The organism is Lactobacillus sp. WILCCON 0059, assembly GCF_057197985.1.
Genome location: NZ_JBUBHN010000001.1, coordinates 1023999 through 1254684, shown reverse-complemented (window position 1 = coordinate 1254684; position 230686 = coordinate 1023999). Strand labels below are relative to the sequence as shown.

The 230686-nt window shown below is 47.0% G+C and carries 207 protein-coding genes, 1 other RNA gene, 5 pseudogenes, 1 CRISPR repeat array, 1 riboswitch and 1 other annotated feature (1 of these 216 running past the window's edge); of the genes and pseudogenes, 92 read left to right on the top strand and 121 right to left on the bottom strand.

Translation table 11 applies throughout. The features are described from left to right. The first annotated feature begins 132 nt into the window (after nt 1–132). The 3 genes from ACYVUT_RS05995 to ACYVUT_RS05985 all read left to right on the top strand — a co-directional run bounded on the left by ACYVUT_RS05995 (nt 133) and on the right by ACYVUT_RS05985 (nt 2090). Complete coding sequence (locus ACYVUT_RS05995) at nt 133–609, top strand: Panacea domain-containing protein (protein ID WP_439774650.1); 477 nt, start codon at nt 133–135, stop codon at nt 607–609. Beyond that, nucleotides 602–1027 carry a hypothetical protein gene (locus ACYVUT_RS05990; RefSeq protein ID WP_439774651.1) on the top strand — a complete coding sequence of 142 codons (426 nt, stop codon included), beginning with the start codon at nt 602–604 and terminating at the stop codon, nt 1025–1027. The genes ACYVUT_RS05995 and ACYVUT_RS05990 overlap by 8 nt, the downstream gene beginning before the upstream one ends. Nucleotides 1028–1178: 151 nt before the next feature. Beyond that, complete coding sequence (locus tag ACYVUT_RS05985) at nt 1179–2090, top strand: M48 family metallopeptidase (protein WP_484501672.1); 912 nt, start codon at nt 1179–1181, stop codon at nt 2088–2090. A 41-nt stretch (nt 2091–2131) separates the two neighbouring features. Here ACYVUT_RS05985 and ACYVUT_RS05980 read toward each other — a convergent pair whose 3' ends face one another. Both ACYVUT_RS05980 and ACYVUT_RS05975 read right to left on the bottom strand, forming a co-directional pair. Then, on the bottom strand, nt 2132–2992 hold the full coding sequence (locus ACYVUT_RS05980) for an SDR family oxidoreductase (RefSeq protein ID WP_484501671.1): 861 nt from the start codon (nt 2990–2992) through the stop codon (nt 2132–2134). Nucleotides 2993–3014: 22 nt separating this feature from the next. Beyond that, the gene (locus tag ACYVUT_RS05975; RefSeq protein WP_484500293.1) at nt 3015–3476 is read right to left on the bottom strand and encodes an Rrf2 family transcriptional regulator; all 462 of its coding nucleotides are present in this window, start codon (nt 3474–3476) and stop codon (nt 3015–3017) included. A gap of 337 nt (nt 3477–3813) precedes the next feature. On the opposite strand from ACYVUT_RS05975, the gene ACYVUT_RS05970 reads away from it, so the two are divergent. The 4 genes from ACYVUT_RS05970 (at nt 3814) to ACYVUT_RS05955 (ending at nt 8865) form a co-directional block, all read left to right on the top strand. Next, nucleotides 3814–4737 (top strand): ATP-binding cassette domain-containing protein, encoded by a 924-nt coding sequence (locus ACYVUT_RS05970; RefSeq protein WP_484501670.1) that lies wholly within the window; start codon nt 3814–3816, stop codon nt 4735–4737. Nucleotides 4738–4740: 3 nt separating this feature from the next. Beyond that, nucleotides 4741–6261 carry an ABC transporter permease/substrate-binding protein gene (locus tag ACYVUT_RS05965; protein ID WP_484501669.1) on the top strand — a complete coding sequence of 507 codons (1521 nt, stop codon included), beginning with the start codon at nt 4741–4743 and terminating at the stop codon, nt 6259–6261. A gap of 100 nt (nt 6262–6361) precedes the next feature. Beyond that, nucleotides 6362–7792: an NADP-dependent glyceraldehyde-3-phosphate dehydrogenase gene (locus tag ACYVUT_RS05960; RefSeq protein WP_484501668.1), complete on the top strand. Its 1431-nt coding sequence runs from the start codon at nt 6362–6364 to the stop codon at nt 7790–7792. A 161-nt stretch (nt 7793–7953) separates the two neighbouring features. Then, nucleotides 7954–8865, top strand: coding sequence for a homoserine O-succinyltransferase (locus ACYVUT_RS05955; protein WP_439774658.1), 912 nt, complete (start codon nt 7954–7956; stop codon nt 8863–8865). A gap of 75 nt (nt 8866–8940) precedes the next feature. Here ACYVUT_RS05955 and ACYVUT_RS05950 read toward each other — a convergent pair whose 3' ends face one another. After that, nucleotides 8941–9693 carry a PrsW family intramembrane metalloprotease gene (locus tag ACYVUT_RS05950; protein ID WP_484501667.1) on the bottom strand — a complete coding sequence of 251 codons (753 nt, stop codon included), beginning with the start codon at nt 9691–9693 and terminating at the stop codon, nt 8941–8943. A gap of 240 nt (nt 9694–9933) precedes the next feature. Between ACYVUT_RS05950 and ACYVUT_RS05945 the strand changes: the two genes are divergently transcribed. From ACYVUT_RS05945 to ACYVUT_RS05905, 9 genes are all read left to right on the top strand, one after another. Further along, a complete protein-coding gene (locus tag ACYVUT_RS05945; RefSeq protein WP_439774660.1) occupies nt 9934–10131 on the top strand; it encodes a hypothetical protein in 198 nt (65 codons plus the stop codon). Nucleotides 10132–10237: 106 nt separating this feature from the next. Continuing rightward, nucleotides 10238–10978, top strand: coding sequence for an SAM-dependent methyltransferase (locus ACYVUT_RS05940; protein WP_484501666.1), 741 nt, complete (start codon nt 10238–10240; stop codon nt 10976–10978). Continuing rightward, nucleotides 10978–11952 (top strand): hypothetical protein, encoded by a 975-nt coding sequence (locus tag ACYVUT_RS05935; RefSeq protein WP_484501665.1) that lies wholly within the window; start codon nt 10978–10980, stop codon nt 11950–11952. Before ACYVUT_RS05940 ends, ACYVUT_RS05935 begins: the two co-directional genes overlap by 1 nt. Beyond that, entirely contained in the window at nt 11945–13369 is a 1425-nt protein-coding gene (locus ACYVUT_RS05930; protein ID WP_484501664.1) for an RsmB/NOP family class I SAM-dependent RNA methyltransferase, read from the top strand. The genes ACYVUT_RS05935 and ACYVUT_RS05930 overlap by 8 nt, the downstream gene beginning before the upstream one ends. Before the next feature lie 46 nt (nt 13370–13415). Next, a complete protein-coding gene (locus ACYVUT_RS05925; RefSeq protein WP_439774664.1) occupies nt 13416–14264 on the top strand; it encodes an LD-carboxypeptidase in 849 nt (282 codons plus the stop codon). 309 nt (nt 14265–14573) lie between these two features. Next, nucleotides 14574–15296 carry a Fic family protein gene (locus ACYVUT_RS05920; RefSeq protein ID WP_484501663.1) on the top strand — a complete coding sequence of 241 codons (723 nt, stop codon included), beginning with the start codon at nt 14574–14576 and terminating at the stop codon, nt 15294–15296. Nucleotides 15297–15417: 121 nt separating this feature from the next. Beyond that, nucleotides 15418–19881: an Eco57I restriction-modification methylase domain-containing protein gene (locus ACYVUT_RS05915; RefSeq protein WP_484501662.1), complete on the top strand. Its 4464-nt coding sequence runs from the start codon at nt 15418–15420 to the stop codon at nt 19879–19881. Next, nucleotides 19881–20615, top strand: a complete 735-nt coding sequence (locus ACYVUT_RS05910) for a DNA methyltransferase family protein (RefSeq protein ID WP_484501661.1) — start codon at nt 19881–19883, stop codon at nt 20613–20615. The genes ACYVUT_RS05915 and ACYVUT_RS05910 overlap by 1 nt, the downstream gene beginning before the upstream one ends. Nucleotides 20616–20744: 129 nt before the next feature. Beyond that, nucleotides 20745–21314, top strand: coding sequence for a GNAT family N-acetyltransferase (locus tag ACYVUT_RS05905; protein ID WP_484501660.1), 570 nt, complete (start codon nt 20745–20747; stop codon nt 21312–21314). Nucleotide 21315: 1 nt separating this feature from the next. Here ACYVUT_RS05905 and ACYVUT_RS05900 read toward each other — a convergent pair whose 3' ends face one another. After that, a complete protein-coding gene (locus tag ACYVUT_RS05900) occupies nt 21316–21891 on the bottom strand; it encodes a hypothetical protein (protein WP_484499131.1) in 576 nt (191 codons plus the stop codon). Nucleotides 21892–21984: 93 nt separating this feature from the next. Between ACYVUT_RS05900 and ACYVUT_RS05895 the strand changes: the two genes are divergently transcribed. From ACYVUT_RS05895 to ACYVUT_RS05855, 9 genes are all read left to right on the top strand, one after another. Continuing rightward, nucleotides 21985–22713, top strand: coding sequence for a hypothetical protein (locus tag ACYVUT_RS05895; RefSeq protein WP_484501659.1), 729 nt, complete (start codon nt 21985–21987; stop codon nt 22711–22713). A 191-nt stretch (nt 22714–22904) separates the two neighbouring features. Further along, nucleotides 22905–23348, top strand: coding sequence for a DUF4256 domain-containing protein (locus ACYVUT_RS05890; RefSeq protein WP_484501658.1), 444 nt, complete (start codon nt 22905–22907; stop codon nt 23346–23348). 27 nt (nt 23349–23375) lie between these two features. After that, complete coding sequence (locus tag ACYVUT_RS05885; protein WP_484501657.1) at nt 23376–24161, top strand: exonuclease domain-containing protein; 786 nt, start codon at nt 23376–23378, stop codon at nt 24159–24161. A 144-nt stretch (nt 24162–24305) separates the two neighbouring features. Then, nucleotides 24306–24746, top strand: a complete 441-nt coding sequence (locus ACYVUT_RS05880; RefSeq protein WP_484500280.1) for a LytTR family DNA-binding domain-containing protein — start codon at nt 24306–24308, stop codon at nt 24744–24746. 12 nt (nt 24747–24758) lie between these two features. Further along, nucleotides 24759–25193 (top strand): DUF3021 domain-containing protein, encoded by a 435-nt coding sequence (locus ACYVUT_RS05875; RefSeq protein WP_484501656.1) that lies wholly within the window; start codon nt 24759–24761, stop codon nt 25191–25193. 129 nt (nt 25194–25322) lie between these two features. Next, on the top strand, nt 25323–26654 hold the full coding sequence (locus ACYVUT_RS05870) for a dihydrolipoyl dehydrogenase family protein (protein WP_484501655.1): 1332 nt from the start codon (nt 25323–25325) through the stop codon (nt 26652–26654). Between the two features lie 271 nt (nt 26655–26925). Then, nucleotides 26926–27864 carry an AAA family ATPase gene (locus ACYVUT_RS05865; RefSeq protein WP_484501654.1) on the top strand — a complete coding sequence of 313 codons (939 nt, stop codon included), beginning with the start codon at nt 26926–26928 and terminating at the stop codon, nt 27862–27864. Beyond that, nucleotides 27827–29464 carry a VWA domain-containing protein gene (locus ACYVUT_RS05860; protein ID WP_484501653.1) on the top strand — a complete coding sequence of 546 codons (1638 nt, stop codon included), beginning with the start codon at nt 27827–27829 and terminating at the stop codon, nt 29462–29464. Before ACYVUT_RS05865 ends, ACYVUT_RS05860 begins: the two co-directional genes overlap by 38 nt. 8 nt (nt 29465–29472) lie before the next feature. Next, nucleotides 29473–30741: a hypothetical protein gene (locus ACYVUT_RS05855; RefSeq protein WP_484501652.1), complete on the top strand. Its 1269-nt coding sequence runs from the start codon at nt 29473–29475 to the stop codon at nt 30739–30741. A gap of 64 nt (nt 30742–30805) precedes the next feature. Here the strand turns inward: ACYVUT_RS05855 and dapF are convergent, their stop codons facing one another. After that, nucleotides 30806–31792 (bottom strand): diaminopimelate epimerase, encoded by a 987-nt coding sequence (gene dapF, locus ACYVUT_RS05850; RefSeq protein ID WP_484499136.1) that lies wholly within the window; start codon nt 31790–31792, stop codon nt 30806–30808. 1 nt (nt 31793) lies between these two features. Next, entirely contained in the window at nt 31794–33167 is a 1374-nt protein-coding gene (locus ACYVUT_RS05845; RefSeq protein WP_484501651.1) for an aspartate kinase, read from the bottom strand. Nucleotides 33168–33392: 225 nt separating this feature from the next. Beyond that, nucleotides 33393–33569, top strand: a riboswitch (Lysine riboswitch). Between the two features lie 120 nt (nt 33570–33689). Here ACYVUT_RS05845 and dapD point away from each other — a divergent pair. From dapD to ACYVUT_RS05805, 8 genes are all read left to right on the top strand, one after another. Then, a complete protein-coding gene (gene dapD, locus ACYVUT_RS05840; RefSeq protein ID WP_439775001.1) occupies nt 33690–34403 on the top strand; it encodes a 2,3,4,5-tetrahydropyridine-2,6-dicarboxylate N-acetyltransferase in 714 nt (237 codons plus the stop codon). Nucleotides 34404–34463: 60 nt separating this feature from the next. After that, entirely contained in the window at nt 34464–35618 is a 1155-nt protein-coding gene (locus ACYVUT_RS05835) for an N-acetyldiaminopimelate deacetylase (protein WP_484501650.1), read from the top strand. Between the two features lie 22 nt (nt 35619–35640). Then, nucleotides 35641–36570 carry a 4-hydroxy-tetrahydrodipicolinate synthase gene (gene dapA / locus ACYVUT_RS05830; protein ID WP_484500270.1) on the top strand — a complete coding sequence of 310 codons (930 nt, stop codon included), beginning with the start codon at nt 35641–35643 and terminating at the stop codon, nt 36568–36570. Nucleotide 36571: 1 nt separating this feature from the next. Then, nucleotides 36572–37351: a 4-hydroxy-tetrahydrodipicolinate reductase gene (gene dapB / locus ACYVUT_RS05825; protein WP_484501649.1), complete on the top strand. Its 780-nt coding sequence runs from the start codon at nt 36572–36574 to the stop codon at nt 37349–37351. A gap of 37 nt (nt 37352–37388) precedes the next feature. Beyond that, entirely contained in the window at nt 37389–38570 is a 1182-nt protein-coding gene (locus ACYVUT_RS05820) for an aminotransferase class I/II-fold pyridoxal phosphate-dependent enzyme (RefSeq protein ID WP_484500268.1), read from the top strand. Nucleotides 38571–38668: 98 nt separating this feature from the next. After that, a complete protein-coding gene (locus ACYVUT_RS05815) occupies nt 38669–39256 on the top strand; it encodes a peptidylprolyl isomerase (RefSeq protein WP_439775078.1) in 588 nt (195 codons plus the stop codon). Between the two features lie 31 nt (nt 39257–39287). After that, entirely contained in the window at nt 39288–39824 is a 537-nt protein-coding gene (locus tag ACYVUT_RS05810) for an SLAP domain-containing protein (protein WP_439775079.1), read from the top strand. Between the two features lie 224 nt (nt 39825–40048). Continuing rightward, nucleotides 40049–40606 (top strand): GNAT family N-acetyltransferase, encoded by a 558-nt coding sequence (locus tag ACYVUT_RS05805; RefSeq protein WP_439775080.1) that lies wholly within the window; start codon nt 40049–40051, stop codon nt 40604–40606. Between the two features lie 244 nt (nt 40607–40850). Here the strand turns inward: ACYVUT_RS05805 and ACYVUT_RS05800 are convergent, their stop codons facing one another. Next, nucleotides 40851–41702, bottom strand: coding sequence for a diacylglycerol/lipid kinase family protein (locus ACYVUT_RS05800; protein WP_484500266.1), 852 nt, complete (start codon nt 41700–41702; stop codon nt 40851–40853). A gap of 214 nt (nt 41703–41916) precedes the next feature. Between ACYVUT_RS05800 and ACYVUT_RS05795 the strand changes: the two genes are divergently transcribed. Next, nucleotides 41917–42459 (top strand): hypothetical protein, encoded by a 543-nt coding sequence (locus tag ACYVUT_RS05795; protein WP_484500265.1) that lies wholly within the window; start codon nt 41917–41919, stop codon nt 42457–42459. A gap of 49 nt (nt 42460–42508) precedes the next feature. Here the strand turns inward: ACYVUT_RS05795 and ACYVUT_RS05790 are convergent, their stop codons facing one another. Continuing rightward, nucleotides 42509–42781, bottom strand: coding sequence for a hypothetical protein (locus ACYVUT_RS05790; RefSeq protein ID WP_484500264.1), 273 nt, complete (start codon nt 42779–42781; stop codon nt 42509–42511). Between the two features lie 102 nt (nt 42782–42883). Here ACYVUT_RS05790 and ACYVUT_RS05785 point away from each other — a divergent pair. After that, nucleotides 42884–43138: pseudogene (locus tag ACYVUT_RS05785) on the top strand (IS110 family transposase); the annotation flags it as partial. Nucleotides 43139–43208: 70 nt separating this feature from the next. Here ACYVUT_RS05785 and ACYVUT_RS05780 read toward each other — a convergent pair. Next, nucleotides 43209–43427, bottom strand: coding sequence for a hypothetical protein (locus ACYVUT_RS05780; protein ID WP_484499460.1), 219 nt, complete (start codon nt 43425–43427; stop codon nt 43209–43211). Then, nucleotides 43405–45156, bottom strand: a complete 1752-nt coding sequence (locus tag ACYVUT_RS05775) for an IS1634 family transposase (RefSeq protein WP_484501648.1) — start codon at nt 45154–45156, stop codon at nt 43405–43407. Before ACYVUT_RS05775 ends, ACYVUT_RS05780 begins: the two co-directional genes overlap by 23 nt. Before the next feature lie 154 nt (nt 45157–45310). Between ACYVUT_RS05775 and ACYVUT_RS05770 the strand changes: the two are divergent. Continuing rightward, nucleotides 45311–45772: pseudogene (locus tag ACYVUT_RS05770) on the top strand (transposase); the annotation flags it as partial. An 88-nt stretch (nt 45773–45860) separates the two neighbouring features. On the opposite strand, the gene ACYVUT_RS05765 reads toward ACYVUT_RS05770, so the two are convergent. From ACYVUT_RS05765 to ACYVUT_RS05745, 5 genes are all read right to left on the bottom strand, one after another. Then, complete coding sequence (locus ACYVUT_RS05765; RefSeq protein WP_484499835.1) at nt 45861–47252, bottom strand: IS4 family transposase; 1392 nt, start codon at nt 47250–47252, stop codon at nt 45861–45863. 352 nt (nt 47253–47604) lie between these two features. Then, entirely contained in the window at nt 47605–47901 is a 297-nt protein-coding gene (locus ACYVUT_RS05760) for a YjcQ family protein (protein WP_484500263.1), read from the bottom strand. Between the two features lie 49 nt (nt 47902–47950). Further along, the gene (locus ACYVUT_RS05755; RefSeq protein ID WP_484501647.1) at nt 47951–48190 is read right to left on the bottom strand and encodes a crAss001_48 related protein; all 240 of its coding nucleotides are present in this window, start codon (nt 48188–48190) and stop codon (nt 47951–47953) included. A 69-nt stretch (nt 48191–48259) separates the two neighbouring features. Beyond that, nucleotides 48260–48568 carry a hypothetical protein gene (locus tag ACYVUT_RS05750; RefSeq protein ID WP_484500261.1) on the bottom strand — a complete coding sequence of 103 codons (309 nt, stop codon included), beginning with the start codon at nt 48566–48568 and terminating at the stop codon, nt 48260–48262. After that, nucleotides 48565–49665: a hypothetical protein gene (locus ACYVUT_RS05745; RefSeq protein ID WP_484500260.1), complete on the bottom strand. Its 1101-nt coding sequence runs from the start codon at nt 49663–49665 to the stop codon at nt 48565–48567. Before ACYVUT_RS05745 ends, ACYVUT_RS05750 begins: the two co-directional genes overlap by 4 nt. Before the next feature lie 170 nt (nt 49666–49835). Between ACYVUT_RS05745 and ACYVUT_RS05740 the strand changes: the two genes are divergently transcribed. After that, the gene (locus ACYVUT_RS05740; RefSeq protein WP_484501646.1) at nt 49836–50300 is read left to right on the top strand and encodes a pyridoxamine 5'-phosphate oxidase family protein; all 465 of its coding nucleotides are present in this window, start codon (nt 49836–49838) and stop codon (nt 50298–50300) included. A gap of 61 nt (nt 50301–50361) precedes the next feature. Here ACYVUT_RS05740 and ACYVUT_RS05735 read toward each other — a convergent pair whose 3' ends face one another. The 14 genes from ACYVUT_RS05735 to ACYVUT_RS05670 all read right to left on the bottom strand — a co-directional run bounded on the left by ACYVUT_RS05735 (nt 50362) and on the right by ACYVUT_RS05670 (nt 65718). Continuing rightward, the gene (locus tag ACYVUT_RS05735; protein ID WP_484501645.1) at nt 50362–52236 is read right to left on the bottom strand and encodes an FtsX-like permease family protein; all 1875 of its coding nucleotides are present in this window, start codon (nt 52234–52236) and stop codon (nt 50362–50364) included. 22 nt (nt 52237–52258) lie between these two features. Continuing rightward, entirely contained in the window at nt 52259–53011 is a 753-nt protein-coding gene (locus ACYVUT_RS05730) for an ABC transporter ATP-binding protein (protein ID WP_484500257.1), read from the bottom strand. Between the two features lie 154 nt (nt 53012–53165). Further along, nucleotides 53166–54236 (bottom strand): hypothetical protein, encoded by a 1071-nt coding sequence (locus tag ACYVUT_RS05725; RefSeq protein ID WP_439775364.1) that lies wholly within the window; start codon nt 54234–54236, stop codon nt 53166–53168. A gap of 37 nt (nt 54237–54273) precedes the next feature. Then, a complete protein-coding gene (locus tag ACYVUT_RS05720; protein WP_439775365.1) occupies nt 54274–54672 on the bottom strand; it encodes an arsenate reductase ArsC in 399 nt (132 codons plus the stop codon). Between the two features lie 12 nt (nt 54673–54684). Next, nucleotides 54685–55113 (bottom strand): hypothetical protein, encoded by a 429-nt coding sequence (locus ACYVUT_RS05715; RefSeq protein WP_484501644.1) that lies wholly within the window; start codon nt 55111–55113, stop codon nt 54685–54687. Between the two features lie 118 nt (nt 55114–55231). Continuing rightward, nucleotides 55232–56632, bottom strand: coding sequence for a Rib/alpha-like domain-containing protein (locus tag ACYVUT_RS05710; RefSeq protein ID WP_484499150.1), 1401 nt, complete (start codon nt 56630–56632; stop codon nt 55232–55234). 132 nt (nt 56633–56764) lie between these two features. Beyond that, nucleotides 56765–57625: an ABC transporter permease gene (locus ACYVUT_RS05705; RefSeq protein WP_484501643.1), complete on the bottom strand. Its 861-nt coding sequence runs from the start codon at nt 57623–57625 to the stop codon at nt 56765–56767. Then, a complete protein-coding gene (locus ACYVUT_RS05700) occupies nt 57622–58539 on the bottom strand; it encodes an ABC transporter ATP-binding protein (protein ID WP_484501642.1) in 918 nt (305 codons plus the stop codon). Before ACYVUT_RS05700 ends, ACYVUT_RS05705 begins: the two co-directional genes overlap by 4 nt. 316 nt (nt 58540–58855) lie before the next feature. Continuing rightward, nucleotides 58856–60262: an aldehyde dehydrogenase family protein gene (locus tag ACYVUT_RS05695; protein WP_484499151.1), complete on the bottom strand. Its 1407-nt coding sequence runs from the start codon at nt 60260–60262 to the stop codon at nt 58856–58858. Between the two features lie 138 nt (nt 60263–60400). Further along, nucleotides 60401–60646 (bottom strand): hypothetical protein, encoded by a 246-nt coding sequence (locus ACYVUT_RS05690; protein ID WP_484500255.1) that lies wholly within the window; start codon nt 60644–60646, stop codon nt 60401–60403. Nucleotides 60647–60682: 36 nt separating this feature from the next. Next, entirely contained in the window at nt 60683–61465 is a 783-nt protein-coding gene (locus tag ACYVUT_RS05685) for an SDR family NAD(P)-dependent oxidoreductase (RefSeq protein ID WP_484500254.1), read from the bottom strand. A gap of 177 nt (nt 61466–61642) precedes the next feature. Then, complete coding sequence (locus tag ACYVUT_RS05680) at nt 61643–62908, bottom strand: Cna B-type domain-containing protein (RefSeq protein WP_484501641.1); 1266 nt, start codon at nt 62906–62908, stop codon at nt 61643–61645. Nucleotides 62909–62960: 52 nt separating this feature from the next. Beyond that, the gene (locus tag ACYVUT_RS05675; protein ID WP_484501640.1) at nt 62961–63506 is read right to left on the bottom strand and encodes a Cna B-type domain-containing protein; all 546 of its coding nucleotides are present in this window, start codon (nt 63504–63506) and stop codon (nt 62961–62963) included. A gap of 46 nt (nt 63507–63552) precedes the next feature. Continuing rightward, nucleotides 63553–65718, bottom strand: a complete 2166-nt coding sequence (locus tag ACYVUT_RS05670; protein WP_484501639.1) for a Cna B-type domain-containing protein — start codon at nt 65716–65718, stop codon at nt 63553–63555. Nucleotides 65719–66131: 413 nt separating this feature from the next. Here ACYVUT_RS05670 and ACYVUT_RS05665 point away from each other — a divergent pair, with 413 nt between their 5' ends. The 5 genes from ACYVUT_RS05665 to kefF all read left to right on the top strand — a co-directional run bounded on the left by ACYVUT_RS05665 (nt 66132) and on the right by kefF (nt 69252). Continuing rightward, nucleotides 66132–66560 carry a GNAT family N-acetyltransferase gene (locus ACYVUT_RS05665; protein ID WP_484500252.1) on the top strand — a complete coding sequence of 143 codons (429 nt, stop codon included), beginning with the start codon at nt 66132–66134 and terminating at the stop codon, nt 66558–66560. A 180-nt stretch (nt 66561–66740) separates the two neighbouring features. Then, nucleotides 66741–67253, top strand: a complete 513-nt coding sequence (locus tag ACYVUT_RS05660) for an SRPBCC family protein (protein WP_484501638.1) — start codon at nt 66741–66743, stop codon at nt 67251–67253. Nucleotides 67254–67281: 28 nt separating this feature from the next. Further along, nucleotides 67282–68109 carry an SDR family NAD(P)-dependent oxidoreductase gene (locus ACYVUT_RS05655; protein WP_484501637.1) on the top strand — a complete coding sequence of 276 codons (828 nt, stop codon included), beginning with the start codon at nt 67282–67284 and terminating at the stop codon, nt 68107–68109. 34 nt (nt 68110–68143) lie between these two features. Continuing rightward, nucleotides 68144–68653, top strand: a complete 510-nt coding sequence (locus ACYVUT_RS05650) for a MerR family transcriptional regulator (RefSeq protein WP_484500251.1) — start codon at nt 68144–68146, stop codon at nt 68651–68653. Between the two features lie 35 nt (nt 68654–68688). Further along, nucleotides 68689–69252, top strand: a complete 564-nt coding sequence (gene kefF / locus ACYVUT_RS05645; RefSeq protein ID WP_484501636.1) for a glutathione-regulated potassium-efflux system oxidoreductase KefF — start codon at nt 68689–68691, stop codon at nt 69250–69252. A 102-nt stretch (nt 69253–69354) separates the two neighbouring features. Here kefF and ACYVUT_RS05640 read toward each other — a convergent pair. Continuing rightward, nucleotides 69355–70185, bottom strand: a pseudogene (locus ACYVUT_RS05640) (SDR family oxidoreductase). Nucleotides 70186–70442: 257 nt separating this feature from the next. On the opposite strand from ACYVUT_RS05640, the gene ACYVUT_RS05635 reads away from it, so the two are divergent. Next, complete coding sequence (locus ACYVUT_RS05635; protein ID WP_484501635.1) at nt 70443–71324, top strand: LysR family transcriptional regulator; 882 nt, start codon at nt 70443–70445, stop codon at nt 71322–71324. A gap of 200 nt (nt 71325–71524) precedes the next feature. Here the strand turns inward: ACYVUT_RS05635 and ACYVUT_RS05630 are convergent, their stop codons facing one another. From ACYVUT_RS05630 to ACYVUT_RS05620, 3 genes are all read right to left on the bottom strand, one after another. Then, the gene (locus ACYVUT_RS05630; RefSeq protein WP_484499154.1) at nt 71525–72166 is read right to left on the bottom strand and encodes a tyrosine-type recombinase/integrase; all 642 of its coding nucleotides are present in this window, start codon (nt 72164–72166) and stop codon (nt 71525–71527) included. A 317-nt stretch (nt 72167–72483) separates the two neighbouring features. Beyond that, nucleotides 72484–72804, bottom strand: coding sequence for a hypothetical protein (locus ACYVUT_RS05625; protein WP_484500248.1), 321 nt, complete (start codon nt 72802–72804; stop codon nt 72484–72486). Nucleotides 72805–72815: 11 nt separating this feature from the next. Then, nucleotides 72816–73220, bottom strand: a complete 405-nt coding sequence (locus ACYVUT_RS05620) for a helix-turn-helix transcriptional regulator (RefSeq protein ID WP_484500246.1) — start codon at nt 73218–73220, stop codon at nt 72816–72818. A gap of 103 nt (nt 73221–73323) precedes the next feature. Between ACYVUT_RS05620 and ACYVUT_RS05615 the strand changes: the two genes are divergently transcribed. Then, on the top strand, nt 73324–74703 hold the full coding sequence (locus tag ACYVUT_RS05615; RefSeq protein ID WP_484499678.1) for an IS3 family transposase: 1380 nt from the start codon (nt 73324–73326) through the stop codon (nt 74701–74703). Nucleotides 74704–74911: 208 nt separating this feature from the next. Here ACYVUT_RS05615 and ACYVUT_RS05610 read toward each other — a convergent pair whose 3' ends face one another. Together ACYVUT_RS05610 and ACYVUT_RS05605 are read right to left on the bottom strand one after the other, a co-directional pair. Next, on the bottom strand, nt 74912–75850 hold the full coding sequence (locus tag ACYVUT_RS05610) for an ATP-binding protein (RefSeq protein WP_484500245.1): 939 nt from the start codon (nt 75848–75850) through the stop codon (nt 74912–74914). 166 nt (nt 75851–76016) lie between these two features. After that, nucleotides 76017–76754 carry a MerR family transcriptional regulator gene (locus tag ACYVUT_RS05605; protein WP_484500243.1) on the bottom strand — a complete coding sequence of 246 codons (738 nt, stop codon included), beginning with the start codon at nt 76752–76754 and terminating at the stop codon, nt 76017–76019. 94 nt (nt 76755–76848) lie between these two features. On the opposite strand from ACYVUT_RS05605, the gene ACYVUT_RS05600 reads away from it, so the two are divergent. Beyond that, on the top strand, nt 76849–78186 hold the full coding sequence (locus ACYVUT_RS05600; RefSeq protein ID WP_484500242.1) for an MATE family efflux transporter: 1338 nt from the start codon (nt 76849–76851) through the stop codon (nt 78184–78186). Nucleotides 78187–78232: 46 nt separating this feature from the next. Here ACYVUT_RS05600 and ACYVUT_RS05595 read toward each other — a convergent pair whose 3' ends face one another. Further along, on the bottom strand, nt 78233–78958 hold the full coding sequence (locus ACYVUT_RS05595; protein WP_484500241.1) for a DUF554 domain-containing protein: 726 nt from the start codon (nt 78956–78958) through the stop codon (nt 78233–78235). 389 nt (nt 78959–79347) lie between these two features. Here ACYVUT_RS05595 and ACYVUT_RS05590 point away from each other — a divergent pair, with 389 nt between their 5' ends. From ACYVUT_RS05590 to ACYVUT_RS05570, 5 genes are all read left to right on the top strand, one after another. Further along, complete coding sequence (locus tag ACYVUT_RS05590) at nt 79348–80424, top strand: carbamoyl phosphate synthase small subunit (protein ID WP_484501634.1); 1077 nt, start codon at nt 79348–79350, stop codon at nt 80422–80424. After that, nucleotides 80417–83617, top strand: coding sequence for a carbamoyl-phosphate synthase large subunit (gene carB, locus ACYVUT_RS05585; protein ID WP_484501633.1), 3201 nt, complete (start codon nt 80417–80419; stop codon nt 83615–83617). Before ACYVUT_RS05590 ends, carB (ACYVUT_RS05585) begins: the two co-directional genes overlap by 8 nt. A 245-nt stretch (nt 83618–83862) precedes the next feature. Next, nucleotides 83863–84273 carry a MarR family winged helix-turn-helix transcriptional regulator gene (locus ACYVUT_RS05580; protein ID WP_484501632.1) on the top strand — a complete coding sequence of 137 codons (411 nt, stop codon included), beginning with the start codon at nt 83863–83865 and terminating at the stop codon, nt 84271–84273. Further along, nucleotides 84260–86614 carry an ABC transporter transmembrane domain-containing protein gene (locus ACYVUT_RS05575; protein WP_484501631.1) on the top strand — a complete coding sequence of 785 codons (2355 nt, stop codon included), beginning with the start codon at nt 84260–84262 and terminating at the stop codon, nt 86612–86614. Before ACYVUT_RS05580 ends, ACYVUT_RS05575 begins: the two co-directional genes overlap by 14 nt. Beyond that, nucleotides 86607–88421 (top strand): ABC transporter ATP-binding protein, encoded by a 1815-nt coding sequence (locus ACYVUT_RS05570; RefSeq protein ID WP_484501630.1) that lies wholly within the window; start codon nt 86607–86609, stop codon nt 88419–88421. Before ACYVUT_RS05575 ends, ACYVUT_RS05570 begins: the two co-directional genes overlap by 8 nt. A gap of 62 nt (nt 88422–88483) precedes the next feature. On the opposite strand, the pseudogene ACYVUT_RS05565 reads toward ACYVUT_RS05570, so the two are convergent. Next, nucleotides 88484–89233: pseudogene (locus ACYVUT_RS05565) on the bottom strand (class I SAM-dependent methyltransferase). Nucleotides 89234–89381: 148 nt separating this feature from the next. After that, nucleotides 89382–89597, top strand: a binding site (T-box leader). 60 nt (nt 89598–89657) lie between these two features. Here ACYVUT_RS05565 and ACYVUT_RS05560 point away from each other — a divergent pair. Then, nucleotides 89658–91277, top strand: a complete 1620-nt coding sequence (locus ACYVUT_RS05560; protein WP_484501629.1) for a peptide ABC transporter substrate-binding protein — start codon at nt 89658–89660, stop codon at nt 91275–91277. Between the two features lie 30 nt (nt 91278–91307). Next, entirely contained in the window at nt 91308–92213 is a 906-nt protein-coding gene (locus ACYVUT_RS05555; RefSeq protein ID WP_484501628.1) for a proline-specific peptidase family protein, read from the top strand. A 57-nt stretch (nt 92214–92270) separates the two neighbouring features. Here ACYVUT_RS05555 and ACYVUT_RS05550 read toward each other — a convergent pair whose 3' ends face one another. The 3 genes from ACYVUT_RS05550 to ACYVUT_RS05540 all read right to left on the bottom strand — a co-directional run bounded on the left by ACYVUT_RS05550 (nt 92271) and on the right by ACYVUT_RS05540 (nt 94248). Beyond that, nucleotides 92271–92651 carry a VOC family protein gene (locus ACYVUT_RS05550; protein ID WP_484501627.1) on the bottom strand — a complete coding sequence of 127 codons (381 nt, stop codon included), beginning with the start codon at nt 92649–92651 and terminating at the stop codon, nt 92271–92273. A gap of 143 nt (nt 92652–92794) precedes the next feature. Next, complete coding sequence (locus ACYVUT_RS05545) at nt 92795–93496, bottom strand: TIGR00266 family protein (protein ID WP_484501626.1); 702 nt, start codon at nt 93494–93496, stop codon at nt 92795–92797. A gap of 173 nt (nt 93497–93669) precedes the next feature. Then, entirely contained in the window at nt 93670–94248 is a 579-nt protein-coding gene (locus ACYVUT_RS05540; protein WP_484501625.1) for a histidine phosphatase family protein, read from the bottom strand. 358 nt (nt 94249–94606) lie between these two features. Here ACYVUT_RS05540 and ACYVUT_RS05535 point away from each other — a divergent pair, with 358 nt between their 5' ends. Genes ACYVUT_RS05535 through ACYVUT_RS05520 form a run of 4 tightly spaced genes read left to right on the top strand, consistent with a single transcriptional unit; the run spans nt 94607 to nt 101903 of the window. Next, nucleotides 94607–95671, top strand: a complete 1065-nt coding sequence (locus tag ACYVUT_RS05535; protein ID WP_484501624.1) for a DUF2399 domain-containing protein — start codon at nt 94607–94609, stop codon at nt 95669–95671. Further along, nucleotides 95658–97178 (top strand): hypothetical protein, encoded by a 1521-nt coding sequence (locus ACYVUT_RS05530; RefSeq protein ID WP_484501623.1) that lies wholly within the window; start codon nt 95658–95660, stop codon nt 97176–97178. The genes ACYVUT_RS05535 and ACYVUT_RS05530 overlap by 14 nt, the downstream gene beginning before the upstream one ends. Then, nucleotides 97166–98164, top strand: coding sequence for a hypothetical protein (locus ACYVUT_RS05525; RefSeq protein WP_484501622.1), 999 nt, complete (start codon nt 97166–97168; stop codon nt 98162–98164). The genes ACYVUT_RS05530 and ACYVUT_RS05525 overlap by 13 nt, the downstream gene beginning before the upstream one ends. After that, nucleotides 98151–101903 (top strand): SbcC/MukB-like Walker B domain-containing protein, encoded by a 3753-nt coding sequence (locus ACYVUT_RS05520; RefSeq protein ID WP_484501621.1) that lies wholly within the window; start codon nt 98151–98153, stop codon nt 101901–101903. Before ACYVUT_RS05525 ends, ACYVUT_RS05520 begins: the two co-directional genes overlap by 14 nt. A 55-nt stretch (nt 101904–101958) precedes the next feature. Here ACYVUT_RS05520 and ACYVUT_RS05515 read toward each other — a convergent pair whose 3' ends face one another. The 6 genes from ACYVUT_RS05515 to ACYVUT_RS05490 form a co-directional block, all read right to left on the bottom strand. Next, on the bottom strand, nt 101959–102306 hold the full coding sequence (locus ACYVUT_RS05515) for a hypothetical protein (protein ID WP_484500221.1): 348 nt from the start codon (nt 102304–102306) through the stop codon (nt 101959–101961). Between the two features lie 47 nt (nt 102307–102353). Next, on the bottom strand, nt 102354–102725 hold the full coding sequence (locus ACYVUT_RS05510; protein WP_484501620.1) for a hypothetical protein: 372 nt from the start codon (nt 102723–102725) through the stop codon (nt 102354–102356). A 145-nt stretch (nt 102726–102870) separates the two neighbouring features. Further along, complete coding sequence (locus ACYVUT_RS05505) at nt 102871–103440, bottom strand: sugar O-acetyltransferase (protein ID WP_484500218.1); 570 nt, start codon at nt 103438–103440, stop codon at nt 102871–102873. A 28-nt stretch (nt 103441–103468) separates the two neighbouring features. Then, the gene (locus ACYVUT_RS05500; protein WP_439775638.1) at nt 103469–103963 is read right to left on the bottom strand and encodes a cyclophilin-like fold protein; all 495 of its coding nucleotides are present in this window, start codon (nt 103961–103963) and stop codon (nt 103469–103471) included. Nucleotides 103964–103970: 7 nt separating this feature from the next. Next, a complete protein-coding gene (locus ACYVUT_RS05495) occupies nt 103971–104963 on the bottom strand; it encodes an alpha/beta hydrolase (RefSeq protein WP_484500890.1) in 993 nt (330 codons plus the stop codon). A gap of 21 nt (nt 104964–104984) precedes the next feature. Continuing rightward, the gene (locus tag ACYVUT_RS05490) at nt 104985–105212 is read right to left on the bottom strand and encodes a hypothetical protein (protein ID WP_439775639.1); all 228 of its coding nucleotides are present in this window, start codon (nt 105210–105212) and stop codon (nt 104985–104987) included. A gap of 118 nt (nt 105213–105330) precedes the next feature. Here ACYVUT_RS05490 and ACYVUT_RS05485 point away from each other — a divergent pair, with 118 nt between their 5' ends. The 3 genes from ACYVUT_RS05485 to ACYVUT_RS05475 all read left to right on the top strand — a co-directional run bounded on the left by ACYVUT_RS05485 (nt 105331) and on the right by ACYVUT_RS05475 (nt 107362). After that, nucleotides 105331–106224 (top strand): LysR family transcriptional regulator, encoded by an 894-nt coding sequence (locus ACYVUT_RS05485; RefSeq protein ID WP_484500216.1) that lies wholly within the window; start codon nt 105331–105333, stop codon nt 106222–106224. After that, on the top strand, nt 106221–106643 hold the full coding sequence (locus tag ACYVUT_RS05480; RefSeq protein WP_439775641.1) for a hypothetical protein: 423 nt from the start codon (nt 106221–106223) through the stop codon (nt 106641–106643). The genes ACYVUT_RS05485 and ACYVUT_RS05480 overlap by 4 nt, the downstream gene beginning before the upstream one ends. A gap of 80 nt (nt 106644–106723) precedes the next feature. Further along, nucleotides 106724–107362, top strand: a complete 639-nt coding sequence (locus tag ACYVUT_RS05475; protein ID WP_439775642.1) for an NAD(P)H-binding protein — start codon at nt 106724–106726, stop codon at nt 107360–107362. Nucleotides 107363–107418: 56 nt separating this feature from the next. On the opposite strand, the gene ACYVUT_RS05470 is transcribed toward ACYVUT_RS05475, so the two are convergent. From ACYVUT_RS05470 to cas6, 11 genes are all read right to left on the bottom strand, one after another. After that, nucleotides 107419–109014: an ABC transporter ATP-binding protein gene (locus tag ACYVUT_RS05470; protein ID WP_484501619.1), complete on the bottom strand. Its 1596-nt coding sequence runs from the start codon at nt 109012–109014 to the stop codon at nt 107419–107421. Continuing rightward, the gene (locus ACYVUT_RS05465; RefSeq protein ID WP_484501618.1) at nt 109007–110725 is read right to left on the bottom strand and encodes an ABC transporter ATP-binding protein; all 1719 of its coding nucleotides are present in this window, start codon (nt 110723–110725) and stop codon (nt 109007–109009) included. Before ACYVUT_RS05465 ends, ACYVUT_RS05470 begins: the two co-directional genes overlap by 8 nt. 442 nt (nt 110726–111167) lie before the next feature. Next, nucleotides 111168–111821: a hypothetical protein gene (locus ACYVUT_RS05460; RefSeq protein ID WP_484501617.1), complete on the bottom strand. Its 654-nt coding sequence runs from the start codon at nt 111819–111821 to the stop codon at nt 111168–111170. A 71-nt stretch (nt 111822–111892) separates the two neighbouring features. Then, nucleotides 111893–113357: direct repeats of the CRISPR family, unit length 36 nt; unit sequence GTTCTCGTCTCCTTCTAGCGGAGATAAGTTGTTAGC. A 159-nt stretch (nt 113358–113516) separates the two neighbouring features. After that, nucleotides 113517–113822 carry a CRISPR-associated endonuclease Cas2 gene (gene cas2 / locus ACYVUT_RS05455; protein WP_484500889.1) on the bottom strand — a complete coding sequence of 102 codons (306 nt, stop codon included), beginning with the start codon at nt 113820–113822 and terminating at the stop codon, nt 113517–113519. Next, nucleotides 113822–114736 carry a type II CRISPR-associated endonuclease Cas1 gene (gene cas1 / locus ACYVUT_RS05450; protein WP_484500211.1) on the bottom strand — a complete coding sequence of 305 codons (915 nt, stop codon included), beginning with the start codon at nt 114734–114736 and terminating at the stop codon, nt 113822–113824. The genes cas2 and cas1 overlap by 1 nt, the downstream gene beginning before the upstream one ends. 3 nt (nt 114737–114739) lie before the next feature. Beyond that, complete coding sequence (csm5, locus tag ACYVUT_RS05445) at nt 114740–115783, bottom strand: type III-A CRISPR-associated RAMP protein Csm5 (protein WP_484500209.1); 1044 nt, start codon at nt 115781–115783, stop codon at nt 114740–114742. 2 nt (nt 115784–115785) lie between these two features. Beyond that, nucleotides 115786–116685, bottom strand: coding sequence for a type III-A CRISPR-associated RAMP protein Csm4 (csm4, locus tag ACYVUT_RS05440; RefSeq protein WP_484500208.1), 900 nt, complete (start codon nt 116683–116685; stop codon nt 115786–115788). Between the two features lies 1 nt (nt 116686). Further along, nucleotides 116687–117355 (bottom strand): type III-A CRISPR-associated RAMP protein Csm3, encoded by a 669-nt coding sequence (gene csm3, locus ACYVUT_RS05435; RefSeq protein ID WP_484500207.1) that lies wholly within the window; start codon nt 117353–117355, stop codon nt 116687–116689. Nucleotides 117356–117358: 3 nt separating this feature from the next. Beyond that, nucleotides 117359–117850 (bottom strand): type III-A CRISPR-associated protein Csm2, encoded by a 492-nt coding sequence (gene csm2 / locus ACYVUT_RS05430; protein ID WP_484500205.1) that lies wholly within the window; start codon nt 117848–117850, stop codon nt 117359–117361. A gap of 2 nt (nt 117851–117852) precedes the next feature. Next, complete coding sequence (gene cas10, locus ACYVUT_RS05425) at nt 117853–120183, bottom strand: type III-A CRISPR-associated protein Cas10/Csm1 (RefSeq protein WP_484500203.1); 2331 nt, start codon at nt 120181–120183, stop codon at nt 117853–117855. Further along, nucleotides 120176–120928, bottom strand: coding sequence for a CRISPR-associated endoribonuclease Cas6 (cas6, locus tag ACYVUT_RS05420; protein WP_484500202.1), 753 nt, complete (start codon nt 120926–120928; stop codon nt 120176–120178). Before cas6 ends, cas10 begins: the two co-directional genes overlap by 8 nt. 181 nt (nt 120929–121109) lie before the next feature. Here cas6 and ACYVUT_RS05415 point away from each other — a divergent pair, with 181 nt between their 5' ends. Genes ACYVUT_RS05415 through ACYVUT_RS05405 form a run of 3 tightly spaced genes read left to right on the top strand, consistent with a single transcriptional unit; the run spans nt 121110 to nt 125055 of the window. Continuing rightward, nucleotides 121110–121574 carry a MarR family winged helix-turn-helix transcriptional regulator gene (locus tag ACYVUT_RS05415; RefSeq protein WP_484500201.1) on the top strand — a complete coding sequence of 155 codons (465 nt, stop codon included), beginning with the start codon at nt 121110–121112 and terminating at the stop codon, nt 121572–121574. Continuing rightward, nucleotides 121571–123298 carry an ABC transporter ATP-binding protein gene (locus ACYVUT_RS05410; protein ID WP_484500199.1) on the top strand — a complete coding sequence of 576 codons (1728 nt, stop codon included), beginning with the start codon at nt 121571–121573 and terminating at the stop codon, nt 123296–123298. Before ACYVUT_RS05415 ends, ACYVUT_RS05410 begins: the two co-directional genes overlap by 4 nt. Beyond that, nucleotides 123298–125055, top strand: coding sequence for an ABC transporter ATP-binding protein (locus tag ACYVUT_RS05405; protein ID WP_484501616.1), 1758 nt, complete (start codon nt 123298–123300; stop codon nt 125053–125055). Before ACYVUT_RS05410 ends, ACYVUT_RS05405 begins: the two co-directional genes overlap by 1 nt. Nucleotides 125056–125122: 67 nt before the next feature. On the opposite strand, the gene ACYVUT_RS05400 is transcribed toward ACYVUT_RS05405, so the two are convergent. From ACYVUT_RS05400 to ACYVUT_RS05385, 4 genes are all read right to left on the bottom strand, one after another. Further along, the gene (locus tag ACYVUT_RS05400; RefSeq protein WP_484501615.1) at nt 125123–125431 is read right to left on the bottom strand and encodes a rhodanese-like domain-containing protein; all 309 of its coding nucleotides are present in this window, start codon (nt 125429–125431) and stop codon (nt 125123–125125) included. 35 nt (nt 125432–125466) lie between these two features. After that, nucleotides 125467–125988, bottom strand: a complete 522-nt coding sequence (locus ACYVUT_RS05395) for a GNAT family N-acetyltransferase (RefSeq protein ID WP_439775822.1) — start codon at nt 125986–125988, stop codon at nt 125467–125469. Between the two features lie 258 nt (nt 125989–126246). Further along, the gene (locus ACYVUT_RS05390; RefSeq protein ID WP_484500195.1) at nt 126247–127287 is read right to left on the bottom strand and encodes a YdcF family protein; all 1041 of its coding nucleotides are present in this window, start codon (nt 127285–127287) and stop codon (nt 126247–126249) included. A gap of 70 nt (nt 127288–127357) precedes the next feature. Further along, nucleotides 127358–127888: a GNAT family N-acetyltransferase gene (locus ACYVUT_RS05385; protein WP_484500194.1), complete on the bottom strand. Its 531-nt coding sequence runs from the start codon at nt 127886–127888 to the stop codon at nt 127358–127360. Nucleotides 127889–128055: 167 nt separating this feature from the next. On the opposite strand from ACYVUT_RS05385, the gene ACYVUT_RS05380 reads away from it, so the two are divergent. The 3 genes from ACYVUT_RS05380 (at nt 128056) to ACYVUT_RS05370 (ending at nt 129498) form a co-directional block, all read left to right on the top strand. Continuing rightward, entirely contained in the window at nt 128056–128532 is a 477-nt protein-coding gene (locus ACYVUT_RS05380; RefSeq protein ID WP_484500193.1) for a hypothetical protein, read from the top strand. Nucleotides 128533–128697: 165 nt separating this feature from the next. Continuing rightward, the gene (locus tag ACYVUT_RS05375; protein WP_484500192.1) at nt 128698–129033 is read left to right on the top strand and encodes an ABC transporter ATP-binding protein; all 336 of its coding nucleotides are present in this window, start codon (nt 128698–128700) and stop codon (nt 129031–129033) included. A 21-nt stretch (nt 129034–129054) separates the two neighbouring features. Next, nucleotides 129055–129498, top strand: coding sequence for a DUF1751 domain-containing protein (locus tag ACYVUT_RS05370; protein WP_484500191.1), 444 nt, complete (start codon nt 129055–129057; stop codon nt 129496–129498). Nucleotides 129499–129548: 50 nt separating this feature from the next. Here ACYVUT_RS05370 and ACYVUT_RS05365 read toward each other — a convergent pair whose 3' ends face one another. Beyond that, nucleotides 129549–130388 (bottom strand): MurR/RpiR family transcriptional regulator, encoded by an 840-nt coding sequence (locus tag ACYVUT_RS05365; protein WP_484500190.1) that lies wholly within the window; start codon nt 130386–130388, stop codon nt 129549–129551. A gap of 203 nt (nt 130389–130591) precedes the next feature. Here ACYVUT_RS05365 and ACYVUT_RS05360 point away from each other — a divergent pair, with 203 nt between their 5' ends. Together ACYVUT_RS05360 and ACYVUT_RS05355 are read left to right on the top strand one after the other, a co-directional pair. Next, the gene (locus tag ACYVUT_RS05360; RefSeq protein WP_484500189.1) at nt 130592–131242 is read left to right on the top strand and encodes a ribose-5-phosphate isomerase A; all 651 of its coding nucleotides are present in this window, start codon (nt 130592–130594) and stop codon (nt 131240–131242) included. Beyond that, nucleotides 131235–132221 (top strand): Gfo/Idh/MocA family protein, encoded by a 987-nt coding sequence (locus ACYVUT_RS05355; protein WP_484501614.1) that lies wholly within the window; start codon nt 131235–131237, stop codon nt 132219–132221. The genes ACYVUT_RS05360 and ACYVUT_RS05355 overlap by 8 nt, the downstream gene beginning before the upstream one ends. An 82-nt stretch (nt 132222–132303) precedes the next feature. On the opposite strand, the gene ACYVUT_RS05350 is transcribed toward ACYVUT_RS05355, so the two are convergent. From ACYVUT_RS05350 to ACYVUT_RS05330, 5 genes are all read right to left on the bottom strand, one after another. After that, a complete protein-coding gene (locus ACYVUT_RS05350) occupies nt 132304–132873 on the bottom strand; it encodes an NADPH-dependent F420 reductase (protein ID WP_484500187.1) in 570 nt (189 codons plus the stop codon). Nucleotides 132874–133007: 134 nt separating this feature from the next. Then, nucleotides 133008–134780, bottom strand: a complete 1773-nt coding sequence (locus ACYVUT_RS05345) for a hypothetical protein (protein WP_484501613.1) — start codon at nt 134778–134780, stop codon at nt 133008–133010. A gap of 132 nt (nt 134781–134912) precedes the next feature. Further along, on the bottom strand, nt 134913–136676 hold the full coding sequence (locus ACYVUT_RS05340; RefSeq protein WP_484501612.1) for a hypothetical protein: 1764 nt from the start codon (nt 136674–136676) through the stop codon (nt 134913–134915). 573 nt (nt 136677–137249) lie between these two features. Beyond that, complete coding sequence (locus ACYVUT_RS05335) at nt 137250–138683, bottom strand: Rib/alpha-like domain-containing protein (protein ID WP_484501611.1); 1434 nt, start codon at nt 138681–138683, stop codon at nt 137250–137252. Between the two features lie 92 nt (nt 138684–138775). Beyond that, the gene (locus tag ACYVUT_RS05330; RefSeq protein WP_484501610.1) at nt 138776–139666 is read right to left on the bottom strand and encodes a LysR family transcriptional regulator; all 891 of its coding nucleotides are present in this window, start codon (nt 139664–139666) and stop codon (nt 138776–138778) included. A gap of 135 nt (nt 139667–139801) precedes the next feature. Between ACYVUT_RS05330 and vprA the strand changes: the two genes are divergently transcribed. Further along, nucleotides 139802–141256 carry a vinyl phenol reductase gene (vprA, locus tag ACYVUT_RS05325; RefSeq protein ID WP_484501609.1) on the top strand — a complete coding sequence of 485 codons (1455 nt, stop codon included), beginning with the start codon at nt 139802–139804 and terminating at the stop codon, nt 141254–141256. A gap of 95 nt (nt 141257–141351) precedes the next feature. Here vprA and ACYVUT_RS05320 read toward each other — a convergent pair whose 3' ends face one another. The 3 genes from ACYVUT_RS05320 to ACYVUT_RS05310 form a co-directional block, all read right to left on the bottom strand. Then, nucleotides 141352–141618 (bottom strand): GNAT family N-acetyltransferase, encoded by a 267-nt coding sequence (locus ACYVUT_RS05320; RefSeq protein ID WP_439776249.1) that lies wholly within the window; start codon nt 141616–141618, stop codon nt 141352–141354. 1 nt (nt 141619) lies between these two features. Then, the gene (locus ACYVUT_RS05315; RefSeq protein WP_484501608.1) at nt 141620–142339 is read right to left on the bottom strand and encodes an HAD family hydrolase; all 720 of its coding nucleotides are present in this window, start codon (nt 142337–142339) and stop codon (nt 141620–141622) included. A 136-nt stretch (nt 142340–142475) separates the two neighbouring features. After that, complete coding sequence (locus tag ACYVUT_RS05310) at nt 142476–144083, bottom strand: FAD-dependent oxidoreductase (protein ID WP_484501607.1); 1608 nt, start codon at nt 144081–144083, stop codon at nt 142476–142478. A gap of 118 nt (nt 144084–144201) precedes the next feature. Between ACYVUT_RS05310 and ACYVUT_RS05305 the strand changes: the two genes are divergently transcribed. The 3 genes and pseudogenes from ACYVUT_RS05305 (at nt 144202) to ACYVUT_RS05295 (ending at nt 146188) form a co-directional block, all read left to right on the top strand. Next, nucleotides 144202–145092: a LysR family transcriptional regulator gene (locus tag ACYVUT_RS05305; protein ID WP_484501606.1), complete on the top strand. Its 891-nt coding sequence runs from the start codon at nt 144202–144204 to the stop codon at nt 145090–145092. Between the two features lie 19 nt (nt 145093–145111). Then, nucleotides 145112–145540: pseudogene (locus tag ACYVUT_RS05300) on the top strand (restriction endonuclease subunit S); the annotation flags it as partial. A 36-nt stretch (nt 145541–145576) separates the two neighbouring features. Next, nucleotides 145577–146188, top strand: a complete 612-nt coding sequence (locus tag ACYVUT_RS05295; RefSeq protein ID WP_484502046.1) for a restriction endonuclease subunit S — start codon at nt 145577–145579, stop codon at nt 146186–146188. Nucleotides 146189–146329: 141 nt separating this feature from the next. Here ACYVUT_RS05295 and ACYVUT_RS05290 read toward each other — a convergent pair whose 3' ends face one another. After that, nucleotides 146330–146419 carry a putative holin-like toxin gene (locus ACYVUT_RS05290; protein ID WP_154549506.1) on the bottom strand — a complete coding sequence of 30 codons (90 nt, stop codon included), beginning with the start codon at nt 146417–146419 and terminating at the stop codon, nt 146330–146332. 173 nt (nt 146420–146592) lie between these two features. Here ACYVUT_RS05290 and ACYVUT_RS05285 point away from each other — a divergent pair, with 173 nt between their 5' ends. Next, nucleotides 146593–147672, top strand: coding sequence for a restriction endonuclease subunit S (locus tag ACYVUT_RS05285; RefSeq protein WP_484500885.1), 1080 nt, complete (start codon nt 146593–146595; stop codon nt 147670–147672). A gap of 38 nt (nt 147673–147710) precedes the next feature. Here ACYVUT_RS05285 and ACYVUT_RS05280 read toward each other — a convergent pair whose 3' ends face one another. The 5 genes from ACYVUT_RS05280 to ACYVUT_RS05260 form a co-directional block, all read right to left on the bottom strand. Further along, a complete protein-coding gene (locus ACYVUT_RS05280) occupies nt 147711–148628 on the bottom strand; it encodes a tyrosine-type recombinase/integrase (RefSeq protein WP_484501605.1) in 918 nt (305 codons plus the stop codon). Nucleotides 148629–148669: 41 nt separating this feature from the next. Continuing rightward, nucleotides 148670–149917 carry a restriction endonuclease subunit S gene (locus ACYVUT_RS05275; RefSeq protein ID WP_484501604.1) on the bottom strand — a complete coding sequence of 416 codons (1248 nt, stop codon included), beginning with the start codon at nt 149915–149917 and terminating at the stop codon, nt 148670–148672. Continuing rightward, on the bottom strand, nt 149917–151515 hold the full coding sequence (locus ACYVUT_RS05270; RefSeq protein WP_484500172.1) for a type I restriction-modification system subunit M: 1599 nt from the start codon (nt 151513–151515) through the stop codon (nt 149917–149919). Before ACYVUT_RS05270 ends, ACYVUT_RS05275 begins: the two co-directional genes overlap by 1 nt. A 13-nt stretch (nt 151516–151528) precedes the next feature. Further along, the gene (locus ACYVUT_RS05265; protein ID WP_484501603.1) at nt 151529–154549 is read right to left on the bottom strand and encodes a type I restriction endonuclease subunit R, EcoR124 family; all 3021 of its coding nucleotides are present in this window, start codon (nt 154547–154549) and stop codon (nt 151529–151531) included. 229 nt (nt 154550–154778) lie between these two features. Then, the gene (locus ACYVUT_RS05260; protein WP_484501602.1) at nt 154779–155516 is read right to left on the bottom strand and encodes an SDR family oxidoreductase; all 738 of its coding nucleotides are present in this window, start codon (nt 155514–155516) and stop codon (nt 154779–154781) included. Nucleotides 155517–155623: 107 nt separating this feature from the next. On the opposite strand from ACYVUT_RS05260, the gene ACYVUT_RS05255 reads away from it, so the two are divergent. Next, nucleotides 155624–156070: a MerR family transcriptional regulator gene (locus ACYVUT_RS05255; protein WP_484501601.1), complete on the top strand. Its 447-nt coding sequence runs from the start codon at nt 155624–155626 to the stop codon at nt 156068–156070. Nucleotides 156071–156318: 248 nt separating this feature from the next. On the opposite strand, the gene ACYVUT_RS05250 is transcribed toward ACYVUT_RS05255, so the two are convergent. Together ACYVUT_RS05250 and ACYVUT_RS05245 are read right to left on the bottom strand one after the other, a co-directional pair. Then, a complete protein-coding gene (locus ACYVUT_RS05250) occupies nt 156319–156642 on the bottom strand; it encodes a Rossmann-fold NAD(P)-binding domain-containing protein (protein ID WP_484500168.1) in 324 nt (107 codons plus the stop codon). 139 nt (nt 156643–156781) lie between these two features. Next, nucleotides 156782–156949: an SDR family NAD(P)-dependent oxidoreductase gene (locus ACYVUT_RS05245; protein WP_484501600.1), complete on the bottom strand. Its 168-nt coding sequence runs from the start codon at nt 156947–156949 to the stop codon at nt 156782–156784. Between the two features lie 208 nt (nt 156950–157157). Between ACYVUT_RS05245 and ACYVUT_RS05240 the strand changes: the two genes are divergently transcribed. After that, nucleotides 157158–157829: an NAD(P)H-binding protein gene (locus ACYVUT_RS05240; RefSeq protein ID WP_484501599.1), complete on the top strand. Its 672-nt coding sequence runs from the start codon at nt 157158–157160 to the stop codon at nt 157827–157829. A 79-nt stretch (nt 157830–157908) separates the two neighbouring features. After that, nucleotides 157909–158304, top strand: a complete 396-nt coding sequence (locus ACYVUT_RS05235) for a GNAT family N-acetyltransferase (RefSeq protein WP_484500166.1) — start codon at nt 157909–157911, stop codon at nt 158302–158304. Nucleotides 158305–158352: 48 nt separating this feature from the next. On the opposite strand, the gene ACYVUT_RS05230 is transcribed toward ACYVUT_RS05235, so the two are convergent. The 3 genes from ACYVUT_RS05230 to trpB all read right to left on the bottom strand — a co-directional run bounded on the left by ACYVUT_RS05230 (nt 158353) and on the right by trpB (nt 170894). After that, nucleotides 158353–159120 (bottom strand): hypothetical protein, encoded by a 768-nt coding sequence (locus ACYVUT_RS05230; protein ID WP_484500165.1) that lies wholly within the window; start codon nt 159118–159120, stop codon nt 158353–158355. Nucleotides 159121–159240: 120 nt separating this feature from the next. Next, the gene (locus ACYVUT_RS05225) at nt 159241–169338 is read right to left on the bottom strand and encodes a mucin-binding protein (RefSeq protein WP_484501598.1); all 10098 of its coding nucleotides are present in this window, start codon (nt 169336–169338) and stop codon (nt 159241–159243) included. Nucleotides 169339–169694: 356 nt separating this feature from the next. Continuing rightward, nucleotides 169695–170894, bottom strand: a complete 1200-nt coding sequence (trpB, locus tag ACYVUT_RS05220; protein ID WP_484501597.1) for a tryptophan synthase subunit beta — start codon at nt 170892–170894, stop codon at nt 169695–169697. Between the two features lie 430 nt (nt 170895–171324). On the opposite strand from trpB, the gene ACYVUT_RS05215 reads away from it, so the two are divergent. From ACYVUT_RS05215 to ACYVUT_RS05200, 4 genes are all read left to right on the top strand, one after another. Next, nucleotides 171325–172746 carry an ATP-binding protein gene (locus ACYVUT_RS05215; RefSeq protein ID WP_484501596.1) on the top strand — a complete coding sequence of 474 codons (1422 nt, stop codon included), beginning with the start codon at nt 171325–171327 and terminating at the stop codon, nt 172744–172746. 128 nt (nt 172747–172874) lie between these two features. Next, nucleotides 172875–173279 carry a hypothetical protein gene (locus ACYVUT_RS05210; protein ID WP_484501595.1) on the top strand — a complete coding sequence of 135 codons (405 nt, stop codon included), beginning with the start codon at nt 172875–172877 and terminating at the stop codon, nt 173277–173279. A gap of 5 nt (nt 173280–173284) precedes the next feature. Next, nucleotides 173285–173530: a hypothetical protein gene (locus tag ACYVUT_RS05205; protein ID WP_484501594.1), complete on the top strand. Its 246-nt coding sequence runs from the start codon at nt 173285–173287 to the stop codon at nt 173528–173530. Nucleotides 173531–173550: 20 nt separating this feature from the next. Then, nucleotides 173551–174216: a hypothetical protein gene (locus ACYVUT_RS05200; protein ID WP_484501593.1), complete on the top strand. Its 666-nt coding sequence runs from the start codon at nt 173551–173553 to the stop codon at nt 174214–174216. Nucleotides 174217–174279: 63 nt separating this feature from the next. Here ACYVUT_RS05200 and ACYVUT_RS05195 read toward each other — a convergent pair whose 3' ends face one another. From ACYVUT_RS05195 to ACYVUT_RS05160, 8 genes are all read right to left on the bottom strand, one after another. Next, on the bottom strand, nt 174280–174600 hold the full coding sequence (locus ACYVUT_RS05195) for a carboxymuconolactone decarboxylase family protein (RefSeq protein ID WP_484502045.1): 321 nt from the start codon (nt 174598–174600) through the stop codon (nt 174280–174282). Nucleotides 174601–174630: 30 nt separating this feature from the next. Next, a complete protein-coding gene (locus ACYVUT_RS05190; RefSeq protein ID WP_484501592.1) occupies nt 174631–175665 on the bottom strand; it encodes a zinc-binding dehydrogenase in 1035 nt (344 codons plus the stop codon). 122 nt (nt 175666–175787) lie between these two features. Further along, on the bottom strand, nt 175788–177131 hold the full coding sequence (locus ACYVUT_RS05185; RefSeq protein ID WP_484499780.1) for an IS66-like element short variant transposase: 1344 nt from the start codon (nt 177129–177131) through the stop codon (nt 175788–175790). Further along, nucleotides 177088–177342, bottom strand: a complete 255-nt coding sequence (locus ACYVUT_RS05180; protein ID WP_484499045.1) for a transposase domain-containing protein — start codon at nt 177340–177342, stop codon at nt 177088–177090. Before ACYVUT_RS05180 ends, ACYVUT_RS05185 begins: the two co-directional genes overlap by 44 nt. Nucleotides 177343–177397: 55 nt before the next feature. Continuing rightward, nucleotides 177398–177745 carry an IS66 family insertion sequence element accessory protein TnpB gene (gene tnpB, locus ACYVUT_RS05175; RefSeq protein ID WP_484499044.1) on the bottom strand — a complete coding sequence of 116 codons (348 nt, stop codon included), beginning with the start codon at nt 177743–177745 and terminating at the stop codon, nt 177398–177400. Beyond that, nucleotides 177738–177920, bottom strand: a complete 183-nt coding sequence (locus tag ACYVUT_RS05170) for a hypothetical protein (RefSeq protein ID WP_484499779.1) — start codon at nt 177918–177920, stop codon at nt 177738–177740. The genes tnpB and ACYVUT_RS05170 overlap by 8 nt, the downstream gene beginning before the upstream one ends. Before the next feature lie 701 nt (nt 177921–178621). After that, nucleotides 178622–180220: an RNA-guided endonuclease TnpB family protein gene (locus tag ACYVUT_RS05165; protein WP_484501591.1), complete on the bottom strand. Its 1599-nt coding sequence runs from the start codon at nt 180218–180220 to the stop codon at nt 178622–178624. Continuing rightward, entirely contained in the window at nt 180144–180803 is a 660-nt protein-coding gene (locus tag ACYVUT_RS05160) for an IS607 family transposase (protein WP_484501590.1), read from the bottom strand. Before ACYVUT_RS05160 ends, ACYVUT_RS05165 begins: the two co-directional genes overlap by 77 nt. 132 nt (nt 180804–180935) lie before the next feature. On the opposite strand from ACYVUT_RS05160, the gene ACYVUT_RS05155 reads away from it, so the two are divergent. Then, nucleotides 180936–181343: a P-loop NTPase family protein gene (locus ACYVUT_RS05155; RefSeq protein WP_484501589.1), complete on the top strand. Its 408-nt coding sequence runs from the start codon at nt 180936–180938 to the stop codon at nt 181341–181343. Nucleotides 181344–181355: 12 nt separating this feature from the next. On the opposite strand, the gene ACYVUT_RS05150 is transcribed toward ACYVUT_RS05155, so the two are convergent. The 13 genes from ACYVUT_RS05150 to ACYVUT_RS05090 all read right to left on the bottom strand — a co-directional run bounded on the left by ACYVUT_RS05150 (nt 181356) and on the right by ACYVUT_RS05090 (nt 194658). Beyond that, the gene (locus tag ACYVUT_RS05150; protein ID WP_484501588.1) at nt 181356–181898 is read right to left on the bottom strand and encodes a hypothetical protein; all 543 of its coding nucleotides are present in this window, start codon (nt 181896–181898) and stop codon (nt 181356–181358) included. 15 nt (nt 181899–181913) lie between these two features. Beyond that, on the bottom strand, nt 181914–182522 hold the full coding sequence (locus ACYVUT_RS05145; protein WP_484501587.1) for a hypothetical protein: 609 nt from the start codon (nt 182520–182522) through the stop codon (nt 181914–181916). Nucleotides 182523–182613: 91 nt separating this feature from the next. After that, on the bottom strand, nt 182614–183393 hold the full coding sequence (locus tag ACYVUT_RS05140) for a hypothetical protein (RefSeq protein ID WP_484501586.1): 780 nt from the start codon (nt 183391–183393) through the stop codon (nt 182614–182616). Between the two features lie 312 nt (nt 183394–183705). Then, nucleotides 183706–184914: a metal-dependent hydrolase family protein gene (locus tag ACYVUT_RS05135; protein ID WP_484501585.1), complete on the bottom strand. Its 1209-nt coding sequence runs from the start codon at nt 184912–184914 to the stop codon at nt 183706–183708. A gap of 72 nt (nt 184915–184986) precedes the next feature. Next, nucleotides 184987–186612 (bottom strand): peptide ABC transporter substrate-binding protein, encoded by a 1626-nt coding sequence (locus ACYVUT_RS05130; RefSeq protein WP_484501584.1) that lies wholly within the window; start codon nt 186610–186612, stop codon nt 184987–184989. Nucleotides 186613–186926: 314 nt separating this feature from the next. Continuing rightward, a complete protein-coding gene (locus ACYVUT_RS05125; RefSeq protein ID WP_484501583.1) occupies nt 186927–188561 on the bottom strand; it encodes a peptide ABC transporter substrate-binding protein in 1635 nt (544 codons plus the stop codon). A 305-nt stretch (nt 188562–188866) separates the two neighbouring features. Next, nucleotides 188867–189499 carry a hypothetical protein gene (locus ACYVUT_RS05120; RefSeq protein ID WP_439776183.1) on the bottom strand — a complete coding sequence of 211 codons (633 nt, stop codon included), beginning with the start codon at nt 189497–189499 and terminating at the stop codon, nt 188867–188869. A 138-nt stretch (nt 189500–189637) separates the two neighbouring features. Then, nucleotides 189638–190243: a hypothetical protein gene (locus ACYVUT_RS05115; RefSeq protein ID WP_484501582.1), complete on the bottom strand. Its 606-nt coding sequence runs from the start codon at nt 190241–190243 to the stop codon at nt 189638–189640. A 176-nt stretch (nt 190244–190419) separates the two neighbouring features. Beyond that, on the bottom strand, nt 190420–191202 hold the full coding sequence (locus tag ACYVUT_RS05110; RefSeq protein ID WP_484501581.1) for an ATP-grasp domain-containing protein: 783 nt from the start codon (nt 191200–191202) through the stop codon (nt 190420–190422). 55 nt (nt 191203–191257) lie between these two features. Beyond that, nucleotides 191258–191428, bottom strand: coding sequence for a hypothetical protein (locus tag ACYVUT_RS05105; RefSeq protein ID WP_439776180.1), 171 nt, complete (start codon nt 191426–191428; stop codon nt 191258–191260). A gap of 133 nt (nt 191429–191561) precedes the next feature. Next, nucleotides 191562–192140, bottom strand: coding sequence for a tetratricopeptide repeat protein (locus ACYVUT_RS05100; RefSeq protein ID WP_484501580.1), 579 nt, complete (start codon nt 192138–192140; stop codon nt 191562–191564). Between the two features lie 24 nt (nt 192141–192164). After that, nucleotides 192165–193370, bottom strand: a complete 1206-nt coding sequence (locus ACYVUT_RS05095; protein WP_484501579.1) for a DUF2325 domain-containing protein — start codon at nt 193368–193370, stop codon at nt 192165–192167. A gap of 145 nt (nt 193371–193515) precedes the next feature. Further along, a complete protein-coding gene (locus ACYVUT_RS05090; RefSeq protein ID WP_484501578.1) occupies nt 193516–194658 on the bottom strand; it encodes a glycerate kinase family protein in 1143 nt (380 codons plus the stop codon). A gap of 108 nt (nt 194659–194766) precedes the next feature. Here ACYVUT_RS05090 and xerS point away from each other — a divergent pair, with 108 nt between their 5' ends. Continuing rightward, nucleotides 194767–195843, top strand: coding sequence for a tyrosine recombinase XerS (gene xerS / locus ACYVUT_RS05085; protein ID WP_484501577.1), 1077 nt, complete (start codon nt 194767–194769; stop codon nt 195841–195843). Nucleotides 195844–195908: 65 nt separating this feature from the next. On the opposite strand, the gene ACYVUT_RS05080 is transcribed toward xerS, so the two are convergent. Continuing rightward, a complete protein-coding gene (locus tag ACYVUT_RS05080) occupies nt 195909–197192 on the bottom strand; it encodes a dihydroorotase (protein ID WP_484501576.1) in 1284 nt (427 codons plus the stop codon). After that, nucleotides 197192–198202, bottom strand: a complete 1011-nt coding sequence (locus tag ACYVUT_RS05075; protein WP_439776174.1) for an aspartate carbamoyltransferase catalytic subunit — start codon at nt 198200–198202, stop codon at nt 197192–197194. Before ACYVUT_RS05075 ends, ACYVUT_RS05080 begins: the two co-directional genes overlap by 1 nt. Nucleotides 198203–198605: 403 nt before the next feature. Here ACYVUT_RS05075 and ACYVUT_RS05070 point away from each other — a divergent pair, with 403 nt between their 5' ends. Next, nucleotides 198606–199124, top strand: coding sequence for a nitroreductase family protein (locus ACYVUT_RS05070; protein WP_484501575.1), 519 nt, complete (start codon nt 198606–198608; stop codon nt 199122–199124). A gap of 55 nt (nt 199125–199179) precedes the next feature. Here ACYVUT_RS05070 and ACYVUT_RS05065 read toward each other — a convergent pair whose 3' ends face one another. Then, entirely contained in the window at nt 199180–199746 is a 567-nt protein-coding gene (locus ACYVUT_RS05065; protein WP_484501574.1) for a TetR/AcrR family transcriptional regulator, read from the bottom strand. 116 nt (nt 199747–199862) lie between these two features. Here ACYVUT_RS05065 and ACYVUT_RS05060 point away from each other — a divergent pair, with 116 nt between their 5' ends. Beyond that, nucleotides 199863–200564: an ABC transporter ATP-binding protein gene (locus ACYVUT_RS05060; RefSeq protein ID WP_439776171.1), complete on the top strand. Its 702-nt coding sequence runs from the start codon at nt 199863–199865 to the stop codon at nt 200562–200564. 5 nt (nt 200565–200569) lie between these two features. Next, on the top strand, nt 200570–203206 hold the full coding sequence (locus ACYVUT_RS05055) for an FtsX-like permease family protein (RefSeq protein WP_484501573.1): 2637 nt from the start codon (nt 200570–200572) through the stop codon (nt 203204–203206). Between the two features lie 65 nt (nt 203207–203271). Here the strand turns inward: ACYVUT_RS05055 and ACYVUT_RS05050 are convergent, their stop codons facing one another. Further along, the gene (locus ACYVUT_RS05050) at nt 203272–203895 is read right to left on the bottom strand and encodes a histidine phosphatase family protein (RefSeq protein WP_484500136.1); all 624 of its coding nucleotides are present in this window, start codon (nt 203893–203895) and stop codon (nt 203272–203274) included. Between the two features lie 333 nt (nt 203896–204228). On the opposite strand from ACYVUT_RS05050, the gene serC reads away from it, so the two are divergent. From serC to ACYVUT_RS05035, 3 genes are all read left to right on the top strand, one after another. After that, on the top strand, nt 204229–205311 hold the full coding sequence (gene serC, locus ACYVUT_RS05045) for a 3-phosphoserine/phosphohydroxythreonine transaminase (RefSeq protein ID WP_484501572.1): 1083 nt from the start codon (nt 204229–204231) through the stop codon (nt 205309–205311). Nucleotides 205312–205330: 19 nt separating this feature from the next. Beyond that, the gene (locus ACYVUT_RS05040) at nt 205331–206503 is read left to right on the top strand and encodes a phosphoglycerate dehydrogenase (protein ID WP_484501571.1); all 1173 of its coding nucleotides are present in this window, start codon (nt 205331–205333) and stop codon (nt 206501–206503) included. A gap of 217 nt (nt 206504–206720) precedes the next feature. Continuing rightward, nucleotides 206721–207632, top strand: a complete 912-nt coding sequence (locus ACYVUT_RS05035) for an EamA family transporter (protein WP_484501570.1) — start codon at nt 206721–206723, stop codon at nt 207630–207632. A gap of 68 nt (nt 207633–207700) precedes the next feature. Here the strand turns inward: ACYVUT_RS05035 and ACYVUT_RS05030 are convergent, their stop codons facing one another. Further along, nucleotides 207701–208774, bottom strand: a complete 1074-nt coding sequence (locus ACYVUT_RS05030) for a hypothetical protein (RefSeq protein WP_484501569.1) — start codon at nt 208772–208774, stop codon at nt 207701–207703. Nucleotides 208775–208827: 53 nt separating this feature from the next. Beyond that, nucleotides 208828–209709, bottom strand: coding sequence for a DegV family protein (locus tag ACYVUT_RS05025; protein ID WP_484501568.1), 882 nt, complete (start codon nt 209707–209709; stop codon nt 208828–208830). Nucleotides 209710–209905: 196 nt separating this feature from the next. Here ACYVUT_RS05025 and ACYVUT_RS05020 point away from each other — a divergent pair, with 196 nt between their 5' ends. Further along, nucleotides 209906–211597: an Rqc2 family fibronectin-binding protein gene (locus ACYVUT_RS05020; protein WP_484500129.1), complete on the top strand. Its 1692-nt coding sequence runs from the start codon at nt 209906–209908 to the stop codon at nt 211595–211597. Nucleotides 211598–211668: 71 nt separating this feature from the next. On the opposite strand, the gene ACYVUT_RS05015 is transcribed toward ACYVUT_RS05020, so the two are convergent. From ACYVUT_RS05015 to ACYVUT_RS04955, 13 genes are all read right to left on the bottom strand, one after another. Continuing rightward, the gene (locus tag ACYVUT_RS05015; RefSeq protein ID WP_484499184.1) at nt 211669–213012 is read right to left on the bottom strand and encodes a DUF711 family protein; all 1344 of its coding nucleotides are present in this window, start codon (nt 213010–213012) and stop codon (nt 211669–211671) included. Next, nucleotides 213012–213293 carry an ACT domain-containing protein gene (locus ACYVUT_RS05010; RefSeq protein ID WP_439775061.1) on the bottom strand — a complete coding sequence of 94 codons (282 nt, stop codon included), beginning with the start codon at nt 213291–213293 and terminating at the stop codon, nt 213012–213014. Before ACYVUT_RS05010 ends, ACYVUT_RS05015 begins: the two co-directional genes overlap by 1 nt. Nucleotides 213294–213390: 97 nt before the next feature. Next, a complete protein-coding gene (carB, locus tag ACYVUT_RS05005) occupies nt 213391–216582 on the bottom strand; it encodes a carbamoyl-phosphate synthase large subunit (RefSeq protein ID WP_484501567.1) in 3192 nt (1063 codons plus the stop codon). Further along, nucleotides 216582–217637 (bottom strand): carbamoyl phosphate synthase small subunit, encoded by a 1056-nt coding sequence (locus tag ACYVUT_RS05000; RefSeq protein ID WP_484500127.1) that lies wholly within the window; start codon nt 217635–217637, stop codon nt 216582–216584. Before ACYVUT_RS05000 ends, carB (ACYVUT_RS05005) begins: the two co-directional genes overlap by 1 nt. A gap of 1 nt (nt 217638) precedes the next feature. Continuing rightward, nucleotides 217639–218553, bottom strand: a complete 915-nt coding sequence (locus ACYVUT_RS04995; protein ID WP_439775064.1) for an RluA family pseudouridine synthase — start codon at nt 218551–218553, stop codon at nt 217639–217641. A 1-nt stretch (nt 218554) separates the two neighbouring features. Further along, nucleotides 218555–219007, bottom strand: a complete 453-nt coding sequence (lspA, locus tag ACYVUT_RS04990) for a signal peptidase II (RefSeq protein ID WP_484500125.1) — start codon at nt 219005–219007, stop codon at nt 218555–218557. 11 nt (nt 219008–219018) lie between these two features. Next, nucleotides 219019–220698 carry a formate--tetrahydrofolate ligase gene (locus ACYVUT_RS04985; RefSeq protein ID WP_484501566.1) on the bottom strand — a complete coding sequence of 560 codons (1680 nt, stop codon included), beginning with the start codon at nt 220696–220698 and terminating at the stop codon, nt 219019–219021. Further along, complete coding sequence (locus tag ACYVUT_RS04980) at nt 220691–221047, bottom strand: hypothetical protein (protein ID WP_439775066.1); 357 nt, start codon at nt 221045–221047, stop codon at nt 220691–220693. The genes ACYVUT_RS04985 and ACYVUT_RS04980 overlap by 8 nt, the downstream gene beginning before the upstream one ends. 154 nt (nt 221048–221201) lie before the next feature. Next, entirely contained in the window at nt 221202–222428 is a 1227-nt protein-coding gene (locus ACYVUT_RS04975) for a metallophosphoesterase family protein (RefSeq protein ID WP_484501565.1), read from the bottom strand. Between the two features lie 18 nt (nt 222429–222446). Beyond that, a complete protein-coding gene (locus ACYVUT_RS04970; protein WP_484501564.1) occupies nt 222447–223571 on the bottom strand; it encodes a THUMP domain-containing class I SAM-dependent RNA methyltransferase in 1125 nt (374 codons plus the stop codon). 129 nt (nt 223572–223700) lie between these two features. Further along, nucleotides 223701–224061: RNase P RNA component class B (rnpB, locus tag ACYVUT_RS04965), an RNA gene on the bottom strand. A 28-nt stretch (nt 224062–224089) separates the two neighbouring features. Beyond that, nucleotides 224090–224554, bottom strand: a complete 465-nt coding sequence (locus tag ACYVUT_RS04960; protein WP_439776337.1) for a DivIVA domain-containing protein — start codon at nt 224552–224554, stop codon at nt 224090–224092. 75 nt (nt 224555–224629) lie between these two features. Further along, nucleotides 224630–225190 (bottom strand): SLOG family protein, encoded by a 561-nt coding sequence (locus ACYVUT_RS04955; protein WP_484500119.1) that lies wholly within the window; start codon nt 225188–225190, stop codon nt 224630–224632. Between the two features lie 161 nt (nt 225191–225351). Between ACYVUT_RS04955 and recU the strand changes: the two genes are divergently transcribed. From recU to ACYVUT_RS04935, 4 genes are all read left to right on the top strand, one after another. Beyond that, entirely contained in the window at nt 225352–225984 is a 633-nt protein-coding gene (recU, locus tag ACYVUT_RS04950; protein ID WP_484501563.1) for a Holliday junction resolvase RecU, read from the top strand. Beyond that, nucleotides 225971–228286 carry a transglycosylase domain-containing protein gene (locus ACYVUT_RS04945; RefSeq protein ID WP_439776334.1) on the top strand — a complete coding sequence of 772 codons (2316 nt, stop codon included), beginning with the start codon at nt 225971–225973 and terminating at the stop codon, nt 228284–228286. Before recU ends, ACYVUT_RS04945 begins: the two co-directional genes overlap by 14 nt. A 177-nt stretch (nt 228287–228463) precedes the next feature. After that, nucleotides 228464–228919 carry a MarR family winged helix-turn-helix transcriptional regulator gene (locus ACYVUT_RS04940; protein WP_439775172.1) on the top strand — a complete coding sequence of 152 codons (456 nt, stop codon included), beginning with the start codon at nt 228464–228466 and terminating at the stop codon, nt 228917–228919. A gap of 54 nt (nt 228920–228973) precedes the next feature. Further along, on the top strand, nt 228974–230686 hold the 5' portion of the coding sequence (locus tag ACYVUT_RS04935) for an ABC transporter ATP-binding protein (protein WP_484501562.1). It continues 45 nt past the right edge of the window; only the first 1713 of its 1758 coding nucleotides appear in the window; its start codon is at nt 228974–228976; its stop codon lies beyond the right edge, outside the window.

Below are 230686 nucleotides of genomic sequence, written 5' to 3'. Positions count from 1 at the left end.
TTAACCTAAATAACTAAATGGTGAAATGCTGGTAGAACGGGGATTGAAAGACAAAGCCTGTAGCTTGCGAGACAAACTGTGTTGAACGTATAATAATAGGCAAAATAAAGGTTAATGAATGAGGGTAGAAAAATGACTTATAGTGTTTTTAAGGTTGTGAATTGGTTGCGGGTAAAAAACAACGCTGAGTTGCGTTTGGACCCAAATGCTGAAGAATTAACACAGATGAAAGCCATGAAGCTCTTATACTATATTCAAGCCGCTAGTTTGGTAGTGACGGGCAAGCGGATGTTTGATAACGATATTGTTGCATGGAAGTATGGTCCTGTTGTGCAGGAAGTTCATGATCGTTACAAGGGTCAAAGAGAAATTGTTGGCGACATTTCGAAAGATCCACAGGCAGTAGAAGACTATAAAGAATTGCAGAACGACCAACAAACTGCTGATATCTTAAACAGTATCTACGACATTTATGGGCATAGTTCAGCGTATGATCTGATGCTTCAAACACATAACGAGAAACCGTGGCAAGACACTCCGCAAAGCCATGTGATCAGCGACGAAAAGATAAAATCGTTTTACAGCAAGGTGTTCGTTGTCGATGATTAAAAGCAACTTTCGGACACGCAAGTCTAATGGCTCAAGAATCAGAAGAACGTATAAGACATATTTTGCCTTTAATTTTTCTTTTCTCACAAGAGATAAACAATACAATCTTGATAAAAACAACTATAATATCAACAAGAGTGTCCGAGCGAAGTTGTTGGAGAAAATAGAAAAGCTTTCAATTGAAGAAATATCAGTTGTCTTAGGCTGGCCAAAAGAGCAAGGCCTCGAACAACTTCCTGATAATGTTGTTTCTTTAAGCATAAACCCATTTTTTTCAAGCTCCGGACGTTTAGAAGATTGTGGTGACGTCTACTGGGTATTTCGGTTAAATGACAAAGGTCGAGTAATTGGTAAAATCAATAGCAACATTTTCTATATTTTAGCAATCGACACAAAGTTCAATTTATATAAGCACTAGCTACTAGGCTCTGGATGATAATATATCGTTCGGAGTCTTATTTTTAACCTAGCAAGCAATATAACTAAATTGCTCTGTAATTATCTATTGCGCGAAAGCCGTCCAATTAGTATCCTTTAATTAGCTTTATAAAAAGAATTGAGGATGGAATATGCTTTATCAGCAAATCGAGCAAAACAAGCGCAATACCTGGATCGTGCTGGGCGGCTTTACAGCCCTGCTATTGGCTATTTCCGGCCTTTTGACAGTCTACTTAACCATCTGGGCCGGCGCGATCTTTTTAGCCGCGGGAATTATTTACATGGTCTATATCTACTTTTATTCGACCAGACACTTGATGCGGATCACCCATGCGGTGGAAATCACCCAAGACAACGTCCCTCAATTATACGAAATGGTGAAGGAGATGAGCCTGGCCGCCGGCATCCCTATGCCAAAAGTCTACGCCATTCCAAGCAATATCCCTAACGCCTTCGCGACCGGCCGTGACCCGGAGCATGCCAGCCTGGCTGTCACTTCCGGCCTTGTGAAAATCATGAACCATGATGAACTCCTAGGCGTGATCGGCCACGAGATATCTCATATCCGTAACTATGACTTGCGGGTAACGACGATTACCTCAGCTCTGTCCAGTTTTATCTACCTGGCTGCGATTTACCTGCTGGCTCTTGGCTGGACCTTGTTTAAGATGGATGGGGGAGTCATTACCAAGTGCATTTGCTGGTTCTTTGGCTCGATTGCCTTAGCAGTTGGCGCCGGCCTTTTCATCGTTGCCCTGCCAATCGCCAAATTGCTAAACTTGTCCATGTCCCGGCAACGGGAATATCTTGCTGACATCGGCTCAGTCGACTTGACCAGAAATCCGAAGTGCATTATTGGTGCCTTGAAAAAGCTGGAAGCCATTGAGCAGCAATACCAGCAGCAAAAGGAAAACCCAATGGTTTCAGCTTTGGCCTTTAACAGTTTCCAGGTCAAGCACTGGTGGACCAACTTGATCTCTGACCACCCAACTTTAGACCGGCGGATCGACCGCTTGGAACATACGGCAGATTTGCCTGAATAAGGCAAAAAAGGATGCAACTCACTAGAGCTGCATCCTTTTCTTTATTTCTTATAGTTCTCTGCCAAAAAGTCCTTCATATTTTGCGGGGCATGGCCAGTGATTCGGGTGAAGTCATCAGTAACGCCGTCCATCAAGCCCATGGCTGCTGCCTTGTACATGGAGGCCAGTTCATCCCCGTCGCCTTCAGAGCGGTAAATATCCGCGAACTCTTCCAGGCTGACTGGCTGGTAGCCGATCTTTTCCCCGGTAACTTCGGTCATGATCCGGCTTAATTCAACCATGTTGTAATTCTTTTCCTGGGTCAAAAGGTATATCTGCCCCTTGTCTCTGAGATATGGCCGGACAGCAACGTTGGCAATAGCTTCCGCGCTGTCTCTTCTAGAGATAAAACTCATCGCCTGGTCGCCAACCGGGTAGATCACGTTTTCTCTTTCAATTAATTCCGGCAGGTAAGGGACCAGGGGATCAGCGTAAAGGGAATTTTTGACCACGGCATAGGATAACTTGCTTGAAGCCAGCCGCGCCGGCAGGTAGGCGTAGTAGCCTGCCATCTGGAAGGGGTTGTTAGCCTGGTCAGCCATGAAGCTGACGTCAACCAGGTGCTTGACTCCGGCTTCCTTCATGGCTTCCAGGGAATTCTCGAATTCCTCGATCCGCTTGCCCACGTTATAAGTGATGCTGGGAATATAAATCAAGACATCTGTCCCGGTAAAAGCCTCGACCATTGATGGAACATCGTAGTAGTCGCTATACATGACTTCATAGCCGGCTTTTGCAAAATTTTCCGCCTTCTGGGGGCTGCGGACAGCCAGGCGGATGTTCTTGATATCAGTTAATTTGCTTAAAGCTTTAACAACTTCTCTGCCTAAGTGGCCGGTTGCGCCAGTAATCGTATATTTCATTTCTCTTCCTCGCATTCTCTGTTTATTCTTTTGCTTTACTGTTTTCTGCCTGCTTTTTAGCGGTTTCCTTGACCAAAATCGTGTCGATCACGTCCTGCAGGCTGATCTTGCCTAAAATTGCCTCCGCCGCGGTTTCCGCGTGGGAGAAGTAGTCAGTCAAGGTTGGCTGAATGTTGCCACCGACGATGCATTTTGGATTGGTCTCATGGTCGATGGCGAAAAGGGGACTGCTTCCTTCAGTTGCCAGATAGATCTCCAGCAGGCTGATGTTCTTTGGTTCTCTTAAGAGCTCCGGATCTGCTGACCCGTGGGTCGTTTTGATAAAACCGGCATCCCTCAAGTTGGACATTAACCGTCTCACCACAACTGGCGAAGTGCTTAATGAACTGGCAATGACATTGCTAGACAGGGTGGTCTTTCCCTTATAGATCACCAGAAAGGCCAGCAGGTGGATGCTGTCACTGAAACGGGTCGATACTTTCATCTTTCTGCTCCTTGCACATGTAACTTTTCTAATTACTAATATAGAGCAGAGATGCGTAAAAAGCAAGTCCTTTTTAACTAGTGCTTTAACCGGTTTTTTAGCTAATTTTTGCAAAAATAAGGTGGGAATAACTTAGCTCTTTCATTATAAACCCTAAATTTCAAGGATGTTCGGGCAATAAAAACAGAATGCTCCCAAAGAAAAAACAAAAAAACTTGTATCTTTTGACTTTACAACTTTTGCTAAAGGTAATATGATTAGACAAGAAACTTTTGGAGTTACATGAATGAAGCACAGAGAGTAATGATCACAGAGGAAATTTACTAAGGAGAAAGAAATGATTGAATACCGCAACGTCGGGATGGCTTATGGAGACAACGTCATCTTGGAAAAGATCAACTTAACCATCAATGACGGCGAACTTTTCGTTTTAGTCGGCCCCAGCGGGAGCGGGAAGACGACTTTGCTCAGAATGATCAACCGCTTGACTGAACCTACCCATGGAGACCTTTACCTGGCCGGCAAGCGGGTCAAGGACCACGACCTGCGCCAGCTTCGCCTGCATATGGGCTATGTCCTGCAGTCCAGCAGCCTCTTTCCCAACTTGACAGTTGGCGACAACATCACCATCCAGCTGGAAGAAGCTGGGGTCAAAAAAGCTGAGCGCCGTAAGCGGGCTCTAACCTTACTGGACCAAGTTGGCCTGGAAGGCAACACGTACATCTCCCGGCTTCCGCGGGAGCTTTCCGGCGGCCAGCAGCAACGCGTCGCTATTGCCCGGGCCATGGCCAGCCAGCCAAAATTGATCTTGATGGACGAATCCTTTAGCGCCCTAGACCCGGTCCTGCGCCGCCAGCAGCAAGAGCTCCTGCTTAAGCTCCACCGGCAAAATAAAACTACAGTAGTCTTCGTCACCCACGACATGCAGGAAGCCCTGCACTTAGGCGACCGGATTGGGGTTGTCAAGGACGGTCACCTGCTCCAAGTCGGAAGCCCTAAAGACATCGTCCAGCGGCCGGCTAACTCTTTTGTGGCAGACTTCTTCAAGAGCGCCCGGCCGCGGCTGGGCACCATGTCTGAACTTTTGGCCAGTCCTTACGTAAACAAAATTACAGGAGATGGCTTGCCGCAAGTCGAAAAAGTCGAAGAGATCGCTGAATTGCCGGAAACTGATGGCTATCTGCAATTTGCCTACCAGGGGGAAAATTATCAGATTAAGGCGAGCGACCTGCTTCGCTACTTCGGAAAATTGGGGGACTAAAGAATGAACGAATTGATTAATACCATATCCACCCACCAGGGGCAAATCATGCAGTCCTTGGGCGAGCACTTGCTCTTATCTATTGAAGCCCTCTTAATTTCTTGCTTGATTGCCATTCCTTTGGGGATGCTCCTGGCCCACAGCAAAAGAGCAGGGGAAGTAGTCTTCCAAATCACCAGCATCATCCAAACTATCCCAAGCCTGGCCCTGCTTGGCCTCTTGATTCCCCTGGTGGGGATCGGGACGACTCCGGCCTTGATCGCCTTGACGGCTTACGGGATTATGCCGATCTACCAAAACACTTACTCGGCACTTAGAAATATCGACCCCAACCTGGAAGAAGCCGCCGATGCCTTTGGTCTTAGCAAAAGACGCAAATTGTTCAGATTAGAAGTTCCCATGGCCCTGCCCATGATTCTTTCCGGCGTCAGCATCTCTTTAGTCATGATCATCGGGACGGCCACTCTGGCCGCCATGATCGGTGCCGGCGGGCTTGGTACCTACATCATGATCGGGATCCAGCAGAACAACAACACTTATCTCTTGATCGGTGCCGGTCTGTCTGCCATCTTGACTCTGGCCATGTCTGGCCTGCTCAAGTTCATGTCTTCCTCTAAGAAGCACTTCCAGGTCACAGCGGCTGTTTTGGTGATTTTTGCCATCGGCCTTGGAATCAGCCAGGCACCGAAGCTCTTTGCCCCAAAGCAAGAAGAAATCGTTATCGCCGGCAAGCTGGGCAGTGAACCAGACATCTTGATCAATATGTACAAGGACTTGATTGAAAAGGACAATCCCAATGTCAAGGTGACCGTCAAGAACAACTTCGGCGGGACCAGCTTCTTGTTCAATGCCTTAAAGACGGAAAAGATCGACATCTATCCGGAATTTACTGGGACTGTTTTGCAAGGCCTGGTTAAGGAAAAAGTTGCGACTCCCCATGACCCGGTTAAAGCTTATAAGCTGTCTAAAAAACTGCTCCAGCAGGAATACCAGATGACCTTTTTGCCGCCAATGAAGTACCAGAACGGCTACGACCTGGCAGTTAAGAAGTCCTTTGCCAAGAAGCACAATCTGCAGACCTTGAGCGACTTGACCAAATTGGATTCTACTCTGACTGCCGCCTTTGACCCGGACTTTGCCAGTCAGCAGGACGGCTACCTGGGCTTAAAGCAGGAATACGGCCTGAACTTGAAGGTCAAAACCATGGAATCAGCCCTCCGCTACAAGGCCATTGCCAGCGGCAAGGTCGAGGTCGTTGACGGCTACACGACCGACCCGCAGATCAAGCAGTACGACTTAGTCGCCTTAAAGGACGACAAGAGCTTTTTCCCGCCATATCAAGGGGCGCCTTTGATGACGAGCTCTTTTGCTAAAAAGCATCCCGGCGTGGTTAACAGCTTGAACAAACTGGCGGGCAAGATCAGCGAAAGCGAAATGCAGGAAATGAACTACAAGGTGACCGTCAAGCACGAAAGTGCCAGCAAGGTGGCTCGCCAGTACCTCATAGATCATGGTCTGCTCTAATCTAAAAATTGGTAGGTATTTTTTCTGCAAAAAGGCTTGAAAATGGTTAGAAAAGCATTAGAATGTAAATGTGATTAGATCCAAGAAAGGAGTTGCTCTCTTGACAGAACACTATTTAAACTATGTCAATGGCGAATGGCGGGACTCTGCTGACGCTATTGAAATTTTCGAACCAGCAACTGGCAAGTCCCTGGGCACTGTTCCAGCCATGTCCCACGAAGATGTGGACTACGTAATGGACAGCGCCAAGAGGGCTCTTCCTGCCTGGCGGGCTCTTTCATACGTTGAACGGGCCGCATACCTGCAAAAGGCAGCTGACATCCTCTACCGGGACGCTGAAAAGATCGGTTCTACCTTGTCCAAGGAAATCGCCAAGGACCTTAAGTCCGCAATCGGCGAAGTCACCCGAACGGCTGAAATTGTTGAATACACGGCCAAGGTCGGCGTAACTTTGGACGGGGAAGTCATGGAAGGCGGCAACTTTGAAGCAGCAAGCAAGAACAAGATTGCTGTTGTCCGCCGGGAACCAGTTGGCCTGGTTTTGGCAATTTCCCCATTCAACTACCCGGTCAATCTGGCTGGCTCAAAGATCGCTCCAGCCTTGATGGGCGGGAACGTGGTGGCCTTCAAGCCGCCGACACAAGGGTCAATTTCCGGTCTGCTTTTGGCCAAGGCCTTCGCGGAAGCTGGCCTGCCAGCCGGCGTCTTCAATACCATTACTGGCCGGGGCCGGGTAATCGGCGACTACATCGTTGAACACCCAGCAGTCAACTTCATCAACTTCACTGGTTCCAGTGCTGTCAGCAAGAATATCGGCAAACTGGCCGGGATGCGGCCAATCATGCTGGAACTTGGAGGCAAGGACGCGGCTATCGTTTTGGAAGACGCTGACTTGGACCTGACGGCCAAGAACATCGTTGCCGGCGCCTTTGGCTACTCCGGTCAGCGGTGTACTGCCGTTAAGCGGGTTCTGGTCATGGACAGCGTGGCTGACGAATTGATCGAAAAGGTCAACGCTTTGGTCAAGGACTTGAAGGTTGGCATGCCAGAAGACAACGCTGACATCACTCCTTTGATCGACACCAAGTCTGCCGACTACGTGCAAGGCTTGATTGAAGAAGCTGAAGAAAAGGGCGCTAAGCCTTTGTTTGACTTCAAGCGTGAAGGCAACTTGATCTACCCAATGGTGATGGACCAAGTGACGACCGACATGCGTCTGGCCTGGGAAGAACCATTTGGGCCAGTATTGCCATTCATCCGCGTTAAGTCAGCTGATGAAGCTGTCAAGATCGCCAACGAATCAGAATACGGCCTGCAAAGCTCTGTCTTCTCACGGAACTTTGAAAAGGCCTTTGCCATCGCTGGCAAGTTGGAAGTGGGCACGGTCCACATCAATAACAAGACCCAAAGAGGTCCGGACAACTTCCCATTCCTGGGCGTAAAGAGCTCCGGGGCAGGCGTACAGGGGGTCAAGTACTCCATTCAAGCCATGACCCGGGTCAAGTCCGTCGTCTTCAACATCGAAGATTAATTTAAAAACAGTAAATTTGACTATCACATGTCTGCTAGAAGAAAGTCCGCTTTGGCGGGCTTTTTCTTTTTAAAAAAGTTCAAAAATCTTAATTCTTTTGTTAGCATTTTTTCAGAAAGAATGGTAAATTAAACAAAAGAATTTAGACAGGAGAACGCACTATGCCGATTACTTTAGACAAACAGTTAGCCGCCATTGACGTATTAAGGCAGGAGAATATTTTTGTCATGGACTCACAAAGAGCCATGACCCAGAACATCCGGCCCTTAAAGATACTGGTGGTAAACCTGATGCCTAAGAAGGCCAATACGGAAGTGCAATTGCTCCGCCACCTGGCCAACACGCCCTTGCAGCTGGAAGTTGAATTCCTCTACATGGCCAGCCACAAGTCAAAAAATACTTCTAACGAATACTTGCAGAACTACTACCGGACCTTTGCTGACATCAAGGAGAAGCGCTATGACGGGATGATCATCACCGGCGCCCCGGTTGAACAGCTGCCTTTTCAGGAGGTCGATTACTGGAGCGAGCTTTGTCAGCTGATGGAATGGTCCAAGACCCATGTCTACTCCAGCCTCCACCTTTGCTGGGGGGCGCAAGCGGCACTACATTACCATTTCGGGATCGACAAGCAGCCCCTGGAAAAGAAGCTGTCCGGCATTTATGAGCAGGAAGTAGTAGGGACTAGTCCGCTTCTTCGCGGCTTTGACGACTCCTACCGCTGTCCGCACTCCCGCTATACCACGATTTACCCAGACCAGTTAAAAGGCAGCAGCCTGCAGATTTTGGCAGAGGGAGCGGAAGTTGGCGTAGCGATCGCGGCAAGCAGAGACTTGCGGCAGATCTACAGCTTTGGCCATCTGGAATACTCCAGAGACACCTTGTCTGAGGAATACCATCGAGACGTTAAAGCTGGAATCAATCCGCTTTTGCCGGTTAACTACTTCCCAGCTGACGACCCGGATAAAAAGCCGCGCTTGACCTGGAGTTTAGCCGCCTCAACCTTCTTCAGCAACTGGATCAACTACGCCGTTTACCAGGAAACGCCATACGATTTGGCAGAACTGGACTAATATATATTTGGGCAAAAAGAAATCTGCCCCTGCCAGGGAGGCGGGGACAGATTTTTTGCTAGAAAATATTTCATGTTAGAAGCGGTAATTCCGCCGGTCGATTTGGAAGTACTTGTCGTTTTTGGACATCTTGTTCACCAAATGGAAGGAGATAAAGAAGAGGACGGCGATGAAGGCCAGGAAGATCCACTGGCCGTCAGCGGAATTAAGCGATGCTACATAGTCGTAGCTGCCGTGCAGGGCGGCTGGAATGACGATCGCAAGGACGCGGAAGAACTTGGACCGGATGTTTTTGCCCAGGTAGGCATAGCCGCGGGCTAAGCCGTAGAAGATCCCCATGAAGACGCCAAAGCAGGCGTGGCCAGGGATGGCTGTTACGGCCCGGACTAAGGCAGTAGAGAAGCCGTAGATGGTGACGTAGGAGATGTTTTCCCAAAGGGCAAAGCCTAAAGCTACAAAGACACCGTAGACGACCCCATCGTATTGGCAGTTGAATTCCTGGCTGAACCAGGACCGGCGCTTCAAGAAGAAGTACTTGGAACCTTCTTCAGCGTAGGCAACGATCACGAAGTACATGATGACGTTGTAGATTGGGTCTTTTTGGGATATGAAAGAAGTTAAGACGCCGTTGGCAATCCACTCAAGGATGCCGGCGGTTACGGCTGACCAGATTCCCCCGGTGACCATTCTTCGCAGGATATAGGGACTTTCCGGCTCCAGCCGGTCAGATTGGTAGACCTTGATCATCAAAAAGATAGCCGGAATGATCGCGGCCAAGATAAGGAGCCAGTTGTAGATTAAAACTGGTTCAAGGAAGAAGAAAAACATGTTGGACCCACTTTCTATTGTTTGTACACTTATCTAGTTTACTAGCAAGCGGGACTTTTTTTCAAGAAAGTGCTTAAAAAATAAAAGCGGACGGGAAATTAATTTTTTAGGGAAAACCTGGCAAAAGTTTGGAAAATAAGGGAATCGCTGTCATTAGCATAAAATCAGCTTTCGCGCTTAAAATAGTGCTATAATATTCTTAAGCAAAAAAGCGCTTTACAGAAAGAAGGGCTGGTTAAAATGAGAAGCAAGGAAGAAAGCATGCTGATGGACACCATGATTGCCAATGGCGTCAGCAGCAAGATGACCGAGCAGGCAACTGGTCTTGCGGCTCCAAAGCCGGTGCAAAAGAAAAATGCAGCTAAGCTTGAGACGCGTGACATGCTGCTGGCCAACGGGGTCGACGAAGAAATGGCCGACCTGGCGGCAGATCTGTAAGTAATTGAATCGTTTAGACCTGGCAAAAAGCCGGGTCTTTTTTTGCAATCGTCCGGGCTACCTCAAACGCCAAGTAAATGATAAAATCAACTGGTGAGGAATACATATGACACAATTTATTGAAAAAATTTCTGCTTTAGCCAAAGAATTTGCTGATCCTGAATTAGACCGGCAAGTGAAAGAGATCAAAATGATCGACGAGTGCGTATCCAGCCAGCGGATGCTGCTTTTCGCGCCGGAAAGCTTGGGCATCAGTGATGAGCGTTTTGCTGAAATGACCTGGGACTTGTCTGAAAGCCAGATCAAGGACCTGCGGGCTTTAAACAACCTGCTCAACAATGTCCGCCAGTACCTGTCCCTGGAATATGGGATCTGGTCTCTGCCCAACATGGAGACGGCCCAGTTGATCAGAGATGAATTAGGGGTTGAAACTGCCCTGGAAGTCATGGCCGGCAACGCATACTGGTCTAAAGCCTTAAGCGAGGCCGGAATCCAAGTTTGGGCTACGGACTCTTTAGAATGGTCCAAGAGCTCCCAGACCGGCAAGAAGCCTTTTTATCGGGTTGAAAACCTGCCGGCTGACCAGGCAATCATGAAGTACGCGGCTTGCGACTTGATTCTTTGCTCCTGGGCCCCGAATTTCGGCAAGGCTGATCTGGAACTCATTGCCGCCAAGCAGCACTATGCTCCAGCGGCCCGGCTCTTGTTTATCGGGGAAAAAGGAGTCACCAACTCGCCGGGATTTTGGACCAAAAAGCATTTTGCCAGATCAAGTGAACTCAGAAAGATCAACCGCAGTTTCAAATCATACGACTTCATCAAGGAAAAATTTTTTGAGGTGAGCTGATGAAAAGGCACAAACTTTTTGTTATCTTGTCCACCTTTTTCCTCTTCATCATGATCGGGATAGTCTGTTCTAACATGCAGTCACAGCTGGCTGACCAAATTTTGCAGGCGCAGGGGATGAGCATGGAGGCCCGGATCGTCAAGCCCAAAAAGACGATGACGATTGCCTCCTTCCTTAAATGGGTCAAGAAGGAATTCCCTAAGGAAAGCATCCAGATGCAGTTCAAGAGCAAGGAAGACAAGAACCAGGTTCTGGTTTGGTCGCAAAACCGTGACCTCAACTATTTCCCTGTTTCAAGCGGCCGCTTTTTCAGTGAAGACGACTTCAAGGGGCAGGTCACCATTGCGGCGGTCTCTCCCTCTTCAGCCGCTTCCCAGATTAGGACTCAGGGCAATACTTACTTGATTGCCAATGGCCAGTACTACTCAGTTGTCGGCAGCCTTAAAGCTGTTCCATATCAGTCCAGCAAGGCCTACTACCTAACGACTGGAGTTAACCAGGAAACCGGGCAAAGCCGGATGAACCACTTTACCTTGTACGTTGACGCCAGCAGCCAGACGATTGGCAAGATCGCCAGTCACTTGAAGAGTGAGACCTACTGGCCGGACTTTGTCAAGCGAGGGAGGCAAAGAAGATTGACGCTGCTCATGCCGGAAGCTATCTTGATCCTCTTTTTGCTGGGAGTCGGGGGCCTTTTGATGTGCCTGATTGCCTGGCTGACCTGGAAAGAGGCGGACATGAGCCACGTAAAAGGGGATCTTTTGTCCAACCTCCTCTTGAACCGGAGCGGGCGCTTTATCGTCTTTATGGTGCTGGAAGGCTTTGCCTCCTACTTCCTCTTGGTGTGGAAGGCCTACTACGGCAACCGGAGCATTTTGGCCCTGCTTTTGCTGGGAACAGTCGTGGTTGAACTGGCGGTTTATGTCGCGATGATAGTTTATCTGTACAGAAAGGGGAAAAAGGCGGATGCTTGAGATTCCAGCCCAGTTTAAAGAAAAATTTACCCGCCTGCTTGGCCAGGAAGAAGCAGGCAAGCTGCTTGAATCTTTAAAAGAGCCAAGCAAGAAGGCCTACCGGATCAATACATTAAAGATGGGTGCAGTCACTTATCCGCAAGATGAGCCAGTACCCGGCATCCCTAAGGCTTATTACGGTGAAGTTTCCGGCAAGGACCCGGAATGGACTGCTGGCCTGGTTTACTCGCAAGACCCGGCGGCCATGTTCCCGGCGCAAGCGATTCCGGTTAAGCCCGGCGACAAGGTCTTAGACTTGTGCGCGGCTCCCGGCGGGAAGAGTACGGCTTTAGCCCAGAAACTTGAAGGTCAAGGGCTGCTGGTAGCCAATGAAATCTCGCCTTCCCGGGCCAAAATTTTGCGGGAAAACCTGGAGCGGTGGGGCGTAGCTAACGCTGTCGTCACCAACTGCGATTCTTTTGCCTTGAGCAGTCGTTTCCCGGGCTTTTTTGACGCGATCTTAGTCGACGCGCCATGCAGCGGGGAAGGGATGTTCAGAAAGAGCGATGACGCCATCAAGTACTGGAGCCAGGAGAATGTCGCCCTCTGTGCTGACCGGCAAAGGGAAATTTTGACTGAAGCGGTCAAGATGCTGAAGCCAGGTGGCTATTTGCTTTATTCGACTTGCACCTTTTCACCAGAAGAAGACGAGGAGATCGTCAGCTGGCTGATGGATGAATGCGGCTTTAAAGTTTTGCCAATAAAGGCTGATAAAGCAGCGGCCGGCAGACCGGAATGGGGCAACGGGGATGCTAGTTTAAAGCAGTGCGCCCGCTTTTGGCCGCAAGACGGAGTCGGTGAAGGCCAATTCGTGGCCAGTCTGCAAAAGGCTGCTGGCGAAGAAAGCTATGAAGCAGAAGCAGCAGAAGCTTTTTCTCCTGCCAGAAAAAACAAGGATAAGAAGAAAAAGGGCAAAGGCAAGAAGAGAGAAGATAAAAACAGCTTGGAGCGGCCGGGCAAGGAAGAATCCGGCTATATCAGTGAAGCCATTGCCGGCTTCAACTGGCCGGAAAGTTTAGCTTCCTGGCCTAGCCAGATGCTGAAGAGCCAGGATCACGTCTTTGTGCCGGCGCTTGCGCCCGATAGATTAAAGGGGATCAAGGTTTTGAACAACGGCCTGGAACTGGGAATCTTGAAGAAGAAGCGCTTTGAGCCAAGCCACCAGCTGGCGGAAGTTTTAGGGCAGGTTGACCAGGAAAGAGTGGTTGACCTGACTGAAGAAGAATATGACCACTACCTGCATGGGGAAAGCCTGCAAGTTAACTCCAGTTTGAAGGGCTTTGTCTTGGTTTCCTGCCGGGGGATGATTTTCAGCTTTGGGAAATTATCTGGCAAAGGGCAGCTGAAGAACTACTATCCTAAGGGCTTGCGGCAATAGAAGGTCAGCTTTACATAATTTTGCTTATGTGAAAAAAGGAGATGGCATAATGAAGGCAGCCTTGGTCGGGTGTTCAAATCCTTTAAAAGAAGCATATCTGCCAGTTGTTGACCAATTGGTTAAGATTTTGGAAGACCGGGGACTGGAAGTCGAAGTCAGTGAATTTTTGACCGATGACACTTTAATTGGCCGGGGAGAAAAGCGGGCCCGGGAACTGGAGGGCTTCTTCTTAGATCCGGAGATGGGACATATTTTTGACATCTCTGGCGGGGACTTGGCTAATACTGTTTTAGGACATTTGGATCTAGGCAAGATCAAAGGCAGCCAGGCTGTCTTTTACGGCTACAGCGATTTGACCACGATCTTGACAGCCCTGGCTAAAAACGGCAACAAGGCGGTCAACTTCCAGCTGCGCAACTGCCTGGTCAACAAGGATTTGCTGAAAAGCGGCTACTTTGACCGCTTGCTGGCTGGAAAAGAAGTAGCAAAAGAGCTCGGTGAGCTAGACGTAACTTTTGTCCGAGGCAGTAAAATGGCAGGTCCAGTCTACGGGGGCAACCTGCGCTGCCTGCTGAAGCTGGCAGGGACGCCCTACTGGCCGGATTTTACAGGCAGCATTTTGTTGCTGGAAGCTTACCGGGGCCGGCCAGAATTGGTGGCTAGTCTACTTGAACAGTGCCGGGAGACCGGGATTTTTGACCAGATCAGCGGTGTTTTGCTCGGCACCTTTAGTGAGCTGGACAGGTTAAAAGCAAGTCATTTGCCAGCAGAAATTCTCTTGGACCTGCTGCCGGCAAATGTTCCAATTGCCAGGACTGAATTTATTGGCCACCGGCCAGATGCTAAGGCGATTAGGCTGGGGCAAGAGTGCATTTTCCAGGAAGCTGGCGTATAATAAAAGTATAAACCCGCCCGCTAGGTCCCGTAGAAATCGGGTGATTATGATGCTTAGCGAGAAGATTATTGACTTGTTGGTATGCTTTGTAGCATTCGTTGTATTTGCAATCGTCGTTTCTATCTATCCAGAGGAAATGTTTGCATTGTTGATTGCGACCGTTCTTTTGATCGGCATTTATGCCGTATGCAAGGAAGTGGTCAAGGACTGGTTGAAACACAACCATCGTTTCGGGGTTTAACGGGCGGAAAATAAGCGCGGACCCGGCAGGAGCCGGGACCGCGTTTTCTTTCTTGAGCGGAGAAGATTATGGAATACGAATACAGACTGGTTGACCGGGATTTGGCGGTTGACGGAGTAAAGAGGCTTTTACCAGATATAGTTTGGAAGATCGCCAATACGGAACTGGTTGAAGGAATTGGCCTGCCGGAGGTCAAGATGATCTGCAAGGGCAAAGCAAGTGAAGGGATGACCGTTAAGGAAGTCATTACCGTGCACAATCTGAAGCTGGCTATGGAGTTCATGCTGGCCAACCTTGACCGGCCAGTTGACTTGGATCTGGTGAAGGAATACAACCGGATTATCGGGGGAAGCTTGTTTGAGGGGGCTGGAGAAATCAGAAGTTACCCGGTGAAGATTACGGGGACGGATTATAGGCCGGGGATGCCAGATATTGGGAAGATTGAAGAAGTGTTGCGGCTGGCAAAGAAAATCGAACATCCCATCAAACAAGGCTTCTATTTGTTTGGTCATATTACTAGAGAGCAGTGGTTCAATGATGGCAACAAGAGGACTGCCCAGCTGGTGGCCAACCATGTTTTTGTGCAAAATAACGCGGCCATGCTGGCGGTCCCGGTTGATGAGCGTGAAAACTTTTGGCACAAGCTGGTTGAATTCTATGAGACCGGGCAGCAAGATGACTTGAATGACTTCTTGTACCAGACCTCGGTTGGGATCATGCCGGGCGGTTTGACTATGGACAAGACCCGGGAGATTGAGGAAAGAAACAGAAAATGGCTGGGGCTGGAGTAAAGAAGATAGAGAAAATAAGGTTAGGCTAGTACTGTTGTTAGTACTAGCCTTTTTTAGGCTGTATCGCCAAAATTGCTTTCTTACTTTATAATGGTAAATAGCTAATTAGAGGTAAGGGAAAATGAAGAGTAATTTTGACTTTTTAAACGGCGATGAGCCTGACTTCAAGAAATATTATGTCAATGCAGTGCGGGCTGAAATGCTGTATGCCAGAGGACTTTATTCTGAAGAGGTAGTCAACGTCAGAAAAATTGCTGAGCAGCTTGCAAGGGATATCATGGATCTAGAATACTTGCAGGTTGATGAGCGGTCAACATTTAACGATAACTTGAGCAGACTCAAGCGTGGCGCTTACGTAACCGACCGGGCGATCAATGTTTTCTACGAGGTTAAGCGAAGCGGGAACGTTCAAGCACACGCCCTTGAAGAAACTGCTACTAAAGACACTGGTTTAACTGAACTGAAGAATATCTGGTTCTTGCTGGCTGAGTTTGCTAACAAGTATTATGACGTTCATGTTGATACTCATAGCAAGTTTAATGAGCCAGAACTGGAAACAAACTACACATCTTCTGAGAGAAGATTGATTTACATTCAAACTGCTGACAATTCAAGTGGCAATTGGCCGGCTTATATTGGGGCAAGAAAAGTTGGTAAGGCATCTATTGAAGAGGACTTTAACAACGATTTAAGACCTAACAGCGATTATCTGCGTGACCGGGCTGATAAGCGAATTAAGCAGTATATGAGAACTGGTGGTGTACCATACGTTGTTGAATGGGCTGAATTGGGCTACTCACCAGTAACCAAGAGATGGTTTGGGGATGAGGCAGTTCATGAGGTCTTAGAGCGGTCAGGGATCAAGCATGCTGAAGGGCTAGAAGGCGATGAGTGGTATAAGGTTGATCTTGAAACTGCCAAAAAGGCCATTCAGGCGGTCAAAGATGGCAAGAGTGCCATTGAGCTTGATAACAAAACTCCTAAGCAGCAGAAGCCAATTGAAGTTAAGATCACTCTTAGACCAGAGCAGAGGGATGCGATTGACAAGACCAAGGCCGCATACAAGCACTACAACCGTATGCTTTGGAACGCAAAGATGCGCTTTGGTAAGACCATCACTGCCTTAAGCTTAGTAAAAGAATCTAAGTACAAGAAGGTCCTCATTATGACCCACCGGCCAGTGGTTAACGAGGGTTGGTTTGACGACTTTAACAAGATCGGCATGACCAAGGCTGGCTATCTCTACGGTTCTAGAAACCGGGGCCACAGATCAGTTGAGGAGCTGGAAAACTTAGGCAAGCCATACGTTTACTTTGCTTCCATTCAAGACCTGCGGGGTTCAACGGAAATCGGTGGCAAGGTCAGTGACAAGAACCATGATGTTTTCTCAGTTGCCTGGGACTTGGTCATTGTCGATGAAGCCCATGAAGGGACGCAGACTGACTTAGCACAGAACGTACTTGATGCCGTGTTAAGCAATAAGCGGACTACCAAGCTTTTGGAACTGTCTGGTACTCCGTTCAACCTGCTATCAGACTATGACGAAGAGCAGATCTTCACTTGGGACTACACCATGGAGCAGGAAGCTAAGCTGGCCTGGTCAGAAGAGCACCCGAATGAAGTCAACCCATACGCTACCCTGCCAAAGGTTTCCATGTACACCTTTGAAATGAGCGATCACTTTAAAGACATCAACTTTACCGGGGATGGCTTAGGGAGATACTCATTTAACTTCAAGGAATTCTTCCGGACGGATGAGAATGGCAAGTTTGTGCATGAGAAGAATGTCCGCCAGTTCTTAAAGAACATTACTTCACCTGGTCCAACCAACTATCCATTTGCCAACCGGACTTTCCGGAACAACTTGCGGCATACTTTATGGATTCTGCCGGGGATTAAGGAATGTAACGCCTTAGAAGACTTGCTTAATGAACCAGGCACGGTCTTCCATGAAGAAGGCTACAAAGTAATTAACGTGGTTCGCGGAGACAAGTCGGCTGATGAAGAAGCCAGTCAAAGCGATGTAGAACGCGTTAACAGAGCGATGGATCCAGATCCAGCAAGGACTAAGACGATTACCTTGACTGTGCGGAAGATGACCACAGGGGTAACGATTAAGCCTTGGACGGGTGTCTTGTTCTTGTCAAACACCAACAGTGCCATGCAGTATCTGCAGGCGGCCTTTAGAGCGCAAACCCCATATGCGTCAGAAACCTTCGGTCAGAAGACCAATTGCTACATTTTCGACTTTGCACCGGACCGGGCTTTGACAGTTATGGCCGAAGCAAGCAGTTTGTCGACTGGTGCTGGTAAGCTGAATAGCGGTGAACAGGAAGAGCGGATGACCAAGTTGCTTAACTTCTTGCCAATTATTGGTGAGAAGGGCAACAAGATGCAGGTTTACAACGTAAACACCTTGCTGACCAAGCTTAAAAAGGCATACGCGGAAAGAGCTGTTAGGTCTGGTTTTGATGACAATTCTATTTACTCTGACAAACTCTTGAATATTGAGAGCCAGGAGATTCTTGACAAGTTCAATAAGCTTAAAGCGATTGTTGGGACGACCAAGAAAGAAAAGCAAGAGACAAAGATTGACATCAACAATCAAGGTTTGACCGATAAAGAGTCAGAGACTGCAAGAAAGGCCAAGAAGAAAAAGCCGAAAGAGCGGACAAAAGAAGAGCAAGAAGCAATCGACAAGGTTAATGCTCTGAAGCGTCAGCGGCGGGCTTTGATCTCAATCTTGCGCGGGATTTCGATTAGAATTCCGATGATGATCTACGGGATGGACATTGACTTTGATGAAGACGTGTCAATTCAGCAATTTATGAACCGGGTTGACGACGTGTCGTGGCAGGAATTTATGCCAGCCGGCGTGACAAAAGAAATGTTCAAGCAGTTTATTCCGTATTACGACGCGGAGATCTTTGTAGAAGCTGGTAAGATTATCAGAAGACGCGTTAAAGAGCTGGATAAAGCTGATCCACTTGACCGGGTGGAGAAGATTGCAGATATTTTCGGGACTTTTAGAAATCCTGACAAGGAAACCGTGCTCACGCCATGGCGCGTGGTTAACATGCATTTGGGTAAAACGATTGGCGGTCTTGTTTATTATGACGACGATTACGAGACTCAATACGTTGATGGCAAATCAGCGATGCACTGGGTATCATCTGAAGATACAGAGCGGGTTTATCATGAGAATACCCGCATTTTAGAGATCAACGCCAAGACTGGGCTTTATCCGTTGTTCGCTGCTGCATCCCTGTACTGGAAGGAATTCCAAAAGATGAATGATCAGATGGCTGGTAAGTTTAGTTTGATCGACGAGCAGTTCATTTGGCAAAAGATTCTGCGAGAAAACATCTTTGTCGTGGCTAAGACACCAATGGCAAAGGAAATCGCGACCCGGACTCTGAGAGGGTATAATTCGGATTGGGATGTTAACGCGGAATACGTCGAAAATATTATTAAGGACGCTAAGACCGACGTTGATGCTGAAGCTAGAAAGATTGAGAGGCTATTTGGAAACATGAAATTCGACGTCGTGATCGGTAATCCGCCATATCAAGATTCTGCAACAGGTGATAATGATAACTATGCTGCACCGATTTATAGCGACTTTATGGATCTCTCATATAAGCTATCTGATTTGGTTACGCTGATCACTCCGGCCAGATTCTTATTTAATGCGGGTGGTACGTCAAAGCAATGGAATAAGAAGATTTTGAATGATCCTCATTTCAAAGTTGTTTTGTATGAAGCAAACAGCAGCAACATCTTCCCACATACTGATATAAAAGGTGGAGTTGCTGTCTCTTTGAGAGATACGCATCAAGAATTTGAGCCTATTGAAATTTTTACTGCATTCCCAGAACTAAATGGCATTCTAAAAAAAGTTCTCCCCAAAATTAGCGGATCTCTATCAGAAATAATATCTGGGCGTGGCGTATATAAGTTGTCCGATAAAGCTTTGGCAGATTACCCTCAGATAGAACAGTTACAATCCAAGGGGCACAAAAAAGATGTTGGTTCAGGTGCCTTCAGAGTTCTAAAAGATGTAGTTTTCTTTAAAGAGAAACCAAGCGATGGGCACGATGATTATGTTAGATTTTTAGGTCTATCTAATAGAACGCGTGAATATTGGTGGGGGCGGAAACTATATCAAGATGTCCCAGACAGCTTTTATCACTATAAGGTTTTTGTACCAAAAGCAAATGGTAGTGGTTCGTTAGGTGAAACTTTAACAACACCCCTGATCGGGGAACCCCTGATCGGGGAACCCCTGATCGGGGCAACTGAAACTTTTATTTCAATTGGTGATTTCTCGACTAAAATTGAAGCCGCAAATTGTTTGAGTTATATCAAGAGCAAGTTTGCTAGAGTAATGTTAGGTGTTCTGAAAACAACTCAAGATAATACTAGAGCAAAGTGGGAATACGTCCCTCTTCAAGACTTTACCCCTAACTCTGATATCGACTGGACAAAGTCAATCCCAGAGATTGATCAGCAACTTTACAAGAAATATAATCTCTCTGAGGACGAAATCAACTTTATCGAAACGAAAGTGCAGGCAATGGATTAATGACTGATGAACGATTGATCAAATCGGCAGATCGGGTCAAGGATGTCGGTGAAGTTTTTACACCAAAGCGCATAGTTGATCTGATGCTGGATCAACCGGAAATTAGTGCTAAGGTAAATGACCTAACTGCTACTTTTCTTGAACCATCAGCTGGTGAGGGAGCTTTTTTAACTGAAATTCTAACTCGTAAGATGCAGGTAGCACTTAAGGGCAGTACTTCAGTTGATAGCTATGAAGATAGAATTTTGCTGGCACTTTCATCTCTTTACGGCATTGAGTTGATGGAAGATAACTATAAAATGCTTCGGCACAACATGTACCAAACTTTTGTAGTCGACTACCTTCGGGGACTCAAGGCAAAGGGGCAACCAGAGCATGGTAAGCGTAAGGTCTTGAAAAGCGCTAAAACCATCATCTATGCCAATATGGTTCAAGGCAACACTCTGACCTATAAGAACGTTCAAGATCAGCCTATCATTTTCAGTGAATGGGCTTCATATAAGCAAGATGGCCGGATTTGGGTTAAGCGCACAACTCAGACCTTTGAGTCAATTGTTGAAGGCGAGCAGACAGATAATGGCTTAGTCGTACCAGAGGATTCACAGCTCGACTTATTTACTGATTTTGATCCAGATACCCATGAGGTAAAATCAAAGGATTCTTATCTCCAATATAAGCCTGTTCAAATTGTTGACGTCTACAAAGAAGAATTAGTTGATACAAACAAAGAATAAGCTAAAAATGCATCCCTAAGTATGATCTTTCATGCCAGGGATGCATTTTCTGTCTCTTCCTAAGCCTTTGCCTCATGCTAAAATAGACGTATTGAGAAGTACGTTTTAGAATTTTTTACGGAGATGCCTATGCCTGAATTACAGCTAAGAGCTGCCCAAGTTGGGGATGCAGAAAGATTGCTTGAAATCTATGCTCCATACGTAGAGAAAACGGCAATCACTTTTGAAGATGAAGTGCCATCTGTTAGTGAATTCCAAGACCGGATCAAACGGACGCTAAAAAAGTATCCCTATCTTGTGGCGCTTAGAGATGGCAAAATCGTCGGTTATGCATACGCCAGTCCCTTTAAAGAGCGGGTTGCTTATGACCACAGCGTGGAATTGTCCATTTATGTCAATGCTAATGTCCGTCACCAGCATGTTGGCAGATTCTTATATAACGCGATGGAAGATTGCTTAAAGAAGCAGGGCTTTTTAAACTTGAACGCCTGCATCGCTGCTCCGATTGGAGAAGATCCGTATTTAGACGACAACAGCATTCGTTTCCATGAGCACTTAGTCTACAAATTTGTAGGCCGTTTCCACCAGTGCGGCTATAAATTTGACCGCTGGTATGACATGGTCTGGATGGAAAAGATGCTGGGCGAGCACACCGTGCCCGCACCCAAGATTATCCCTTTTCCAGAGATGAATTTTTAGTCTAGATAAACACATGCTGGCCGCTAGAAGCAGCTAAGTCTGACTTGATAATGTCAACCAGTTCGTCCGGCTGCTCTTTTTTACCGTCTGAAACCCAGGCAATCAATAAAGCCACAAAGGCACCAATCCGCATATAGACGTGGTAATGGTAATTTGGGAGGGGCTTTTGGTATTGGTCTTTGAAATAGTCATGCAGGATCTCTGAGTTTTGGTAATGACTGCTGGCGATAATGTCAAACCGCTTTAGCTTGATCAAGACCTCCAAGATCTCAGCGTTGTCGTCTTTTAGCCAGAAGGCAAAGAAATAGTGCAAAAATTCATATTCTTCAGAGTCATGGCTTTCCTTTTCAACATAGGAAGTCATGACTTTTTTGTACATCTGGTCGCACTTCCAGGCCAAGATATCGATTGGCTGATCAAACAAGCGGTAAAAAGTTGCCCGGCTGACGGATGAAGCCCGCTGCAGGTCAGCAATTGATATTTCCGCAAGAGCCTCTTTTTTTAAGCATGCTGCCAGCCCCTGGTAGAGCAAGTCTGCTGACTTGTACATCCTCTTGTCCTTTTTGATGTGATACATTTTCCACCTCTACTGTCTTATAAGTTATGAGACTATTGTATCGTAATTTTGCCGGTGCTAGGATATAGAAAAATTGAAAGCGAGGCAGGGCAAATGAGAGAAATTGTTATTTCATACCGGGCAGGGGAGCAAGGTTTTGATTGGACTTTTGTGTTGCGGGAAGAAGCCAAGCGGGCCAGGAAATCTTTAGAGTTTTTGGGAATAAGTCCAGAGGGCGATTTGGCAGAGATGCGGCGGTTGCTTTTATCCCGGAAGTTGGAATTGGGTCATCAGAAAATTGTAGAATTGTGCAGGCGTGACGTGGCCAGATCAAAGCGGATGGAGAAAATCCTGCTTTTAGCCAGCCACGGGCCAGCCAAGCCCTGCTGCCTGGAATTGAGAGCTCAAGGCATTTCTGCCAAGGAATTCGTGGAGTGGTTTGAAGCAGTAAACGCGGCCAATGATGAAAAGGCAATGCTAGCCGCACATCCCGACCACTATTTAATTGACACGTCCCCTTCCGGCAAGCAGCTGGTCTATGAGAGATATGGCGGCTCACCTTTTGTTTCCAGAGCTGTGATTGATTTTGCCAACAATGATGATGTTTTGAAAAAAGCTGACCCAGAATACCCTTGGCTGATCGCCGGGGCAGCCATAAATGATTCCGGCAAAGCAATTGGCGGTGCCTTACACCAATTTAAAGACATACCAGGAGGGATGGAGGGAAAGCTGCAGATCAATTTTCCTTCGATGATGCCCAAGAAAATTGTTGAAGGACATAAGATTCATCTGGCAATTGAATTCGGCAACTGGATTGAAGCGGCAGGAAGAAGCTTAGATTAGGCAAATTTGCGGTTGGCGTAAGCTGACCGCTTTTTTGCGGCGATTTTTGCCTGGGGGATGCCGAACTGGTTATAATATTTGTAGATTAAACATTTTGGATTGCTGGAGAAGAGCTAGTTTGAGGTGAAAAATGGACGAATTTAAAGAGAGATTCTTAGCTAATATGGACCGGCACCCAGGCCTTACTTGGGATGAAGTTTTTTTGTAAGCTGGATTCTGATAAGACAGCAGCGCTTGCCTGGATGGAAGAAAGCGGCGGCGAACCTGATGTTGTTGCTTTAGACAGCGGTTTAGCCATTGTTGACTGCGCTAAAGAAGAGCCAGCTGGTCGGTGGAGTGTTTGCTACGACAAAGAAGCCCGGCTTAAGAGAAAGAAGTTCCCGCCAGAAACTAGCGCTGAAGAGATGCTGGCAGAACATGGCTTGGCCTTGATGGATGAAGCAGATTATCGCCAGCTCCAGGCACTTGGCGATTTTGATATGAAGACCAGCTGCTGGATCAAGACGCCTGCTGAAATCAGGGAAAAAGGAGGAGCACTTTTTGCGGAAAAGCGCTACGGGGCGGTCTTTGTCTACCACAACGGGGCGGACTCTTACTACAAGGTCCGAGGCTTTAGGGCCAAGCTGGTCTTGTAGGAGATTTTTTCAGAAAGAAGTGGAGAGATGAATCCTAAACTGCATGACTACACGGTTTTTGACTTGGAAACAACCGGGAAAAAGATCATCCAAATCGGTGCCTTAAAGGTCAGAGATGACCAGACCGTGGCGAAGTTCTCGACTTACGTTAATCCCATGGAGAAAATCAATGAATATGTCTCTCATCTGACTGGCATCAGCAATTATCAAACAGATGCTGCCCCAGTGATTGATGAAGTTATTCCAGACTTTTTGGGCTTTATTGGCGACGATACTTTGGTTGGCCATAATATACTTAGTTTTGACTGTCACATTTTGGCTGACAACGGCTATCCGCTGGCTAACCCGAAACTGGATACCTTGCTTTTGGCCAATAGTTACAAAAAGAGGGGCCTGTTTCTAGATCCTCTCCCCAACGTCAGACTGTCGACTCTAAAGGATTATTACGGGATCAAGATCAACTCCCACATCGCTATCAGCGACTGTATCACCAACAATATCGTTTACCAAAATCTCAGAGACGGCAATTTAGCTAAGGCCACCGAGATAATCGATTTTACCCCCAAGCAGGTTGACTCTTGCTTGGCTGGCCAGCGCTTTGTGATTACCGGCCAGTTTCGCCAGGCAACCAGATATGAGTTGACCAGCTTGATTCAAAGTCATGGCGGCAAGGTGACCGGATCGGTGTCCGGCGTGACTGACTACTTGCTGAAGGGCGAGCTGGATCATGTTACTGGCAAGTGCAAAAAAGCTGCTGAGAAAGGTACGGCAGTGATTGGATATGAGGACTTAATGTCACTTTTACAGAAATGAAATAGAGCTTCCAGATTTTTCCTGGAGGCTCTATTTGCATCTTAGGGGGCAATTTTTGCATCTTGCCGGAAAAGCTGGGACAAGACCGGCAAAAAACGATACGATAATATTGCAAACGAGCCAAAGAGAAAGAAGGTGGGCAGCATGAAGGTTAAAGTTGAGCTGAATAAAGACCAGGATTTGCCCCTGGCAGTGATCTATACCGACAAAATGACTGAAGAGGTTGAGCGGGTAGTTGCTTTCCTGGAAAACAGCGCCAGCTCTGCTCCTTTAATCGCCCAGCAGGAAGACCGCCTGGTCATCATCAAGCCTAGTGACGTCATCCTTGTCCGGGTCGAAGGCGGGGATACGGTCATCTACACCGGAAAAGGCAAGTATTTTTCCAGAAAGCGGCTGTATGAGGTTTACCAGCAGCTGGGCCAGGACTTCATGCAGATTTCCAAGCAAGCCGTCGTCAACTTGACTTGCCTGGAAAGCGTCGAAGCATCTTTTAACGGGACCATGTTTCTGCGCTTAGAGCATGGCCTGTCTGATTACATCTCCCGCAAATACCTGCCCGCTTTTAAGCAGTATTTGGGGCTTTAGGAGGGGATAAAAATGTCTGCCAAGAAAAATATCCTGGTTAGTTCCTTGATCGGAATTGGCATCGCCGCCGTCTCGTCCTGCCTGGTCAGCTTGCTCCTCTTAGCAAATGGAGCCGGCAGCTTGACCATGACGGTCGCTGAATACACTAAGATGCTTGCCGGCATCGTCTTAGTCGGCCTCAGTTTTGGCCTGCCCAGCATCGTTTATCAAAATGACAAGCTGGCACCGGCCTACCAAATCTTGATCCACATGGGAACCGGCTGCCTGGTCATGACCCTGGTCAGCTTCTGGACTGGCTGGATCCCGGCTAAAGCTGGCTTTTGGCCGGCTTTCCTGACTATTGCCGGTGAAATCGCCGTGGCCTTTATCGTCTGGCTAATTTTTTACCAGCATGAAAAGAAGCTGGCCCAAAAGATGAACGACCGGATCAAGCAGCTGAAAAAGTAGCTATTAAGCAAGGTTGGAAGTGATTCCAGTCTTGTTTTTTGTCTAAACAGGAAAGTTGAACTTGTAAAAAATAAGGAGTATCGTTTGTATATCTTTTAGATTCAATCTATAGAAATGTGAGCTAGCGCAATGAAAAAATACGACTATATCATCATCGGCAGCGGCCCGGCGGCTAACCACCTGCTCTTCAAGTTAGCAAGAACTGATCGGACCGCCCTGGTCATTGAAAACAACTTGTGGGGCGGAACCTGCCCAAATACCGGCTGCCAGCCGAAGATTTTTCTGGAAGGCGCCGTCCGGCCGGTTTTGAACACTTATTATCTGACTGGCAAAGGAGTAAAGGAAGCCGCCAAGCTGGACTGGAAAACTTTGATCAAGCGCAAAAAAGAGATCTGGGCAGAATTTCGTCAAGAAGAGCGGGCCAGCATTGAAAATGACCAGGTGGACACTGTCTTTGGCAGCGGGGTGATCACTGGTCCGCATACGGTTGAGGCGGCTGGGGCGGAATATGAAGGCGAAAATATTGTCATCGCGACGGGGCTTCTTCCTCACCACTTGGAAGTGCCGGGCAGTGAGTATGCCATTGCCAACGATGAATTTTTTGACTTGGATGAATTGCCGAAAAAGGCAGTCGTTATTGGGGGAGGCTATGTTGCCTTAGAGCTGGCCACGATCTTGCAGGCAGCTGGGAGTGAAGTCACGGTATTGCAGCACTCTGACAAGTTGCTGCGGCCTTTTGACCAGGAATATGTTGAAAAATTGACGCAAATGATGGAAGAGCGCGGCATTGCGCTTCATTTGAACACGCCAGTTAAGTCAATCGGTAAAAATGCTGCTGGTTATGAAGTGACGGCAGAAAATGGACAAAAGTTTGCAGCTGACCTGGTAATCGACGCCTCTGGCCGGCGGGCTAACGTAGACGGCTTGGGTCTGGAAAAATTAGGGATCAAGTTTGATCCGGTCAAGGGCGTGGCAGTCAACGAGCACTTGCAGACTAATGTCTCGAGTATTTTTGCCGCCGGGGATGTCGCTGACAACGGGCAAATGAATCTGACGCCGGTTGCCTGGGTTGATTCCTATCACATTTATGATTTTGTCGAAAATGGTCTGACTGAAGGAGTTAAGTATCCTGCCGTAGCTACCAGCACCTTTACCTACCCGCAAGTCGCCCAGGTAGGCAAACGGGAAAGTGAAATGGCAGCTGGCGATACGGTCAAAAGAATGAAGCTTGGGTCGACTTTTGCCTCCATGGGTGAAGGCGATGAAGAGGCAGAATTAAAAGTCATCTTCAACAAGGCTGGCGAAGTGGTTGGCGCTTCGGAAATCAGCATCAATGCCGGGGATGACATCAATCTCTTCGCCCCGCTGATTGGCAAGAAGGATCCGGCAGAATTCGCCATGAACAATCTGGGCTTCGCCTTCCCGACTCTGGCCAACAAACTGGACGTTCTCTTCCGGTAGCTGTGACAGCAGGTTGAAATTTGAAAAATTTTGAATTTAAGCAAAGGTTTATCCTTTGCTTTTTTCTTTGCCCGCGGATTGAAATTTGGCTGCTTTTACAGATTGATCTGCCTGTAAAAAGCCCGTCAGACCGGGATTTTTAGCTGGTCACATGCGACTTTTTCCTTTGGTAAAAATCTGCTTTAATCAAAACTGAGCTTCGAACATTTGGTCGAATTGCTAAAAGTAAAGCAGTTAGGTGATGAATGTGAAAACAGAAAGGATAAAAGTGATGGCGTATTCAATTCAGCAAATCCGGGAGGGCTTAGAGAAAGCCGGCTATGTGGCTAATGACGAAATCACGACCGCCCTGTGGGCCAGCGTGAGCCGGGGCCGGCCCTTGCTTTTAGAAGGAGCTGCTGGGACGGGCAAGACCAGTCTGGCTAAGGCACTGGCAGATGGCTTAGGCCTGCCTTACCAGCGGCTGCAAATGTATGAAGGATTGAGCGATGACAAGATTCTGTATGATTATGACTACCAAAAGCAGCTGCTGGTTATTGAGATGCTTAAGCCGCGCTTGATGGAGGAATGCAAATGGATGAATCTCAAGGAAGCTGAGCAGTACGCTCTTAATAAGCTTGATTTCTACGGGGATGACTTTCTCTTAGAGCGGCCAGTCTTAAAGGCAATTAGGTCGAAAAAGCAGACTGTCCTCTGCATCGATGAGCTTGACAAGGCAGATGAAGCAACTGAATACATGCTCTATGAGTTTTTAGAGAATTACTCCTTATCCATCCCGCAATACGGAACAGTTACCTGCCAGCCAGATGAGCGGCCCATCGTCATCATTACTTCAAACGGCTATCGTGAGCTCTCTGGCCCCTTGCGTCGGAGGTGCAACTATCTTTACTTAAAGCGGAAGAAGGCGGCTGAGATGGCCAAAATTTTAGCTCTGAAGGCAAATGTTGACCGCAGCCTGGCTTTCGGCATTGCCCTGGTAGTTTCAAAGATGACTAATCTGCACTATCAGCCGTCACTTGCTGAAGCGATTGACTACGCGAGATTCCTCAGCCAGCAGGAAGACATCAGCAAAGAAACCGCCCTTTCGGCTTTGAGCATCTTGCTTAAGGATAATCGGGATTATGACAAGGGCAGGAACTTGCTCTTGAAGCACGGCGGGGAGATCTGGAGCAGTGGCAGTGACGATGAAGACGACAGCGGAAACGATTGAGCTGAAAAGCAGCTTTTTGCCAGACCTGCTAGCCTTTGGCGACTACCTGCTTAAGCTGGGCTACCAGCTGATGCCGAATTATGCGGAAGAGATTTTGGCATTACTGGCAGACAGCTTCTTTGACCAGCCCGATGTCAGCCTGTGGAATTACCAATTGCTGCTGAAGCCCTTAATGGTCAAAAGCCCGGCTGAAGCTCAGCACTTTCAAGAAGATTTAAGGAATTATTTGCAGCTGAAAAACAGCTTGCGGGATAAAGAAGAGGCCTTAGCCAGAAATCATGAGGAACTTGAGGGCGTCATGCGCAAGTTTGACCAGGAAGAGGCCAGTCTGGAAGAAGAAGGCAGGCAGCTTGCTCAAGAGAAGAATGGTTTGCCGGGCAGCTTTAAGATTCCAAAGACCTGGCTTAAGCGTTTAGATAAGCTGCAAGCCGAAAATACTGCAGCCTTTAAAGCCTTGTTTGCGGATAGTCCTAAGCAGGAGATATTTGCAAAGATGGCTAAGACTCTGGCAGACAATGACCAGTCTGGCAAAAGAGAGATTTTTGACCAGCGGAAAGATCTGCTGGCTGAGTTAGAAAAGGCGGCTGGCAAACTTACTGACCTGCCAGACCCCATGGCCGGCATGCAGCTCTTAGAAGAGCTGGGCAAGATCTTGAAAAGAATCGACCTCCAGGACAAACGGCTGAAAAGAGCAGGAATCAAGCAGGAGAAAAAGCAAGGCGATTTAGAGCAGAGCCGGCAAGATGCCGGGCAAGAAGCTGGCCGCCTGCAGATGAGGATTAACGAATTGCAGAGCAGGTTAGCATCCCCAGGAAAGCGGGAGTGGAGCAAAGAAGCAAACCAGGGGATGAAATTCGTTGACAATACTGGCCTGTTAGCCAAGCCCTTTGCCAGCTTGTCCAAGCTTGAACGTGAGCAAATCAGTGATTATGTCAATTTGTACGCCTATAAATTCAAGGCTCAAGTTGCTAAAAGACTGATTAGTCCTAGGAAAGGGAGAATTGATCTTGCGGCCAGCATCAAACTGGCCTGCAAAAGCGGCGGTGTCCCTCTTAAGCTGCAATACCAGCACCCCAAGAAGCGTCCTTGCAAGCTGGTGATCTTTTTAGACGTGTCGGGCTCCTGCGTCAAAGCAGCTGAACCGCTCTTCTTATTCGCCTGCTGCTTAAGAGAGCTTTTCCCGGCAGGCTGTGAGCTTTATGCCTTTGTTGACCACTTGGTGGATCTCTCAAGTGACTTAAAGGCGGGGATGGCCTATGGCGAACTTACAGAAGTATTGCGAAAGGTGCCGACCATTGGCGTCTACTCGGACTATGGCAAGCCGTTAGGAGAATACAAAGATAAACAGGGGCAGCTGAACAAGCGGACTATCATGCTCTGGATGGGGGATGCCAGAAACAACCATTTGCCTAGTGAGGAAAAGATCTTTAAAGACTTATGCCAGCGAGTGAAGAGATGCTACTGGCTTAATCCCGAAGCTAAAAGCAAATGGGATACCGGGGATTCAGTCATTGGCAGCTATGCTCCATATGTCGATGAATTGGCTGAGGTCACCAACCCGGCCTCTTTGATCAAATTTTTGTGTGAATTACAGAATTGAGGATGAAAATGAAAGAAGAAAGCAAAGTCTTAACTGAAAAAGAAGTTGACCAGCTGGTCAGTGATTTCTTTGAGAATTACAAAAGCTACTTTGACCGTCCCTTTTACTTGAAAGTGCTGGCGCAGCCTCTGGCTAAGCATTATCTCCGGCCCAGCAGCTTGAAGGTTTGCCTGGCTTACCAATTACTGACTAAGGAGTGGCTGAAAGCTGAGCTTACTGAGCAGGCTTTCCATGAGAATAAAGACAAGCAACGCATTTACCTGGAGCCTGGTAAGCTGAAGAATTATTTGCCAAAAGAAGATTGGGATCTGGCTAGTGACTACCTGTTCCCAGGAGACAAGCAGGCTTACCTGGAACTGAGCGCTAACGGGGAAAAGCTCCTTTTACCGAGCAACAAGCGCCAGCAGCTTCAGCACTTTAAGACCAGCTTGGCTAATTGCCAGTCCTGGCAAAAGCTGCTTGACCATATCAAAGAAAATCATGCTGACATGTCGCTTAATTGGCATTTCAAGAACCAGTCCAAGCTGGAAGTGACTTTGACAGGGAGAAAGGATCACGAGCATGCTTTCGCCTTAAAAGAGCCAGAGGCGATGGAAGAGGAGTATGACAAGTTTTTAGCCAATTCGAAGAAGAAAGAGGCAAATTACAAGAAAAAGATCAAAGAAAAGGTTGCTGCTTCTAAGCTGCGGGGGGACCTGTTAGCGCGGGCAATTGCCCAGCTTGCTTTGAGAAATGAGACGCGGATTACGCCTAACAACTGTCTGAAGATTCTGCGGGGACTGTCATATCCGGATTACGATGCCATCAACCATAGTGACTATGACAGACGTTTTCGCTTTCTGCCAAACAAGGCGATTCTGCAGGTAATTGACGCCATGCAAAAAGACGGACTGATCGCGGCCGAGGAACGCTTTTATTCTGACTATCATGTCTATTACCATGAATTGGTGCCGACTGATCTGACTGAGGAATTTCTGAATGCTGAAGCAGCTGAGGGATCAGATCTGGCTTTGCTGAAAGAGATCAATGAGTCTGCGGACAAGAGTGATCTTTCTGCTTTTAACGTTGTCAAATTAAGCCAGGAACTTCTGCAGCATCCCGCTTTGGTTTGCGTTGATCAGAGTTACCAGGCCTTTATCGACCAGCATGACTTGGCCAGAGAATACTTGAAAACCCGCTTGCAGCTGACGACCAACAAGTTTACCAAGAAGTATCTCCGCCTGCTTTTAGAGGGGGATGCAGAAAAAAGCATCCCTAGTCAAACAGTGAATGCTTGATTGGGGATGCTTGAGAAATTTGTAGTTAGTATTTAGTAATTAGTATTTAATTCGCTGAGGGATGCTACTTGGCCAGCTGGTCAACGAAAGTCAGGTATGCTGCTTGCTCACCAGTTTCAACGGCCTTTACCTCACCCAGTTTAACCTGCCCGCTATGCAGCTGATCTTCTGGGATTTCAACGGTATGGGTTTCAGTCGCGTTGCCGATCAGTTCGATCCAGTAGCTGTGGTCCTTTTGGTGCAAGACGGTCTTGACCATGCCGCCAGGATTGTAGACAGAGATCTCTTTTTCAAAATGGCCCAGGTCCGGGTGCGTCAAGGCAAAGGCCAAAGAACTGGCCGACATCCCAGTCCCGCAGGCATTGGTAAAGCCAACGCCCCGTTCATAGGTTCTGACAAAAAGCTGGCTGTCGCCGCGGATAACGGTGTAGTTGATGTTGACCCCGTCTGAGAAGTAAGGATTATCGCCGTTCAAGTAGGCACCAAGCTCTCCTAAGACCGGGCTTTCCAGGTCTTCTTCTTTGATAAAAGCAATCAAATGGGGATTAGGCACGGCCAGAGCGCTAAAACGCCAGCCTGGAACCAATTCTGGAACCAGTGTGTCCAAAAGGCGATCGTGGCCCAGATTGTCAAAAGGCAAAGCCTCTTTGTTAAAGCGGACAGGGGAGATTTCTACCCCGAAAGCCGGCACGCCTGCCGCAAAGTCTTCGGCTTGCCGGACGGCCAGGTCTGCGTACATGGTTTCCACCTTAAACTGGCTTTCCCCGGTCTTTTCGTGCAGGTAGCGGGCAACAGTTCTAAGGCCGTTGCCGCACATTGAAGCTTCACTGCCGTCAGCATTGATTACCCGCATTTTGCCTAAAACGCCAGAGTGACTTGATTCTTCAACTGACAGGATGCCATCGGCTCCGCCAAGCAGGCCGCTCTTATGGCTAGTAAGGGTCTTGGTCAATTGCCGCAGTTCACTGTCAGTCAGCGGATTTTCCAGTTCAGTCTGGTCCAGAATGAAGAAGGAATTCTGTGACCCGTGGACTTTCAATAATTTAGTCATTTTATTCTCCTTGTGCTTCTTGCTTGAAAAAGTAGTCGTAAATCGCAGCTACTGCCTGGTCGGCATCTTTAGCTGCCGTACCCAGCATGATGGAAATTTCGGAAGCCCCTTGGTTGACCATCCGGAGAGAAATGCCTTCTCTAGATACTGGAGTGGCGATGTCCCGCATGACCCCGATCCGGTCCCGCATGCCTTCACCGACCAGCATGATGATCGCGTAATCACTGATCCATTCTAGGTGGTCTGGGTTGACTTCATTTTGAATTTCGTTGCAGACTTGGTCGATCAATTCGTCGTTCAGAGCATCTCTGTCAAAGATGATCGTCAGGTCGTCGATCCCGGTTGGCATATGTTCGTAGGAAAGCTTGTGCTTGCTTAAGATCTGCAGAATACGGAGGGTAAAGCCAACTTCCTTGTTGAGCAGGTATTTGTGCAGGTAAAGTGCTCCAAAGTGCTTGCCACTGGCGATCCCGGTAATGATGGTTTCAGGCTTGAAGCCTTTTTCCGGCACGATCATGGTCCCGCGCTTTTCCGGGTGCTGGGTATTCTTGACGTTGATTGGAATCTGCCCTTGAATTGCCGGGATCAAGGCTTCATCGTGAAAGACAGAGAAACCAGCATAGGATAGTTCCCTCATTTCCCGGTAGGTCATCGTGTGAATCGGCTGAGGCTGGTCAACCACCTTCGGGTTAGCTGAGAAAATAGCGTCGACATCAGTAAAGTTTTCATATAGGTCGGCATGGAAGCCTCTGGCCAAAATAGCACCGGTAATGTCTGAACCGCCTCTTGAAAAAGTGGCGATGTGACCGGCCAGAGTATAGCCGTAAAAGCCTGGGAAAATCAGCTTTTCATCAGCATCATAGGCAAAGTTGTCCAAGAGCTGGTAGCTTTCTGGGTTGACAGAGGCGTTATTTGGACTCCCGGTGACGATGATCCCTGCTTCTTTAGGGTCGACGTAGCGGGCCTTTACTCCCTGGCTTTGCAGAATCTTGGCGATCAACTTGGCATTTAACCGTTCGCCGTGCGCCTTAAAGGCCGCTTGCAGGTAGTTCTTGTTTGGATATGGCTGCTTTGGCAAATCCAGCAGAATTTCTTTCAAGGGCAAGAGCTCTTCCGTTGGCAAGTTAAAGTATTCGCCAATTTCAACGTAGCGTTGGAAGATCCGGTCAGCAACTTCAAGTCCGTTTCTGCCATGATTGATTTCATGGGCATACTTGATCAAGAGGTCAGTGACCTTGATATCTTCGTCAAAGCGTTTGCCTGGGGCAGACGTAACGACAACTTGTCTTTCAGCTTCAGCGGTAATGATCTTTAAAGCATTTTCTACAGCAGGGCCGCTAGCCAGGGAACTGCCACCAAACTTAACTACTTTCATTTTGCTACTCTCTTTCATATTCAGTCTTTTAATCAGAATTTAAGTTTAATCAGAATGGACTTTACCATTTTTCTCCGGAAAATGCAAAAAAAGATTTCGATAATTCATGGCTAATCGCACCTATTCACTGCTATACCAATGAATCGGGCGGACTATGAATAAAAAATATGCAAATAAAAGATAAAAAAGCCGTTGACAAGATGAAGCTAGTATTATAAACTGATTACAAATTGAAGAGGCGCAACCGACAAGAGTAAAGCAAGAGAGCCCGCCAGGCGAAGAACTTGCAAGAAAGGGGAGGTTGCCGAAGCGTCCGCATTGGCAAGGCGGATTGGCTGGGCTATGGCTTAAGAGGCCATGGACTGTCGCAGGGAAGGTACCTGCGTTGCGCTTGCAATTTGACGTGAAATTTAATTTTGAATTTTTCGGGCTCCAGATTGTTAAGGCGATCTGGAGCTTTTTCTTTGCCTCTTCAAAGTAATCATCAACAGAAACAGAATAGTTTAGAAAGAGAAAGATACAATGGCAGAATTAGACGCACAAAGCATTATCAATTACATTGGTTCAGCACCAAAGAAGACCCCAGTCAAGGTTTACTTGAGAGGAGCAAATCTGGACCAGGTCACTTTCCCGGAAGGCACGGATCCTTTTGTCAGCGGTCAAGCTGGGGTAGTTTTCGGTGACTGGCAAGTTCTTAAGCCATTTTTGGCAGAACATGAAGCTGACTTTGAATCAGTCCGTGTGGAAAACACTGCCCGCAATTCCGCTGTTCCTTTGCTGGATCTCAAGGAAATCAATGCCCGAATTGAACCGGGCGCTATCATCCGTGACCAAGTCTTGATTGGTGACAACGCGGTTATCATGATGGGGGCCGTGATCAACATCGGCGCGGAAATCGGTGCTGGCTCCATGATCGACATGGGGGCAATTTTAGGCGGCCGGGCCATCGTTGGCAAGAATTGCCACATCGGTGCCGGTACGGTCTTAGCCGGGGTAGTTGAACCAGCTTCAGCTTTGCCAGTCCGCGTTGACGATGATGTTTTGATCGGTGCCAACGCGGTTGTTTTGGAAGGCGTTCACGTTGGTGAAGGCGCTGTTGTCGCAGCCGGCGCGGTCGTAACCAAGGACGTGGCTCCGCACACGGTTGTTGCCGGTGTTCCTGCCAAGGTAATCAAGGAAGTCGATGCCAAGACTGAAAGCAAGACTGGTCTGGAAGAAGACCTGCGCAAGCTGTAAAGAAAAAGAATCGATTAGTCCAAGCAAACAGAAGTTAGTCCACATTAAGGAAGTTTTTATATGGCAGTATTGACCGAAGCCGAGTTGCTTCAAATCCGGCGCCAGCTCCACCAGATCCCGGAATTGGCCTTAGAAGAATATCAAACCCACGCTTATCTCTTGGATGTGATCAAGCAGATGAAGCAAGACTACCTGGAAATCAAAGAGCCGGCTGAATTGCCAACCGCTCTCCTGGTTCTGGTCAAGGGGTCAAAGGCCAAACGGACCATTGGTTACCGGGCTGATATTGACGCTCTGCCGGTAACTGAGGCAACCGGCCTGCCATTTGCTTCCAAACATCCGGGCGTAATGCATGCCTGCGGACACGACATCCACATGACTGTGGCCTTGGGCATCCTTAGCTATTTTAGTGAGCATCAGCCAACTGACAACCTCCTTTTCTTCTTCCAGCCGGCTGAAGAGAGCGAGAGCGGCGGCATGAAGGCCTACCAGCTGGGACTTTTCACTGGCAAGTGGCATGTTGATGAATTCTACGGCCTGCACGACAATCCAAGCCTGCCAGCTGGAGCGATTGGCTGCCGGAATGGCACCTTGTTTGCCGGGACGACTGAAGTCAACATCGATATTCAAGGCAAAGGCGGGCACGCTGCCTTCCCGCAGCTGTCAAATGACGCGGTTGTCGCGGCAGCTGCCTTGATCATGCAGGTTCAGACTATCATTTCCAGAAATATCGACCCGATTCAAAGCGGAGTTATTACTTTGGGCAAGGTTACTGCCGGCAAGATCCGAAACGTAATCGCGGATTCAGCCAGAATTGAAGGCACGATCCGGGGCCTAACCCAGAGCATGATCGAACTGATCGATAAAAGACTGGCTGAAGTCTGCCAGGGAATTGAGCTGAGCTTTGGCGTCAAAGTCAAGCTGGAACTCAACCAAGGCGGCTACTGGCCGGTTGAAAACAACCCGGAATTGACGAGAAACTTCATTAACTACATGAAGGAAGCTGACGGAGTTGAATATGTCGAAACAGCACCAGCCATGACCGGGGAAGACTTCGGCTACCTCCTGGCCCAGATCCCGGGAACCATGTTCTGGCTGGGCGTTGAAGACGATTCACCCCTGCACTCAGCAACATTAAAACCGCAGGAAAGTTCAATCAGCCGCGGCATAGCGGCAATTACCGGCTTTTTGGAATACCGGATGACGGAAGACTAAATATACAATAGAGGCAAAGACAATGAACCAAAACTTACAAAACGCGGACTTACTGACAGCAATCATTACGCCTTTTACGGAAGACGGAGAGATCGACTTTGCCAGCTTGACTGAATTAACCAATAATTTGATTAACCAAGGCTCTAACGGCTTTGTGATCGGGGGGACAACCGGGGAGACGCCTACTTTGACCCATGACGAAAAGATCGCCCTGTACACCCGCTTTGGCCAGATTGTAAACGGCCGGGTGCCGGTTATTGCCGGCACTGGCAGCAATAATACGGCTGAAACCATTGCTTTTACTGAAGAAGTCGCCCAAATTCCAGGCATCGACTATGCTTTGGTCGTAGTTCCGCCATACAACAAGCCAAACCAGCGGTCAATGATTGCCCACTTTACAGCAGTAGCTGACCAGGTTCACATTCCAGTAGTCATCTATAACATCCCTGGCCGGACTGGGGTTAAAATGGAAGTGTCAACTATTTTACAGCTGGCCCAGCATCCCAATATTGCCGGTATCAAGCAGTGTGCCAGTCTGGAAGAAATCGAAGAGATCGTGTCCGGCCGGCCAGTAGACTTCGCCGTCTTTACTGGTGAAGATGCCCAGGCACTTACTGCCAGAGTTTTGGGCGCTGACGGGGTCATTTCAGTTGCCAGCCACCTGTATACGCCAAGAATGCGGGAGATGTACGATGAACTTTACGCGGGCAATTTTGCCTTGGCCGGCAGCCTGCAGCGCTGGCTGACCCCGCGGATGAACGCTTTGTTCATGTTCCCGTCCCCGTCCCCAGTTAAGGCAGCTTTATCAGCCTTAGGCTACCAGGTAGGGGGCTTACGGTTGCCACTTGTAGCCTTGAATAATGAAGAAAAGGAAGAATTGGCAACAGCTTTGAAGCTGCCAAAGGATGCATTAGCTGGCCAGCTGACGCGTGAAATGTTAGAAGGAGAGTAAGATGCAAAGAATTTTATTGGCCGGTTTTGCCGGCTCAATGGGGCAGCAAGTCGTTAAATTAGTAGAAAGCCTGCCAGACTTTGAAATTACGGCTGGCCTGGCCCACCATTTAAAGAGCAGCGATCCAGCAGACTATGGCCTGCCAGCGGATGCTAAGCTCTACAGCAGTCTGGACGACATTCCGGCAGCTGCCGCCGACATTTGGGTTGACTTTACTGTTCCAGCCTCTGTCTATCAAAACGTACGTTATGCCTTGGAAAATGGCTACCGGCCAATCGTGGGGACGACTGGCTTGACTGACCAGCAAGAAGCAGAGCTGAAGCAATTAGCCAAGGAAAAGGGGACAGGCGGTTTGATCGCGCCAAACTTCGGCATGTCAGCTGTTTTATTGATGAAGTTTGCCCAGGAAGCAGCCAAGTACTTCCCAGACGTTGAAATTATTGAAATGCACCACGAAGATAAGAAAGATGCTCCATCAGGCACGGCTTTGGCCACAGCCAGGCTGATCGCTGAAGTCCGCGAGCCCCACCAAACTGCTCCAGACACGACAGAGAGCCTGCCAGGCGCAAGGGGCGGTGATTACCAAGGCATCAAGCTGCACGCGGTTCGTTTGCCCGGCTACGTTGCCCATGAACAGGTTCTTTTTGGCGGCAAGGGGGAAGCCTTGACCATCCGGCAGGACTCCTTTGACCGGTCATCCTTCATGAGCGGGGTCAAGGTTGCCTTGGAAAAGGCAGCTGACTTAGACCAGCTTTATGTCGGCCTGGAAAACATTTTGTAGAAAGTATCTTTTGTTTTTAGATAGAAAGACGATCATCATGCCAGAAACAGATCCTAACTTGCGGGATTTAGGCAACAAAAATCTTGCTAAAATCGCGCCTTCAGCCATCCGGGCTTTTGACGAAGAAATTTCCCAAATCCCGGGAATCATCAAGCTCACCTTGGGCGAACCAGACTTCGCAGTGCCAGACCATGTTAAAAGAGCCGCTATCAGAGGAATTGAAGCAGATGACTCCCACTATGGGCCATCAAAGGGGAAGCTGGCCCTGCGCCAAGCCATCAGCAAGTACCTCTTGTCAACCAGACAGGTTGACTACGACCCGGAGACTGAAATCATCGTAACTGACGGGGCTACTGAAGCAATTACGGCTACTCTGCTGGGACTTTTAAATCCCGGTGACAAGGTTTTAGTGCCAACACCAGTCTTTTCCCTTTACTTCACCAACATTGAAATGGCAGGCGGGGAAGTGGTGATGATCGACACTTCAGATACTGGCTTCAATTTAACGCCAGAACGGCTGGAAGCAGAAATTAAGGCGGCCGGTGACCGGGTTAAGGCAATCATGCTCAACTACCCATGCAACCCAACAGGGCGGACTTATTCAAAAGATGAATTAACTGCTTTGGCGGAAGTGATTAAGAAGCACCACTTGTTGGCAATCTGTGATGAAATCTACAGTGAACTGACTTACGACCAAGAACACTTCTCCTTGGCAAGCTTGTTGCCTGGGCAGGTAATCTTGATCAGCGGCTTGTCTAAGTCACACGCCATGACTGGCTACCGGCTTGGCTATATCGCGGCTCCGGCAAGTTTATTGCCAAATGTCGCAAAGGCACACAGCTTCATGGTGACCTGCGTGGACAACATTGCCCAAGATGCGGCGATTGAAGCTTTGACAAATGGTCTTGCGGATCCAAAGGAATTTAAGGCTGCCTACCAACGCCGGCGGGATTTCATGGTTGAAAATTTGACCAAGCTCGGTTTTGAAATGGCCGTTCCGCAAGGGGCATTTTATATTTTTGCCAAGATTCCGGAGAAATTCGGCAGTGATGACTTTGCCTTTGCCAAAGATGTGGCCAGGAAGGCTCGAGTGGGTCTGATTCCAGGCAGCGTATTTGGCGAAGGATCAGCTGGCTATGTCCGCTTCTCTTATGCGGCAGCTGACGACAAGCTGGCAGAAGTAGTTAAGCGGCTTGGCGAATATGTGACTCAGCTCTAATATTTTTCCTAAGACAGCTCTTCGCTGTCTTTTTTGGTGCCGAATGATATAATTTAGAAAGAATCTAAAGAATCAATATGACAAGGAGCATTTAAATAATGTCTGAATACCCACAACTTAACCTTGACCAAGTCAAGGGCCCAAAGGCGACTATCAAGACCAACCACGGCGACATCGTCATCCAGCTTTTCCCAGAAGAAGCACCAATGACCGTTGAAAACTTCGTCCGCTTGGCACAAAAGGGCTACTACGACGGCGTAACCTTCCACCGGGTGATCAGCGACTTCATGATCCAAGGCGGGGACCCGGAAGGTACTGGTGCCGGCGGTCAAAGCATCTGGGGCCACAACTTTGAAGACGAATTCTCTAACGAACTCTTCAACCTGCGCGGGGCTTTATCAATGGCCAACGCTGGTCCAAACACCAACGGCTCACAATTCTTTATCGTGCAAAACAAAAACATGCCGAAGCGCTTCATTCAACAATTGCGCGATGCTCAATACCCAGAAGAAGTTGTCAAGGCTTACAAGCAAGGTGGCACGCCATGGCTTGACCACAGACACACTGTTTTTGGCCATGTAACTGACGGCATGGATGTTGTTGACGAAATTGCCAAGGTTGCCAAGGATGGCAACGACAAGCCACTTGAAGACGTGGTAATCACGACTGTTGAGATTGCTGACTAAGAGTAAGTAAGAAAGGTTTGCGTGAACAAGAGTGAAGTTAAAACGGCTTTGGCTCGTTAAGTTATTATTTGTACTGGCTTTTGCCATTATTTTGGCGCCAAAGGCAAAGACTACGGCAGCTTCAGATGCTGACAAACCGTTTTACAAGAATGCCATGGTCAACACTTATGTCTACGACGAAAAAGGCAAACGGACCAAGGACAAGAAGATCACGGCCGGCAAGGCCGTTGGTTGCTACAGCTTGATCAATTATGTCGATGACAAGCCGTATATCATGATCGGCCAGAACAAGTATGTGGCATATATGAACGTGATTGGCTTGGATTGCCAGCTGAACCACAACAGCTACATTTATTCCAGCAGCGGCAAACGGATGAAAAATTCCGGAGTTTTGCTGAAGAATGGCTCGGTAACTGTCTACGGCGGCAAGAAAAAGATCAATGGCAGCAAGTACTGGGCAATTGGTGTTGGCTTGTATGTCAAGGCAAGCAATATCGAAACGCCTAAAGGCGAAGTGACTAGCGATCCAACTACGCAGAACCAAACAACTGAACCGCAAACATCTTAAACTTGAGCACTGCAAATGCAGTGCTTTTTTGTTTGGAGGGGATACGATTTCGTTTTAATCTAATAGTTCGAATAATACATATTATGTAAAGTTGTGTAGAAGAATCTGCGCGAGAGGACGCTGATTACCGCAGATGGTCATTTTGCACGGTAGTATTTGATACTGAGCTCTGATATAATTCAGATAATCTTTTTGACAATTGCTTTTAGATTGGAGATGAGTTTATGTTTAGCTACAAGATCAACGATGAATTAGAGTTAGCCGTGCCAAGACTGACTGATGGCGAAGCCTTGTATGACTTGATTGACAGAAACCGGGACAATTTGTCCTACTACTTGCCTTGGGTTGATCACGTTCATGACGTGCAAGCTGAGACTGACGCTATAAAGCGTGGTTTAGTCAGGTTTGCTGAAGGCAAAGCCTTGGACCTGCACATTTGGTACCATGGCCGTTTAGCTGGTAAAGTCAGCTTAAATTCAATTGATGCGATGTATTCAGAGGCAGATATCGGCTACTTTTTGGGCAAAGAATTTAGAGGACGCGGGATCATGACGCTGGCTACCCGGGCAATTATTGATATCGCCTTTGAGGAATATGGCCTGCACAGAATTCAGCTGCAGTGCGCTGTAGACAATCTGCCAAGCAATAATGTGGCTAAACGACTGGGGATGCGGTTTGAAGGCTGCCATAAGGGCCGGCTGATCCTCAGAGACGGCTACCATGACAGCAATGAGTACGCGGTGCTTGCTGAAGAATGGCCTGATTTGCAGGAAAAGTTCTGATCTGCCCTTGCTTAGAGTTCCAAGTTTTAGTGCTGATTTTACGTGTGTGTTAGTTTAAAACTATAATTTTAATGACAGAAGTTTGAAATGCTCTTTTGGCTCAAGGATTTGCTTTTTAGCAAGTTTACTGAGTTTTTGAGCATTTTTTCTTTTATTTTTCGTTTTTGATTTCTGTTTTTACGTTCTGTTTGATCAAGCTAAAAATATCTGCCGTGATTTCGGCAGATTCTCTAGCTAAGACTTGTTAGATGACCAAGTTTAAAGATTTGGGCTGAACGACCAGATGATACTTGGCAGCCTCCTTCTTTTCGCCGTCAAGATTCATTGCTGCAGGCGTTGTTATTACGCATTCTTTCACCTGCTTCACTACTACATCCTTGCAGCTGGTTAGGTCCTTTCGCAGAATCTTATAGATATAATATGGCGCGAATAAGCGGTTTACTTTTGGGAAGATTACCATGTCAATCAGACCGTCATTGATCTTTGATTTTGGTGAAATTTGGAAGCCCCCGCCGTAAAAACGTCCATTGCAGAAGGCACAAAGAGTGACGCGGTCGTTAAAAAGCAGGCCATTTTGGCCCATAACCTTTACTTTGGCAAACTTATAGCGGCTGATATTGCGCAGGATTGAAGCCACATATGCCGCGCTTTTAGGCGTTTTAACGTCATGTACCGTATTGGCAATCAAGGCATCAAGCCCAAAGCAGCCAACGTTCACGCAGTAACGTTCATCATTGACCAAAATCGTGTCAATTGGAATCGCAGGCCGGTCTAAAGTCGCTTTGAGGATGGCTTCAGGACTCATATGACGGTGAATCGCGCGGGAAAAGTCATTGCCCGTCCCAAATGGCAGGCAAACGACCTCATGCTCTGTGTGCACGAGATTTTGGATGACCTGGTTGAAAAAGCCGTCTCCACCAACTGAGTAGAATCGGGTCTTTTCCGGGTAGTTTTTGACAATTTCTTTTACGTGGTCCTTGTACTCACTAATGTAGATCTCATAGTCTCTCCCCTCCATCACCCTGTTGATGTTTTTGACAAGGGAATCACTTCTGGACTGATCTGGACTTGGCTTGATTAGAAAAACATGCTTCATGTATGATATCGACTTCCTTTTACAATAATTTAATGTAAGCACAATCTTGCTGATTTGTACAGAAGGCGCAGCAAAAAGGAGGCAGCAAACTGCCGCCTCCCCTGTTCCCTCCCCCGCTCGTTGGGGTGAGGTGGTAGTATCTGTATGCTATTTAGTGGCATCTTTTCTAGCTTGGTGACATAATTGCACATGAAAGTGGCAAGGAGGTTTGAACATGTCCTACATCAAAAATTTTACGACGGAATACTCATTTGACGGCAAGACATACAAGATTACTGCACCAGCACGCTTTGATGATGAAACAGATCAGCCAATTTACGATGCTGAACTTGATGAACGTGCAACTGAAATGGCTAGACAAGCTTATCGCAACGACATGGGACTTGTGTCACCTGTCGATTTAAAGAGATTCCGGTATAAGTTTGGCCTCTCTCAGCGTGATCTGACGGAATTGACAGGACTTAGTGTGAAAACTGTTGCTTTGTATGAAGCTGGTGCCTTTCCATCAGAGGAAGACAATAAGATGCTAAAAGATTTGCTTTCTACAGGTACATTGCCAAGTCAAAATTCCTTGAAAGAATCAAAGAAATCTCCAAAGTACACTGCGGGGCAACTAGCAAACTGGCTGCGAGTAGAGAACTACTTTTGTCATGAACAAGATACCGAGAAGCCAACTGAGGAAGCGTTTAATGACTACAATTTGGTATCCCAGGATTCGGAGACTTGCCAATTGCTAAGAGCTGAAATTGAAGGGTAAGGCGGCTCTAATCATTATTTGTCGTTTGCTTCATCATCACTTGGTCAAGTTAGGCTTGCAGCTTGTTGGCACGCTCGTCAGCCTGCTTCTGCAATTCTTGGGCTTTCTCTGCCTCTGAAAGGCCAGCCAAGCGTTGTGCTTCCAGCTCTTTCTTGGCCTGCTTGCTTGACCATTTCTTGAACTTCTCATCGATGATCCGGTTGACATCTTCACCGGTGTACTTGAGTTCTTTCTTTGGTGAGTTTTCGCCAGCTTGCTTGTCTACTTGAGTGTCGACTGATTCAGTAGGCTCAGCAGTTGGCATTGGTTCTTGCTTGTCCATTGTGGTTTCTCCTTGTCCATATCTTTTTAAGCGATAAATGCTTGCGCTCTAACAAATCCATAGCTTTTATCGACGTCCATGCCTGGTCGATTTTGGGTATAAAAAAAGCACTGGAGTATTGTTCTCAGATTCCCACATCCAGATATCGTACTAGAAACAAAAGAAGCCGATATCATCGACTTCTTAAAAGGCTTATCTGGTATTGGTAAAAAGCGCGCTAACGACATAGAGCAAAGTCTTATTCAGTTGGCTAAAGTCGCATGTCCAGCGGTCAAAAAGAACAGTGCCCATGTTCGTGGCCTCAAAATGGCTATTAACAACATTCTGAGCGCTGAAGAAGAGTGCCAGACTGCTTTACTGCTAATTTCCCAGGATTTTACAACTCAAACCACACGGTTGGCAGATTTTCTGCCAACCGTATTTCTTTTTATGCATGACTTTCTAGAAACGCGAGGATCTCAGCTTTGGTTCGGGTACTTTTATCAATAGCTTTTAGTAATTCCTCCTGCTCTCGGTGCTTCTTGAGCTCATAGAGGGCATCAAGCTTCTCTGACGCTTTATCGCAGCGCTCTTTGAGGCGCCGGAGCTGTTCTTCTGTTTGGGAGATCTCGGCTTCAATTGTTTTAATACTCTTCGTTCTCGGCATCTTCATCATCGTCTTTCTGTTCTTCCGGCATTGCGGCGTTCTTAATGTCTTTTCCAATCAGTCTTGCCTGTGCTTTGATCCATTCTTCGTCTAGCCCAAAAGCGCCTAGTATTACTTTCTGGGTGGCTGTGACTGCGTGATCTAGCTTATAGTTGCCGTTCGGCTGGCGTATCAGCTCAATCTTTTCGAGCTCTTTCAGTGCTGAAGGCACGCTCAGATAGTTAGGCTTGCCCGGCATTTCGGCTTTACGCTTTCTCAAAAGCGTGTAAATTCTTGCCCGGATTATCAAAGCGATGAACTGAATGAAGATCTTAGCTTCAGCTGCCTGGCTGCTTGCGACTCTAAATGAGCGGTTGCCAAGGAAAGTCTTATCACTGCCAAACAGCTTCTCTGAGATATCGCGGCTCTTGTAAAGGTTCAAAGCTTCTGAAGCCGTCATCTTTTCGGAGGTCACGATCGCGAAATAGCCGCACAGCTGCAGCTCTCGTTCGATGACATCTTCCCGTTCCTCGTAGCCATAGAACTTGTCTTTGTGGTAGGTGAGCTTGAAGTAGTGCTCGTATCGTTTGGGAAGCTTGTATTCTCTGCCTTTTATCTTGTCCATCTCGGCTTCCATTCGGTCCAGATCAGCTTCCAGTCTGGCACGCTCGCTGGCCTGCTTCTTGGCCTTGTAGTAGATGTGGAAGTAGCGGTCAGTGTCGTCATCCGCGTACAGTTTGGCTTTAACAGTCATGCCGTAAGTCCGGTATGCCTTGATTGAGCAGGCTCTCTTTGATTCGAATTCACCCATGTGCTCCATGATCAAGCCGTGCACAAAGGAGGCTCTGCCTTTAACCATCATCACGAAATCATAGTCGCACGAGTCCATGAATTGAATATTAGCCTTACTGAAGTACCCGCGATCAAGGATGAAGCCTATCTTCTTATAGCCGTAGCCGCGAATCTTCTCCAGCATGTATTTCAGCTGCGAGACGTCAACGATACTGCCCGGGTAGCTCTCGTAAAGCAGGGGCTTCTCATTGGTCATATCGTAAGCAATCGAGTAGTTGATGATTGGTGCGCCAACGTCATTCTTAGGGTGACCGTATTCAGCCATCTCAATATCTCCAGCCTTGCAGTTCTTGTTGGTGGAGTCATAGGAAACGTAGATTTTCTCATTCTTGTCATGGGTGGCGTTCCAGCTGTTCAAGAAGTCGACCCTGTCATTGTCATCGATCTCGCGAATGAAGCGCGAGATTGTAGAGTCGCTGTAAATCTTGTTCTGTGGCGTCATCAATGGATGGTTGTAGGCATAATCCGGGAAGTGCTGAGCCACGTTGCTTTCTGCGATAACAGAGTAAGCGGCCAGGTCAAGGAGCAGTCCTTTTCCCCGATCATCCCAGCGCTTCAAGTGTTCAGCGAGCTTGTAGTCTTCAATAATTCGTCTGACTACAGAGAAGGCACCAATTCGAATACAGCTGCTTCTGGATTCATTGACTGGTTCAGCCGCCGTTCCTTCGGCGGGAATCTCAACATCAGGGAAGAATTTTTCGAAGTTGGGGTTAGGGAACATCATTCCCGGATGATCAGGGTCAGCTTTCCCAATGGTCGTTCTTCTGGCGACGTTGTATTTCTTCTCGGGAAGGTACTCTCTAGCATAAGTGTATTCGATGTAGGTAGTCTTGCCTCGTTTATTTCTGGAAATTTTACCAGTGTTCTTAGGAATATTTACTAGGCAGTTGTAGTACATGATGCTCTCCTTCATTGAGTATGATATCATACTCAAATTATAACATAGAAAAGCACATCAATGCAAGCAAAGATGTGCTAAAAATACAGTATTTTTGCGGCTTTAGAGCACTTTCTCAGAGGACTTGAGTTTGATTGGCCTGGGAAGTTAGCATTTACAGGAGATGGCTAAACTGGCTCCTAAGCGGGATCTAGAGATCCTCACAAGCATTCCAGGCATTGGCGAAAACACTGCTCTAAGAATCATAAGTGAGCTTGGAGATATCAGACGTTTTAACAACCCTAGCCAATTAAATGCCTTCGTTGGTGTTGATCCTCAAGTTTATGAATCTGGCAAGCTCACAGCCCACCTGTCAATTTCAAAGCGTGGGACAGCTATTGGCAGAAAGGTACTGTACTTGGCCATAAACCAAATTCAGTCGGCTAAGAAAGCAGGAAATCCTTGCCATATTGCGGATTATTACGAGAAACGAAAACGGTCTTCTGAGACTGCAAGTCACAAGAAGGCCGCTATCGCATCGATCCATAAATTATTACGGACGATCTTCGCTTTAATTAAGAATGATCAATTGTATAGCTATGACGTAGCCAAACATAACCAAAGACTTTTGTCATAAAAATTGATCCAATAGATACTTAAACTTCCCACACCAAAAAGAACTATGAAGCCTTGAAAACTCAATAGTTTAGCCAGTAAATATTCAATTAAGCTGCTAGTGATGGCGATAATGCCTCTTGCATGTACTTCGGGAGGCGGGAAATGAAAGCTTTGGTGAACCTTTCCATCTGCTCTTCTGTTGGTTGGAAGATCTCTTTCACACTCTCGAACATGGCTTCCACCAGGATCTGAAGCGAGTGATTGAAAGTGATGTCCGCAAGCTCGTCTACCATGCAATAAAAGAGCTCGCCTATTGTCCTATCGTCTTCATCGTCTCGCTTCTCAACTGACATGAACATGTAGCGCAGAAAGACGAAAGCCGTATGGGCAGTCAATGCATCATATGAGAGTCCATGGTATTCAGTGCCAAGCTTCAAGAAGCTCTTGCAGGTCTTGAAGAAGACCTCGATGTCCCATCTTTTGCCGTAAATTCTGATGATCTCATTTTCATCGATCGTCATGTCCGTACAAATAAGAGCGATCCAGTCTTTGCGGTTGGAGCGATTTCTCACACAGACTATTCTGGCATCAATCTGGGCACCATCTTTGGCAGGATCTCCAACCTTTACAGGGACGGACAGGAGATATCTTGAGCGACCTCTACGCTTCTTGCATGCGTTGAAGATCTGCTTGACGTTCATCCGCTTTCCTTCGAACTCGTATGTGATCTTGGAGCTTTTCTTCACCATGGCGATTACGTTCAAACCACGTTGACTGATTTGGACAATCTGATGCGGATTGGAAAACCAAGTGTCAAACATGACGTACTTGGCAGTGAGCCCTGCTTTCAAGGCTTGATCGAGCAGCTGGATAACTACATCGGTCCCCTTTGATTGGGCCATAATCCGCCTCTTGGCCGCAATTGTGCGCTTGTCGATCTTCTTGGTTGTCCCGATGACATTCTGATCGTTCTTTGAGGACAGGAGAGATGAAGCGATTGGGACGAAGGAGGATCCATCAGTCCAACCCATGGTCATCATCCGAAACCCCTTCTTGTAGGTCATCGAAACGTGGTCGAATACTTTGGCAGCCAGCTCAGTCTTCTTGTATCCAGTTCTGGAGTAGAGCGAATCGTCAAAGACGAAGCAATCCGCACGTTGGTCAGAGGTCAGATCTTTCAGATGCCCATTGACGATCCTCTCAGCTAGCAGAATAGTGAAGCGAAGCCAGTTGATATGTGGGTTCTGCATGAATCGATAGTAGGTATTTTTGGAGAAGCCAGCAGTACACTTGCCAGACTTCTGTTGCATGTACATGCTTCTGTCTCGAAACACATTACTGAAGATGTATGAAAGGATCGACCAAAGCGGGACTCCTTTGGACTTGCGGAGCCCAGATCTGCGGAGAAGCTCCATAACTTTGTAGTCCTTAAAGAACTTTTCAACAGAGCGGGCAATTTTAGGTTCGTTTTCAGTATCGAATGATGGTAAACTAGACATAGCACAAGCCTTTCGTTTGATATTGATGATGTTTTGGTCGACTTAATTATATCAAGCGAACGAAGGCCTTGTGCTTTTTTGTTGGCAAAACTATTGAATTTTCAAGGTACTAGCCCACTTTTGCAAGTGGGAAGTTTAAGTAGATATTATAACAGCCTCTTTTTCGAAATTACAGAAGGTGGCTGTATTTACCATGCCCTAAATCAGATATTTGACTTGATTCTCCAGGAGCCATTTCCCGATTAGGCCTTTATTTCAAAATAAAATTGCCTAAAATCGTTGATAACACTTGACTTAGAGTAGAAAAAGCACTCGATTGAGTGCCAATTTGATGTCAATTTGAATTAGTGAATCATCTGGAGCCAGTCTCTAGCTTCAGATAAGCTCTGAGATATTCAATACCAAGGCGGGTGATTCTCCAAGTTCCAGGGGTGTTCATCACGATTCGTTCAAGAGGAATTGTTTCTTGAAATCTTACTCCCTTAACAAAGCCATCAAAATCCGCTGTTTGCATTGCATGATAAAACTGAAGCGGGCTGATTCGTAGCTTTGAAGCGTTTAGCTCGTCAGCGTCTGGACATTTGTCATTTTCATAGCAATCATTGAGATACTTTAGAATTTTGATTGTAACTTCCTCGCAACTTGCCATGTTTCTTACTCCTAGTAGATCACTGTCTTGTACTAATCGCTGAAAATTATCAGTGCAACTTGATGTTCTCAATTTCTGCGCGAGTTTCCAGGATTTCGAGGTACTTGGTCATAGCATCTTCTTGTTCTTGCAAGAGCTCAGCTGGACAATTAGGCTTGAAGTCGAGTGTGCCCGCCTTGTGCTTGATGTTCATAGTGTGGAGCTTTGATACCTTTTCCCGCAGCCCTGAATACTCTTTGATTAATCTTTCTTCGTAATCCATATTTGGCAGCCTTTCATATCTTTTCATCTTTAGCATACGCTTCCTTAGCTTCAGCCGGTGTCGTCCGGTATAAAGCTGCTGCTTTTAGCCGGAACGTTATTGCCCGTCATCGTCTACTTCTTTCAAGACGTCCTTTGGGACCATCGTTCTGGCTTTTTCATAATACGGAGTAAGGAATTTAATGAATCCTTCAGTATCTTTTGTGTTGTGTTCTTCCAAGAACATCATCACTTCGTAATCGTTAAGCAAATTAAACATTTTTGGATTTTCTGCTTCCCAGGCCTTCGCGAATTTTTCGTCTTCGCCAAACAAAGCGTTAAAATCAAAGCTAAAATCCCAAAAGTCTTTAAGCTCACCACTTACAGCTTTCCGTAACATCTTCAAAACAACTTCGCTGTATTTCATTTCTTCTTGAACCCCTTAATACTCGTTCTCTTCATCATTGTCACAACAACACCGGTGTCTGGTTCCGAAACATACAAAATATTTTTGTAATATCTCGCATCCCTGCCATCTTTTTCAGATACATAATTTGGTGGATTGGCGAATGCCTTTTTGACAGTGACGTAATTGTAGATAAGCGAACCGTTTTTGCGCCTCATGCGTTCAACATATCTCGCTATACCATGATCTGTGAAGATTATACCGTCTTTTTTGAAATTGAAATAAGCTTCAACTGCCAATACTTTTTGACGTTCACTAAGTGACTCGGAAATTTCACCGCTAAAATACTTAACTACTCTAGCATCGAGATTTGCTAAATATTCATCTTCACCGTCATTGTACTTCTGACTGGTTGAGCTATCAAGGATTACGCGCTCCTTATCTGAAGAGTCACTTCTGGAGTGCTGATATTCCAAGTGGCTGTCATCTGGATCTGCACTGTTTGATTGAGCCAAATGGGCTAATGCAGCTCCCGCCACCAAACCAAGCCCTCTTAAATCAGCCTTATCGCTTGGCACCTTCGCGCATCTGCAGTTTGGGTGCGAGTCAATCACCAAAGCTGGAGCTTTATCGATCGGATATGGCCCAGATTCCTTCAAGCTGACACACTTGCTACATGCCCCAGGCTCGATGACCCAATTAACATATTCAACACCGGCCTCTTTATAAGCAGCAGTATCGATTTCATCGATCATCTTGGCCGACTCGCTGCGGATTAGCCTATCGACCTTTGATTCGGCTTGTGCCATCCGGTCAGCAATGTTTGTACCTGGCGTTGGCTTGACTTGGCGTATCAGCTTTTGCCGCAACTCATCAAGCGACTTACCTGTCTGGTAGCACTTGAACAGCTCCGTTCTTACATCATCGATTAAGCGGTCGCCATCAATCCAAATGCTGTCACTGAGCACTTTGCCAACACTTGCGGTGTTATAAGCGCCAGCTGCCAGCTTGTGGCTGCTTAAGAAGTCTTTCTCGCCTTTAGCAACGTTGCCTGCTCTCTTTTGCGATCTCTTGACCGCTTTGTTTAGCCAAGCAATGATGCCAAGTCCTGCAATCACAGTTTGCCTAAAATCGGTGTCCTCAGTTTACAGCTTGAGCATTCATACTTTACATAATCAAAAATATGACCAGTATAACTAGCATCCCCCACCCCCATTTTTCCTCCCAAAAAGGTGCTATAATGAACATGTAAATCTTAGAAATACATTACCCACAGGAGGAAAATCCCATGCGCAAAGCAGTACCGATGCTGGACAATAGCTTAACTACAGCAGAATTTTTAGACTTAATCCCATCCGCCTTCCAATCTGTCGTCTTTGGCACGATTGCTAACGGCCGGCCTTATACTAACGTTGCCGATATTGAACTCTGCCTTAATGGCAAACTCTACTTCGCGACGACTTACCAGAAGAGTTTTTACCAGCGCCTGCACTCTCTTCCCTACGTCTCTATCACCGCGCTTAAAGGCGAAGAGACCATGTCCAGCGTTGGCTTTACCTTAAACGGGACGGTCAAAGAAGTCGACCTCTCCTACCTCGATAAGATCTATGACCAGCATCCCGAAATGCTGGAGATCAACAAGACGGACTCTGAACGCCGGGAACTGCTCCGGCCATTTGAAATCACCCCTACTGATGGCTTTGTCTACGACCTGCGGCAAACCCCAATTTTCCAAAAGTCTTTCACTTTTTAACCCCATGCAAAAAGCGACCGAAACTGAATCATGTTTCGATCGCTTTTTTGCTAAAAATCTATTAGTCTTGCTGAGTATCCTCTAAAACGATCCCCTGGTAAAGCTTGACAGTTACTAAGTAGTAAACCAGGTACAAGAGGAAGAAGGCCAGGAACGGAACCCAAATCTTGTAGTATGGGTCTGGCAAAAGAAGCGTGAAGAACTTCAAGCCAAAGAGCACGTCCAGGCTGCCAAGCACCGCCGGTGCTACAAACAGGATGGCAATTTCCTTTCTGATCGCCCCCTTCAAGACACTGTTTCTAGCCCCAAGCTTGTAAAGCATCTTGTAGCGCATTTTGTCACTGGCTGCTGCTGACAGGATCTTAAACATCAGAGTTGAAGCCAGCATCATCAAGAAGGACAAGCCGAGGAAGAGTCCCATGAATTCAAAGCCTGAGCACATTGCCGCGATCTGCTGGTACAAAACAGGTTTGGTGAATTCGAGATAACCGTAAGTCATGGAATCTTTCTTAAACTGCTTCATTTCTTGATCAGTAAGTTTGAGAAGAAGCTTGTTGTTTTTGGCAAAATCCTTAACCTTGTAGAAAGTGATGACCTTGGTTGTCAGCTTCTTTTTGGCAAAAGCTGCATCTGACAAGGCAACAAAGCCCTTTGAAGAATCTTCTGGAAACAGGCTGGCTGCTTGGGCAGAGTGCTGAACCGTAGCCGAAGTCTGCTTGCCAGTTAAAGTCATGGAATTTACCTTAACCGTGTGGTAGATCCGCCCTTCCTTGTCAATCGTCTTCTTCTTGTCTGAAGAAGCAGCGTTATATTCTTGGATCTTGAGCGGTGTCTGGTCAATTTCACTTTTCTTGACATAGAGGACGCCGTTTTTCTCATCAGCCTTGTAGCTGTAAGTAACTTTTTCCTCTGTACCGATTTTTTCAACCTTGTCAGCCAGCTTCTTCTGCTTGCCAACTAAGACAAAATCGTAGTACTGAACGTCAGTCATGGCATTCTTTAAATTGTTGAAGTTGATGCCGACTGTAATAGCGCCAAGGGCCAGGGCCAGCATAATTGAAATAGCTGACAGGATTCTGGTATAGCCATGCAGGCGGAACTTGAGTTGGCCCAAAGTGTATGGCCGCATCCCCTTGTAGAGGAAACCGTGTCTTTTCCGCAAAAAGTCGATCACTGTCACGAAGAAGGCGTCAAAGATGAAGTAACTGCCCAAAACGATAGTAACCAAAGCAATCGGAATTGCCTTCAGCTGCAAAGTAGTTACATTTCCCATTGCCCAGTAGCCGGTAGCCAAAAGAACTACACCAGCGATAGCCTGGATAGTCCGCAAGACTGGCCGACTCTTCAGCTTGCTTGGCTTTTGGTCTTCTTTTAAGAGATTGATCAAGGTAGTCTTGGTCAGCTTGACCGCGTTCCAAGAAGCGGCCAGGAAGAACAAGGCGACAAAGAAGAGCAAGGTCCAGAGAACTGCTGGCAGGTAAAGCGGGTTAAAGTGAGCCAAAGTCAGCCCTAGCTGCTTGACCATCAAGGCTGAAACCAGTTCAGTTAAGCCTACGCCCAAAACAATCCCGATCCCGGTTGCCAAAAGGCCAGTCACCAAAGTTTCAGCGAAGATCAGCTGGCCGATCTTGCCGCTTTTTGCCCCCAGCATCATGTACATGCCGTAGTCCCGCTTTCTCATGTTCAAGAGGAAGCTGTTGGCATAGGCCAGGTAGACCAGGGTCAAGATGGCCAGAAGGACGATCCCGAAGGAAAAAATAAACTTAGTCGCTGCCATGGTCAGCTGGCCGGCAACACTGGACTTCAAGAAAGACGGGTTAGCGGCCAGAGTCAAGAACATGTAGAAAATCATGCTGGCGGCGCTAAGGCCGGAAAATAGGACCAGGTAGTCTTTTAGCCGGCTTTTGAGCCCGGTCATTGACAGTTTGAAAATCATGTTAATCTCTTTCTCTACTCAACTAATCGGCGTTTTCGCTGAGCTGACTGATCAGCTTCTTGTAAAAGCCCTGCCGCTTCATGTCCCCGCGCTTGATCTCTTCATCAATCAAGCCGTCTCTGATAAAGAGAATCCTGTCAGCAAAAGACGCTGAAAACGGGTCGTGAGTAACCATCAAAATCGAAACCTGGTCTTTCTCATTAAGCAATTCCATCGTGTCCAGCAAAGCTCTGGAAGACTTGGAGTCCAGAGCCCCTGTTGGCTCATCGGCCATCAAGATTGCCGGCTCATGAACCAAGGCTCTGGCAGCAGCAACTCTTTGCTTCTGCCCGCCGGAAATAGCGGCTGGGTACTTTTCCAAGACTTCGCTGATGTTGAGCTTAGCGGCAATCTTATCGACCTTGGAGTCAATTTCTGAGCTCTTTACCCCTTGCAAAGACAGTGGCAGAGCGATGTTTTCTCTAGCGGTTAGGTTGTCCAGAAGGTTAAAGTCTTGGAAGATAAAGCCAATTTCTTTAGCTCGGAAGTCAGCCATCTGGTTCTTCTTCAGCTTGGCAATGTCCTTCCCATTGATCGTAACCTCGCCGCTAGTCGGTTTATCCAAGGTAGACATGATGTTCAAAAGCGTCGTCTTACCAGAACCGGAAGTCCCCATAATGGCGACGAATTCACCCTTGCCCACGCTAAGCGAGACTCCTTTTAATGCCTGGTACTGCTTCTCCCCTTTTTTACCGTAAGTCTTCGTCACATTGTTGACTGTCATCACTTTTTCCATAGTTACCCCCTAAATCGTATCGGTGTATTACTGTTGTGATACACTAAATGATACTGGACTATTTTAGAATCGTCAATAGATTTTTTGCGCTTTGTAAAAAAGCTGTAACAAAAAGCCACTAAAGCTTTTTAGTGCTTCAGTGGCCTTTTATTCTTCAGTTTTCCTGAGTTTTCGGGTCGATAAACAAAATTCTGACTCTGCAACGGATATGGTGCTGGTAGTCCATTTGGCAGATCTCGCTAAAAATCTGCAGTTTCTTGTTGCAGCGCATGGCTAGGGCGGTGTCCTGCTTATTCAATTTTCCCAGTTCATCCCCTTCCAGGGTGCAGACCGTAATCTGCTCGTAAGGCGGGTTTAGCTGCAAAGATAAGAGCTGTCCTACTTCTGCCTGCTCAAGGTGTTTTTGCCGGCTCTCTCCTACAATGTCTTCACCATCTGTTTCTAAGAGCCAGCTTTCGATGTGTGGAAGATTCGCCAGAACCGGTTCAGTCATTTTCTGGTAGATGGCTAAACCAAGCTGGATGACCTGTCTTTTTTCATCAATAGCCTTGATAAAGGCGAAAGTTTTTTGCTCACGGTTAGCTATAGCAGCTTTAACCAGGTTCGCGATGCGCGGGTTCGGCAAATAGCCCAGGATCTGTCCTTGGCAGGCAATCAGTACATTGTCGCCATCGTCTACAAAGTTGACTTCCATTTCTGGTTGGAGCAGGTACCACTCTGGCGTGCACTTACTGCCTCTCAGCTCGATAGTTTGGAAATACCGCATTCTGTAGTGGTTGTCGTCAAAATGTTCAGCTTGCCCCCGGGTGTATCTAAAGGCCCCGTACAGACGCTCATATTCGCGTTTAGCAGCTAAATCTTTTTGCCGACCATCATAGACGGACTTGCTGGCGATCTTTTGAGTCAGGTAATTGACGATCTGGACTACTTCGCCAGTCAGTTCCGGATCATAGGGGAAAAACAGAGGCTCGTTGGCGGGGATGCCCGGCCCTTCCTCATAGCCGAATTCCAGCAAGGGCTCAGCGACATATAGATTGCTGACGCTAGTAAGGCAAAAATTAGCCAGGTCAGCTGTATCACAAGGGATGATGAAGTTTGAGTCGTCTTTTAAGTCAGTAAACTTGATCGCCTTGCTGGTTATGGTCAATATTGCGTTTTCGTCTTTGATTTGCCAGCTTTCACCGGCTTCAATCCGGCTGACTGGGCTGTTATTTTGGCTCGTCATCCTGTTTACCTCAGTTAATCAAAGGGGTCTTAAGTGGTTACTGCAGTTCCTGTTTCAATTTAAGTATTTTGCTCTCGATTTCTTTAATCACCTGCATAAAAGTCTCATCATCTTGGCCAGTTGGATCTTCAAGTCCCCAGTCTACCCGCTTTTTTGCAGGCAAATAAGGGCAGCGGACGCCGCAGCCCATGGTGATTACGTAATCAACGCTAGGCAGATCAGCGAGGGTCTTAGGCTTTTGCCCATCGGCCAGCATATCGATGCCATAATGCTCTTTGATCAACCGAACCGCGTCGGGATTGATCTGATCTTTCAAGTCAGTGCCGGCTGAATAGGATTCAAAGACATCCCCGGCCAACTTTTTTCCTAAGGCCTCAGCGATTTGACTGCGGCAAGAATTGTGGGTGCAGATAAAGGCTACTTTTGTTTTGGTCATGATATTCTCCTGTTATTTTTGTTTGAGCAGACCAAGTCCGCTAATGGTAAGGTCACTAGAATCGTTGACGAAAGAGAAAGTTGGGATGCTGTCCATGCCTTCATCTAAGGCTTCCATCAAAATCATGGCGAAGAACTGGAACCAACTGTCTGTTGGCACATCATTTCTTTCATCTTGTGGGGTCAGCCAGAATTTTGTCGCTGCTTTTCTTGTTTTGACATTAAGCGCCAGGCCTATTGCGGTGTTATAGAAGTCAAAAGTGGCTTTGAAAGAATGAACATCTGGATCATTGATCTCAATGCCTAATTCTTCGGGGATTTCTGTTTCCGTGATCATCATTCTGCCGGTGATCTTACCATATTTTTCTTCAAAATAGTCAATCGAACCACGTTTCTTAAGTTCTGCCTCTACCTCGTCAAACAAAGCTTCGTTCTCTAACATACCAGTTTCCTTTCCAGCAAGTTGTAACCGATTGCTTATGATCTCTATTATAAACTAAAAGCAGCATCCCCTGCACTAAATAAAGATGGGTGCTGCTTATGTAACTTAATTCAAATTTCTACTTAAAGCTCAACAAGAACATTGGTGACTGCCAAGTCGTGCCATCCGGGAAGGTAACATCGATAGTAACGTAGCTGCTAGATTGCTCATTGTAGCTGTAATCGTCACGAATTTCGTACTTGGTCCCCCTTGGCATATCAGCGGTGTTGCTAATGAAGTCTTGCGGCTTAAGCAACTGATAGGTATCCCCTTCAATATCCGTGCCTACTGGCAAAGTGATTGAAGAGCTCTTCAAAGCTGGATGATAGACCAGGTTATCTGGCTGACTGACTGTCAAGGTAAACTTCTGGCTAACTTGGTATGAATCATCAGGATACTCAACCAGGATATAGTAGTCATGACTGCCTGGCACCGTGGTATCGGGATCATCTGCTAAAGGGTTCCCATCCGCACGGCAAAAACGAAATTCTGTCGTATTCCTAGTCACTTCAGCAGGGTCATTAGGGAAGTAACCAACGGGGTTAGTCACAATGTCCTTTCTAATATCGATATAGTGCCCATAAGGTACGGTGGTATTCTTGACAGTCACATTGTACGCATCCGCTTGTGCAGACTTGACTACAAAGGATACCGGCCCCACCGTTTCTTTTGAACCATCTGGGTAGGTAACCAGAATATTAGTCTGATAGAAGCCGCCCTTCTTAGTGTTTACTGGCTTTACAAAAGTATAGTTCGTCTCACTTGGGAGATCCCAGGTATTGGTAATGTAAGAATACGCATCTTTTGAGAAGGAGTCTCCCCAATCAAGTGTTGTAGTCCAAGCTTTAACCTTTGGGCTGTACTTCTGTGCCATCGATAACGGCTTTTTGCTAGTCTTCTTTACTGTCTTTGAAGGTTTCTTAGTAGTCTTTTTGACTGTTTTTTTAGCGCTCTTCTTGGCAACCTTCTTCACAGTCTTCTTACCGCTTTTCTTCACTGCCTTCTTAGGCTTGGCTGTCTTTTTTACAGTCTTAGCTTTAGTGACTTTCTTCTTGCTTACCTTCTTAACGGCTTTCTTATTGGTCTTTTTGCTGGCCTTCTTCATTTTGGCTACAGATTTCTTCTTAGCCTTGTAAGCCTTAAACCACTTGGTCTTTTCTGGGGCAGTCACAAAGTAGAACTTCCGTCTGCCGGCTTTGTACTTGTTGCTCTTAATCACCCAACCACCGCCAGTGCTCATGAACCACTGTGACCGATAAATGATAGAGCCTTTCTTTACCTTGCCCGCAAGGTAAAAAAAATTTTCTCCTTGGCAAGTTCCCGTCTTAACGCGATAGACCTTCATAGTCTTAGTGACTACAACCTTCTTATTTGCAACTTTGGCATAGTCGTACCCATTAAGGTAGCCTGCCTGCACAGGCTGAACGGTCGTAGCGACCAAGGACAAACAGCCAACAAATGCTAGTATTTTCCTTTTCATGTTATTCACCTTTCCTAACTTAAACATCCAACTTGATCATATCCCTAAAATCCGTCCATGAAAAGGCTTTAATTAAAAAGCCGCATACATTCGTACACAGCTTTGCATATCTAAAATTATGTTAACTAACTTCTAAATTTCATTTTGTTTCCGGGTCATTACCAAAACTGCTAGTAAGTAGAAAACTAGCCCAGTAACTAATAGAACAACAACTGACACCCAGGCTGGCGCAGTATGGCCATCATATACGAAGACAATCCCAAACATTTCCTTGATCTCTTTTAATACACTTTTCGGCTGATTGGCGAAGTTGGCCTTAATTGCAGGCTTCATCAAAAGCTGCCGGTAAAGTACTGCTGAGTGAGCACATGGGAAGTACTTGACCAGCCATTGAACGTTGTCTGGCAAGTTGCCAATTGGGATGTATGCTCCAACCAAGAAGCCGATTAAGGTACCGACAATGGTACTGGCAGCTGAGTAGGAACTGTTGGTTTTCAAGAAAGAAATTATGAAGGAAGCAATTGCCGATGAAGCAAAGGCTGACAAGACAATTACACCAAATAACTTTAGTAAAATCTCTATATCCAGCACCGCTCCGCCGGCCAGACCCAGGTAGAATTCCCCAAAAAACAAGGTAAAAATAGACATGATGATGCTGATGATGAAGCCGGTCACGATATAGCCGCCCGCGACCTGTCTTCTGCTGACCGGGGATGAGTAAAAGTCCTTGATCGTCTTATTTTCCCGGTCGCTGATCATTACCCCATAAGCTCCCAAACTGGTTGTGATCGACGCCGAAGCCAGCATCCCCGCTAGCATCCAAGCTCGCATGAGTCTGTTGGGGTGCGGGAGAAACTTTAAGCCACTGTTAATCGAATCGCCGATGAAGAAGATATACAGGGCAAAAATAATGATGACGCTCAGCATCGAGAAGAAAACCGAAGCCCTGTCTCTAAAGTAAATCTTGAGATTTCTTTTGACCATCGCGCTCATTCTCTTAACCTCCTCCCTGTGATGTTCAAGAAGACGTCATCCATCGTTCCGTGCAAGACTTCAAAGCTCTGCAGCTGGTCCCGCACCTCTTCTACGATATCGATGGCGTCCATGGTGTTCGCTAATTCAACCTCATAGTGGTCTGCTTCCTGCTTCCACTTAAGCGAAAGAGTCGTCAGTATGTTGTCTAAACCTTGTCCTTGTTTTGGATACAGTTTCAACCGGTCGTAACTGTAGCGCTCCTTCAAGCTGATTGGACTGCCTTCGGCAACAATCTTTCCTTGATCTAGAATCACCACATAATCAGCCGCGGCAGCTTCTGCCATATAGTGCGTTGTCAAAAAGATTGTCATTCTCTGCTCTTTTCGCAAACGCTGGATTGTCTCCCAGATATGCTGCCTGGTTTGCGGGTCAAGTCCAGTTGTTGGCTCGTCTAAAAAGAGAATCTTCGGCGTGTTTAACAGCGCTCTGGCGATATCTACCCGCCGCCTTTGCCCGCCGGACAATTTTCCGTATTGCCGCTTAAGCAGGTCTTTAATCACAGTATATTCAGTTGCCCGGGCAACCGCAGCTTCCACTTTTGCCTTGCTGCGATAGTAAAAACCAGCTCGAAGTGTCAAGTTTTCAAGAACTGTTAGCCTTTTATCCAGCAGTCCCTCTTGAAAGACGATTCCGATCTTCTGCTTGATCGCTTGGGCCTGTGACTTCATGTCAAGACCGGTCAGCTTGATCTCACCGGAATCAAACTTGGTCAAAGTCGACAGGCAGTCGACCGTTGTTGACTTGCCGGCCCCATTTGGGCCTAGGAAGGCAAATAACTCGCCCTCACGGACTGCAAAAGAAATGTCATTGACAACCTTCAAGTCTCCATAGGACTTAGAAAGGTTCTTAACTTCAATAGCATTCTTCATCATTTTGCAACCCCTTTCTATTTATATTTCTAAAATAATTTTACATCTGCTAGGATTTTCTTGGGTAAAATCTAGGTAAGATGCCAAAATACGGGACTAAGTTGCGGAGGTACAAGAAAAGGCCACGCTGGTTAGGCGTGACCTTCTGAGTTGTGTTGTGTTAGAGTTGTGTATCTTAAAGGTTATTTCAGAATGAATTTTTCGAGTATTTAAAAGAAAATATCACTTGTTATGTATCGAGTAAGTGAGTTGAATTTAATTGATCTAGAAATATAGTCAATAAGCAAGAGAGAGTGAAGATTTAAACTATGTTGAAGTCTTAGAATTCTTCAAATACCTTGGTCATGTCGATTTGAGCACTGTTGATGTACTTCTCGTTGGTGAATTCACGGATGCCCTCCGCGCCCATTTCACGGCCAAAGCCTGAAGTCTTGATCCCGCCGAATGGGATGGCTGGGGATGCCATGGTTGGCTGGTTGATTGATACGGCACCTGATTCCATGGCTGCTGCCAAGCGGGCTGCGTTAGCTGGGTCTTCAGTGTAAACTGAGCTGCCCAAACCGAAGTCAGTACCGTTTGCCAGTTCGATTACTTCGTCTTCAGTCTTGTATGAGAACAGCATCAATACTGGCCCGAAGATTTCTTCGTTGAAGATTGGGTTGTCTGGAGTTACACCAGTCAAGATAGTTGGTTGTACCCAAGCGTCGCCTTCTGGCACCTTTGGACCTACTTCTTCTGCAGTTGCCCCGTTTTTTACTGCCTTGGCGATTTGTGCCTTGATCTTGTCGGCTGCCTTCTTTGAGCTGACTGGTGACAGAGTAGTGTTCGGGTCAAGCGGATCACCGGCTACCATGCCGTTGATTGCCTGTTCTACGCCGCCCTTGAAGGCGTCAAAGAGGCTTTCGTGGATGAACATCCGCTTGTCACCGGCACATACTTGGCCGGAGATAGTCATTCTGCCCATGATGGCGCCTTGAACTGCCTTGCCCAAGTCCGCGTCTGGGAGTACGACCATGGCGTCTGAGCCACCAAGTTCCATAACGCACTTCTTCAAGTTCTTGCCTGATTCAGCTGCGATTTGCCGGCCGACTGGAGTTGAGCCAGTCAGAGTTACGCCGCAGATCCGCTTGTCAGCGATCAATGCGTTTGATTGTTCATAGTCAATGAAGAGGTTGGTGAAGCAGCCTTCTGGGAAGCCGGCGTCACGGTAGAGCTTTTCCATTGCCAGTGCTGATTGCGGGCAGTTGCTTGCGTGCTTAAGAACAACTACGTTACCAGCCATCAATTGAGCGGCACTTGGACGGGTCATTTGGAAGAATGGCACGTTCCATGGTTCAACCATGTAGATGATGCCCAGTGGCTGGTAAATGCCGACAGCGTCACCGGCCATTTCATCAGTGGTCTTTACGTAGTGAGGCTTAAGCAGGTCCTTAGCGTTGTCTGCGTAGTATTCCATGATGTCTGCACAAAGGTTCATTTCCCAAGCAGCGATAGTAACCAGTTTGCCAGTTTCGGTTGCGTTGATGGCTGCAAGTTCATCTCTGCGTTCTCTTGCCAATTGTGCAGCCTTCTTCATCAAAGCTGCCCGTTCTTCAAAGGTAGTCTTTGACCATTCCTTGTAGGTTTCGTTGGCCTTAGCCAGCTTGCCTTCAAGTTCTTCGTTGGTCAAGTTGTCGAATTCTGCCAGTACTTCGCCGGTGTATGGGTTAGTAGTCTTGTAAGCCATGTTTGTTTTCTCCTGTTTCTATTTTCAGTTTGTTTCGGTTATCTATTTTTTGATCTCTTGATCATGCTTTTAGTTTACGAGCTTTAGGCTTCTTTCTGAACATCATATCCTGCCTAAAGCCAATCACTTCGTGCCAAGTTACATGTGATGCTTGGCCATTCTTTCTTCGAAAATGTCGTTGACGATCTTGCGCATCTGCTCTTGGGCATCAGCGCTAACTTCTGCTTTTTCAAATTCAGCGTAGATCTCCGGGAACTCCCTGGCGATCAGCTGACAGGTCTTGCCAGTCGCGTGATTTCTGACAAAAGAAGGAATTCTTTCCATATATTCTTGCTTGACCAGGTCAATGATCCGCTTGTTTGCTTCGGTGTTTATTGCTATCATTTCCTTTCAATTGAGCTGTTGTATTTATAGCTTCAATTACTTCTTTGAGCTGCCGCGAACTTGCATGTTGTAGACATTGTTCATCAGCATCTTCTTTGGCATCATTGGTGACATTGGCAGGAAGATCTTCTGCATCCCTACCAAGCCAGAAGTCACGTTCAGTTCACCCTTGAGCATTCCTTCGTAGCCGTCCTTGGCAACTGGCATTGGGCTTTGCGCCTTGTCAAACAGAGCAGTGTCGCCCAGACCACCTGCGCTGACAAAACCAGTAGTCATCGCACCAGGCATCAGGCAAGTTACAGTTACGCCCGTGCCTTCCAATTCCCGCCAAAGTGCGTTTGAGAAGCTAGTCATGTAGGCCTTTGTTGCGTAGTACACTGCTTGCAGTGGCCCTGGCATTACGGCAGCGGTTGAAGATACGTTCAAGACCTTGCCGCTGCCCCGCTTGATCATATCCTTCAAGATTCTGGTTGGAGTTTCAACGTTGACGGCGATCATGGACATGTCCTGTTCCATGGTCCGTTCTCTGGCGAAGTCCCCTTGGCCACCGAAACCGGCATTGTTGATCAAGATGTCTGGCAGCACATTTTCTTTCTTAGTAAAGTCGTAAATGGTTTGAGCTGCTTCTGGCTTTGAAAGGTCAACTGCCAGAGTCAAAACATTGACGTCGTACTTCTTCTTGGTTTCTTCAGCTTGCTTGTTCAGTTTTGCCTGGCTGCGGCCAACCAGGATCAAGTCGCCGCCCTTTTCAGCGTGGATGTTGACGAAGCAAGTACCCAGACCGCCATATGAACCAGTGATTAATGCTACATTCTTCATGTTGTGCCTCCGTATTGTTTAGATGTTTTTCTTTCTTGCTTGATTTGTTGAGATAATCATACCAAGATCAATGGCGGCAAAATACATCATAAGATTCTATCTTGCAATCAGATCGCGCCAATTTACAACACAAAAAACGACCAATGGATATACCATTGATCGTCTGAAATTATTGGACTAATTTCGGTCTTCTGTTCGGTAGATATAGAGAGAAGCAACTGAAAGGAACAGTAGCAACAAACCTATCATCTTCAAGAGAACAGAATCATTTTCGCCAGTGCGTGGAAGCCGCTTCTGACTTGAGTTAGTCTTCTCACTAGAATTATTAGCATACTCCTTGGCTTTTTGGCTTGGCACATTAGGCTTAGTTGGTTGAGAAGGAATCCTGTTATTTGTTTTGGGTACTTCGATTTCAGCTTTCTTACCTGTGTCATTACCTGGACTTGGGAAAATCGGCAATGAAGGAACAAATGGTTTGTATGTGTTAATCAGTAAAATATTTTCTGGATCAGAGTAGTTAACGGTTTTCGTGTATCCTTGCAGTGTATCAAGTTCATCAACCGTATAACTGATTTTCTTGCCAGAATTAAAGACTGGCAAATCATTAATCACTTGAGACCAGTCATTTTCATCGCTAAGTTCAATTTCAGAGCCAAACTTCTGATCGTTGGCGTAGAGTTGAACTCTAATAGATTTCGGACGAATGCCATCTCTATCGTTCATGTCCTTCCAAACTTTGGTTATTCTTATTGAATGAGTAGTTGGAACATGTGTGTTAGTGATGTCATATCCGTCTACTTGGCTTTCATAGCCAGCAATATCGTCTTCTCTTACTGAGTAAACAATCTTCTTGCCAGCCTTATACTCTGGCAAGTTGTTGAAGCTGTACTGCCACTTGTCAGCTGCAGTAACCTTCTGACTCTTTACTTCCCTACCATCTACGAGAAGGTGGACAGTGATAGAGTCTGGACGAAGTCCATCTTGGTCATCATTGTCCTTCCAAGACTTTTGACCAGCTACAGTCGTGGTAGATGGCTTATGAGTGTTTGTCACATTGAAGCCATCAATTTCGCTGCTGTAGCCCTTAACCGCACCTTCCTTAATGGAGTAAGTAATCTTCTTACCGTCCTTGTATTCTGGCAGGTTGTCAAAGCTGTACTGCCACTTATCAGCCGCAGTAACCTTCTGACTCTTTACTTCCTTACCATCTGCGAGAAGGTTGACAGTAATAGAGTTTGGACGGATGCCATCTTGGTCGTTGTTGTCCTTCCAGGTCTTCTGACCAGCTACAGTCGTGGTAGATGGCTTGTGAGTGTTGGTCACGTTAAAGCCATCTACTTCGCTGCCGTATCCTTCGACCGCATCTTCCTTAATGGTGTAAGCGATCTTCTTGCCATCCTTGTATTCTGGCATGTCAGTGAAAATACGGATGCCCTTAACCATCTTGGTCCTTGTGTTGTTGTCCTTCTTGTCAAGTAACCTTCTGATCTGCCAGCTACAGACCATCTTGGTTGTTGTTGTCCTTCCAAGACTTCTGACCGGATACAGTCGTAGTAGACGGCTTGTGAGTGTTGGTCACGTTAAAGCCATCCACTTCGCTGTCGTATCCTTCGACCGCATCTTCCTTAATGAAGTAAGCGATCTTCTTGCCATCCTTATATTCTGGCAAGTTGTCGAAACTATACTGCCACTTGTCTGCTGCAGTAACCTTCTGACTCTTTACTTCCTTACCATCTGCAAGAAGGTGGATAGTGATAGAGTCTGGACGCAGACCATCTTGGTCGTCATTGTCTTTCCATCTTGGTCGTCTTGTGAGTGTTAGTTGTCTTTCCAACCGACTTGATGGAGTGACCATCCTTGTGTTTGGCACAGCTGTACTGCCACGTAGTAGACGACTCTTTACTTCCTTACCATCTGCGAGAAGGTGGATAGTGATAGAGTCTGGACGCAGACCATCTTGGTTGTTGTTGTCCTTCAATTTGACCGGATGTCGTAGTACGGCCCTTAAAATCCACTTCGCTGCCGTATCCTTCGACCGCATCTTCCTTAATGGTGTAAGCGTCGAAACTATATGCCACTTCTTGCCATCAAGAAGGTGGATGTATTCTGGCATGTCGACCAGTTACAGTCGTAGTAGAAAAGCGTACTGCCATGTCGCTAAAAGCGTACTGCCAATTAGTCAAGGCAGAAACTGTTTGCTTGGCAACTTCTTCGCCATCGGCCAAAAGATGAATTGTAACTGAACTTGGTCTTAATCCATCTTGGTTATTCTGGTCATTCCAAGTCTTAACCCCGGCAATCGAATTCTTGCCTGGCGCATGGCTGTTAATCAAGTCATAACCTTGAATTTGGCCAGTATAACCAGCTACTGGATCTTCCTTAATTGAGTACGCAATTTGCTTGCCATGATCAAATTTTGGAAGATTGCTGAAAGCATAGTGCCAATTGGTTGCTTCAGAAACAGTCTGTTGAGCGACTTCTTGACCATCGGCTAACAAATGAACCGTAATCGAAGCTGGGCGCAGACCGTCTTGATTATTTCCATCAACCCAAGTCTTCTGACCCAGTACAGCTGTGGTTTCCGGCTGGTGGGTATTAGTTACATCGTAACCATCGACTTGTGAATCGTAGCCTTTGACTGCATCTTCCTTGATGGAGTAAGCGATCTTCTTGCCATCCTTATATTCTGGCAAGTTATCGAAACTATACTGCCACTTGTCTGCTGCAGTAACCTTCTGACTATTGATTTCCTCCCCATCCGCTAAAAGATGAACTGTGATCGAGTCAGGACGCAGACCATCTTGGTCGTCATTATCTTTCCAGCTCTTTTGTCCAGAAACTGTAACCTTTTTGGCTTGCTTATTAGTGATTGTAAAGTCATTTCCAGTGTTGGAGACACTGCTTTCGTACCCATCAGGCACGTTCACTTCTTTCACCGTATAAGCAATTTTATTGCCATGAACAGCTTTGACCAGTTTATCCCAGGTGTATTTCCAGCCATCTGCTGCTGTCAACGTCACCGGATCACCAGTTGGATTACCATCGGCATACAACTGGACTTTAATGCTTTCCGGCCGGTCGGATTTATCATCCCCAACCCAGTCTTTTTTTACGCTGACGCTGGTCCGATTGCTGCCATCCACCCCGCCGTCAGCGTTGACATTGGTTACCTGGAAATTGAAGTCTTTCCCTGCAACAGCTGAATCACCTGAAATCTGATACCAAGCTTGGCTGTTGTTAGTGAACTTCTTCTGATTGTAATCAATGATCGAAGTCTTGTAGTTGATCACAATGTTGTTTCTGGAGACATGACGTTCTGGCAAAACTACGTTGATATTCTGTCCATCAACCTTGATTTCTGAACCTAGATATGCAGCTTCAAACTTACTGATTGCATCATCCCCATAGAAAAAGTCATTATTCCGACCTGAAACTGTAATCTTAAAACTGCTTGTATCGAGCTTTTGTCCTGGCTGAATTTGGTCAAGAAGCTTGGTGTCACCAATGACTTGATCTTTAGTGTTGTTCACGCACAAGAACCAGCGAACGTGGTCAGTATCCGATGGAAGCATGTCACCAGTCTTGTAGTAAAACGGGTTTCCACCACTACCAGAATCGCCAGACTTTGGTTTCGTAATCTCAATGTCGTTATACTTGGACCCGCTGCTAATTCTAACCGTACCAATTGACTCAGATGTAGTGTTCGTTACGTTGCGTCCTAAGATTTCAAATGATGCCCAGCCATTAACGTTGTCAAGATCCTCGATATTCTTATTAAAAGAGACGACCGCACTGTTTTGTGTGATCTGTAAAGTACCGACGTTTACACCGTCAATGTAAAGATCTTTGTTAAGCTGATAACCTTCGGCAAAAACTGTACTGCTACCTGTCCATTTCACTGAGATCTGGTCGCCTTCTTGCATCTTGACAGCATGGTCATCAAAATTGAATTTCACTTCAATTCTTTCGCCATCATTCACATGTGATTTTGAAACCGTCAGACTGGTGATGTTTGAACTGACATCCCTGCCGGAAGACTTTTGCGACGGAGCACGTGCTTGGTTAGTTCTTAAACGGTCCGTATTACTTGACTGTGCCTGGCTGCTGCTTATGGAGTTTGCTTCTGAAGCAGCTTCAGTATTAGTGGAAGTCTCCTTTTCTTCCTCATCTCCTTCCGCTTCGGTAGATGATGTTGTTTCTGTTGTTGCCGCAATGGAGTTGGTTACATTAACGGACAAGTTTCCCAACAACATCAAGACAATCATCTGCCAGGCTAGGAATTTCCTAAGCCTTTTTACTTTTTTCCTTTTCCTCGTAAAAATACCTCCCATTTTTTCTATTCAAGGCACAAAAATCTGCATTGCAATCAGATTATATCTGTTAAGTTATAATAGTGCTCAAAAAAAGAGCTCGGTAGCCCTAAAAACAGCTATAACAAGTTAATCTAATTTGTAGATTGATAATACCTTGCGTAATATGTTAGCGCTATTTTTTGAAAAAGTCAAAACCTTTTTAAAAATTAGAACGGACCAATTTTGCTTTAAATCAGATCTAATTTCATTACTATTTTTAGCAGAAAATAGTGTTAAAATATCAGAAATACTTAATTTAAGAGGTGCACAAAATGAATATACGGCGCGCACGGGATAAAGATGTCCCAGCAATTATGAATTTACTCAACGAAGTGCTTGAAATCCATGCTTCTATCCGGCCGGATGTCTTTATTCCTGGTACAACCAAGTACACGGTTGAAGAACTGATGGAATTGTTAAAGGACGATCAAAAGCCAATTTATGTTGCGGTTAACGAAAATGATGACGTATTAGGCTATGCCTTTACGCAGCTTCAAGAGCAGCCTTTTTCTACAAACATGGTGCAGTTCAAGTCACTCTTTATAGATGATCTGTGCGTTGACAGCTCCCGCCGCTCTCAAGGCGTCGGCCGGGCTTTGCTGGATTTCGTCAAGCGCGAAGCCAAGCGCCTAGGATGCTATGAAGTGACTCTAAACGTTTGGGCCGGCAACGATTCCGCCATTCGCTTCTATGAGAAAAACGGCCTCAAAGTCAAGGAAACTACGATGGAATACATTCTGTAGCCACTAAAACTACAAAACGACCCGTGGAGCAAGTGCTCACGCGGTCGTTTTTTGCTTATTCAAGTACTATTTTTAAGGAGTCAGTGCAATTCCCCCAAAAAATCAAAATAATGCTTGACCTAGAGCTAGCTCCAGGTTTTACAGTAATTACTATCAAGTTAACGAAAGAAGGAATTACACATGCATTCAATTAGCTTTCCAAGCCGTTTTTTGCCTGGAACGACTGACAATTTTGTTTCTAATGAGGTTATTGTTAAAGATCTGACAGTTTTTGACATCTGGCACTATCTTATAGATACTGCTGAATGGGAAAAGTACTACGACAACGCCGCTAATATTGAACTTACCAACGGCGAAAACAGCGATCTTCACTACGGCGAACGTTTCCACTTTGATACTTTCGGCTTCCCGATCGATGCCCAGGTCATGGAACTGGTCAGCCCGACGGTTGACAGTCCGGTAGCCAGAATCGCCTGGCATGGCTGGAATGACGGGGATGAAGACTCTTCAATCGACGTATACCACGCTTTCTTGATCGAACAGCTGCCTGACAATCGTGTCCGCCTCTTGACCCAGGAATCTCAGCTGGGCAAGTCTGCCGCTGAACTGGCCGTAACTGTCCCAAACCCAATGCTTAACGGCCACCAGGCTTGGCTTGACGGCTTGGTAACTGCAGCTAGAGAACAATATTAACAATTGTAGACAAGGAGGTAAATTAACCATGAAAACTTGGATGATTACTGGTACTTCAAGCGGTTTTGGCAAGGCCTTGGCAAGCAAGCTGGCCCAGGAAGACGGCGTCAGCGTCATCGCCACCGCCCGTAAGGAAGCTGATTTTGACTATCTTGATCAGTACGATCACGGTCAGATCAAAAAAGTCATCGTTGACGTGTCTGATCCGCAAGCGGTCAAGCGGGCAGCTGCAGAAGCCATGGCATTTTCGCCAAAAATCGATGTCTTGGTCAATAATGCCGGTTTAGGTTACTTCTCAACGATTGAAGAAAGCGACCTGCAGGAAGTGCGCTACATGTTTGAAGTTGACTTCTTTGGCCTGGCCGAAATGACGGAAGCCTTGCTGCCGCAGTTCCGGGCTAACAAGAGTGGTATAATTGTCAATATTTCATCGGCTCTGGGCTTGACTACTCTGCCAACCATGGGCTACTACAGTGCCGCAAAGTTTGCGGTTGAAGGCTATTCTGATGCCCTGCGCCAGGAAGTAGCTGACCTTGGAATCAAGGTATTGACGGTTGAACCGAGCGGCGCGCGGACCAACTGGGCTGGCTCTTCATCTGAAAAGAAGGTGCCGGAAATCGCTGACTATGCCAAATTCAAGAACATGGTTGCAACGACTGACCAGGCGGTTGACAATGCACCTGGGGATCCAGCTTTGATTGCCCAGGCAATCATTGACGCAGTTAACAGCGACGAGATGCCAGACCACCTGCCGCTTGGTGAATTTGCCTACAACGGCAGCCTGGAAAAGCTGCGCAAACTGGCAGCCGAAATTGAGAGCAATCGCGCCATCTCTCTGTCAACCGATGACAAGTAAGTGACTAAAAACAGATAAGCATTGGAGGAAAAAGATGAGCTACAGCATCGGCCAAGTTGCGGCAAAACTAGGCATTTCTATTGACACGATTCGTTACTATGACAAGGAGGGCCTTCTGCCCTTCATCCAGCGCAACGGAAACGGCCGGCGCGTTTTTTCCGAAAATGACGTTCACTTGATGCGCACGATCATCTGCCTTAAAAACGCCGGCGTGCCGGTGACCGATATTGCTGACTTCATCCAAATGCGCCTGCAAGGCGACAGCACCCTTGAGGACCGCTACCAGCTCTTGAAAGCACACGAAAAGGACCTGCAGACACAGATCAGCGACCTGCAGGATACCTTGTGCTACTTGAAGTTTAAGGAATGGTATTTCGAGACCGCGATTAAAGCCGGTACCGAAAAGATTCACTTCACTCCTGGCAGTAACGAAGTCGTGCCTGACTTGGCCGACCAGTATAGCCAGTATCTGGAAGAGAGCGGCCAAAGTGAGGAACTGGCCCGCTTCAAGAGCGTCAAGGACTACCGGAACCGCAGCCATTAATTTTCCCCGTGAAAAAAGAAGGCAAAAAAATCTCCATGAAAACTTTGATCATTTTCGCGCACCCGCATCCGCGCGCTTCAAAGGTCAACCGTCCGCTGCTCGAAGCAGCCGCAGACCTTGACAACGTTACAGTGCGCGATCTCTATCAACTCTATCCTGACTTCAAAATCGACGTGGCGGCTGAACAGGCAGCGCTTGAAGCAGCCGACCGGGTCGTGCTCCAATTCCCGATCTACTGGTACAGCAGCCCGGCCCTGCTAAAACAGTGGGAAGATGACGTGCTGACTCACGGCTGGGCCTATGGCAGCAAGGGCAAAGCCTTGCATGGCAAGGAACTGCTGGTCTGCGTTTCCGTTGGCGGCGGGCAGGAACATTACACCCGGGAAGGCCTGCACGGCTACCGGCTGGCGGAATTGCTCCGGCCATACCAGTCAATGGCCGGCTTGACCGGCATGAAATACGTCCGTCCCTTCATGACTTTCGGTTCCCGCATGATTGCCAATGAAGACCTGCAGAGCCAACAGCGGCGCTATCGCAGGCTGCTGCAGACGGCGGATCCGCTTCCCGCGTACGGACTGCTTGAAACTGAGAGCAACTGACAACTATTTAATTAATTCCCTACCTTATCTAGCAAAAAAGCCCCCGGGAAACTGCTGCGGCAGTCCCGGAGGCTTTTTGTCACTTTATGATTGTTATGCTCGTTATTTTTCTGGCTTGAGCGGGCCGTAGAAGTAACTTGAGGTGGCGCCACCGTCGATTAAGAAGGTGGAACCAGTGATGAAGGCGCCCTTGTCGCTCATCAGCAGTTCAGCCACGTTGGCAACTTCGTCGGCAGTACCTGGCCGGCCAGCTGGGCACTTGGCGAACATGTTCTTGTAGAAGTCACCGCGTGGGCCGTTGAATTCGTCCAGGGCCAGCGGAGTGACAATGATCCCTGGTGCGATATCGTTCAAGCGGGCACCGCGTTTGCCCCACTTGACTGATTCAGCCATGACCCGCTTTTCATTGCAACGCTTAGCCATTTGGTAAGCGTGCAGGGTGTCGCGGATGTTTTCTACTTGCAAAAGCGGCAGCTTCAGCAATTCTTCAGTTGGCGTGGTTGCCAGCAGTTCGTCTTCCTCTTAGGTGAGGGCCGGCATGCGCCAGCCGGACTGGCTGGAAATCGTCACGCCAACGCCGCCCTTCTTGATGACCTTACCGACTTCTTCAAGCAAAACCCCCGTCCCGTACAAGTCAACATTCAAGATCGTTTCAATTGAAGCTTGGCTCGGTGATACGCCGGCAGCATTGACCAGCATGGAAATTTCACCGTAGCTGGCTGCCTTTTCAATCAACTGCTTGATGGATCGGCGTGAAGACAGGTCCATTTCGACCGCTTCCGCGTCAAAACCGGCTTCGTTCATTACCTTGGCAATTGCTTCGGCATTCTTCAGGCTCTTGTCACCGATGACGATTTTCTTGCCGTAGCCCATTCTCCGGGCAATAGCCATACCAATTTGTCCAGCACCAGTTAAAATCATTACGTCTTTCATTTTTTTGCCTTTCTTCTCTGCTAAAAATATTAATATAAAAGTTGTTGGTAGATTTGCGCGATATTTGTAGTTTGGATTTGCAATGGATGCCTGTTTTCTCTAGAATCTGTCACCTTCTCCTTCTGGTAAAAAGCTTGTTTGCTCTAGATTTATTATTAGTATAGGCAAGTCCAGCTAATCAATCAATTCTTTATACTGTTCATATTGATAAGGCACAGTAATCGAAGTATCATATAGGCAGAGAAGGAGGCCGTCAAATGCTTTTTAGACAGATCGAATACCTGCAGGCTGTGGTGGAAACCGGCAGCTTTTACCAAGCAGCCGAACGCTGCCATGTCTCGCAATCGGCTATTTCCCAGCAGATTAAGAAGCTTGAGGAAGAACTTGACGTGAAACTGCTGGACCGGCACAACCGTACTTTTTCCCTGACGCCGGCCGGAGAGCATTTTTACCGGAAAAGCCTGATCATCATGAGCGATGTTGAGCAGATGAAACGGGAAACCAAAAGGATCGCGGATCATGATCATGCTGCGCTGCGCATCGGCTATTACAAGGGATACAATGGCAATGAACTGGCCGAAGCGGTTGCGGAATTCTCGCAAAAATACCCAACCGTGGAAGTCAGCGTCATTTCCAGGAGCCACGATGAGTTATATGAAGCCATGGAGAAAAACGACATCGATTTGGCCTTGAATGACCAGCGGCGTGCTTTTTCTGATGCCTACAACAATGAAGTCCTGGCTGAAAGCCGGATGTACGCTGAGATTTCCAGCCGCAACCCTCTGAGCCGGCTGGATCAGCTGGAGATTTCTGAGCTGAAAAATACCGCCTGCATTCTGGTGATCAACTCCGCCGGCCGCCAAGAAGAAGAAAGATACTACGGGGAGGTCGTCGGCATCAAGGGGGACTTCCTTTTTGCCGACTCGCTTCAAGAAGCAAGAATGAAAGTCATCACTGGCCAGGGTTACCTTCCGGTTGACGTGATTGGCAGCCAGCCGCAAAGTGATGGTACGATTGCCAGGATCCCCCTGGTCCGAAACGGCGATCCCATCAGAAAGAACTACTGCGCTTTTTGGCGAAAAGACAATTCCGGCTACTATGTCGAAGACTTTGCCAAAATTCTGCAGAGCCGTTTTTAAATTTGTAAAAGAAAAATCCTTCGAAAAAACTCGAAGGATTTTGTTTTAGTTGATTTTAAGTTTACATAATTATTGTTATGTATATATAATTACTGACTTTTTATCAGTGCTGAGAGGGCGATTCTGCTGCGCTTAAAAAGCTAGAAGTGATCAGTTGCACATTTAAGCGCAAATAATTGCAAGTTCAAAAATGCTATCTTTTATCCTAATCGGAAAGTCTTTAAATCTTCTTCCATGCTCTCGTCCTCCAGACCGATGTAGCGCAAAGTCGTCGTCGGGCTGCTGTGGTTCAGCATCTTCTGCAGCTTGTACAAGGCCCGGGGGTCCGGATCGCCAGCCGGGGTGGTCGCGCTCTTGATATAGTGATAGCCAAAAGTTTTGCGCAGGGTGTGTGTGCCGACAGTATTCGGATCAATCTCACACTGCCGGGCTGCCCGCTTCAAGTCCTTGTAAAAAGACTTGCCTTCAATATGCCCCTCCCCTTTTCTGGAAGGGAAAAGCCAGTCATCTGGCTTTAGCTGCATTTGCGCGATGTAGTTGGCCAAATCCTGGCTGATATTGCCAATGTATGCATGTCGGTTCTTGTGGGTTTTGGTTTCAACCAGGTTGTACCATTCTCCGTCCTCGATATCTGAGACCTTGGCCTTGACGATATCGGAAATCCGGAGCCCCGTGTTGATCCCAAAGACAAAAATCATGGCATTCCGCAAGCCATTTCTGTTTTGCCCGGTGACAGTCCCGGTTCCGAACTGGAGCGCCCGTTTCATGGCGTTGATTTCTTTTGCTGTCTTCAGCGGCCGAATGTTTCGGCTGCTTTCTGTTTTCTTGACTTTGCGGCCCATTTTGCTGTTAAAATCCTCCCCTCTTTGAATGCGTCTTTATGTATTTATTCTATCATAAAGGTGCATTGAAGTGGCAAAATTGTCCAAAAATCCGTCCTAGCCAATTAAGATTTGAATGCGTAAAAATGCCTATTTCTACGCATTCGGTAAAAAACTGTTTTTGCGCGTAAAATGCTGAGAAAAGCTCTCATTTGCGCCCAAACTTTTCCTCCCTGGAGACTTGACCGTTTATCGCAACTCAGAATCAAAATGCAAAAAGCGGCAATTTTTAGCTTGCCGCTTTTTAACAATCTGCCGAAATTCCGGATTAGATAATTCTAGCTGATGCTCAAGCCAATAATCGCGATACATGCGCCAACGGCCATGAAGACTATTCCAAGGCAGGCTTGTTTTTTTAGCTGGTCGCTTTTTGCCCGGTCTTTGGGAGTGAGCGAAGTCAAAGGATATTTTTTCCGGTAGATCAAGTAGGCCAGGAGTCCTTCCCCTCTTTGACCGCTGCTGAGAAACAAGGCGGTTCCTTTGGGATGCGGAATTCCGCGCATCTCCGCATCAAGGCGCATTAAAGAATAGATTTGGTACCAAGTATAAAAAATACCGACAAAAGTGACTGCCAGGCCAATTAAGATTAACAGATTCATGATTATCCCTCCTAGATTCTTTTAACAATCTGCATCAGCAAAAAGGACACGCTGGCGACCAAGGAAACAAACAGAATTATATAGGCAGCTTGACTTGCCGCGTAACGTAAAACCACCGCGCCAATGACCAGCAACAATAAGTTGACCAGTAAAGCCGCTGTCAGTTGCTTACCTTGTTTTACGGTGTCCATTTTGTCTTCCATGTGCTGGACCAGGTCCTGGTCACCTTTTAGCAAGGCATCTAGACTGATCTGGTAGAGATCGCTGATGGCCAGTAAACTGACCAGATCAGGATAAGTACGATTATTTTCCCAGTTGGACAAGGTCTGACGAGAAACCTGCAACTTGTCAGCCGCGGCTTCTTGCGTTAATCCCGCTTGCTTGCGAGCTCTTTTCAATCTTTCTCCTGTATTCATTTTTCTGCTCCTTTCTGTCTTAATTAAGCCGTATTTTTTGCAAAAGGTCCAGCTAATTGATATGACCCCCGAAATTAGGACACTAATTTCGGGGGTTATTTTCATGACTAAATACACTAAAGAAATCAAACTCGCTATTTACCACGAATGGGTAGACGATCATAGAAGAGGCACCTACCTCAGCCGAAAATATGGGATGGAGCGCGGAGGAATCCAATATTTGGTAGACTTGATCCAAAAGCATGGCGAAGACATTTTGGATCGCCCACAACAGAAATATACTGCTGATTTCAAGCTTGCTGCCATTGATAGAGTTCTGCTAGGTGGTGAAGCTCTTAGGCAGGTTTCCTTAGACTTAGGGCTTACAAATACAGGAATTCTTGCAAATTGGCTTCGCTCTTTCAAAGAAAACGGGTATACTGTCATTACCAAGAAGAAAGGTAGACCACCCAAGAATGCCCAAAAGCAAGGACAAACAACGGATCAAAGAGCTGGAAGAGCAGGTAAAGAGGCTTACAGTCGAGCTTGCATACATAAAAAAATTGGAGGCCTTAATTCAAGAACGGAAGAGCCAAGAAAAGAAAAATTAGCTCGTGCAATCACTGAATTAAGGCAAGAATTGCGGCTTAGCGTTAAGTACATTATCGACGTTATCAATGCCAACCCTGGATTGCCTCATATCTCAAGAAGTAACTACTACTACCAAATCCATAAGCCTGATAAGGATTCTGGTAACCAGAAGCTGATGGATAGAATCAAAGAGATCTTTCTTGAACACAGCCGACGCTATGGGTACCGGCGAATTTACGGACAGCTTCGCCGGGAAGGCTATGAGATCAACCATAAGAAGGTGCAGAGGCTCATGCAAAAGATGGGCTTATTCGCCATCGCAATCCGCAAGAAACGTAAATACAGCAGCTATTACGGCGTTCAAGGCAAGATCAAGCCAGACTTAATCAAGCGCAATTTTTACGCAATTATTCCGGACAGACATTGGTTTACCGACGTGACTGAATTCCATCTTAAAGATCAAAAGCTCTACCTTTCTCCAATTATCGATGGTTGTACCCAAGAAATCATCTCCTACAACATTTCTAGGCACCCAGACCTTAAGCAAGTGATGACTATGCTAGATGACGCATTTGAGAAGCACCCGGCTCTTAACGGGCTTATTTTCCACTCAGACCGTGGCTGGCAATATCAGCACCAAGCATATCAAGCGGCTCTGGCTAACAGAGGGATCGATCAGAGCATGTCCAGGTTGGGTAATTCTCTTGATGACGGCTTAATGGAGGGCTTCTTCGGCATTCTTAAGCGGGAGATGTTCTACGGCCAAGAACATAAATACAAGGACTTAAATGAGCTTGAACAAGCTATTCACAAATACATCGATTACTACAACAACGTAAGAATCAAGACAGGACGAAAAAACATGACCCCGATTGAATATCGGAATCATGTTTTAACAACCTTAACGGCGTAATACTAAATTGTCCCAATTTTGGGGGTCACATCAAATTTCTTTGACATCTCCGTCTTTTTCTTTGTCAAAATCCTTTGACATCCGCGATGTTACAGGAATTTCTTACGAAATCACTCTGTTATTGCCCATCCTTGATCGAATACAAAAAAGCAGCATCCCCTTCTCGAAGGAATCGATCAAGGATGCTGCATTTTTGCCATTATTTTTTCTACTTCGATAACTGATATTTTGTGCCTCTGCCTTCCCCGACTTTGAGAAGGTACCCCTTCTTTACCAAAGAGTTAATCAACTTTAAGGTTTTGGTTCGACCAAAGCTGACCTCTTCATTTATCTTGCTGGTAGTTTCGTTTCCAGATTGAACTGCTTGATAAATTTTACCTTCATCTTTAGAAAGATTGACTGGTACTGATTGTAAAAGCGGCAAAATTATCACGATTGAGTTCTCAAAGATTTTAAATTGAGGTTGAATAACGCTTCCTTGATAACTACTGATAATTCTGCGGATTCCCGTACCAAATTGTTCAATTAAGCCTAAACGGTAAAACACATTCGCCAAAATCGGGTTGCGCAGTATTGAAATTTTCCCTGAGAGATACTCCTCTTTGCTCAAGCCACTTGGCAAACCACCGGGTGAAACAATTTCAATTCTGTTGTCAAACATTGAAATTTTGATTTGAGAGTTCACATTCCAAGTCCGATGTACCAATGCGTTAGCAACTGCTTCTCTGAAAGCCTCCTCAGGTATCTCTGTTACCAGTTCTCTGTTAAAGCCCTTGATTTCTTCGTATTGGTAATACTGTCGATACATGTTAATGGAGAGATTATATTGATCTAAAACAGAAATACCTTCATAATCTTTTCGATCCAGCATGATATTAAGATTTGCTCCAAAACGAACCAAATTGATACCACGAAAATGATTGTGATCAGCCAAAAGTGCCCCAGCGTTGGTGTATCCGCTACCCTTGCGAAGCAAATCCAAAGTTATCAGAATATCTTGATTCAGCGCCTCTATGCCAAGCTTATCCTTTAAAGCAGTTTCCAAGCTAGAGAAAGTTAAATTTTGCTCCTGGGCTTGCAGGCTATCAAAAGTCTGATTCTTGCCTTTGAGTATCAAGCGGGATAATAAATCCTTGGTCTCACTCATGGTTCTCACCTCCCCCTAATTATAGCAATTGGAGCGAAAAAACGATAGATTATCTTTTCAATCGCATTTACGCTCGTTTAGAAGCGCTTTTTTGATCAAAAGTGAGTGCAAATTCAAAAGCAGCATCCCTTCACGCGAAAAAACTGTAGAGTTGCCGCTTATTTGCTCACAGATCCAGCTTAGCAGAATACTTGATGATCACAGATCCGCCATGACCCAGGACTGAACTGCTGAAATCTTCTTGATAAAAAGGCGGCAGCACCCTTGCTTGTTTTTGCATAAATTCCAGCGCGCGTGGTCCGTTGGCCGCCACTTGTTCATTCTCCAGTTCCTGGTAAAAATAAGCATATTTGCCTGCTGCTTTGACAAAATTGCCTTCCCCTGCACTGACCACTTTGAAAAAGCGGCTGATCGTTGCCTGGGCAAAATCATCAGTCATCACCCCGTAGCGGGGACCAAAGTTGATCGGATTCAGCGAGACGCCCCGCCTAAACGGACTTACCTCAAGATACTCCGTCGGGCAGCTTTCAATGGTCAGATTCTGGCAGCCTAATTTTTCAAAATCATCTATTCGCTTGTCAAAAAAGAGTAAGCTGCTTTTGATCCGGCTTAGCTGATTCAATGCGTCTTCAACCGCATCCTGCTGTTTGAGCAGGTAGCTGCGGCGGTCCTGCAGTTTGGTCAAGGCAAAAAAGCGGCCAACTTCATCCAGGCTGCTGCCCAGTTTTTCCAGCAGGCGGATGGTCGCTACCTGGTCCACCTGCTCCAACCGGTAGTAGCGGTAGCCGTTGTCTTTGACTAATGCCGGCAGCAAAAGCCCCTTGGCTTCATACAAATAGAGCGCCTTCTTGCTGACAGCGCACATTTTGGCGAAATCGCCAGTCTTGATCAAATTTTCGTCCATCGAATTTTCCTTTCAAAAAACAGGTTCCAGCCTTGACTATGCCCTTAGGGCATAGTTTACCCTAAAGGTAAGCAATTTGAAAGCAGGTACAGAGATGACAAGTGAATTAAGAAGAAAAGTCTGGAGCTTCAGTCTGCCGATGATCTGTGAACTGGTCGTCCAGCAGCTCTACAGCGTGATTGACATGGCAATCATTGGCCGCTATCTTGGGGCCAGACAGCTCGGTGCCGTCGGCAACGCTGCCAGCGTGATCATGCTGTTTCTGGTGGTTTCGGGTGGCTTTGAGATGTCGGTTGACGTCACGGTTTCCCGCCTTTTAGGCGCGGGCAAGTACAAGGAAAAGGCAGCGATGGCCCGCGACACGCTTTTTCTTAGCGCGATCAGCGGCTTGATTCTGGTGGTGATTGCCTGGATTTCCCTGCCGGCCCTCTACAAGGCGATCTCACTGCCGGAAAACATGATGGGGGATGCCCTTCTGTATGGCCGGGTTTACCTTTTTGCCCTGCCGATCATTTATATTTACGATGTTGGCCGGGCCATCCTCATTTCCAATGAGCGGGCAAAAATCTCCTTCTACCTGCTGGCTGCCTCCAGCGGCTTGAACCTGCTCTTGAACCTGCTGTTCATTCTGGTCCTGCACCTGGGTGTTTTGGGTTCAGCTCTCGGAACGGTTCTGGCGCAAGGGATGATGATGCTGGTGACTCTTTGGCTGTTGGCCAAGATGGACCAGCAGGAAAAAGAACCGATCTCTCTTAAGCCGGACCTCTCTTTTGATAAGATCAAGCTGATCATGCACATTGCCCTGCCGACGATCGTCCAGCAGTTTGCGGTAACTTTTGGCGCCACCCTGGTCCAGGCCTGGGTCAACCCCTTCGGCCAGGAAGCTATCCTGGGCTATGTAGCCATCGTCAAAGTCATGAACTTGGCGACCATCGTCCTGGTTGGTTTTGCCCAGACATTGACCCTAATGACTGCCCAGCTTTTAGCAGGCAAAAAGTACTCAGCTGTCAGAGCTGTCTACCGCTATTGCAGCAAGATTTCCTTGATCTACTGGCTAATCAGCTCCGTTTTGATGGTTCTGGCCAGCCGCGAGCTGGCCGGGCTCTTCTTTGATCCGGCGCAGAACCAGGCAGCTTATGGCTTCTTCAAGGTCTACCTGTTGGCTTTCGTTGGCATTCAATTGCTTTCTGTTTTCAAATTCTTGAACGAAGGCCTGCTCAGAAGCATGTTTTTAATGAAGGAATACCTCTACTGCAATCTCGGAGAACTGGGCCTCAAGCTGGCGGTCAACTGGCTGCTGCTTGCACCTTTAGGAACGAATTCTTTCTGGAGTTCCCAACTGGGCACCAGACTCCTCTGCGTATTAGGATCGACAATCCTGATCTTAAAAGAACTGCAGCGTTTGGAAGCAGAAGAAAAAGCCGGCGAATAAGCCGGCTTTTTCTTGTTCAATGCTTTACAGTATTTGAATCTGATCATCAGCCAATTACAGGAATAAAAGCAAAAATCCAAGCGACGACTAAGGCTGGCAAAAAGTTGGCAACGCGTACCTGCTTGTCCCATAGCAAGTTGACTCCAACGCAGAAAATCAAGACTGAACCGACTAAAGAAATGTTAGCCAAGGCAGCGGTAGTCATAACTGGCTTGATATAGTGAGCCAGCAGGGTCAAGCTCCCTTGCAGCAGGCCGACTGACACAAAGGAAAAAATGCAGCCCTTTCCTTCAGCGCTGGTCATCACCATGACAATGACAAAGTCAAGAATGGATTTCGCGATCAAGGTGTCTGGCTTATGATAGATACCGTCATTGATGGAGCCAACGATAGCCATAGCGCCGATGCATACGACCAGGGATGCATCAACAAAAGCCGTGGTAAAGGCCGGGTCCTTGCTATTGCCGGTCTTATGCTTGAGGAAGTGACCAAAGGATTCAAAGTAGGCCTCAATGTTGAGTAATTCCCCCACCAAGCCTCCGATTGCTAGAGACAAAATCATCATCAAGCTGGAACCACTGGTCAGCTGACCGTTTTTGACCTGCAGCATTTTTTCTATCGCCCCTGCGATCCCTAAAAACATGGTCCCCAGACCGCAGGCGACCATTAGTGTTTCCTGCACCCGGGCCTTTAGCAGATGGCCGAAGTTCAAGCCCAGCAAACCACCGCAGATGATGGCGGTGACGTTGATTACAGTTCCGATTCCTGGCATGTGTTTCACCTCAGTCAAAAGTATAGCATAGGAAAAAGCGCTTTTTAATTTAAATATCATTTCAATAATTGAAAGGCGAATATTCGTGATTATCCAGGCAAAAATTGTTTTTTCACTGTCACATCAACGATTACCAACTAAATGCATACAAAATATACGCCTTTCTTAATGAAAATCAAGAAAACTACTTGCAAGCCTTGCATCTATCCTTTATACTATTGAAAAAACAGAAAGGAAGCAGCAAAAATGACCGCATTTATTAACGTTAATCCCGATATCTGCCCAGCTTCATTCGCTGTTTCTTTTCCATTTTTTCAATTTATTAATATTTCATCACTTAAGACATGTCACTCGTTGATATGTCTTTTTTTATAGGAGTCAAACAATCAATGAAAGCGCGTTTAATACTGGAAGATGGACACGTTTTTGAAGGCGAAAGCTTCGGCGCGGTCCATGATGTCATCAGCGAATTCGTCTTCAACACGGCGATGACTGGTTATGTAGAAGTCTTGACTGACCCGTCATACGCTGGCCAAAGCGTAGTCATGACCTATCCCTTGATCGGCAACTATGGCGTTCCCCTGGATGACCAGGAATCTGCCCACCCCTTTGTAGAAGCCTTTGTAGTAAGCGAGCTTTCCCGCCTGGGTTCCAATTTCCGGATGAACATGAGCTTAAACGACTACATGATTGAAAACAACATCCCCGGCATTCAAGGCGTCGACACCCGGGCCATTACCCGGATCCTGCGCAAAGAAGGCTGCATGAACGGCATGATCACCACTAAAGATTATGAAGTCAGCGAAGTGATCGACCAGATCAAGGCTTTCAAGATCCACGGTGTCGTTGAAAAATGCAGTTGCCTTGAACCCTACCATGTCGGTCAAGGTGACTACGAAGTTGCCCTCTACGACTTCGGTGCCAAGCGCAATATCGCTAGAGAACTAGCCAAAAGAGGCTGCCATGTCACTGTCCTGCCAGCTGACACCCCTGCCCAATATGTCTTAGACCACAACTTCGACGGAATCATGCTGTCAAACGGCCCTGGCGACCCAAGCGAATGCACGGAAATCATTGACCAGCTGAAGATTCTTGCTTCTTCCGGTATCCCGATCTTCGCCATCTGCCTTGGCCACCAGCTTTTAGCCTTAGCCCACGGTTTTGCAACGGAAAAAATGGTCTACGGCCACCACGGCAGCAACCACCCAGTAAAGGATCTGACTACTGGCCGTGTCTACATTTCCTCGCAAAACCACAACTATGTGATCAAGGAAGACACAATCGACCCTGAGCAAGCCAAGGTTTGGTTCAGAAACGTCAACGACAAGACCATCGAAGGCCTGGAATACTTAAACGAAAACATCAAGTCCGTCCAGTTCCACCCGGAAGCCTGCGGCGGCCCGCACGACACGGAATACCTCTTTGACAGCTTTATTGAAATGATGGGAGAACACAAGAATGCCTAAGCGTGACGATATCAAAAAAGTTTTAGTGATTGGTTCAGGCCCGATCATCATCGGCCAAGCCGCAGAATTCGACTATGCCGGCACCCAGGCCTGCCGGGCTCTTAGAGAAGAAGGCATCGAAGTTGTCCTAATCAACTCCAACCCAGCCACGATCATGACTGACGGCGACATGGCTGACCACGTCTACATCGAACCTTTGACTGTCCCGGTCGTTAAGCAATTGATCGAAAAGGAAAAGCCAGACGCCCTTCTGCCAACGATGGGCGGGCAAAACGCCTTGAACATTGCCATGGCCTTAGCTGACGAAGGCTTTTTGGAAAAGCACCATGTCAAGACGATCGGTACGGACACCGACACGATCAAGATGGCTGAAGACCGGCTGGAATTCAAGAACTTGATGGAAAAAATCGGTGAACCAGTTGCCAAGTCAGTCGTTGTCAACTACGTTGAAGACGCCATCGCTTTTGCTAAGGAAATCGGCTATCCGGTAGTTGTCCGCCCGGCCTACACCTTAGGCGGTACTGGCGGCGGGATCGCCCACAACGAACAAGAACTGCATGAAATCTGTTCTAACGGCCTCCGCCTTTCCAGAGTTACTGAATGTTTGATTGAGCAATCAATCGCCGGCTGGAAGGAAGTTGAGTACGAAGTCATGCGCGACGGTGCTGGCAACTGTATCACCGTCTGCAACATGGAAAACATGGACCCGGTTGGCGTCCACACCGGTGACAGTATCGTGGTCGCGCCATCTCAAACCTTGTCAGACAAGGACTACCAGATGCTCCGGTCTTCTGCCCTCAACATCATCTCTGCCTTGAACATCAAGGGCGGCTGCAATGTCCAGTTTGCCCTTAACCCAGATTCTTTCGAATATTGCGTCATTGAAGTCAACCCGCGGGTTTCCCGATCTTCTGCCCTGGCTTCAAAAGCTACCGGCTACCCAATCGCCAAACTCGCCACTAAGATTGCTTTAGGTTACACCCTAGACGAAATCGTCAATGCCGTGACTGGTAAGACCTATGCTTCTTACGAACCAACCCTTGACTACATTGTCTGCAAGATTCCTAAGTGGCCTTTTGACAAATTCTACGACGCCTCCCGCAAACTGGGCACCCAAATGAAAGCAACCGGGGAAGTCATGGCTATCTGCAACAACTTCGAAGGTGCCTTCATGAAAGCTCTCCGGTCTTTGGAACAAGACAGCTACTACCTTTATAATGAAGAAATTGCCCAGCTGTCAGCCGATGAACTCCGGAAAGACCTCCGCAAGATTGACGACAAGCGGGCCTTCAGAATCGCCGAAGCCTTGAGAAAAGGCGTCTCCATCCAGGAAATCCACGCCATTACCAAGATCGACGTCTGGTTCATTGACAAAATCAAACACCTGGTTGAAATTGAAGACCGGCTGAAGGCTGAAGAACTGACTCTTGACCTTTTGAAACTGGCCAAGCGTTGCGAATTCCCAGACCGGGTTATTGCCAAGCTTTCCGGCAAGACGGCTGATGAAGTCTACTACCTCAGAAAGGGCTTGAAGATTACGGCTGCCTTCAAGACTGTCGACACCTGCGCGGCTGAATTTGACGCCGAAACTCCATACTTCTACAGCGTCTATGGCGGTGAACATGAAATCCAGCCAGACCAATCCAAGAAAAAAGTGATCGTCTTCGGCTCCGGCCCAATCAGAATCGGCCAAGGGATTGAATTTGACTACTGCTGCGTGCACAGCGTATGGGCCTTAAAGGAAGCCGGCTACGAAACTATTATCGTCAACAACAACCCGGAAACCGTCTCCACTGACTTTGACATCGCCGACCGCCTCTACTTTGAACCTTTAACGGCGGAAGACGTGCAGAGCATCATTGAACTTGAACAGCCAGACGGTGCAATCGTCCAATTCGGCGGACAGACAGCCATCAAGCTCTCCCAGGACTTGATGAAGATGGGCGTGCCGATCCTGGGGACCTCTGCCGACAGCGTTGACGCGGCTGAAGACCGGGAAAGATTCGACGAGATTTTGGAAAAGTGCCAGATCGACCGGCCAAAGGGGCAAACCGTCTTTACGGCTGAAGAAGCCTTAAAGGCCGCAAACGACTTGGGCTACCCGGTTTTGGTCCGTCCTTCCTACGTTTTAGGCGGGGCCGGGATGGAAATTGCCTTAAATGACGGCGACCTCAAGCGGTTTATCGACCACATTACGAGTCAATTCAACATTGAAGACCACCCGATCTTGATCGACAAGTACCTGGCCGGCAAGGAATGTGAAGTCGACGCCATCTGCGATGACGAAGGCATCTTGATCCCTGGGATCATGGAACACGTAGAAAGAGCTGGTGTCCACTCTGGTGACTCTATCTCCATCTACCCGCCGCAAAAAATCTCTCAGGAGATGAAAGACCGGATCGTTGAATACTCCAAGCGCCTGGCCAAGGCCTTAAAAGTCAAGGGTTTGATGAACATCCAGTTTATCGTTTACGAAAACGAAGTCTACGTGATTGAAGTCAACCCCCGCTCCTCCAGAACTATCCCTTACATCTCCAAGGTAACCGGGATTCCTCTGGTCGACGTGGCAACTAACGTCATCATTGGCAAGTCCATCAAGGAGCAAGGCTATGACTACGGCCTTGCTCCGGAAAAGAAGACGGTTGCCGTCAAGATGCCAGTCTTCTCCTTTGAAAAGATTACTGGGGCGGAAATTGCCCTGGGACCGGAAATGAAGTCAACTGGTGAAGTTCTGGGGATTTCTGAAGACGTTGAAGAAGCCATGTACAAGGCCTTTATGGGTACTGGCCTGGACCTGCCTAAGCACAAGAAGGTCATCTGCACGGTCAAGGATTCAGCTAAGGAAGAATTTTTGCCAATCGCCAAGGAATACCATGACTTCGGCTACGACCTTTACGCGACCCAGGGTACTTACGACTTCCTGCAAGGACACGGCATCCCTGCCCACCTGGTCAACCGGATCAACGACAAGGAGAACACCATTTTTGACTTGATCCTGACAGAAACGGTCGACCTGGTCATCGACATCCCAACCAGAAACAACAACTTGAAGGACGGCTTCTTGATCCGCCGCTTTGCCGTAGAAGCCGGCGTGCCGATCTACACTTCCCTTGACACGGCTCGGGCCTTGATCCACGCCCTGGAAGCCAAGCACGACAACAAGATCTCCTTGGTCGACATTACCAAGTTGTAGAAACTGTATTCCTTAATACTCAATAGTTTTAAGCGTCAGCATTTGCTGGCGTTTTTTCTTTGCAAAATTTACTTGATTTCCGCTTGTAATTGCTTAGCACGTTAAGTATAATGCTTAATGTGCTAATAATTAGGTTTCTAACAGTTAATCACCTAAGTAATGAATTGTGAGGTGTCATTGAATTGGATTCTTCAGAGAATTCCCAACAACAAAGCATTTTGAAAATCATCAGAAAGCAGGGTTATATGACCATGCTTTTGCACAAGGTCTACCATGCTGAGTTTAAGGACATGCAGCTGACCAGAGAATCAGGCGGCCTGCTCTACGCGATCAAGACCACCAAGTTCAATCAGACAGAACTTGCCCGGCTTTTTCACATTACCCAGGCCAGCCTGTCCGGCCGGATCAAGCGGCTGGAAAGAGACGGCTACCTGATCCGGGTGACTGACCCAAAAGACAGGCGCAAGTACCGGCTGGAATTGACCTACAAGGCCAACCAGGAACTTGATGAGGTCATTGCCAAAATGCACAAGTGTAACGCAAAGATCTTCCAGGGAGTGGATGACCAGGATTTCGACCAGATCATGAGATTTTTTGACATGATCAGCCACAATCTGGAAGCAATGGTCAAGGAGGACGAGGATGATCAAGCTTAGAAAATACCTATTACCCTACCTGCTTCCGATTTTATTGGCAATCGCTTTTATCTTCGGGCAGGCCCAGACGGAACTAGCTCTGCCGGACTATATGAGTGATATCGTCACCAACGGGATCCAGGCCGGCGGCTTTAAAGACAGCGTTGCTGATGTTTTGTCGCCTCAGACCTACCGGCAGCTACTGACTTATTCAAGTAAAAGTCACCAGCAGACGATCAAGGCCAGCTACCGCTATGTTAAAGCAGCTGACGTCTCAAGTGACTTGAAACAGACTTTTCCCAAAGGCAAAAATCTCTATGTCTTAAAGAAAAATGCCGACAGAGACAAGCTGAATAAGGCCATGCTGCGGGGGATGATCCTCTACTACACCCTCACGGGCAATAAGAATTCATCAACCAGCAAGAAGTTCCTTAAGAATATCTCCAAGGGCATCAAGACTGCCAAAGACCAATACGCCAAGGGTGAAAAAGCTTATCAGCAAATAGCTAAAGTTGCCCCGACCAGTCCGCAAGCCGTAAAAATGAAGAAGCAGCTGGACCAGGCTAAAAAGCAGATCGCCGAAATGGAAGCTGCTTACCGGAAAAAGGACTTGGCCTACTTCTTCAAGCAGATGAGTGCAAAACAAAAGCAGAAGATTTTTGACTCTATCGACAAGCAGATGAAGAAGATGGGGACCAGCACCATGAACATGGCCGGCGGCCGGGCGGTCAAGCTGGAATACAAGCGCCTTGGTGCTTCAACCAGCAAGCTGCAGACCAGCTACATTAAAAATGCAGGTCTGAAGATGTTGGGCATTGCCCTGCTAGGTTCTGTTGTGACTATTCTGGCTGGACTTTTAGCTTCCAGAGTCGGGGCCGGCGTTGCCCGGGATCTGCGGCTGGCCCTTTTTGAAAAAGTCGAATCTTTTTCCAATACGGAAATGGACCGTTTCTCGACTGCTTCCTTGATCACCCGGTCAACCAATGACATTACTCAGATCCAGCAGGTCATTGTTTTGATGATCCGGATGGTGGCTTACGCGCCGATCTTAGGCATCGGGGCCCTCCTGCATGCTTTGGATTCCTCCCCATCGATGACTTGGATCATCGGTTTAGTCGTTTTGCTGATTTTAGTCATCCTCATGATTACCATGGGCCTGGCTATGCCGAAGTTCAAGATTGTCCAAAAGCTGATCGACAAATTGAATTTGTCCATGCGGGAAAACTTGACCGGGATGCTGGTCATCCGGGCCTTTGGCAATGAAAAAGTCAGTGAAGACCGCTTTGATGAGTCAAACCGTAATTTGACCAAGGTCAACCTCTTTACCAACCGGGTCATGTCAGCCTTGATGCCGATCATGATGTTCATTATGAATGCAGTTACTCTGGTAATCGTTTATGCCGGCGCCAAGCAGATCGACTTGGGCAAGATGCAAATTGGCGAAATGATGGCCTTCGTGCAATACGCGATGATGATCATCATGGCCTTCTTGATGGTCGCCATGATTGCCATCTTCATCCCCCGGGCCAGCATCTCAGCCGGCCGGGTGGCGGAAGTCTTGGAAACCGAACCTGAAATTGAATCTCCAGCTGAATGCAAGTTAGGCAAGGAAAATACGGGTGTTGTTTTTGACGATGTAACCTTCACTTACCCAGGCAGCCAGGAAGCTGCCTTGGAGCATATCAGCTTCACTGCTCCAGCTGGCAAGACGACCGCCTTTATCGGATCAACCGGGTCTGGCAAGTCCTGCTTAATTAACTTGATCCCCCGCTTTTATGATGCAACTGACGGTAAAGTCATGGTTGACGGAACAGACGTTAAGGATTATAACCTGCAAGACCTGCGGAAGCGGATCGGTTTAGTGCCGCAAAAAGGGCAGCTTTTGACCGGGACCGTTAAGTCAAATGTCTTATATGGGGCAAAGGATGATTCGCATTTAGAAGAAGCTTTGCGGGTATCGCAGTCAGAAGAATTTGTTGACCGCCTGCCAGGCAAAGTGGACGCCCCAATCGCCCAAGGCGGCAGCAACATTTCCGGTGGCCAAAGACAGCGGTTGGCAATCGCCCGTGCTTTGGCCAAGGATCCGGAGATCTTAGTCTTTGACGATTCCTTCAGTGCCCTGGACTTTAAGACTGACGCCAAGGTCCGCCGGGAACTGACTAAGATGGCTGCCAAGGAAAAGAAGACGGTTCTTTTGGTTGGCCAGCGGATCGCGTCAATCATGGATGCCGACCAGATCATCGTTTTGGATGAAGGCAAGATTGTCGGCAAGGGCACGCACCAGGACCTGCTCAAGAATTGCCAGGTCTACCGGGAAATTGCCTACTCACAGCTTTCAAAGGAGGAATTAGCTGATGCATAACCATGGCAACGCAAGAGGCAATGAAAAAGCAAAAGACTTTTCCGGCACTTTTGCCAGATTATTCCGCTACCTTAAGCCATATTACTGGTCTTTACTGGTGGTAGTGATCTTCGCGATCGCTTCGACCATCTTCTCCATTATTGGGCCGAAAATTTTATCAAAGGCAACTGACAAACTGATTACTGGGATCAGCGCCAAAATCCAGAATACCGGCGGAATCGATTTTATCTACATCAACAAAATCCTTCTGCTGCTCTTGGGCCTTTATCTCCTGTCCATGCTGTTTAACTACGTGCAAAGCTGGATTACTTCGGGCATTTCTCAGAAGGTTGCCTATTCCTTGAGAAAAGATATCGCGGAAAAAATTGACCGTCTGCCGCTCAGCTTTTTTGACAAGCATCCCAGTGGTGATATCTTGTCCCGGATTACCAACGACGTGGACACGATCGCCCAGTCGCTCAACCAATCCATGGCCCAGATCATTACTTCAACCGTAACAGTGGTTGGCGTTTTGGTCATGATGTTTTCGATCTCCTGGCAGCTGACCTTGATTGCTTTAGCGATATTGCCAGTGACTTTCGGCATACTTGGTATTGTCATGAGCCGGTCACAAAAGTACTATATCGGCCAGCAAAAGTCTCTGGGTGACGCGGATGGTCACATTGAAGAAATGTACGGGGCCCACCAGATCGTCCAGGCCTTTAACGGTGAAGCTGCCTCGGTGGCAACTTTTAAAAAGTACAATGACGAGCTTTACACTTCCGGCTGGAAGTCCCAGTTCTTCGGCTCCTTGATGATGCCGATTTCCAACTTGATCGGCAATATCGGCTACGTAGCAATCTGTATCGTGGGTGGCTTTTTAGCAGTAAACAGCGTGGTTACGATTGGTGACATTCAAGCCTTTATCCAATACGTCAAGAGCTTTACCCAGCCGATTTCCCAGATGGCTCAGATCATGAACATGCTGCAGTCAACGGCAGCGGCCAGTGAACGTGTCTTTGACTTCCTGGAAGCTGAAGAAATGCCGGAAGAAGAGGTCGAAATTTCATCTGCGGAAGTAGCTATGCTGCCAAGCGATGTGACTTTTGACCATGTCCGCTTTGGCTACAATCCAGACAAGATCATCATCAAGGACTTCAGCCTGGATGTTTCTGCCGGGCAAAAGATTGCTATCGTCGGGCCTACTGGGGCCGGTAAGACCACCCTGGTCAAACTCTTGATGCGCTTTTACGAGTTAAACAGCGGCAAGATCATGATTGGCGGCCAGGATATCAGCAAGATGAAGCGGTCTGACCTCCGGTCCATGTTTGGGATGGTCCTGCAGGATACTTGGCTCTTCAACGGCACGATCAAGGAAAACCTCCGCTACGGGAATCTCAATGCCAGTGATGAAGAATTGCGGCAGGCAGCAATTGATGCCCATGCCGACCACTTTATCGAGCAGATGCCAGAGGGCTATGACAGCATGATCAACGAAGAGTCCAGCAATATCTCTGCCGGGCAAAAGCAACTGCTGACGATTGCCCGGGCTTTCGTCAAGAATCCAAAGATCTTGATTCTAGACGAAGCTACGTCTTCAGTTGACACGCGGACGGAACTCTTGATCCAGCAAGGGATGGACCGGCTGATGAAGGGACGGACGGCCTTTGTTATTGCCCACCGTTTGTCAACGATCAGGGATGCAGACAGCATCATCGTTTTGAAGGACGGGGATATCGTTGAAGTTGGCAACCATGACAGCTTGATGGCAAAGAAGGGCTTTTACGCTGACCTTTACCAGTCACAGTTTGAACATGGCGAGGAATAAGAAAAAAGCAAATCACTTTGGATACAGGAAAAAGCCACCAAGGTCAAACTTGGTGGCTTTTGCTATTTCACGCTTCTGGTCGCGATGAAAGTCGGGATATTCAATTTGTGCAGGCGGCCTTCGCCATTGGTATCTTCATAGTGATTGGTCAAAGTAAAGCCTGCTTCCAGCTGGCCGCCGATCTGTTCATCCAAGGTATGAGAGAATTGGACGCCAGAATCATCTTTTTCCAGCTGCCGCATCTGGTCAGGATTTTTCAGCGGATTAAAAGGCAAGGAGTTGACGACATACTTCTCTTCATCGCTATCAAAAAGGTAGTTGATCCCGTTATCCAGGCCAACCAAGAGGACTCCGCCCTTTTTCAAGACCCGGTGGCATTCTTTCCAGATCGGCTTGACTTCTTCAACGTAGCAGTTGGCAACTGGCTGGATGATCATGTCAAAGCTTTCGTCAGCAAAAGGCAAAGGCTGGGTCATGTCGGCTTTGACAATGTCGATTTCGTAGCCTTCGCGCTTTGCAACCAGGCGCTCGCTTTACAGCTGCTGGTCAGAATAGTCCAGGACTGTGCATTCTGCCCCCAAGGCAGTCAAGATTGGCATCTGCTGGCCACCCCCGCTGGCTAAGCCAAGAACCTTTTTGCCTTGTAAGTCACCAAACCAGCTGTGCGGGACATATTTAACCGGAGTTAACTTAATCTCCCACTTTCCTTCTTTAGCGGCTTGAAAGGTCTCGTGGTCAATCGCCTTGCCCCACTCCCAGCCTTCCTTGACCCAGCGGTCAATCGTTTCAGCGTTGATGTCTTGGTAGTTCATGATTGTTTTTCCTCCTCGTAATTCATATTTTTAGTTTAACAAAGCGTTAAAATTCTTTCTAGCACTTATAACTTTAGGTTAACTTTTTTGTCATTTACTGTTGACTTTCTCAGATTTAGGATTAAGATATTAGACATGAAATCAAAACAACATTGCTTTGAAAAGGAAAAGTAGTTTTGGCGAGACCTGCAGAGAGCTTCTGGTTGGTGTGAAGAAGCGGTCAGACCAAGTGCGAAAATCACCTTTGAGCGGAAACTGCGATATTAGTGGTTTCGGGGTCCGCCCCTTAAAGCGGCAGCGCATTATCTGTGCGTGAAGGCCTAACGGCGAAAATAGGTGGTACCGCGCTAATAGCGCCCTATTGGATCGATTTGATCCAGTGGGGCGCTTTTCTTTTCCCTGAAAAATGAAAAGAGGAACACAAATGAAAGTTAGAAAAATGGCAACAGTTGCACTACTTGGCATGTCAGCTTGCACGCTGGCTGCCTGCGGCAATAACAATTCCCAAGCATCCAACACCAAAACAAGTCTGAACTTGATGGAGACTGATGTAGTCAGCTCCCTCGATACCTCTGTGACTGCCTCAATCCCTCAATGGGACACTTTGGTGCAAACTATGGCTGGCCTTTACCGTTCAGATAAAAATGACCAGCCATTTCCCGCGGTTGCCACTAGCTATCATAAGTCCAGTGACGGTAAGACCTATACTTTCAATCTGAGGCACAATGCCAAATGGTCAAATGGTGACACTGTAACCGCGCAAGACTTTGTGACTGCCTGGCGAAAAGGCGTTTCTCCCAAAGCAATGTCTGGCTATAACTACATCTTCAGCAATATTAAGAATGCTGACCAGATCTCTCAAGGCAAAAAGGAAGTCAACAGTCTAGGCGTCAAAGCGGTTGGCAAGTATAAGCTGGTCGTGCAGCTTGAGAATCCAGAACCGACCTTCATCGACAAGATGGTTATGCCTGCCTTTTACCCGCAAAACACCCGCCTGGTTAAAAAATACGGTGCCAAATATGGTACGGCTGCTAAATATACTGCTTTTGACGGGGCCTTCAAGGTCACCAAGTGGACCAACACCAGCGAAAAGTGGACTGCCGTCAAGAACCCATACTACTACGCTAAAAACGCGGTCAAGCTGCAAAAGCTGAATTACCAAGTCGTCAAAGACTCAAACACTGCCCACCAGCTCTTCCAGCAAGGAAGCTTAGATGACGCTGTAGTTTCCGGTACGACGGCACAAGGCCTGCAAAATAACAAGAACCTGTACCATCTCTACCGGTCGGGCAACAACTTCGTAAATCTGAATATGGCTAAAGGTGCTACTCTTGCCAACAAACAACTCCGGCAAGCCCTTTACCTGGCTGTTAACCGTACTCAACTGTCCAAAAAGGTTTTGGCCGATGGTTCAAAACCTTCCTACACCTTCTCAGCACCAAACGCCGCCAAGGATCCAGCCAGTGGTAAAGACTTCGCTGCAGCTGCTCAGCCAAAAGAAACTTACAATGTTGCCAAGGCTAAAAAGCTCTGGCAAGCTGGCTTAAAGCAACTGGGCAAGTCAAAGGTTGAATTGACCCTGGTGGCAAGTGACACGACTACCGACAAGAATGTCAGTGAATTCCTGCAGTCGCAGCTGGAAAGCAAGCTGCCAGGACTTAAAGTTACTGTCAAGAATCTGCCATCCAAGTCAGCCTACAATTTGGTTGCCAATGGCAAGTATGATCTCTACCTTTCCCTGTGGCTCAACGACTACGCTGACCCATACAGCGAACTGCAGACTTTGGAAAAGACCAACAGCCACAATTACGGTAAATACGCTAGTGCCGCTTACAACAATGAGCTTAGCCAAGCTAGAAAGAATGCCGCGACCAGATCAGTCTACTTCAGCCACCTGTTAAAGGCACAAGAGCAAATGAATCAAGATTACCCTGTTCTTCCGCTTTACACGATGGTTGAAGACCACCTGGTAAACTCCAACTTAAAGGGTGTGCTGTGGCACAAGGTTGGCATGGTTGACTACACGAGAGCATATTTCAAGTAACAAGTGAATTTTTGACTGAAGGAGAAAATCATGGATCAAACGAGAATCGTTACTTTAGACAATGGCTATCACCTTTTTACCCGCAAGGTCAACGAAGGGCCGGTCAAGTTACTCTGTGTACACGGCGGACCTGGTGACAACCATGAAGACTTTGACAATTTCAAGAATGGCTTAGCTGGCAAAGGCGTTGAGGTTTATTCTTACGATCAATTAGGTTCGTACTGGTCAGATCAACCAGATTTTTCCAAAGAGGAAAACCGTAAGTATTTATACATTGACTACTTTGTTGATGAACTTGAGGAAGTCCGCCAGAAGCTCGGTTTGGAAGACTTCTACCTGTTAGGGCACTCCTGGGGCGGTCTACTGGCCCAGGAATACGCGGTCAAGTATGGAGAGCACCTCAAGGCCGTTATTATTGAATCGATGATTGATAATTTGGATGAGTACACGGAGAACATCAACCGAGAAAGAGATGAAATGTTCAGCCCGGCTCAAGTGGAATACATGCGGGAATGCGAAGCAGATGAAAATTTTGACGATGCCATGTACCAGGAACTGGTTGCCAAGCTTTACTCCGTTTACTTGATCCGTCACCCGGAAAATGGAAGCCGGCACGTTGTTAGCACGACGAATACACAAGTATACAATTACTTCCAAGGCAATAATGAATTCATGATGGTCGGTAAGTTAACTGAGTGGGATTTCAGAGACCGCTTGGGGCAGATTACCCTCCCTACCCTCCTAACGGTTGGTGAATTTGACACCATGCCCCTTGACGCTGTCCGCCGGATGCACAAGACTTTGAAAAACTCACGGATGGTTGTGACGCCAGATGGCGGTCACTGCCACCACATTGATAATCCTAAGGCATTCTTTTCTTCATTATATAAGTTCATCAGTGATGTTGAAGCTGGTAAGTTTGCCAATAATGAATAGAGGAAACAACAAGACCGTCACAATCGTGACGGTCTTTTGCTTATGAAAAATAATCATTTATGCTTTCACGCTCTTAAAGGCAAAGTAATGGCCTTCTGGGTCCGCGAAGTTGCAAGTTTCAGCACTGCCCATATCAACGACATCACCAACAGTGACACCCTTATCTAGCAACTTTTGGCGAGTTTCCTTCACGTCTTCGCAGCTGAAAAGCAGTGATGGAGTAGCCAGGTCAAGTTCTGGTGAGTACTTGGCAATTACTTCCCGGTCAAACAAGCGCAGGCTGGCATCTGCATTGTCGCTGGCTGCCAGCAGGTAGGTCTTGCTTTGGTCCGGGCCTTCGCCTTCTTCCTTTAAAGCAAAGCCAACTTGGTCAGTCCAAAACTTAGCACATTTTTCCGGGTCACTCACGTAGAGCATGATTTCGACTTGATTGAACATTTTTTGGGGATCCTCCATTTTGAGTAATATCTTTACTAGTAATTTATCATAAGCCAGCGCTTAAAACAATTTTATAGTTTTGTGAAAAAATCATTTCCTTTAGTGAGCAAGAAACGGGATCAGCTACGCCGATCCCGTTTTCTTTAATCGTTACTTTCCTTGTCAACAATAAAAGGTTGCAAGGCTTCTGCTAGTGAATGCAAGTTACGAGTTTGGATGATAACCTTGCCATCCCCGGTAAAGTGGTTGACCAGGCCTTCACCTGAGGTAAAGCCAAACATCCCCGAGGCTACTTTAATGTCGTAGTCAAGGTTTGCATCCCAGGCAACGACATGTTCATTGTCAATCGAGATCGGCTTATCGCTGGTCACGGTCAGTTCTACCAGGTCACCAAAGGCGTTAACCAACATGTCGCCTTCGCCTTCAGTCTGCATTACGAAGAAACCACCGGTTCCCCCAAAGGCAGCCTTGCTAAAATTTTGTTTTTGCATCTTGTAGCTGACGCTGTCATCACTTGCTAAAAATGCCCCAGTGTTTAGGCAGTACTGCTGCTTGCCAACGGAAAGCTTTGCAATCTTGCCAGGAATTGCTGGTGCAACCCCAATTTGTCCGCCATCCTCATCACCAGTTGCCTGGGTGATAAACATGCTTTCACCACTGGTCAAGCTCCGGCCAATCGCGCCGAGCAAGCCGCCCAAGCCTTTCTTGCTGGAGTTCATCTTCCCGGCGATGGTAACATCTTTCATGTAGACCATGGCACCGTTTTCGACTTTGATGCTTTCTCCCTTATCGAGGGTTACAGTTGCTAATGGGCAAGTATTCACGCCGCTCAATTCGTATTTCATGATGTCCCTCTGCTTTTCTATTGCTTTCGCAAAATATGATATTTATGTTCAAAATTTCTTTCTTGTCTATATTATATCAAGAAAGGGCTTTTTCTCGCAAAAACAATTACTGTTAAAAAAGCAAAGAAAAGGGATGCCAAATGTTTAATAAGAAAATTTTTGCATCTGGGTGACTACTTTTCGAGTTCGCTGAAATTAGGATCAATCCAGTCAAGCAAGGCAAAGTGACCATCTTCATACTTCAGCTTGAGGATAGTGCAGTTGCCAATATGATGGTCAATGGGAAGCTTGTTGTAGCGTAAGAAGCAGGCCAGAGCACCGCCGTGAGATACTGCTAAAACCGAATGGTGATCTTCTTGCTCCATGACATCGCTCAAAGTCCTAGTTATTCTTTCACTGACCCCGTCTTGGCTTTCTCCGCCGTACTTAACGAAAAAGTCGTTGTAAGGCAGCGGCGGGTTCAAAAAGTCATCCATCGCCTCAAAGCGGCCAAAATTCCATTCCTTGATCCCTTTGAGCCGGGTATAAGGCAGCTTGCCGCCGGTTACTAACTCCAAGGTGTCGCAAGCACGTTCACTGGTACTTGAATAGCAGTGGTCCAGCTGGATATTGTTGTCTGTAAAGTAGCGGCTGGCGATCTTGGCCTGGCTGATCCCTAATTCAGTTAATGGTGAGTCGCACCAGCCCTGGATCTTGTGTTCAAGGTTGAATAGTGTTTGCCCATGACGCATGAGATACAAGATTTTTTCCATTTAAGTTTGCTCCTTTTCACATTTCTATAGCGCTTTCAAAGAAAATTATAACATTTTTTGAAAGCTAATGGAAAAATCTTCGGGAGACAAAGTAGCGTAAACTTTGATATATCAAGTTTTTTACACTATATTTGCACTGTAAAAATAGCCTTATGGGCCAGACTAAATTCAACTAGCCCCCTCTTTAATTTCTTGGCCTTTTCCCATATTCTGGATCCGAAGCGATGGAATCATAAAGAAGATTCTCTTTTCCCGCTAAAGCCCTGCCCTATCTGGTATCATTGAAATGATGAAGTTCTATGCTTAGATTATTGAGCAGTTAAAAGTAATTAGCTTGGAAGGAAAAGGAACGAAAATCATGATCGATTGGCTTGCTCTGACCAGAGACCTCTATCTTGAAAAAGGCGAAGACCAGCAGCTTAAAAATTGGCGGATTACATTGACCAAGGCTGACCTGCTCGACCTCGGCCTGTTGACTAAGGCCAAACTTGATAAAGACGGCAATTACAGCATCCCTTGCTACCAAATTTTCAAGCAATATAACGTGAGTCCAGCTGAAGTTTATCAAGAGCTGGAAGACAAATACGGCCCCCTGCTTTCTAAAAAGGACAAACGCAAGCAAAAAGCCAGTTCTGACCAGCTTAAATTAAACAAGTTCAAAGAAAACGTAGCTCCTGCTTACGCGGTTTTTCTTGCCGAAAATTTCTCAGAGAAACAAATCATCAGCGACCTGCCCTTTTACCAAAAGATGGCAAAGGCCTGGGAGAGGCCAGCCGAAGGAGTCCTGCTGCCAACTTTTGCCTTACAAGTGCTAGGCGATCCCCATGCCTTTGACCGGGGAAGACGGGGCCGCGGACTTTTGGAAAAAATCATCCAAGCCCAGCTTGGCGAAGAAGCAACTTTAGAAGACTTCAACGTCTATCCCGATCAACTCTACAATTTCGCAATGACCGCTAACCTGCTGGACACTCCTTTGACCTACGACATCATTGCCCTTCCGGACATTGACACAATTGTTTTACCGGAAAAGATCAAGGTTTACCTGCATGAAAACTCCGGCGTAACTACCGCACTAGCCAGCAAGTTTCCAGACCGGGCCTTTGTTTGCACGGGCGGACAGGTCAACCTTGCCACGAAGAAGCTGATCAAACGCCTGCTTACAAATTCCTGCCAGCTCTACTATTCTGGTGATTTGGACCAAAGCGGGATCAAAATTGCAGACAATCTTTTATTAGAATTCCCAGAGATTCACCTTCTTAATATGGATCTGAAGACCTATAAAGAGCACTACCAAGCCAGCGTCCCGCCGGCAAAAGACAAGCAGATCAAGGAAGTAGAAAATCCAGCTTTGCAGGAACTATTATCCTTGATCCAGAAAAAGAAACGCGTGATTTTTGAAGAGGCCATCCATGATTTTTTATGATAACCAAAGCTTCATGTCCCAAGCTGACGGATTTTTAAAAGCCGTGTCTTCTCCAGGCCTGGCCCGGGACATTGTCGTCTATTTAAACAGCCACCCCATGGGTGAATATACTCCCCTCCAGCTTAGCGAGCAGCTTTCAGCCGACTATGACGAAGTCACTAAGATCCTCAAGAAACTGTCAGAGAGCAAAAACTTAAAATCGATCCCCTTAACCAACCAGGCTAAGGCCCGGTCGATGAAAGAAGCCATGCAGACCACGGCTTACGCCTTGACCAGCGAAAGCATGGAACTCTTCCAGGCATTTGACAAGATCGCCAACCTGCAAAAGCAGATCAGAGAATCCCTGTCCATGACGGAAACCGATGAACTGATCAAGAATTTACGGGAATTGAAGGAAAGTCTTGAGGGCCTGCTGACGGATCCAGAGAATCTGAAACTCAAGCAGCAGCTCTTTAAAGACGGCATTTCCCTTTACGACCTGTCTTTCGGCTATAACAATGGTATCTACAACCGGCTGAAGAACCGGATCGACAGCTTCGCGACCAACATTCATGATCTTAACATGCAGGTCTTCCGTCTGGAAACTGATGCCAATACCACTGGCGACTTGAACCAGGAGTTGTTTAAGCTGCGGGATGTGGTCAAGGAAGTGCTCGACAAGGTTGAAAGCAAGATCCCAGAAGTCCTGGAAGCAATTTTTGCTTTAGAAGAAAGCCAGACAAAGATTGGTCCCAAGCTCTTTTACCAGCCCCTGGCAGATGAACTCCTGGCATTCAACGCTACTAAAAGCAGCGATGAATTATCCGAAATCATGTCCGGCAATATCGCAGACATTGCCCAAAGTGAACGGGACGGCAGCGGCCTCTACGCCAGCCTTTTAGACCGTTTGAGCGACATGTTCTTTGCCTTGATCGACCTTATCTCCCAAAATCGGGAAATCCAGGTCAGCAAGGAGCGGGCTGAACGCTTTTTAGCCCAGGCTCAGAGCTTTCAAGCTGGCATGACCGCCCAGGAAATGGCCCTCCTTTTTGATCAATATGAAGGCACTCCAGTTTACCACCATTGGTACATGTCCAAGCACGCCAATTACAGCCTGGATGATGAGAAGATCCACTACAACTTCACGCCAAAAGAGCGCAAGCGGGCCGAAGTGAAACTAGCCCGGTCCATGGAACTGACAGATAAGGAAAAAGCTGAACTCGCTGCTGAACAAAAGCGGCACGCGGCGGAAAAAGCCAAGCAGGCCCAACTAGGACAGAACCTGATCAATAAGCCGTTAACTAATTTGACTGATGAAGAGTTTGCCTTTTTGCAAAAGCTGCTGGGGCAAAGCCATTTTGACTACCGCTTCTCAGCTGACGGTGACTTATTGAGTGCGAGCGCTACGACTGGCGACTATCTTCTGGTCAAGCAATTCCAAACGGAAAACATGACCATTGAATCACCGAAACAGAGCTTGATTTTATGCAATTGCAGACTGGAGGTAAAAAGCAGATGGCAGAAATAGACTGGAGCCAGGTCATGCCGAATCTTCTGGCTGGCAAGACGACCACTTATATCCGGCAAAACCGCCTGGCGATCAGCAAATATTTGAAAGACAAGTTCAATTTGGTCTTGGACCAGGACCTGCATCTGCGGGCTTACTCCAAGACCCGGCCGGTTGGCATTGAGGCTGACAAGCGGGTCCAGGCTGATCCCCTCTTATACCGGGTCTACTACGAAACTTTAGCTAGATTATCCAGCCTGCAAACAGGCATGACCATCCTCTATCAGGATATCGTGGCTTATATCAATGACAAAGAAAATCTGTCAGAAGCAAGTTCAGTGGAACTGTCCAAGTACTTGAAGCCAGTCATTGCCAAGCTGGAAAATGACGGAGTGATTGAGCTTCGGGACCAGGATGACAAGGACTCCTTGTATGTCTTGACTAAGCAGCCAAAGCCACAAGATCCGATTGATTTGGAGAAAGGGATGCAGACTGGCAATGATCTTGCCCGGCAAGAACTCCTGCTAAACGGCTTCTTCCGTAAGGAAAACATGGGCAAAAATGAGTACAACTACCTGCAGAATTCTTTTGAACCCTTTTTTAATCATGAAACAAGGCAAGGCCTGCGCCTAGTCAACGTTGACGACTATTTTATCCTGCTCAACTATTCCCAACTGGATTTTCCTAACACAGTGCAAAGCAAGCTGGATGCCATGGCAGTTGAATTGGTCCAATTGATCAACGACAGCGGACAGAGCAGTTTTCAGCTGCCAGAATTAGTTAACCTGGCCAAGCAGACTGGCAGCTACAAGACCATGACCGGATCACAGAAATCAACTGGCTTGAAGATGAAAGTAAGTGAACTCTTGAATGAACTGACCTATTTTGGTCTGCTTTCTAAAGAGCAGGATACCGGCCTTTTGACTAAAGAACAGGATACCTGGTTTACCACTTCTTTAACCGGATTAATCGTAAAAGATGAGGAAATGACTGATGACGAATTATAAGCTTAACCGCTTTGGTTTCTACAACTATTTCAACTACAGAAATCAGACTTTTGACGCTAATACCCAGTCGATTGTATTTAACGGGGAAAACGGGTCCGGGAAGACCGCGACCATGCTCTCCCTTTTCCCAACGATCTTCTTAGGCAGCATGCGGGTTGTCGACAACAAGAGAAGTTTGGACTACTACATCAAGGCCGGTGAAGCTGGCTTTGCCTGGGTTGAATTTAAGGCAGACGATTTGATTCAGACCCTGCTATTGGCTTACAGCAAGTCGGCAGACGGATCCAACACTAACCACTATTACTACGTCTTAAAGCAAGGCGTTAAAGGTGATGATCTCCCCTACTCGACCAGCTGGCCGGAATTCCGCGGGGCCGTTAAGCCATATGTTGAACGACGCTACGAGACCCAGGCTGACTACCAAAATGCCATCAACCAGCTCTTCTTTGGCTTTACCTCACAAAGCGAGATGCAAGAGTACTTTGAGCACCTGGCTGCTTTTGAAAAGCCGCCACTAAAGCAAACTGGCAGCACGGCTGAATTGGACAGCGCCTTAAAGACTGCCCTACCAAATCTCAGCCACTACGCGGACCGGGCAACGGTTGAAAACTTTATCGACAACGCTCTGGCCATGGTTGAAGAAGAGAAGAAAAAGGCTGCTCTGGACAAGCTGAACAATGCCTTGGCCAAGACTGAAGAATGGGAAACTCTGACTAACAAGCCAACTCTGGCCCAGATCCAGAACTTCTACGGCAAGGCTAAAACTGAGTTGGGCCAGAAGCGAGAGAAGTTTGAAGCCTTAAAGAACAAACTAGCTGAAACTGAGGAAGCAATCGCCCAGCTGAAGAGTGACCAGGCAAGTGTCAGTCAGGACTTAAAGGCTAAAGAAGGTGAACGGCAAGCTCTGCAGACCGTGATTGATGCTAAGAACCTTGACCAGTTGTCACGTGAGATCGATCAAACTAAAAATGAGCGAGACAACCGGGAAAGAGATTTAGAATCAGCCCAAAAGGACCACAAGAATGCAGAAGAGCGCTTGCTCGCTTATACCGAGGACGCAAGAAAAGAGAAGAACGCTCTCGTTATTCTTGAAGGCCGCCTGGCAACGATCAAGTCAGAGCTCGCCAAGTATCAAATTCAAGCGGACTTTGAAGAAAAGTACCCGGATGCTAAGGAACTGCTGAATAAGCAAAAGCAGCTTTTAGAAGAACTGGAGAAATTGGCCAAGCAAAACCAAGAGTTGGTTACTAAGTTAGAAATTGTAAATAAAGAAATTAAGGCTTTTGACGAGACCGTCTACACGGATAACATTGCCTCTGCCCTGGCTGAACTTGATCAAGAAACAAGTGCCTGGCTCAAGGAAAGAGAAATCAGCTTCGACCAAGTGACAGAATTTGACCTTGAGGTCTATGAAGACAGACGGCATCTAGTTGAAAATGCAAGAGGTCAGTACCAAGAAGCCATCGCTGAGACCAAGAACGACATTCGGCTTGACAAGACCCAGTTAAAGCAACTGAGCTCTGACTTGGCAAAGCTGCAAGAACAGCCAAAGCCGGAAACGACGGCAGAGTTCAAGAACGGCAAGCAGCTTTTTGAACTGGTTGACTTTAAAGAAGGCGTGCCAAGGGACCTTCAGTTACAACTAGAAAGCGACTTAAAGTATTCTAACCTCCTCTATGCCATCTTTGATGGCCAGGAAATCAAGACTGGCTTGGAAGCTGATAATTCTACTGCCAATACTAGCAATGTAAATAAAGGTGATCTCTCAACTCTTGCCGACTACTTAGTTAGTCAAGATGATCGGGTTAACTCCTTTTTACAAACGGTTGCGGTTAAAGACGGCCATATCAGTTATGCCAGCGTCAAGGTGCATAGCGAAAAAGGCACAGCGATCACCCATATCGGTGAAAGCAACCGGCAAAAAGAACGGGAAAGACAGATTGCCCAGCTGACGGAAGAAATTAATCAAGTTAAGCTGCACTTAGAGGAACTGGCAGATAAGCTGGCCAGCTATCAAGAACTGTTTAAACAAGCAGATCCTGCTGCTTTCCCGAAGAGTGCCAAGGTCACCGAAGCACAAATCGCCTATAATAATGCCCTAGATGAACAAGACAAACGCTTAAAGAAACAGGAAAAGCTGGAAGTACAGTTAGCCGACTTCCACCGGCAAAAAGAACAACTTACTAGCGAGCTCTGCCCTGATTTGCCAGCTGAGAGCAAGGAATTTGCTGACTACCGTCTGGCCTGGGACAAATACCAGGACAAGCAAATCCAGCGGATTATGCAAGAAAATGACTTGCTTAAGCAAAAGGACCGGCTGGCTAGTGCTGAAAGCCGGATCAAGCAAGCTCACGCTGAATTATCTGAAAAAACAAAGCAGGTCCAGGATAAGCAAGACCGGTTAACTGAAATTAAAGCTCAGATTGAGACTCTTGAAAAACAACTGGAAGAAATCCAGAATGATCCAGAAACCAAAAAGCAATTGGCCAGAAAGGAAGAACTGGATCACCTGCTCAAGCAGCTTGATAAGCAACTTACCGAAATTGGATTCAAGTTGGAGCGAGAAAACAACCTTCTTATTGACTACCAAGAGAGTTTGCCAGAAAAGCAGGCAGCCTATGAAAAACTAGGACATGAGTACAAGGCGGTAACTGATCTGCTGGAAAAACTGAATTTAACTGAAAAGGTCAAGGATGCATCCCCTAACGACTGGAACAGTGAGCAGGTCAAAGCAAACAACCAAAATAAGGCCAACCTGGCTATGATTGCCGTTAACAGCATTAACGGTGAAACAGACTACCGGGTCGACAACAGCAAGCGTTTGGAATTTGAAGACATTGAACTCAGCGACTACCTGCTTGTTCAAGTCCAAAACTTGTTGCATGAAATTGCAGTAGTTCACTACTACTACGGTGAACAGGAGTTAGAGCTCAGCAAGCTCTATGACGATATTCGCCAGCAGCTTGAATCATTCCAAGCTTCTGCTGACGATGAGGTTCAGCGTCTGGCCCGCTACCTTAACAACTCGACGATTCTGCAAAAGATCCGCCAGGCTACGGCTGAAGCAACTACTTTAACCAAACAGATCAGCAAGTCCTTGAAGGAAAAGGAACAGACAAGCCACATCTCCTTCTATACCAGCTTCAGTGAAATTCCAGACTACAGAAAGGACTACCTGGCAGCTTTTGGGAATACTTCTATCGACAGTCCGGAAAGCCAGAACGCGGTTACCCTCTTGATGGACCGCTTCTGGACTTACATTAAGGACAATAACGATGAGATGACCAGGGATGAGCTGGTTGACCACTTCTATGAGGAATTTGACTACAAGAAATGGTACAGATTTAACATCAGCTTCCGCCGTCATGCTGGTGACGCCACGGAAAAGATGACTGACCGGAAGCTTAATGCCTTCTCTGAAGGGCAAAGAAGCCGGGCGATCCTTGAACCACTTTTGATCGTCTTGGAACTGGACGAAAAGAAGATGAGCAATCCGCTTGCTCCGAAGATCATCTTGATGGACGAATCCTTCTCTGGTATCGATGATGAACAGCAAGAGCTGCTGCTGAAAAATATCTACGATATCGCGGACAACTTTATCGCTACTGGCTACAACGCCCGCCTTGCGGTACCAGAAAACAGCAAGGACACGACTTACTTCACCTTGATCGACCACACGGTTGACGGCAAGAATCACTTTATCTCTGTAGAACAGAGCATCGTCAGAAAAAATCGCTAAAAAAAGGCATGATTCCGAATTAACGGAGTCATGCTTTTTGATTGCCTAATGGCGTCTATAAATTCATTGCAACTGGATATACTCTGGGAATAAGATGCATCCCGATCCACAGCACTATATATTGCGTAGCTCCAGTTGCATCGGGATCATCAGTTATCAAATTGCTGATTTTATGAAATTCCTTTTGAAAATCATGTACAGTCAACGCCATTGGATCCTTTGCATTGTGAACAAGCTCATATGTCTTCTTTATCAATTTATCTTTTACTTTAGAATCAGTAATACCTAAATCAAGGAGATATAAGCTTAATGAGACCGGATTCTCATTGCTGTCCTGTAGCAGGATCGCCAGCTCTTGCACTGCTTCATGCAGCATTTTAATTTTTTCAGTATTCGTATCCATCTCTTTCCTCTTTTAATCAAAATAGCCGCACTAAAGGCGGTCAATAACTAGGCGTGTTTCTTCAGTTGAAGCTGCTGCTTTTGGTAAAGTACGGTTAACACAGCCCAGATAATATTAATGATTGCCCAAGCGTTGCTATATCTTGCATAGGCCGACTGCCCTGGAAAGACAAGCTGAACTACCGCCAAGATGGCCACAATCACCATCATAACACACACTGCCTTGAAAAACTTCGGCCGGTCAATCCAAACAGCTGCCAGAATCAGCGCGACAATCGACAGCAAATTAGCAATCAAGAAGAAATTGTTGCTTGGATTGTCTTGCGTTGCGTAGCCAAAAGTATAATTTGGCCCCAAAGCAACCAGGTAAATTGCCATCAAAACCCGATAGGCAATCGTTTTTTGCTTCTGTGTAAACAATTTTTCTCATCCCCTTCTATCACATATCACGGTCAATTTCTGTTGGTCAAGTCCATTATACATCTTATTAGTATAAACAATATATTTTTTGAAAAAATACACATTACAAAAAGCAGCATCCCTATTCCCAGAATGCTGCTCTCCTCTATTCAGTTATTTCTTTCACTACGCGCGCCGGGACACCTGCCGCGATCGTTCTGGCTGGAACATCTTTTGTCACTACTGCACCAGCCGCGATAATCGCTCCATCACCAATCGTGACGCCTGGCAAAACAGTGACGTTAGCGCCAAGCCAAACCCTTTTGCCAATATGCACTGCTGCTGGCAGCAGCTCCCCTCTTTTGGCTGGATCTTGCTCGTGATTCAAAGTCGCGATCATGGCATGGTGGCCAATCAATGCACCGTCCCCAATATAGACTCCGCCCTGGTCCTGGATAGTGCAACCAGTATTGATGAACACGTTTTTTCCAACATGGATGTTCTTTCCGCAATCCGTATAAAATGGTGGTACCAAAGACAAGCTGCGATTGACCTTGCTACTCGTCAGTTTGGCAAACAAGTTCTGCACCTCTTCTCGCGTATGATAAGCATTATTCAGCTCCATCGTCACCTTCAAGGCTTCTTGCGTCAAATATGAGCTGTATTCCAGTTCTTCTGAAGGATCAACAATCCTTTTCCCGCTGTTTACGTATGCTAAAAATTCTTCCAGCTTCATTATTACCTCAAAATCATCGTAAGCCCTGCTATTTAAGGGTTACGGTAACATTGTTCCGATCCAGCAGATCACGGATTTCTTCTTTGCTTAGGTCAATATGGCCCAAGCGCGTGTATGCCCAAGAATTAGTACCATAGAACATGACCAGTTGCCTGCTCGAATACAATACGATATCGCCTGGCTTTGTCTTGGTCTGCCGATCGCTGCTGACGATCTTATGGCCCAGACTCCCTACTTGCTCAAAGCCGCCAAACTTCGACATACTGATGGTCAAGGGAAGCAGCTTTTTTAGTGCGGCAACGGAGTCATTGCTTTCCCATTTGACTGGAATTTCCTTATTTCCGATATACAAATGCATTTTTGCTCCTTGTCTGGCTGAACTGGTCCTTACTGCTGAAGTGCTTGCTGATTTCTGGCTCCGGCCGCTCTGCTCCTGGCTGCCACTTGTGCCGCAGGCGGTCAGAAGGAAAAGGGAAGCACCAGCAACCAGCAGACTTTTCAGCCGCTTAGCCCGCTTTTTCATTTCTGGCCTAGTTCAGGTATTTGTCAAAGAATGATTGGATCTTATCAAAAGGAATAATGTCCTTTTGGTCGTAAAGGTCAGTGTGACTTGCCCCCGGGATCAAGAGCAATTCCTTGTTGTCGGTGTACTTGCTGTCCTTAATCATGTTGGCGTAAGCATCTTTTGAAAAGTAGCATGAGTGCGCCTTGTCGCCATGAATCATCAAGACGGCATTTCTGATTTCGTTTGAGTAGGTAAACAGGCGAGTGTTCAACAAGGAAGTAGAAGTCGTCACGTTCCAGCCTTCATTGGAGTTGACGCTGCGCTTGTGGTAGCCGCGCGGAGTCTTGTAGTAAGCGTGGTAGTCCTTGACGAATTGCGGAGCATCTTCTGGAACTGGGTCAACCACCCCGCCGGCCTTGGCATAGCTGCCAGCCTTGTAGTCGGCAGTTCTTTGTTCATTCAAGGCAACTCTCATCTTGTGGCGGGCTTCTTCATTGTCATCCGCGTCAAAGTAGCCGTTGCCAGTCACTCTGGACATATCGTACATGGTTGAGGTTACGGTTGCCTTGATTCTGGTGTCAATTGCAGCCGTCTGCAGAGCCATTCCGCCCCAGCCGCAGATCCCGATGATCCCAATTCTTTCTGGGTCAACATTGTCTTGCACTGACAAAAAGTCAACCGCTGCCTGGAAGTCTTCGACGTTGATGTCTGGGCTGTTGATGCCTCTTGGACTGCCGCCTGATTCGCCAGTGTAAGATGGGTCAAAAGCAATTGCCAAAAAGCCTCTTTCAGCCATTTCTTGAGCGTAAAGGCCGCTTGATTGTTCTTTGACAGCCCCAAAAGGACCAGCAACGGCAATGGCTGGCAGTTTGTCTGCGGCATCCTTTGGCGTATACATGTCAGCTGCCAAAGTGATGCCGAAGTGGTTGATGAAAGTTACCTTTTGGTGGTCAACCTTGTCGCTCTTAGGAAAGACCTTGTCCCATTCTTCAGTCAGATTAAGTTTTTCTGTTTGCATCATGATTTTTGCCTCCATTTACTATTTTTTCAGCTTGATTTCTTTTTCGGTCTTCCGGATCAGATAATCCAGCAGATCGACCCTACGGCTGCTTGCATGCAGATCGCACAATGCGTGACATCTGGCCAGCTTCATTTTCAGCAGAGCGTCATCATACTGCCCGCCGGCCCACATTTTGATAATTTCCTCGGCCAAAGCTGCATCACAGCCCGCGTCAGCCAGATTTTGCTTGATTGCTGGCAAGTCCATCCCACACCTCCTTGCTTTTCTGCCTTGCTTGATTATTAGTATATTTCCTTGCAGACTTATGCGCTAATGGTTATAATCTATGACATGATATTCCTTTTTAGAATGATGGGAGGAAACAATGGAAATACGGACCTTACGCTATTTTCTGGCGGTAGCCAGAGACGAGAACATGACCCGAGCCGCCGAGAGCCTGCACGTCACCCAGCCAACCCTGTCCAAGGCCATTAAGTCCCTGGAAGAAGAATTGGGTCAGAAGCTTTTTACCAGGCAGTCCTTCAGCATCAAACTGACCGACGAAGGATTTCTTTTAAGAAACCGGGCTGAAGACCTGGTATCCATGGCCGACAAGATTGAACAGGAATTTTTGGCCCTAGATGACATCACGGGCGGAGACCTGTACTTTGGCCTAGCCGAATCCTACCAGATCAGCTTCCTGGCCCGGGAGATCAGCTCTTTCAAGCAGCTCTACCCAGACCTGCGCTACCACATTACCAGTGGCGACACTTCGCAAGTGGCCGAGAAACTGGACAAGGGCCTGTTGGACTTCGTCGTCCTGGCGGAAATGCCCGACACTAGCAAGTATGAATCACTGATTTTTCCGGAAACTGACACTTGGGGCGTGGTCATGCCGGCAGACGTTCCCTTGGCGCAAAAAGAAGCAATTTCCGTTGACGACCTGGTCGGCCTGCCGCTTTTCTGCTCAGGCCAGGGCTGGAAAAACGACATTCCCCGCTGGGCCAAGGACAAAATGGAGGATCTCCACTTGGAAGGGTCTTTTGGCCTGGTTTACAACGCCTCGGTTTTTGCTAAAGAACACCTGGGCTACCTCCTGTCTTTTGACAAGCTGGTCGACACTTCCCCGGAAAGCGGGATGGTCTTTCGGCCATTGACGCCAAAACTGGAGACCAATCTTTATCTCGTTTGGAAAAAATACCAGACCTTCTCCCCAATCGCTGACCGCTTTTTGAAGAAGGTTCAGAAGTCCTTTGGACAAAAAGGGGAAGAATCATGACGGATCCAGCCGTAAAAGAAGCCTTGAAGGCCGCCTTCTTCGCGCTTGCCCAGAATCAGAGCATTAGCACGATTACCGTTCGCCAACTCTGCAGGCAGGCCCATGGAACGATGATCAAGGCCCCTTCAAGCGCTCTTATGACGTCTTTGGGGACGGCCGTGATCAACATTCCTGGCCATACCGACGGCCTGGTCGCAACCAAGATCACGCAAGATGATGGGAAATTCTTTCTTTATTATGGTGATGGCGGCTATGGCGACAAGTCTTGGCAGGCAATGATTACTTCTGGCATCTCCACCGACAAGGCAGCACAAAAGAAATCCTTGGCCTGGATCAGAGAACAGTCGCTCTCACCGAACTGCATCGCCTCCCTCTCTTGCCATGGTAAGGAAATCAAGCCAGGAACCATCAGCTTCTAGCTGCCGAGGGCAATTGCTTGTTATTTTTTTAGTAGATGTTATCATACGTTTAACAAGTAAAATAACAGGAGGAAAAGCTGATGAAAGTATTTATTGCTGGAGGAAGCGGCCGGGTGGCGACTGCCGTGATTGAGAACCTGGTCAAAGAAGGCCACGAGGTGTATGCCGGCTCGCGGCACAAGGATTCAATCGTCAAGTTGCCGGGGGTCACGGCGTTTATGCTTGACCTGCACGAGAGCGTCTCAGACCTGGCCAGCCGGCTCAAAGGAATGGACGCTGTCTACTTTTTGGCGGGGTCCCGGGGAAAAGACCTGCTGCAGACCGACGCTTTTGGTGCCGTCAAGCTGATGCAGGCCAGTGAAAAGGCCGGGGTCAAGCGCTACATTCAGCTGAGCTCGATTTTCGCGACCGAGCCTGACAAGTGGCAGGAAGAACCGTCATTGAGCGGCATCATTGATTACGACATCGCCAAGTTCTTCTCAGACGAGTGGCTGATCAACAACACGAATTTGGATTACACCATCGTAGCTCCCGGCGTTTTGGAGGAAAAGCCGGCAACTGGCAAAATTCAGCTGAATCCGGAACATTCCGGGCCAAACCCGATTCCAGACGTAGCCGCGGTTCTGGCCGGCGTTTTGGACAAAAAGAATACATATAAGAAGCTGATCAAAATGATCGGCGGCGACACCCCAATCGATGACGCCATCGCGAAAATTTAAGAATAAGCAACCCCTCTGGCAAATGCCAGAGGGGTTTTTGGTGTATCGTTGCTTTTTTAAAGCTTGATGAGGCGGCCGTCATGGGCACCGCGGCGGTGGGAAATCGACAGAACCGTCCGCCCGCTGCTGGCAGCATCGATTGCCTTGAGGACTTTGGCTTCTGTTTCCCTGTCCAGGGATGCGGTCATTTCGTCTAATAGCAAAATCTGAGGGTCACAAACAACGCTGCGGGCAATCATCAGAAGCTGCAGCTGCCCTTGCGAGAGGTTGATGTCATTTACCGGTGTGTTCAAGCCTTGCGGAAGATTTTTGACAATATCGGTTAGGCCAACCATGGCTAACGCCTTGTCGATCATCTCAGTAGTAATCGTGTCGTCATATAAAGTGATCTGGTCTTTAACCGTCCCGTCGACCAGGGCAACTCCTTGCTCGCAAATTGCCAAAAAATGGCGCTGATTCATTGGATGATCGTCTGGTGAATGGCCATCCAGCAGGATCTTCCCCTTTTGCGGCTGGTAGAGGCCCAGAAGGAGTTTAAAAATCGTGCTCTTCCCCTTCCCGGTCCGGCCGACAAAGGTTACGTGCTCGCCTTTTGCCACTTTAAATGAGTAGTCTTTTAAAATCGGCTGGTCTGGCAAGTAACCGAAGGTGACATGGTCAAAAGTAATGTAGTCCCCTTCCCCTTGATAGATGTCCGGTTTGCTGTCTGCTTCATTTAAAAAGTCCTGGATCCGGCTCATCCCGGCCATGGCGTCTTGAATGCTCTGGATTTCCATGCCAATTGATTCCAAGGGGGTAAAAATCTGCCCGACATAGGCAATCAAGGCCACGGCGCTGCCGGCGTTGATACCAAAAAAGGCCTGCATCTTCTGCCCTTGGGCAGCCCCAATCATCAAGAGGCCAATAACGACGGCTTCGATGGTTAAGATGATTGGTGAATAGACGCTGTCCAGCCAGTTTGACTTATTCTGGGCCCGGTAGGATTCTTCGATATATTGATCATACTTGTCTTCCATGTAGTCTTCTTTTTCAAAGATATGGATCATGGAGAGAACCCGAAGAGTTTCGGGAATATGGTGGTTGACCTTGGCGATGGCTGCCCGGTTTTGCTTCTGGGAAGCCAGGGAGGCCTTCTGGAAGTGCCTGGTCATGACTAAGATCAAGGGCATTACGATTAAGATGATGAAGCCCAGACCAATGCTGCGGGTAAAGACGACAAAGAGCAGGCCGATCAGCTGGAAGAGGTCAGCGATCATCCCGACTACTCCCTCGCTATAGAGGCTGTTGATGGTATCAGCGTCGTTAACAAAGACTGAGGCGATTGCTCCGCTTTCGTGATTGGTCAAATAACCGGTCGTGATGGTGTTTAGTTTTTGCACTAAGGCACTCCGCATGCCGTGGGTCAATTTTTGGCCAAAAATCGTAATGGAGATATTCTGAGCTGAGGCAAAAAGGTCTGAGAGGACGATCAAGCCCAAGTAGGCCAGGGCAAAAAGCAGGGAAACCTCCTTTTGATCAGTCAAATGGTTGACGATCTGCTCCAGAGCCAGGGGCGGCAAGAGCGAAGTGATGATGCTCAAAATGATAAGCAGGACCATGGAGATAAAACTCTTGGGATGGTCATGAATGACTGTTTTAGCGATATTACGCATGTTGCTGCCCCCCTTCAATCAACTTTGCATAATCAGCATTCTTTTCTAGCAGGTCATCATGCTTGCCAACGGTAACCTGGTGGTCATGGATAAAGATAATCTGGTCCAGTTGGCTGAAGCAGTCAACCCGGTGGGTCATCAGCAAGATAACATGGCCTTCAAGGCTTTTCAGATTATCCAGAATCTTCTGTTCAGTTGCGTAGTCAACAGCGGAAAAAGGATCATCCAAAACGATGATGGGCTTAGCGTGAGCCAAGGTCCGGGCTAGGGCAACCCGCTGCTGCTGACCACCTGACAGTGTCATCCCGCCGTTGCCGATAAGGGTATCTGGCCCATTTTTGAGCTCTCCTACTTCTTGGTCTAAGCAAACCAGCTTTAGGTAATGGTCAAGGTCTATGTCATCGCCTAAGCAGATGTTGTTCTTGATGCTGTCGCTCAAGAGCATGGGGTCATGGCCCATATAGGTGATCCATTGGTGGGCAGAGTGAGGAGAGAGCTTTTTGAAATCAAGGCCATTTATAAGAATCTGCCCCTGGTAATCAGCTTCATCAATTAAGGCTTTACCTAGCAGGCTTTTCCCGCAGGCCACCTCGCCGGTAATACCGATGATTTCATTAGCGGAGGCGGTAAAATTGATGTCCTTGACTGCGGTTTCCGGGTAGCCATGGTAAAAAGTGGTCACATGATCAAAAGTGAGCTTGTTAATTACTTTCTCTTCTTTTTCATAATGGTCATAGATCGGATCACTCATCAGCGGTCTGATCCGGACCCAGGAGACTTGGGCTTTTTGAACAGCGTTGAAGAGCTTAGCGGCGTGGGAGACCTTGGTAGCGAGTTTGGTAAAGCAGGCTAAGAAAGTCGTGAAGCTGGCCAGGTCCCAGGCCTTCCAGCCGATGTGGAGGACATTGCGGCCGCCAAAGTAGATGATCAAGACGATGCCAAACATGGCAATGGCGTCGTAAAGCGGAGTCAAAGCACCTTCAAAAATATTGGAGACGGCACTTTTTTGCTCATAATCGGTCAGCTGCTTTTCATAGCGATCATTAAGGGCTTGCTCCCGGCCGGTGATCCGGTAGGTCATGGCGTGGACAATCCGGTCAAGGGTCATCGTGTTTAAGACAGACTCGCTCTCCTTATAGGCCTTGTTGGCTTTGACGACTTTTTTCTTAAGGACATTGGCGATCACGTAAGCTAGCGGTGTAAACATGCAGGCTAAGATGGTCAAGCGGACATCGTAGTAAAGCAGCATGGCCAAGTAAGCAATCATAACGACGCCAGTGTCAAAAATTTCCGTGGTAAACTTCCGCATCCCCTCCACGCAGCTGTCGACGTCGCTGATGGCCTTGGTCATAAGGGAGCCAGTGTCATCGCCGAATTGCCGGTGCAAAAGCGCGTTATAGAGCAAGCGCCGCATCCGGCGGGAAGTATGGTTGGCAAAAATCCGCACGCTAAAGCGTTTGATCGCCCGGCAGACTTGAACCAGGGCAATTACCAGCATGTAAAGAAGGGATAATTGGATTAAACGGTTGGCCAGGATCTTATGGTTCAGCAGGTTATAGAGTCCTTGGACCAGCTGCCCTTGAAAGTATGGTCCAGCCACCATGCCAATGTTGTAGATTAAGCCTGAAATTGTAACGACCACAAGAATTGGCACTTCATACCAGAAGTAGCTGCTCATTTTCTTGGGGTCGCGGGTATTTTTCTGTACCATCTCGCTGCCTCCTCATATTGGATTCTTGCCCATTTTCTGTATCAGTTATCAGTAATTCTACTTTCATCATAGCACCGATTCTTATTCAGTCTAGTCCATTTTGGATGGGATGAAGGAGAATTTTTTACGAAAAACGGCCAGCAACTGGATACTACCCAGCAACTGGCCGCTTTTATTATGACTCCTTTTAACGGAGATTATGTATTGAGAATAGGTTGATTAATAATATAGCGCTCTTCTCTAATTGTTTTCGTCCCCTTTTAGCGGAGATAAGTTTGTGTAATGTGCAAAGCAGAATGAGTCTCCGTAAGGAATAAAAGTTCTAGTCTCCTTCTAGCGGAGACAAAGTTGTTAGCTACAATTTGTTCTCGCCTTGAACCAGCGGAAATGTATTAAGTTTTAATGCGTGATTATAATCATAGGCAACGTCTACATTCTCATTTTACACTTGGGCATCTTGATGGTTGGTTTCTGCCAGCCATGATATAACTGCATTGCCAACATCAGTACGATGCACATCATGGACTGATTTGCCATCGCCAACATCTAATACTGGCTCTAAGCCTTCCGACTCGTTAATTCTATTTGCGGTTGCAAGATTTGCAATTACTGCATCATGTTGGCGCCGTCTAGCATTATCAAGTCTGGCATATTCTTCTCGGTAGGAATTTGTATCATTAGCTTCTTTGGCTTTAGCTAATTTTAAATCGAAATCTCTTACAATTGTTGCATATTCGGCCATATCATTAACTAACATGTCATGAAAGTCAGAGTAAAAGTTTTCGTCTTCTTCGTCAACTAAGTTGCCTAATTCGTCTAGTGCCTTTTGGTTGATAAAGTATGCAGCCATTGGTTGTCGCCCGCTATTCTGAATAATGGATTTTGTCCGCTTTCTAATATAGTCCAAATTCGCTTTTTCAACTTCATTCATATCAGTTGGATCTTCGACTAAATTAAGTTGGTAGAGTACCTCGCCAATTTGCTTGCGATTATCAGCCCACTCTTCGTCAGTCGATAAGCTCTTTATCTTACTGTTTAATTTGTTCAAGCGAATATATAAATTAAGCTTTTGGATCTCGGTCAGTTTATATGTCATATTAATTTCTCCTTACTTTTTGTTTACGATGTTTCTTCATGTATGTTGAACTGGCAACTTCATCGGTAAAAGTTCTCGTCTCCTTCTAGCGGAGATAAGTTGTTAGCATGGCTACGGCTTGCCCATTGACTTTTTTTTTAATACTGGGTTCTCGTCTCCTTCTAGCGGAGATAAGTTGTTAGCTTTGAAAGCTATGTAATCAAAGAAATTGGCAACTGTTCTCGTCTCCTTCTAGCGGAGATAAGTTGTTAGCGCAAGTGAAGGGCTTTCAAACATGGAAAGCCGCGGGGCGGTTCTCGTCTCCTTCTAGCGGAGATAAGTTGTTAGCATTAGTGATAGGTGATTATCATGTTAGACTTTTTAACAATTGTGTTCTCGTCTCCTTCTAGCGGAGATAAGTTGTTAGCCTGCTATTTGTCTACGGAAGCATGTGAATTTATTGACGAAGTTCTCGTCTCCTTCTAGCGGAGATAAGTTGTTAGCTTAGCACTGAAGAGTACATGAAACGGGAAGAAAACACTATCTTAAGTTCTCGTCTCCTTCTAGCGGAGATAAGTTGTTAGCCGCTTAGTACTTTGAAAACTGAAGAAAGTCCCGGAAATGTGTTCTCGTCTCCTTCTAGCGGAGATAAGTTGTTAGCAAAAAGATTTTTAGTGATAATAAAAAAGCAATGTTGTTCTCGTCTCCTTCTAGCGGAGATAAGTTGTTAGCGTAAAGAAAAAGCGGAGGCTTAAAAAAATGAAAGGTTCTCGTCTCCTTCTAGCGGAGATAAGTTGTTAGCGTCCTTTTTAGGTCTGTAATACATTCTGTAGCTCACAGGGGCCGTTCTCGTCTCCTTCTAGCGGAGATAAGTTGTTAGCATTAAACTTTTACAATGATAGGTTAGTAGGAAAAACAGTGTTCTCGTCTCCTTCTAGCGGAGATAAGTTGTTAGCCGAATTTGTAATTATCAATTCAAATGAATTTGATATTGCAGTTCTCGTCTCCTTCTAGCGGAGATAAGTTGTTAGCTGCCTAAGCACTTGTTAGATGATGTTCAGTTGATTCTCGAGTTCTCGTCTCCTTCTAGCGGAGATAAGTTGTTAGCTGGTTTCTTTTTCGTGAGATGGAAAAATTCTAATAGTTCTCGTCTCCTTCTAGCGGAGATAAGTTGTTAGCCGGGCGATACCGTGATCAAGGATCAAGCAGAGCAGTTGTTGTTCTCGTCTCCTTCTAGCGGAGATAAGTTGTTAGCAGGACGTGGACGACAAAAAGCTCCGCAGGTCTAGCACTGGGTTCTCGTCTCCTTCTAGCGGAGATAAGTTGTTAGCTCTCAGCATGCTGCTAGCCGGCTTTTATGGTCGTATGCTTGGTTCTCGTCTCCTTCTAGCGGAGATAAGTTGTTAGCCGTTAATAAATTCACAAGCGTTTTCTGACAACTCGTGGCGTTCTCGTCTCCTTCTAGCGGAGATAAGTTGTTAGCTGCAGTAAAAGAAAAAGTAGTCAACGCCTTGACCAAGCGTTCTCGTCTCCTTCTAGCGGAGATAAGTTGTTAGCAGATCCTGTTTAAAACGTTATTACGTTGCGCATCCCCAAGCATTTGTCTCGTCTAAATCCTGGTCAACGCCCATCAAACAGCGTCCCTCTTTGTCCAATTTCCGGGCAAAAAGAGCATCTCTGCTAATTGAGAACATATAAATTATACCACACCAGATGCTATACCACGATCACCTTAGGTACTGACACTGCCTTCATTGGTGCGTCTGGACCCAAAATGTTAATCTGCTTGTTATTCACCTCATCTGGCAACAGATATAGAGTTATCATTCCATCATCTGGAACTTCTTTTTTCAAAATTCCAATCAAATGGTCTTTCGTACTGTCTGACTCTACCTCCCGTTCATACAGGCTGTATTGCTTCATATCAAATCCCAGCTCAACCAGCCGTTTCCTGTATTCCGCGGCTTTCTTTCTCTCTTCTTTGGTATTTCTAGGCAGATCAAAGCTTAAAAGAAGTACCATCATTTTCCCCCTTGAATGAAAGTCGGCAGCTTCAAGCTGCTAGCACTGTCAGCCTGTAGGCATGCCAAATACGACTTAATAGTCTCTTCAACTGCATCCCCGATTCGGAATATTTTGTCTCCGATTACACACTTTTCCAACATTATGCCTACAATCGCATGTTTATCTTCTGGAGTAAGCTCGACATCCTCAACGTCACGCTCCCGCAAATGCATCACAATCGAATAATCAATCAGCGGCCGGTAACATTCAATCAAGTCATCCGACAAATTAAACGGGTTCTCAGTTGAATGGTGGTTAACCCCATAGCTCGGTTCCAAGCCATGGACAACGATCTTTCTTCTAATCAAAGCGCGAATAATCGCATATCCATAGTTCAAACTTGCGTTAACCAAATCGTCATACCGGCCGCGCTTAAAGTCCTTGCCAAATAACGATTGAAAGTATTCTCTAGCCGCGTATGCCTCAGTATTATGTTTGTCACCCTCCGTGACATTCTTAACTGCTGATCTCAACAGGCCAACATCTTCACCTGGTCTTTCCAAGAGTTCTAAACAATCAGCTTGATTTTGGATCTTTCTGACAACAATCTTATGCCAGATGCGACTCTTTGCCTTTGCACTAAGCGCCAGTTGCTTTTGCAACATCTCCAGCCTGTGCTCCTGACCATAGATGTTATCAAACAGCACTAATGGCGAGTGCTTACTGTCGCAAAAAAGCAGCATAATATTGTTCTCCGCACACTTCTCAATCAGATGCTGGGTCAAATAGCTTTTTACATTGTCAAAGATGATCACGTCAAGGTCTTCATATGCAAAATACTTTTCCGTGTGATCCTGCAAGTTCGTTGTCTTGACGCCAAACTTGCTTACACCGACAAAATTTACGTTTTCAACATACAGGACATTCTTCATACATCATTTCTTTTCTTTGATAGTGAAGCAACACTTGCCCATTTCATAAAAGCCAATACCATCTCTAGTATCTGCTGCTCCGCCATTCTCTCCAACCAGTTCCCGTTCCTCTATAACACCCTTTATCTTTAAGCGATAAGATTGACGCTTGGCCTTGGTCAATTTGAATACGCCATTGCCCGTCATCTTCATTTTTCTTGGAGTGCGGGACCTGATTTGCTCAATGTTAATCCGGTCGTAATTTGCCTTAGTCCACAGACCACTGCCACCACCTAAATAAATTGGATGGTTATAGCCACTTTGCTGGTATTTTGGATCTAAGTCCTTCAAAAATCTTTCTTCGTAGCGTTTGTAAAATTCATCAGCAGCTTTGCTCAAACCACTAATAATTTCCGCTGCCTCGTCTCCAACTGTAGTAATCGTAAAAATAACCTTGGTGTAAGGCTTAAGGCACTCTCTGGTAAGCGGCAAAGGATTAGGACCATCTTTACGGGTGTTGTAATCCCACTTCTTAGTAATCACTAGTGAAGAAAGATCCAGCGGTTCACTGTCTGAAACGCGGATATCATGAAAAATATCATCGCTTCCGCCCCAAGGAATTTTATCAACTCCTTTAAAACTGGTGTTAATCAAAATAGTTCTGATGGCCCCCTTCAAAGAAGTACCTGGAATATAAGGACGGCCTTGTGGGTCTTTCATGAATTTCGCGATTTCATTTAATCGGTCAGGATCCCCGTTGTTTTCTACTTCAGCACCGGTAGCTTTGATCGTATAACCACCCAAGTCACGGTCAGTAAAGTTAATCCTGCGCAAGAACTCACCCAATCGCATATTCTTTTCTTGTCTTCTTGAAGACATGAGGTAATTTTCAAAGGCTTCTTGCTGACGTTGGTTTGAGCTAAGCTTGCAGTAGAGGGTTACAAAATTAGGGAAATAGTAAGCATCATTCTCATAAATGTACTCCCGTTGCTTGTAAAATTCCCCGCTGCCGATAAAGACTGGAGCCAAAGTTCTCAATTTAAATTCGAATTCTCTGTACTGCTTCATGTCTACACCTCAAAACTATAAAACAGGCCCTTAGCGAAGTTGTACACGGGATGCGCAAAATTAGACGGCCGGACGTCGACGATAGATCCCTTAAACGTGTTTTTAAAGACACTACCAGCTGCAAACTTATACAAGTCCTGCTTTCTCAGCAATTCCTGCTCCGTTTCACTATAAGCAAAGCCACTGTCTTTCTTAATCTCATAAGCTGCATAAGCCATGGCCTGTTCCAGTTCAAAATTATGCGGCAAACTGCTTGTCAGCAAGAGATTATGGTCACTATAGCTGTCAGTACTAATTTGTCTCTTCATTTCCGTCGGCAAATCAATAATACTTAATCTAAAACCACCATAACCCGCGCTTCTCTTCCCGCCTAATCCACTAAACTGCAAACTCAGCATCAGCTTTTTCAACAGCTCACTTCTCTTCGCGATAACATAAAGATCACCCGAAAAGCTGGTAACTGCTACTTCATAAGGGTCTTGTCCTTTTTTAGTTACTTCAGTCGTTACCGCGAAAGCGGCTTGCTTAGCGGCTAACAGTTCAACATCAGCTTTACCATTGATGAAATCACTAAATTCAGACAGTGGTACCGCGTATAAGCTGCCCGCTGTCTTTTGATAATTCTCATCATGCTGGAAATTATCAAAGCTAAATCTCTTAGATCTTGGATAAGAAACCGGCTTTGGCAAGTATGGCTCATCAACGTACGGGAACGCGTCACTTAAGACAAAATCTTCCTCACTTGCTTCTTTAATGAACTCATCCAAACAGTCATTCTTTAGAGCTTCCAGGCATATTGCACTAAACAGTCTGCTCGCTTCAAAATGACCAACGCTAGTATTAAGATAGCCGTCACCAAAATGCGCCTTATCAAAGTGCATTCGATAGATTTTCAGACCCATCTCATGCCTCCAGCTTGCTGTTGATCTCACTGACGTCATAGTTGCCAAAGACAGTATCGGCGTGCATGTTTGCAAACTTGACCTTCCCATAGCCACGGCTACCGCTGCCACCCAGATAGTCTAATTCAAGCAACCTAAATCCAGTCAGAATGGTTTCCAAGTCTTCTTCTACTTGAGCTGAGTCCATAACATCATAAATCAGTTCAAAGTTAAACTTGCTCCCTCTAACTGCCCGTTCGATTTGCCGTGGATTGGCGATCATTTTAACCCGGTCGATCGTGTTTTCAAACTTAACTTCGCTATAGGTATTAATCCCCATATCCGTCAATTCTTTGCCATTAGTCAGAACGCTGTCTCTAAATAAAAGCCGCCCTTGAACCGGTGCTTTGCCATCTTGGCCACCACCAACTGATGCGCCAAATAAGCGAATGATCTTATAGCAATCCTGGTTTGGATTCGTCGCAGTCTTTTCATTGAGTGCTGCTGCCAAAAGTGACCGCATCTTACCCTTGAGACTGGAGCCAGGTATGATCGGAAGGTGAGTCAGTGGATCCTTAATCACCGGATTGTCGATCGCACCAATAGCCGCAAAAGCAGAACTTGCGCCAATATGCAGGCCGCTTTCCAGTACCAGTTCTCCAGTAAATCTGATTTTCGCCAAATTAGTCATTTTTTAATCCTTTCCGCCGTAATACTTGAAGTAGGCAACTAAAGCTTCCATATACTTGCATAAACGAATGATTTCGCGCCTTTGCTGTTTCTCATCATCAGCCCGCTTTTGATCAATTTTCTTTACGACCTCCAGCAGATGACTAGCCTCAATGAAACTCTTCATTGCTTCATTCCGGCCAGCAGTATATACCAGCTGAATCCGGAAATAAGTCAGTTTCTCATACACTGTCTTCAGATCAGCAATATTCGTTGCATCGAAAATCGCGCTGGTCATTCCTAACAGATTTCTCAGCTGGCTGTAGGTAATTTCGTCTCTTCCCCTACTGCCTGGAGCCTTAAAGTGATTTTTCTGGCAGTACTTAATTACTTCTTCTGCCTCATCAACATAGTGTTCATCGGTAAAGGTAATCTTGATATTTGGCTTAACTTCTTCATACCTTGAATTATTGTTGTAGCGTGGATTATTGTAGTGTGGACGTGGACTTCCGTACATGCTTATCCTTCCTCTCTGATACTGTAAACATACAAAGTCAAGGCCAGTTCTGTCTGGCTGATTTCTTTGTCGTCGTTGAACCAATTCATGATGTTCCGCTTAAACTTATTAAATCCTTCTTTATTGCTGCTTGCTTCTTCCAATCTGGTCAAAAAGTAAGCCAGTCTCGCAAATGAAATGCGGTCTTCTCTTTCTCGGATGAGACTAAGGAGTTTGTAAATGAAGGCCTTGCCTCGTTCTGATTCCCCATCAAAGAATTCTTGAATGATTCTAAGCTTGCCCATGACAATATCGTTCTTATACTCGTCAAAGGTCAAGATATTCTCCTTGCTGAACAACACAATCCGGTCCTTGCCGGCAAATTTTGCTATTCTTAACAGCTCTTTGGTCTTCCGGGCAATGATATTGATTGGCGTTGATTCTTGGAAAAGTCCGACTGCTGCTGAAAGGGTTATTTTATTGTCAGTCCAGCTAACGAACTCATCCCGCACATCCTGGACAAAATCGAGCAAATCATCCCAAGCACCTAAAATAAAGGCATCATCACCTTGTGAATAGATAATGCTCAAGTGATAGTCTTCAGCATATTGGTTCAGATATAGCTTGAAGAACATGTCGATTCTTCTGGAAAGTTCCGCAAATCTGCTGATCGTTGTATACTTGCCGTCTTCTTGCGGATAAAAGCCGGTTAAGAATTTGGCATGGAGGTCGTCAATATCGATCATCAAAGAAGCCAGCCGTTTAATCCCGGTTGGCTCTCCAAACTCAGCCTTCCATTCCCGGTCACTAAAGTAGCTGAAATTGTTGTGCGGTGCATTACTGTAATCGCTGATCCAGATATGGGTCGCTTGCTGCTTACCAGTAGCGTATGTGTTCTTAGTGTAAATCTTGCCTACAACATCTGACTTCTCTACCTCATCACTGTCAAGAGTATGCAAGTAATGCTCTGCGTCCAGGGGCAGGCCTGTCTTGTCTTCATTGACAACAAAGTACTTTTCGTCCTGGATATCTTGTGAGAAGCTTTCCAGCTTATCACAAAGGAGGCATTTGTTTTCACCTGGAAGGAGATTCATTACGCTATGACAAACTGCGCACTCCCGGCCACTCTTTTTGCCGAAAGCGTTCAATCTCTTCAAAGCGCCAATATCGTAACGCTTTTGCAAGCCATGTTCGATATCCCGGTCAAGGCTCTGGAAAAGCTCGGCATAATTTTGGGCGACCCGCTTATATTCGCCTTCCTTGCGATTCGGGTCTTTACTGTTAGCAGCTTTAATATCTGTAGCAGAAAATTCTTCCATACCTACCGCCAAATATAGCTTTGTTCCGAAATTCTTTAGCAAGAATTCATTGAAGCGGCCTTGCGCTTTGCGGACAATTTCTGCATTCCTAGTAGTATTGCCGATAATGAGCAGACCATCATGGCTGTTCTGGTAAAGGATATTGGCTGCTGTTAATCCAACCTCATCAAGCAAGCTGTCCAAGAACCAGCGCACTAGCATCTCAACGTAAAAAGCCCGGCTCCGCAGCTGCTTGTAAGCCCCTTGACTGGTGATCGTATTGATAAAGTTTTCGGTACCCGCAAGTTGATAGCTGACCATAAGGAATGCAGGTTTCTTGTAAAAGCTATTGGTGCGGTTAAGCAAAGTTGTCTTATAATCATGATTATTCTGCTCATCAAGATATTGCTTAATTGCGCAGGCAAAGGCAGCTGACAACTTCATATGGTCATACAAAGAAATGTCCGGTTCACCATCAACTGCTGTATCTGATGGAATTTGCCCCATTGTCTGTTCAACCAGATTCATGACGCTGGGAATGTATTCTTCCGTCAATTCAACTTTATTCAAGCCTTCCGCAAAAAGCTCCACCACGTCTTGGTATTTTTCAGGTGAAAAAGGATCTTTGTCATTGCTTGGATCCATAAAGCTTGGAAATTCCGGTCTCATCTCATAAGGATGCAGATAGCGTTGCCCTTGCTTGATGCCAAAACGGTTAAAGATGTCTGACAATGGTGTCTTAGGATCCCATCTGCCTTTTCCGCCTTCTTCATAGCGGCGGTCCGTCCCAGCTGCTATATTGTCACCAATATAAGTTAGATAAGCCACACTGTTAGCCGGAATGTCAGCCTCTCTAAGGTTTGTTCTTTTATTCTCCCGTTGATCATGGTGGTAATACAAGGCATCAATTATCTGCTCATCATTCGTATAGTTCGAGATGAATTTTGATCCGAGAGTTTGGTGATTATATTTCCGCCCTTCGCTCTGTCTTTGGACAGCTTTACCAATATCATGCAGAAACGATCCGTAGAAGGTTTCCACCATTTTCTTATCCATTATTTTCCTCCCTATTCACTGCAATTGAACCCATGCCTAAGCTGGTCTTGACGCCTACACCTGAAAATTCAGCAAATTTCAGCAGCATGGCAACGTAGTTAGCCAGAGTCTCAGCACCCTTGCAATAAAAGACCAACCTGCCGCAGAAACCATTGATATATGCTTTATGGATGTAGAAACGGCGGGAATTGATTCTAAAGTTAACAAGCTTTACCTTACTGCAAATTTCGTCTAACAAATCCAAGTCGATGTGCTCTGTGTTTTCAAAGATGGCATTATACTTCTTCATGATGCTTTGAAAGAATAAGCGAATGTCTGGCAAATTATAATATGTCCCATTGCTCTTAAAGGCAAGCGGAGTCATTACATTCACTTGAAAGAGTCGTTCAGCTTGGTCTTGTTGATAGAAAACTTGGGCTAAATCTTTGCTGTCCAGATTTTCTTTCACTTTTCTCAAGATCTTAAAATCACTTTGTTCTGCACTTTTTAAAGAAAAACTGGTGAATTCATCATCCATTAGCATCCCCGCAACTTCAGCCACGGCCTCATCGGTCAGCAAAGCCACTGAAAAGGTTACCTCTTCTTTCATGCCTTGAACCGCAATCGTAACTGGGTTGACACCCGTCTGATGCATCTTGTCAGCAAATTCTTCACTAACCTGTGACATCAACCAACCGTGAAAGTAGACGCTGTCGTTTAAATTGTATTTTCCCTTGCTTTGACAAACTAAGCTTATCCTCTGCACCTTACCATCTCCATCTATTTACGGTTCCGCTATCATTAAGCTATTTTAATAATAACACCTATTCGGTGACAGTCTAGTCCATTTCGGATAAGCCAAAATATAAATTGATCTCCCTGTTCTCCCTTGACATTAGTCTACACAGGGACTAAAATCTAGTTATTGTCCATGAGGAGACTTTTTTATGACTTTAGAAACACACGAAAGCATTTCAGAATTAGTAACCCTGGCCAGTGTCCGGGCTAATCACGCCTACAGCCAGTATGACAGGCTGATGGGGATCAGCCAGTACGAGAGCATCATTCTTTATGAGCTCTTGACTCATTCCCGCCTTGCGCAAAAAGAGCTGATCTACAGGAGCGGCATTCCCAAGCAATCCATCAGCAAGGGCATCCACAATCTCAGCGAGCGCGGCTACTTGGAAATTACCACTGACGCTCAAGACAAGCGAGTCAAGTACTGCAGCTTAACCCAGTCCGGCCAGGCTTATGCCAAAGAAAAAGAAAGTGAAATCCTGGCTATCGAAAAACGGGTCATTGACAAGCTTGGCTTTGACCGGGCTGCCTTAGCCTGCCAGATTCTGAATGAGTGGACCGATCTTCTCAGCGACGAAATAGCTAACTTAAAGGAGGAAAAACAGAAAAAATGAAACTGCTATTGCCCTACTTCAAGCGTTATAAAACTGACGTTTTCGCGACCTTAGTCACGATATTATTCTCAGTCTTTGCCACTCTCTACCAGCCCCGCCTGCTCCAGCAGGTGCAAAATGAGCTGCTGGCAGACCAGCAACAGGCTGTCATCCGCGATACCGCCCTTTTGATTGGCCTGGGCCTTTTGTCGATCCTTACCGGTGTCCTTAACGTCTACTACGCTGCCCGGATCACCCAGGGCGTAGTCAGCGACCTCAGAGAAGACACCTATGCCAAAATACAGACTTTCTCCCTGGCCAATGTGCAAAAATTCTCCTCTGAATCACTCAGTGTTCGCTTGATCAACGACATGCAGCAGATCATGAACATGATCATGACCATCTTCATGCAGCTGATCCGGATGCCACTTATTTTGATCGGATCAATCGTCATGGCCATCGTCACCATCCCCCGCTACTGGTGGGCGGTTGTTGTTCTCTTGGTCTTGATCATGGGCTTGGGCGTTGTGGCAGTTAAGCAAATGACCGCCATGTTCGACAAGTTCCAGATGTACATGGACAAAATCTCCGGCCGGACCGGGGAATTTTTGCAAGGGGTCCGGGTGGTAAAATCCTTCAACCAAAGTCCCCAGGAAATTGCCAAAATGAACAAGGATTCTGATGAATTAAACGAAGTCAACATCAAGGTCGGCTACTGGTTCTCCACCATCCTGCCTGGTGCCCAGCTGATCTCCTACCTGGTTATCAGTTTAGTGGTCTATTTGCTTGGAACCAGCATTCTGCAGCATCCCCAAGACGTTTCCGTCATCACTCCTTACGTCAATTACGTCTTGACCATGCTCTTTGCCATCCTGCTCGTCGGCATGGCCGTTATGCAGATTTCCCGTGGTAACGTCTCCTTAAAGCGGATCCAGGAAATCATGGACACCCAGCCAGATGTTGTCTTTAATGAAAAAGCCCCAGAAGACGCCTTGGGCGGTTCAATTGAATTTGATGACGTCTCATTTACCTACCCTGATGGCCAGCAGCCGGTCTTAAAGCACATCTCATTTGATGTTGAACCTGGCCAGATGGTCGGCATCGTCGGGGCAACCGGGTCGGGTAAGTCGACCCTTGCCCAATTGATCGCCCGCCTCTATGACCCGACTACCGGGAAGGTCAAGATCGGCGGCAGCGACCTGCGGCAGGTCAATGAGAATGCCCTTAGAAAGACGGTTTCCTACGTCTTGCAAAAGGCTGTCCTCTTCTCAGGAACGATTGCTGACAACCTCCGCCAAGGCAAAAAGGACGCCACCCCATATGAACTGGAGCGGGCGGCGCAAATGGCTCAAGCCAACGAATTTATCCAGCGCTACGATGAAACTTTTGACCACGAGGTTGAAGAAAGAAGCACCAACTTCTCCGGCGGGCAAAAGCAGCGTCTGTCCATCGCCCGGGGGATCATTGCCGGCAGTCCAATCTTGATCCTGGATGACTCCACTTCCGCCCTGGACGCAGAAAGTGAAAAGCTGGTCCAAGAAGCCCTTGAAAAGCAGCTGCCGGACACAACTACGATCATGATCGCCGAAAAGATCGTTTCTGTCATGCATGCTGACAAGATCCTGGTACTAGACAACGGCCGCCTGGTTGCTGAAGGCACCCACGAAGAATTGCTCAAGACCTCCCCGGTTTACCAAGAAATCTACCAAACGCAGAAAGCCAAGGAAAGAAAGGAGGAAATCTAATGTCAGACAAGCAAAAGTCCCTTACTTATCTGAAAAAATATCTAAGAAACTACAAGAAGCCAATCGCTATTTCAGTTGTCTTCTACTTGATCGCGACGATCGCCCAGGTAATCGCCCCGTCTCTTTTAGGCAGAGCGGTCACGGACTTGTCTGCTTTCGTTAAAGGCAGAGGATCCCTCACCGTCTTTTACCAAGCCCTGGCCTGGATGGCTGGCTTTTACGCGCTGAATTCCATTGCCACCTACATCGCCTGGATGCTGATGACCCAGTTTAACGCCAATGCCAACAATGACATGCGCAAGGGCCTTTTTGGCAAACTTCAGCGGATGACTATCCGCTACTTTGATACCCACCAGGACGGGCAGATTTTGTCCTTGTTCAACAGTGACCTGGACAACATCTTCAACGCTTTGAACAACGCCTTTTTTGAAATCATCTCCCAGTCCCTGCTCTTCTTTGGCACGATCATCGTGATGTTTGTTATCAACTGGAAGATGGCTATTTCCGTTGTGGCTACTACCCCTTTGATCTTGCTTTTAAGCTGGATCATCATGAAAAAAGCCCGCGTCTACCTGGATAAGCAGCAAGACCGGGTTGGTGAGCTTAACGCCTACATCAACGAACAGCTCAACGGGGAAAACGTGATCATCACCCAGGGCCTCAGAGACCAGTCAGTTGCCGGCTTCAAAAAGGAAAACGCCAAGGTGCGGGAAGCCATGTTCAAGGGCCAGTTCTACTCTGGCATTCTTAACCCCTTGGTTACCGGCTTCTCCCTGTTGAACTTCGCCATTGTCATCGCTGCTGGTGCTTACATGATAATGACCAAGCAAGTCAGCCAGGCTGCCGGTCTGGGCTTGATTGTTACTTTTACTGAGTACTCCTGGACCTACTTCCAGCCGCTGACGCAGGTAACTTCCATCTACTCCATGCTGCAATTGGCTTTGACCGGTGCCCGCCGGCTTGAGACGGTTGAAGATCAAGACGAAGAAAACACGGTTCCAAACGGCAAGACCATCTCAGGTATTGATGACGCGGTCCGCTTGGAAGACGTCCACTTTGGCTACACTCCAGACAAGGAAATCCTCCATGGGGTATCAATTAAAGTACCTAAGGGGCAGTCAGTCGCTGTTGTTGGCCCGACGGGGTCTGGTAAGACGACGATCATGAACTTGATCAACCGTTTCTACGACGTAAACAGCGGGGCCGTAACTTTTGACGGCACTGACGTTCGCGAACTCAAGCTGGAGAATCTGCGGAGTAACGTCGGGATTGTCTTGCAAGATTCCGTCCTCTTTTCTGGGACGGTTGCTGATAACATCCGCTACGGCAAGCCGGATGCATCCATGGATGAAGTTATTGCCGCGGCCAAGGAGGCCCAGCTGCACGACTTTGTCATGACCCTGCCAGAGCAATACAACACGCCGATTGAGAACGGCCAGGCCAATTTCTCAACTGGGCAAAAGCAGCTTTTGTCGATTGCCAGAACGATCCTGGTCGATCCAGCCTTCTTGATTCTTGACGAAGCAACCAGCAATGTTGACACGGTTACTGAAGAAAAGATCCAAAAGGCCATGGACAACGTGATCGCCGGCCGGACCAGCTTCGTGATTGCCCACCGTTTGAAAACGATTTTGAATTCCGACAAGATCGTCGTCTTGAAAGACGGCAAGGTCATTGAAGAAGGACCGCACGCTGACTTGATCAAGAAGCGCGGCTTCTACTACAAGCTCTACACCAGCCAGATGACTTTTGAATAAAACTAAAAAGGACACCTTGTCACGAATAGTGATGGGTGTCCTTTTTTGCATCTCGCTCAATTCTGTTTTATTCGGTCTCACCGCGGTAGTCGACAATTCCGCCGATATTTTTCACATTGGAGTAGCCCATTTGCTTAAGCAGGTCAACTGCTTGAGCGCTTCTGTTGCCGCTCCTGCAATGAACAAACAGCGGCGTATCAAGATCTGTGATCTCTTCTCTAGCTGCCCCAATACTGCTCAAGGGAATATTGATGCTGGCCGGGATGTGCCCCGCCTCGTATTCATCCTTTTCTCTTACATCGATCAGTTTGGCATGAGGCGTTTTACGAAATTCAGCTACTCCTTTGTTGATGTCATTTTCTTGAAGTTGATCCATTTTCTTTACCCCTTTCATTATGTAAAAAGTATCTCTTACAGCTTCTTTTCCAAAAGAACAAGCGGGATGTCCTTAAGCCCGTTAAAGTTGCACGGAATGATACCTATTTCCTTGTAGCCAAGTTTCTTGTACATTCCCCGGGCGTTCTTGTTGTGGGCGTTGGTATCCATGCGCAGGTAGCTGGCAGCAGCCTTCCGCGCGTAGTCTTCATAAAAAGCTACAAAAGCCTTCCCATAGCCGCGGTGAGCTGCGTATGGATCAACCACCAATGTATGCAGCACCATGACTTCATCGTCTTTAGCCGCATACTCCCAGTTCCCCTGCGCGTAAGCATCAACCTGCTTATCGTTGATGATAGCAGTAGCAACGACCTTGCCCTGGTCGTCTTCCAAGACGAACAGGTCGCCTCTTTCCAGTGCATCCTGTGCGGTATTTCTGGTCGGGTAAATCGCTCTGTCCCAGCCGATTTCTACTTTTCCTGCTTCCTCGAAGTCGTGTATATGGCTGTAAATGTCAGCCACTGCATCAAGGTCCTTGTCTTGCGCTTTCCTAATCAAAAAAATCACCTTTTCCGTTTTTCTTACGATGATAACAAAAAGCTTTCTCTTCTGTCTATAGAAAAATTAGTTAGCAAATTGGTGACACTGGCCTGTTTATTCTGCTATGCGTTTTATCAGCAGCTTGTCAACAAAGTCGCTGCCTGCATCGCTGACATTGCTTCTTAACCATTCAAATTTCAGCTTGGCGGTATCGAATTTGGCCAGTTCACGGTCAATTTCCAGCCAAGAAAATAGCTTTGCAGCTCAAAGTCATCATTACGCTGTCAGCATGATGACGATGACCGGACTGACGAAAAGCAGATAACCAATGGCAAAAAGGATCAAGTGCTTGCGTTCTTTGTGAACTGCCACAAATTCACGGATCAAGGCACTTGGATAGTAGTAAGGCGCGACGCGAGAGCCGATTCCGACGGCTTTTAGCTGCGCCCTTTTGGCGTAGCGCATGGCCCGGTAGATATGGTAGTTGCTCGTCACCAAAGCTGTATACCTGCGGCCTGGTCTTTTTTCAATCAAGGCCTTGGAAAAAGTCACGTTCTCCATGGTGGTCTTTGATTTGTCCTCCAGCAAGATCTTGTCTTCAGGGATGCCTTGAGAAACAAGGTACTTGCGCATGGCTTCCGCCTCGCTGCAAACCTCATCGCTGCCTTGCCCGCCCGAAGGAACCAGGTAAGGCGAGGTTGGATCCTTACGGTAAATTTCAATTGCTTTGTCGCAGCGGTCTGCCAGTAGTTTGGTCACGGTGCCATCTTTTTTAATCCCAGCCCCATGAATTATCACGTAATCGAAATCCCGACGGTGCGGAATAATCTGCAAAAAGAGGCAGTAAAGCAAGAAAGACACGAAGGTAACCGACAGGTAGCCAGAAGAAAGGCCAAAGAAGGCCAAAAACGGCGAATACGGCTCCAGAGCACACATTTTAATGCCCAGCTCTGGTCCAACCAAGAGGCCAAAGAACCAGAGGAAAAATGACAGTTCACCGGCAATTAAGATTAGGCCTAGTAAAAAGGACAAGAGATTGCCCAAAGACCGCCCTTCCCGCTTGATCATGTACAAACCATTAACAAATAAGAAGAAAGGCAAGATCAAGAAAGCCAGCCCAACCAAGGCCGTTGTAATCAAGATCAAAACGCCGCTAACTTCAGAGCTGAACAGCGAATAGATGAAACCCAGAACCGACATGCCTGTCAAAAGCAGCAAGACGACATTTCGATACCTGCTGCGGTCCCGGTACATCGAATACGCAAAAAGGCCGCCCCAAAAAACTGTTGGCAGAATTTTCGATATAATATCCCTCATTATTCCCACTCCAATTAGCAATAGATTGTTATTTTTTATCATAACATCGATCCCGCCAAAGTAATAGCAACTATTTCCGCCAACTTTCCCGCTTTAGGACATTTTCGACTTCTGGCAATTTATAGCCAAGCAGAGTATCGCCCTCTGGGTCAGTTTTGACATAGGTGAAGCCAAGTTTTTCCTGGACCCGCTTTGACTGGTCATTGCCTTCGTAATAGCAGCACCAAACGGCCTGGCTGCCCAGGTCGGCGAATGCATGGTCAATGAGGCAGGCCGCGGCTTCTGGCGCGTAGCCGTGGCCCCAGTATTCTTTACCAATCCAGTAACCCAGTTCTGGCTCTTCATCTTTTTCTGAGCAGGCATCCTCGCCAAATCTTAAGCCCGCGCAGCCGATCAAAAGATTGTCGTCTTTCCGCAAAACCGCATAGGTTTCCGGGGCTTGCAAGTTTTCTTGAATCAACCGCAGGCTCTCTTCTACCGATTTATGGGTCGGCCAGCCGGCGGCAGGACCGACAGCTGGATCCTTAGCCAAGTCATAAAGGCGGGCAGCATCCCTGTCTTCCCAAGGCCGCAGGCGTAATCTTGCAGTAGTCAGTTCCATTTTTTCCTCCTGTTTATTAAACATTATCAGTTAAAAACAATCTTACCATAGTGACAGGAATTTCCAGTCACTATTTTTCCTGTTCCCCTAGCCAAGCCGAACTGACGTGCTATAATCGAATTACAGCTATTAGAACAAGTGTTTCGTCTTTTGGAGGGAAGAGAAAAATGTCTGAGATACTGTTCATGATTGTCCGCTTTAGCCTGGTGTTGGTGATATGTCACCTGCTGGCCCTGCCGCAAGTCTGGAGAAATGGCTTAGTTGGCGACAGCATCCCTGCTTTAATCACTGAACTTTGCCTCCTGCTGATCCAGCTGGAGCTGGCCCTGCTTTTGATCGCGGCCGAGCTGATCACCCTCATCAATTTAGTATACGGCTACTTCGAATTTAACACCCAGACTCAGTTTATCCTATCCATTTTTGAATTGCTGATCTTATTTGATACCCGCTTGTACACATATCTTTTTGATGATGAAGCAGAATCTTTTAGTATCAAAGAATATTGGGGATATTTTGACAGGTCAGATCAAATCAAGCTTGTCATCTGTGTTTCTTCTCTGTTTGTCCCCTTCATCATTGCCAAGTTGACCGGCCTGCCTCCCTACCCGACTTTTCCAGAACTTGACCAGTTCTTTCACATCTAAGAGTGGGCAGCCAGCACTTTTTTGCTAGCTGATAAATGCTATAATTCATATAGTAATTTTACTCACTCTGGAGGGAACATGAATATAATATTCTTACTTTTAGTCGGAATCAGTTTGGCTTTGCTCTTGGCTGACTTGCTTGTTTTACTGAGAGCAAGAAAAAGCTTGTCTACTGGAAACAAGGAAACTGCTGCGCCTTACGACAGCTTCTCCAAGCTGACCATTTCTGCCTTTGTCATGCAGATCCTGCTCAACATGGTATACTTGTGGAACTATTGGAGCTCAGCTTTTTCAGTCACTGCCTTGCCGGTCTTCTTACTTTTTTCCGGCAATCTATTGCTGGAATTTGTCATCTTCTGCGACGATTTTTTGACAGATGCCAGATACAAGAGCCTTTGGGATTACTTCAAGAGTCTGAAAACGCGCCAAAAGTTTTGGCTGATCGTAGTTGTTGTAATCACTGCTTTTGCCGCCTTGATCAATTTCTTCCCGGCTCCTTAAACAAATTATCTGGAAAAAAATATGCTTATTGTTTTTATTATTATTTCTATCATCGGCCTGCTTTTAGCCATCACCTACCTGGCCTTATTGGCCAATACCAGGAAGCTTCTGATCGACGGGGCAGATATTGACCAATTCTGGCCAAAACGCAGACGCTTTATGTATTGGACCAACCTCTTCGTGTTGCTTCCAAACGCGATCTATCTGTTTCTTACAATTGCCAGTTACTTTTCAACCGACTTTGAGCCAACCCTGCTGCTCACCTTTTCGACCATGGCCATGGATCTCTTAATCGGCATCAGCATTATCTTTACCGACTATTTCATCACTGATGAGAAAGTCAGCTTCAAGGAATTCTGGTCCGGTAGCAAGACTAGCACGAAGGTCTACTCAATCAGCTTGATTCTGCTCGTGATTTTGACTGTTGTCTTAAACCTGCTGATCCATGCCTGGGGCCTGGACTAAAAAATACCCGCCAGCTTGCTAATAACAAGTCAGCGGGTATTTATTTTGCCTTAAACCTTCCGGTCAGCGATCAGTTTTTCGTGGGCCTGGATATGGGCCAGGCGTTTTTTATCCCGGTTCAAGAGCAAAAGGAAGATTGCTTCAACCAAAGACGATGAAGCCAGGCGGGAAAAGAGATATTCTTCCTGCAAGACTGTCTGGCCGATCGCGGTTGTCAGATGGTAATCGCTCCTCCCTGCCAAAGGAGAATCTGGCCGGTTGGTCATCGAGATGACCTTGATTCCTTTTTCCTTGGCCAAATCAGCCAGTTTTAACAAACCAGATGATTCACCAGAATTGGAAATCAGCCAAAGGCAGTCGCTGCTGTCCATATTCATGGTCTGGCCAATCACAGTTTCCATGGTCGGACTGGAAATCGCCAATATGCCTAATTGGTTCAGCTTGTAAACCGCGTCTTCAGCGACTGGATAGGTATCCCCTTCAGCCGCGACTTGGATCAGACGGCTTTTTTCCAAGAGATCCAAGACTTGCTTGAGGGTATCAACTGGCAGACGGCGGAGAGTCCGGTCAATTTCGTCTTCCTTGCTGGCCGCGATCTGGTCCAGGGCCTGAGAGACATTATCCTGGTTCAAGGATGCCAAGCTTGAGACGGGGGACTTGACCCGGGCCAGACTGACTTTCAACTGGTGGAAACCAGATAATTTTAGATTGTGGCAGAAGCGGGTCACTGAAGCCCCGCTGACACCCGCTGCTTGGGCTAGCTGGGAAATCGTGTAGTTAACCACTTCCTCTGGCTTGCTGATGACAATCTGGGCCACCTTTTGGTCGCTTGGGGACATATCATTTTTCTGGCGGAGGATCTGCTCGATGATGCTCTCTTCGTTTTCCATATTTACCAGTCTTTCTCCTGTTTCTTTATTTCTTCTAGTGCTATTATAGCATCTCTTGTAAATTAATTTCAGCAATATAAAAATACTGTAAATTAATTTATTGACTTTTTACCTGTTTTTACTTACTATAATCTTGTAAATAAATTACAGTTAAGCAAGCGGTATAGAAAATAATTTACAGTTTTTTTTACAAGGAGAATGTGATGACTTTAATTTCAGATTTCGCGCTGAAGAAGATTCAGCCAGGGCAGAGGGTTTCCCTTGGCGGCGGAAGTAACGTGGCCGACCTGACCAGGGCAATCGCCGAGGACGACTTGTCCCTTGACCTCTACTCCCCTGCCCCGGCTACCCGGCAGTTAGGTGCCAGTTTGGGACTTTCAATCAAACCCGCTGAAGAAGCTGATCAGCTTGACCTGGCCTTTGATGGAGCAGACAGCGTTGATTATTCCTTACGGGCACTCAAGAGCAAGGGCGGCATCCACCTTTTTGAAAAAATCGCCGCGCAAGCGTCTCGCGAATACATTCTGCTTTTGCCAGCAGGCCGGCTGAGAGAAAAGCTCGACCCAGATATCCAGCTCTGCCTTGAAGTAGCTGCTCCAGCTGTTAAGTCCCTGCTTCGATTCGCTAAGAAATTTGGCTTAAAGGCCAGTGTCCGGGAAAATGAGTCACTTTTAGGCAACAAGCTAGTTGATCTATACGCGGAAAATTGGGACAGGATCGAAGATGTAAACCAAGAACTGGTCGCCTTTAATGGCGTTGTTGCATCTTCGCTTTTTGATAAAGAAGTTACTTCAGTCATCACTGTTCAAGATGGACAAGCCATTGAAATCAGTAAAGGAGAAAATCATGACTAAATACAATTGGGGAATTATCGGGACTGGCTGGATTGCCGGAGAAATGGCTGACGCATTAAAGCGGGTCAACGGCGAAGTCTACGCAGCTGCCAACCCGCATATGGAAGCTTTGGAAGCTTTTGGTCAGAAAAAAGGAATTGAACATCTCTATACTGACCCAGATGAAATGATCAAGGATCCTAAGGTAGATATCATTTATATCGCCACCCCACACAACTTCCACTACCAATATGCCAAGCAGGCACTTTTGGCTGGCAAGCATGTTTTTTGCGAAAAAGCGATTACGATTAATGAAAAGCAGCTGGAAGAACTGGTTAGCCTGGCTAAAGAAAAGAATTCGATTTTAACTGAAGGCTTTACTCTCTACCACATGCCGATTTACCGCAAGGTCAAGGAATTGATCGCATCTGGCAAGTTGGGCCAAATCCAGCTGGTCCAAGTCAACTTCGGGAGTTTGAAGGATTATGATCCGGCCAACCGTTTCTTCTCAAAGGACCTGGCTGGCGGCGGGCTCTTAGATATCGGCGGCTACGCTACGGCTTTTGCCCGGACCTTCCTAGATGAGATGCCCAACAATATTTTGACGACGGTGAAGTTTTTTGAAACAGGCGTTGACGAACAGTCCGGCATTATTTTGAAAAACGACCGCCAACAATTGGCCGTGATGGCACTGTCCATGCGGGCCAAGCAGCCAAAGCGGGGCGTTATTTCCGGTACTAAAGGCTATGTCGAGATCAGCAACTACCCGCGGGCCATGCAGGCAGAGGTTACCTACACCGCGTCAGCCCATGAAGAAAGTAAAGAGACGATCACGGCTGGGGAAAGCGACCTGGCATTGGACTATGAAGTAGCTGACATGCAGCGGTACGTGGAGCAAGGGCATGATGACGGTGAACTGCAGACTTCCCGGGAAGTGATGCACATTTTGACGGCGGTTAGAGGTCAATGGGGGATGCGCTTTCCGGACGATCAGGACTAGTTTTATCTGATAAGTATCTCTATTCTCAAAAACTTGGATACAAGAAAAGAGTGAGTTCAGTGAACCCACTCTTTTTTGCTGCTTATTCAACGATGCCGAAGCCGCCGGTCCAGCCGATTTGTTCGCTGGCTGCCAGGGTCATTTGCAGGAAACCAGTTGCTTCCAGTTCTCTAGCCCGCTTCAAGGCGCCGGCGTCAAAGACCCGCAAGGGACTGCCAGCTAATGCTTCCTTGATGGCTGCCTTTGCTTCTTGGTCATCGCTGGCCAGGAGAACCGTGGTTGGCAGGTCGCCAATTTTTCCGCTTTGCAGAGTTGCGGCAAAAGTCGTGTTGAAGCCCTTGACTACCTTAGATTCCGGCAGCCAGGACTGGAGCAATTGTGCCGCGGATGAGTCAGCTGGCACGACCAACTCGTCCCAAGTATCAAAGTTAAGCGGATTGCTGATGTCGATGACGATCTTGCCCTTCAGCTCGTCCTTGTATTGACTGGCAATGCTTTCCAAAGCGCCGAATGGCACAGCCATGATTACCAGGTCGCCAAGATTTTCTGCCTTGTCGCCATTGCCAAAGTATTCAACTTGATTGCCGGCCAGTTCAAAGTTCTTGCCGATTGCCTGCCCCATGTTGCCCTTGCCAAAAATTGTTACCTTCATTGTTTTTACCTCGTTTACTTTCTTTTTGTAAGTTGTTAATTATAAGAATACACGGTTAGCAAAAGTAAGTCAAGGCTTTTCTTACAAAAAGTTAGTAAAATAAAAATCCAGCCCAAAAGTGGACTGGATTCAGGTTATTCTGGATCTTTGTGATTTTTCAATTTATTCAAGACCATGTCAAGCATTTCTTCCTTGTATGCCTGGTAACCCATAGCATCAGAGTTCGCTTTCCATTCGTCACTTGTCCATCCCTTGAGCGTATAATAGTGCCGGTTTTGGTCATAGTTGCTTATCAAATCAACTATCTTATCTTCAACATCTGGGCTAACCTCCTTACCACCATTGGTCAGTAGTTGATTCCACTCTTTACTTGGAATCGGATCAACCGATTGTAAGCCGCACTTGCAAGTCCAGATAATATTGTTAACGATCTTTTTGGCAAGTTCCTTGCTTTCGAGACTAACAATTTTTTCGTCCTTGCTGCCTAATTGAGTAAAGTAAGCCAGCAAATCTAATTCTTCTTGTACTTGCTGCTGGTCTGTAAAAGTCAAGATATCCTTTGGCAACCAGTAATATTTTGCATATTCACTATAGTAGATATTGTAGATTCCTTCTAGTGAATGCAAGCCTTTCGGACCTAATACGTCGGCGTTGACGAGTACTCGGTCCAAAGGAGAATTTTCCCGGTTGCGGAAAAGGTCATGCTGTTCAAAAACGTAGTAAGGCACGTCCTCTCTCCGAACAAGTTCAGCAAACTTAGTAAGTTCTTCCTTTTTGATAGTTGGGTAAGAGTTTTTATCCTTTAGTTCTTGATAAATCTGCTTGATGCTGTCGATCGTAATTACACCATATAAATTGGCGGCTGACTGGAATAATTTATGTAGAAAATCCAGCTTTTCGCTATCAAAGCCAGCATCAGCATAGCGCTTCTTCATGGTTTTATCGAGCAAGCGCTTAGGATAGCTGACTTTTTTAACGGTCTTATCTACCGGCTGATCATTGCTAATTAGGTCCATTAGCAAATTGCTGAGTATGTATTCCTTATTATCAAGATCATGCACTTGATCTAAGAAGCTGAATGAATCGTCATCCAAATCATCCAAATCATCATCGTCTACGGAGAAATCAATTTTACTGATCTCTTCCTTTGGGATCCCCATCATCTGTCCATAAGTGTAACCGCCCATCCCCCAACAAGGAAGGTCATATAGTGCCCGATCCATCAAGGTGCAGATTTCTGCAAAAGTGTGCTTGCCATAGTCGAAATGATAAGTATTGGAGAGTTCATCTAATTCTTCAGCAGCAGCATTCAAATCTCCTTGACTTGTTTGGTAGGCGTATTGTATAAAGGCAATTATCTCATATAAAGCAGTGTCACCAAAACGAATTTGGCTAGGCGCCTTATTAAGGGGCATTCCTGAAGACTTCAATTCTGACAAAGCCTTTTTTAAAGCTTTCTCATCTTCAGTTTCTTCATGTTTGGCAAAGTCGCGGAGGTCGTTAGGAGTTAGGTAGAACTTGCTACTGAATTCGCAGAGATTCATGTAGACGTACCAGATACCCTGAAGGCTATTTTCTTTCCAAGCAATTTGTTCATGAACCAAAAGCGGGCTGGTTAAGGGGATGCCGGAATCATTGCAATACTTGTTAATAGCTTCTGCACTAAAAAGATAGAAATCAACATCCATGTTAGTTTCTGTGATTTCGCCGAAGCTGACGAATTGGTCAAATGTGATTTCTGGGTAGGCCTGGTTCTGCTTTTTGATGTCTTTGTACAAGCCGTACAAATCCTCAAGGGAGATGATCCCGTATGCATTAATTGCGCCAGCATAGAACTGGAGAAGGAAATCCATCGACTCCTCTGACAGGCCGGTTTTCTTGAGTTTATTGATTACTGATTTTCGCATGGTCAATCTTCCCCTTTTTTTAAAAAATCGTTGCTAGGTCTAAAGATATTCTACACGATTTGGCGTGGGAATGTGGCACGTTGGGATTTGTGGGACAAAAATAATCCAGTCCGGGAATGGACTGGATTAGGTTTATTCGTGATCTTTGTGCTTTTTGATCATGTCCAGAAGAATCTGCATGGCCTTAATTTTTTGGATTTGATCACCTTGGATGTCTGGATTGGAATTCCACTCATCTGTTGTCCAACCCTTGAGAACATAAAGATGCCGGTTCTTGTCATAGTTATGGATCAGGTCGAGGATCTTATTTTCAACCTCTTTGTTAAGTGGCTTGCCGCCATTAGCTAGCAGCTGGAGGAACTCCTCTTTAGGAATTGGGTCAGCATCTTCAAGTCCGCCCTTGCTCGTCCAGAGGAAGTGGTCAACGATCTTTCTGGCCAAATTTTTGCTTTCCAGGCTGACAATCTTGGCATCCCTGCTCCCTAATTGGGTAAAGTAAGCCAGCATGTCCAGCTCTTCTTTCTCCTGCTGGTGACCGGAATAAGCCAACATATCTTCCGGTTCCCAGTATACATTCGCGTACTCGCTGAAGTAGACATTGTAGACGCCTTCTAGTGATTTTAGGCCATCTGGACCCAGCAGGTCTTCATTCACAAGTATCCGTTCAAATTCGGAGTCGATCCCGTTTTTAAAAAGCTCATGCTGTTCAAAAACATAGTAAGGCACTTTTTCCCGGCGAACCAGTTCAGCAAATGCGATAAATTCATCGTCGCTGATGTCAGGGTAATGATTTTTACCCTTAATATCTTCGTAGATTTGAGCAAGGTCAACGAGTTCGATTACACCGTAGAGGTTGACAGCAGCTTGGAAGAATTTGTGCAAGAAGTCCAGCTTTTCTTCGTCAAAGCCAGCATCCGCATACCGCTTCTTCATAGTCTTATCGAGCAGACGCTTAGGGTAGCTGGCTTTTTTGCGCATTTTGGCGTGTGGGTGGGTATCACTGGCTAGGTCCAACAGCAACTGGCCAAGTTGCTGACCGGAATCAGCTGAGTCGTCGTCTTCATCAAATTCAAAAAGGTTGTCATCATCTTTATAGAAAGAATCGTCGTAAAAATCATTCTCTGTGATGTCTTCCTTTGGGATCCCCATCATCTCCCCATATGTGTAGCCGCCAAGTCCCCAGCAAGGGAGGTCATAAAGTGCCCTCTTCATCAGCGTGCAGATTTCCTTGAAAGTGTGCTTGCCATAGTCAAGCCGGTAAAATAAGGAGAGATTTTCAAATTCTTCAGAAGCTGCTTCTAAATTGCCTGGGCTGGTTTGGTAGGCATAGGTTACTAACTTAGTGATTTCGTTTAGGCCAGTGTCGTTTGGATAGATCTGGCTTTCCACTTCATCAAGCGGTTTGCCAAAAGCCTTCAGCTCTGCCAGAACTTTTTGAAATGCCCGGTCGTCGGCTGTTTCCTTGTGCTCAGCAAAGTCGCGGAGGTCATTAGGAGTCAAGTAGAACTTGCTGCTGTATTCGCAGAGGTTCATGTAGAGATACCAGATTTCATGAATACTGTCTTCTTTCCAGGCGACACTTTCATGAACCAATAGTGGGCTGGTTAAAGGGATGCCGGAATCATTGCAGTACTTGTTTATGATTTCTGGACTAAAAATAGCGTAATGTTCAAGCAATTTACTGCCTGTGACTTCGCCGAAAGTGAGGAATTGGTCAAATGTGATTTCCGGGTAGTCATGGTTCTGCCTTTTGATGTCTTTGTACAAGCCGTACAGGTCTTCAAGGGAGATGATCCCGTATGCATTAACCGCGCCGGTATAGAACTGGAGAAGGAAATCTATCGACTCCTCTGACAGGCCGATTTTCTTGAGTTTAGTGATTGCTGATTTTTGCATGGTCAAGCTCCCCTTTTTGTAAAAAACGAAATTGTATCTAAGGCTATTTTACCCGATTTGGAGTAGGAATGTAGCACGCTGGGATTTGTGAGACAAAAATAATCCAGTCCGAAAGTGGACTGAATTATTGGGATTATTTCACGTTAACGATGAAGTTGTCGGTGTCGTAGCGACTACCGTCTGGGAAGTTGACAGTCAAAGAGGTTTCATACTTCCCTGGATCGAATGTATCTGTAGTTCCCAAAGAACCATGGAAGTATATACAGTACCCTTAGGTAATGCAGAAGCATTAGTTAAAAAGAAACTTGAAAACTGTATAATTTTGTTCTCTCACATATTATTAGATCATTACACACCTCACTTTTTGTCCTAAATGCTGTATTTGTCAAATTAGTTTTTTACAAAAAATCATCTATTGTATGCAGAGTGATTTTATTAGTCTTAATGCTTGTCCCAGCGCCAATTATAGCCAAATTAGCAAATATCTAGAAAAAGAAAAAAGTATGATCCCGAATAGATATCGGATCATACTTTAACAAGCTTAACTAATTTGCCAAACTCATTACACCACTATTATTTCTTCTTGTGTGCGGCTTTCAAAGACTTCTGGTAAGCCGTATAAGTCTTTTCCAATTGCTGATTGACTTTCTTGATTTCTTTCACCTTAGCGTTAGCTTCGTCATATGCTGCTTTACTGCTGTTCGCATTTTCTTGCGCAGCATTGATCTCAGACTTATCAGCTTGGGTTTGTTCATAAGATGCCTTTGCCGTATTCATAGGCGGCTCGTAAGACGCAACATAACCGTTAAGCGCAGTTTCAAACTCATCAACGCTCACTTGCGTCCCCGATTCGCTAGTTAAAATCTTTTCTCTGCCAAAATCTGCCGCGCTTGTCTCCGTACTTTGATCAAGAACCAAACCAACATACTCATAATCGCCCATGCAGTTCGTATAGTGGCCAGTCACACCACTGCCGTGAGCATCATAAATCGCCTTTTCTTCAGTATACCAGCCAGTTAATGGATCACTGTAGCCCCAAGCCAAATTCTCAGCACGGGAAGCATATACTTTCGTAGGAGCATTCCTAAAATATGTATGATTCTTCGTGCTATCTGAGATAAAACCAGAGATGCTTGCGTAGATCATGAGGTCATAGTCGATCCCTAAGGCATTATGATTAGAAAAATTATTATCTGATGCGCGGAGACTGTTAAGCTCCTTGATCAAAGTAACATCTTTCTTCAAATTGCTCGTGGACAGGAAGCTCTTGACTGAATCATCCAGTCCATTAACGTAGCCTGACAATGCAGCAACATTTGCCATGCCAGTTTTAGAATCTTGGTAAAAGTTAGGCGTTGCCTTGCTCATGACAAAGTCATAGCCGGCTGCTTCATAAACCCGTGAAGCTTCATCATAGCTGGCTTTAGCGGCTGCAACCTTGTAATTGTATCTATCTACAGCATCTGTGTAGGCCTGGTTTGCATTATCTAAACGCGCCTTCTTTTGGCTCAGATCGTTTTGCGCGGCTTCTAATGAACCCAGCTCTGCAGCTTGCTTCTTGTACTTTTCATAAGTAGCCTTAGCTGGATTATATGCCGCCTTCTTCGCGGTTATCTTAATCTTGACATTCTTGACCTTGTCTTTAGACTTGTCAGGATAAGTCACGATCACGCTAACCGTGTAAGTACCAGCCTTCTTCAAGTTAGGTGCTGGTGAAAAAGTATACTTGCTCTTAGCCGGCAGCTTGCTGGCATTAGTGATGACGCTCTTGGCTGACAGCTTGCTGCCTGCCTTGACAGTTACGCTCTTAGCCTTTGGCGCGTATTTTTGCGCGTTTGTCTTCTTTACTGCCTTCTTCTTAACTTTTTTTGCCTTTTTCTTTGTACTCTTCTTAGTCGCCTTCTTGGCCGCCAGAGCGGTTGGAGCAGTTCCAACAGCTGGTGCCGCGGCACCTAAAAGAGCTAATGCAACTGAAACCTTGCTAATAGCTTTCAGCTTCTTGTCCACGGTTTTATCCTCCCACATGTTATTAGATAATCACACACTTTAATTCTTTACTTGAAAGCCCTTTTTGTCAAATAGCTTTTTCCTCACGATTACTAAAAGAAGGCCAGCAGCTTCTTAATCATTGAAAGCTTGTCGCTATGCCGATTATAGATGACTTTGATCCTGTACCGGCTCCTCTCCTGCATCCCCGCCAATGGTAAATAACTTATATGCTCCCGATCCGTCAGCACATACTCATACAATCCCTTAGGATAAAAAGCCACCGCCTTGTTCAAAGACACCAGCATCTGCATCTGTTCAATATTGGAAATGTGCGCGCAGCTGGCCTGATACTCCTCTGGCAGAGTCGACAAAAAAGCCTGCCGCAGATAATGCGAGTTCTCCTCCGGCATGTAGTACAGAACCGGCAGGCTGCCAATCTCCGTAAGGGGAAATTCCTCTAACTTGCTTAACGGGTTCAAATCGCTGACGCCCATGATCATCTCATTTTCATACACGTCCGCGCTGGCTAAATCTGGCTCAGTAATCACTAGGCCCGGATCCCCGTAATCAAGCACCGTCGCCAGATCCACCAGGCCATTGGCAATATCGCTCAGCAAGTGGTCGATACTTTCATGCACTATGCTCAGCTGCACTTTTTCATCTAAAAAGTCATACAACTTCTCCCTCAGCAAAGCCCCGTCAAATGGCGAAAAATAGCCGCAGATCAGCCGCTGCTTGGTCGTTGACTCGTAGCGCAAAGCATTAACGTTCACGCTAAACTTCTGCAGCATGTTTCTGACATATATGTAAAAGTCCCTACCAACCGGAGTGACAAAAATCTTGTTCTTCTCCCGGTCAAAGAGTTTCAACCCCAGCTCATCTTCCAGCTTCTTCATCATCTGCGATACCGCTCTTTGCGAAACATAATCGCTCTCTGCTGCCTTCTGGAAGCTGCCCGCTTCAACTACCTTGCAGAACATCTTCAGCTTTTCAAAATCCATCGTCTCACCTTTTCAAAAATTCACCCGAACTATCCGCTTCGCCTGTGCAAGCGTTTGCTCTCTATTAATCTACCCTAAAAGCCTATATAGTTTCAAGTGTAAGTAATAGCAAGCAAGTTTTGTAAGGAGAAAATCATGACGATTGCAGCTAAAGACAAGTATGATGTAGTAGTAGTTGGTTCGGGCGCGGCAGGCCAAGCCGCTGCCTTGACCGCCCAGGAAAACGGCGCCAGCGTCCTCTTATTGGAAAAGGGCCGCACTACTGGTGGCAGCGCCAACTACAGCGAAGGGATCTTCGCCGTTGGCTCCTATCTGCAAAAGGAAAAAGGGATCGAAGTCTCTGGTACTGACGTTTTGAAGGAAGAAGTCGAATATTCCAAGTACAAGGCTGACTCCAGAATCTGGCGCAAGTACGTTGACGCCAGCGCGGAAAACGTTCAATGGCTGGCTGACGAAGGCGTTGTTTTTGAACGGGTTCAAGCAATGGGTGCCGGTGAAGCAACTTGGCACATCTATGAAGGCTTCGGCTATGGCGCCATCCACAAAGCCCTGGAACCGAAATTCCTCAAGCTGGGCGGGGAACTTTTAACCTCCACCGCGGCTGTTGCCTTGAAGCTGAACGAAGACGGCAGCAAGACCATCACCTTAAGAAACGAAGCTGATGGCACTACTGAAGACGTTACAGCCAAGGTTGTCGTTTTGGCAGCTGGCGGCTACCTCAACAACAAGGAAATGATGGCTGAGGAAACCGACTATGACTTGAGCCGGATGATCCCTGTTTCAAGCGGCAAGGGTACTGGTGACGGCCTTCGCCTTGGCTGGAGCGTCGGGGGCCGCAAGTACGGCACTGGCATGGCCATGCTCTTTGGCGGCTACTTGGATGACCCAGACCAGCCTTACTTCAAGATGATGTCCAGCCAGATGAACGTCGCTGCCGGCCAGCAGCCTCTTCTCTGGGTCAACGAAGATGGTGAACGTTTCGTCGACGAATCCGTCATCTACAACTTCAGCTACGCTGGCAATGCTCTCTACACCCAAAATGAAGTCTACAGCATTTTGGACACCGGCGTGATTGAAAAGATGGCTAAGGACGGCAACTACATGGGTCTGGGCGTTTACGTTGAACGCGGACAAAAGATGGACAAGCTGGCTGACGAAATTGACCAAGCTGTAGCTGACAAGAAGCCATTCATCTTCAAGGCAGACACGATTGAAGAACTGGCTGAAAAGACCGGCCTGCCAAAGGGACAATTGACTGAAACTATCGCCCGCTACAACGGCTTTGCCGCTAACGGTGAAGACGAGGACTTCGGCAAGGATGCTGACTACCTGGTTGCTGTCGAAAAAGGCCCATTCTACGCCTTCAAGCTGAACATCGGCGCCTTCTGCACCATGGGCGGTTTAAAGGTCAACGTCAACAATGAAGTTGAAGACGAAAAGGGCAAGGTTATCCCTGGCCTTTACGCGGCCGGCAACGACGCTAGCGGCCTGACCGGCGACACTTACGGCCCGAACATGCCTGGTACCTGCGCCGGCTACGCCTTCTACTCCGGCAGAAACGCTGCCCTTGACGCACAAAAATATCTGTAAGCAAATAAAAAGACTGCCTTTGGCAGTCTTTTTTCGTGCAGTAATACTTGCATCCCTTCCCCTAAAAATCTGCAGAAGGGATGCTTTTATCTTGCTTAATGCAAATCCTCGTATCCTGGCTTGGTCAACACCTTAGCCGCGTATGAGCAGGTTGCCCGCAGTCTGACGCCTTTTTCCCGGGCGGCAGCAACAACGGTATCAACCAGCTTCCGGCCCAGGCCTTGTCCGCCATAAGCTGAGTCTACCTTAGTCGTCGTGATGATCCAGTGATCACCTTTGTCTTCATAAACACATTGGCCAATCAGCTTGCCGTCGTCATAAACCGCGGCACGCTTTTGGTCCCCTTCAAACTTGATTTCCATCTTATTCACCTAAAATTGCTTCTTCTAGCTCTTCAGCCGAATTTACGATCACAGTTGCCCCATGCTTTTGCAAAAATGGCACGCTTCTAAAGCCCCAATTTACCGCGATTTCATCCATTTCAGAATTCTGTGCAGTCTGGATATCGATTTCAGAGTCGCCAATGTAGACGCACTTGTCTCTTGGCACCCCCAAGACCTTGACGCATTCCGCAGTCATGTCCGGAGCCGGCTTGCGGCGGATCCCGCTTCTTTCACCCAGGGCAAAGTCAAAGCTGCCAGGGAAAAGTTCTTCGACCAGGACTTGAACGGCTTCATTTGGCTTGTTGGAGACAACAGCCAGCTTGACTCCCTTTTGGCGGAGATTTTTCATCAAATCCAAAATGCCTGGGAAGGGACCAGTCTTTATCTGGCAGTGATCAGCGTAATAAGGCTTGAAAACTTCCAGGACCCGGTTAACCTCTGCTTGGGTAACGGCTTCCGGGATCTGCTCATCCTTGGTCCCAAAGGCAACCAGGCTCTCCCGGCTGCTGCCAGCTTCATAGGCCAGGGCCCGGGTGACCGCCACCACAACCCCGCTGCCAAAGAAATTCTTGATGTCTTCAACCGTAAAGTTATGCCGGTGGCCAGTCTTTTCAAATGTATAGTTCAATGCGCTTGTTAAGTCAGCGCTCGTGTCTAAGATAGTGCCGTCCATGTCAAAAATCGCGGCTTCATATTTCATCAGTTTCACCTCGCTTTCATTATACCATCTGGCGGAAAAAATAGGCCTGCCCGTATAGAGCAGACCAAAAAGCTGCATCCATCAAAATGATAGATGCAGCTTGGGTAGCATTTATAGAACTGTTTGAATTAGCTTATTAGATGTGGCTTGCCCCGCTAGCCGCATCAACGTGCGCTTTTTGATCTTCGGACTTCTTTGGTTCATCTGCTTTCAATCCAGCAGCAAATTGACCAGCCAGGCGGCCAAAGGTGTGCGCGTGGCTGGCAGCCAAGCCCGGAACCCGGTCATTGTAGCTGCCCCAAAAGAAGCCACCGGCATCGTTACCTGCCGCATACAAGCCTGGAATTGGGTCATGCTTTTCATCTAAAACTTCCATCTTAGTGTTGATTCTGAGTCCGTCAAAAGTACAGAGGATGCGGCCACCCAGGATGCAGCCATAGTAAGGCTTCTTCTTGATTGGCGTAATCCGGTAAGCCTCCTTGCCAAATTCTTTGTCTTGGTGGTCGATTACGGCTTGGTTGTTGTTAGCAACAGCTTCTTTCAGCTTGTCAGCTGGCAGATTTAATTTCTCAGCTAATTCTTCCAAAGTATCAGCCTTTACGACCAGACCATCCTTGACATGTTGTTCAGTGTCAGCGATAAAAGCTTCCTTATCCTTCATATAGCCTGGGAAACCGTAGCGGGCGCAGCCTAGCATGTGGACTTTTTCCAGAGTTTCAGCGTAATCATCGTCCCAAATCATGGCGTACAGGTAACCAGGTTCCTTAGCGGCGGCGTTGACGATGAATTGATAAGGAACAGATTCGTTAGCGAAGCGTTCACCGCGCAGGTTAACCTTAAGGAATGGGTATGAACCGATCCAGAGCCAGTGGTCGTAAGTCGCGGTTTGGTAGTACATGTCTTCCGTCTTTTTGCCAACTGGTACCAAGCCGCGGTCAAAAATCGTTTCAGCTGGTTCTTCATCGCGGATAGCGCCGACGTTCAAGGCTGAAGTAATCCCTGCCCCGTTTGAGCGAGGTGAATCATTGTAGACGTTCTTCTTCAAAGACAGTGGATTCCATTCCTTAAGTAGGTCAACGTTGGCTGAGTAGCCGCCGGTTGTCAGGATAACGCCCTTCTTTGCTTTAATTTGGTAGTATTCGTCCTTTACCAAGTCCTTCACCAATGCTCCAGTTACCCGGCCAGCTTCTTTGATCAAGTTGACCAAGATAGTTTCAAAGCGGAGGTCTACCCCATGTTCTTCTTGGTATTCCAGGAACCAGTCACCATATGAGGTAAAACTTTGGTCGTCAAAAGTCGGATCGTTTTCGGTTGGGAAAGCCTGGTAGGCCTTATTGGTCACCATGGCATCAGCTTCAGCTCTAAGGTGGGCACCATGTGGCTTGAGGACCTTTTCTTCCAGCCAGTCCAAGGTTGCACCGCTGTTGTCAGCCCAGGTTTCCAAAAGGCGCTGGTCCACGTTGTGCTGAGCAAAAGCTGCCAGGCTTTCAACCAGTTCTTGCTTGTTGATGGTCACACCGGCGGCTTTTTGCGCCCGGGAGTCAACACCGGCCAAACCAACCCGCATCAGGTTAATAGTCTTTTCCTTTTCAATCAAGATGGTGTTGGCGCCAGCTTCTTTAGCGGCAGCGGCGGCTTCCATCCCTGCATTGCCCGCGCCCACAACTAGGACGTCCGTTTCAACAGTATATGCAGCAGATGCATCAACGTCTAATTGATCAACATTGTCATAGATCTTAGTCATTATTTTTTCTCCTTTTTATCAACTGTACCGCTTTCAACTATTAATTTATCATGCAATAATTGAGTTGAGAAATATCAAGTCGGTATCGGTTATACCGGAAATGCATAAGGAGACAGAAATGGACTTGAGACAGCTGGAAGTTTTTATCAATTTGGCGGAGAGCCTGAACTACTCAAAGACCGCGGAAAACCTGCACCTCTCCCAGCCAGCGGTCAGCCGGATCATTCAGCGGGTGGAAGACGAAGTAGGCGTCACCCTTTTTTACCGCAACCACCGGGAAGTGCAGCTGACCAAAAACGGAAAAATATTTTATGAGGACAGTAAGAGCCTGGTCAACAGCTACAACAAGGCCCTGCAGCGGACGAGAAATTCTTATAACCGCGAGCAGAGCAACTTAACGATTGGTATTACGGATACCCCGCTGGAGCAGGCAATTCTGCCGGGGATGATCAAAGCTTTTCACCGGGAATGCCCAGACTGCAAGATCTTTCTGGAAGGATTTGATCATAACCTGCTAAAGCACCACTTGCTCAACCACGACAGTGATGTGATTTTTACGACTCACGACGATATCGCTGATCAGGTTGAGGTGAACTACTACCAGCTTTTTAGTGGACACTTTGTGTCACTCGTACCTGCAGACCATCATTTAAGTGACAGAGAGGAACTTAACCTTGATGATTTGTCAGGAGAAAAGATATTACTGATGGACAACAACTGGTGTCCGCCAGAGCAGCTCAAGCTGCAAGAGACGATTCGGAAAAATGTTGATGACCTGGACATAAGCTACGTTAACGACGTTGAGATCGTCAGCCTGATGGTCAAGGCTGGCTTAGGGATCACCGTGATGCCAAGTTTTGTGGCGATTGAAAAAGCCGATGAGATCAAGGCGGTAAAGTTGAACTTCCCTGCCCCGTTGGACTATGGCCTGGTTTGCCGGAAAGATGAAGCAGATCCCCTAGTCCTCGCCTTCTGCCAAGTGATGCAGGAGCAGGCGGAAGGGATGTAATTTTGCTTGGGAGCAGTGTAAGTTGGGGGATGTAGCAAAGATAAATTCCGGAAAGGATTATAAAGGGCTACAACCAGGCAAAATACCAGTTTATGGCACAGGTGGTTATATGTTGAGTGTTAATGACAAATTATCTGATGTTGATGCAATTGGTATAGGCCGCAAAGGGACGATTGACAAGCCGTATTATTTAAATGCGCCTTTTTGGACTGTTGATACACTGTTTTATGTAACATCTCGTGGAACCGTTGATATTAGCTTTATGTTTCCTCTATTCAAAAATATTAATTGGAAAAGATATGACGAATCAACCGGGGTACCAAGCCTTTCAAAAAATACCATTGAAAAGATAAGAGTTAGCTTCCCTCAAAATAATGAGCAAGTTAAGATTGGTGATCTCTTTCAAAAGATAACTCTAACCATCACTTTACATGAGGAAAAGAAACGCCAACTTGAGCACCTTAAAAGCGCTTTATTGCAGAAGATGTTCGCTAATAAGAGCGAGTATCCCGCTATTCGGTTTGAAGGATTTAGTGACGAATGGGAGCAAGCAAAATTTGGAGAGATAACCAAAAAATATAAAATCCGAAATAAGCAAGGACGAATATTAAAAAGCTTCTCTGTATCTAATTCAAATGGATTCGTTCCTCATGAACTGCAATTCGAAAATGGTGGGTATGCATTAAATGCGGATAAAACAAATTCAATAATTGTTAAGCCAAATTCATTTGCATATAATCCAGCAAGAATTAACGTTGGATCAATTGGATATTATAATGGCGATAAGGATATTCTCGTCAGTTCACTATACGAAGTATTTACACTACGTGAGGGATTTGATTCAAAGTATATGTGGTATTGGATTAAAAGCAACAATTTTGACCGGTGGATATATCGTCTTCAAGAGGGTAGCGTTCGATCATATTTCTACTATGATAAATTTTCTGAGATAAAAGAAGTACTTCCCACCTTAGATGAGCAGAAAAAAATTGGTCAATTGCTCTCAAAACTAGATTCAGTCATTAATGTACATGATAGAGCACTATATTTGCTGAAAATGATAAAACAATCTTTACTCCAAAAAATGTTTATCTGAGCCAAATATGCTATAATAGTAAAAGAAAAGAGAGTCTTGTTGGCGCAAGACTCTCTCATAGATGGCCCGCTTCAAAGGCGGTGACAGTATTAGAACAAATTAGTCGTCCCTAACTGTGCAAAGTTAAGAGGGACGACTTTTTTACTTGCCATGCTTATCAACATAAGTCAACAAAGCAATAACGAACATTCCAAAAGTGAGCATCAAGCTCAGCGCTTCGTATACGCTCATGACTACCTTACCTTTACAATAATTCTCCATGGAACCACCTCCAGGATTCAGATAGTCACCGCCCTTAAAACTTGCCTCTTAGATTATATCAGATTTCCACAAGTCACTCATTCTAAATTTAGTCAGTTATTTAATGGGAGCAGTGTAAGTTGGGGGATGTGTGTGTGATTACGATGGGTCAATCTCCAAACTCTAATAATTACACAGATAATCCAAAGGATCACATTCTTGTTCAAGGAAATGCTGATATGAAGGATGGGCAGGTATATCCTAGAATTTGGACTACAGAGATAACAAAAACTGCAAACAAAGGCGATTTGATCTTAACCGTTAGAGCTCCTGTAGGTGATGTAGGGAAAACAGTCTATGATGTAGTTATCGGTCGTGGAGTAGCTGCCATCCAAGGCAATGAATTTATTTTTCAGCTACTCAAACGGATGAAAGCAATAGGTTATTGGACCAAATATAGCACCGGCTCAACATTTGAGAGCATTAATTCATCAGAAATAAATAATGCGGTAATGCATTCCCCTAAGAAGCATGAGCAAATTGAGGTTGGGAACGTACTCTCATATTTAGATCAAACTATCACTTTACATGAGGAAAAGAAACGCCAACTTGAGCGTCTTAAAAGCGCTTTACTGCAGAAGATATTCGCTGATGAGAATGGATATCCGTCTGTTAGGTTTAGAGAATTTAGTGGTGAGTGGCAACTGAAAAAATTTAAAGAAGTATATGCGAAGTCAAATGAAAAGAACACTAAATATGGTGTACAAGACATTATTTCCGTTGCAAATATGCACTACAACAAAAATGCATCAATAAGGAGTATAGAATACTTAAAAACATATAACGTTTTTAAAATTGGAGATATTGCATTTGAAGGAAATAAAAGTAGTAGATTTTCACATGGAAGATTTGTTGAAAATACAATAGGAGATGGGATTGTATCACATGTTTTTGATGTCTTTAGGCCAATCGATAAACACGACTTGCAATTCATGAAATATTATATAAATTGTGAATATGTCATGGGGCCAATTATGGTACGAGTAACAAAAGCTTCTACAATGATGACAAACCTTGTAGCAAAGGATTTTCTAAATGAATCTATGCGCATTCCTTCTATTTCAGAGCAAGAACACATTGGGCGCTTACTTGAATGTCTTAATAAACTGATCACTATGCATCAGAATAAGTTAAATAATCTAAAAACACTTAAAAATTCACTTCTCCAAAAAATGTTCATATAATTTAAAAGGATAGCGACACCAAGCCGCTATCCTTTTCCTTACAGCGCAGCCAAGTGCTGCATAATTTTGGTATTATCTTTGTTCTCAAGTTCTTGAATAATGTGCAGGTAAGTTTGCTGTGTTGTCGTCATATCTGCATGCCCTAAACGCTTTGCAACACTTGCAATGGAAACCCCAGCAAACAATAGTAAGGAAGCATGGGTGTGGCGCAGCCCGTGTACAGAGATAACGGGGATATTTAACTCCTCACAGTTCTTCTTCAGTAAATTGTTAACAGTTGAATTAAAGACACGTTTTTGGGCAAATATTGGCTCACCATTAGGAAAATCTTGAATAACTTGGTTCAGCTGCATAGCAAGCTTCCAATCGATGGGAACTTTTCTAACGGATGACGAATTCTTCGTCGGCTTGAAACTCCCCGTATAGCTCTTGTAATCCCATGTCTTATCTACGTTGATCGTTTGCTGCTCTAAATCTATGTCTTCTTTAGTGAGCCCTAAAGCTTCGCTAAATCGCAAGCCTGTTTTAGCAATCAAAAGGATCATCCAATCAAAATTTGGAAAAGTTGACAGATCTAAGTGACGAAGTAACAACTTCAATTCGAATTCATTCAAATACTTTGCCTTCTTTTCGGAAGGCTCCTTTCCTTTAACCACGATTTTTCTTGTTGGATCTCTCTGAATATAGCCTTCGTCATACGCATCCAGCAACATAGCCTTCAGTTGATGGTGAAAATCCATTACTGTTGCTTTCTCATGAGTTTGAGCAAAAGTATTTAAGATTTGCTGATATTCAAGTCTTGTAGTATCGATTAATTTTAGATTAGGCGCAATTTCTTGTAAATGGCGATGAGATAGCCAGTACTTATCTAGAGTCCTTTCTCGAACTGCTCCATCCTTGTATACCTCAATCCATTGGGCAAAATAATCATGTAGTAAAATTTGTTTCCTACGCATAAAAAACTCCTTAGCAAATATCTTGCTAGGGAGATTTTAGATTAGATGAACATGTTTTGCAGTAGAGATTGCTTGATTGAATTCAATCTGTTTATTTTTTTCTGATAGAGACTAATCAAGTAATCTAGCTGATGAATGCACAATCCAATTTCTCTTTGTTCCACTTGATTAGATGGCAGTATTATAGGGGTTTTCTTTCCGCTTTCAATAGTGTATGTCACGACAGTCCCCGTACCCGCAGATGCTTTGATAAAGTTTCGTATATTTTTCGAGGAAAAAGAATAATATAAGAAATAGCCATTTATTGTATTGTTATTCTTAAACCAAATTATATTACCATCTTTAAAATATATAGGGATTTCATTTTTTATTAGCATTGGGATACCAATAGTTCCAACTCCAGTAACAAGAAGGTCTCCCCTATGAACCTTTCCGGAGAGCATAGAATATTTAATATAGGTTTTTTTATCTATATAAAGTCTCTTATCAATTTTTTCGTGTTTAAACTCTGCAACAATATCGCGTGCTCTTAAGAATCTAACTCCCGAGTTTTGCCAATCCGATTGATGTATTCTTTTTACTGAGCCAACATCCATTAGATTACCCAACTCTGTTTGTTTCCAAGCAGTATTATATCTTCTAAACCGAACAGCGGGATACCCACTCTTATCAGCGAACATCTTCTGTAATAAAACGCTTTTAAGACGCTCAAGTTGGCGTTTCTTTTCCTCATGTAAAGTGATGGTGCGATCTAGCTTTTGAAAGGCTAAAGCAAGTTTGTGTTGTTCTTCTAGCGTTGGCACCTTAATTGGCATAGACATGAATGTAGAATCTTTGATCGCAAATCTATCTGCTCTTGCGCCAGTATCACCATTTTGATACATAAATCTATGCCAAGTTGTAGTTTGGAATAGTGTTTCTAAGAAAGACTCATCAATATCGTGCACCGTAAAAACTAAGTATAACGGCGACATTATGCCGGTCTCATGCAATTTATTTCGATTTATTGGACCAAACTTTGCTTGATTAGAAATACGCGGATTATATACAAAATAATTCTTTCTAACTACATAGTAGCCTGAAATATTGCTTGAATTAGCAATATCTTTATCAAAAAAATCGCGTTGTTTAACGATGCCATATTCAGCAGAATTAGTTAAAACCGTGGAGTATTTGTTGTCCGTGTTCTTCTCATACGATTTTTTTGAAATATCGGATAACTTACACTGCTCCCAATCGTCAGTAAAGCCTTTAAACCGCAGTTTAGGAGCCTTTTTTTCGTCTTTCATTAGTGAATTTCCTCCTCAAAATCTTCGATGATGCTCTGCAATCCTGCCATGATATCATCGTCACTTGAAGTCAATTCCTTAAGCATCCCTACCAATTCTTTCTCGTTTTCATTGATCTGTTGGTCAATATCCCGCAACTCCTTAGCCACGTCTCGCAGATCAATTTCTGGTTCTGGCTCAAAAGTGTCAACGTAACGAGGAATGTTCAAGTTGAAGTCATTTTCTTTGATCTCATCAAAACTTGCTAAGTGAGCATACTTCTCAACATCTGCAGGCCGTTCTTCATAGGTCTTCAAGATCTTATCAATGTCTTCTTGCCGCAGCTTGTTCTGAGTCTTAACTTTCTCAAACTCCTTAGATGCGTCAATAAACAGCACGCTCCGATCCTGCTTGTCCTTCTTAAGAACGACAATAGTGGTCGGGATGCCAGTTGAGTAGAACAAGTTTGCGGGCAAACCGATTACTGCATCGATTGCGCCCTCTTCAAGCAACTTTTGCCGGATCTTTCCTTCCGCCGCACCACGGAAAAGAATCCCGTGCGGCAGAACAATAGCCATTGCCCCGCTATGCTTCAAGTGGTAGAAGCCGTGAAGCAAGAAAGCATAGTCAGCCTTTGACTTTGGCGGCAAAACACCATACTTAGAGAACCGTGGGTCATCCAAGAAGCCCTTGTCCGCGCTCCATTTAAGTGAATATGGCGGGTTCATGACAACTGAATCGAAATTGGTAGTTTCTTCAGCTGGCCAATCCTCGTCTAACGTATCCCCGTTTCTCAACTTCTGGTTTGCTAAATCAACGTGGTGCAGGATCATGTTCATTCTAGCCAAGTTAAAGGTTGACGTGTTGATTTCCTGCCCGTAGTAAGTAATTCTTGATGAGTTTGGAACGTACTTTCTAAAGTTCAGCAGCAATGAACCTGACCCCATTGCCGGGTCGTAAACGCTCATCCCGGAAGAGTAATCCTTACCTACCAAAGTCAAACGTGCCAAAAGTTCTGACACTTCTTGCGGAGTATAGAATTCGCCGGCCTTCTTACCTGATTCTGAAGCAAATTGACTGATCAAGTATTCGTAAGCATCTCCCAAGGTATCACCAGGTGTCTTAACCAGTTCTAATTTGCCGATCGCCTTAATCACTCCGGCAATTGTATCTGTCTGCTTTTGCAAGTTTTGTCCCAGCCGCTTTGAATACAGGTCATAGTCGTCAAACAAGCCTTCAAAACTGCTGCCTTGACTTTCCAGCTTGTTAAAGGCATCCCCTAACTGATTGAGTTGGAAGCTGCCATCGTTGGCATTATCTAAGATCTTGGTGTATGTGTACTCCGGTTCGATCAAATATCCAAGCTCGTCTTTAACCTCTTCTAGGAGGTCTTCTTCTTCAAGATTTTCCTCATAGATTTTCTGGGCTTCGTCTAAAGTAACATCGTCTTCACCAGCATCTTCTGCGAGCTTGTACAGTTGCTGGTCGGAAAGATATTTATAGAAAACAGTCCCCAAAAGATAGTTCTTATACTCATTGGCATCCATCTTTGAACGCAAGACGTCTGCAGCCGCAAATAAACCACTCTGCAAGCTAACTGTTGAATTTTCTTCTGCCATATTCTTCTTCCTTCTATGCTTCTCTGTTAATCAACGGGCCAATCTTATCTACATAGTATTGCTTGGCCTGTTCGCGAACTTCACTCTTCCAACGGTAGGGCTTATTTAAGTCAGAATCCGGATTGTCATTCAAGTAGTCGACGAAACGTTCCTTGTCCAAAAGGTCGTTCATCCCTTTTTGCTTGTTTCCCTTTAACTTAGGGTCATAGTTAGCCATAACGTACCGGAACTGGTCGTAGTCAACCTTGTACTTATCAGCAAACTCACGCATGATTGATTGCAATTCCTGGTCAATCAAGGACTCAAGGAGCTCATCGACTTGCTTGCCAGCGTATTTAGCCGGATCCTGCAAAATCTGCTGCCAGAGCTTCCGCATGATCTCTGCCAAGAGCTCGTTTGTCTTTGCCAATTCATCAATGTGACCATTGATTTCCTTGACTGTTTCTGGCGAAATTTCATTGCCGCTAGCTTCTTCTTGAGTGTCAGAGCTTTCTGGCAAGAATGCCTGGATCAAGTTCATGATATAGCGCTCATCGATTTCCTTTTGTCCGAATGATTCAAGTTCGTATTCATCATCGATGTCATCATTTTGATCAGGATCATTATCTGGGTCTTTCCGCAGATCATCCAGAATGTCCTCGTAAACTCCCCGCATGGCTTCCCAATCATCTGGTGTAATGTCGCTCACACCTAATTGCATCAAGCCTTCTTCGGTATCTAATTCATCATAGGTCTTGATTGCAGCCAAAGCCTTGTCAAATTCTTGGAAAGCTTTAACGAATTTCTTCTTTTCTTCCTTGGGAGCATCATAAATTGAGGGTCCATCTACATCGAAGCTGTACATGTCAATTTTAGACCGGGCTGATACGTAGCTTTCCTTTGATTCTTCCCAGCTTGGAGCAACCGCGTACTTCTCCCCACCATTAGAATATAGGACAATCGCATCATCAATCTTCTCACTAAAGGTCTTTGGATACTGGTAAGTTACGATTTGCCCCCAAGTCTTGTCTTTATCAAAAATCCGGTTGGTTCTAGAAAAGGCCTGGATCATGTCCTGCGGACTCATCGGCGGCCGGTCAATGTACAAAGTCGACAAACTTGGTGAGTCAAAGCCGGTCAGCAAACGGTTAACAACTATCACTAGGTCTAAACGTTGGCTATCAGCTTGGTATTGAGCCTTCTTGCGTGCCAACCGGGCGTTAACGTTTTGATTGTACTGATCCAGCTCGGCCATCGAGAAGTTCGTACCATAAACGGCGTTGTAGTCCGCAAGTGACTGCTTCATCTCATCCTGCACGGATTCTGAATCATCTTCGTTTTCACTAACCGAATAAGTAATAGCGATCTTTGGGAAGTCTGGTGCCACCTTCTTGATTCGTTCTGGAATCTTAAATTCTTCGTCTTCCCCATCGATGATTTTCTTGAAGATACGGTAGTACTTCTGGGCTTGCTCAATTGACGAAGTCGTTAAAATAGCTGAGTATTTCTTGCCAGAAATAAGGCCCTGCTTGCGGTACGCCGCTTTAATTACTGCTGTCGCAACTGAATGCATATGGGCCTTGGACCGGTAAATCTGGTCCATCTTCTTGGTATCTTCTTCGTTCCCATCTTCGTTGCTTCCACCTTGATTATCGATGGAGAAGCCCAAAACCATCTTGTCTCTAATTGCATCCCCGATCGTATACTTGTGCAGGACTGGCCCATACAATTCTTCCGTCGTTCGCGCGTCTTGACCATTCTTTGCCCGGGCATTCTCGTTAAAAATCGGTGTGCCAGTAAAGCCGTACCACAATGGTTTGCGGTTAAAGAATTTATCAATCTCCCGCTTTTGGCTAGGAGTGATCGTCCGGTGGCATTCATCGACAATAAACGCCAGCCGCATGTTCTTCAAGCTCTCATATCGTTTAGGCAGTTGATCTAATTCCTCAATCCGCTTAAACATATTCTGCATCTTCTGCCGGGTTGTAACCACTACAGTCCGGTCCCCATCCGTCAACTGGTCAGCCAAGTCATAACTGTTGCTGGTTTCATTGACACTGATCGTGTCGTTGTTGGCATAGATCTTAAAAGCAGTCGTGGTCTGCGTATCCAGGTCTTTACGATCGATTAAGAAGATGGACTTGTCAATTGATGGAATCTGCAATAAGTTCCGTGCCACCTTATAGGAAGTTAAAGTCTTACCAGAACCTGTTGTGTGCCAAACATAGCCTGACTGGCTTTCCCGGGATGCCTTAAAAATAGCTTGAATTGCATGTATCTGGTAAGGACGCAATAAAATAACGCTCTTATTTTCACTGTCTAAAACCACGTAGTCAGCAATCATGTGGTGAGCAGCAGGAATCGACAAAACATCTTGCGCGAAGCTTAAGTAGTCGTCAACCCGCTGGTTATTTTCATCAACCCAGGCAGTCAAAAATTTCGAGTTCAAGTTTTGACCTGCAGAAATATATCTTGTTTGCGTGCCGTTAGTTACCACAAACATTTCAACAAAGCTGTAAATATCGGTAAACTGCCCCTCATCGATATACTTTTGAATCTGGTTAAATGCCTTCTTATATGAAACATTCGGCGCCTTTAATTCAATATGGATCACTGGCAACCCGTTGATCAACAAGCTTACGTCAAGGCGTCGGTCTTGGTTAAGGGCGGTTTTCTTTTGCAGCTGCACTTGGTGGACGACCTCATAAACAGAGTTGCCCCCGGCAATGTTTGTGTTGTCTAGAATGAGCAAATCCGCATCCGGTATTGAGGAGTCTTCTCTCTTTAAGTGGTAACGGACCTGCCGGTTTGCCCCAACCATAAATTCCGTGGCCCGGTAAAAAGTCGGTTTTACGATCGCCGTTCTTACCGTCAGCTTTTCGTTAGCCGTCAACGGGTGATCATGCAACTGGTCTTTATTGTTTGACTCTAAGATGTTAAAAAAGTTCTCCCATAGTTGATCTACAGATCGTAAATCGTCACGGAACTTCCATTGATGAACATCTTGTGTTAATTGCGCAATCAATCTATCTTCCAGCTGTGCTTCAACAGTCATGTTTTCCTCTTCCCTCAGCATCATCATTACTAAGATGCCTGTTTTTTATCTATAAATACTATTTTATCTTTTTCTTTAAGCAAGTGATAGTATTATAGAAAAATCAAGCTACTAAGCGCTTGCATAACGCACAAAATTACGCCAAAAAAGGCCTGACTCCTAGCAGGAATCAAGCCTTTTTCAGTAACTGTTCGATGTTCATGCATCCAGTCCAACAACTGAATTGATTTTACAAAACCTGGGCAGTCGGGCGAAGCAGGATTTCGTTGATTGCCGTGTGCTCTGGCATATTGACCGCAAAGGCAATTGAGTCAGCAACCGATTTTGCGGGAATAGCCGTGCTTGCGTAAAAGACATCCATCCCCTTGCGCTGCTCTGGATCGGTGACGTGCTGCGGCAATTCAGTGTCAACCGCGCCCGGAGCAATCAGCGTCACGCGGATGTTGCTGCCGGCAGTAGCTTCTTCCTGGCGCAGTGATTCTGACAAGGCTCTGACGCCAAACTTGGTTGCCGCGTACACGCCGCCTGCCGGAGTAGGAATGTGAGAGGAAACAGAGCCAATATTGATAATCTGGCCTGACTGCTGCTTTCTCATAACTGGCAAGGCCGCGTGAATGCCGTACAGTGTCCCCTTAAGGTTGACGTCAATCATTGCCTCCCATTCGTCTGTCTTGCCCTTGGCCAGCTCAGACAGTGGCATCAAACCGGCACAGTTGATCCAGACGTCGATTCTGCCATAAGTCGCGACCGTCTTGCTGCCCAAGGCAAGAACTTCGTCCATCTTTGCAACGTCAGTCAGCACGTAAATGGCTTCTCCGCCAGCTGCCTTGATCTCGTCTGCCAGCTTTTGCAGCCGGTCCTCCCGGCGGGCAGCAAGCACGACCTTGTTGCCTTGCTCGGCCAGTACCTTCGCGCTGGCTTCACCAATCCCGCTGGACGCGCCCGTAATTACGATAACTTTGCTCATCTGATTTGCCTCCTGAAAAAATTGATTATATCTCTTGCATTTCATCTAAATAGAATATAACATTGAAGTTAACTCTAAAGTCAAACTTTTTTAGGAGATTTTTTCTTATGGGATACACAATCAAAGAAGTTTCCAAAATGACCGGGATCCCGTCAACGACCCTGCGTTATTATGACAAAGAGGGCCTGCTCCCCAACCTGGAGAGACGCGAATCCGGTTACCGGGTCTTCAACGAATCCGACCTGACCATGCTGCAGATCGTCGACTGCCTGAAAAGCACCGGCATGCCAATCAAGGACATCAAGCAGTTCTCTAAGTGGGCTCAAGAGGGCGACTCATCCCTGCAAGAGCGCTACGATCTCTTCCTCAAGCGCAAGGAGGTCGTTGAAGAGCAGATTGCCGACCTGCAGAAAACCCTGGACGTGATCAACCACAAGTGCGCCTACTACAAGAGCGCGGTGGAGGCCGGCACGGAAAAAGAGCTGATGAAGCACGACAAATTGCCGCATGCCGACGAGTTCCTGTGCCAAAACTATGAATCTGGCCAAGAGTAATTTTTTCAATCAAAAAGAGCCTGACTTCCATTAACGGAAATCAAGCTCTTTTTAATACCATAAAGTCTGGTAGACTTTGGTTATCTACGTTGATAAATACGATCAAGTTCAACGATCTGTTATGTCAATTACCGGCATCCCACCTTCATAACCAGGTGCCTGGTGCCTAACGTCTGATGTATTACACCTTGACCGTCAAAAACAGCACTGAAAAAAGGTCATGGCCAAGTATCATCCGAAATATTAGCCTAAAAGTCGGTGCTTTCAGCCAAGTCCCGCCAATTGGCAATTTCTTCCGCCCGGTCGGCCAGCTTCCTCTGGGCAAGCTCAATCATGCCTTTGCCTAAGATCAAGACCTTCGGCTTTTCTGTCAATTGACTGGCTTGGTATATTGCTTTACCCGCCTTAGCCGGATCACCCGGCTGATCGTGCGGGTGCTCGCGCAAGAATTCCCGACTGGCCTCGGCGGTTTTGGTATAAGCTGGATTTTCTTCATCTGGGTCGCCGCTGGCGGCTACTCTGAACTCCGTTCTGAAGGCTCCCGGCTCGACGATCATCGCGTCAATGCCCAAAGGCTTAACTTGTTCTCTTGCTCACTGCTTCTTTCAACTGAGCCGAAATGACCTCTCCCAGCGTTATTGACTAAAACGTCAATTTTGTCAAAGCGCCGCAAAGCTGCTTCTATTGCAGCATCTCACTGGCTTTTGTCAGTTAATTCCAAACTGCAGGCCAAAACCTGACTTGGATAGCGGTCCGCAAAATCTGCCAGCCTTCTTCGCTTCTAGAGGTAAGAACCGCATTATTTCCTGCCTCTAGAACAGCCTCTGCGATTCCCCGGCCCAAGCCAGTTGAAGCACCGGTAATCAGCCATGTTTTCATGTAATCACGCCTTTCTTTTTCTATTAGATTAATAGATTTGCCTCTGTAAGTACATTGCAATAACCGTATTGAACCATACGTCTGAAACATCCCAAAGCTATGTTCCACTCGCATACCATCTTGCACATTGAGCATTTTTCAAAAAGCTTGCGCCCCGCTATCATAAAAGCATCAAGAGAATCCGACAAGCAGAAAGGAAAAAATAAACATGAAGTTACTGATTTTGGCTGCTAACGGCCAAATTGCCCGCATCGTTGAAGAAAGAATTTTGACTGAAGACAAGTTCAAAGATGTCGACCTGGTCTTATTCCTGCGCCGGGCCAGCCGCCTGCAAAGCTTGAAGGACCGCTACCCAGACCGGGTAACTCTGATTGATGGTGACTTGAACAACAAGCAGGACGTAGTTGACGCTGCTAAGGGCTGTGATATGATCTTCTCAGCTGTCGTTGACCATGACGATGCCGGTAACAATCGCCCAACCAAAAACATCATTGCTGCCGCCAAGCAAAACGGCATCAGCCGGGTAATTGAAACCAGCCTGCTCGGCCTGTACGATGAAGTTCCTGGTGAATTCGGCAAGTGGAACCGGGACTTCTGCTTTGGCGGCAACCCAGAAGGCAGTTCTCCAGTAAATGCTGACCAGCTTTTAGAAGAATCTGGCCTTGACTACACCACTCTACGCCTGCCATGGCTGAACGACCGGCCAGAAGTTAAGTACTCCATCACCCACCGGCACGACAAGTTCGTCGGCGTTTCCGGCTCAAGACGAAGCATCGCTGACGTAGTCTTGAAGATCGTGGCTGATCCGACTTTCGGCAGCCGGGACAGCCTGGGGATCGCTGACCCAGATACTGACGGTTTAACCCGCCCTGTATATTAAGAAGAATAGGCCTGCTTAACCAGCAGACCTATTTTTTCGTCTTTCCTTTTGCTAAAATCTAAAAAAGGAGGCAGACAAGATGGAAATCAAGAAAAGCAGCAGGCAAGTCAACGAGAAAGTGCACCAGATGCTGCAAGAATACAATGCTCAGTTCATGGAGGATTCGGGTGACTACAGCTTTTACATCGAAGAGGATGGAAAAATTGCTGCGGGCATTGTTGCCAGTGCTGTTTTTGATACGGTTGAAATCGACTATCTTTGTGTGGCAGAGGCATACCGAGGCCATGGCTACGGCGAGCAGATGCTCAATAAGGTAGAAAAAGTGGCCGCGGCAAAGCAAATCAAACGCATCATCCTTAACACCTACAGCTTTCAAGCACCAAATTTTTACAAGAAGATGGGCTACAAAGAGCTGTTCAAAATCGCCCCAGCCTTCAACGAGTATGACCAATACTTCTTTATCAAGGAGCTTTAAGCAGAAAAATGGTGATCCATTCTGGACCACCATTTTCTTTTTGCATTGCTACATCCCATACCCAATCACTTTTTCTTCAACTTCCCTAATGACATCTTCCGGAATGTCAGCAACGGCAATACGGTAGACTTGATTTAGGCGGGGATTGTAAATGCCAAGATACTTGATGCTTTGAAATTCCGGATGAACCGAATGCAGACCCATCCGCCAGTACATGAGCAATTGCAGAGTGTGCTCTTTTTGCACTTTCCTCTTCGATACCTTAAAGTCCCAAAGGGTGTCAGCCGTAGTAAAGTCGCCATCACCCGTTCTTACCGTATTTGTATAGCCACCTTCAAAAGTAAATCCATCCAGAACTTTTGGGCCATAGAGCTCAAGAAAATGCAGTGAGCGTTCAACCATCGTCCTCACGTTCTGAATCGTTGCTTGATCCGGCTTGAACTCGCTAACCGGCTTATAACCAAAGCCAGCCCGGTAACCAACATCAAATCCGGTGAGCGTAATAGCATTCGCAATCGAGATATCATCCAGTCCTTTCACTTCTGCCAGCAATTTTGTGGCTAAAGCATCTTCTCCAAGATTATGTGCTCCTAGCAGCGAAATTTCGAAAGCTTCTGGCCCACTTGCTCCCGACATAAAGCGGGTCAGATAATCGACAGCTAAACCAACCAGGTTTGGACTGATGTTTTCGACCGGATTCAGCGCCTCAATACCTGGGCCCAAAGACTCTGCCTTAAGCTCTTTCGGGTTGATATACCCTCCCCTTGGCTGCTTCACATTTTTTGTTCGCTGAGTTACGGAATATCCCCCGTTCATGGTCCCTCCCCCTTTTCTAATATCTTATCATTATCAAAAAATGGTGGAGTCCGAATCAGATCGAACTTCACCATTTTCGTTCAGAGCCTGTCTGTCAGGCTCTTTCTTTTTGCCTAAAAATTAATCTTTCTTGCGCTTCTTGCCAGTGACAAAGCTGGTTGCGGCGGACAGAGCCAGCAGGATTGCACCCATCAGGGTCATTTCGCTGCTTTGCTTGTTATCGCTGCCAGTTTGTGGCAATTCAGCGGCAGTCATCTTCTTGCTTGGACTGGTCTTTTGGCTAGTCTGAGAAGCAGTTGCGACTGGAGAAGCCGGAGTATTCGTCTTCTCGGTAGTCTTAGGTTCTGCCGGGGTGGCTGGCTTAGAAGGAACGATAGGCTGCTCAGGTTGAGCTGGTTCTGCCGGAGTTGCCGGCTTAGAAGGTACACTTGGCTGATCCGGAGTTGCCGGTTCAACTGGAGTCTCTGGAGTAGTCGGTTCTACTGGAGTCACCGGTTTAGACGGTACAGTCGGCTGATCCGGTGTAGTCGGTTCAACCGGAGTTTCCGGCTTAGTCGGTTCAGTCGGCTGATCCGGTGTAGTCGGTTCAACCGGAGTCACCGGCTTAGTCGGCTCAGTTGGCTGATCTGGAGTAGTTGGTTCTACTGGAGTTTCCGGCTTAGTCGGTTCAGTTGGCTGATCCGGTGTAGTCGGTTCTACTGGAGTTTCCGGCTTAGTCGGTTCAGTTGGAGTCGTTGGCTTAGATGGCTCGACTGGCTGAGTAGGAACATCGTAGACAATGTAAGTGTCGCCAGATGGGTCACTTGGAGTCAGCTTCTGCCCTACTTGAACAGTTTGCGGCTGGTAGCCCTTCACTTCCGGAACAACAACGTCAAGAACCTTTGTTGGGTCTTCTGGATCAGTCGTGTACTGGTCTGAGCTAGTTCCAGGCAGTTGCTGCCCATTTTTATCAACCAAGATGACGTGACCATTTGGAACGTAAGTGACAGTTTCTTCAACTTCTGGCTGGTCTGGGGTCGCGGTCAAACCACCGGCGATCTTCTTATTGGAGTGATAGCCGGTGATTACCGATACAGTTTCCGTGCCAAAAGTCTTCTGGCCAGTCCATGGACCTTCTTCTACCACCTTGCCAGTTACCAGGTCAACTACAACAACTTGCTTAAAGGCATCCTTTTCAGTCTGAACCTTGTCAGGCAGCTGCTGGTCAGTGCCAACGTAGTGGATCGTCTGCTTGGCGTCCTTAGTGTTCACTCTTTCTTGAGTCTGGTGCTTAAGAACAACCGTGTAGACTTGGTCAGTGTTGTCATCAGTGTCGTAAGCGGCGTCTGATGGGTAATCGCTTGAAACGAATACGTAGCCTGCTGCTTCCAACTTCTTGATGGTATCTTCAGTGCTGTAAGCAATCAAGTCCTTAGATGAACCGGTCAAGTCACCGGAGGTCCCGATCACTGCATTGTTACTATCTTGGTCAACGTAGTTTACCAAGGCCTTCTGCTTGTTGGCAGTGTAGACTACCTTCACAGTAGTTTCCTTGTCGCCGTCGAAAGTTGGTACGACTTCTTGTGAAGCTACTTCGTCCTTGTCTGGTGTCAGGCCCGAGATGGTTGGAGTAGTCACACTCTTCAGACTTTGTGAGTCAACCGGAGTCCAAGTGATTTCCTTAGTAACCAAGTCTTGAACACCAGTCTGAGTGAAGCTTACAGTTTCAGTTACTGAGCTTGGTGTTTCAAAACCAGCCGGTACTTCATAGACAACGTTTTGAGTAACCTTTTGGTCACGGTTGACAGTTGCCTGACCATGCTTCAATACTACAGTGTAGATTTGGTCAGTTGAATCGTCAGTGTCGTAAATGGCGTCAGTTGGGTAATCGCTTGATACGAATACATAACCTGCTGCTTCCAACTTCTTGATCGTATCTTCAGTGCTGTAGCCAATCAAGTCCTTTGACAGACCGGTAAGGTCACCGGAGTCTTCGATCAATTCTTTGTTCTTGTCTGCATCAACGTAGTTTACCAGAGCCTTCTGCTTATTAGCAGTGTAGACAACCTTGACAGTGGTTTCCTTGTCACCGTCGAACGTCGGAACTACGACTTCAGAAGCAACTTCATCCTTGTCAGCGGTCAAACCAGCAATCTTTGGACTAGTTACAGTCTTCAAACTTTGCGAATCAACCGGGTTCCAAGTAATTTCCTTGGTTACCAGATCTTGATCACCAGTCTGAGTGAAGGAAAGAGTTACTTCAACTGATTCTGGAGTATCAAAGCCTGCTGGAACTTCGTAAACCACAGTCCGCTTTACATTCTGGTCACGGTCAACTGTCTTGTGGCCGTGCTTCAGAACTACAGTGTAGGTTTGGTCAGTTGAATCATCAGTGTCGTAAGCTGCGTCGTCTGGGTAGTCGCTTGATACAAATACGTAACCAGCATCAACGAGTTTTTTGATCGTATCAGCAGTGCTGTAGCCAATCAAATCCTTTGAAAGGCCAATAAGATCACCAGAGTTTTTGATCAATTCGTCGTTCTTGTCTGCATCAACGTAGTTTACCAGGGCCTTCTGCTTATTGGCAGTGTAGACTACCTTCACAGTAGTTTCCTTGTCACCATCGAAGGTTGGAACGACTTCCTGTGAAGCTACTTCGTCCTTGTCTGGAGTCAAACCGGAGATGGTTGGAGTAGTTACAGTCTTCAAGCTCTTAGGATCAACCGGGTTCCAAGTAATTTCCTTGGTTACCAAGTCTTGAACACCAGTCTGAGTGAAGCTTACAGTTTCAGTTACTGAACTTGGTGCTTCGAAACCGGCCGGCACTTCGTAAACAACGTTTTGAGTAACCTTTTGGTCACGGCTAACAGTTGCTTGCCCGTGCTTTAGAACTACAGTGTAGACTTGGTCAGTGTTGTCATCAGTGTCGTAAGCAGCATCATCTGGGTAGTCGCTTGATACGAATACGTAGCCTGCTGATTCCAACTTCTTGATCGTATCAGCAGTGCTGTAGCCAATCAAGTCCTTTGACAAACCGGTAAGGTCACCGGAGTCTTCGATCAATTCTTTGTTCTTGTCTGCATCAACGTAGTTTACCAAAGCCTTCTGCTTGTTGGCAGTGTAGACAACCTTGACAGTGGTTTCCTTGTCACCATCGAAGGTTGGAACTATTTCTTGTGAAGCTACTTCGTCCTTATCTGGAGTCAAACCAGAGATAGTTGGACTAGTGACCGTCTTCAAGCTCTTAGAATCAACTGGGTTCCAAGCAATTTCCTTGGTTACCAAGTCTTGAGTACCAGTCTGAGTGAAGCTTACAGTTTCAGTTAGCGAGCTTGGTGCATCGAAACCTGCTGGCACTTCGTAAACAACGTTTTGGGTAACCTTTTGGTCACGGCTGACAGTTGCTTGTCCGTGCTTCAGAACAACAGTGTAAATCTGGTCAGTGTTGTCGTCAGTGTCGTAGGTCGCATCATCTGGGTAGTCACTTGATACGAATACGTAGCCTGCGTCAACGAGCTTCTTGATGGTGTCCTCAGTGCTGTAGCCAATCAAGTCCTTTGACAGACCGGTAAGTTCACCAGAGTCTTTGATCAATTCGTTGTTCTTGTCTTGGTCAACGTAGTTTACCAAAGCCTTCTGCTTGTTGGCAGTGTAGACAACCTTGACAGTGGTTTCCTTGTCACCATCGAAGGTTGGAACTACTTCTTGTGAAGCTACTTCGTCCTTATCTGGAGTCAAACCAGAGATAGTTGGACTAGTGACCGTTTTCAAGCTCTTAGAATCAACTGGGTTCCAAGTAATTTCCTTCGTTACCAAGTCTTGGTCACCAGTCTGATTGAAGGACAAAGTCTCTTCTACGGATTCTGGAGCGTCAAAGCCTGCTGGCACTTCGTAGACAACAGTCCGGGTCACATTCTGGTCGCGGTCAACGCTCTGGTGGCCGTGCTTCAATACAACGGTGAAGATTTGGTCAGTATTGTCATCAGTGTCGTAAGCGGCGTCTGATGGATAGTCGCTTGAGACGAATACGTAACCTGCTGATTCCAACTTCTTGATCGTGTCTTCAGTGCTGTAACCAATCAAGTCCTTTGACAAACCAGTAAGATCACCAGAGTCTTCGATCAATTCGTTGTTCTTGTCCTGGTCAACGTAGTTTACCAAGGCCTTCTGTTTATTAGCAGTGTAGACAACCTTCACAGTGGTTTCCTTGTCACCGTCGAAAGTTGGTACAACCTCTTGTGAAGCTACTTCGTCCTTGTCTGGAGTCAAACCAGAAATAGTTGGAGTAGTTACACTCTTCAGACTTTGTGAGTCAACCGGAGTCCAAGTGATTTCCTTGGTTACTAGGTCCTGGTCACCAGTTTGAATGAAGGACAAAGTCTCTTCAACTGATTCTGGAGTGTCAAAGCCTGCTGGTACTTCGTAAACTACGGTCCGCTTTACATTCTGGTCGCGGTCAACAGTCTTATGACCATGCTTCAAAACTACAGTGTAGACTTGATCAGTGTTGTCGTCCGTGTCATAAGCTGCATCATCTGGGTAGTCGCTTGAGACGAATACATAGCCCGCTGCTTCCAACTTCTTGATGGTATCTTCAGTGCTGTAGCTAATCAAGTCCTTTGAAAGGCCAGTAAGATCACCAGAGTTTTCGATCAATTCGTTATTCTTGTCTGCATCAACGTAGTTCACCAAGGCCTTCTGCTTGTTAGCAGTGTAGACAACTTTCACAGTGGTTTCCTTGTCACCATCGAAGGTTGGAACTACTTCTTGTGAAGCTACTTCGTCCTTATCTGGAGTCAAACCAGAGATAGTTGGAGTAGTTACAGTCTTCAAGCTTTGCGAATCAACTGGAGTCCAAGTGATTTCCTTGGTTACCAAGTCTTGAACACCGCTTTGAGTGAAGGATACAGTTTCAGTTACTGATTCTGGTGCTTCAAAACCGGCTGGCACTTCGTAGACAACGTTTTGAGTAACCTTTTGGTCACGGCTAACAGTTGCTTGCCCGTGCTTCAGAACAACAGTGTAGATTTGGTCAGTATTGTCATCAGTGTCGTAAGCGGCGTCAGTTGGGTAATCGCTTGAGACGAATACGTAACCTGCGTCAACGAGTTTCTGGATCGTTTCGGCAGTGCTGTAGCCAATCAAGTCCTTTGACAAACCACTCAAGTCGCCAGAAGTTTCGATTACTTCGTTGTTCTTGTCATGGTCAACGTAGTTTACCAAGGCCTTCTGCTTGTTGGCAGTGTAGACAACCTTGACAGTGGTTTCCTTGTCACCATCGAAGGTTGGAACTACTTCTTGTGAAGCTACTTCGTCCTTGTCTGGAGTCAAACCAGAGATAGTTGGAGTAGTCACAGTCTTCAAGCTCTTAGGATCAACTGGGTTCCAAGTGATTTCCTTGGTTACTAGGTCCTGGTCACCAGTTTGAGTGAAGGACAAAGTCTCTTCTACTGATGCCGGAGTATCAAAGCCTGTTGGAACTTCGTAAACTACAGTCCGCTTAACATTTTGGTCACGGTCAACAGTCGTATGACCGTGCTTCAGAACTACAGTGTAAACTTGGTCAGTGTTGTCGTCAGTATCGTAAACTGCGTCATCTGGGTAGTCGCTTGATACAAATACGTAGCCAGCGTCCACCAACTTCTTGATCGTGTCGGCAGTACTGTAAGCAATCACGTCCTTGGACAAGCCGCTTAAAGTACCGGAATCTTCGATCAGCTCGTAGTTCTTGTCTTCGTCCACGTAGTTGATCAAAGCATTTTGAACGTTTGGCGTGTAGACAACTACGACCGTTGATGACTTATCTCCATCGAAAGTTGGCGTTACTTCCTCAGAAGCAACTTCATCCTTATCAGCCGTCAAACCCGCAATTTTTGGACTAATTACAGTCTTCAAAGATTGTGAGTCAACTGGGTTCCAAGTAATTTCCTTGGTTACCAGGTCTTGCGTGCCAGTTTGAGTGAAGGACAGGGTTTCTTCTACTGATGCCGGAGTATCAAAGCCTGCTGGCACTTCGTAAACAACCGTCCGGGTTACCTTTTGGTCACGGTCAACAGACTTGTGGCCGTGCTTCAGAACTACAGTGTAAACTTGGTCAGTGTTGTCGTCAGTATCGTAAGCTGCGTCAGTTGGGTAGTCACTTGAGACGAATACGTAGCCAGCATCAACGAGTTTTTTGATCGTGCCAGCAGTGCTGTAGCCGATCATATCTTTTGAAAAGCCACTCAAGTTGCCTGAATCTTCGATAAGCTCGTTATTCTTATCTTCATCTACGTAGTTGACCAAAGCATTTTGCAGGTTTGGCGTGTAGACAACTTTCACAGTAGTTGACTTGTCACCATCAAAAGTTGGAGTTACTTCCTCAGAAGCAACTTCCTTCTTGTCAGCAGTCAAGCCAGCAATCTTCGGACTGGTTACAGTTTGCAAACTCTGTGAGTCAACTGGGTTCCAAGTGATTTCCTTGGTTACCAAGTCTTGAGTACCAGTTTGAGTGAAGGATAAAGTTTCTTCTACTGATTCCGGAGTATCAAAGCCAGCAGGCACTTCGTAAACAATCGTCCGGGTTACCTTTTGGTCACGGCTAGTAGCTGCTTGGCCGTGCTTAAGTACAACCGTATAGACTTGATCAACATTGTCGTCAGTGTCGTACGTTGCATCTGACGGGTAGTCGCTTGATACAAAGACATAGCCAGCTTCTTCCAATTTTTTGATCGTATCAGCAGTGCTGTAGCCAATTGCAGTCGTTGAAGCGCCAGTTAAGTCACCAGAGTTTTCAATCACCGTATTGTTCTTGTCTTGATCGACATAGTTAACCAGGGCTTTTTGGGTATTGCCAGTGTAGGTAATATCGATCGTGACATCGCTAGTAGTTGAATCAACCCTTGCTTCCTCAACCACTTTTTGACTTGGGGTAAAACCGGCAACTTCTGGGACATTGCTAAATTCATCCCATGAAGACGTGGTCCAGTCTGAGTAAGTCGTGTTGCCAGTCTTATCAACAACCCCTGTTCTGGTAATTGTTGCTTCCTGTTTAGTGGTCTGCACTTCACCAGATGGCAGATGGACATTGATGGTTCTAGTAACCGTTCTGCTTTCTACCGTCGGTCCTAAAACCAGAATGCTGGTCGCAATGGACTTTTTAATTGGGGTAACAAACTGGTCAGCATATGCCTTGTAGCCTAAATTCAAGTACTTGCCCACATCGCCTGTTAAGCTGGTATCTTTGGCTGGAATAACGATTGAAAACAGGTTGGACGGCGTTGACTGAGCCAGCGTATCTTCTTGGACCTTGATACTCTTGATTGTTGACCAATCAGTCACTTCATCCTCGCTCAGCCAAGTAACATTGTCTTCTTCATTGCTGCTGAGGTCGACTAGACTGGTTGAATAGTAAGTTTTAGCATTAGTATCGGTGGTCGTTACCGGTCCAGTCAGCTGTACATCCCCTTCAGTCGGCAAGTTGGAGTAGATGCGGACATTGGTCAAATCACCCTTGGTCAAATTCTTCGGCGTGATCTTGAACTGCATGTCCTCAAAATCAGTCGAGAAGGATTTGCCAGTATTCTGGAAAGTTGTATCCAGGTTACCTTGACTCATGGCACCCATGGTGAATTCTTCAGTTGGAGTGAGGACGGTCAAGCTAAACTTGTTGGTTGAAATCCCGTTTGTCCAGACATTCGTTGAATCGCCTTCAGTGTATTCTGGCTTGTAGAGCTGATTGTAGTTGACGGACGTCATATACATCATCTTTGTCGTAGTTCTGACAAAGAAGTGACTGGTATATGTTCCTGGCAAAGCATCGTCACTGATGTCCGCGACAATCTTGTAATTATTGTTACGGATATTGTATTGATACTCTGATTGGCTGTAGTCCAGTTTAACTACTTGATTTGCCCCATCATTGACGTAGAAAGTTGAGACAGTCGGATCACCATAGAAGGTAGATGCGTTTTCATTGTAGACTGCGTATTGCGGCAAAACCACATAAATGACTGGCTTGTCCAGATTGACATTTTTAACAAAGCTCAAGTCCGTGTTGCTGAGAATAGTCAGCTTCTGGCTTTCGCCTGCCAAGCCGATCCCCCCATCTTCATAGATGCGGAAGCTGCTCATGTACTCTGGGACAATATTCTGCGTTACTTTCTGCGTCGCCCCCTTCAAGTAGTCAGAAGAAACCGTCATGGAGTTGGTCAGACTGTCGCCAGTCTTCACCGCGCTGCCATCGTCATAAGTATCAGACAAGTTCCCAGTAATCGTAAAGCGCTGCAGCTGGGTATTCGGATCCATTGCCACGCCGGCACCATCGGTTTTGGCTCCTGCCTTCCAATAGTCTGCCGTCAAAACGGCTTCCCGGATCGGGCTGTTGCCCGTAGCCTTGATCGCTTCACCCGCGGTCACTGTACCAGTGCTGGTAGTGCCATCGGCGTAGGTCAAAACATAGCTGTAACTGTTAGTGCCATCTACTTTAGGCGTAGTAATACCAGTTGCGTTAAAACCATCGGCTACCTTGATATCAAATGATACGTCGGTCAAGTCATAACTGGACAGGTTGCCAAATGCAAAAGTAGTCAGTCTGTCAGCCGTATCCTTTAAGACCAGTTCGTTGCCAGTCCAGGCACCGTAGCCCCCAAGGCTGGCGTTCCCTTTTGTGATTTCTGAATTGACGTTTTCGCTCCAGGTAATGTCAAGGTTCCCGGTCAAGGTCTTGGTTTGTGCATCATCAAGATACTGAGTGATTGTAATAGGTTTGTCTGCAGTAACTGTTTGATTGACGCTGCCGTCAAAAACATACTTGCCGACAATGTAGTATGGCGTCTGCCGAGCATCGTATGTATCAACATTGTTACCCGAACCCTTAGGCACAGTGATTACAACATCTGCCCCAATCCCATCTTGAGTAATCGTGGTTTGATCGCTAAAAGCATTTTTGGTTGCAGTATCTGAAGCGTTCAACTCAAACTGGGCCGGTACAGGGATTCGGATTTCAGTGCCATAGTTAATGCTTCTGATTACCCGGTTGCTGGAGAATGATCCGACGTCACTGGCATTATTGATACCAAGCAGCTCATTCAGACTCAAGGAGTAAGTGTAGTCCTTGTTTGGCTGGATAGTTGCCTGATATTTCTTGTCTGGGGTACGGGTCAGCTGCGGATCAACCGTTGGCTTCATGATTTGGGTAAAAGTCTCACTGACTGAGCCCAAACTATTGCCATCGGCATCTTCAGCCGACAGAACCATCTGCATCTCCCGGCTGCCAATTGAATCAGAGTCCACCATCTTATCGCCGATAGTGGTCATTTGGCTTTTTACCGATGTAAAGACAACGTTCTGAGTCAGACTGCCGGCTTCCTTTAAGACACTGGTAATGTAGAAGTAACCTGCTGCGTTGTCTTGCGTTACAGTGGTATCCGCGATACTGGACTTGGTGTAAGAATTGATGCCATACAAAATTGACATATCCTCACCAGTAACGTTTGCTGGGACCGTTAACGTGAACTTGTCTCCTACTTCCCCAGTGAAGGAAATAGTAGCTGTAATCGAACTTCTAGTACCAGTAGTTTCTCCATTTTCAGAAGTATAGCCGATTTTGTCGCTGGACAAGGTCAAAGACTTGCCTTGTACCAGGCGGTCTTCTGAATTATTGCTTACAGTAGCCGCTTGCTTGGCTTGTACCGCAGCTTCGTCTTCAGTCTTTTCTGCAGTAGTAGATGCGGTGTCAGTGGTAGATGCTGCCTTTTCTTCTTCAGTACTTTGGCTGGCAGTAGTTGCCGCTGCCTGGTCAGTGCTTTCCGTACTTGCTGAAGTTGCACTTGAATCAGTGCTTTCCTTTGCCTCAGTTGCGCTGCTGTCAGAACTGGTGCTGTCTGTGCTGCTCTTTTCTGCGGTCTGAGTAGATGCCGCATCATTTGTGCTTTCAGTAGCAGAAGCAGTTTGTGTAGTCGCTGCAGAGTTTTCCGTACTGGTAATTGCAGCAGTCGTGCTTGCCGCGTCAGTCTTCGTGCTGTCTTCAGTTGATTCACTCGTTGTCTGCTGGGATCCGCTGTTTGCCGCTGCGTCAGCAACCAGTTCTGTACTGGTTTCTGCTGGAGTGGTCGTGTCGGCGGAAACGCTGCCCGCCCCCATCAGCATGAAGGAGAAGCCCAGCAATACTGAGGTAGCACCAAAACTATACTTTCTGATACTAAACCGTTGCTTGGCATCTTCTGTTTGCCGAGCATTGAATTTTTTTGCCTTAGGCACCAACATATTCATTCCCTCTTTTATTGCTAATTTATAATATTTATTTATTCGTATGTCTATCTTTAGCATAAAGCAAGAATGTTTGGATTGTCAATAATATTATTATTAGATTGTAGTTATTCTACTAACGGAAAATAAGCACTTTTAGGGAACTAGAATAGATTATAAATTATCAAATTGTTAGCCAAAGTCGATATAACGCGAAAATACACCTTTCACCAGTTTTTACCTATAGAAAAATTGCTCTAATCTTTAGGAGAAAAAAGTGATAACAATATAATTCCTTGCGTATCTTCAGGCAAAAAGAAGACCGGAAAGAGAATGCTGACTCTTTCCGGTCTTATATATTATTTCACTTAAATTTCTTCGCCCAGGTAGGCAGCAACTTGGTTAACGTCCTTGTCCCCTCTACCTGACAGGTTAACCATGACAACCTGGTCGGGATCCATTTTCGGCACCATCTTGATGGCTTGAGCCAGGGCGTGGGAACTTTCCAAGGCGGGGATGATCCCTTCCGTTTCAGAAAGGAGCTTGAAGGCAGCGACTGCTTCGTCATCAGTTATTGGGTAGTACTCTGCCCGGCCGCTGTCCTTAAGGAAGGAGTGAACTGGCCCGATGCCCGGGTAGTCCAGGCCGGCTGAGATTGAGTAAGCCGGCAAGATTTTTCCCTCATCATCTTGCAAAACGTAGCTCTTCATCCCGTCGTTGATACCGACCTTGCCATTGGTCAAGGTTGCGGCGTTTTCCGGGGTGTCAGCCCCCTTGCCGGCCCCTTCTGCTCCGATCAAGCGGACTTCCTTGTCAGGGATGAATTCACCGAAGGCCCCAATAGCGTTGGAACCGCCGCCCACACAGGCAATGACGGCATCCGGCAGGCGGCCGACCTGGTCCAGAAATTGTTGTCTTGCTTCCTTGCTGATTACTCTTTGGAAACGTTCGACCATTTGCGGGTATGGGTATGGACCAACGGCTGAACCGACTAGATAGAAGGTGGTGTCCAGGTTTTGGGCCAAGTCTTGGAAGGCTGCGGCAACTGCATCTTCCAGGACTTGGGTCCCGGCGGTGACTGGAGTTACTTCAGCCCCCATAAGGCGCATCCGGAAGACGTTTAATCTTTGCCTTTCACAGTCTTTTGCCCCCATGTAGATGGTGCATTTCATTCCGAAGCGGGCAGCGACAGCGGCAGTAGCGACACCGTGCTGGCCAGCCCCAGTTTCAGCGATGATCCGCTTTTTGCCAAGACGCTTGGCGATCAGGACTTGGCCTAAGGCATTGTTGATCTTGTGGGCACCCAGGTGGTTAAGGTCTTCGCGCTTAAGGTAAACTTTTGCCCCGCCCAGGCGCTTGGTCAATGATTCAGCGAAGTAAAGCGGAGTTGACCGGCCTGAGTAATCGCGAAGCAGCTGGTTCAATTCGGCGTTAAAGTCCGGGTCATCCTTCACCTTTTCAAATTCATCCGCGATTTCATCAAGTGCTGTCTGGATTTCAGCTGGCACGTACTGGCCGCCAAATTCGCCGTAAAACATTTCCTTCTTTTCTGCAGTTGCTTCAGTCATGATAGTTCTCCTTGTTTGATAAATTTTAATTTATTTCTAATTATGTTTCGCTGGAGCCTATACATGTATATCTAATTTTGAGTACAAAAAAAGACTGTCTGACCAACTATGCCAAACAGTCCTTTGATTTCTTCAGAAACGATTGTCCTGGCATAGACTCCCTAGATTATTGCAATCAGTGAGTCTACACCATATAACATGCAGCCTCACTTAGTCACGCCAGTCTTGCCAAAGTTTACGTACAGTCATTTTAATCGTTCCTTTCTAAATTTGTCTTTTCGTTTGAAGTTGATTATATTTTAAGATGATCTTCAGAAATACGCAAGTGCTTTTTGCAAAAAGTTTTTGTTTTCGGCAAAATTCTTGCCGAGGACTATAATTACGATTAGACTAAACACGATTATAATAATCATGATTAGAGGTAAACATAATGAGTCAAACTTTTATTGCCCGGGAAGCAGAGCTTGCGAGCCTGGCTGACATGTATCAGAGTCCTCGCTTTGAAATAGCAGTCATCTATGGCCGCCGCAGAGTTGGAAAGACGTCCTTGATCAAAGAGTTTATCAAAGATAAGCCGGCAATTTATGCAAAAGGTGTCCAGGCAACAAAAGAACTCAACTTAAACTACCTGACCAATGCGGTTCTGGACTTCGAAAATCCCGATCGTTTGGATCGCAGTTTTAGCTATAGCGATTTCCGGGACATTTTTAGCAAGGTACAGGATCTGGCGAACATGCAAGATCGCAAATTGATTTTTGTCCTGGATGAATTCCCCTACTTCGCCCAATCAGCATCAGAAATCAGCTCAGTTCTCCAGTTTGCCATTGACCACATTTTTAAAGAGTATGACAACATCATGCTGATTCTGTGCGGATCATCAATGTCCTTTATGCAGCACCAAGTATTAGGCCATCAAAGTCCACTTTACGGCAGAAAAACTGGCCAGTTTAAAATACGGCCGTTTGATATTTTTGACACTAAGAAAATGCTCCCCCTTGCCAAAAATGAGGACCTTCTAGCCTACTACGGCATCACCGGAGGGATTCCACAGTATCTCAGCTTTATCGATCAAGACAAAAGCATTGAAGAGAATATCAACCGGCTTTTTTTGCGGAATAATGCCATTTTACAAGACGAGCCGAATGTCCTGCTGCAAGAAGAACTCCGAAAGCCAGCAACTTACTATTCGATCCTGGTTGCTTTAGCACAAGGGAAAACAAAGCCAAATGAAATTTACCAAGCGATCGGTTTGAACAGTGCATCTAGCTTGAGCCCCTATCTCAGCCGCTTGCAAGAACTGGAAATGGTTGAAAGGAAGTTGCCCATCCTTGATAAAAATACCAAGAATGCCATCTACCACATCTCAGACACAATGTTTCAGTTCTGGTTCCAATATATTTCAGGCCAGCAGGATAAGATTTCACTTGGCCGGACAAATGATCTCTTAACAAGGATCATGGCGGATCTGCCAAACTTTTTAGGGCCAGTTTTTGAGAAAGCCTGCAGGGAATGGACCTGGAGACAAGACAACCTCCCCTTTGACCCGCGGGAAATTAGCAGCTGGTGGGGCTACAATCCTGCCCTTAAACGACAAGAAGAAGTCGATTTGGTTGCCGTGAGTTATGACAAAAAAGAAGCGATTATTGGTGAATGCAAGTGGCGCAAGGCAGAGAAGCTGAGCCCGCAAATGCTAGATACCTTGCGCAGCCGGGCGGCACTGCTTAGTTCGAAATTCGGCATCACGAAAATCCACCTCTATTTCTTTGCTAAAGAAAGCAGTCAGTCTTTTAAAGAGCTGGCTGAAAGGCAAAAAGTTAGACTAATTCTCTTTGATGATTTTTGGAAAAGTTGATAAAACAAGTTTCGTCAGACTTCCTATGTGAGGTCTGACGTTTTTTCGTAAGTTAGATTTTTTAAATCGGTTTCAGTAGTACAATATGGGAGAGTAATATTTGTTTCAAACATACGAGGAACGAGCTTATGAAGAAAAGTGTAATTACTGGCGCACTTGCCGCGGCTGTGACTGTTGGTCTGGTGGCTGCTCCTAAGGCAGAAGCCAACTCAGCTAAGTACACGATCAAGCAATACCGGTCGGTTAGGAAGTATAGGCATGGGATGAAGGCGACTTTTTCCTACCAACTGCCGCAACTGAAAGGCAACTCCGCCGCGGTAAAGAAGATCAACAAGGACATGAAGAAGAGCTATAGTACCGAGAAAAAAATTCGAAGACTGTCTTCCACTTTGCTAAACAAGACGCGGCTGAATTCTCTAACCAAAGCTATTTCGATACGACGACTACAAAGGCAATCTATAACAAGAGCAAAGTTATATCATTTCGGACTTATAAGAAATGGTGGGCTGGCGGTGTTCGACGGGACACCTTAGATAGCTTGACCTACTCACTTAAAACTGGCAAGAAGTTGAACGTTTATGATGTGGCTAAGGGCAGCCGTGCGAGTGTGAAGAAGAAGTTGGTTAAAGGCGCCAAAAAGTTTGGGGCTGAAAGCTACTATTTCAAGTCAATGGATTTGAAGGATTTAAGCTTTGTCTTGAAGAGCGGCAAAGTATATGTGTACCCGCAAGTTAATGGCCCAACCATGCTTAAGTCTTTCACCCTGCCTGCTCGGTACAAGTAATAGCTAATTGGAGAAATAACATGAAAAAGAAATATGTTGTCGCTAGTGCCCTTGCATTGGCTCTGTCTGTAGGATTAGTTACCAGTTCCAAAGCAGAAGCAAGTAGCTCTGCTAAGTATACGATCAAGCAATACCGAACGGTTAAAAAGTACAAGAGAGTTAAAGGGATTTTCAGCTACCAATTTCCACAGCTAAAAGGTAAATCTGCGGTTGTTAAGAAGATCAATAAGTCATTACGGAAAAACTACACTGCTGAACAAAACACTAAGAAGAAAGTTTTTAAATTTGCAAAGTGGGAATCTAAGCATTTTAGGTCTTCTCATGCAACGTTCGACGACATAGTTAAAACGCGAGTAACTTATAATAAAAATGGCGTTATCTCATTCAGATACGATCAAGCTTTAGATCCTGCTGGAAGCGGAACTTTTTTAATCGGCAGTTGGACTTACTCTCTAAAGACTGGAAAAAAGCTTACTGTTTTCGATGTTGCGGAAGGCGATAAAAGTAGTATAGGCACACAACTCTATTATGGCGCTGCAGACCTTGGGGCTGACGATGAGTACTTACGCACCACGCAGGCTTCTAAGATGAACTACACTCTTAAGGGCGGAAAAGTGTACGTATATCCACGGATTGCCTCGGCATACAATAGGAAGTACTTCGTCATCCCTTCCCGCTATAAGTAACCTGCAAAAACAAAGATCGTCATTCCACCCATGTGGTCTGACGATCTTTTTGCATATTCTGGTTTAGTCTCCGTAAACTTCTTCAATCAAAGGGAAAGTACTCCACGCCTTAGGCCAGCCGCAATAGAATGCCAGCTGAGTAACGATCTCCACAGCCTCTTCCTTGGTGATCCCATGCTTTTTGCCCAATTCCAAGTGGCTCTTCAGTTGCGGGTACAAGCCTGCGGAAAACAGTGCGGCAATGGTAATCATGCTCCGGTCTCTTGCCGACAATTTGTCCTCTCTTGACCAGACTTCCCCAAACAAAACGTCATCGTTCAGCTCCGCGAACTTTGGTGCTAACTCGCCCAAACGATCGCGGCCTGCAGTTTGTTTTTCTGCGATTTTTATCACCTAATGTCCTTTTTTAAAAAATTACTTGTCTGCCACAACCAGCAATGACTTAATTGCTTGCCGCTGGTCCATTGCATCGTATGCGTCTTGCACATGATCAAGGTCAAAACTCTTAGTGAAGACCTTGCCTGGGTGGATTTCACCCTTTAAAACAGCGTCCAGCAAGACTTCTTGGTCGTAAGTAGTGACGTTAGCGATCCCGCCACGCCAGCCGACATTCTTCCAGAAGAACTTGTTGGTTTCCGGTTCCTTTTGCGGAACCCCTACCCGGCCGACAACCGCACCAGCACGGGCAATCTGACCAGCCTGGTCAATAGAGCTGCTTGCCCCAACGCATTCCAAAACAGCGTCAGCGCCGTAGCCGCCAGTCAGTTCCAAAACCTTCTTGACCGCGTCTTCACCGCGTTCACTGACGATGTCAGTTGCGCCGAATTCCTTGCCCAAGGCTGCCCGGTCTTCGTGGTGACTGAGCAAAATGATCTTTTCAGCACCGCGCAGCTTAGCCGCGATAACCCCGCACAAACCAACGGCGCCGTCACCGATAACTGCTACCGCATCCCCCGGCTTAACTTCCGCGCTAGCCGCAGCATGGTAGCCAGTTGCCATAACGTCTGATAAAGTCAAAAGGTCTTTCAATTGTTCTTCAGTGTAGTCGCTTGGCTGGCCAGGGATTTTCACCAAGGCGCTGGCATTCTTAAAACGCAGCTTTTCTGCCTGGTAGCCCTTGTTGCCGCCGGCTTCTACGTTAGGACAGTTGCCATCAAAACCAGCCTTGCAGATCTTGCACTTCATGCAGCCGTGAGTAAAGGGAGCGATAACAAAGTCACTAACCTTGACATTGTCGACCTTGTCACCGACTGCTTCCACGATCCCGATGGCTTCGTGGCCAACCGTGCCTTCAGGCCGGTCAGAGATGCCTCTGAACCACCACAGGTCTGAACCGCAGACGCAGGCTCTAATTACGCGAACCACCGCGTCGGTGTCTTGTTCAAGTGTCGCGTCTTCAACTTCCCGGGCTTCAACCAGGCCCTTTTTAACGAAATATGCTGCTTTCATTTTTTCTCGCTTTCTCTTGTAAAAATCCGCTAATATTCTTTATGATGTAAGCACCCAATAGCAGAGTATATTAAAATCCCATCCTAGCAATGCTAAGATGGGATTAATCAGTTTATGGGACTTTACTTGCAGTGGAGCTGAACATTCTCAGCCCATGGTAAATAGGCTTCCAGACGTTGATTGTCTAATAACGACAGCTCATTGGGCAGCTTGTCTAGAAGATAGTTGATATATTTGAATTGATCCAAGCCATTTTGCTTGGCAGTTTCGAGTATGCTCATAATGATAGCCATGGACTTGGCGCCGGAACTGCTCTGTGAAAAGAGCCAGTTCTTGCGTCCCATGACGATCTCTTTGACTGCTCGTTCTGCTCTGTTGTTGGACAGTTCAAGGCGACCATCTTTTAGAACGTTCATGAACTTGTCCATGTGCTTTATGCAATACTGGAAGGCCGTCCCCAGCTTGCCGGAAGGCAACACGGAGATTGATTTCTTGGAGCACCAGTCGGAAAACTTCTCTAGCAGAGGCTTTAATTCAGACTGACGCTTCTCGTATCTCTCTTCAGCGGAAAGATCTTCCCAAGCGTGCTCCAGGCTAAACATTTGATTACAGTAGTGGATCCCTTGATTAGCCACTGAAGTTGCGTCTGATTCTCTAGCCTTGTCTTTAGGCAAGGAATCATGGAATTTGCGTCTTGCATGAGCCATACAGCCTACAAGAGTCACATCCTGTTGGCTTAATCGTAAATAGCCAGGATATTGATCACAATGAAGGTATCCGCTGAAGCCTGTGAGGAAATCCCACGCTTCGGCACCTTTTCGTGATCCATGGTGATACAGGACAATCGGCTTCTCGGCATGCTTGCCTGATAAGAAGGTCCAGACGTAGTCTTTAGCTCTTTCGCTGTCTAAGACTCGATATGGCGTCTCATCTGCGTGAATGACATCCAGCTTTAGCAGCTCTTTTCTCAAGAGCTCGTAAAGGCTGGAGAGGTAGTACTCGCAGACTTTGATATGCCAATTCGAAACCGTCTTGTGATCAAGCGGAAGGCCCATGCGCCGCAAGTCTTTCTCCTGTCGGTAGGCAGGAACCTTGAGAACATACTTCTGATAGATCGTATCAGCGATCAAAGAAGCTGAGCCAAGACTGTTGGTTAACGGTGCCTTGGGTACAGGAGCTTTGATAATCTTGTCAGCCGGTGCCTCATCACTGCAGTGCTGGCACTTGTAAGAGTGTTGGATGTGATCGATTCTCTTAACTTGGGCTGGAATGTACAGCAGCTCTTGTCTAGCACAGAAGCTGCCGATCTCTTTCAGTTCGTGCTGGCAGTCTGGACAGGTAAGATCATCCAAACGATGATGAACTTCCTCGCCCGGCAGAGAATCTAAGATATCTTTCTTTCTGCCGACTTGCTTGCGTCTCTTATAGGTAATAGTTTCGGTAACGCGAGGGTAAGTCCTCGTCATCTTGAGAGGCGTTGTCTTCCTCAAAAAGGCTCAGCTGATCTGGGTTGACAGCTCTCTTCTCGGAGGACTTGCCATAAAGCTTATTAGTCAAATAAGCAACTTGTTCAGTAAGAAGGGCAACCTGCTTGAGCAATTCTTCGTTATTTGCTTTGAGCGCTTCGATATTAGCTTTAAGCGTTTCAATTAAAGCTAAAGTTTCTTTTTCGGTCATGATCGCTGTCCCTCCTTGATTCATAATCATAAGAATACCAGAAAAGCTCGTGAAATCAATAGAATTCACGAGCTCTTGCGGTATTAATTTTAGGATCAATGGTAAAGCCTTGCATCAAGCGCATGACTTGTTCATCAGACAACTCTCGAACTTCGTCTTCATTGTTTGGCCAGGCCAGCTTCCCGTTCTCAAAGCGTTTATAGAGCAGCCAGAATCCCTGGCCGTCCCAATAAAGTGCTTTGAAGCGATCTCTTCGGCTGCCGCAGAAGAGAAAGACACTTCCAGAGAAGGGATCGAGATGGAAGCTCTTCTTAACTATGTAAGCAAGCGAATCGATTCCCCGGCGCATGTCGGTCTTACCGCAAACAATGAACACTCGACCTAATTCAGCCAGATTAATCATGGCTCAAGAACCTGCCCACGACTTCGAGCATAAGCTCGTTAGTGGCATCACTGTAAAATGACAGCTCAACTCCATTGGACTTCAGATTGAGAACGAGCCTGTTCTTTGGAAGCTTATTCCTAGGTCTGGGTTTGCCCTTCGGCAGCTCGAGCGGTACGATTGGATGTTCAGTCATAATATCGTGTTCCTCCGTATTCAATTGTTAAGAACAGTATATGACTATTGCCCGGGGGTTGATAGATACCGCGCTATTGGGTGCTTACTTTATGATTATTGTAGCCTTTAGCTATAATTTTGGCGATTACTTAGCTTGCATATTGGTATTCATGAAAGGTATAGTCCCTTAGATCGCAAAACCGCACCCCATTAGCGGGATGCGGTTTGATTACATAGTTTGATTAGTTCTTGTTCTGAGACTAGTTGCTTTCCTTGGTTCCAATGACAACGACCTTATCAACCGGGTTTTTAACTTCGAGTTCAGCACCTGCTTGGACATATCCCGAATCATAAAACTTACTAAATCTTGATAATCACATCAGTATTGGTAAGTTTTTCTGATATTCCTTTCTAGTGAAATCTATGGGTAGATTCAACTTGGCAAAAGAAATCAGATTTTTAACCTTTTGAAGTTAAGGTCAGTGAGTACGGTTGGCTGTCAAACAACGCCAAATGGCGTCATCCAATAGCTTTTTATCTGCCCCACTGGAAACTTTTAGCATGGCAGTCTTGAAGGCATCTTGCCTGCTAAAAAGCAGGCAAGCATATCGTGATGCCTTCTCGAAGCAGTCAAGCCGCGATTTTAATACCCCGAACTGAGTTCGTTAAAGCTGACTGCCCTTACATGCTAGAGCCTTCAACTTTGTAGTATTACTTGGCTTATGCTTCTTTTATCCGACTGTCAAGAATTTCCTTAACTCGCTTGTAAGGCGTATAAAGCGTGATTTCTTCGTCAGTTAATCTACTCAATATATTTTTTGCAGCGGCGATATTCGCATTCATTTCGCCGCATTTCTTGCATCTAGTCAGTTCATGATGACTGCCGTATCTTTCCTCAAAATGCTGCCCGCAGATTGGACAGTACTGAGAAGTATATGCCGGATTGACATCATGAGTTTCAATCGAATTCTTGCTTGAAAGATATTCAATGCGTTCATCCAGTTGGCCCTTAGTCCATGAATTCAAGCGCTTGCGCATTTTTCTTGCGAATCTGCTGTTATCTGATTTGACGCCTTTTTCTTTTACGAACGTCAAGTCTTCCTTGGCAATGACAGCCGGATGCTCAGTCTCGATCATTCTGTTTATCGCACAGTTGATAAAGCTTCTGACGGTTTCTTGAGCTGAGCGATAGCTCTTGCCATACGACTTTCTACCGATATTGTTCTGCTCTAGATTCTTAAGCTTGCCAAGCAGTTTTCTTTTCTTCCTCAAAGCAGTCTTAGACAAAGGTTTGTTTGCCTTTTCCAGTTGCTCAAGCTGCTGATTGAGCAGCCAGCGCAAACTCATATATGGCTGCCGATTTGCGTTTCGCTTGCCGTACTTGTCAACGATGGCATTGGCAAGATTGCTGAAATTTTCACCATATTCATTGCCGCTGCTGCAGGAAAGCAAGGTGGCAAGCCCCTTGTCAATGCCGATCGCCTTCTTTGAATTGTTACTATAACGCTTGCTAATGATCAGCTTATGAACTTCGAGGCGCTGCTTGATGCGGTCAAGCACTACTGTGATATCGCCGGTGCGTGGATAACTCCACGGGCTGGTCATCTCCACAGAAAACTGCTTTCTAGGCACGTCTGAACTGAATGAAAAAATATTTCCTTCAAATGCCCAATTCAAGTCACAATTCATGCTAGAGCCAAGCTTGCCCGACTTGCGTGCCCGGTAGTGATAGCGATACGTAATCCGGCGTAAGTAGCTGTATGCTTGCTTGATTTGCTTATCCGTCAGCTTAGCTTCTATTTCAGTTAAAGCTTCAGTGTATTCTTCTGGCAGCTCAATTGGCTTGTGAAGAAGAACGGCTTGCCATGCACTTTTAAATTTCAAGATAAAGAACAAAAGGTGGCGCTGATCTGCAGAAAGATTTTCATTTCCTTGAATCAGCTTCTTCAAACGATTAGCCAGATTCGACCACATGCTCTTTATGTTGGCACATGCCTCGCGGAGAGCACCTACCCAGTGCTTGGTCTGAAAGTTGTAGACTGTTTCTAGCTTTCCTTTTGCGCCTTTAACCGGCTTGTCCCACTTGCGAACTTGGTTGCGCAGAGCCTGCCAGTTATTAACCGCAAGCATCGACTTGATACCGCAGTAGCGGTTCAAAAAGAAATGCCGGCATCTGCCGTATCTTTCAAAGAAGTCAGACATTCTGGCAAATTCTTCATCGCTTAACTTTTTGGAGTAGACTCTAATCGTCTTGGGCTGAGTCTTTGTCACTGTCTGCTTGATTGAAGAGCTTTTTGCTTTCTTGGATGACTCTTGCATTCTGATGCGACCTCTTTCCATACAGCTTAGCTGAGAAAACAGTGATTATAGATAAAACATCTTCTACAAGTTCTGAATTTGGATCAACGTTGTCTGTCTGATTGATGACAACCAGCTCTACATCGTTTGCCTGACAGATTGTCTCAATCATTTCAAAGCCAAAACGGACAAGCCTGTCTTGATAATTTACCACGACTCGTTCACACTGTTTCTTACAGATCATGTTGATCAGCTCGGTTAGGCCCTTTTTCTTATAGTTGAGACCTGATCCAACGTCTTGAATGATCTTAAACTGATAGCCATTGACTTCGCAATATCTGGACACTACGTCCTTCTGCCTTTGGAGGTCTTCTTTTTGATGACCAGAAGAAACCCGGCAATAGCCGATGGTCAGCAGCTTCTTAGGCTTAGATGCCTTCACATTTCCTTGCAGAACTTCATCTAACATTTCTTTAGTGTAGCGACGTTGATTGGAGGCAGTTCTAAGCGGCGTAATCAATCCCTCAGCTTCCCAATTGCGGAGAGTTGACTTGGCAACGTTAAGGTACTCAGCTGCTTTTGATATGGACATGTATTCGCTCATCGTTTCTTCCTTCCAATCTTTCGATATAGATATTATATCAAGAATTGGTAAGAAATGTTGCTTTTTAGCAGTGGATGAAATTAATACTTTTCAGCAGTCACACCCATTCTTCACTTGGATAGCGTCCAATTTTTGCCAAACTGGAAAACGAGATCAACGGAAGAACAAGGCAAGATCGTCCAAACTTTTCTTAACGATAATCCTAGCGGCTGGGTCATTGATGGAAACTACAACAAACTCAGCTATGAACGCAGAATCATTGAAGCGGACATCATTATCCAACTCTTATTCAGTAGAAAAGATTGCCTGCTTCGCTGCATCAACCGCTATCGTAACTACAAAGGAAAGACCCGTCCTGATATGACAGCAGGCTGCGATGAAAAATTGGATTTTGAGTTTATCAAGTGGATTCTTTGGGACGGCCGGTCAAAAAATATCCAAGACCGCTATGTCCGAGTCCAGAAAAAGTATCCCAGCAAAGTAGTTGTCCTCCGGGATCAGCAGCAACTTAACGAGTATCTGCAAAATATAAAAGACTAGCAGCAAATCAGCTTATTCAGCATCCAGTCCCAATGCTGTTTCTGCTTGATCCTTGTCGAGATTCATAGACTGCATCAGATACTCAACTGCATGCTTATTTTGCGCTGCCTTTGCTTTGGCAATTCTCTTTGCTGTATGTTGGGTAAATACTTCATTCATGCTTGTGCTGCCATTTGGATCTTCATTAGTGAGTTCTTCAATGGCTTCTTGCAAGTCATCCCCTCCGCCCATGGTCATGATTGAATTCAAAACAGAAACCATGTCTTCGTTGCTCAACTTCTTATCGCTAAATTTATCATCCGTTTCCTTTAAGTGCCCTAAATCAGCAACTACCTGTTTGCATCTTTCTACCGAAGCTGGCGCGTATCCCAATGCCTTCATCGCCTCTTCTTCAGACGAATTCCTCGATTCCATCAAAGCGTGGAGCAAATGCAGCTTATTCCTCGCTTGAGCAACGTCAACCCGTACTCTAGTGAAGTCGTTGACCAGCTCATCTTCTTTAGTTGTCTTGTCAACAATCTCATACAGTTCATCCAGACTGTCCATCAATATCATTATTTTTCCTTCTTCCTATCCAAGCAGTTGTTCGATTACTTCCAGCGTCTCTTGATACAGATCGTTGTAACTCAAAATCCCGCTCTGCAGCATATCTGCCAAAACAGTAATCTGTACCGAGGCCATGTGTGCATAATCGTCATCTTCAAAGCTCGGAAACTCTTCTTCCATGAGCTTCTTCATTCTGGCAAAAGCATACGTTGCCAAAATCACTGGATCCATGTCACGAGGAAACTTGCTTATTTCCATTTCAAATTCTCTTGCCGCAAACTCTTCTTCACTCATATTATTCGCGGCTAAAAGTTCCTGCAATTGCCCTGGTGCAAGCCGGCCATCGCCTTCTGCCATGATTCTCCTGTTCTTCTGCAGCAAAATGTTCTTGCATTCTTGGACAAGTTGATCTTGCGTGAGGCGGCCATGCTCCGTCATGTCCATCATGATCGTAGTCAAAACCATCCCTAACTGCGTCCCCTCTTGCTCAGTAAGGCTCAGATTGTTCTTCTCCATCAATTCCAGGCGAAAGATGAACGCAAGCTTGGCCAAGGCTTCATTCTTGTCACCGTCATCAACTTCCTTAAGCCCCTCGTCCAATTCGACTTTGGCGATTTCTTCTTCTGACTTCATCGTTTTACCCCCTAAAATTTCCCAGCTTCATCTATTGCTTGTACTATTGAAAGTACCAACTTCAATAACACCTTAACTTAATTTTTCCCAGCTACAACAGTTGGGAGACTTTTCTCCTTGTTTCTGTTAACCAGTTTAACCCAGCAGCTTTGCTTGGAAGCGGCCTGCGCATTGCCAAATACATCATTCCGTCCTCTTCTTTGAAAAGGCCGGAAAAAGACTTGCTTACTTCTTGCGTTCTGACAACATACACCCGGCGCTCAGTCTGAATTTTAACGACCCGTTTCACATACTGTCGCATTCTCTCTTCTGTTGTCGTCACCGCCCCTTTAGGATAAAGCAGCTCAAGCAGATTCATGGCATCCTTGTACTTACGCCGATCAAGTCTTTGATTTCGCTCGAACTTTACCAGTTTCGCGCTTAAGTCTTGACTGTACGGCGTCAGCTCGATGACGTGAAGCAAATCGATGGTGACATCCGTGTCATGCTTGATCTTTTCCAGCAGCAGATTTCTCAAAGGCTCAATAAACAAGGGATTCTTGCAAAAATCACTAATCTTATCATATGCCGTGCCCCGACCGATCTCTTGCATGAATGCTTGAAGTTCTTCTTCCTGTTCCCTTGACAGCAGCTCCTCTGGTGTCTTTTCTTTCAGGCCGTTGAGATTACAGAGCTGTAAGGTCAGATTCTCAGGTTTTGCGGTTTTATAGGCAGCCGGACTCTTTTTTATCATGTCAAGCATTCTCTGGGCATATTTTTCTTCTTGGTACTTAGACGCCAGCCAAATGCGGACAGTATACCTTTCAGAACAGTTTCTCGCGAAATACAAACCTGTATCTTTGTCGACGATTACGTACCCTTGCTCATCCATTTTCTTCACCCCCATTTCGAAAACATAAGGACTTTAACCCATTCAGATTTTCTACATCAACTTGCTTGTTTTGCCCAAAATTATAGCACACCCCATAATTCTTGTACCATAAATAGTACATTTTTTACAAAAAACTAAATTTTTTCTCTATCCTATCTCCCAAGCAGTTAACACTTACCTCCTGCATCTCATCCCTAAGCCGTACTCACGTTCTGCTTCTGCTCTTATTCTACCACCATATTTTTCCGAACGCCAGTTTCTTTTCCCCAAAAATAAAAACTCTAGACAGAAATCTGTCTAGAGTTAAGTTCACTAAAACTTTCTTTGTCCGTGTTGGTATACTTGCTTATCGCTTTGACCTACCGCTGCCACATCTTGCAGTGGATTATCCTTCAACACAAGGAAGTCAGCATACTTGCCAACCTCAAGTGAGCCGTATTCCTGGTCGATCTTCAGCAGTTCAGCACTGCCCAGGCCGGCGGCCCGCAAAGCTTGATAATTGCTTGCCCCGGCTCTGGTAAGTTCAACCAGTTCTTTCCAAGTCTGATTCAATGGGTTGGCTGGAGTCCCTGCATCAGTCCCTAAAGCCAATTTCACCCCAGCCTTGATTGCTCGGCCTACATGAGTGTAAAAATCATCCAAAGCATTCCGCATCTTTTGAATTGAGAACAGGGTCAAGTCCGGCGCGTCATCTGGCAGATTGGCAACCTGGTAACCAGCAATCAAAGTTGGTGAAAGGAAGATCCCCTTCTCCTTCATGGTCTCAATGTCGTCGTCAGTCACGTAGAAACCGTGTTCTACTGAATCAACGCCTGCTTCAACACAATAGTGAATCCCTTGCGCTCCTTGTGCGTGGGCACAAATCGTCATGTGCTTGGAATGGGCTTCCTCAACTGCCGTTTTGATTTCTTCAAAAGTCAATTCCGTATCATCAACTTGGTCAGTCGTCGACATGATCCCGCCGGTAGCCATCAACTTGATGTTTTCTGCCCCAAGCTTAAATTGAGTCCGGACTGCCTTACGCATTTCATCTGGTCCGTTGACCAGCCAGGATGACTCAAATTCGTTGTTTTCGCCATTTCTGGCATCCCCATGACCGCCAATTACTGAAATTGCCCGGCCACATGGCATGATCCCCGGCCCTTCAAAAGGATGCTGTGCTCTTTCCCGCTTCAACTTGATGTCAACGTCAAAACCAACCGCGCAGCTGCGCAGGTAAGTCACCCCGCCTTGAAGGCCTAACCGCAGATTCTCCAAAGCTGCCACAGTCGTATTGGTTTCAGTTTCTGGATAAGCCCGCTTGGCATAAGGATCCATACCAATGTGAGTGTGGGCATTGATCAAACCAGACATCACGTATTGGCCATTAAGATATACCGTCTTGTCGGCAGCTTTCGCCTCGCCTTGACCGAGCTCAATAATTTTCCCAGTCGCGTCATCAACGGTAAACCAAGCATTTTTCTTTACCTCGTCTTCCGTCCCAACAAATAAATTACAGTTAACAAAAGTCGTCTTAGTCATAAGAAGTCTCTTCTTTCTATACTCTCTGCCGCCTTAATCGTTCAGTTTTTGAAAATCAATCTAGTTAACGGTTTATTTTTCATAAACGTAAGCGTGGGCAAACCAGTAAGAACCGCCGTTAAAGACAACACCGTGAACCGTTGGCCGGACAAGCCAGGCCTGGCCCATGTGGTAAAGCGGTGATAAGGCTTGCTGATTGGTCAAAACTTCCTCTGCTTGCAAGAGGTAGCTGAGCCGCTTTGCGCCAGTCGCGGTTTGTGACTTGTTTACGGCTTGGTCGTAAGCCTTGCTTGACCACTTGCCGAAGTTGTAGCTTTGGCCCGTCAGCATGTATTTCAAGAAGTTGTAAGGATCCGGGAAGTCGCCGGTTAAACCGGTTAAAGTGACTTGGTATTGGCCGTTAAGCATCCGGCTGACCCGCGTAGTCTTTGGCAGATTTGATACTGAAACATCAACTTTATCGCCAAAAGCAGCCTTGAAGCAGCTTTGCAGGTATTCAGTCGTTTGCTTGGAAGTATCGTCGTCATCGCCTGTCAAGGTGAAGCTGAGCTTCTTCATGCCCAGTTGCTTCAAGCCTTTTGCCAGGTATGCAGCAGCCTTCTTTTTGTCGTAAGTCATGTAGACATTGTTTGGATTGCGCTTTTCAACGTAAGCCGCGAACTTTTGCCCGCTGGCAACTACTGTTGGCGCGGAGAATGTCTTGGCAACAGTGTTTTCGCCGCCAACCGTCTTTACCAAAGCTTGCCGGTTAACAGCCATTGAAAGGGCCCGTCTTACCCACACGTTTTGCAGGAACTTGTACTTAGATACGTTGTAAGTCAGGTATTGGGTGTTCCCTTGCCGGCGAACCGTGTAAGCCTTGCTGGTCTTCATAGCCTTGGCCGCCTGGCTGCTGAGCAGTGCCGCATCGAGCTTGCCGCTTTGATAAAGGTTGAGGTCCGTTGACTGCGTCTTCTGCACGCTGTAGGAAACTGTCTGCAGCTTGACTGACTTCTTGTTCCAGTAGTAGGGATTCTTGACCAGTTTCCAGCTCAAGTTTGAACCCGTCCAGCCAGTCTGCTTGAAAGCCCCATTGTAAACCATGTACTTAGAAGCTGTGCCGTACTTTTTGCCGTATTTTTCTACAGCTTTCCGGTTTTGCGGGAAAAGTCCGCTGGCTACCAGATACTTCATGTACGGCAGCTTGTGCTCCAGACTGACAACCAGCTTGTACTTGCCAACAGCCTTGACCCCCAATGAGCTTGGCTTTTTCTTGCCAGCCACTACTGCATCAGCATTCTTGATCCCATCATACAGGTTCCCTTGCTGAGAAGCAGTCTTAGGATCCAAAGTCCGCCGCCAGGCATAAACAAAGTCAGCCGCGGTTACCTGGTCGCCATTTGACCAGCGCGCGTTCTTGCGCAAGTAGAAGGTCCAGGTCAAGCCGTCCTTTGAAACTTTTGAGGACTTGGCAACGCCTGGAGTCAGCTTGGAATTTGCGTCCAGGTTGTACAGGCCTTCCATAACATTGTTGAGCTGTTCCCCGCCAGTGGTATCGACCACCTTGGACGGATCCATCGTTTCGATCTCTGAGGTAGTCATCCAGTTGAGCTGGGACTTCAGCTTAGCCTTGGAAGCTGAGGATGAGCTGCAGGCTGACAAAGCACCAGCAGTTAAGGTTAATGACGCTACGACTAATAATTTATGCAATTTGTTCATGATCTTCTTCTCTTTCTTTGTTGCTTTTGCTACTCGGTTTACGCGCGGAAAAATCGTTTTACTTGCCCAAAGGGGCAATAATTCGCGCTGAAGCTGTTGCAATCAAAGAAATAGAATTTGCTTTCAAGAATGAACTAAATTTTGCCTTTACCTGTCATCTTTTGGATGCCTCTCTTTCATTTTATTTTAAGATATTACCCATGTTACTAGATTTAGATTAATTTTCAAGAGCTTTTTTCAAAAAGTTTATTTTCTTTTTTCTCCCAACTTTTTTGATAGAAAAGGTTACCGAAGCAGCTTAAAATTTAATCATCTTATTTACTCTCGCTGGTCGCGTAAGCATTCTTGAAGTCATTGGCTGAGCCGGTGAAGACTACACCATGAACATTCGGTCTGATCATCCAGGCCTGGCTTAAGTGGAAGAGTGGGGTAATCCCCTGCTCTTTAACCAGGATTTCTTCAGCCTTGGCCAGCTGCTTCAGCCGTTTCTTATCGCTGGAAGCACTGTTTGACGCATCAACAATCTTGTCGTAAGCAGAATTGTTCCAGGAGCCAAAGTTGTAGGTCTGGCCGCTGTGCATGTACTTTAGGAATTCGTAAGGATCTGCCGCGTCAGTCGTCAGACTCATGAAGCAAAGCTCATAAGTCCCGTTCATTAAGTGACTGATCCGGTTGGTCTTTGGCAGGCTCTTCACGGAAACGTTAATCTTGTTGCCAAAAGCCGCGTTTAAAGCACTTTGCAGGTACTCAACCGCTTTTTTGCTCATATCATCGTCATCACCCATGATCGTGAAGGAGATAGACTTTTTGCCCAGCTTCTTCAGAGCCGCGGCAAAATATTTTTTCGCTTGCTTCTTGGAGTACTTGCTGTATTTAGCCGCGTCAGTCCGGCTTATAACGTATTTGGCAAAATTCTGTCCGCCAATTGCCATGCTGGCTGAGCTCATGGTCTGAGCAGTCTTATTGTAGCTGCCGACTGTATTGACCAGGGCCTGGCGGTTGATAGCGATGGAAATTGCCCGCCGCAGGTCGGCGTTCTTGAAGATGGTCACCTTCTTGATGTTATAGTTCAGGTAGTAGGTGTTGTCCAGGTCACGCACAGTATAGCCGGCACTCTTCTTTAGCAGGCTTGCCGCGGAAGTATCAAGCAGAGCCGCGTCGAGCTTTTTGCTCTGATAGAGGTTGTAATCAGTTGACGCCGTTTTCTCAACATTGTAGTTGACGGTTTGCAGCTTAACAGCTTGCTTGTCCCAGTAATACTTGTTCTTGACCAGTTTCCAGGTCAGGTTTGAACCAGTCCAGCCCTTTTGAACAAAAGGTCCGTCATAGTACTGATATTTCGAAGCAGTGCCGTACTTTTTGCCGAACTTTTCAACGGCAGTCTTGCTGACCGGGTACATCCCGCTAGCAACGGTTGTCTTGAAATAAGGCACCGGGTGAACCAGCTTGACAACGAGCTTATATTTGCCAACGGCTTTTACCCCCAGACTTGACGCTGACTTCTTGCCTTCAGTGATGGCGACCGCGTTCTTGATCACCTGGTACTCTGTCGTATTTCCGGCGCCAGTCTTTGGATTGACCGCCCTTTGCCAGGAATAGACAAAGTCTTGGGCTGTAACCTTTTCACCATTTGACCAGTAAGCATTCTTCCGAAGAGTAAATGTCCAAGTCAAGCCATCTTTAGATACCGCCACTGTTTTGGCTATCCCTGGCTTAACCTTGCCATTTTTCCCAAGGCGGAAAAGGCCTTCAAATGTATTAGTCTCTTGCTCACCACTGGCTGTATCCACAGTGGTGTTGGGATCCATAGTTTCAATTTCTGACGTGGTCATCCAGCTGATCAACTTTTGGTAAGTCGTCTTGCTGCTGGCGCTGCTGCTTCCGCAAGCGCTAAGAGTAGCCACAACGACACTAGTAATTACCATGGGAATATAGTTCTTCTTTTTCATGTGATTTAGTCCTTTTCTTTTGATTGATCTGCTGCTTTCTTTAAAAGTCGCGGCACAATCGATCGGTTGAAAAGACCCGCTTCACCACGAATTTGACTATCTCAATTTTACTTTCATTATTGACTTCCATCCTTCACTTTTGTTTTTTGAGATAGTTTTATTATACTAAGACAAATTAGAATGTAAAGATTTCTTTTAATTTTCATCTCATTTTTGCCAAAAACTTTTTTCTTTAAATCCAGGATAAAATGATTCCTTTTTCAGCAGAAAAAAGACTGACAAAATTAATTGCCAGTCTCTTTCGTCTATTCCGGGAACTCTTCCCGCTGCATTTTTTCGGTGATCTTGTTCAGCATTTCGTTGATTCCCATTACTTTATCAGCAAAGCCCCGGCCAAAGTCATCTGCCAGTCTGTCTTTGAGCAGCTTTACTGAGTCCGGGTCCTGCTCATTTATATCTAAACCGTAGTAGTAGTTGGCCACCTTGTTTAAAAAGGGAATCATCCTCAGCGTCTTGATAACTGCTGGTCTGCCATTGTTGTACTTTTCAGCATCTGCTTGTGACGCTTCTTCGGTTGACACGCTAGCGGACCATTCAAAATAAGCTTCATCGATTCCGATAGTCACCACGCTGTAGCTGTTGCTTAAATCTTCCTCATACCAGAACTTATGCCGTTCTGTATCACCATCTTCTTGCTCATTATAGCCAGGTATGCCTTGTCTGAACATCCCTTGGACAATTACCAGCTTATTAGTCAGCAGATCATCGTAGAGCTGAGCCAAGGTTTCCACCCTGGTCCATGAAGCCCTTTCCAAGAGTTCAGGTTTATGACGCATGTTCCGGATAGTCTGATATGGTATGCCTGTTATATTAGCTAATTCACCGACATTTACGTCTTCCAGAAGCAGGGCCTTTTTTGCATCTTCCAGTTCATTCATCCTTGAAGCACTGATCCTTATATGTGAGTAATGTCTTTGCCGCATGCTTTCCCGCCTCAAAAATAGTATCTAAGCCATATTTTACCATCTTAGATTACATTGAGCGGTGCAATTAAGCGCATATTTTTTTAAAAATACCTATTTCACCAAATTCAGCTTTTTGTTAGCCGCGACGATCTTCTCCTTCAAGAATACGGCAAGAGGCTCATCCAGACTGTAGTCACCGCAAATTACATGAGTCAAGGACTTCATGTCACTCGACTCACCTTCCTCTTCTCCCTTTCCGTTAATGATGATCACAGGGCATTGGCCAGGCAAAATAAGATTAGGGTATTTAGTGCTACGGAATTGGTGAACAACCTTTACCGCGCTGCTGCCATATGGATTAAAGTCGCACAATAGTACCGCTCCGCAATCTTCATCGAAGTAATCTTCACCGATCAGTCTGAACATCGTCATGTCCATCTTAGACGTGCAATAACGGCCAAGGAGGCCAAGATTGTCGCTTTCTTTTGCCATCCGTAACGAGTAGAAGTGCTTCTTCTCATCTTCATCCAGCACAACAACTTGGGCAAGCGGGCCATTAACCTGATCTTGCTCACATCCTGCCGTGTTCAGCAGCACCTGAGACATTTTCACGTCTGGGAAAAGAGCCTGGAGCACCCGCATAGCAGTTTCATCATTCTTCAAGACTGTGCAAAACACTTCGTTATCGCTCAGCCCTTGGTAATTAGTATTTTCCATATTATATTTTTCCTTTGCTCATATAGCAACCACAAGATTATTTTTCTCAGCAACTTAATTTAAGCACTTTCAAGAAGTCCCGCAAAGTCCTGCTTTTTCGGAAAGGAAAAGCCCGCGCAAACGCGCAGGCTAAGCAATCACAGCAAAAAGCGATTTACTTTCTTCGTCAGAATCTGTCAAAAATGGTATTCGTCTTCCCGCTCAAAAATTTGGCTCCATCTCGCGGAAATGAACTTTGCGTAAAGCAAGCTTGGCAGGCCGTAGCATCCCAGCCCGTATGCGTCATTTGCTTCAACCATCCTGCTCTGTCCGTCTTTGCAGTAGCAAATATCGATGCTGCAAGCAGCTGGACGGTCTGGCCACTTTCTGAATTCTGTCATTAGCTCATCCAAAAATTCTACGTCATAGTGATAACGATAACCCTGGTAATTAAGGTCCGATACCGAGCCGTATGGCCGAACGTCAATAATCCGGTCATACATGATGAAGCAGCGCCATTCGGCAAGAATGTCTATTGGCTCGCTTACCAAGATCTCGTAGTCTTCCATTGAATTGCCGCAGCCGATTAAATCGGCTGTATTTCGGATGATTTTCCCGGTAAAAGCCTTATCCTTAACCGGCTTGATAAAGTAGCCTGCCGACCACTTTTTCTCATCGCTGGAAAAACTGTTTATCGTATCCCGCCAAATCTTTCTCTTTAACAATGGCTTCAATCTTTCCGGATAGCAGTCCATATAAGTTGGATGACCGAATTTTTTAAAGATCCATTGGCATTGCTCGATATAGTCTAGCACTATGTCCTCTGGGCAAATTTTTTCCTCAATTTCGTCTATAAAGTGATATGGCACGATCTCCGCGCCTAATTCCCGGAAACCATACATCGCTGTAGCGATATTAATACTGTGCGGCACATCAAGATTCATTTCCTTGTCGCGCCTAACCCTCATCCAAACTTTCATTGCCATCTCCTTTTTTCATAAAAAAACGCCTCCCGGGTTTCCAGGAAGCGTTCCCCTACATTACGCCAATCAAAAGCAAACTAATCAGCAGGGCCAAAGTAAAGCAGATGCCGATCAGCCAGCCCAGGATCTTAAAAGATACCTTGAGCAAAAAAGCGGCGATCGCCACCGGCACGGCCACAATAGTTAAAAATATCAGTAAGATCAAAAAAGATATCGTAAACATGATAATTCCCCCAACTTGTGCTCTATCCCCTGAATACAAGTTAAAGGTAACCCAAGCCGGCGCGGCCTGTCAACCTTCTTGCTCTCAGCGGCTGCTTCTGCCCAGCTTTCCCCAGGCAGCTGCCTCAAAAAAATTAAGAAAACATCTCTTCTACTATCTCATCATGCAGCTTGTTGATCCGCTGGCTGGTCTTTTGCCAGTTGTACTCGCCATGCTGCTTGTTCCGGTAGGCGTAAAGCTGGGCCTCATTGATATACTTCAATGCCAGGTCCCAGCGTTGCTCTGCCCCCCAGCCTCTGGCATAGCACAGGGCCAGGCGGTAGTCAATCTCAGCAATCAAGTCTTCGTCGCCTTCCTGCAAGACGCTTTCCGCCATGCTGTAATACTGAAAGGCAATCTGGTCGTTTCTCTTTACAAAATTGCCAAAACGGAAGGCATCCCCAAGCTTATAGAAGGCATTTGGATTGCCAGCCAAAGATGCTTGCGTAAAATAGTAAAAAGCCTGCTCCTGGTCGGCTTCACCAACCCGGCCAAAGGCATAGATGTAGCCTAAATTGCACATGGCCTGGGAGTTGCCGTAGTCAGCTGCCTTTTTATAGCACTCAAGGGCCAATTCATAGTCCCCCTGCCGGTAGGCTTCTGCCCCCCGGTCCAGCCAGGTCGCGCCAATTTTATCCATTTCAACGAATTTGTCTTTATCCGAAAATGCCATCTTAACCGCCAACCTTTCTAAAAATTAACTAAGCGCCAGCTCCTTGACCGGATACGCGATCGGCTGAGTGGAAGTCTCATAAGCCGGCAAGCCGTGCATGGCCCGGTAGATCGCCCGCTCAATTGAGGACAGGCCCGCCGAATCCGCGATTGCCAGCCGCTTGGCATACTTGCGCAGGGCCTTGCTGGTCGAGTGCTTGTTCAAGTTCTGCACCATGACCGTTACGTCAGCCCGCTTCAGCGCGTGCTTGTAAAAAGATTCCGTATCAGAAAACTTAAAGGCATCAATCACCTTACAGCGGCCGTGGTGCTCACCAACCATCTTCTGAATCTCCTGGCTGCGGAGCTCATTACCGATGACCACCACCACGCTGCGGCCATGCAGGTCAAAATTCAAGGTCGTTACGCTCTCATCTTTGTCCTTGTCTTCCTTTTCGCTCTTGGCCTTCTTTTCAGCCGGTTTTTCCTTCTTTGAAGCTTCTTTTCCCTTAGTCTGGCTGACCCAACGGACGATCATGTTGCTGGGGCTGTTCTTATACCAGGCTAAATCGACAATGTCGCCTTCATGGACAAATCCAGTCTCGGTTTGCCCGGCATCAATGATCGCCGGCACCTCATAGCGATCAATGCCCGCGCACTCGCTTAATCTCTCGCCCATGGCGCTGTGGCTGACGTACAAACCGCCCGCGGCATCCCTTTCCACGACCCCATATGACAAAGTCGCGATATTAGACGGCAAATTGCCCGCTTCCACGATCCGGACCACCCGGGGCGGCTGGCTACTCGGGTCCAGCTCAACCAAATCGCCATTTTCAACGTTCAGATTTTTGACAGCCAGCTCATTGATCTCGCTGACCAGGTCCCCTTGTTCGGTGTAAAAGCTCCCGCCTTTCAGCGCCCGGGAAAAGCGGCAGAGCTTGTGGCCAGCACTGATTTGGTAAGGGATGCTGGCTGCCGGCTCTTCATGGCGGATAATCTTGACTTGCTTTCTGTCCTCTGCTTCTTCTAAGTCCCCGCCGCTGTCCGCCTCTTCGATGGCGTCTGAATCATCAGAATCATCTTCCTCATCGCTTGCTTCGTCTTCCTCATTATCATCATCAAGATCGACTCTGGCCAGGGCCAGGAGGTTTTCAATCGCGACTGCTCCCAGGCGCAGGGAAGTACTGCTGTCATCCAAAGCATCCAGGATGTTCTGTACTTGCTCACGATAGTCTAAATAGTATTCTTTCATCTTTTTATACCCTTTCATTTTTGAATTCGCTTTCCACGTCTATTCTTATTATCGCAATCTTTTGAAAAAATGACAGGGCATATGCGAAAAAAAGTGGGGAAAAGGGCAAAAAATGCTCTTTTTCCTTAACAGTAAGCCTTTACTGTTAATTTGCTCTTGCGGCCTTGATCACCCGGGCTACATTTTCACTGGTCCGGGCTAAATTTTTCCCTCCGCCGGCCAGAGCTTCCGGCAAGCTGCAGACACCAGGCAGGATGCCAAAAATTGCCGTAAAGCCAGCATCATATAAGCTGTCAATTCCGTCTCCCACTTGGCCCGCCAAAGCAAAGACGGGAACGCCAAACTTTTTGGTAACTTGGGCCACGGCATATGGAGTCTTGCCAAACTTGGTCTGGAAATCAATCCCGCCTTCACCGGTAAAGACATAGTCAGCATCCCGCATCTTTTCAGCTAAATGACTCTCCTCGATCACGATCTGGGCGCCGGCTTTTATCTGGCACTTGCTGAAGGCCAAAAAGCCTGCGCCAAGGCCGCCGGCTGCCCCGCTGCCTGGCAGCTGCTCAATATCTTTCCCAACTTGCTCCTTGATCACAGCCGCGTAATGATGGAGATTAGCATCAAGCTTTTGGACCATCTCCTTGTCAGCTCCTTTTTGCGGGCCAAATACCGCCGAAGCTCCGTTTGGTCCAGTCAAAGGATTGGTCACGTCACTGGCCAGGATGATTTCTGCTTCTTTTAAGCGGGGATCCAAGCCGCTGGCATCAATTTTGGCTAGCTCCCCTAAACTTCCTCCGCCAAAGGGCAGGTCTTGGCCATTTTTATCTAAAAACTTGACCCCCAGAGCCTGGGCCAGACCGGCTCCGCCGTCATTAGTCGCGCTGCCGCCCAGGCCCACGATAATCTTTTTGACACCCCGCTTTAACGCGTCAAGCACCAGCTCCCCGGTCCCAAAAGTGGTCGCCGTCATTGGATTCCGGTCCTTTTTCTCAACCAGGCCCAGGCCACTGGCCGCGGCTGTCTCGATCACCGCGCATTTTCCGTCATTGATCAGTCCGTAGCTGGCCAAGACCCTTTTGCCGTCTGGGCCGGTAACCTCCTTTGCAACTTTTTCACCAGGTACACAGGACAATATTGCATCTACCGTTCCTTCCCCGCCATCCGCCATGGGAACCTGGACTACTTCGGCATCTGGAAAGACCCGCTTGATCCCCTCGGCCATAGCCTGGCAGGCCGCTTTGGCTGACAGGCTTTCCTTGAAACTGTCGCTGGCTGTAATAATCTTGAGCATTTTTCTGCCTCTTTCATTTTTTCAATATTCAGCTCTATTTTAGCGCTTCTCGCTGAATTATCAGTATAATTAAATGAAAAGAGTTTTGGATAAAGAATAAGGAGCCCTATGGAAACCAAGAAATACCTCTCCCTCATCGACCGGGAAATGGCCCAGATGCCGGACTTCGTCAAGGAATACCAGCTGGAAACCCGCCACTCTCTGACCACCAGCTACCAGTACCTGACCGAAATCCGCCGCTTTTTCTCCTGGCTGATCTCTGAAAATTTAACCCAGGCCGAAAGTCCCAGCCAAGTTAAGCCGAGCGACCTGGAAAAATTGAGCCGCAGCGACGTCATGCTCTACCTGGACAAGCTGGAGCACAGCAAGAACAAGCAGGGCCACCTCAACTCCCCAACAACCGTCAACCGGTCCCTCAACGCCCTCAGATCCTTGTACAAGTACCTGACGATCACCGCTGACAGCAACAATGGCGAGCCTTATTTTGACCGCAATGTCATGCTCAAGATCAACTCGCTTCCTTATACAAGCACCTTGAACTACCGGGCCCATGCCCTGGAAGCCCACATGTACACTGGCGACTTAAAATACCAGTTCATGGACTTTTTAGACCAAAAATTTGCCGGTCTCTGCAGTGGGCGCGCTCTTTCCTCTTTTAAGCAAAACAAGGAACGGGACATGGCCGTCATTGCCCTAATCTTAGGCACCGGGATCCGGGTTTCTGAATGCGCCGGCGTTGACATGAAAGACCTCAACTTAAAAGAGGCAACTTTAGACGTCACCCGGAAAGGCGGGCAGAGAGACTCCGTGCCAGTCGCTGACTGGACCCTGCCCTACCTGGAAAAGTACCTGGCAATCCGGGCTGACCGCTACCAGGCCCCGAGCAATAACAAGGCCTTTTTCTTGACCAGCTACCACCAGGAATGCCGGCGGATGACGACCAATGCCATTGAGAAAATGGTTGGCAAGTATTCAGCCGCCTTTGGCCACCCCCTCACCCCCCACAAGCTCCGCCACACGGTCGCTTCTGAACTCTACCAAGCGACCAAAGATCAGGTCATGGTGGCCCAGCAGCTGGGGCAAAAAGGTACCTCAGCCACTGACCTCTACACCCACGTTGACCAAAGAGAACAGCGGGCCGCCCTCAATGCCAGCGCCAAACAAAATAAGTCCTCCTCTGATTAGAGAAGGACTTATTTTCGTCTTTTGCTAGTTATTTTCTTTTTTCTTCTGTGGTAATAATTTAATTTTTAGTCAGCCAGGTGCTTGTTCTTGTAAACCAGCTTGCCGCTGACAAAAGTCAAGGCAGTCATGCCGTAGACTTCCTGGCCGGTGAAAGGAGTGTTGACCCCCTTGGACAGGTAGTCTTCCTCGGCAATCTTTTCGGCGTGATCCAGGTCAAAGACGGCCAGGTCAGCTTCCTTGCCCGGAGCCAGGACACCAGCGTCAAGACCAAAGAGCTTGGCTGGCTGGTAGCTCATCAGATCTAGAAGCTGATCCAGATCCATCTGCCCGCTCTTGACAAACTTGGTGTACAGGCAGGCAAAAGCCGTTTCGTTGCCGATGATCCCGAAGGCGGCCTTCCGCATGTCGCCGGCCTTTTCTTCCCGGCTGTGCGGGGCGTGGTCGGTCGCGATCAAGTCGATCGTCCCGTCCAGCATCCCTTCAATCAAGGCAAACTGGTCTTCCTTTGATCTAAGAGGCGGGTTCATCTTGTAGTAGCCGTTATTGCCGTCGATCTCCTCTTCGCTCAAAAGCAGGTGGTGAGGAGCAGCTTCAGCGGTGACGTTGATCCCGTATTCCTTGGCGATCCGGATCAGTTCCACGCTCTCCTTGGTGGAAACGTGGCAGGCGTGGTAGTGAACGCCGGTAGCTTGGGCCAAAACCAGGTCTCTGGCCAGCTGGGCTGATTCACTGACCCCCAGGATGCCTGGCAGTCCGAGTTCTTCAGCCTTCTTGCCGGCATTCATCACCCCGTGATGGTAAAGGGAGTCATCTTGGATGTGCTCGCAGATGGCCAGGCCAACCTTGGCTGCTTCTTGCATGGCTTCGTACATGGTGCCGGCTTGCTGGATGCCGTGCCCATCATTGCTGAAGGCAAAAGCTCCTGCTTCTTTCAAGGCAGCCATGTCAACGACTTCGTCACTGGTCAGATTTTTGGTAATAGCCCCGTATTGCTTCAAGTGCACGCAGCTGTTGGCTTCGTTTAAAGCAACTTGCTTTTCAAAAGTTTCCAGGTTATCTGGGACCGGGTCAACATTAGGCATGGTGCAGACCGTGGTAAAACTGCCCCGGGCTGCTGCTTCAGACCCGGTTTTGATGGTTTCCTTGTAGGTAAAGCCAGGTTCTCTGTAATGTTCGTGGATGTCCACCAAACCAGCTGTCAAAAGCTTGCCCTTTAAGTCGTAGACTTCAGCACCCTCTTCCGGCAAGTCCAGACCGACCGCCTGGATCTTGCTGCCGGAAAGCAAGACGTCTTCTTTAATGAATTCGCCTTCTTGGTAAACCAGTCCGTTTTTCAGCAAAATGGCCATTATTCAAGGCCTCCCAACTTGCGGCCGCGCAGAACGGCTTCGATCATGGCCATTCTGACAAAGACCCCGTTGTGCATTTGCACAGCGTAGCGTGACTTAGGTGCTTCAACCAGGTCGCCGTCCCATTCAACCCCGCGGTTGATTGGACCCGGGTGCATGATGATGGCGTCATCTTTAAGCATGTCGTAGCGGCGTTGGTTTAAGCCGTAAGCAGCGTTGTAGTCCTTGGCATCAAAGAGCTGTTCAGTCTTGGCTTCTTCCCCGTTGTGGCGTTCGTGCTGAACTCTGAGCAGCATCAAGACGTCAAGTTCTGGAATTTCATCGTCAATGTTCTTGACATAAGTGCCGTACTTGCTGAATTCTTCAGCGTCGTACCAGTATTCTGGACCTGAGAAGTAGACTTCAGCGCCAAGAGTGTTCAAGATTTCCATGTTTGACCGGGCTACCCGGGAGTTGGTCAAGTCACCCACGATCATGATCTTCAAGCCGTCGAAGTGGCCGAATTCGTTGTAGATGGTCATCATGTCCAGCATGCTTTGGGATGGGTGCTGGCCGGAGCCGTCACCAGCGTTGACCAGGCCCATTTGCAGGTGCTGGCCTTCCTTTGGGTGGATGATTTCGTTGTAGTAGGCGTTTTCCGGGTGTCTGATGACGCTGAGTTCGATGCCCAGGGAAGCCATGGTCAGTTCAGTGTCGTAGAGGTTTTCCCCCTTGTTGACTGAAGAGTGGGATGGGTCAAATGGGATAACCGTAAGGCCCAGCCGCCTTTCAGCAACTTCAAAGCTGGTGTGAGTCCGGGTTGAGTTTTCAAAGAACATGTTGGTGCAGAAGATCGGCCGGCTCAAAGCTGGTACTTCCCCGCCGTTCTTGAAGTATTGGGCTCTTTGCAGCAGGTGCAATACGTCGTCGGCGCTCAATTGTTCAACACTGACAAAGTATGGCAGGCGAAGCAAGTTGTCTTGCTTGTCTTCAGTTGCGACAACGACTTGGTTTTCGGTAACAGTGGTCATGATAATTTGGCATCCTTTCGAAAATAACTTAAGCAAAAAGACCATTTTAAACACTCAGTCTCCGTGTCTAAAATGGTCTCTCAAAGTCTGCTTAAACTGCCCGGGAAGCTTTCTCCCCGGTTTCCTTGCCAATCCGAATGTTTGCCAAGAAATCTTTGTTTATGTCTGAAATTTGAGCTGCCTTCTTAGCCTCACGGGACTAAATTTAAAGGTCATTCATATGTTTCCTTAACTATAAAGACTTTTGCCAGGCAAGTCAAGCTTTTTTAGCGAAAAAGCAGGTAATTTTTTAAAAGGCAAAGTTTAAAACTATTTTCAACCGCTTTCGCACGTGTTTGCGGTATAATCTACCTAAGGAATCGACAGACATGTGTTTTGTTAGACTGACAGGAGGAATTCATCCATGAAGTTTACGAAATTGTTGAAAACACGCAAATCCGTCCGGACTTATTCGGGCAAGCCTGCTGGCAAGAAGCAGGTCAAGAAGATCATTGAAGCAGCTGAACTGGCGCCAGTTGCCCGCGGCTTATACGAAAACTACCAGCTGACGGTCATTTCCGACCCGAAGATTTTGAAGGAGATCGACCAGGAAGCCGCCATGATGTTCGGCGACTTGGAATCCCATCCCTTGTACGGGGTACCAACCTTGATCCTTGTTTCCGCCAAGGAGCGGGATGAAATGACCTACGCCAGTGCCGGCATTATTGCCCACAACATGGTTCTGGCCGCCGAAAACAGGGGCCTGGGGGCCTGCTACCTCTTTGGCGCGGCAGCTGCTCTGGCTGCTCACCCGGAAACAGTCGTCAAGCTTGACCTGCCAACTGGCTTTTTGCCGATCTGCGGGGTCGGCGTCGGGGAAACTGAAGAAGAATTGACCATCCGCGACCAGAAGATGGACCGGATCGGGATCAACGAGATTTAACCGGCGAAAGCTGAACTAACAAAGCGCGAGAGGGCAAACCGCCTGCTCGCGCTTTTTATTTGATGATTTCTTCTGGTGAAAGGCGCCGGTAGCGGTCCAGAATCTGGCTGATTTCTTCCGGGCTCTCCTGCATCCCCCGCTGAACCCACAAGGTAAAGATCGTGGCCAGGCCACCAAAAACCAAGCGGCTGGCATAGGGCTGCTTAATGGCCGGGTGGGTCAGGTTGGCCCGGCGTTTAGCGAAAACATCAGCCATGACTTTCTGCAGCCGGTACTCCGTCCGCTGGACCAGATCACTTTTAAAAAAGACCGTGACCAGGTCTTCATTCTCTTTAATATAATCCAGCAGGCGCAGGATGCTCTCTGTTGAAAAAAGCTCTGTGCCTTCCCCGCTCTCGCTTTCTTTCAGCAGCTCTTGAATGCCGGCAAAAAAGTCAGCCTCCGTCTGCCGGAGCAGGTCTTCCTTATCCAGATAGTTCAAGTAAAAAGTCCCACGGTTGATCCCGGCTTTTTGGCAGAGCTGGCTGATGGTCAGCTGCTGAAAACCGCTGACTGGCACCAAGTCAATCAAGGCCCGGCGGATCTTGGCCTTGCTGGCCGTCTTTCTGCTCTTTTTTGGCAATTGAAACCTCCAAAAGAAAAAGTCTTTAAATCAACAGATTGTTTATTTTTGCTCATTAATTTTAGCTGATTTTTGTGTAAACTGCTAGTCAGACACATCAGAAAAAGGAGGACATTATGGCACTCATTGAAGTGAAGCATAATACGAAAACCTATCAGTCCGGTGACACGACGGTTTACGCCAACCGGGACATCAATTTTGCAATCGAAAAAGGCGAGCTGGTCATCATCCTGGGCAGCTCCGGAGCCGGCAAGTCGACCTTGCTCAACATCCTTGGCGGGATGGACACTAACACCAGCGGTGACGTCATCGTCAACGGGCAAAATATCGCCAATTACAATGCCAAGCAGCTGACTGCCTACCGGCGGACCAACATCGGCTTCGTCTTCCAGTTCTACAACCTGATTCCAAATTTAACGGCCAAGGAAAATGTCGAACTGGCTTCTGAAATCGTCAAGGACGCCATGGATCCGGTCGAAGCCTTGACTGCTGTTGGCCTGGAAAAGAGAGTCAACAACTTCCCGGCCCAGCTCTCCGGCGGTGAGCAGCAGCGGGTGGCCATTGCCCGGGCAGTTGCCAAAAAGCCGGCGCTCTTGCTCTGCGATGAGCCAACCGGGGCCCTTGACTACCACACCGGCAAGCAGGTCCTTAAGATCCTGCAGGAAATGAGCACGGTCCACGGGTCAACGGTCGTGATCGTCACCCACAACTCTGCCCTGGCCCCGATCGGCAACCAGGTCCTGCACATCCATGACGGCCAGATCGTCAAACAGGAAAGAAATGACCACCCGGCCGATATTTCCTCGATTGAGTGGTGATCATCATGAAAAAGAAAATGCTTTGGAAAGATGCCGGCCAGGCCATTACCCACTCTTTTGGCCGCTGGATCGCCATCCTGCTCTTAATGGCCGTCAGTGCCTTTGCCCTCATTGGCCTGAAAATGACGGGCCCCGACATGCGGCAGACCGCGACCAGCTTTTTTGACAAATATGAATTAGCCGACCTTACTGTCATGTCAAACTATGGGCTGGACAAGACCGACCGGAAAATTATCAAAAATCATTCCGGAGTCAAAGAGGCAGCTTTTGGCTACCTGCAAGACAGCCGGGTTTCCGGTAAAAATACTGACCTCAGAATCTATTCAATCAGTTCTAAAGTCTCAGCCAGCCAGTTAGTCAGCGGCCGGCATCCCAAAAAGAACAATGAAATTGCCCTCAGCTACCTGCTGAAAGGCAAATACAAGCTGGGCCAGACGATCAGCTTGAAAACGCCGGGCAATTTGAAAGAAAAGAAATTCAAAATCACTGGTTTTATCAGGTCCAGTGAAAGCATCGACCGGACTAATATCGGCCAAACTACGGTAGGCGACGGGCAGCTGGACGGAGTGGCTGAAGTTGCCAAAAGTGCTTTTAAGCAAAACACCCCTTATGCCATCGCCCGCATTCGCTACAAGAAAACGGCAAGCATGTATGCCTACTCCAGCAAGTACCGCAATTACGTTGCGGATAAGCAGGAGCAGCTGAAAAAGGAGCTGAAGAAGCATGGCAAGAAGCGCTACAGCAGCTCAAAAAACAAATTACAAGAACAGGAAGACAAATTATCTTCTGCCAAGAAGAAACTTCTGGCAGCCCAGAAGCAGCTGAAAACTCAAGCTGCCGCCCTTCCTGCCGCCGGCCAAGCCTTGGTCAAGCAGCAAGAAAAGAAACTGACCAAACAAGCAAGTCAACTGGCTAAGCAGGAAAAGCAGCTGAAAAAAGCCAAACAGACCTTAAAGCAAACTGGCAAGGTTACCTACACGGTCAGTGACCGGTCCAGCAACCCTGGCTACGCGGTCTTTCAATCCAACTCTGAAAGAGTTGACATCTTGGCCAATGTCTTCCCGGTCCTCCTCTTTGCCATCGCGGCTCTGGTTTCTTTAACCACCATGACCCGCTTTGTCGAAGAAGAAAGAATCAGCATTGGGACCTTCAAGGCTCTGGGCTACTCCAACCGGGACGCGGCGCTCAAGTTCGTCCTCTTCTCAGCTTCAGCCAGCCTGCTTGGGGTCGGAATCGGGGCAGCGGGCGGCTACACCTTCTTGCCGAAGATGATCTTTGAGGCCTACGTCGCCAACTCGACCATCAGCAATTGCCAGCTCCTCTTCAACTGGCAGATCTTGCTTGTAACAATTGTCATCGCCCTGGCCTGCACCACTGGCGCCGCCTTAATCGTCTTAAGACGGGACCTGGCTGAAAAACCCGCCTCTCTTCTTTTGCCAAAGCCACCGAAAAACGGGTCGCGGATCCTTTTGGAACGCTTCACCCCCCTTTGGAAACGAATGAGCTTCAACTACAAGGTTACCATGCGTAACCTCTTCCGCTACAAGAGCCGGGCCTTCATGACCATCTTCGGTGTGGCGGGCTGCTGCGGGCTCTTGGTCATGGGCTTTGGGATCCAGGACTCCTTAAACGGGATCAGCGAGATTGAATACAGCCGGATCATCACTTACGACCTGATCGCGGTTAAAAAGAATGCTTTGACTAACAAGCAAAAAGATAAGCTGGATTCTGCTTTGGCCAGCTCTTCTGTAAAAAAGCACACTTCTGTTCACTTTGAGGAATTGACCAAAAAGGCCGGAAGCGACGATACAGACCAGTCTATCTCTTTAGTCGTGCCTACTTCCGGGCAATCTTTATCCGGCTACATCAGCTTAAATAACCGGGCAAGCGGACAAAAGCTGACTTTAAAGGGCAGCGGCGCGGTTATTTCTGAAAAACTGGCCAAGCTGCTTAATGCCAAAGTCGGCAGCTACATCAAGCTCAAAGACGAGGGTGGCGACTGCCACAAGATCAAAGTGACAGGGATTTGCGAAATGTACATCGGCCACTACGTCTTCATGAGCAAATCTGCCTACAAGCAGGCTTTTGGCGAAAAAGCCACGGCTAATGCCCAGCTGATTACTTTGAAAAAAGGCCAGTCTCTTTCCAAGTACTCCAGAAAGCTGATGAAGACTGGAGCAATCAAAGGGATCAACCAAAACACGAGCAACAAGGAAACCATCGATAACATTATGGGCAGCTTGAACAAGGTCATGATCATCTTGATCGGCATGGCCACCCTCCTGGCTCTGGTCGTTATTTACAATCTGTCTAACATCAATGTTGAAGAAAGAATCAGAGAACTGTCGACCATCAAGGTGCTCGGCTTCTTTGACAAGGAAACCACCCTCTACATCTACCGGGAAACGATCATTCTCTCCATTACCGGCATCCTCTGCGGCTACCTGGTTGGGATTGGCCTGCACAGCTTCATTATCAACAGCCTGCCGCCAGACAACGCCATGTTTGACCCGACTATGCTGGCAAGCAACTTCATCTTTTCAGCCTTAATTCCAGCCGTGATCACGGCTTTAGTCGCCCTGGTCATGCACAAGAAGATCAAGTCCGTCAACATGCTGGACGCCTTAAAATCCGTCGATTAAGACAAAAACGGAACCAAGTGGTTCCGTTTTTTATATCTCTCAATCTCTATATCTGAAAAATATTGCTAAAAGCCAGTTACTGTCCGGTTGTAGTAGACCAGGTGCTGCTTTTGACTGAGTGGATCAACCAGAATTTTAGTCACGGAGCAGTTGTCTGGTTCCAGAATCTGCAGACCCTGGCCGCCAGTAGCGTTAATGGCAAAAGATCTAACCGTGAAGCCGTGGGTCACCACCACGATCTTGTCTTCTGCATACTTCTTGCTGATCTCCTCCACGAATTCTGCCGTCCGCATCTCCACGTGGGCAAAGCTTTCTGCCTTTGGAGCAACTTGCACGTAGTCTTCCGTCACGTCATTAACCAAGGGAGAAAAATAATTCGGGTATTCAGCCATCAATTCGCTGTTCTTTTGCCCGTCCCAGTCCCCGTAAGAAATCTCCAGCAAGCGGTCGTCTGTTTCAACCGGCAGGCCGGCCTTTTGGTTCAGAATTTCCGCTGTTTGCTTGGTTCTGACCAAGGGTGAGACGAAAAGGCGGTCAAAATTGCTGATATCAAACTGGTCAGCCAGTTTTTGTGCCTGCTCCTTGCCCAGGTCGGTCAAGTAGGTGTTGGGGGTATTGATGGTCCCCTGCTTGAGGCCTGCCTTATTGGCAAAGGTCTGTCCGTGCCGGATAAAGTAGAATGTGGTCATGCGCTTCCTCCATTGTTTGTAGACTTTTTTCTTTGCTAAAAAATATTATACCAAAATTAAAATTTTGTTGACATTTCTAATTTTCGCCTTATAATAAAATTAATCACACGAAAGGAGCGAAAAAATGTTTACTTTACAAAGCAATCAAATGCAAAACAGACTTTTTTCCTCCTCCCAGTCTTCTTCCACTTAAGAAGGCTGCAATTTGTGATGGCCTTCAGCACAGTTTAAAACAGTGAGGCCGAAACAACAACTCCAACATAACATCTCATGGCAAAGGGCACTCACGCAAAGCGGGTGCCCTTTGTTTTTTCAGAAAGGAATTCTTAACTTATGACATGCTACAACTTCGCGGCTGGTCCAGCCATGCTGCCGGTCGAAGTCATTGCCCAAATCAAACGCGACTTGCCAGATTATGCCCACAGTGGCATGAGCGTCATGGAAATCTCCCACCGGTCAGCTCTTTATAAGGACCTCTACGCGGAAACCAAGGCCAACCTTCTGGAACTCATGAAGCTGGACCCGGCAGAATACGATGTCCTTTTCTTGACCGGCGGGGCAACCCAGCAGTTCACCACAATTCCTTTGAACCTGGCCCGCAAGTACCACCGGATCGCGGTCGTAGACAGCGGCCACTGGGCCCAAAGAGCGGCAGAAGACGCGGCTAAGGTGCCAGGCCTCACTGTTGATATCGTAGCTAGTGCTAAGGACAACAATTACACGGCTGTTCCTGAAATTCCGACTGAATTTGACAAAGACTACGACTACCTCCACATTACCACCAACAACACCATCATGGGGACGGCCTACAGAGACGACCAAATTCCTAAGACCGACATCCCCCTGGTAGCCGACGCTTCATCCAATTTCCTGGGCCAGGAATACGACTTCAGCAAGTTTGCTGTTATCTATGCTGGGGCGCAAAAGAACCTGGCTCCTGCCGGCTTGACCGTTTTAGTCATCAGAAAGGACCTTTTGGTTAAGCACGATGACCTGCCAGGGTTCTTCGACTTCGCTACTGAAGCCAAGAAAGAATCAGCCTTGAACACCCCGCCAGTCTTCCAGATTTACGTGGCTGGCCTGGCCCTTAAGTGGCTCAAGGAAAAAGGCGGCGTGGCCGGCATTGAAGCCATCAACCAGGAAAAAGCCAAGCTCCTTTATGACTGCCTGGCTGAGTCCAAGAATTTTAAGAGCAAGGTTGATCCAGACAGCCGGTCAATCATGAACGTACCTTTTGTCAGCGGTGACCCGGACCTGGACGCTGAATTTGTCAAAGAGGCTACCGCCCACCAGCTCCTTAATTTGAAGGGCCACCGCCTGGTTGGCGGGATGCGGGCAAGCATCTACAACGCCATGCCGCTGGAAGGGGTTCAGGCCCTCTGCGACTTTATTAAGGATTTTGACGCCAAGCACTAATTTTTTGAAAGGATTCCCCATGTACCAAATTAAAACTTACAATGCCATTGCAAAAGAAGGCTTAGCCGAATTCGGCGACAACTACCGGATCAACCAAACTGACAATCCAGATGCCTACTTGATCAGATCAGTTGACCTCCATGACCACGAATTTCCGAAGAATTTGAAGGCAATCGCCCGCTGCGGGGCCGGCTACAACAACGTGCCTTTAGACAAGGCCCTGGAAAACGGGACTGTGGTCTTCAACACTCCAGGCGGCAATGCCAATGCCGTTAAGGAACTGGTTCTGGCATCTATGATCATCGCCAGCCGGAACATCGTGGCTGCCGCTAACTGGTCAGCTAACGCCAAGCCGGGCGCGGACATCACCCTGCGGACGGAAAAAGAAAAGACCAGCTTCAACGGGACTGAGCTGTTAGGCAAGACGGTAGCCGTAATCGGTTTAGGCCACATCGGCTCACTGGTAGCTAATGCCTGCCTTAACTTGGGGATGAAGGTTGTCGGCTATGACCCATACTTGACTGTTGAAGCCGCATGGCGCTTGTCAGACCATATCAAGCGGGCCACCAGCATCGCTGACGCTGTTAAGGACGCGGACTTTGTCACTGTCCACGTGCCAAAAAACGAAGAGACGACTGGCTTGATCGCTGACGCCAAGATCGCGCAGATGAAGTCAAATACTATCTTGCTCAACTTCGCCCGCCTGGGGATTGTCGACAACAAGGCTGTCGTTGAAGCCTTGGCAGAACACCGCTTGGGCAAGTACTACACCGACTTCAGCGATGCCACGATTTTGCACAACGACGACATCGTGATCATGCCCCACATCGGCGGATCAACGATTGAAGCGGAAATCAACTGTGCCCGGATGGCGGCCAAGGAAACCATTGACTTTTTGGAAACGGGGAACATCACTAATTCAGTCAATCTGCCAAACGTGTCAGCTCCGTTTGAAAGCGACCACCGGATTACTTTGATCCACAAGAACATTCCAAACATGATCGGGCAAATTTCTACTTACCTTGCTGGCCAGGGCATCAACATTGAAAACCTGGTCAACAAGGCCAAGGACAAGTACGCCTACACCATGATCGACATTGATGAGATCGACCAGGCTACCCAAGACGAGGTGGTAGCCAACCTGGAAAAGATCCCTGCTGTCACTCGTGTCAGATTCCTGACCCACAAGTAATAAGCAGGTTAGAAATAACTGAATTTTAAGCTTTTGATTCTCCGAATTTACCTTTAACATGAACCCTGGAAGTTGATTATTGCAATTTCCAGGGTGTTTTTTTGACTTTGTTAAAGCATCCTGCCAGCAGTGTGTTAAAATGGACAAGGTTGTTTTCTGAAAAATAAGAAAATAGTAATGGCAGCTATGAAGTAGAGAGAAAGTAAGAAAGTAAAAAATGAAAGCAAATAGCAAGTGGGCAGGCCTGGCAGCCGCGGCCTGCATTCTATGGGGCATTTCCGGTCTTTTTGCCAAGGGCCTCTTTAATTTTGACCCCCGCATCACGCCAATTTGGGTAACGCAAATGCGGCAGGTCTGCTCAGGCGTAATTCTTTTGACTGTAGCCCAGCTGACCGGCAAGCATCCCTGGCAGGTGTGGAAAGACAAAAAGAGCGCGGTCCAGCTTCTGGCTTATGCCGTTATCGGCGTTTTGCCCTTCCAGTACTGCTTCTTTTTGGTAGTGGCTCAGGCTAACGCGGCTATCGCGACAGTTATTCAGTTTATCGGTCCCTTCTTCGTCTTGGCCTATCTGACTTTGACCAAGCAGGAAACTTTGCGGCCGATTGACGTCGCGGCCAGCTTGCTGGCTTTTGGCGGTGTCTTTCTCTTATCAACGCATGGCAACATTCATGACCTTAGGATCGCGCCACTCACCCTGCTTTTTGGCATCATGTCAGCAATTGGGGCAGCGGCCAACAGCTTGCTTCCACAAGCCCTGGTGACCAGGCAGTCGACTATTTCGGTTACTGGCTGGGGCCTGCTTATCTCAGGTTTGATTTTGACGGCGATTCATCCAGTCTGGCCTAGCCTACCGAGTTCACCGACTGTCTATATCAACTTGTCAGTCGTCATCATTATGGGAACTATTATCCCGACCCTTTGGCAAAACCATGCTTTAGGCCATATTTCGGGGATGACGGTCGCATTTATGGATGCCTTTGAACCAATGGCCTCCATGATTGGCTCCATCATTGTCTTTCACTTTCAGCCGCAGATGATGGATTACGCGGCATCTGTGATGATCATTTTTGCTGTCATCGCCCTTAATTGGACTCCGCGCGGCAAAATCAAGGCCCGGGTTGACAAATAGTCAGATAAAAATAACAGCGTCAGCAGATTTCCCTGCTGGCGCTGTTTTGCTTTAATTTTCGGTTATGTTTAATTGTCCGAATCAGAGTAATTCAAATCATCAAATCGTTGATCCTGCATCTTTTCAGCCATGGCCTGGCTGCGGTAAGCAATTCTATCGACCCAGATGCCAGCACCGCCTGCACATATCAAAACTTGGACATCATTTCCGTCAATATTTTCAGTGTGCACTGCGAAATATTCACCATCACCGGCGCCTTGATACCAACCCATTACGTTTAGATAGTTAATTCCCTTATACTGAATTATTTTCGGCAAGCCCCAGCCTTCTGCCTTTTTTATTTGTTCTTCGGATGGATAATCTGGTGCTTTATAATTAGCTGCCCGAGTGTACAGGGTAGTAGTGTGCCCCTTATTGTTATACTTGTCGTCTTGAGTAAAAATTGTACTCTGGCCAAAAACGTATTTTTCATGTGTTGTCTCATCGTCATCACTGCTTACAGAATACCAGGTCCCCTGCATTTCCGCGGGGATGGTAAAGTAGCCACTCCGGCCGTCAGACAAGCGCTGAGTTTGACCAGACTTGTCGACGATTTGAACCTTTTTTGCTAGCTGCTTAAATTCAGCCAGCTGATCTTTTTTGCCGATATAGTCAGCCATTTCCTGCTTAGTGGCCTGGCCCAAAAAGCTGCCGCTGCCCGCTACTTTTACTCCTTGATAGAAGTAAAAAGTGCTTCCACTGAGAGTATAGTAGGTCGTCCCTGTTTGCCCAGATACCGCGGCTTCATAAGCATAGCCGCTGCCCGGCTGCTTAAATTCATAGTCGCTGGTCTTGTGCAAAGTAATAGTCAAGGAGCTATTCTGCCCTGCTTGAAGCAAATTAGCCCATTCCCCGTCAAAGCGGTCAGCACAGTAAAGCGTAATCAAGCTGCCACTTTCCTGCGGAGTCAATTTTGCCGCATCAAGTTTTACTGCTTTAGCTGAACTTGGCGAAGCCTTGCTAGCCTTTTTAGCGCTAGACTTCCTACTCTGACTGCTCTTATTTGAACTATTGCTTGCTTCTTTTGACGCGGTCTGCTTGCTGCAACCCGTCAAAAATACGCCGCAAAAAAGGGCCATAACGGCCCATTTTTTGATCCTCATTTTCAAATTTCCTTTTTCTTTCACTGAACACAGCAAATTTTGAGTTCTAAAAACTAGAATTCCATCTGTTCAACGTCAATCATCCAAGTGATGCCGATTGACTTTTCGCCCAGGTAAGTCGCGATAACCGGGCTGAATTCGTCCATTTCAAAGACGGCATTTGGCACTTCAGCTTTGAAGTAGTTCATGACTTCTTCAGCTTGGGCAGCATCGTTTGACTGGATGATCAAGATCCGCAGCTTGTCTTCTGGGATGTCCAAAGATCTGATCTTTTCCAGGGATTCTTGCTCGATCTTCTTAACCGCCCGCTTCATTGACCGTACCTTGTCATAAGCCACGATCTTGGCCTCATCATTAAAAGTCAGCAAAGGCTTGATGTTTAAGAGTGACCCAATAAAGGCGCTGGCGTTGCTCAACCGGCCGCCCCGGCTCAAGTTGTTCAAGTCATCAACAATAAAAAGTTCGTCGATGGTTGACCGAATTTCAGCCAGTTTAGCGACGATCTCTTCAGGACTGTAGCTGCCCTTTTCGATCATCTTGGCTGCTGCCAGAACTTGGTAGCCCTGCAGGCGGACAGTAATTTGTGAGTCAAACGGGTACAGGTGGTAGTCCGGGTTGCTTTGCGCGATTCCCATCAAGGTGCTGTAGGAACCTGAAATCCCGCTGGAGAGGCAAAGGTAGATGATCGCCTCGTAACCCTCATCCCTGAACTTGTCAAAAGTAGTGATGAGGTCCCCCATCTTCGGCTGGGAAGTGGTCGGGAAGCCGGAGCCATTCCGCTGCGATTCAAAAAGCTCTTCAGAAGTGATGTTGATGCCTTCCAGGTATTCCTTGTCATCGATGTAGATCGGAATCGGAATGACCTTGATATTATACTTTTCAATTTCGGCCGCGGACAAATTGGCCGTACTGTCGGTAACTAATGCGATCTTCATATTTAACCTTCCGTATTTAACGTTTTAACATGAAAATTATAGCATACTTGCCCCAGCTAAACTAGAAAAATCTTGATCATGCCTGTTTGCGTATAGAATAACTGTTTAACTAGCAATCATGATATCCGATAACCCCACCACTTTATGTTAAAATAATAAACTGAACAATTTTCAATTTACGAATGAGGTGTGCTCAATGGCTTTTGACGGCTTATTTATTCATAGCCTGCTTAATGAATTACGAGATGAGATTACTGCTGGCCGCTTACACAAGATCTACCAGCCTTTTAACAACGACTTGGTCCTGGTCTTCAGAAAGGACCGCAAGAACAAGCAGCTTTTAATTTCTGCTAATCCTGAATATCCCCGCCTCTACCTGAGCAAGGAGTCCTTCTCCAACCCTAACGTGGCTCCTCTCTTCGTCATGGTCCTGCGTAAATACCTGGAAGGGTCAGTCCTCCAGGAAATCAGCCAGGTTGGCCTCAGCCGGATCGTCAACTTTTCCTTCAGCAACCGCAACGAACTCGGTGATGAAATGCAGCTGGTCCTCTCCGTTGAACTGATGGGCCGGCACAGCAACGTCATCCTCTACGACAAGCAAAGCGGCAAGATCATCGACTTGCTCAAGCGGATTAACCCCGACGAAAACCGGGCCCGCCTGCTCTTGCCTAAGGCCAAGTATGAACTGCCCCCGCTGACTCCCGGCATCAACGGATTTACTTTAACTGAATCTGAATTTTCTTCTTTGAAAAAAGACTACCCAAATCCAGCTGACCTAGCCAAGCAAATGGATGGTTTAGACGGCGATGACCGGCAAGAACTTACCGGCTACCTGGAAGACGACTACACCTTCTCTTCTCTTAAGACCTTCTACAACCAGTTTTCCTCCCCTAAGGCCTACGTCCTCTTGACGCCAAAGCACAAGCGCCGGATCTACCCTTACCTGCCATATCATTTGGATATGACCAAGGAAAGCTCCTCCAGCAACCTTAATGAAGCCTTAGACGAATTTTACGCCTACCAGGCCAACCGGGACTGGGTCAAGCAGCGGTCCCAGCAAGTGACCAAGGTCGTTACTAATGAGACCAAAAAGCTCCAAAAGAAGCTTAAGAAGCTGGAAAAGCAACTGGACAACGCTGAAAACTCCGAAAACCTCAGAGTCTCCGGGGAACTCTTGACGGCCTACTTAAGCCAAGTCAAACCCGGCATGGAAAAAATCGACCTGCCAAACTACTATGAAGGCAACCAGCCCATGACCATCAAGCTTGATCCTGCCCTCTCCCCTCAACGCAATGCCCAGAAGTACTTCAAACGCTACAAGAAGATGCGGGATTCCATCAAGCACGTGACCGAGCAGATCGAGATTACGGAAGAAAACCTCCGCTATCTTGACTCCGTCCAAACGGAAATCGACAACGCTGACCCAGAAGACGTCGAAGCCATCAAGGAAGAGCTGATCAACCAAGGTTATCTTAGAGCTGAACAGAAGAAACGCCGCAAGCCTAAGTTGACTGAAAAGAGCTTGAACAAGTTCAAGCTCAGCTCCGGCAAAACTGTTTTAGTCGGCAAGAATAACCTGCAAAACGACTGGCTGACCTTGAAGAAGGCTGACAAGAACCATTACTGGTTCCACGTTAAGAACATCCCTGGCTCCCACGTCATCTTAACCGACAGCCAGCCAAGTGACAGCGACATCCAGGAAAGCGCCGAGATCGCTGCCTACTTCTCTAAGGCCAAAAATTCCGCCCACGTGCCGGTTGACTATATCCAAGTCAAGCGGATCAAGAAACCTAACGGGGCCAAGCCTGGCTTCGTTATCTACACCGGGCAGAAGTCCATTGAAGTTACCCCGGAAGCTGATGAAATTTTAGCTAAACGGATTGACTAAGATGCAAAAAATAACCGTATTATCAATTTTGGTAGTACGGTTATTTTTTATATTTTTCTGCTAAAAAATGATTAGTTCTTGAAGCTGTGCACTGGGGCTGGAATCCGTCCGCCGCGGTTGATCATCGCCGCGCTGGATTCCTTGTGAACAGGCATAATTGGGGCATAGCCGAAGAGGCCGCCAAATTCAATTGAATCACCGACATCCTTGCCCGGTACTGGAATTACCCGGACAGCCGTGGTCTTGTTGTTGATCATCCCAATGGCTGCTTCGTCAGCAATCATGGCACTGATCGTTTCAGCTGGCGTATCGCCAGGCACGGCAATCATGTCCAGACCGACTGAGCAGACAGCGGTCATGGCTTCCAATTTGTCGACCGTCAAAATCCCCTTTTCAGCCGCCGCGATCATCCCCGCGTCTTCTGATTCCGGAATGAAGGCACCTGACAGACCGCCGACGTGGCTGCAGGCCATGATACCGCCCTTCTTGACGGCGTCGTTCAACATGGCTAAAGCTGCCGTGGTCCCGTGGGTCCCCACGCTTTCCAGACCGATTTCTTCCAAAATGTTGGCTACTGAGTCGCCTTGGGCTGGAGTTGGCGCCAAAGACAGGTCCACGATCCCGAAGTCAACGCCTAAACGCTTGGAAGCTTCCTGGCCGACCAATTGGCCCATTCTGGTAACCTTGAAGGCCGTCTGCTTGATCGTTTCAGCTACCACGTCCATGGATTCGCCCTTGACCTTTTCCAGGGCCGTCTTAACCACGCCAGGGCCAGAAACGCCGACATTCAAAGCCACGTCGCTTTCGCCGACCCCATGGAAGCCCCCGGCCATAAACGGGTTGTCTTCGACCGCGTTGCAGAAGATGACCAGGTTGCCATTGTTCAGCGGGTCGATCTTTTCGTTTTCAATTACGATCTGGCCCATTTCCTTGACGGCATCCATGTTGATCCCGCTTCTGGTTGAGCCGACATTGACACTGGAGCAGACTCTTTCAGTTTCCTTCAAAGCTTGGGGAATTGACTTGATCAAAACCCGGTCGCCATTTTGGTAGCCCTTGTGCACCAAAGCTGAGAAGCCACCGATCAAGTCAACGCCGACTGCCTTAGCTGCCTTGTCCAGAGTAACCGCGTACTTAACGTAGTCGCTGTCACCAGAAGCTGCCGCGATCAAAGAAATTGGCGTAACCGTGATCCGCTTGTTGGCAATCGGAATCCCGTATTCAGTTTCCAGTTCTTTGGCTACCTTGACCAAATTTTCTGCCTTAGTCGTGATCTTGTCGTAGATCTTCTGGCAAGCCCGGTCACTGTCTGAATCAATACAATCCAAAAGCGAGATCCCCATAGTCGTTGTCCGCAGGTCCAGGTTCTCGTTGTCGATCATATTGACCGTTTCCATAATCCGCCGCAAGTCCATTATTCAAGACCTCCGCTCAGTTCGTGCATGGCCGCGTACATCTTTTCGTTCCGGATGTTGATTTCCACGCCCAGTTTCTTGCCCAGTTCCTTGAGTTCCGCGCTCAAGGCGGAGAAGTCAGCCTCATCGCTGACGTCAACGACCATCATCATGGTGAAGTAGCCGTTCATGATCGTCTGGGACAGGTCCAGAATGTTGATGTCTTTTTCTGCCAAAAAGCTGCTTACGCCGGCAATAATCCCGGTCTTGTCCTGGCCGACGGTTGTCAAAATTGCTCTCATCGCTTGCCCTCCTGCTTGCGATTATATCCTCGTTAGGATAAAAATATAAAATAAATTTGATTTAGATTAAAAACTTATGGTTTGAGTATAGCATCTTTTAAATTGGCTGGGTAGTCAAAGCCAGCGATTCCAGCACATCCAGAATCAGCTGGACTGTCTCCAGGCTGGAGAAAACCGGAATATGGGTATTCAGAGCCTGGTCCTTGATCTTGATTGAGTCTTCCACTGCCGAGTCTGACAAATTGACGACATTGACCACCATTACGATCCGGTGGGTCCGGATTCTTTCCAAAAGGTTTCTCGACCCTTCCTGGATCTTGGCGATAACCCCAGTGGTAATCCCCGCTTCAGCCAGAATGTTAGCCGTCCCTTCCGTGGCCGTGATCTTAAAGCCCAGGCGGGCAAAGCGCTTGGCCAGGTTGGCCACTTCCTGCTTTTCTTCATCACTGACTGAGAAGAAGATCGTCCCATAGCTCGGTATATGCAGGTCGCTGGCTTCATAGCCCTTGTAAAGGGCTTTGGACAAAAGGCTGTCTCTGCCCATCACAGCGTCAGAAGACTTCATCCTGGAGTCAAAAGTATTGTCTGAGCTGTAATTTAGGTAGGAGAAGACCGGCATCTTCACGTGGATGAATTCGTCAACTGGCCAGACTTCATTCGGATAGCCTAAATCAGCGATCTTTCTGCCTGCTAAGACCTTGACCGCGTATTCGACCAGGTCCTTGTTCATGGACTTGGACAAAAAGGCCAGGTTGTGACCAGCATAGGTCTTGATCTGGAGCAGGTAGATCTCGCTGCCCTTGATCAAAAAGTGGAGGTTGAAGATCCCCCGGATCTTGAAGCTGCGGATCAGCTTGACCGTTTCCTCTTTCAGCTTTTCGGCATGTTTCTTGCTTAAATACTGGGGGCCAAAAACAGCGATTGAGTCTGAAGCGTGCGACCCCGACTGTTCCAGGTGCTCGACGATTCCTGGAATAGTCACGTCTTCCCCGTCCGTGATGGCTGTAATCTCATACTTCATCCCCGAGATAAACTGGGAAATCGTGTAGTCATCAACCTGGTTTTCCCGGAAGTATTTCTCCAGGGCCGGCTGGTCATAGACTACGGCCGACTTTTGCTTGCTCTTTTGGTGGTAGCCCCCGACCAAAACCGGGTAGCCCACCTGGGCCACAAAGGCCAAAACAGCTTGGTAGTCGCTTGTTGCTAAATAAGGCACCCGTTTGACGTCAGAAATCTTCCCCGTATCTAAATGGCTGATTGGTAAAAGCCGGTCGATATCGTGCTGGCCAAAAATCTTCAGACCATGGCTCATCAATGGCAACCGCAAAGCTGACACCTGCTTGCCGGAGAACTGGGTGACCACGTCAGTGATCCCCTCTTCTTCGCAGATGGTGATAATGCTGTCCAGGTTGATCGGCTCAAAATAGACCCGGTCTGCCAGGTGGTAGTCCATCGAGGCTGATTCAGCGTTGTTGGACAAAAGGACCGTCTCATAGCCCTCTTTTTTCAAGGCCGCCAGGGCATGGTAGAGCATGTAGTCAAACTCACTGGTTACCGAGACCTGGAAAGGCGGCATCCCCAGCAAAAGAACCTTTTTCTTCTCCGGATCCTTGGCAAATTCCAATTCGCTTTCGACCCCGTAACTCTGGTAGTAAACCTTGACTTTTGGCTGGTAAACCCCAGCACTGTCATCGATTGCTGAGAATGACGGCCGGACATCTTTTTCATTGAGCAAAGGGAAAATGTCATGGACGTCCATTTTGGTCAATTTGGCCAAAAGGTCGCTGGAAAAGCCCCGGATCTTGGCCTTTAAAAGGAGGTCATGGTCTAATTCATCCGCGTGGGCGATGTCCCTGCCGATCTTGACCAGGTAGCGCAGCTTCTGGTAGTAGACTGGATGAATGTTGAAGACGCTGCTTATGGCCTGGTAGTCGATCCCCTGGCTAAGGGCAGCCAGCAGCTGGACCAGGTGCATTTCATTGGGGTGGCGGAGGTCATCTAAGATTACCTCGTCGCTCTTCTTCCGTTCGTTGATAAAAGCGGTCCACAAAACTTCCAGGTCATTGCTGGAAATCAAGGCCTTGAAAAAGGCACTTTCAAAATTCCGCCCGATCCCGACCGCTTCCCCAGTTGACTGAGTGTGCTTGCCCAGCTGGTAGTGGTTATAGCCAGTTTTGGCGAAGGACCAGTAAGGAATCTTGATGCTGACCGTGTCAGAGACAGGTTCAATGGCCGCGCACAGGCCGGTCGCCGGGTCAGTGACTTCATTCAGCCGCATCCCGATCGCCAGCTTGGCCAAAACATAACCAATTGAATACAGGCTGGTCTTTTGGTCCAAGACCGCTGTTCTGGTTAAGCGGGGCTTAACAGCCAGGAGCTTGTAAACCATGTCCATATCTCGGTGGCTGATGGCAAAATGGACGCTCAAAAAGCCTTCCAGCTGCAGCTTATCCGCGATTTTGCCAGCTTCCGCCCGCAAGACCTGGATCTGGTCATTGTTCATGGTCAAAAGCGGCTTGATCAAGACCGAGTCGCCTGAGTCGATCCCGACCGGTTCCAAAGACCCAGTTGCCCCGACAAAGCAGAGGTTGCCGTCCTCATCACGGAGCAGGTCCAGGATGACCTCTTCGCAATTAGACAAGTCTTCCGTCATCCGGTAGCTGGCTGGGCGGAAGTCCTTGTCCTGGCTCTCCTGGCGCAGGTACTGGGCTAAATCCCGGCTGCTCTTGAAGGAGATGTGGTCATCGCGCTCAAAGTAGTATTTCTTGGTCAGAAGAATCGGGAAAGAGAGCTTGTTTTCCAGCTGCTCTTGCAGGTGCTCGTCGTATTTTAAGCCCAGGCTGTCTAAAAACCAGGTCTGCCCGACTGGCAAATGATTGGCTTCCAAAAAGCGGGTCCGCTTCTGCGGATTGGCCATGGAGATTGCCTTCTCATTGATCGTCAACAGCCGGATACCCATCTGGTGCAGAATCCCGTCAGCCTGCAGCTTTTTGGTCACGTCCAGGGCCATCAAAGAACCGAAAGCGGTCATGATCGCGTCGGGCTCTTCCATCCGGAGAATCCGCTTCAAGAAGTCCAAAGTCATCGGCTCAAGGTACACGGTCAAGCCCGGCAAGGGGTCCGTCGATACGCTGGCCGGATTGGGGTTGACCAGGACCACCTGGATATTTTCTTCCAAAAGGGCCTCAATGGCGCTCTTAGTCAAAAGGTCCGTGTTGGCCACATTGCCCACCAGGGCTGAGCCGGCACCGATAATCAAGATTTTGTTTAAATCATTTTCGCGTGGCATTATTTCACCAGTTTCAAAAAGTCGTCAAAAATCACCTGGGCATCTTCCGTCCCCGGCGCTCCTTCCGGGTTGAAGGCGACTGCCAAGAGCTGCAGCTTGTCATTGCTGAAGCCGGCCAAAAGCTCATTGTGCAGGTCGAAATACTCTTCATTGAAGGTCATGGCCGTGTCATCAGGCAAAACCAGCTGGCCAATGTTCATGGCCGTCTGCCAGATCTGCCCGCTGCTCTGCCCGATCACCGGGAAATTGGTCCCGTTCTGGTACTGAGGCAGGTCAACCAGGCTGAGGTCCAGGTAAGCCGAAATGGCCAAAAAGCCCAAACCAATCCCCAAGATCGGCAGCTTGCCCAGATATTCATCTAAAATCTGCCGCAAATATGGCAAAACTTCTTTGGCCTGGCTGGGGCCGTTGGAAATGATGATCCCGTCTGGCCGCAGGCTCTTGATGTCGCGGACAGTCGCGTTATATGGCAAGACATTGGCGTTAACCTGTCTTAACGAAAGTTCCCGCAGCATGGAGTGCTTAAGGCCCAGGTCGATAATGGCAATCGTCTTGCCGACGTTTGGCGCGGCATAGGCGTTCTTGGTTGAAACCAAAGAGCTCTTGTTTTTCGGCAACACCAGGGCTCTGATCTGATCAAAGGCATGGGCATCATTTGTATCCATGATTGAGGCTTTTAAAGGACCCAGATTTTGCAATTTTCTGACCAAGGCCCGGGTATCAACGTTAAAAATTGCCGGTACCTTTTTTTCTTTCAAAAAGTCGCCCAAAGACTGGAAGCTGTCATTGTCGGTGATATTCAAGGCAATGTCGTTAGCGATAACGCCGCGGACACTGGGCTGAATGCTTTCATAGTCAACGGCGTTGATCCCGTTGCTGCCGATCATCGGGGTGGTAAAAACGATGATCTTGCCAGCGTTCGACGGGTCGGTCAAAACTTCCTGGTAGCCGTAGTTGCTGGTCTGGATGGCCAGTTCCCCCGTGGCGGTAACCATTGCCCCGATGCCGTCACCGGCATAAGAGCTGCCATCTTCAAGAATAAGGTAGCGTTTCATTTTATTTCACCCGCTTTTGCCGCAATTCTTCAACTGTTTTCTGGAAAATTTCCGGCGGCTGGACAGAAAATTCCAGCCACTCCCCGGTCCTTGGCTGCTCAAAGCCCAGGGTCATGGCATGCAAGAACTGACCCTTGCCAGGCAGAGTCTTTCTTGGCCCATACAAGGGGTCCCCTGCCAACGGGTGGCCGATATAGGCCATATGAACCCGGATCTGGTGGGTCCGGCCGGTTTCCAGCTGGCATTCAACCAGGCTGTAGCCTTGGTATTGTTCTAAGACCTTAAAGTGGGTCACCGCGCTCTTGCCCTTCTCAACGACGGCCATCTGCTTGCGGTCCTTAGGATTGCGGCCGATCGGGGCATCAATTGTCCCCTCTTCTTCAGCAAAATTGCCATGAACGATGGCCAGGTATTGGCGCTTGTTGGACTTGGCCGCCAGCTGCTTTTCAAGAGATTCTCTAGCAGCAGCGTTTTTGGCCACCATCAAGAGGCCTGACGTATCCTTGTCGATCCGGTGAACGATCCCAGGTCTGAAGCCTTCCGGGCTATCTGCCAGGTCCCTGGTGTGGTAAAGCAAGGCGTTGACCAGGGTGTGGCTTGGGTGGCCGGCGGCCGGGTGAACCACCATCCCCTGGGGCTTGTTGACCACGATGACGTCTTCATCTTCATAGACAATGTCCAGGGGGATATTTTCCGCTTCAAGCGCCAAGGGCTCTAACGGCAAAACGGTGACCTGAATCAGGTCACCTTTCTGCACTTTATATGAAACTTTGCTCTTTTTGCCATTGACCAGGACTTCGCCGGCCTGGACCAGCTCCTTGATCCGGCTTCTGGACAAATCAGCCATTTCTTCTGCCAGATACTTGTCCAGCCGCTGGCCGCTTTCTTGCACGGTCAGTTCATACTCACGGTTCATCCTAGTCCTCCCTTTCAATGAATAACAGATAGCTGAAGATTAAAATCACGCCAACGGTAATGGCGGCATCAGCCAGGTTGAAGATATTGAACTGCACAAAGTCCAGCTGAATCATGTCGATGACATACTTCAGATGCAGGCGGTCAATCAAGTTGCCGATGATCCCGCCCAATACCAAAACCAGGCCCGACTTAAACATCCAGTGGCTATACTTCTTGTTGAAGTAGTAATACAGCACTACGGCAATAGCGACAGCGCTGACTACATAGAAGAACCACATCTTCCCGGACAAAATGTTCCAGGCTGCCCCATTATTCTGAATATAGGTAAAGGAGAAAAGGCCCGGCATCACGTCGTGGACTTCACCCAAATGGTAATTTGTGACAATATAATACTTCAAAGCTTGATCAGCTGCCGCGATCAAGGCAGCGATCACTAATCCAACTATCTGCATATTCCTCTTTTCTAGAACAAACCGCTGATCTTGCCGGTTTCGTCCACATCAATATCCAAGGCGGCCGGGTGCTTTGGCAGGCCTGGCATGTCCAGGATGTGGCCAGTTGAAACGACCACGAAGCCGGCCCCGTTGCGGAGGCTCAAGCCCTTGACATGCAAAGTAAAGTCAGTAGGAGCCCCTAATTCCTTGGCATTGTCGGTAAAGCTGTACTGGGTCTTGGCAATGATGACTGGCAGCTTGTCCTTGCCCATCCTCTTCAGCTTGGCCAGCTGTTCTTTGGCCTTGTCGGTGTATTCCACGTCAGCAGCGTGGTAGATCCGCTTGGCTACCTTTTCAATCTTGCTTTCCAGGTCGTCATCCATGTCGTAGCTGCGCTTGATTTCGTAGTCGCTCTTATCTGCCAGTTCAACGATCTTTTCAGCCGCTGCCTTAGCCCCCTTGGAGCCTTCGTCATGGGCAGTCACGATTTCGCATGGGAAGCCTTGTTCTTCAATCAATGACTTGAGCAGGTCAAGTTCTGCTTCAGTATCAGTTGGGAACTTGTTGATGACAACCAAAACCGGGATCTGGTATGAACGGACATTGTTCATGTGCCGGTCCAGGTTAGCGAAGCCTTCCTTCAGTGAGTCCAGGTTTTCTTCCTTTAAGTGGTCGGTTGACTTTTCTGCCTGGTACTTCAAAGCACGGACAGTAGCAACGACAACGGCGGCATCTGGCTTCTTTTCCAGCTTGGTTGAAACGAAGTCCAGGAACTTTTGCCCGCCAAGGTCTGAACCGAAGCCGGCTTCACTTAAAACGTAGTCGCTGAGGTGCAGAGCCAAGTTGGTTGAGAGGATGGAGTTGTTGCCGTGGGCAATGTTGGCGAAAGGCCCGCCGTGCACGAAGGCTGGGGTGTGTTCCAAAGTTTGAACCAGGTTTGGCTTCAGGGCAGTTGACAAAAGGGCGGCGATAGCGCCTTGGAAGCCCAGGTCCTTGACGAAGATTGGCTCATCCTCGTAAGTGTAGCCAACCAGGATCTTGCCGATTCTTTCCTTCAAGTCCGCGATGTTCTTGGACAGGCAGAGAATGGCCATCAGTTCGTGGCCCACAGTCAGCTGGAAGCTGGCCGGACGCTCTACCCCGTTGAACTTGGAACCTTGGCCGATCGTTACCTTTCTCAAGGTCCGGTCGTTAACGTCCAGGCCGCGCTTGATGACGATCTTTTCCGGGTCCAGGCCCAATTCGTTGCCTTGGTAGATGTAGTTGTCAACCAAAGCTGACAGGTTGTCGATGGCTGAAGTCAAGGCATGCATGTCGCCGGTAAAGTGGAGGTTGATGTCTTCCATAGGAATGACTTGCGCGTAGCCGCCGCCGGCAGCCCCGCCCTTCATCCCGAAGACCGGGCCCATGGATGGCTCTCTTAAGGCGATCACCGTCTTCTTGCCCAATTGGTTGTTGATGGCATCCCCGATCCCGATCGTCATCGTGGACTTGCCTTCCCCGGCTGGAGTTGGTGAAATTGAAGTCACCAAGATCAGCTTGCCCAGGTGGCCGTTTTCCTCACTGCGCTTGATTGCCTGCCAGTTGACCTTAGCCTTGTCATAGCCGTATGGTTCAAGGTCTTGGCTGGTCAAGCCCAGCTTGGCCGCAACGTCAGTAATAGGCAATTCTTCTGCTTCTTGCGCAATTTCGATATCTGATTTAACCATTTCTGTCACGCTTTCTCTTAAAAACAAGATAATCAATGCTTTGATGCTTGGAAACCCGCGCCCGATAGACTTCAAAGCCACGCCAACTAGTCACCAATTCTGGTTTTTCCTCCAGGACGAACTCCTTCCGGTATGGCAAGCGCAAGCGCGTCTGGCCGTCAAAAGAAATGTAGGACTTTTTCCATGTAAAAACAAGCAGGAGCAAGAAGATGATGCCGGTTATCACAGTCGGCGGGTTGATGAACTGGCTGCCTTCCAGACAAAAGATCACAGTCAAAAAAAGCACCAGCAAGAGCCAACTGTAATAAATAACGCCAAGGTCTCCTAAAAAGATCAAATGTTTTTTCATGAAAAACTCCTTGTCACTAGATATCTAGATTATAGCAAAAAAGCAGGGAAATACCGAGAAATACGAAAAATATTTTTAACTGTTGTTTTTAATATTCGGTAATCAAGTTATTATTAAGGCTTAAATCGAATTTATCTAAAAAAAGATCGTTTTTTCACCAAGCCAAATCCAACTTTTGGCTTGACTGAGTGCTCTCGTAAAGGGAGCTGATATAACTTTTCATGCTAGGCATGGCCGCCAGCAAAGTTCGGTAAGCGCTTGACCCGTAAATTGCCGCGATTTCTTCTTGGCTCTTATAGCTTTGTCCGGTAAAAAAGTCCCAGTGCATCTTTTTGAGCAGGCTGGCTGCTTCCGGCAGGTCGTCTGCCGCCCCTTTCAGAAAGTGCTGGCGAATGAGCAGGTCATTGCTTTGGTCAAAAACTTCCTTCAGATAAGCGTGAAAATCATTAAAGGGAGCAAAAGCTTTTTCTTCAGCCGTCAAAAAATTGTCAATGTCAAAAGACTGCCGCTGGTAGCTGAGGGAATTATCAGTCAGCTCAACTATCCCATAGCCCTGGTCACTTTCCGCGAAACAGGATGAGACCACCTCGGGAACCGGTACCCAGCCGGACATAATGTGCTGGGCATGAATATGGCCGGAAAAGGCGCAGCGGACCGGATACTGACTGAGCAGCTGGATAATTTCACCGGCATTGTTCAGTTTAAAGCCGTCATGAACCACTGAATTATGACTGTAGAGATTGTGGTGCATGAAAAAAAGGACATCCTGTCCATTACTTTTAGCCTCGTCCAATTCCTGGCCCAGCCAGCGTCTTTCCCCATCATCGATGGTCCCGCTGGTCATTGGATGGGTGTAGGAAAACTGCTGGCTATATAAGTTGGAATCAAGCAGAAGCAGCCGCCAGTGCCGGTTTAAGTTGACTGAATATGATAAAGAGGCCGGGTCCTGGCTTGCGGCTAAGTCATAACTGGCGGAAAAAATTTCCTTCCAGTCTTCTGGTGAAATCTGCTCCACCCGTCTTTCCTCGCTGCCGGCAAAACTCCTGGCCCAGCCGTCATATATGTCATGGTTGCCAGGAATGACCAGCAAAGCAATGCCAGCTTCTTTTAGGGGGGCAAAAATCTCCCTCAGCCTTTCTGCCGACCGCTTGGCCCCGTTAAAGGTCAAGTCCCCGGTAATGATCAAGGCTGCTGGCTTTGCCTGCAGGACTTTTCTGACAAAAGCTCTCAGGGCCAGGTCCTGGTAGGCAATATCCTTGCCGGCACTAGTCCGGCGCATCTCTAGAAACCGGCTGCCAAAATCATGCAGGTCATCCGCAATTAAGTGCGGGTCTGAAATCAGCCAAAAGTCTGGCTGTTCACTATCCGTGATCGTCTTCATCAGCTCATCTCTTTTTCATTACTTGCGCTTAGCCCAGAACTGATAGTAGTCAACCCGGAGGTTACCATTGTAGAGCTTGCGCTTCTTGCTGGCCTTTTGCCCGAAGCACTTTTCAAAATCCGGGTCCGCTGTCAGATAGTACTGGCTGAAAGAAGTAAGTGGCCGCAGGACTTCCCCCATTTGCCGGTATAGTTCTTCCGCTCCCTGTTTGTCTTTCAAACGCTTGCCGTATGGCGGGTTGGAAACGATGACCCCGTTTTCCAGGTCGGTGGTAAAGTCCTTGACCGCGACCTGCTTGAAGCGGATATCCTGCAAAACCCCGGCATTGTGGGCATTCAGCTTGGCCACTTCAAGAATCGACTGGTCAATGTCACTGGCCCAGATCGGCGCCTCAGCTGGTTTAACCTGGCTCTTAGCTTCTTCCAGCAGCTCTTCATGCAGGCTTGGGTCAAACCAGTCAAAGTCGTCAAAAGCAAACTTCCGCCAAGTGCCTGGAGCAATATTGCGGGCGATCAAGGCTGCTTCAATTGGCAGGGTCCCTGACCCGCACATTGGGTCGATAAACGGGTGGGTCCCATCATATGGGGTCAGCTTGATCAAAGACGCCGCGAAGTTTTCCTTTAAAGGCGCGCCCCCGTGTTCAATCCGGTAGCCCCGCTTGAAAAGACTTTCCCCAGTCGTATCCAGTGACAGGCGGACAGTATCCTTGTAGATGTGCACGTCCAGCTGGTATAGACTGCCACTTTCAGGCAGCTTGCCCCGCCGGTGGTACTGGGCTGCCATCTTGTCAACGATCGCTTTTTTCACAATTGACTGCACGTCCGGCTCAGAGTGGAGCTTTGAGCGGACGCTGCGCCCCTTGACCGGGAAAGCCGCGTCGACTGGCAAAAGCATGGCCCAGTCAAAAGCGTAAGTTTCGTCATACAGGGTTGAGAAGTCTCTTGCCGTGAATTCCTTTAACAGGATCTTGACCCGGTCAGCGGTTCTCAGCCACAGGTTGCATCTGACGATGTCTTTCTGGCCCCCTTTAAAAAAGACCCGGCCGTTTTCGGTCGTCGTTTCATAACCCAAGGACTGAAGTTCCTTGGCCACGACGCTTTCAAAACCAGCCCCCATGGTCGCGTATAATTGGTATTCTTCCATCGCTGTCTCCGTTCTTTTACTTCTGAATTTTATTCTGATCTTTATCTTGTTTTTTTATCTTTGCAAGCTTTTTCCTTAAAAAAGAAAAAGTTGGGCTTCAAACGAAGTCCAACTCTCTGCCTTGCAAATTTCTATAAGCCACGTTCTGTTCCACCAACCGCCGGCCGCGGCTGGTTTCAGCAGCCATCTATCTCTACATGATGTAGTCCAACTTTTGGTTCATTTGCCTAAGTTGAGACGCCCCTACCAAATTTTGGGTTACACGCTCGCAGGGTTTACCTCGTTCCACCAAGCCGGTTTCCCGGCTTGCTCCGTCACTGTGGCACTTTCAAGATATTCACGCATGGCCAGGCTTTAGCGCTTTCTCTGCCGTGAGGCTCAAGGCCTCCTCCAGCTTATTGGGCTGAATACGATCACTACGGGCATCGCAGCCCGTGCGTGCGTGGACTTTCCTCAGCCGGCTCAAGGCCGGCCGCGACTGCTCAAAATTTGCAACATTACTATTATAGCAAACTTTCTTACTTTTGTAAGTCCTGAATTCCGTAAACTCTTTGTTCCAGATTGTAGACCTTCCGCTCCAGAGTTGAAAGTCTTTGAATGATTGCCATGTTAGTTGAAATTTCGCCGCTAGTACTGCTGCTATCCAAGGCGAAGTCGGTCCGCTGCCTTTGTGAGCTCGGCACGTAGGTCTTGACGTCTTCTTCCTTGCTTTCAGTAGTCGCTGATGCCGGTACGGCTGCCGGGATTTCCTTGACGGCCTTTTCTTCCTGCTTGACCTGCTTCTCAGCGTCGATCACTTGCCCCTGCAGTTCACCAATCCGCCCGTATAGGTCTTCAATGATGTCCTGGAAGGTCTCATAGTCGGAAATGATTTGGTCCAGGTAAGAATCAACCTCATCCGGATCATAGCCCTTGACCTTGCTTCTGAACTGCTTCTTTAAAATGTCCTGCGCGGACAGCTTAATATCGTTTAAATCTGCCATTAACTCTTGACTCCTTTATACTAAAGTCATTTTATCAAAAAGCGACTCCATAAAAAAGAAAGAAAGAGTTAAAATTTACCATTCTCTTTGATTTTCTTCATATTCCCGGGCGGCCTGCTCCAAGTCATAATAATCGAGCAGGTCCAGCTGGTAGTCATCGCGCTTTTGCAGGTATTTTTCAATCATCTCGTAGTCATATTTGCTCTTGCCTGGGTATTCCGGGTCATAGACCAAAAGGGCCCGGTCGGTATGCTGAAACATGAACTGCTGGTAGTCCCTAAGCTGGCGGGCACCCTGGTAAGATCCTTTTGAAGTCGCGGACCAGAAGTCAGCTTGATTTTTTAAATTCTGCAGCTTCAGCTGGTTGTTTTCGCTCCAGCGACTGCCAAAGTCCAAGTAAGGCAGCATCACCGCAACCCGCAAGTTGTATTCCTGCCGCAAATCCAGCGCCACTTCCGCGCTCCACTGCTCAACGCCCAGGTTAGCGCCGGTGATGACCCAGTCCAGCTGTCCTTCTTCCAGCAGATTAGTCAGGTACTGCTTAATGGCGTATTTGATCACCGTGATTTTTGGATCCTTGTCGCCAAAAGTTCCCAGTTCATAGCTGCGATAGCCGCTGATCCAAATTCGCTGCATGCAAAATTTCCTCCTTAATTCTTTTGCTTTGCCAGGTCTTTAAAAACATTGTAACATTAACCGAAAAAGCAAGGATGATCGAGCTTTAGCGCTAGCGCAAAAATAATCTGATTAGGTTTCTCAAGTTTTTATTGTTATAATGACTTCCAGGAGTGAACTTTATGGTTAAATACCCAACTGGATCTGTCATCCCCTTAAAGGCAGCCCAGCGGCAAGGAGAAAAGGCCCTGCTTAAGAAGGCCAGCTTTTCCGACCGCGGGATGACCCTGGAGCAGCAGATCAACGAATCAAACCAGTACTACCTCGACGCGGGCATCGCGGTCGTCCACAAGAAACCGACCCCGATCCAGATCGTCAAGGTCGACTACCCGAAAAGATCGCGGGCCGTCATCCGCGAGGCCTACTTCCGACAGGCCTCAACGACTGACTACAATGGCGTTTATCAGGGCTACTACCTTGATTTTGAAGCCAAGGAGACGCGCAACAAAACTTCTTTTCCTTTAAAGAACTTTCATGACCACCAAATCCTGCACCTGCAGCAGTGCCTGGACCAAGAGGGCATCTGTTTTGCCCTTATCGGTTTCATGAGTTTGGAGCGCTACTTCGTTACCCCGGCATCTTTTTTGATTCAAGCTTGGCAAAACTGGAAGGCTGCCGGCAAGAGTTCTATGACTCTTGCTGAAATCGAAGCTAACTCCTTTGAAATTAAAAGCGGATTCCGGCCTGCCCTGCCTTATTTAGAGGCGGTCGACCGGATCATTGCGGATAGGAAACAAGAACATGGCAACAAATAGTCCAGAGCAAAAGAACACGCGGATGGCCCGCCTGCATGCCAATGACGGCGCCAAGAAGGCCCGGCCCGTTCTGCGGGTAATCAAATGGCTTTTTCTGCTCTTTTTCTTGCTGATCATCTCCGGCGTCGGCGTCTTCGCTTATTATGCCAAAGACGCGCCGAGCATCAGCACCGCCAAGCTGCAAAGCGGCGGCACATCAAGTTTTTACACCACTGATGGCAAATTTTTAATGTCACTGGGTTCACAAACCCGGGTTTATGCTAAAGACTCGGATATCCCCCAGACCTTGAAAGACGCGGTCGTCTCCATTGAAGACAAGCGCTTCTATTCTGAAAGCTTGGGGATCGACCCCTTCCGGATTGTGTCTTCCTTCTTGACTAACGTCAAGAGCTCCAGCACCGTGGCCGGCGGGTCAACCATCACCCAGCAGCTGGTCAAATTGACCTGCTTCTCAACCGCCAGCTCCCAGCGGACCCTGTCCAGAAAGGCCCAGGAAGCCTGGCTGGCCATGAAGGTTGAAAGAGAATACAGCAAGGACCAGATCCTTGAATTCTACATCAACAAGGTCTACATGAACTACGGGACCTATGGGATGGGGACGGCAGCCAACTACTACTATGGCAAGTCTCTCAAGCAGCTGGACCTGGCCCAGCTGGCCCTTTTGGCCGGGATGCCTAACGCCCCGGTGGCCTACAACCCTTACCTTTACCCAAAGAAGGCTAAGTACCGGCGGGACCTGGTCTTAAAGGCTATGTACGACAATAAGAAAATCACCAAAAAGCAGTACCTGGCTGCCAAGGCTGAAGACGTGCAGAAGGGGCTTAAGAAGCACACGACCAGCACTGAATCCAAGCTGCGCAAGGTCGACGACGCCTACATCAAGGAAGCAATTGCTGAAGTGCAGGCTGACGGCTATGACCCATATAACGACAACCTGAAGATTACCATCAACATCAACCAGGCTGCCCAAAACAAGCTCTACTCCCTGGCCAACAGCGGCAGCGTTGCTTTCACCAGCAAGAAGATGCAGATCGGGGCCACGGTCGTCAACCCGAAGAACGGCCACGTCATCGCCATCCTTGGGGGCCGGAAATTGCCATCAGTCCAGCTGGGACTTGACCGGGCAGTCCAAACCGGCCGGTCGACCGGGTCAACGATCAAGCCAGTCTTAGACTACGGCCCGGCAATTGAATATCTCAACTGGGGAACCAGCCATATCCTGCAGGATACCAAATACACCTACCCTGGCACCAACATCCAGCTTTATGACTGGGACAACACTTACCAAGGGTCAATGAGCATGCGCTACGCCCTGGTTCAGTCCAGAAACGTGCCGGCCGTCAGAGCCTTGAATGAAGTCGGGATTTCCCGGGCATCACTTTTTGCCAGAAAACTGGGCGTCAACGTCTCTGCTAATGCTGGTTTGTCAACAGCGATCGGGGCTGACGCCTCCAGCTTGCAGATGGCGGCTGCTTATGGGGCCTTCGCGACAATGGGCGTCTACCGCAAGCCGCAGTTCGTCTCCAAGATCGAAACGGCTGACGGGCAAGTGCGCAAGTACAACTCTACTGGCAAGCGGGTCATGAAGAAGTCAACCGCCTACATGATCACTGACATGCTCAAGGGCGTCTTCACCAGCGGGACCGGGACCACGGCCAAGGTCAGCGGGATTTACGAAGCCGGCAAGACTGGTACGGTTAAGTACTCCGACTCAGAGCTAGTTAAGTACCCAAGCTACAGCTCAACGCCAAAAGACTCCTGGTTTGTTGGCTATACCAAACAGTACTCGATTGGGATCTGGACAGGCTATGACAATTTGAAGGACGGGACGATTTCCGGAGTCGGCCAGTATTCGGCCCAGCTGATTTACAAGTATATGATGTCTTACTTGATGGCTGACGAAGACAGCACCGACTGGGAAATGCCATCAACGGTCGTTAAGAAGCGGATCGTCAAGAATACTGAAGACGAAGTGGCCTCCCCTGGCCAGTCATATACTTGGGAACTCTTCGTTAAGGGGCATTCACCGACTGACGCTGACTATGTCAGCTCAAGCACGAGTTCTACTACAAGTTCCAGCTCAACTGTAACTTCCAGCGTCAAGTCCAGCTCCAGTTCCAGCTCTTCTAAGTCCAGTTCAAGTTCTTCAGTAAGTTCAAAATCCTCATCTTCATCCAGCTCAGCAAGTTCAAGCTCGGTTTCCTCCAGCTCTGCTGTTTCGTCCAGCCAGAGCAGCGAAGCCCCGAAGGCTGAAGAAAACAAGCAGGACAACAATAATACTGACAATAAACAAGGCAATTAAGCCTCAGGTCTGCCAGACAGAGTCTGGCAGGCCTTTTTCTTTGCTCTTGTCTTCTTAAGTTTATGGTTTTTGACCATACTTTATTTTTTCTCTTTCAAAAATCGATACCTCGCTATTGATTTTTAGAAGTGAAACAAATAGAATAGACAGTGAATCATTGAAAAGGAGGTTTTTATTTTGAAAGAATTTGGCCAACCAAAAATTGAAGACGCGGACATCCCCTTCCAAATCAAGATGATCCACGATGAAATCAGCCGGCAGATGACCCAGCACATGAAAAAGCTGGACGTCACCCCATCTCAAGCAGCAATCTTGCGGCAATTTTCACTGGCTGGCAAGCGGCAGCTGCCTCTTAAACTGCTTGAAAAGCAGCTCCACATCGCCCAGTCAACGGTAGCCGGCTTGGTCAAGCGCCTGGAAGAAAAAGGGATGATCCAGCTGGTTGAGGATCCCCAGGACCGCAGAAGCAAGCAGGCCCGGATCACTGACAAAGGCCTGGAAGTCGAAGGCAAAGCCAAACAGAACATGATTGAAACCAGAGACCGCCTTTTAAGCGGAATGACTGAGACAGAGCAAGGAATTCTCCACTCTCTTTTGGTCCAGGCTTACAAGTCGATTTATCAAGCCAAATAATGCCTAAATTAATAGCTAGGTATCGTTATTTCGATTTTTGTTAAGGAGGAAAAGATGAAGAAAGCACTGCATTATCTGACTCCGCGGGAAGCTGCCCAAACCGCAGTCTGCTTTTTAGCCATCATTATGACCGTCTGGCTCAGCCTAAAGATGCCGGACTATATGTCAGCCATTACCAAGCTGGTTGAAACGCCCAAGGCCCAAATGGGCGATATTTTGGTCCAGGGGGCCTGGATGTTGGCCTGCGCTGTTGGGGCTGGGATCGGCATGATTCTGGCCAACTACCTGGCCGCCCTTGTCTCGGCTGGCCTGGCTAAAAGCTTGCGCCATGAAATGTACCAAAAGACTATCCACATGGCCATGCAGGATGTCGACCGCTTCTCAAGTGACTCCCTTATCAACCGCACAACCAACGATATCACGCAGATTCAGAACTTTATTGGCATGGGGATGTCATTTATGTTCATGTCACCGATCATGGCCACTTGGGCGATCGTTAAAATCTTGAACAAGGCCTGGCAATGGACCGCGGCAACGGCACTGGCCCTCTTGCTGATCACGGTTGTACTTGCCATCGGCTTGACAGTTGCCATGCCCCGCTTTAAAAAAATCCAGTCCTTAAACGACAACCTGAACCGGGTCACCAGAGAACAACTGACCGGGATCAGAGTCGTCCGGGCCTACAACGCGGAAGAATACCAGCAAGACAAGTTTGCCCGGGCTAACAACGAACTGACCGACAACAACATGACCGCCTTCCACGTCATGAGCATCTTCAACCCCTCCGTTCAGTTCATCAATTCATTTTTGCCCCTGGTTATCTATCTTTTAGGTGCATCCTTGATCACCAGCGCTTCTAGCGGGCAAAAGCTGGGGATTTTTTCCAACATGGTCGTCTTCTCCAGTTATGCCATGCAGATTGTCATGAGTTTTATGATGCTGTCCATGATCGTCTTTCTCTGGCCCCGGGCATCCGTTTCCGCCCAAAGAGTCAGCGAGGTTCTGGATACTCCTGATTCAATGGCTGACGGGACGGAAACTGCCAGTCAAGGTCCGGCAGGCTCTATCGAATTCAAAAATGTTTCCTTCAAGTATCCTGGCACTAGCGGTGAAGTGCTGAAGAATCTCTCTTTTAAGGTCGAGCCTGGTTCAACTTTTGCCATTATCGGCAGCACCGGGTCGGGCAAGACTACCCTGCTGAACTTGATCGTCCGCTTTTATGACCCAACTAAAGGACAGATTTTGGTCGATGGCCAGGACATCAAGTCCTACAAGCGGACCAGCCTCCGGGACCGGATCGGTTACGCGACCCAGAAGGCCATTTTGTTTAAAGGAACAGTCAAGTCCAATATCAGCTTTGGCCAGGCCGACCGGGTCAAAAGCGCGGAAGAGCTTGACCAGGCGATTGAAACCGCCCAGGCCAGTGAATTCGTTGACCAGATGCCTGGAAAAACTGACGCCCCGATCGCCCAAGGCGGCAGCAATGTGTCTGGTGGGCAAAAGCAGCGGCTTTCTATTGCCAGAGCTGTTGCCCGCAAGCCAGAAATCATGCTTTTTGACGACAGTTTTTCCGCTCTTGACTTCCAAACCGACCGGCTTTTGCGGGAAGCTTTAGGCAAAAAGCTAAAAAACACTACTAAAGTTATCGTTGCTCAAAGAGTCAGCACTATCAGAGACGCTGATCAGATTTTGGTCCTGGAACACGGCAAGGCCGTTGGCTTGGGCAAGCACGACGACCTGCTCAAGAATTGTCCAAGCTACCAGGAA

Coding starts and splice junctions, on each gene's coding strand:
- ACYVUT_RS05995 (WP_439774650.1), top strand. CDS start 133: ATGACTTATAGTGTTTTTAAGGTTGTGAATTGGTTGCGGGTAAAAAAC.
- ACYVUT_RS05990 (WP_439774651.1), top strand. CDS start 602: ATGATTAAAAGCAACTTTCGGACACGCAAGTCTAATGGCTCAAGAATC.
- ACYVUT_RS05985 (WP_484501672.1), top strand. CDS start 1,179: ATGCTTTATCAGCAAATCGAGCAAAACAAGCGCAATACCTGGATCGTG.
- ACYVUT_RS05980 (WP_484501671.1), bottom strand. CDS start 2,992: ATGAAATATACGATTACTGGCGCAACCGGCCACTTAGGCAGAGAAGTT.
- ACYVUT_RS05975 (WP_484500293.1), bottom strand. CDS start 3,476: ATGAAAGTATCGACCCGTTTCAGTGACAGCATCCACCTGCTGGCCTTT.
- ACYVUT_RS05970 (WP_484501670.1), top strand. CDS start 3,814: ATGATTGAATACCGCAACGTCGGGATGGCTTATGGAGACAACGTCATC.
- ACYVUT_RS05965 (WP_484501669.1), top strand. CDS start 4,741: ATGAACGAATTGATTAATACCATATCCACCCACCAGGGGCAAATCATG.
- ACYVUT_RS05955 (WP_439774658.1), top strand. CDS start 7,954: ATGCCGATTACTTTAGACAAACAGTTAGCCGCCATTGACGTATTAAGG.
- ACYVUT_RS05950 (WP_484501667.1), bottom strand. CDS start 9,693: ATGTTTTTCTTCTTCCTTGAACCAGTTTTAATCTACAACTGGCTCCTT.
- ACYVUT_RS05945 (WP_439774660.1), top strand. CDS start 9,934: ATGAGAAGCAAGGAAGAAAGCATGCTGATGGACACCATGATTGCCAAT.
- ACYVUT_RS05940 (WP_484501666.1), top strand. CDS start 10,238: ATGACACAATTTATTGAAAAAATTTCTGCTTTAGCCAAAGAATTTGCT.
- ACYVUT_RS05935 (WP_484501665.1), top strand. CDS start 10,978: ATGAAAAGGCACAAACTTTTTGTTATCTTGTCCACCTTTTTCCTCTTC.
- ACYVUT_RS05930 (WP_484501664.1), top strand. CDS start 11,945: ATGCTTGAGATTCCAGCCCAGTTTAAAGAAAAATTTACCCGCCTGCTT.
- ACYVUT_RS05920 (WP_484501663.1), top strand. CDS start 14,574: ATGGAATACGAATACAGACTGGTTGACCGGGATTTGGCGGTTGACGGA.
- ACYVUT_RS05915 (WP_484501662.1), top strand. CDS start 15,418: ATGAAGAGTAATTTTGACTTTTTAAACGGCGATGAGCCTGACTTCAAG.
- ACYVUT_RS05910 (WP_484501661.1), top strand. CDS start 19,881: ATGACTGATGAACGATTGATCAAATCGGCAGATCGGGTCAAGGATGTC.
- ACYVUT_RS05905 (WP_484501660.1), top strand. CDS start 20,745: ATGCCTGAATTACAGCTAAGAGCTGCCCAAGTTGGGGATGCAGAAAGA.
- ACYVUT_RS05900 (WP_484499131.1), bottom strand. CDS start 21,891: ATGTATCACATCAAAAAGGACAAGAGGATGTACAAGTCAGCAGACTTG.
- ACYVUT_RS05895 (WP_484501659.1), top strand. CDS start 21,985: ATGAGAGAAATTGTTATTTCATACCGGGCAGGGGAGCAAGGTTTTGAT.
- ACYVUT_RS05890 (WP_484501658.1), top strand. CDS start 22,905: ATGAAGTTTTTTTGTAAGCTGGATTCTGATAAGACAGCAGCGCTTGCC.
- ACYVUT_RS05885 (WP_484501657.1), top strand. CDS start 23,376: ATGAATCCTAAACTGCATGACTACACGGTTTTTGACTTGGAAACAACC.
- ACYVUT_RS05880 (WP_484500280.1), top strand. CDS start 24,306: ATGAAGGTTAAAGTTGAGCTGAATAAAGACCAGGATTTGCCCCTGGCA.
- ACYVUT_RS05875 (WP_484501656.1), top strand. CDS start 24,759: ATGTCTGCCAAGAAAAATATCCTGGTTAGTTCCTTGATCGGAATTGGC.
- ACYVUT_RS05870 (WP_484501655.1), top strand. CDS start 25,323: ATGAAAAAATACGACTATATCATCATCGGCAGCGGCCCGGCGGCTAAC.
- ACYVUT_RS05865 (WP_484501654.1), top strand. CDS start 26,926: ATGGCGTATTCAATTCAGCAAATCCGGGAGGGCTTAGAGAAAGCCGGC.
- ACYVUT_RS05855 (WP_484501652.1), top strand. CDS start 29,473: ATGAAAGAAGAAAGCAAAGTCTTAACTGAAAAAGAAGTTGACCAGCTG.
- dapF (WP_484499136.1), bottom strand. CDS start 31,792: ATGACTAAATTATTGAAAGTCCACGGGTCACAGAATTCCTTCTTCATT.
- ACYVUT_RS05845 (WP_484501651.1), bottom strand. CDS start 33,167: ATGAAAGTAGTTAAGTTTGGTGGCAGTTCCCTGGCTAGCGGCCCTGCT.
- dapD (WP_439775001.1), top strand. CDS start 33,690: ATGGCAGAATTAGACGCACAAAGCATTATCAATTACATTGGTTCAGCA.
- ACYVUT_RS05835 (WP_484501650.1), top strand. CDS start 34,464: ATGGCAGTATTGACCGAAGCCGAGTTGCTTCAAATCCGGCGCCAGCTC.
- dapA (WP_484500270.1), top strand. CDS start 35,641: ATGAACCAAAACTTACAAAACGCGGACTTACTGACAGCAATCATTACG.
- dapB (WP_484501649.1), top strand. CDS start 36,572: ATGCAAAGAATTTTATTGGCCGGTTTTGCCGGCTCAATGGGGCAGCAA.
- ACYVUT_RS05820 (WP_484500268.1), top strand. CDS start 37,389: ATGCCAGAAACAGATCCTAACTTGCGGGATTTAGGCAACAAAAATCTT.
- ACYVUT_RS05815 (WP_439775078.1), top strand. CDS start 38,669: ATGTCTGAATACCCACAACTTAACCTTGACCAAGTCAAGGGCCCAAAG.
- ACYVUT_RS05805 (WP_439775080.1), top strand. CDS start 40,049: ATGTTTAGCTACAAGATCAACGATGAATTAGAGTTAGCCGTGCCAAGA.
- ACYVUT_RS05800 (WP_484500266.1), bottom strand. CDS start 41,702: ATGAAGCATGTTTTTCTAATCAAGCCAAGTCCAGATCAGTCCAGAAGT.
- ACYVUT_RS05795 (WP_484500265.1), top strand. CDS start 41,917: ATGTCCTACATCAAAAATTTTACGACGGAATACTCATTTGACGGCAAG.
- ACYVUT_RS05790 (WP_484500264.1), bottom strand. CDS start 42,781: ATGGACAAGCAAGAACCAATGCCAACTGCTGAGCCTACTGAATCAGTC.
- ACYVUT_RS05780 (WP_484499460.1), bottom strand. CDS start 43,427: ATGCCGAGAACGAAGAGTATTAAAACAATTGAAGCCGAGATCTCCCAA.
- ACYVUT_RS05775 (WP_484501648.1), bottom strand. CDS start 45,156: ATGTACTACAACTGCCTAGTAAATATTCCTAAGAACACTGGTAAAATT.
- ACYVUT_RS05765 (WP_484499835.1), bottom strand. CDS start 47,252: ATGTCTAGTTTACCATCATTCGATACTGAAAACGAACCTAAAATTGCC.
- ACYVUT_RS05760 (WP_484500263.1), bottom strand. CDS start 47,901: ATGGCAAGTTGCGAGGAAGTTACAATCAAAATTCTAAAGTATCTCAAT.
- ACYVUT_RS05755 (WP_484501647.1), bottom strand. CDS start 48,190: ATGAAAAGATATGAAAGGCTGCCAAATATGGATTACGAAGAAAGATTA.
- ACYVUT_RS05750 (WP_484500261.1), bottom strand. CDS start 48,568: ATGAAATACAGCGAAGTTGTTTTGAAGATGTTACGGAAAGCTGTAAGT.
- ACYVUT_RS05740 (WP_484501646.1), top strand. CDS start 49,836: ATGCGCAAAGCAGTACCGATGCTGGACAATAGCTTAACTACAGCAGAA.
- ACYVUT_RS05735 (WP_484501645.1), bottom strand. CDS start 52,236: ATGATTTTCAAACTGTCAATGACCGGGCTCAAAAGCCGGCTAAAAGAC.
- ACYVUT_RS05730 (WP_484500257.1), bottom strand. CDS start 53,011: ATGGAAAAAGTGATGACAGTCAACAATGTGACGAAGACTTACGGTAAA.
- ACYVUT_RS05725 (WP_439775364.1), bottom strand. CDS start 54,236: ATGACGAGCCAAAATAACAGCCCAGTCAGCCGGATTGAAGCCGGTGAA.
- ACYVUT_RS05720 (WP_439775365.1), bottom strand. CDS start 54,672: ATGACCAAAACAAAAGTAGCCTTTATCTGCACCCACAATTCTTGCCGC.
- ACYVUT_RS05715 (WP_484501644.1), bottom strand. CDS start 55,113: ATGTTAGAGAACGAAGCTTTGTTTGACGAGGTAGAGGCAGAACTTAAG.
- ACYVUT_RS05710 (WP_484499150.1), bottom strand. CDS start 56,632: ATGAAAAGGAAAATACTAGCATTTGTTGGCTGTTTGTCCTTGGTCGCT.
- ACYVUT_RS05705 (WP_484501643.1), bottom strand. CDS start 57,625: ATGAGCGCGATGGTCAAAAGAAATCTCAAGATTTACTTTAGAGACAGG.
- ACYVUT_RS05700 (WP_484501642.1), bottom strand. CDS start 58,539: ATGATGAAGAATGCTATTGAAGTTAAGAACCTTTCTAAGTCCTATGGA.
- ACYVUT_RS05695 (WP_484499151.1), bottom strand. CDS start 60,262: ATGGCTTACAAGACTACTAACCCATACACCGGCGAAGTACTGGCAGAA.
- ACYVUT_RS05690 (WP_484500255.1), bottom strand. CDS start 60,646: ATGATAGCAATAAACACCGAAGCAAACAAGCGGATCATTGACCTGGTC.
- ACYVUT_RS05685 (WP_484500254.1), bottom strand. CDS start 61,465: ATGAAGAATGTAGCATTAATCACTGGTTCATATGGCGGTCTGGGTACT.
- ACYVUT_RS05680 (WP_484501641.1), bottom strand. CDS start 62,908: ATGGTTAAGGGCATCCGTATTTTCACTGACATGCCAGAATACAAGGAT.
- ACYVUT_RS05675 (WP_484501640.1), bottom strand. CDS start 63,506: ATGCGGTCGAAGGATACGGCAGCGAAGTGGATTTTAAGGGCCGTACTA.
- ACYVUT_RS05670 (WP_484501639.1), bottom strand. CDS start 65,718: ATGTTGTTGGGAAACTTGTCCGTTAATGTAACCAACTCCATTGCGGCA.
- ACYVUT_RS05665 (WP_484500252.1), top strand. CDS start 66,132: ATGAATTTACTCAACGAAGTGCTTGAAATCCATGCTTCTATCCGGCCG.
- ACYVUT_RS05660 (WP_484501638.1), top strand. CDS start 66,741: ATGCATTCAATTAGCTTTCCAAGCCGTTTTTTGCCTGGAACGACTGAC.
- ACYVUT_RS05655 (WP_484501637.1), top strand. CDS start 67,282: ATGAAAACTTGGATGATTACTGGTACTTCAAGCGGTTTTGGCAAGGCC.
- ACYVUT_RS05650 (WP_484500251.1), top strand. CDS start 68,144: ATGAGCTACAGCATCGGCCAAGTTGCGGCAAAACTAGGCATTTCTATT.
- kefF (WP_484501636.1), top strand. CDS start 68,689: ATGAAAACTTTGATCATTTTCGCGCACCCGCATCCGCGCGCTTCAAAG.
- ACYVUT_RS05635 (WP_484501635.1), top strand. CDS start 70,443: ATGCTTTTTAGACAGATCGAATACCTGCAGGCTGTGGTGGAAACCGGC.
- ACYVUT_RS05630 (WP_484499154.1), bottom strand. CDS start 72,166: ATGGGCCGCAAAGTCAAGAAAACAGAAAGCAGCCGAAACATTCGGCCG.
- ACYVUT_RS05625 (WP_484500248.1), bottom strand. CDS start 72,804: ATGAATCTGTTAATCTTAATTGGCCTGGCAGTCACTTTTGTCGGTATT.
- ACYVUT_RS05620 (WP_484500246.1), bottom strand. CDS start 73,220: ATGAATACAGGAGAAAGATTGAAAAGAGCTCGCAAGCAAGCGGGATTA.
- ACYVUT_RS05615 (WP_484499678.1), top strand. CDS start 73,324: ATGACTAAATACACTAAAGAAATCAAACTCGCTATTTACCACGAATGG.
- ACYVUT_RS05610 (WP_484500245.1), bottom strand. CDS start 75,850: ATGAGTGAGACCAAGGATTTATTATCCCGCTTGATACTCAAAGGCAAG.
- ACYVUT_RS05605 (WP_484500243.1), bottom strand. CDS start 76,754: ATGGACGAAAATTTGATCAAGACTGGCGATTTCGCCAAAATGTGCGCT.
- ACYVUT_RS05600 (WP_484500242.1), top strand. CDS start 76,849: ATGACAAGTGAATTAAGAAGAAAAGTCTGGAGCTTCAGTCTGCCGATG.
- ACYVUT_RS05595 (WP_484500241.1), bottom strand. CDS start 78,958: ATGCCAGGAATCGGAACTGTAATCAACGTCACCGCCATCATCTGCGGT.
- ACYVUT_RS05590 (WP_484501634.1), top strand. CDS start 79,348: ATGAAAGCGCGTTTAATACTGGAAGATGGACACGTTTTTGAAGGCGAA.
- carB (WP_484501633.1), top strand. CDS start 80,417: ATGCCTAAGCGTGACGATATCAAAAAAGTTTTAGTGATTGGTTCAGGC.
- ACYVUT_RS05580 (WP_484501632.1), top strand. CDS start 83,863: ATGACCATGCTTTTGCACAAGGTCTACCATGCTGAGTTTAAGGACATG.
- ACYVUT_RS05575 (WP_484501631.1), top strand. CDS start 84,260: ATGATCAAGCTTAGAAAATACCTATTACCCTACCTGCTTCCGATTTTA.
- ACYVUT_RS05570 (WP_484501630.1), top strand. CDS start 86,607: ATGCATAACCATGGCAACGCAAGAGGCAATGAAAAAGCAAAAGACTTT.
- ACYVUT_RS05560 (WP_484501629.1), top strand. CDS start 89,658: ATGAAAGTTAGAAAAATGGCAACAGTTGCACTACTTGGCATGTCAGCT.
- ACYVUT_RS05555 (WP_484501628.1), top strand. CDS start 91,308: ATGGATCAAACGAGAATCGTTACTTTAGACAATGGCTATCACCTTTTT.
- ACYVUT_RS05550 (WP_484501627.1), bottom strand. CDS start 92,651: ATGTTCAATCAAGTCGAAATCATGCTCTACGTGAGTGACCCGGAAAAA.
- ACYVUT_RS05545 (WP_484501626.1), bottom strand. CDS start 93,496: ATGAAATACGAATTGAGCGGCGTGAATACTTGCCCATTAGCAACTGTA.
- ACYVUT_RS05540 (WP_484501625.1), bottom strand. CDS start 94,248: ATGGAAAAAATCTTGTATCTCATGCGTCATGGGCAAACACTATTCAAC.
- ACYVUT_RS05535 (WP_484501624.1), top strand. CDS start 94,607: ATGATCGATTGGCTTGCTCTGACCAGAGACCTCTATCTTGAAAAAGGC.
- ACYVUT_RS05530 (WP_484501623.1), top strand. CDS start 95,658: ATGATTTTTTATGATAACCAAAGCTTCATGTCCCAAGCTGACGGATTT.
- ACYVUT_RS05525 (WP_484501622.1), top strand. CDS start 97,166: ATGGCAGAAATAGACTGGAGCCAGGTCATGCCGAATCTTCTGGCTGGC.
- ACYVUT_RS05520 (WP_484501621.1), top strand. CDS start 98,151: ATGACGAATTATAAGCTTAACCGCTTTGGTTTCTACAACTATTTCAAC.
- ACYVUT_RS05515 (WP_484500221.1), bottom strand. CDS start 102,306: ATGGATACGAATACTGAAAAAATTAAAATGCTGCATGAAGCAGTGCAA.
- ACYVUT_RS05505 (WP_484500218.1), bottom strand. CDS start 103,440: ATGAAGCTGGAAGAATTTTTAGCATACGTAAACAGCGGGAAAAGGATT.
- ACYVUT_RS05500 (WP_439775638.1), bottom strand. CDS start 103,963: ATGAAAAAGCGGGCTAAGCGGCTGAAAAGTCTGCTGGTTGCTGGTGCT.
- ACYVUT_RS05495 (WP_484500890.1), bottom strand. CDS start 104,963: ATGCAAACAGAAAAACTTAATCTGACTGAAGAATGGGACAAGGTCTTT.
- ACYVUT_RS05490 (WP_439775639.1), bottom strand. CDS start 105,212: ATGGACTTGCCAGCAATCAAGCAAAATCTGGCTGACGCGGGCTGTGAT.
- ACYVUT_RS05485 (WP_484500216.1), top strand. CDS start 105,331: ATGGAAATACGGACCTTACGCTATTTTCTGGCGGTAGCCAGAGACGAG.
- ACYVUT_RS05480 (WP_439775641.1), top strand. CDS start 106,221: ATGACGGATCCAGCCGTAAAAGAAGCCTTGAAGGCCGCCTTCTTCGCG.
- ACYVUT_RS05475 (WP_439775642.1), top strand. CDS start 106,724: ATGAAAGTATTTATTGCTGGAGGAAGCGGCCGGGTGGCGACTGCCGTG.
- ACYVUT_RS05470 (WP_484501619.1), bottom strand. CDS start 109,014: ATGCGTAATATCGCTAAAACAGTCATTCATGACCATCCCAAGAGTTTT.
- ACYVUT_RS05465 (WP_484501618.1), bottom strand. CDS start 110,725: ATGGTACAGAAAAATACCCGCGACCCCAAGAAAATGAGCAGCTACTTC.
- ACYVUT_RS05460 (WP_484501617.1), bottom strand. CDS start 111,821: ATGACATATAAACTGACCGAGATCCAAAAGCTTAATTTATATATTCGC.
- cas2 (WP_484500889.1), bottom strand. CDS start 113,822: ATGGTACTTCTTTTAAGCTTTGATCTGCCTAGAAATACCAAAGAAGAG.
- cas1 (WP_484500211.1), bottom strand. CDS start 114,736: ATGAAGAATGTCCTGTATGTTGAAAACGTAAATTTTGTCGGTGTAAGC.
- csm5 (WP_484500209.1), bottom strand. CDS start 115,783: ATGAAGCAGTACAGAGAATTCGAATTTAAATTGAGAACTTTGGCTCCA.
- csm4 (WP_484500208.1), bottom strand. CDS start 116,685: ATGGGTCTGAAAATCTATCGAATGCACTTTGATAAGGCGCATTTTGGT.
- csm3 (WP_484500207.1), bottom strand. CDS start 117,355: ATGACTAATTTGGCGAAAATCAGATTTACTGGAGAACTGGTACTGGAA.
- csm2 (WP_484500205.1), bottom strand. CDS start 117,850: ATGTACGGAAGTCCACGTCCACACTACAATAATCCACGCTACAACAAT.
- cas10 (WP_484500203.1), bottom strand. CDS start 120,183: ATGGATAAGAAAATGGTGGAAACCTTCTACGGATCGTTTCTGCATGAT.
- ACYVUT_RS05415 (WP_484500201.1), top strand. CDS start 121,110: ATGACTTTAGAAACACACGAAAGCATTTCAGAATTAGTAACCCTGGCC.
- ACYVUT_RS05410 (WP_484500199.1), top strand. CDS start 121,571: ATGAAACTGCTATTGCCCTACTTCAAGCGTTATAAAACTGACGTTTTC.
- ACYVUT_RS05405 (WP_484501616.1), top strand. CDS start 123,298: ATGTCAGACAAGCAAAAGTCCCTTACTTATCTGAAAAAATATCTAAGA.
- ACYVUT_RS05400 (WP_484501615.1), bottom strand. CDS start 125,431: ATGGATCAACTTCAAGAAAATGACATCAACAAAGGAGTAGCTGAATTT.
- ACYVUT_RS05390 (WP_484500195.1), bottom strand. CDS start 127,287: ATGAGGGATATTATATCGAAAATTCTGCCAACAGTTTTTTGGGGCGGC.
- ACYVUT_RS05385 (WP_484500194.1), bottom strand. CDS start 127,888: ATGGAACTGACTACTGCAAGATTACGCCTGCGGCCTTGGGAAGACAGG.
- ACYVUT_RS05380 (WP_484500193.1), top strand. CDS start 128,056: ATGTCTGAGATACTGTTCATGATTGTCCGCTTTAGCCTGGTGTTGGTG.
- ACYVUT_RS05370 (WP_484500191.1), top strand. CDS start 129,055: ATGCTTATTGTTTTTATTATTATTTCTATCATCGGCCTGCTTTTAGCC.
- ACYVUT_RS05365 (WP_484500190.1), bottom strand. CDS start 130,388: ATGGAAAACGAAGAGAGCATCATCGAGCAGATCCTCCGCCAGAAAAAT.
- ACYVUT_RS05360 (WP_484500189.1), top strand. CDS start 130,592: ATGACTTTAATTTCAGATTTCGCGCTGAAGAAGATTCAGCCAGGGCAG.
- ACYVUT_RS05355 (WP_484501614.1), top strand. CDS start 131,235: ATGACTAAATACAATTGGGGAATTATCGGGACTGGCTGGATTGCCGGA.
- ACYVUT_RS05350 (WP_484500187.1), bottom strand. CDS start 132,873: ATGAAGGTAACAATTTTTGGCAAGGGCAACATGGGGCAGGCAATCGGC.
- ACYVUT_RS05345 (WP_484501613.1), bottom strand. CDS start 134,780: ATGCGAAAATCAGTAATCAATAAACTCAAGAAAACCGGCCTGTCAGAG.
- ACYVUT_RS05340 (WP_484501612.1), bottom strand. CDS start 136,676: ATGCAAAAATCAGCAATCACTAAACTCAAGAAAATCGGCCTGTCAGAG.
- ACYVUT_RS05330 (WP_484501610.1), bottom strand. CDS start 139,666: ATGGATTTTGAAAAGCTGAAGATGTTCTGCAAGGTAGTTGAAGCGGGC.
- vprA (WP_484501609.1), top strand. CDS start 139,802: ATGACGATTGCAGCTAAAGACAAGTATGATGTAGTAGTAGTTGGTTCG.
- ACYVUT_RS05320 (WP_439776249.1), bottom strand. CDS start 141,618: ATGGAAATCAAGTTTGAAGGGGACCAAAAGCGTGCCGCGGTTTATGAC.
- ACYVUT_RS05315 (WP_484501608.1), bottom strand. CDS start 142,339: ATGAAATATGAAGCCGCGATTTTTGACATGGACGGCACTATCTTAGAC.
- ACYVUT_RS05310 (WP_484501607.1), bottom strand. CDS start 144,083: ATGACTAAGATCTATGACAATGTTGATCAATTAGACGTTGATGCATCT.
- ACYVUT_RS05305 (WP_484501606.1), top strand. CDS start 144,202: ATGGACTTGAGACAGCTGGAAGTTTTTATCAATTTGGCGGAGAGCCTG.
- ACYVUT_RS05295 (WP_484502046.1), top strand. CDS start 145,577: ATGTTCGCTAATAAGAGCGAGTATCCCGCTATTCGGTTTGAAGGATTT.
- ACYVUT_RS05290 (WP_154549506.1), bottom strand. CDS start 146,419: ATGAGCGTATACGAAGCGCTGAGCTTGATGCTCACTTTTGGAATGTTC.
- ACYVUT_RS05285 (WP_484500885.1), top strand. CDS start 146,593: ATGGGTCAATCTCCAAACTCTAATAATTACACAGATAATCCAAAGGAT.
- ACYVUT_RS05280 (WP_484501605.1), bottom strand. CDS start 148,628: ATGCGTAGGAAACAAATTTTACTACATGATTATTTTGCCCAATGGATT.
- ACYVUT_RS05275 (WP_484501604.1), bottom strand. CDS start 149,917: ATGAAAGACGAAAAAAAGGCTCCTAAACTGCGGTTTAAAGGCTTTACT.
- ACYVUT_RS05270 (WP_484500172.1), bottom strand. CDS start 151,515: ATGGCAGAAGAAAATTCAACAGTTAGCTTGCAGAGTGGTTTATTTGCG.
- ACYVUT_RS05265 (WP_484501603.1), bottom strand. CDS start 154,549: ATGACTGTTGAAGCACAGCTGGAAGATAGATTGATTGCGCAATTAACA.
- ACYVUT_RS05260 (WP_484501602.1), bottom strand. CDS start 155,516: ATGAGCAAAGTTATCGTAATTACGGGCGCGTCCAGCGGGATTGGTGAA.
- ACYVUT_RS05255 (WP_484501601.1), top strand. CDS start 155,624: ATGGGATACACAATCAAAGAAGTTTCCAAAATGACCGGGATCCCGTCA.
- ACYVUT_RS05245 (WP_484501600.1), bottom strand. CDS start 156,949: ATGAAAACATGGCTGATTACCGGTGCTTCAACTGGCTTGGGCCGGGGA.
- ACYVUT_RS05240 (WP_484501599.1), top strand. CDS start 157,158: ATGAAGTTACTGATTTTGGCTGCTAACGGCCAAATTGCCCGCATCGTT.
- ACYVUT_RS05235 (WP_484500166.1), top strand. CDS start 157,909: ATGGAAATCAAGAAAAGCAGCAGGCAAGTCAACGAGAAAGTGCACCAG.
- ACYVUT_RS05230 (WP_484500165.1), bottom strand. CDS start 159,120: ATGAACGGGGGATATTCCGTAACTCAGCGAACAAAAAATGTGAAGCAG.
- trpB (WP_484501597.1), bottom strand. CDS start 170,894: ATGACTGAAGCAACTGCAGAAAAGAAGGAAATGTTTTACGGCGAATTT.
- ACYVUT_RS05215 (WP_484501596.1), top strand. CDS start 171,325: ATGAGTCAAACTTTTATTGCCCGGGAAGCAGAGCTTGCGAGCCTGGCT.
- ACYVUT_RS05210 (WP_484501595.1), top strand. CDS start 172,875: ATGAAGAAAAGTGTAATTACTGGCGCACTTGCCGCGGCTGTGACTGTT.
- ACYVUT_RS05200 (WP_484501593.1), top strand. CDS start 173,551: ATGAAAAAGAAATATGTTGTCGCTAGTGCCCTTGCATTGGCTCTGTCT.
- ACYVUT_RS05190 (WP_484501592.1), bottom strand. CDS start 175,665: ATGAAAGCAGCATATTTCGTTAAAAAGGGCCTGGTTGAAGCCCGGGAA.
- ACYVUT_RS05185 (WP_484499780.1), bottom strand. CDS start 177,131: ATGACGAGGACTTACCCTCGCGTTACCGAAACTATTACCTATAAGAGA.
- ACYVUT_RS05180 (WP_484499045.1), bottom strand. CDS start 177,342: ATGACCGAAAAAGAAACTTTAGCTTTAATTGAAACGCTTAAAGCTAAT.
- tnpB (WP_484499044.1), bottom strand. CDS start 177,745: ATGATTAATCTGGCTGAATTAGGTCGAGTGTTCATTGTTTGCGGTAAG.
- ACYVUT_RS05170 (WP_484499779.1), bottom strand. CDS start 177,920: ATGACTGAACATCCAATCGTACCGCTCGAGCTGCCGAAGGGCAAACCC.
- ACYVUT_RS05165 (WP_484501591.1), bottom strand. CDS start 180,220: ATGCAAGAGTCATCCAAGAAAGCAAAAAGCTCTTCAATCAAGCAGACA.
- ACYVUT_RS05160 (WP_484501590.1), bottom strand. CDS start 180,803: ATGAGCGAATACATGTCCATATCAAAAGCAGCTGAGTACCTTAACGTT.
- ACYVUT_RS05150 (WP_484501588.1), bottom strand. CDS start 181,898: ATGATATTGATGGACAGTCTGGATGAACTGTATGAGATTGTTGACAAG.
- ACYVUT_RS05145 (WP_484501587.1), bottom strand. CDS start 182,522: ATGAAGTCAGAAGAAGAAATCGCCAAAGTCGAATTGGACGAGGGGCTT.
- ACYVUT_RS05140 (WP_484501586.1), bottom strand. CDS start 183,393: ATGGATGAGCAAGGGTACGTAATCGTCGACAAAGATACAGGTTTGTAT.
- ACYVUT_RS05135 (WP_484501585.1), bottom strand. CDS start 184,914: ATGACTAAGACGACTTTTGTTAACTGTAATTTATTTGTTGGGACGGAA.
- ACYVUT_RS05130 (WP_484501584.1), bottom strand. CDS start 186,612: ATGAACAAATTGCATAAATTATTAGTCGTAGCGTCATTAACCTTAACT.
- ACYVUT_RS05125 (WP_484501583.1), bottom strand. CDS start 188,561: ATGAAAAAGAAGAACTATATTCCCATGGTAATTACTAGTGTCGTTGTG.
- ACYVUT_RS05120 (WP_439776183.1), bottom strand. CDS start 189,499: ATGAATGAACTGGAAGATGCAAAAAAGGCCCTGCTTCTGGAAGACGTA.
- ACYVUT_RS05115 (WP_484501582.1), bottom strand. CDS start 190,243: ATGGAAAATACTAATTACCAAGGGCTGAGCGATAACGAAGTGTTTTGC.
- ACYVUT_RS05110 (WP_484501581.1), bottom strand. CDS start 191,202: ATGAAAGTTTGGATGAGGGTTAGGCGCGACAAGGAAATGAATCTTGAT.
- ACYVUT_RS05105 (WP_439776180.1), bottom strand. CDS start 191,428: ATGTTTACGATATCTTTTTTGATCTTACTGATATTTTTAACTATTGTG.
- ACYVUT_RS05100 (WP_484501580.1), bottom strand. CDS start 192,140: ATGGCATTTTCGGATAAAGACAAATTCGTTGAAATGGATAAAATTGGC.
- ACYVUT_RS05095 (WP_484501579.1), bottom strand. CDS start 193,370: ATGAAAGAATACTATTTAGACTATCGTGAGCAAGTACAGAACATCCTG.
- ACYVUT_RS05090 (WP_484501578.1), bottom strand. CDS start 194,658: ATGCTCAAGATTATTACAGCCAGCGACAGTTTCAAGGAAAGCCTGTCA.
- xerS (WP_484501577.1), top strand. CDS start 194,767: ATGGAAACCAAGAAATACCTCTCCCTCATCGACCGGGAAATGGCCCAG.
- ACYVUT_RS05080 (WP_484501576.1), bottom strand. CDS start 197,192: ATGGCCATTTTGCTGAAAAACGGACTGGTTTACCAAGAAGGCGAATTC.
- ACYVUT_RS05075 (WP_439776174.1), bottom strand. CDS start 198,202: ATGACCACTGTTACCGAAAACCAAGTCGTTGTCGCAACTGAAGACAAG.
- ACYVUT_RS05070 (WP_484501575.1), top strand. CDS start 198,606: ATGAAGTTTACGAAATTGTTGAAAACACGCAAATCCGTCCGGACTTAT.
- ACYVUT_RS05060 (WP_439776171.1), top strand. CDS start 199,863: ATGGCACTCATTGAAGTGAAGCATAATACGAAAACCTATCAGTCCGGT.
- ACYVUT_RS05055 (WP_484501573.1), top strand. CDS start 200,570: ATGAAAAAGAAAATGCTTTGGAAAGATGCCGGCCAGGCCATTACCCAC.
- ACYVUT_RS05050 (WP_484500136.1), bottom strand. CDS start 203,895: ATGACCACATTCTACTTTATCCGGCACGGACAGACCTTTGCCAATAAG.
- serC (WP_484501572.1), top strand. CDS start 204,229: ATGACATGCTACAACTTCGCGGCTGGTCCAGCCATGCTGCCGGTCGAA.
- ACYVUT_RS05040 (WP_484501571.1), top strand. CDS start 205,331: ATGTACCAAATTAAAACTTACAATGCCATTGCAAAAGAAGGCTTAGCC.
- ACYVUT_RS05035 (WP_484501570.1), top strand. CDS start 206,721: ATGAAAGCAAATAGCAAGTGGGCAGGCCTGGCAGCCGCGGCCTGCATT.
- ACYVUT_RS05030 (WP_484501569.1), bottom strand. CDS start 208,774: ATGAGGATCAAAAAATGGGCCGTTATGGCCCTTTTTTGCGGCGTATTT.
- ACYVUT_RS05025 (WP_484501568.1), bottom strand. CDS start 209,709: ATGAAGATCGCATTAGTTACCGACAGTACGGCCAATTTGTCCGCGGCC.
- ACYVUT_RS05020 (WP_484500129.1), top strand. CDS start 209,906: ATGGCTTTTGACGGCTTATTTATTCATAGCCTGCTTAATGAATTACGA.
- ACYVUT_RS05015 (WP_484499184.1), bottom strand. CDS start 213,012: ATGGACTTGCGGCGGATTATGGAAACGGTCAATATGATCGACAACGAG.
- ACYVUT_RS05010 (WP_439775061.1), bottom strand. CDS start 213,293: ATGAGAGCAATTTTGACAACCGTCGGCCAGGACAAGACCGGGATTATT.
- carB (WP_484501567.1), bottom strand. CDS start 216,582: ATGCCACGCGAAAATGATTTAAACAAAATCTTGATTATCGGTGCCGGC.
- ACYVUT_RS05000 (WP_484500127.1), bottom strand. CDS start 217,637: ATGAAACGCTACCTTATTCTTGAAGATGGCAGCTCTTATGCCGGTGAC.
- ACYVUT_RS04995 (WP_439775064.1), bottom strand. CDS start 218,553: ATGAACCGTGAGTATGAACTGACCGTGCAAGAAAGCGGCCAGCGGCTG.
- lspA (WP_484500125.1), bottom strand. CDS start 219,007: ATGCAGATAGTTGGATTAGTGATCGCTGCCTTGATCGCGGCAGCTGAT.
- ACYVUT_RS04985 (WP_484501566.1), bottom strand. CDS start 220,698: ATGGTTAAATCAGATATCGAAATTGCGCAAGAAGCAGAAGAATTGCCT.
- ACYVUT_RS04980 (WP_439775066.1), bottom strand. CDS start 221,047: ATGAAAAAACATTTGATCTTTTTAGGAGACCTTGGCGTTATTTATTAC.
- ACYVUT_RS04975 (WP_484501565.1), bottom strand. CDS start 222,428: ATGAAGACGATCACGGATAGTGAACAGCCAGACTTTTGGCTGATTTCA.
- ACYVUT_RS04970 (WP_484501564.1), bottom strand. CDS start 223,571: ATGGAAGAATACCAATTATACGCGACCATGGGGGCTGGTTTTGAAAGC.
- ACYVUT_RS04960 (WP_439776337.1), bottom strand. CDS start 224,554: ATGGCAGATTTAAACGATATTAAGCTGTCCGCGCAGGACATTTTAAAG.
- ACYVUT_RS04955 (WP_484500119.1), bottom strand. CDS start 225,190: ATGCAGCGAATTTGGATCAGCGGCTATCGCAGCTATGAACTGGGAACT.
- recU (WP_484501563.1), top strand. CDS start 225,352: ATGGTTAAATACCCAACTGGATCTGTCATCCCCTTAAAGGCAGCCCAG.
- ACYVUT_RS04945 (WP_439776334.1), top strand. CDS start 225,971: ATGGCAACAAATAGTCCAGAGCAAAAGAACACGCGGATGGCCCGCCTG.